Origin of the sequence: Actinoplanes sp. NPDC051494 (genome assembly GCF_044454705.1) — a bacterium.
Classification (GTDB): Bacteria; Actinomycetota; Actinomycetes; order Mycobacteriales; family Micromonosporaceae; genus Actinoplanes.
In genome coordinates this window covers 1,079,235-1,304,807 of record NZ_JBITDZ010000001.1, presented here as the reverse complement: position 1 = coordinate 1,304,807, position 225,573 = coordinate 1,079,235, and the positions used below count along the sequence as shown (strand labels likewise).

Here is a 225,573-nt window from a genome sequence, read left to right as displayed (position 1 = left end):
GCAATGTGAACCCTAGTGTGGGCTGCGCGAGCCGGTAATGGCCAGGACGCGTAAGCCTGTTGTCGAAGTGCGGCGCAGCCAGCGTCGGCGTCGCACGGTGTCCGCTTATCGGGAGGGCGAGCGGGTTGTCGTCCTCATTCCTGATCGGTTCTCGCGTGCTGAGGAGACCGAGTGGGTCGAGCGGATGCTGGCCCGGTTGGCCGCCCGGGAAGAGCGAGTTCAGCACACCGACGAAGAGCTGCTGTCCCGCGCTCGAAGGCTCACGGCTCGATATTTGCCCGACTATGTGCGGCATGTGAGCCCCGCGAGTGTGCGTTGGGTCACCAACCAGAACGGGCGGTGGGGGTCGTGCACGCCGGATGACGGCACGATCCGGATCTCGCATCGTATCCAGGAGATGCCCGACTGGGTGATCGACTATGTGCTGCTGCATGAGCTTTCGCACCTTGTCGTGCCCAGTCATAGTGCCGCGTTCTGGGACCTCGTCAATCGCCATCCGAAAGCGGAGCGGGCCCGAGGTTATCTGGAAGGTATCTCGGCTGCGAGCGGTCTTGTGCTGGCTGACGACTGAGCTTGTCGCGAGTGCGATGCGCCGGGCCGATGCCGGGTGATTGATTGACCATGCAGACTGCATCGCCGATCGTATTGCCGTGACGCGGGTCTGTGCCGTGGGTCTGTGTTGTGGGTCTGTGCCGCAATGCGATCTTGGCGGCGAGCCGGCGTGGTGGGGCGGCATGGGTGATCCGGGGGAAAGCTGCGCTGGGGCTAGCCTTCTGTGGTGACCAGCCGTGTTGTGGTGGTGCTTTTGACGCCGGTGGTGTGGAGTCCCCCCGGCGTGGGGATCGATGCTTGGCGGGCCGCGCTGGCCGAGGACGTTGTCGATCTCTTGGCTCGGCTCGCTCAGGCTGAGCCGGCCATTGCCGCGGTGTCGGCCGATCTTGGGTTGGCGCGGGAGATCGCCTGGCCGGGGATGCCGGTCTGGGAGGTGCCCAGCGCCACCGTGCTTCCGGTGCTCAAGGCCGCTGAGGTGGCCGGGTTCGACCAGGCCGCCGTCCTGGCCGCCGACGCTGCCGATCTGCCCGGGTTGATCCTGGGGAAGCTCTTGCGCCCGCTCGGCAGCAAGCCGGTCGCCGTGGCGCCGGGTGGTGGCGGTGCGGGGCTCCTCGCGCTGGCCTCGACGCTGCCGGTGCCCGGGTGGCTGACCGACCACGATCTCGACACCGCTACGCCGATGAGTGTGCGGCGGGGGGCTCCTCAGCCGAGCCTGGTCGAGTCGACGCCGGAGTGGCGGCGGATCCGGGGGGCCGCTGAGCTGGCGACGCTGGACGTGCGTCTGGAGGGGTGGGAGAACACCCGGGCGATCCTCGGGGGGTGAGCTTTGCCACTCACTCAGAATGAAGGGGCCGGGGGTCCGCTCTGGCGCCGTCAAGGCGCCTGGACCACCGGCCCCGGCCTCGGTGGGAACTGCGGTCTGCACCACCCACCGAGATACGACCTCTCAGTCTTCGGATTTTCCTAGATCGTCGAGTTCTGAAATGTCCCAGTCGAGCTTGCTCTGGGCGAATTTCTGCGGATCGGCGAAATCTTCGTCCGTCGGCAGGAGGTCGGGGTGATCCCACAGCGCGTCGCGGCCCTGCACGCCGCGTGCCTCGGTGACCGCGGTCCAGAGCGCGCCGGCCTCGCGGAGGCGGCGTGGGCGCAGCTCGAGGCCGACCAGGGCGGCGAAGGTCTGCTCAGCGGGGCCGCCGGCCGCGCGCCGGCGGCGGAACGCCTCGCCGAGCTGGACCACCGAGGGAAGACGGTCTCCCGCGGCGCTGTCCACGACGTGGCCGACCCAGCCCTCGACCAGCGCGAGCGCGGTCTCGAGGCGGGCGAGGCTGGCCTTCTGCTGGGGGGTGTCCTCGGGTGTGAAGATGCCCTCGAGCGCCATGGCCTGCATGGATTCCGGGTCGGACGGGTCGACCCGGCTCATCGCCTCCTCGATCGCCTCCCGGTTGACCGTGATGCCATTGGCGTAGGTCTCGACCGCGTTGAGCACGTGCGCTCGCAGCCAGGGGACGTGTTGGAAGAGGCGCTGATGGGCGGCCTCGCGGAGGGCTACATACAGCCTGACCTGGTCCTCGGGGAGTTCCAAGCCGTCGCCGTAGGCCTTGATGTTGGCCGGAACGAGTGCGGCCGTGCCGGCCGGGCCGAGCGGGAGGCCGATGTCGCCGGCGGAGAGGACCTCCGCGGCGAGCTGGCCCAACGCCTGGCCGAGCTGGCCGCCGAAGAGGGCGCCGCCGAGCGTCGCCACCATCGACTGCATCGGGCCGAGCTGGGCGCGGGCCTCCTCGGGGACGAGGTCACCCATCGCGCCCACCATGCGGCCCGCGATGGGGTCGCACAGCTTCTTCCAGACGTCGAGGGTGTTGTAGACCCACTCGTTCCTGTTCCAGGCGGTCGCGTCGCGGATGCCGGAGGGCATCGCGGACACCGGGTCGAGCCACAGGTCGGCGAGGCGCAGGGCCTCGGAGACCGCGTTGTGCTCGTACATGTTCACCGCGGGGTCGCCGGTCGCGCTCAGCTGGCTGGCCGCCACCTGGCGGGCCAGATCCCAGTTGACCGGGCCACTTCCGGGCGCGGCGAACATCTGCTGCAGCTGATTCATGAACTGCTGCATCTGCTGCGGGTCGGAGGGATCGGGCGGCTGCGCGCCCGGCAGGCTGAAGCCGAACGGGATATCAGGCACGCCCCCAACGGTACGCGCGTAATCGGCCCTCGTGCCCAATGGCGGTGTCAGCTCAGAGAGAACTCAGGGTTGGTTGATACGGTCACGCGCATGAGACGTCGCGGTGTCACGGTCATCATGGGCGCCCTGATCACCGCACTGCTGGCAGTCGGAGTGATGGCTTTCCCCCTGCCGTACGTGGTTCTGAAGCCCGGTCCGACCGTCAACACCCTCGGTTCGGACAACGGCAAAGAGGTCATCCAGGTGACGAAGGCGCAGACCACGACCAGTAAGGGTCAGCTGCGGCTGACCACGGTCGGGGTGCAGCCGAGTGTCGAGCTGGTCTGGGCGATCCGGGGCTGGCTCAGCGACGAGCAGGCCGTGGTGCCGCGGGAGCTGATCTATCCGTCGGATCAGAGCGAGCAGCAGGTCGAGCAGCAGAACGCCGAGGAGTTCAAGTCCTCGCAGACCAGCGCCGAGACGGTCGCGCTGCGGGAGCTCGGCTATCCGGTGCAGACTTTCGTCACCGAGGTGACCAAGGGCGGCGCCTCGGCCGGAGTCCTGCAGAAGGACGACATCATCACCGCGGTCGACGGCACCGAGGTCACCAGCCCGGACAAGCTCACGCAACTCGTGCAGGCCGAGCCGGCCGGGACTACGCTGACCGTCTCCTACTCGCGGGCCGGTAGGACGCGGACCGCGCGGATCACGACCAAGGCCGCGGCGGGCAGCGACACCCCGCGCATCGGGGTCTCGATCGACAAGAAGCAGACACATCCGTTCACCGTTTCGATCGACCTGGACGAGATCGGTGGACCGAGCGCCGGGCTGATGTTCACCCTGGGCATCATCGACAAGCTCCGGCCGGAAGACATGACGGGCGGAAAAATCATCGCGGGAACTGGCACGATCGACGACGAGGGAAACGTCGGACCGATCGGCGGCATCCCGCAGAAGCTCGTCGGTGCGAAGAACGCGGGGGCCGAGCTCTTCATGGTCCCGGCGGACAACTGCGCCGAGGCGCTGAAGAACTCGGTGTCCGGGCTGACCATGGCCAGGGTCGCCACGGTCGACGACGCACTCACCGCGCTCCAGACCTTCACCACCGGCGGAACGCCGAAGCCGTGCCCGGCGTCCTGAGTTATCCACAGGCACTCCGGGCGGAACAGCGCAACATCCTAAAGTGAAGAACCGGTCTTGAGACTTTGTGGGGTTCACGTTGGTCATGCGTAACAGTCCTCTACCGAGGATGAGCCGGCGCGGTCGCGTGACCGTCGGCGTCCTCGTGGGGGTCTTCCTCCTATTCACGCTCCTCGGTTGGGGCATCGATGCCTACACCGACTATCTGTGGTTCGACGAGGTCGAGTTCACCAACGTCTTCACGGGTGTGCTGCTGACCCGCCTGGTGCTCTTCCTGGCGATCGGCGCCGCGATGGCGGTGATCATCGCGGGGAACCTCTACCTCGCCTACCGGTTGCGTCCGCTGCTGCGTCCGCACTCGGCCGAGCAGGCCACCCTCGAGCGCTACCGGATGGTGATCCGGCCCCGCCTCGGGACGTGGATCGCCGTCATCGCCGTCATCATCGGGTTCTTCTCCGGCCTCTCCGCGCAGAGCCGGTGGAAGGACTGGATGCTCTTCCAGAACGCACAGCCGTTCGGTGTCGAGGACCCGCAGTTCAAGGTGGACGTCGGCTTCTACGTCTTCGAGTACCCGCTGCTGCGTTACCTGCTCGGGGTCGGCTTCACCGTGGTGGTGCTGTCGGTCATCGGCGCGCTGGCCGTGCACTACGTCTTCGGTGGCGTGCGCCTGCAGGGCGTCGGCGACCGGATGACCACCGCGGCCCGGGCCCACCTGACCACCCTGGTGGCGATCTTCGTGCTGCTCAAGGCGGTCGCCTACATCCTGGACCGGCGGGCGTTGCTGCTCGAGCAGCACGTCTCACCCGATCTGTACGGCGCGGGCTACACCGACGTCAACGCGTTGCTGCCGGCCAAGGAGATCCTGGCGTACATCTCGATCGTCGTGGCGATCGCGATCATCGTGTTCTCCAACGCGATCATGCGCAACCTGGTATGGCCCGGTGTCTCGCTCGCCCTGCTGGCGATCTCGGCCGTCGCGATCGGCGGCATCTACCCGCTCGCCGTGCAGAACTTCCAGGTCCGGCCGAGCCTGGCGGACAAGGAAGCGCCGTACATCAAACGGTCCATCGACGCCACCCGGGACGCGTTCGGCCTGGCTGATACGCAGGTCACCCCATATGCGGCGGAGAGCATCGTGCCGCCGTCGAACCTGGCCGGCAACGCCAGCGCGCAGAACGTCCGGGTGATCGACCCGCAGCTGGTCTCCGAGGCGTTCACCCAGTCCCAGCAGGTCCGTGGCTTCTACGACTTCGGGCCGAAGCTCGACGTGGACCGCTACACGATCGGTGACAAGACGCAGGACTACGTGGTCGGCGTCCGGGAGATCAACGACACCGCGCTGACCACCCAGCAGCAGAACTGGCTCAACCGGCACACCGTCTTCACCCACGGGTACGGACTGGTGGCCGCGCCGGCCAACGAGTCCTGTGGTGGCCTGCCGGTGTTCGTCTCCGGCTCGCTCGGCACCGGTAGCAGTCAGACCGCCAACTGCGCGTCGTCCTCGACCGACCAGATCAAGGTCGACCAGCCGCGGATCTACTACGGCGAGCAGTCGACCGAGTACGCGATCGTCGGGCAGGCCGAGGAGGGCAAGAACACCGAGTTCGACCGCCCGCAGCCGAACGACACCAACGCCGAACAGCGCTACACGTACGAGGGCAAGGGTGGCGTGCCGATCGGTTCGCTGTTCCGCAAGCTGGTCTTCGCGATCAAGAACACCGAGAGCAACTTCGTGCTGTCGGACGCGGTCAACGCCGACTCCAAGCTCATGTACATCCGTGACCCGCGTTCGCGGGTGGAGAAGGTCGCACCGTTCCTGACCATAGACGGAGACCCCTATCCGGCCGTGGTCGACGGGAAGATCCAGTGGATCCTCGACGGCTACACGACGTCGGCGACCTACCCGTACGCGCAGCGGATCAACCTGCAGGAGGAGACGCAGGACGAGCTCACCAACCGGGGCACGTTCGCGCTCGCCCGCGACAACATCAACTACATGCGCAACTCGGTGAAGGCGACCGTCGACGCGTACGACGGCACGGTCACGCTCTACCAGTTCGACGACCAGGACCCGGTGCTCAAGGCCTGGAACCAGGCCTTCGGCGGTGACCTGATCAAGCCGAAGTCCGAGATCCCGGAGTCGTTGCAGAACCACTTCCGCTACCCGGCGGACATGTTCAAGGTGCAGCGCAACCTGCTGACCCGTTTCCACGTGACGCAGCCGAACGACTTCTTCACCGGCAACGACTTCTGGGCGGTGCCGAACACACCGGACGGCTCGGAGCAGAGCAAACAGCCGCCGTTCTATCTGAACGTGCAGCTTCCGGGGCAGGACGAGACGCGATTCCAGATCACCTCGGCGGTCACCCCGAGCAAACGGGAGAACCTGGCGGCGCTGATCTCGGGCTCGTACGTGGAGGGCAAACCGAAGCTGGAGATCCTCGAACTGCCGGACGAGACGGCCATTCCCGGTCCGGCACAGGTCCATCAACGGATGACCAGCAACAGCACGGTCCGGCCCGAGCTGACCCTGTTGCAGACGAACAACCAGGCCACGGTGCTCTACGGCAACCTCATCTCGTTGCCGGTGAGTGGCGGCATGCTCTACGTGGAGCCGGTCTACGTGAAGAGCAGCCAGCAGGCCAACGCGGCACCGCTGCTGCAGAAGGTGCTGATGTCCTACGGCGACGGCGGCAAGTACGTCGTGCTGGCGAACAACCTCGAGGAGGGCCTGACCGCCCTCGTCAACCAGGGGAAGAACCAGCAGCCGACGACAACCCAGCCGGGCAACACGGGTACGACGCCACCGGCCGGCACGGGCCCACCGCAACTCACCGGTCAGCTCGCGGAAGCGGCGACAGCGGTGGACAAGGCCATCGCGGAGGTGAAGGCCGCGCAGCAGTCGGGTGACTTCGTCCGCTACGGCACGGCGCTGCAGGCGCTCGAAACGGCGATGAACACGTTCCAGAACGCGCAACAGGCCGCGGGGGTGCCCACGACCGCACCGTCGGCCGGGGCGTCCGCACCGGCCTCGTCACCACCGTCGACACCGGCGTCAGCACCACCCGCGTCGCCCAGCGGCGGCTGATCCACCGAAACACCTGACAGTCAGCCCGCGGCCCGCCGGATCACCCGGCGGGCCGCGGCGTCCGCGGGGGTGTGGGCTTCGTTACGAGGCACCGTTTTGCATGTCGACGGGGCGACGCGCTAGCGTAGAGAAAGCGACGCGGGGTGGAGCAGCTCGGTAGCTCGCTGGGCTCATAACCCAGAGGTCGCAGGTTCAAATCCTGTCCCCGCTACAAAGGCAAGTGCACGTCGAAACCCCTCACCTGACCGGGTGAGGGGTTTTCTGTATGCCGGCTCAGGCCGCGGTGTAGACGACGACTCGTAGGTCGCCCGGGTTGAGGGTCAGCACGTCCAGGTCCAGGTCGAGATGGCCGTGGACCGGGCTCGGCACGCGGAGCCGGTCCGCGTGACCGCCGTGCAGGGGTGGAGCATCCCAGAGCTGGACGAATTCCGGGCTCCGGCCGTGCAGGTCGGTGATCATCGACGACAGTTCAGCGTCGGCGGGGTAGCGGCGGGCCGTGTCGCGTAGTTCGGCCACGACGGTGGCGCGGAAGCCGGCCATCCGCTCGGGGATCCGGAACACCGAGGGCCCGACCTCCGTGAACGCGCGCCAGACCACATTCCGGTCGCGCCCCGGGGTGTTCGGCACCGTGCACACGTCCGAGTGCCAGAGCTTGTTCGCGGCCAGGACCGTCCAGCTCGCGTCGCAGACGCAGACCGCGACCTCGGTCAGCCGGTCCAGCATCCGGCGGGCCGTTTCGGTGACCTCGCGCGGGACCAGGCCGTCCGGCTCGGGGGACGCGGCGAATCCGGCCAGCGTACGCAGCCGGGTGTGCTCACCCGAGGTGAGCCGCAGCGCCCGGGCCAGCGCGTCGACCACGCTCGGTGACGGCCGGCGGCGGCCCTGTTCCAGTCGTTTGACGTGTTCCTCGGAGACGCCCACGATGCCGGCGAGTTCGTCCCGGCGCAGGCCGGGCACTCGCCGGACGGCGGGCAACGACGCGGAGACCCCGGCCTCGCCCGGGGTGAGCCGTTGTCGCAGGGTCCGCAGCGCGGTCCCGAAGTCGTCGTCCCGCCGCACGATCTCATTGTGTCAGTCGCGGGCCAGCCGCGGTCCGCCCGCCACCGCGGCGTCCGCCGCGTCGGTCGGTTCCATGTAGAACCGCGATCGGCGGATCAGGCCGTCACGTACCGTGATGATGATGACGCCGCGCAGGTCCTGGCCGGCCGCCCTGGTGTAGTGCCACTCGCCCCACACCTCGTCGGCGACCTCGACGGAGTTCGTCATCTCGACGGTGATCTCCGGTGACATCTTGAAGATCATTTCCCAGTTCCGGCGCACCTGCTCCGGTCCCCGGACATCCCGGCCCGGGTGGGCCGGCCACTCACCCGAGAAGTCCGGGCCGAAACAGGAGGAGATCGTGTCGAGGTCGTGGTTGTTCAAAGCACCGATCAGGCGCTCCACCAAAGGGTTGCTCATGTCCGACCACGCTATTCACGTGGTCGCTGTCCTACCTGGTCCAGGATGTACCACGTGTGATGCGGTCAGCGCTGGGTCGGGGGACGGCGCAGGGGGCGGACGTTGGCTTCCAGGGGTTCACCGCCGGTGGTCGCCACTCGCATGCCGTTGAGGTAGCCGTCGGTTTCCCGCTGGTCGGCGTATTCGAGCAGGCGTTCGGTGATGGTCTGCCATTCGCGTTCGCGGTCGGCGGCCAGCTCGGTGCGGACCTCGGCGAGCAGATCGCGGATCTGGGCCCGGTCTGCCGGGGCCGGGGTGTCCTCGCCGAGCTGGTGCAGGATGCGGTCGCGAGCCGAGACGACCAGGACCGCCAGCCAGGCGAGCACCACCAGTCCGGTCAGCAGGACCAGGACCGCCAGGGGGCGCTGGTCCGGTGGCGGGCCCGGCATGACGCCCGGCTGGCCCGGGGGCGGGCCGGGCTTCTGGGGGAAGCCGGCGATCATGGTCACTACCAGGGCACCGGTCGCCGCGATCGCGAGCACGAGGCAGCCGACGAGCAGCTTGCTCATCCGCAGGTGCAGGGTGCGCGCAGTCATAGTGCAAAGATTACGGACATCCGATGCGTGATGGGAACAACAGTCACGCGGATCTTCTCCGCCGGAGCACCTTGCGGTAGGGGTCGATCATGCGATCCAGGACCGTGGCCAGCGCCTGGCGGTCGGCCGCCGGGATGGGGGAGTCGTCGGCGAGCATCAGGGCCAGGTCGTGGACCAGCGGGTGGGCCGGCGGCGGCTGGGGTGCGGGGCCACCGATCCGGTCCGGGTACGCCGCGACGACCAGTTCGTTGATGCTCCGCCCCAGGGCCGGGGCGATCCGTTCGATGGAGCGGATCGTGGGTCGCTGCTCCTCGCTGATCCAGCGCAGCACGACCGAGGGGTCCATGCCGACCGTACGGGCGAAGTGGGTCGGGGTGGGGAACCGGGCGGCGTGGATCGCTTCCTTGAGGTAGCCGCCGAAACCCATCCGAGAAGCATAGGTGGTGTTCCGATCCGCCGGAACGTTGGTTGAGGTGCCATCCTTTGCTAGCGTCATTGGCTAGATAACCAATGGCGCGGGCCGCCACCCGAGGCTGCCATCATGACGCGAAGGGTCGTGGCCGGGTGCTGCTCCTCACAACGCTCACCGTGCTGACCGCGGTGGCACTGCTCGCCCTTCTGGCCCGGCGGTGGCCGGCCCCGGCCCGCCGCCCCGATGACCTGGGCGGACTCGTGCTCGCGGCACCCGCGCCCGGCCCCGACGACCTCGACGGGACCTCCCGTCCGGCGGTCGCTCCTCGTCCACCCCTGCCCGCGGTGGCGGCCGCGGCAGGGGTGGGCACCACCCCGGCCCCCGCCCGGCCCGCGCCGGCCCCGGCCCGGGATCTCGGCGCCCCGCCCGGGTTCACGGCGCCCCCGGCCCCGGATCTCGGCGCCCCGGCTGAGCCCGCGGTGACACGTCCGGCGTCGCCCGATCGGGTGATGAAGCGGCGGGCGACCGCGAACAGTGCCTCGTCGCGCTTCAGCGGCACCGCGGGAGCCCGTCGCGTGGTGGAAGACATCGTTCGCTGAGGTTTCCTCGCTCCGGCCGCGGGCAGCCTGCTGGTGTTCCCTAGGAAAGGACACCGCCATGGGCTTCATGGACAAGGCCAAGAACTTCGCCGACCAGCACGACGAGCAGGTCGACCAGGGGCTCGAGAAGGCCGGCGACCAGATCGACACCCGTACCGGCGGTAAGCACTCGGACCAGATCGACAAGGGTGTCGATCAGGCCCAGGCGCGGACCGGCGAGGGTGACACCCGGGAGTGACCACGGCCGCTCCGTCCGGCCCCGGGGCCGGATGGAGCGGACATCGATCTTCGTGCAGGATGGTCGGATGAGTCCGGTGAGCCGCGGTCGTCGACGTACCAAGAGCAGGGGTTCCGGGCAGCGTGTGCTGCGGGCGGTTCCGGCTGTTCCCGACGTGTGCGAGTGCGCGGAGTGCTCGGGCGAGGGTATCGACCTGGACGAGCTCGTCGGGAGTCTCGTGGCCGGCGGTGCCGAGCTGCTCGAGGTCGGGGATCCGCTCGAGGCCGAGCTGTTCGCCGCGTCGTTGCTGGCCGCCGGCGATCTCGCCGGGGAAGACTTCGTGGACGCGATCTCCGAGGATGTCGTGCCCGCCGTGGCCGCGGTCGGCACCCCGGCGGCGTTGGCAGTGCTGCTCGCGTTCGGTGACCTGCCGACCGCCACCGGTGCCGTCGCTGCCCTCGTGGCCTCCGGCGTGCCGCTGCCGTCCTGGGCCGCTGAGCTCCGCGAGCCGGTGCGGCTCGTTGAGTGCCTCCGGTTCACCGAGGCCGGCGCTACCGCGTCAGCGGTGCTGTGCACCTTCGAGCGGGCCGGGCGCTCGCACGGGTTCGCGGTCTTCATCGACCACACCGACTGCTCCGCCGCGGTCGACATCGGCATGTTCCCCGCCGAGCAGCTGGACGAGGTCGTCGAGTCCCTGCGCGAGGACGGCGTCCGCAACGGGATGACGTTCGAGTCCGCCGCGGTGGAGCCGGCCGACCTGCGCTGGGAGGCGGAGCGCGCGATGAACGCCCGCACCGTGCACGACGAGGAGGACGGGATCGATCCCGCCGGGGAGCACGACGAGGACGCGCCGAGCTACCACCTCATGGCGGCGCTGCTGCGCAAACGTCTGCGCTCGCTGCCGGAGCCCACCCGGGCACCGGCCCCGCACGGCGACTGAGACCCCGGGCGCACCTGGTGAACTAGATCGAGAGCGGTGCCGGAGGCGGGTCGTCGTCGACGGCGAAGAGCATCGGGTGGACGCTGAGCCGGGAGTCGCGGTCGCGGCAGCGGGCCGGGGGCAGCAGCGACGAGCTGTGGCCCGGGTGCTCGGCACAGTGCCGCATGGCCCGGGTGATCGCGTCCGGGTGGTGGCGGCCGCCGCCGTATTCCCCGCAGCCCGCGCAGTCCCAGCGCCAGTAGGCGGGGCCGTCCTCGGATTCGAAGCGGCGGATCGTCAGGGGCGGTTCGACCGACCGCCGCACCGACGGGGAACCAGCCGGCGCGTCCCGCTCGGCCCGGGATGCTTGGCCGATGATTCCGGCGAGTGCGCTCGTTGCCGTACCTGACACCGTCTCTACCCCCCACGTCTGTGCGTCCGGGCCCAGTGTGGACCGACAGGCAACGGCTTGACCGGCGGTTTCACGGATCCGGGGCGACTGTTCACCCGCAGCGGTGCCCGGTGTGCCGTCGGCTTCGCCCGGGTGGCCGGGGCGGTGTTACCGTGGTCGATCGGCGGTCTCGGAGGTGGGTCCAGTGGTGTTCGTCCACTCGGCGTTCCTCTATGCGGACGACGCGGCGTACGCGTCGACGCTTTCCGGGTTTGTCCGTGACGGTCTGGCCGGCGGTGAGGCGGTCGCCGTGGCAGCCCCGGCCGACCGGATCCGGATCCTGCGTGAGGCGCTGGGCGGGGACGCGGCCGAGGTGCGGTTCCTGCCCGCCGACGAGTGGTTCGTCCGTCCGGTGCGGACCATCGCGGCCTGGTCGCACATCCTGCGCGACGCCGTGCGCGGCGGCCGGTTGATCAGCCATCTGCCGGACGCGGGCCGGGCGGTGTCCTGGGTCCGGTTCGAGGCGGCGCTGAACAGGTCGCTGTCCGGGCTGCACGGGCACATGGTCTGCCCGTACGACCAGCGGAGCCTGACCGGTCCGGCCGGGCGCACCCATCCGTGGCTGCACGACGGCGGCTGGGGCGAGAACGCCGGCTACGAGTCTCCCGAGCAGGTGCTGGCCGGGCTGCCGGAGCCGCCCTGGCCGGTCACCGGGGCGCCGGTGCTGGCCGTGCCGGTCGGTGACACGGTCGCCGGCCTGCGCGCCGACATCCGGGCGCGGGCCCTGGCCGAGGGCTGGCTCCCGCCGGCCCGGCTCGACAATCTGCTGCTGGCGCTGAGCGAGCTGGTGACCAACGGCATCCGGCACGGCGGTCCGCACCGGGAGCTGCGGCTCTGGGTGACCGCGGACGCGGTGGTCTGCGAGGTGACCGACGACGGCCCGGTGCCGCCCGCGCCGCTCGCCGGCTACCTGCCGCCGAGCGCGGGACGGCCCGGTGGCATGGGTCTGTGGCTGGTCGAGCACCTCTGCGACGCGATGTCGATCCACCAGGCCGGTGGCATCACCCGCGCCCGGTTCGCGCTCAGACGGGACGTCAGCGGGAGCTGACCAGGCCCAGCGAGGTCGGCGTGACGCCCGGGAAGACGCCGGAGACGTCGGTGACGCCGCACCGGGCCCGGACGATCTCGCTGATCACCGCGCGGTAGTCGGTCGTCACCGCCAGGTCGCCGTCGACCAGGTTGTCCGCGGACAGGCCGGGCCAGCGCCCGTACACCTTGCCGCCTTTGACCCCGCCGCCGAGCACGAGCATCGCGTTGCCGTACCCATGGTCGAGCCCGCCGGACCCGTTCTGCGCGACCCGCCGGCCGAACTCGCTGATCGTGATCAGGGTGACCCGTTTCATCCCGGCCGGGCCGAGGTCGGCGGCGAACGCCGCGAGGGCGGTCGCGAGCGCGTTCAGATGGTCGTACATCTTCTTGCCGGGTGCGGCTGTACCCAGGTTCTCGTGCATGTCCCAGTCGCCGGAGTCCACGCACGCGGACATCAGTCCCACTCCGGACTTGATCAGGCGGGCCACGTCCCGCAGGGCTTTCCCCAGATCGGAATCCGGGTACGAAGCCCCGTTCGCCGGCGTGTACCCGGAAGCTTTCAGCGTCTTCGTGGTGGCAAGCGCGGCCGTGGTCATCGCGGTGGTCCGAGCGAGGGGATCCGGGGCGCCGGCGTAGAGCGCGGCCATCGTCGCGGCCATCGGGCGGGTCGGGTCCTCGCCACCCAGCGCGAAGCTGTCCACCGAGGTCAGGCCGAGGTCCGGGGCGGGGCCGGCGAGCACCCGGGCGGGCATCGCGCTGCCCACCGAGACCGCGTCGAACACCTCGTCCGCGCCGAGTCCGCCGAGCATCCGGTCCAGCCAGCCGGTGCGCAGACTGGTGCCGGGCGCCGCGCGTTCCAGCTCCTCCATCGCGGAGAAGTGCGACCGGTTCGGCACCGGCTGGCCGGCGGCCTGGATCGCGCCGAGCGCACCGGACTTCCAGTACGGCAGCAGCGGCGCCAGCCCCGGGTTCAGCCCGAAGAACGCGTCGCCGCCGATGAGCTGGGATTTCGGGACGGCGATGCCCGGCCGCGCGGTGTAGTAGGCGGGGTCACCGGCCGGCACGACCGCGGACAGCCCGTCGAAGCCCCCTCGCAACGAGAGCAGCACGAACACGTCCCCGGCGTACCTGGGGGAGGAGGCGAACGCGAGCTGGGTGGCGAGCTGGTCGCCGGCGAGCCCGGCGAACGCCCCGGCACCGGCCGCGGCCAGCACCTTGCGCCGGCTCACGGGACAGCCGCAGGCCTCGGTCAGAACGTCGGTCACGGTCACCTCAGCGCGAAGTAGGGAGAGTTGAGCAGGAGCGCGGGCAGGTACACGAACGCCCAGCCGGCCGCCGCGTCGTTCGCCTTGAGCGGGCTGGCCGGGGTCTTGCCGTAAAACGCCGCGAGGGCCGTCGAGTGCTCGGCGGCGAGGGTGCGCCCGACCAGCCGGGTCGCCACCGCGTCGATCAGCGCGCCGTACGTGGGTGGGAGCGTCGTACCCGCGTACGCGGAGATCAGTGACGCCGGCCGTTGCAGCGTGCTGGGCCACCAGCCGGCCGTGATGTTGAGGTGCGCGTTCCAGCGGATGACCTGCCCGGAGGGGGAGGCCCAAGCGGTCGCCACGTCCGGGTAGCCGTTCGGCGGCGCCCAGGCCATCGGCGCCTGACCGGCCTCCTCACTGATCCAGTACAGCGCCTTCAGCGCCTGGGTCCCCGACTTCTCGGGCGCGTAGCCGAGGGTGCGGACGGTGGCGACGACATCTTCGTACGGCGTCCGCGTCTTGGCCCCGGCGGCAGCCGCGAACTCGGCGGAAGCGAACAATGCTCGCAGGACCGGCGCGATGGCGGTCTTGTTGTCGAGGTAGACCTTGGCGAGCCGGGTGACCAGCGCGGCCGGTGGATCGTCGGCGACGAACCGGACGCACAGCTTGGTGGCGATCCGCCGCGCGGTCGACGGGTGTACGGCCAGATAGTCGAGCAGGGCCAGAGCCGCACTCTGCCCGCCCGTCGCGGTGGCGTTGGCGTGCGTGAACCCGAGCACCTTGACCGTGCCGGTGGCGTGCTGGCCGGCGTCGTAGCGGTACTTCCCGGTGGTCCAGTCGACGGTCAGCCCGGTGAGCAGCCGGGCCGCGTACTTCACGTCGGATTCCGCGTAGCCCAGCCCGACCGTGTGCAGTTCGAGCAGCTCACGGCCGTAGTTCTCGTTCGGGGCGGCGCGCGTGGAGAACCGGTTGTCGAGATACGTGAGCATGGCCGCGTGCTGGGCGCTCGCCTTCAGCATGTCCGCGAACCGGCCCAGAGCGAAAGCCCGGATCACCGTACGGTCGTAGTCCGGCCGGCTGTCCCACACGTCGCCCGAGGGACAGGTCACGTTGAGGTGGTTGGACCAGAAGTCGCACATCACCTCGAACAGCTGCCGCTCGCTCCAGATCGCCCGGGCCACCGCGGCGCAGGACGTCTCGAACATCGCGTCCCACGAGTACTGCTTGGTCCGGGCGCGTACCTGATCGATCGTGAGACCGCTCAGCGGCAGCCGGGCGACCAGCGAGGTCGCCGTGGGGTCGGTGATGGAGGTGGGTTTGAGCTGCCGCTCCAGCCAGGCGTTGGCCCCGAGACGGCGGATCTCGGCGATCGAGGCCGGGGTCGGACCGTACGTGGCGCGGCGCAGCAGATGCAGCAACGGATCAGCGGGCAGGAAGTCCGTGGTGGCCGTCACGATCTTGCACAACGGCAGGCGGCAACCGGTCTGTCGGATTCCCCGCGCGCTGCTCCCGAACGGCAACCGACATACTTTTCACCCATGGCACAGCGCAGGCGCGGCGAACGACGGACCGAGGTGGTCGCCTCGGGCGTCGCCGAGCTGGTGCCGGACCCGGACCGGACCGGCGGCTGGACCCTGCTGCTCGACGGGGCACCGCAGTCCCACGTCGATCTGGGCGACCCCACGTACCTCGAGTTCGAGTACGTCCGGCGGATCGGCGCGGCGCTCGACCTCGTCGCGCCCCCGGGAGCGCCGTTGCGCGTGCTGCATCTCGGCGGCGGGGCGCTCACGCTGCCCCGCTATGTGGCGGCCACCCGGCCCGGTTCCCCGCAGCGGGTGGTCGAGATCGACGAGAAACTGGTCGAGCTGGTCCGGTCGGCACTGCCCTGGGACCCCAGGGCCAAACTGAGGGTACGGGTGGGAGATGCGCGCGAGGCGGTGACCGGCATGCGTGACGATGGGTACGACGTCGTGATCGTGGACGTGTTCGCCGGCTCCCGCACCCCGGCGCACCTGGCGTCGGCCGAGTTCGTGCGTGAGGTCGCCCGGGTCCTCGCCCCGGGCGGCTGGATGCTGGCGAACGTCGCCGACGGGCCGCCGCTGAACTACGCGCGTACCCAGGTCGCCACGATCCGGTCCGTCCTGCCCCGGGCGGTCCTGGTCGCCGACACCTCGGTGCTGCGCGGCCGCCGGTTCGGCAACCTCGTGGTGCTCGCCGGTCGCACCGAACCACCGGTCGAGGAGCTGCGCCGGCGCGCGGCGGGAGACTGGTTCCCCGGCCGGGTGGAAACCGATCTCGATCGATTCTCCGGCGGTCGCGCACCCGCAACGGACGTCGATGCGGTGCCCTCACCCACACCGCCTCAGGGCCTGTTCAGCGGCCGGTCATAGGTGCGAATTGCCTCACCAGCGGGTTGTCGCGGGGCCTCGTAACGGATCTAATCGAGGGTATGGCCGCCGACCTGACCCCTCCGGATGTCTTCGGACCCTTGCAGGACGGCGAGCGGTCCCTCTGGCGGGGACGCTGCGCGGTCGCTGAATACGCGTTCGACCAGGCGGCCTCCCTGCCCCGGTGGACGCTCCCGGAGACAACCGAGGTTCTGGTCACGAACCACCGCATAACGTACGCGAACACGGCCGAAAATGCGTCTGGTGAGGTCCACGTGACCTCTGGTGAACTCCGCTGGCTGTATCCCGAGCACATCCGGGTCCAGCCCGGCCAGCTCGCCGACGGCCGCCCGGTCTCCGCGACCCAGCTCCAACTCGTCTGCGCCGGAGCCGACGGTTCCTACCCGGCCCTCGTCTTCGCCGGCGGCGAACTGGCCGAGGTCAGCGACGCCGACAAACTCGCCAACGTCATCCGGCACGCGATCGCCCGCTTCCGGGTCAACAACGCGGCCGACCTCGACCTCGACGTCGACCAGGCCCGCGAACTCGCCAAAATGCTGATCGGCCCGGAATTCAGCAACCACCTCGGTGGCGAGGGCCAGACGGTCTCCCTGATCGGTGGCGTCGGCGTCCCCCGCCAGGCGACCGAGGCCAGCCCGGAGAGCGCGGGCACGTTCGCGCTGCCCGTCGTCCCGCCTTCGTCGCAGCCTTCGTCGCCGTCCTCCTCGTCGCCTTTGTCGCCGCCTTCTTCGCCGCTTGCCGAGTCGCCTTCGTCGCTTTCCGCATCGGTTCCGGAGTCGGTTCCGGAGTCGGTGCCGGAGTCGCTTTCCGGCCCGGAACCGGTTGCGGACCTCGCGGTCGGTCCGGACAGCGCTGAGCCCGAAGGCTGGCAGGCGGAAGCGGAAGAGCTCTCCGACTTCGTATCCGGCCTGACCGACGACGAAGCACGAGCGGTGCAGGCAGCGGCCGCCGACGCCGCCCGTCCCGACCTGGCCACCCGGGCGGCGAACGTGTCAGCCCGCATCGCCGAACTCCTCAACGGCCGCCCCGACCCGGTAGAGATCCCGGTAGCCGAACTCAGCGCCGGCGAAGTCCTCGACGGCACCATCATCTCCCGCACCGACCAGCCCCTCCCCGGCCCGCCCGGCTACGGCGCCGACTACCCGGAACCCACCTACGACCGCCGCTCCGGCCCCGGAGGCTACGGCCGCCGCCGGGCAGGCTCAGGTGGATACGGACGCCCGGACTACGGCCAGCTCGCCTACGGCCAGTCCGAGTACCGCCAGCCCGACCACGGCCAACCGGCCGCCCAGGGCCAGCCTCCGTACGGATCACCCACCTACGCCCAGCCCGGCGGTTACGGCCACTCTGCGCAGGGCGAGCCCGGCAATGGCCAGCTAGGTCAGGGTCAGCCCGGTTTCGGTCAGCCGGGTTATGGCCAGCCGGGGCAGAGTTCGCCCGGATACGGTCAGGCGGGGCAAGGCCAGCAGGGTCACGGCCAGCCGGCCCAAGGCGAGCCCGGTTACGCACAGCAGGGTTATAACCAGCCCGGGCCGGCTCAGCAGGGTTACGGCGAGCCGGGGCAGGGCCAGCGGGGTTACGGCGAGTCCGGGCAGGGCCAGCCCCACTACGGTCAGCCGGGCTCCGGCCAGCCCAGCTCCGGCCAGCAGAGCTATGGGCAGCCGGGGCAGGGTCAGCAGGGTTACGGCGAGCCGGGGCAGGGACAGTCTGGGTATGCGCAGCCGGACCCGGCTCAGAGCGTTTATGGCCAGCCTGGTCCCGGCCCGACGGACTACAACTCGGGTGGTTACGCCCAGCCCGGTTATGGTCAGCCCGGCTATGGTCAGCCCGGTTATGTGCAGCAGGGTTATGAGCAGCCGGGGTCTGGCGAGCCAGGTTCCGGGCTGCCCGGCGCTGGTGCGGTGTGGCCGGTTTCCGGGTCTCCGGTTTCGGGTCCGCCCGGTGCCGAGTGGCCTACGTCCGGGCCTCCCGCCGACTGGCAGGACGGTGACGACGAGGCCGGGAACGATCTGACTCCGCGGGCTGAACGGGTTCGGCGGGCCACCGCCAGGTTCAATGCGAACTCGGCGCGGGGCCGTGCCTCGGTGCAGCGTGCCGACAACGAGCCCGGCCACGGTAACAACCCGCAGGGCGGGAACCGCCCGCACTCGGACCAGCAACCGCCGCACTGACCCGGCGGTCAGTGCCCGCAAGCTACGGTCAGGGGCGGTAGCAGGTTCCGGCTTCGACCCGTTCGTCGTGGACCCGGTGGGCTCGGGTCAGCAGCGCCATCAGTTCGTCCTGTTCGCGGACCCGGGCCTGATACTTGGCGGGGAGCGCTTTGATGTGCTCTTCCTCGACGACGAGTTTGTGGTAGATCTCGTCGCAGTATTGCGGGTCCTTCTCGATCTCGAGGAACTCCGACGCGTGCCGTTTGGCCGCTGACGTGTACGTCACCGCCCTGCCCTTGGGGCTGAGCAGGGACGCGATCACCGTGATGATCAGGACGCCGATGATGAAGCCCAGGGATGCGCCGGTGCTGATCTCGATGACGTCGACGTGGTCGCCGCCGTTGATGAACGGGACGTTGTTCTCATGCAGGGCGTGCAGGATCAGTTTTACCCCGATGAACGCGAGGATCGCGGCCAGCCCGTAGGACAGGAAGATCAAGCGGTCCAGCAGGCCGTCCAGCAGGAAGTAGAGCTGACGCAGGCCGAGCAGCGAGAACGCGGTCGCCGTGAAGACCAGGTAGACGCTCTGGGTGAGGCCGAAGATGGCCGGGATCGAGTCCAGGGCGAACAGGATGTCGGTGCCGCCGATCGCGACCATGACCAGCAGCATCGGGGTCATGACGCGCTTGCCGTCCTGGTGCGTGAAGAGCTTGTCGCCGTCGTACTCGTCGGAGGTGCGCAGGAAGCGCCGGGCGATCCGGATGATGATGTTGTCCGCGGTGCGTTCGTCGTCGTCATCGCTCTTGAGCAGGTTGCCGGCGGTGATCAGCAGGATGAGCCCGAAGAGGTAGAAGACGAACGCGAAGCGGTTGATCAGCGCGGCGCCGAGGAAGATGAAGCCGGTCCGGGCGATCAGGGAGAACACGATGCCGAACAGCAGCACCTTCTGCTGGTCGGAGCGGGGCACCTTGAAGCTTCCGAGCAGCACCAGGAACACGAACAGGTTGTCGACCGACAGCGCCTTCTCGGTCACGTAGCCGGCGAAGTACTCCGCGCCCATGTCCTGGCCGCCGAAGATCAGCACGCCGAGCCCGAACAGAAGCGCGATGCCGACGTAGATCGACGACCAGATCCCGGCTTCCTTCAGCGTGGGGATGTGTGCTCGCCGCACGTGGAAGTAGAAATCGAAGGCGATCAGGCCCAGGATTGCTACGACAGTGAGGATCCAGACGAGGCCGGACACCTGCATGACACGCTCCACGGTCTCGGTCGATCGACGCGCTCAGTGTAGGGGCGCTCCCCGCTCCCCGCCCGGCGTGGTGATCGCTGCTTTCAGCTGCGAGTCGGTGAGGAACAACACACCGGTCAGGTCGGCGCCGCGCAGGTCGGTCCCGCGGAGGTCGGCGCCGGTGAAGTCGGCGAGCCGCAGATCGGCTTCGCGCAGGTCGGCCCCGATCAGCAGTGCCCCGCGGAAGCTTGCCCCGCGCAGGTCGGCGCCACGCATCTTCCACCCGATCAGGTTGGCGCCACGATGATCGGGGCGGCGTCCACCGGCCCCGGCCCGGGCCAGTTCGCTCGCTTTCTGCAATAACGGATTGACCTTCGCCCGGTACGCGTCCACGTCGATGGCGAGCAGCTCCTGCGGCGTACCCCGCGTGAGGGTGAGGGTCTCGTCCAGGGCGACCCGTAGCCGCGCGTGGAGGCGGTTCGCGGCGGGCAGCTCGAGCGCCCTGGTCACGTACCAGAGCAGTTCGTGGAGCTGGCGCATGACCGGAAGGACCGCGAACATCGTCCCGGCGATGCCGGGGGTGCCGCGCCAGTCGCGGCCGCCGAACGTCTCCTGGGTGACCTGCTGGCCGGCGCCGAAGCAATCGAAGACCACGCAGCCGGGGAAGCCCATCCGCGGCAGTTTCTCGTGGATGCCGCAGCGGAAGTCGTCTTCGAGGTTGCGGCAGGGTTTACCGGCCGGTTTGTTGATCGCGAAGTCCGAGGACTTCTCGAACGCGGGAGCGACGCAGCAGAGCCCCGCGCAACGGGTGCAATCAGCGTGTAACTGCAGCTCGGTCACCATCCGTACACCCTAGCCGGTCAGCCGAGTGGTCATTAAGCAGGACCAACCGGACGGGTGACTACGAAGAGTAATTGTTCCTAGGCTGCAGGCTGGTTCATCCGCCACTGCAAGGAGAAGCGCTGATGCGTGTCCGTACGACGGCCCTCGCCGCCACCCTCGGCTGTGCCGCCGCCCTCGGCCTCGCCGTTCCGGCGATTGCGGCCACCACCCCGACGATCTCGGTGCCGGCCGGCCGCCAGGGCTCCGGTCCGATCACCATCACGGGCACGGCGACCCCGGGCGCGACGGTCGAGCTCTTCGAATCGGCGTACACATTCGACGACTACTACGCGTCACCGGACTACACGACCGGTGGTGTGGTCACGGCGAAGGCGAGCAGCTCAGGTTCGTACACGCTGAGTCGTTTTATTGATTCTGGTTTCCGGTTCTATGTCCGGGTCGACGGCGTCGAATCGCGGCGCGTGCCGGTCGCCGTGGGCATCGTGCCGAGTTTGACCATGACCGCGTCGAACGGCACCGTCACCGCCAACGTGTCGGCCGACCCGGCCCAGCCCGGCCTGCGCGTGCACCTCCAGCGCTCCGCGAACGGCACCTGGTCGGATGTGGCCGGTGGCTACACCGCGGGCCAGCTCGCGATCTACTCCACGACGATCGCCGGCCAGGGCACGGGGACGAAGCAGTACCGCGCGGTGATCGACGCCGACCCGGAGAACAACCTGCTCGCGGGCCAGACCGCGACGATCGGCCTCAACGTGGGCAACGGCTCGGGCAGCGGCGGCGGCACCAAGCCGGTCCCTTCTGTCGCGAAGGGCGCGGTGCAGTTCTCCAAGATCCAGTACAACTCGCCGGGCGCGGACACCGGTAGCAACGCCAGCCTGAACACCGAATGGGTCCGCCTGACCAACAAGACCAAGGCGACGATCGACCTCAAGGGCTGGACCGTACGGGACGCGGGTGGGCACACCTACACGTTCGGCACCACCTACCGGCTCGGTGCGGGAAAATACATGTACGTCCACACCGGCAAGGGCACCAACGGCAAGCCGGACGCCAAGCACCGCTACTGGAACCGCACCGCCTACGTCTGGAACAACGGCGGCGACACGGCCACGCTGCGCACCCCCGCCGGCAAGGCGATCGACTCCTGCACGTGGGGCCACGGAAGCGGCGTCACGTACTGCTGACCTGCTCTTCCACCCTCGATTGAGGGTTCGCGCCCACCCCGTGCTAGCGTTATGCCAGAAGCCGACGCGGGGTGGAGCAGCTCGGTAGCTCGCTGGGCTCATAACCCAGAGGTCGCAGGTTCAAATCCTGTCCCCGCTACGTAGGTGAGTAGGCCCTGTTCGCAGCACACTTCGCTGCGAACGGGGCCTACTTCGCATTCTGCTCCGGGGGCCGAGCCCCCGGACGCCCCGCGTTGCGGTGGGCGCGCTTTGGGTGGTGGGCGCGCTTTGGGTGGTGGGCGCGCTTTGGGTGGTGGCGCGGTTGGGATTTGCCGTCGCCGTCGCCGTCGCCGTCGCCGTCGCTTTTGCTTTTGCTTTTGCTTTTGCGGGTTAGTGTTGCTGGGGGGTGGCTGGCTTCAGGGTGCCCTGTGTGACGTTGCGGATGTGGGCGCCGGCCAGCAGGGCGTGGGGGTAACCGAGGCTGATCGTGCTGGCCTCGTCGAGGCGGGCCCGTTGGTCCGGGCTCAGGTCCAGGTCCAGGGCGGCCAGGTTGGATTCCAGCTGCTCGGGTGTGCGGGCGCCGACGACGGGTGCGGTTACGTCCGGATTCTGCAGGACCCAGGCCAGCCCGGCCTGCGCGGGGGCGCGTCCCAGTTCGGCGGCGACCTCCTTCAGCGTGTCCGCGATGCCGAGGTTGCGTTCGGTGACGGTGCCCAGCGCGGCGGCGTTGAAGCCCTTGCGGGTGCCGTCGCCGGCGGTCACCCCGGCGAGGTCGGCGCGGGTGTACCGGCCCGCGAGCACCCCGCCGCCCAGCGGTGAGTACGGGCTGACGCCCAGCCCCAGCTCGCGTGCCATCGGGATCAGGTCGCGCTCGCCCGTACGCTCGATGAGGCTGTATTCGATCTGGATCGCGGTCAGGGGTGTCCAGCCGCGCAGATCGGCGATCGCCTGCATGCGTGAGATCTGCCAGGCCGGGGTGTTGGAGATCCCCACGTGCAGGACCTTGCCCTGCCGGACCAGATCGTCCAGGCCGCGCAGGATCTCCTCGACCGGCGTCGTGAAGTCCCACACGTGCAGGTAGAGCAGGTCGAGGTAGTCGGTGCCGAGCCGCCGCAGACTCGTCTCCACCGACGCGAACAGGTTCTTGCGCGAACTGCCGGTGGAGTTGGGGTCGCCCGGACGGCGCAGCGTCGAGTACTTGGTCGACAGCACCAGGCTCTCGCGCCGGTCGCGGACGAAGTCACCGAGTACTCGTTCGGCACTGCCGTAGCCCACGGCGGTGTCGACGAAGTTGCCGCCGAGCTCGATGTAACGGTCGAAGAGTTTGCGGGCCTCGTCCGGCCCGGTTCCCCAGCCTGTCTCGGTGCCGAAGGTGGCGGTGCCGAGGGCCAACGGCGAGACCCGCAGCCCGGAGCGGCCCAGCTGCCGATAGGTGTCGAGGGTGAGCGACATTCTGTCCTCCTGTGCGTGTGTTGCGCTGACGACAGAAGTCTGCGACCGCCGGGAACCGGGGATAAGGGAGAGAATTGCCTGGGAAGACGAGTCCTACCCGGGCAGTAGCATCGATCCGATGGATGCGACCCGGGAGCTGGCCACTTTTCTTCGGACGAGGCGCCGGCGGCTGGATCCGCGCGACTTCGGGCTGCCGGAGCGCCGCCAGGCTCGGCGGACCCCGGGCTTGCGTCGCGAGGAGGTCGCCGAGCTGGCCGGGATCAGCATCGACTACGTCGTCCGGCTGGAACAGGCCCGAGGGCTGAAGCCCTCCGCGGATGTGGTGGAGGCACTGGCCCGGGCACTGCGTCTGGCCCCGGAGGAACGCGTCTACCTCTTCGACCTCGTTCAGCAGCGGCCCCGGAAGACCTCCGGGGGTGGCACCGGTGCGGAGCCGTCCCTGGCCCGGCTGGTCACCGACCTGTCACCGCTGCCCGCCATGCTGACGAACCATCGCGGTGACATCCTGGCCTGGAACAACGAGATGACCCGCCTGGTCGCGGACTTCGGTGCCCTGCCCGCGGCGCGGCGCAACGCGATGTGGCTGTGCTTGATGCATCCGCCGACCCGCGACTTGTACATCGACCGGAAACGCGTGGTCCGGGAGGGCATGGCCCACCTGCGTGCCGCCTGGGCCACCCACCCGGAGGACGAAACACTGTCCGGGCTCATCACCGAGCTCACCGCCGACGAGGAACTCGCCCGCCGATGGGCGCAGGGCGACGTCAAGGTGAACGGCCGCGGCAGCAAGGCGATGCGGCATCCCACCGCGGGACTGATCGCGGTCGACTTCGACACGCTCACGCCGCTCGAGGACGTGGACCAGCGGATCCTGATCTGCCGCGCCGCGGACGACGAGAGCCGCTCGGCCCTGAAGCGGTTGTTCGCCTAGAACCGGGTGATCTCCTCGCGCAGCTTCTCGTCATCCTCGAGATCGTCCGGGTCGACCGACCGGGCAACGCCTGCGAGGCGCTCACGCTCGGACGGATGGTCCGCCCAGTACTCGGCGGGCAGACGCAACATGACCGACAGCAGGTCACCCGGGTAATAGTCGCCCTCGGCGAGGGGGTCGAGTTCGAGCACCTCCAGCGCGAGGGGCATCAGCACCGCCACGCCCACCCGCTGACCGATGAGCACCCGCAGGTCCTCGACATCCAGCGCGCCGATGGGCTTACGGCGCAGCCGGTGGACGGTCTCCACCACCGTGGATGCGTCCGCCGGCGCTTCACCCCAGGCGCGGTTCTCGATCTGCTCGAGCGACTGCTCCCGCGACATCTCTGCTCCTCGAACTCTCACTGTCTCGGCACGAACTGCTCGGAGTGGTCCAGCAGCCGGCTCGCGTCGCCCAATTCCTCCTGTGCCGCAGCCCGCTCGGCGTCGGTGCTGCGGGTATCCCCCATCAGGCGTTTGAGCTGGGAGATCCGCCTGGTCAGGCCGTTCTGCGCGTCGCGCACCTCGTTCACATGGTCCCACGGTGTGCCGTCTGACTTGCGCGCCACCACCTCGCCGTTGAGTTCGCGCCGAGCGGCGTCGAGGTCCTTCTCGGTCAGATGTTCCTTGATCCGGTCGGTCCTGCGGGGCGCCGAGCGGGCCGGTGTGCTGCCCTGCATAGGGGAGACCGCGTCCTCGTTCACCGCGTGCTGCATCAGCGACGCGCCGGCCACGGTGGTGAGGCCCACCCCGGCGACGACGCCGGCGGTCGAGACCGCGTTGATCGGTACGCCGGCGACCGCACCGACCCCGGTCGCGTCCAGCGCCAGGCCGACGCCCTCGCCACCCGCGCTCACCAGGGTCAGCCCGATGCCAGCAGCCGCGGTGAGGACCTCGCCAGGATGGTTGATCACGGCGTTGCCGACCGAGGCGAGGCTGTTGACCACGTCCGCACCGACGTCCTGGAAGAAGTCGCCGACCCCGTCGTACCAGGCCGATTTCTCCGGCGCGGCGTCCGCCTCCGCGGTCAGGATCCGGGCCGCGGCAGAACCGGTGCTGGTCACTTGGTTGCGGGCCGCGGACAAAGTGTCGCGGGCCAGTTGTCGCCCGGGTTCACCGGCGTCGACGAAGGGCGCCACCGTCTGCTGCGGCGTCGCCTGCGCCACGGCGTCGTCGTACGCCTGCCGGGCCTGCTGGGAGCGGGCTTGCGCGTCGTTCCACAGCCGGATCGCCTCGGTCGCCTGCTCCTGCGCCCACTCCAGCACGTCCGCGTACGTGGACAACGAGGACGCCGCCGCCTCCAGCGAGTTGGATGCCTCGTACCACTTGTTGGGCTCGTAGGAGAACTTGTCGCGGAACCCGTCGCCGGCCTTGCCCTGCCAGGCCCCGGTATCGATGTCGATCAGGCCGTCGCCGGCCGACTCGGCGTTCTTCGATCGAGCCCGCAGCGTCGTGACGTTCGCCCGCACGGTGACCGGCTCACCCGGCACCAGCGCCTTCGGATCCGAGGTCTCGCCGAGCTCAGCCATCGAGGGCCGCCACACCAGGGTCGCCAGTGAGCCGGGTGGCGGCCGCACCGTCCACCGCCCGGTAGGCGCGGGCCGCCTTGCCAAGGATGTCGCTGACCGTCCGCGCGTCCTCGACGAGCAGGTCGAACCCTACGTTCCAGCGGTCGCAGAAGTCTGTCATCGCGGCGTGCACGGTGTCGTCGCCGTACGCGCCGCGCGCCGCGCAGACGTCGGCCAGCTGTGACTTGCTCTGGTCGTCGATGGTGTGCGCGATCCCGTTGCTTGCCTTGTCCAGAGCATCGATATCGACATGAAATCCAGGCCCGTCCATGCTCCGGCCTCCCCGTTCGGCCGGTGACAACGGTACTCCCACCTCGCAAAAGGCGTCAGCGCTGCGTTACGGCGGGCTTACTAGATAGAGATCATCCGATGTACGCTACCCGCGCTGATCGCGAGATCGGCTCCACGGGGGAATGGGTGGTTTCTGCATGTCACGCCGTCGCGCGTCGATGTCCGTATTGTCCACTGTGGCCGTCTTGGTGGCGGCTGCGGCGGTCTTCGTGGCGCCGGGAGCCGCGGCTGCGGCCGTCGTCGATGATCCGGCCGCGTTGGTGAATCCGCTGCTGGGCACCGCGGGCGCGGGCAACACGTTCCCGGGTGCGGATGCGCCGTTCGGCATGGTGCAGTGGAGTCCGGACACCACGTCGAAGCGGTTCGGGGGCGGCTACAAGTATGCCGATTCCGCCATCTCCGGCTTCAGCCTCACGCACGTATCCGGTGTGGGTTGCGACATCATGGGCGACTGGCCGATCCTGCCGACCACCGGCGCGGTCGCGGCCACGGCGAACGTCGGGTTCTCGCACGCCGGCGAGTCCGCGAGCCCGGGCAGCTATGCCGTCACGCTTGCCAACGCGGTGCGCACGGAGCTGACCGCCACCACCCGCTCGGGCATGGGAAGGTTTACGTTCCCGGCCACCACCCAGGCGAACCTGCTGTTCAAGACCACCGGCGGCGCTTCCGTCCAGGGCCCGGCGACGTTCACGGTGGTCGACAGCACCCACATCACCGGGTCGGTGGTGTCGGGCAAGTTCTGCAGCAACGCGGACACCACGTACACCACCTATTTTGACGTGGTCTTCGACCGGCCGTTCACGTCGAGCACGGCATTCACCGGTGGCACGGCGCTGACGTTCGACACTTCGGCCGCTCAGGTCGTACAGGCGAAGGTTGGTCTGTCGTTCATGTCGGTGGCGAACGCGGCGGCGAACCGGACCGCGGAGAACGCGGGCTGGGATTTTTCCGCTACCCGCGACGCGACCCGGGCCGCGTGGAACGAGCTGCTGGGAAAGATCCAGATCGGCGGGGGTACGGGTGCACAGCGCACCACCTTTTACACCGCGCTGTACCACTCGCTGCTGCACCCGAACGTGGTCAGCGACGTCAACGGCCAGTACCGCGGTTTCGACCAGCGCACCCACACGCTCTCCCCGGGACAGTCGGCGCAGTACAGCAACTTCTCCAACTGGGACAGTTACCGCACGCAGTCGCAGCTCATGGCGCTCGTCGCGCCGGCGCAGGCCAGTGACAGCGCCCAGTCGATGGTCAATGCGTATGCCCAGGGCGGCGTACTCCCGAAGTGGGCGCTGAACGACGGCGAGACGTTCGTGATGGTCGGCGACCCGGCCGCACCGGTGCTCGCCGGTTACTACGCGTTCGGTGCCCGGAACTTCGACACCGCGGCGGCGAAAGCGGCGATGGTCAAGCAGGGCACCGACTTCAGCCCCGCCCGGCCGGGCATCGACTACCTGGCGGGGATCGGTTACCTGCCCTCCGACGGGACGTGGACCTGCTGCCGCAACTGGGGCCCGGTCGCCACCCAGCTGGAGTACAACACCGCTGACTTCGCGATCTCCGCGTTCGCCGGCGCGCTCGGCGACACGGTCAACCAGTCGCGGTTCCGCAACCGGGCGGGCGCGTGGCGCAACGTCCTGAATCCCACGAGCGGGCTGATGCAGCCCCGCCTGCTCGACGGCACCTGGAAGGCGGACTTCGACCCGGTTCGCGACGACCACGGGTTCGTCGAGGCCCCGTCGTGGACCTACACCGGGATGGTGCCGTTCGACCTGCGCGGTCTCGCCGACGCCAAGGGTGGCAACGCGGCGATGGCCGCCTACCTCGACCACGTGCTGGCCGGTTTCAAGGGGGCCGGCGACCACGCCGATCTGAGCAACGAGCCGTCGATCAACCTGCCCTGGGAGTACGACTACGTCGGCCAGCCCTGGAAGACCCAGAAAACGGTACGCGACATCCAGAACCAGCTCTGGACCGCCGACCCGGCGGTCTGGGCCACCGGCAACGACGATCTGGGTGCGATGAGTGCCTGGTACGTGTGGTCGGCGCTGGGGATGTACCCGATGACCCCGGGCACCGCGGACCTGGCGTTGGGCAGCCCGCTGTTCACCACCGCGACCGTGGCGCTGGCCGGCGGTGGCGAGATCACGATCAACGCCCCGGCCGCGGCGACCGGCGCTCCGTACGTGCAGGCGCTCTCGCTCGACGGTGCCACCTGGAACAACGCGTATCTGCCGCCGAGCTTCGCGCTGACCGGCGGCACGCTCGACGTCACGCTCGGCACCACGGCGAACACCTCCTGGGCCACCGCGGCCTCGTCGGCGCCACCGTCCTACCCGAGCCCCGGCGGCGAGGGCCCGCTGCTGCCGCAACCCGGCCCGACCGGCCGGATCAGCTCGGCGATCGCCGGCAAGTGCGTCGACGTCGTGCAGTCCGGCACCGCCAACGGCACCGGGATCGACAGTTATGCCTGCAACGGCAGTGCGGCCCAGCAGTGGACCGTGCTCGGCGACGGATCGCTGCGCGCGTTCGGCAAGTGCGTCGACGTCCCCAACGGCGCCGCCACCAACGGCACGCAGGTCCAGCTGTGGAACTGCAACGGCAGCAACCCGCAGCGCTGGCGCCACGACCCGGTCACCGGCGCGCTGCGCAACCCGATCACCGACAAATGCCTCGACATCCCGGACAGCAGCACCGCGAACGGCGCCCTGCTGCGGATCTGGACCTGCAACGCCAGCAACGCGCAGAAGTGGACGATGCCGGCCTCGGCCACCGGCCTGATCGGGGCCGGCGTCGGCGCCAAGTGCCTCGACGTGGCCGGCGGCGCGACCGCCAACGGCACCAAGGTCGACATCTTCACCTGCGCCGCGGCCGGCACGGAGAAGCAGGAGTGGACGATCCTCGGCGACGGCTCGGCCCGCGCCCTGCACAAGTGCCTCGACGTCACCAGCGGCGGCACCGTCAACGGCACCCTGGTCCGGCTCTACACCTGCAACGCCACCGGTTCGCAGCAATGGACCTGGAACTCCGGCACCGGCACGCTGACCAACCCGCAGTCGGGCAAGTGCCTCGACGTGCCGGACAGCAGCACGGCCGACGGCACCCAGGTCCGGCTCTGGACCTGCAACGGCACCAGCGCCCAGCGCTGGACCCTGCCCTGACCCCAGCGCACCACGAAAGGATTGTTCGTCCCATGCGGAAACCCGGAACCATGCTCATCGCCGCGGCGGCCGGTCTCATGACCCTGCTCGGCATCACAGGGGTGCACCTCGCGGTCGACGCGAACCGGACGCCGAAGGCCACCCAGGCCGCGGCCGCGACGGTCTCGCTGAAGGTCGTCACCTGGAACATCTGCGGCGATTTCAGCGGCTGCCCCAAGACCGCCACCGCGGCCGAGACGATCGGCAAGCGCGACGCGATCAAGAAGCTGATCGACGACAAGCAGGCCGGCGCGATCATCCTGAACGAGACCTGCGAGTGGTATGCGAGCACGGTGCTGGAGCAGCTCAACGCGGCCGTCGGCTGGAAGCTCTGGTACATGTCGTTCAGCGGGGCCCGGCAGTACGACGAAGGCTCTTCCACCCGCACCGCGTGGCTCGGCCGGCACACCCGCACCTGCGCCGGCGGCCGGTGGAACAGCATCATCGAGCCGGACGCCACCGGCCAGGCGCTGGGCACCGCGATCCTGACCAAGGGCCCGCACGACCAGGTCGCCGCCTACCAGCTGACGTCCCCGCAGGACGACTACTCGCTGACCGCGCCGCTGCTGTGCGTCCGCAAGATCTACAAGGTCGACGAGCCCGGCGAGACCGTACGCGTGTGCGCCTCCCACTTCACCCCGCCGGGCGGCGACCCGGTCGTCAACGGCGTGGCCCCGCTGCGCACCGCCCAGGGCCGGGAGGTCGCGGACATCCTCGCGTCCTACGGCAACGAGCGCATCGTCTTCGGCGGCGACCTCAACACGTTCGCCCCGGACGTCGCGGCCCAGCCCAACCAGCCGCTCGTGCCGGTCTACAACTTGATGCGCGAGTGCACGATGGACGCCGACAATCTGCGCGACGGCCCGCACACCACGGACTGGACCGGTGGCAGCGGCAAGCTCGACTACCTCTTCGCCCGGTCCAACGGCGGCAACCCGGCCAGCCTGGTGACCAGCTGCGAGACCGGCGCGTACGACAGCACCCAGCCGTGGTCGGACCACGCCTGGATCGTCGGTTCGTTCGTGCTCTGATCCGTCACCGCACCATCGGGCGCGATTCCTCTCCGGAGGGGTCGCGCCCGAGTTCGCGTTCGTAGCAGACGGACAGGTCGGAGCCCACGTAGGGGCCGAACAGCGGGATGGGCCGGTAGCCCTCCCGCTCGTAGAACCGGATCGCATCGGGCTGGGCGGGGCCGGTCTCCAGCCTCAGGGTCGTCCATCCGCGGTCGACCGCCGCCGACTCCAGGGCACGCAGCAGGGCGGTCGCCACGCCGGAGCCACGGGCGCCCGGGGTCACGTACATCCGCTTGACCTCGGCAGCGACCCGGTCGAGTCGCCGCAGTGCGCCGCAACCCATCAGGACGCCCCGGTCGTCGAGCGCCACCAGGAAAAGGTCGATGTCCGCGGCCGAGGGTGCGGTGCCGGGCTCGTGGTCGTCACTGCCGTAACGCTCGTCCAGCTCGGCGCGCTGGGCCAGGCGCAACGCGGACCCTGCCGGATCGTCCCAGGGGCGTTCTTCGATAGTCCAGGTCACGGCGTTACCGTAACATCTGTTACGACTGAAGGAGGGCGACCCATGTCACGTACGGCAGACCGCCCGGCCCAGGAGGAGGCACTGTCCCGCGCCGTGTGGGACGTGCTGGCCGACCAGGGCCTGGAACGCCTCACCGTCCGGGCCGTGGCCGCCGCGGCCGGCTGCACCACCGGCCTGGTCATGCACCGGTTCCCGAACCGGCGAGCCCTGCTGCGGCACGCCCGCGACCTGCTGCACGACACCACCCGTACCCGGATCGAAGCCCTGGAGGCGAACGCGGGCTCACCACGGGCGGCTCTGCGCGCGGTGCTGCGCCAGGGCCTGGCCACCACCCCGGAAACGGCCCGCGAAAGCACCGTCTGGATCGGCTTCCTCGCCGCGGCCGTCACCGACGACGAACTGATCGCCGTCCACCGCCGCAACAACCGATCCTGGCGAGCCCGCGTCGAACGCCTGGTCTCCACCGCCGCCCCGGCCTGGCCCCCACCAAAGGTCGCGACGGTCGCGCTGGCCCTGATCACCATGGCCGAGGGAATGGCGGCTTTCGCGGCAGCCGACCCCGCCGCCTATCCACCCGAGACCCAGGAGCACATGCTGGCCGAGGCCCTCACCGCCTATGACCTGGCATCAGAGCAGGAGTAGCGACAGCAACGGAGCGGGCACCGCCCAGACCCGGTGACTGGTGTCGAGGATCGTCTTGGTGGCGAGGATTCCGGACCCGTACTTGCCGTCGATGGTGCGCGCCTCGCCCCGCCAGCCCTGATCGACCCACTTGCTCTCCAGTGGAACGGTGCTGCTGGCACCTTCTGCCGACGGGATCGACACAGGTGCGAAGTCGATCTCCTTGTCGGAGGTGGTCCGGGTGTACCCGATGGTGTCGCCGCTGACCCAGCGTCCCTCGTCGAGGTCGTCGATCGCGCGGGCCAGACCCACGCCGAGAGTGGTCTCGGTCAGTCGCGTCATGTCCGGCGGCTCCAGGCCCGCGCGCAGGCGAGAAGGTAACCAGGCCAGCACCGGATCGGTCAGGTAAAGCTTGGCCTGGGTGCCGGGTACCAGGCGGTCGCCCTTGCGGCGTGAACAGGTCACGGCCGCCTGGCTGGCGATGAGCCGCCTGATTCTGAGGTCCAGTGCTTCTCGGCTGTGGTAGCCGAGATCACCGGAGGTCGAGCCGATGTTCAGGGGGCTGGACGCACGGTGGGCCAACGCGTCGAGCAACCGCGGCAGCGATTCCGGTGCCGCGTCTGGGTCCACATCGCGGCGTAGCCACGCGGCCAGGTCGCGCATGTAGCCGATCGAGACCTCGCCGGTGCGACTGTGCTCGGCGACCGCCCGGGGGAATCCGCCGCAGGTGAGATATGCCTGCCAGGCCAGGTCGTAGGCGTCGACGTCGAACGCGACCTTGTCGAGTTCCGCCGCCACACCCGGCTCCTGGAGCCGGGACGGGTCGATCGTGCTGAACCGCTGGAGCTCGGGCCGGGTCGCGGCGATGTAGTCGCGGAAGCTCATCGGCAGCAGCAGGCGCCGGCGGCGCCCCGGGCCGGAGCCGGCCCGCCCGGCCATCAGATTGCCTTCGATGTCTTCCTTCCCGGCCCACCTGCTGCCGGTCGCGACCACGGTCTCGTCGCCGACGGCCGTCCCGTCGCGTGCGGCCTTGAGCACCGACGACCAACCGGGGACACCGCTGACCTCGTCCAGCAGCCAGACTCGTGGTCTTGGCCGGTCGCTGTCGACGGAACGTGTCAGTTCGCGGCCCAGGGTCAGGGCCCTGCGCAGGTCACGATCACGCATCCCGTCGCAGGGAAAATGAATGATCTGACGCGGATCGACATCGTCTCTGCCGCACAACGCCGCAGCGGTGTCGATCAGGGTCACGGACTTGCCGATGCGGCGAGGTCCGGTGAGGACGACGAGCTGGTCGGTGACCGGGCCCGTAGCGATGTCGTCGAGAACATGCGGCCGAAAACCGAGGTCATGTGTGGAGCGGTCGCGCAACAACCGGTGGTCCACGGTCCAAACCGTCGGGTCGGTTCCCGCCGCCGCCGCGCGCCACCATGGGTTCGCATCCGTCAGGATCCGGCGGATCTCATCGTCTCGCATGCCCCCACCCTAGCTTCGCAGCAACAGAAGGGGAGGGGTTTTGGTGCTAGTCACGCGACAGAAAGGCGGGGGTATCAGGGCTAGTCAAGCGACAGAATGGTGGGGGTGCGTCGCCTGTGCCGGGAATGCGGGCTGGTGCTGCGGTCCGCGTTCCTGACCGGCGAGCCGCCCGGTTCAGTCCATGATCATGAGGCCGAGCACCACCTCGGCCCGTTCGCCCGGGGTGATCCGCAGGCTCGACACCATGAGCAAGCCGGCGTCGCTCGCCATCTGGGTCATGGTCGCGCCACGCCGCAGGCCACGGTGATGCTGTCGACCAGCGACGCGTTCAGCAGCCGCATGCACAACCGGGCCGCCGCTACCAGCAGGGTGGGCGTCTCGTCGGTGCCGGAGGCGGCGACCAGGAAACGGCGGCGCGTGGTGCGCCTGGAGTTGATGCTCATGGATGAGCGCAGTGGATATCGATCATGTTCGGACGCTGTCCCACGGCTGTCGCGACCTTGTCGGCACCCGGACCGTCCGGCCCTGCTCATGCCGGGGTCCTGCCACTCCCTGGATCGCGAGGGCACTGGTCCGGGCCCCGTCCGTACCGAAGGATCGAACACATGACCCCATCACTCACCCTGGTCACCGGCGCGTCGTCGGGGATCGGCAAAGCTTTCGCCGAGCGGTTGGCCGCTGACGGCCACGACCTGATTCTTGTCGGCCGTCGCCGGGAGCGCCTCGAAGCACTCGCCGCCGCGTTGCCGGACGTCCGCGTACGGGTCGTCGCGGTGGACCTGGCCACCGACGACGGCATCGATACCGTGGCCGAGCTGTGTGCGGAGCTGCCGCTGACGATGCTGGTCAACAATGCCGGCGTCGCGCACTACATGCCGTTGGCGGACCTGCCCGCCGCGAAAGCCCGGGAGCTGCTGACGGTCAAGACCGTCGCCCCGACGATGCTGACCCGGGCGGCACTGCCCGGCATGATCGAGAGGGGTACGGGCATCCTGCTCACCGTCGCGGGAATGATCGCGTTCGCCGGCCCCGCACCCGCCTCCCTGATGCCCCGCCGAGCCGTTTATGCCGGCACGCTCGCCCACGCGGTGGCGATGTCCCAGACGCTGCACGCCGAATTGGACGGGACCGGCGTGACCGCGCACGTCGTCTGTCCGGGCGTGGTGGCCACGGAGTTCCACGAGGTCCAGGGCATGGACCTGTCCGCGGTGCCGCGCATGTCGGCGGCGGATGTCGTGACTGCGGCCCTGACCGGCATCCGGCTCGGCGAGACCGTCAGCGCGCCGGGCGTCGAGGATTACCACCTGCTCGAGGAGGTGTTCCGCGCCGACCTGGCCGCCTTCGGCGGTCAGAGCCCGAAACTCGCCTCCCGCTACCAGAGCGGGTGAGTGGCGGAAAGAACGTTCGTTCTCCGGAGGGGAGGCTGTGCGGGGCGGCACGGCGTGGGGTGGCGCGAGGCAGGGCAGGGCAGGGCAGAGCAGGCGTAGGGCAGGGCAGGCGTAGGGCAGGGCAGGCGTAGGGCAGGGCAGGCGTAGGGCAGGGCAGGCGTAGGGCAGGGCAGGCGTAGGGCAGGGCAGGCGTAGGGCGGCGCGGGTGTAGGGCGGGCCAGACGCAGGGCGGGCCGGGCAGGGCCCGCCGGCGGGTGGCTGGCGGGCCCTGGGTGGCTGGGTCAGCGGTGGGTGGTGTCGCCTTCGCCGGTGCGCTTCTGGGCTTCGTCGACTGCTCGGTCGATGTGGTTGGAGTGCTTGTGGCCGGTGCGCTTGTCGATCTCGTCGCCGACCTTTTCCAGCGCCTGGTCCACCTGCTTGTCGTGCTTGTCGACGAAGTCCTTGGCTTTGTCCAGGAAACTCATCGGGACCCACCCTTTCTCGCGTTGAGCACCTTGGCGACCCGCGCCAGCCGAGGGTCCACCAGTATCTGCTCCAAGTCTTCCTTGAGTGGCATCCGCCAGTTGGGATATTGGTCCGTGGTGCCGGGCAGGTTGGGCTGATCGAGCTCGCCCAGCACGTCGTAGAGCGACGCCGTGACGAGCCGTGACGGCGTGCCGGCCAGGAACGCGTGCATCGCCGTGACGATTTCCTCGGGGGTGCTGGCCGCGGTGATCAGGCCGTCCTCGGTGAGCCGGGCCAAGAGCTGGGCGCGGTCCTTGTCGGCGTACGCCGACTCGGCCTCGACCGGGCCGGCGAGCTGGCCCAGCTCGGCGCGGACCCGGACCTGTTCGCCGACCAGGAAACCGGCGGCGGTCGGCAGGTCGTGGGTGGAGATCGTGGCGAGCGCGTTGCGGGGATAGCGGGACGCCGGCAGGTAGCCCTCGTCGGGGTCGTCCTGGTAGTCGCGGGTGAACCAGAGGACCGCCGAGCCCAGCATGTTCATCCGCTCGAGGGTCTCGGTGACCACCGGCTGGACGGTGCCGAGGTCCTCGCCGATGACCACGGCGCCGGCTCGCTGGGCCTCCAGTGCCAGGATGCCCAGCATCGCCTCCGGGTCGTAGAACACGTAGGTGCCCTCGGCCGCACCCATGCCCGGCGGCACCCACCAGAGCCGCCAGAGCCCGGCGATGTGGTCCACCCGGAGGCCACCGGCGTGCCGGAAGATGCGGCGCAGCATGTCGCGGTAGGCCGCGTAGCCGGTCTCGATGAGCCGGTCGGGGCGCCAGGCGGCGAGCCCCCAGTCCTGGCCGAGCTGGTTGAACGCGTCCGGCGGGGCGCCCACGTGCACCCCGCTGGCGAGGACGTCCTGCAGCAGCCAGCCGTCGGCGCCGCTGGGATCGATCCCGACGGCCAGGTCGTGCACGATGCCGAGCGGCATGCCCTGCGCCAGGGCGGCCTCGTTGGCGGCGTCGAGCTGCTGGTTGAGCAGCCGCTGGAGCCACACGTGGAACGCGACCCGGTCGCCGCCGCGGGCCGCCGCGACCTCGGGGGTGCCGGGGCGGCGGAACTCGGCCGGCCACCGGTGCCAGTCGGCGCCGTGTTTCTCGGCCAGCACGCAGAACGTCGCGAAGTCGGTCAGACCGGGGTCGGCGTCCAGGTCGACCTCGCCGGCGAGCGGCCACAGCAGCTCCAAGGCGGCTCGCTTCGCCTGCCAGACCGCGGTGTAGTCGATCAGACCGTCCGCGGTGGGCTTGGGCTTGAGCGCGTCCACCTGGGCCCGTAGCGGCGGATCGGCCCGGCGGTAGGCGTCGGTGTCGGCGACCCTGAGGTAGAGCGGGTTCGCGAACCGGCGGCTCGACGGGGAATAGGGCGACGAGGGCACCGGCAGCGTGGGCGTGATCGCGTGCAACGGGTTGAGCAGGACCAGCCCGGCCCCGTGCCCGTGCTCGACGAACGTGCGCAGGTCGCCGAGGTCGCCCATGCCCCAGGACGCCGCGGAGTGCAGTGCGTAGAGCTGGAGCATCCAGCCCCAGGTCTCCGGCGGCTCCGGCAGCTCGGTGGGCACCACGACCAGCGTGACGTCCTGCCCGCCGGTGCTCAGCCGGTGCCAGCCCAGCGGCAGGTCGGCCGGGATGCCGGTGACCTCGCGCTCGGTGCCGTCCTCCAGGGTCAGCGTGCCGGGAGCGGCCAGCGCACGGCTCGCACCGGCCCGCACCACCACGGTGCCGGGCAGTCGTTTCTGCTCGCGGGCGGTGCGGATCGTGGCCAGCTCGCCGGCGACCGACCCCGGTGTGCGGGCGTCCACCCCGAGCAGCGACAGCACCCCGATCACCGATTCGGGCGAGACGTCGCGGCGCTCGCGATGCCAGTCCTTATACCAGGTCGCCACCCCGTGCGCGTCGGCCAGCGCCGTCAGCTCAGCGTCCACTCCGGTCCCTTCTCGCGTGGTGCTCTGTGGGTCTTCCCAGGAGTCTGCACCCTGCCCCAGGGGCCGGATCCAGCCATACCCTGCCGGATGCCGGGCGAACCTGGCGCTGCGGGTCTTGCGGGCGGAGAGCAGACTGGGACGCATGTCTGCTGTTGTGAAATTCTGGGGCCGGCTCGCCGCGGCCATGACCGGTGCCGCGTTGACCTTGGTGGTGCCGGTGCACGCGTGGGCCGCGAGCAAGGGTGTCGACGGGGTCGCGATCGAAGCCGTGAAATACCGGCGCCGCCGCAGCGGGTTCGGCTTCTTCCCGATCCTGGGTGGTGTCTGCTGCCTCGTGGTGGTCGGCGGCATCGTCCTGGCGTTCGTGCTGATTTCCCGGAACCGCAAACGTCGCTGATCCCCCGCGCCTACCGTCGTCAGCGTGGGCATGGGGGCGAAGGGGATCGCGCTGGCGGTGGGGATCGCCGCGGTCTGCACGGTGCCGCTGGTCATCACGGTGACCGCGGACGCCGCCCCCGACCTGTTGCTGTCCCGGGGCCGCCCGGTCGTCGCGTCGAGCGTCAGGGACTCCGCGACGGCCGCGGCCATGGCGATCGACGGCAACACCCGTACCGCCTGGACCAGCGGGACCCCGGCCGGCACGCAGTGGCTGCGGGTCGATCTCGGCCGGGTCCAGCACGTCAACCGGGTCCGGCTGAGCTGGGCGGACGGTTATGCGCGGGCCTACCGGATCCAGATCTCCACGGACGGCACGACCTGGCGGGACCTGCACACCACGGGTACGGGCGACGGCGGCACCGACGAACTGAAACGGCTCGACGGGTCGGGGCGCTACCTGCGCCTGCTCGCCACCCAGCGGGCCGTGGCGTCCGGCTATTCACTGGCCGAACTACGCGCGTACGGACCCGGCCCGGTCGCCCCGGCCGTGGCCCCCGTCGTCCTGCCGACCACGGTGCCGGCCTCGGCCGCCGGGCTCAACGACCCGCGTAAGAAGGAACTGGCGTTCCAGCTCGTCTCCAGCGCGGAGAATTCCAGCCTCGACTGGCGCGATCAGTTCGGCTATATCGAGGACATCGGGGACGGGCGCGGATACACCGCCGGGATCGTCGGATTCTGCTCCGGCACCTCGGACATGCTGGCGGTGGTGAGCGAGTACACCCGCCGCAGACCCGGCAACGGACTGGCGAAATTCCTGCCGGCACTCCGTACGGTGGACGGGTCTGATTCTCATGCGGGCCTGGGCAGTTCCTTCGTCGCCGCCTGGAAGGCGGCCGCGACCGACCCGGCTTTCCAGAAGGTGCAGGAGGACGAGCGGGACCGGATGTATTTCGACCCGGCGGTGACGCTGGCGAGCGCCGACGGACTGCGGGCGCTGGGGCAGTTCGCCTATTACGACGCGGCCGTCATGCACGGCATGTCCGGGCTGCGGGGGATCCGGTCGAAGGCGATGCGCACGGCCCGGACCCCGACACAGGGCGGCGACGAGACGGTCTGGCTGAACGCTTTCCTGAATGCGCGGGTGGCGGAGATGCGCACCGAGACCGCGCACAGCGATGTCAGCCGGGTGGAGACCGCTCAGCGAATTTTCCTGAAGGCGACGAATCTCGACCTCAACGGCCCGCTCGCATGGCGCGTGTACGGCGACAAGTTCGCCGCGAAATAGCGGAAGCGGGCCGGATCACCGGCCCGCTTCCCAGGAGAATCAGGCCCGGGTCCATTTCTGGTTGGGCGTGCCGGCGCAGTCCCAGAGCTGGAGCCGCGCGCTGTTGGCGGCGTTGTTGTCGACGATGTCGACGCACTTGTTCGCCGACAGGTTCACCAGGTCACCGGCGCCGGAGAGGGTCCAGCGCTGCACCGGGTTGCCGTTGCAGTTGACGATCTGGAGCGGCGTGCCGTTGGTCAGCGCGCCGCCGGCCGGGTCGAGGCACTTGCCCATGCCGCGCAGCGTGCCGTCGCTCTGGAACGCCCACTTCTGCGGGGTCAGGCCATTGCAGTCCCACATCTGGACGCGTACCCCGTCGGACGCGTTACCGCCGGGGATGTCGAGGCAGCGGCCGTTGAGGTTCGACTTGAGCGCGGTGCCGGTGGTCGCCGGCGGCGGGGTGGTGCTGCCGCCACCGCTGGTGTAGCCCGCGACGCGGACCCAGTCGACGAGCATGGTCTGCGGGAACTGGGTGCTGCCGTCGGGGCTGCCCGGCCAGTTACCGCCGACCGCCACGTTCAGGATCATGAAGAAGTTGTGGTCGAACACCCACTGGTTGCCGTTGATCTTCGACGGGTCGACCCGGAAGTACTCCTGGCCGTCGAGGAACCACTGGATCAGGTTGGGCGACCACTCCACACCGTACGTGTGGAAGGCGTCGCTGAGCGGGGCGCCGATGGTGCGGTTGCCGCCGATGCCACCGGCACCGTTGTAGCCCGGGCCGTGCACGGTGCCGTACACCGTGTTCGGCTCCTTGCCGACGTTCTCCATGATGTCGATCTCGCCGGTGGTGGGCCAGTTGTTACCGCCCAGCATCCAGAACGCGGGCCAGATGCCCTGACCCTTCGGGACCTTGATGCTGGCCTCGAACCGGCCGTACGTCTGGGAGAACTTGTCCGCGGTCAGGATGCGACCCGACGTGTACTGGCAGGTGCCGTAGTGGCACTGGTAGTTGGCCGGGTTCTCCTTGCGCGCGGTGATCGCGAGGTGCCCCTGGCCGTCCTGCTGCACGTTGCTCGTGGAGGTCGTGTAGTACTGCAGCTCGTTGTTGCCGAAACCGGAGCCGCCGGTGTCGAACTTCCACTTGGCGCCGTCGACCGGGGACCCGGCGGCACCGTTGAACTCGTCCTGCCAGGTGATGCCACCGATGGCGGCGTCGGCGGCGTCGTTGCGGGAGGCGGCGAACAGGCCGCCCGAGAGCGTGACCGCGACGACCGCCGCGGCGAGGAACATACGGGATTTACGCATCGGGGATGAAGCCTCCGGGGGAGAGGACGTAAGTTGTTCGCAGTCTTTACAGATTGACCACGCTCAGTCAAGGGAGACGGTCCCCAGACCCCCGGGATAACCCGAATTCTCAGATTTTCTTGAACAACGAGGGCAACGCGGTCGGTTCCCAGCCCGGGAGCGACGTGTGGGCCTCGAGGATCTCGTAGTTCGCGCCCTCGAAGCTGACGACCTGACCAGCGGTGTAATCGACGAACGGCGCCCAGGCGGCGATCGCCGGAGTGGTGGGCGTCGCGCTCGGGGTGACGCTGGCCGAGGCCGATTCAGATGGCGTCGCAGATTCCGAGGGTGCGGCAGATTCCGAGGGCGCCGCAGATCCCGAGGGCGAAGGCGCGGCCGATGCCGATGCCGATGCCGACGGGGATTCAGCCGGCTCGGTGTCGTCGATGGCCGAGACGCGGACGAAGTCGACGGCCATGCTCGCCGGCAGGACCGCGTTCTCCCGGGACCGCAGCACCAGCGCGAGGCTGAACGGCTGGTTCGTGTCGACCGCGGCCGCGGCGAACCGGGTCACGCCGGCGCCGTCGACCGCCAGCGTGATCTCGTCCGGCGTCCAGGTCACCGTGTAGGTGTGGAAGTTGCCCGGGGTCGCGCCGGAGAGCAGGTTGATCGCCTGCAGCCCGCCGTTGCGAGAACGACCGTTCTTTCTGTCCAGCGTGGTAGGTGCGGAGGCGGACGTCGTGTTCGACCGGTTGGTGGCGATCAGGTTCAGCGCCGGGGTGAGCCCCTCGCCCGCCGGGACCTGGACGCGGGCCTCGAGACGCCCGGATTCGCGCTGGAGGATGTTCCTGGTGAACAGCCGGGCCGCGCGGCCCTCGCGGGCCGTGATGAGCAGGTTGCCGTCGCCGTCGAGCAGGGCGTCGTGGTTGTCGGCACCCACCTCGCGGCCGTTCTCGATGCGGGTGGTCACGGTGAACCACTTGTCCGGGTTCGCGGTGGTGCCGGCCTCGCCGTCGAAATCGTCGGCGAAGGAGTCCACCTTCTCGCGGTCCCGCAGGAACCCGGCGGCTCCGGAGCGGTTGCCCTCCGACGCGTCGGCGGTGTCGTTGCGGCCGGGCAGCCACACCGCGGCGGCGAGCCCCACGGCGGCGACGACGATCGTGACGGCGAGCCTCGGCCGGACCAGCGCGGGCATCCCGGTGCTGCCCGGGCGCACGTGCGACCTCAGCCCGGCGGCGCCGTGCCGCACCCGCGAGGAGACCTTGCCGGCATGCCGCGAGACCGGAGCAGAAGAGCCGGCCTCCGGGACGTCCGGGTCGGGAACGCCGTGTCGCGGCCGGTGGGATGGCTGGGGCGCGCTGTGTCGCGGCACGGGAAAACCTCCGGGGGCGGTGAGGCTCGGGTGTCGGCTCTGGAGTCCGTCCGAAGCTGGGGCGGACGCGGATGATTCTTCTGCGTCAGGAGAGACCTAAGAAGATCCGCAGGCAAACGTCAAGTACGGAAGGGCAAACTTAAAAAATGATTCAGGTTTCCCGGGTGACGCCGCTGGAGATCCGGACGGCCGTTCCCTCCGGGCCGGTGGTGATGTCCAGCGTGTCGGTGAGCTCCCGGACGAGGTACAACCCCCACCCGCCGGGCTGGTCCGGCGCCGGCCGGTCCGGGTGGACCCGCCCTCCCGCGCCGTCCCCGTGGTCGCTCACCTCACAGGTCACCGCGTCGTCCGCGCACCACACCACGACCCGCCCGGTGCCCCCACCGTGCCGGACCGCGTTGGTCAGCAGTTCGTTCACCGCGAGCACGAAGTCGTCGAGCCGGTCGCCGGTCAGCCCGGCGTCGGCGGCTCTGGCCGCGACGGCATGACGCAGGGCGGTGATCCGCCCGGCGTCGAACACCTCGGAGAGCAAAAGTTCCGTACCGATCCTCCGACCGTATGCGACGTCTGATCATTCCGCTGCCTGAGTAGGGTCAGCTCATGGCGGAATCGCTGTGGCGAGCCATCGCGGTCTACCGCATCGCCGCTCTCATCTATGTCGCTGTCCTCGTGGTCAACAACGTGAGTGTGTACGCGCGGCCGCTGCTCGCGTGGCCGGTTCTCGCGGCGACCGCCGGCTGGACGGTCTTCACCACCTATGCGTACGCCGTCCCGGCCCGCCGCCGCCCGCCGCTGCTCGTGGCGGACCTGCTGGTGACCATGTCCGTGATGGCGTCCAGCGGCTACATCGTGGGGTCGGAGGCGCTCAGATCCGGCAAACCCACGCTCGCGGTCGCCTGGCACGTGGCACCGGTCATCGCCTGGGCGGTGGCGGGCGGGCGCCGGGGCGGGATCGCCGCGGCCCTCGCGATGGGCGCCACCGACCTGGTGGTGCGCAACCACTACGACCAGGCCGCGTGGACCGGCACGGTGCTGATGCTGCTGGCCGCGCTCGCCGTCGGCTACCTGGTGAACGTGGCCGAGGTGGCCCAGCAGCGGCTCCAGCGGGCGATCGAGCTGGAGGCCGCGACCCGGGAGCGGGAACGGCTGGCCCGCGACATCCACGACTCGGTGCTGCAGGTGCTCGCGCTGGTCAAACGGCGTGGTGCCGGGCTCGACGGGGAGGCCGGGGAGCTGGCCCGGCTGGCCGGTGAGCAGGAGGCGGCGCTGCGGACCCTGGTGACCGGCCGGACGGCGGAGATCGTGGACGAGAGTGTCCAGACGGACCTGATGACGCTGCTGGAGCCGTACGCGTCGGATGCGGTTTCGGTGGCCGCGCCCGCCGATGCCGTGAGGTTGCCGGCCAGAGCGGCCGCGGAGGTCGCGGCGGCGGTCTCCGCCGCGCTGGACAACGTCCACCGGCACTGCGCACCCGGCACCAAGGTCTGGGTCCTGGTGGAGGACGAGCCGGAGGCGGTGACGATCAGTGTGCGCGACGACGGCTGCGGGATCGCCCCGGAACGCCTCGCCGAGGCCGAGACGCAGGGACGGCTGGGCGTGGCCCAGTCGATCCGGGGGCGGATCGAGGACCTCGGCGGCACCGTCCGGATCACCACGGCACCGGATCAGGGCACCGAGGTCGAGATGTCCGTTCCCAAGAAAGAAATAGAGTGAGCGCGTGGCAACGAGGGTGATGGTGGTCGACGACCACCCGATGTGGCGTGAAGGCGTGTCCCGGGACCTGGCGGCGGCCGGCTACGACGTGGTCGCGACCAGCGGTGAGGGCCGTCAGGCGGTGCGGATCGCCGGGGCGGCCCGGCCGGACGTCGTGGTGCTCGACCTGCAGCTGCCGGACATCTCCGGGGTGGAGGTCATCACCGGCCTGCTCGCGGCGGTGCCGGGCGTGCGGGTACTGATGCTGTCGGCCAGCGGGGAGCAGCAGAGCGTGCTCGACGCGGTCAAGGCGGGCGCGTCCGGTTACCTGCTGAAGTCGGCCGGTCAGGCGGAATTCCTCGACGCGGTCGGGCGGACGGCGGCCGGTGACACGGTGTTCACACCCGGGCTCGCGGGTCTGGTGCTGGGGGAGTTCCGGCGGCTCGCGGTGGAACCGGCCGGGGGCGACGACGCCGCGCCGAAGCTGACCGAGCGGGAGACCGAGGTGCTGCGGCTGGTGGCCAAGGGCCTGTCGTACCGCCAGATCGCGGAACGCCTGGTCCTCAGCCACCGCACCGTGCAGAACCACGTGCAGAACACGCTCGGCAAGCTGCAGTTGCACAACCGGGTCGAACTCACCCGTTACGCCATCGAGCAGGGCCTGGACTAGCGGTAACGAGGCGCGTTGGTCTCGTGCATCGCGGCCTCCTCGGCGCTGGCGCCGCCACCGGCCGCACCGGCGTCGTACGCGATGCTGTCGGCCTCCTCGTCGGTGCCGTAGCCCTCGTCGGTCTCCACCAGGCGGCCGACCGGCCGCGGCGAGTCGCTGTCGAGCTGGCCGTCGTCGTACAGCGACACCGCGGAGTTCGGGTCGGAGGTCGGGCTCTCGCCCCACACGTCCGCGTCGAGCTGCCGCTGCTCGGAGTCTCCGACGGTCTCTTCGTAGACGCGCTCGGACTCGGCGCCGAAGTCGGGCTCCTCCTGGCGCAGCCGCTGCTCGAAGCCCTCACCCTGACGAGCTTCCTCGGCGGTGTCGCCGAAGCGGTTGGAGCCGCCCGGGCCGGTGCCGGCCAGCGCGGCCGGGTCGGCGCCGTCGGCCCAGCGGGTGCTCTCGACCTCGTCGTACGCCGAGGAGTCGTCATCGGCGGTGTCGGGCAGGCCGGACGCCTCGGGGTCGGACACCTCGGTGGGGTAGTCGTTGTCTCGCATGGTGTTCTGACTACCCAGGGTTGTGGGGTGCCATGCCTGCGGGTCGCGGAATGTCGGGGACCGGCTCGTCGGCGGCGACGGTGGCCCACATGACCTTGCCGGTGGGCAGGGCCAGGGTGCCCCAGCGGCGTGCCATCGAGTCGATGAGCAGCAGGCCACGGCCGCCGTACGAGGTCACCGGCACCGGGCTCCCGGTGAAGCGCGGGATGTCCGCGGAACGGTCGCGCACGGCCACGCTGATGGTGTCGCCGTGCAGGGCGAGCAGGATCGTCATCTCCGTGCGGGCGTGCGCGACCACGTTGTTGACCATCTCGGTCACCACCAGGCAGGCCGTGCCGCCGAGTTCGGGCACGTCCCAGGTGGTGCACGCCCGGGTGACGATCTCGCGGGCGACGCGGGCGGCACCGACGACCGCGTCGAGCGGGATGCTCAGAAAGCGTTCGGGGCTGGGGTCGCCGAGGGCGGCCTCGGCGGCGGCGGGGGTGGGCCAGATCGGCAGTCCGGCCCGGCGCCAGGCCCCGGTGTCACCGCCGGCACAGACCGCCAGCCGCGCTCCGGGCCATTCGGCGGCGCCGCGGGCCAGCTCACCCAGCACCTCGGCGGCCTCCGGGTGACCGAGGGCGAGGTCGCGGACGTCGATCACGACCGCTTCCGGTTGCCCGGCGAGGACGCCGAGAACAGCGGAGCGTACGAGTGGGGCGGAGCCGGCGTCGAGCACCCCGGCGAGCCGGACGACCGGATAGGTCAGCCCGCCGTCGACCAGGTGTCGGACCTCGCTCGGCATGATCGCTCCATTGTGCATAACGCGGATGCTTCTCGCATTCTCGGGCCTGGCGGGATTATCTCCCGAAATGCACTGTTTATGCCATTGGTGAAACGTGATGATGCCAACGCAATACCCCGTGATCGTTGGCTCATGCACCCACACCTGCGTCAGTGAGCACGCGCCGTGACGAATGGTGGTGCTGCGGCTCCGCATAACGCGTCAGCGCGATCACCGTCGCCAGGGTCACCACGAAGCCGACCGCCGCCAGCCATTCCCGGCCCGGATGGATCCGGTCACCGAGCAGCAGCAACCCGACGATCGCGGCCGGCACGGCACCGGCGGCGTCCATCGCGGCGACCGCGGCGGTCGTCGAGCCCCGCTGCATCGCGAGACCGAGCAGCAACTGCCCGACGATCGAGTGCGCGATCAGCACGTACAGCAGGGGGTCCGAGCACAGCCCGCCGAACGTGTGCTCGTTCGCCAGCGGCCGGGCGGCGATGGCGGCGGCCGAGAACGCGACTCCCGCCAGGGAACCGAGCACCACCGAGCCGGGTGCGCCGTGCAGGCGTACCGAGAAGAAGCCCAGCACCGCGATGACCAGGATCGCGACGGCCAGCCCGGCCACCGCGGACGTCGGCAGCTGGCGCGAGTGCGCCGGCCGCGCCGACAGCACCAGCGCGGTGATCCCGCCCAGCAGCAGGATGAGCAGCGCGATCTCGGCGAGCGGCAAGGTCCACTTCAGGATGAGTACGCCCAGAAGTGCCGTGACACCGAGTCCCGCCGCAACGCTGGCCTGCACCAGGAACAGGGGCAGATCCCGGCGCGCGAGGAACGCGAACACGAAGCCGAGCACCTGGCACCCCAGGCCCAGCAGGTACGCACGGTGCCCGGCCAGGCGTACCAGCAGCTGGGGATCGAACGTGTGATGCACCGTGGTGCGGGCCGCGGCCATGGACTGCAGCAGGTTCGCCACCCCGTAGGCGGCGACCATCGCTGCCAGGAACAACCAGCCCGCGGAGATCACCCGGCGAGAATAGTCTTGCCCCGGGCCAGTCGCGACAGGATCTCCTCGTGCAGGTGACCATTGGTGGCGATCGCGCTGCCGTCACCGGGCGCCCGCTGCCCCGTGAGATCGGTGAACACGCCACCGGCCTCGGTGACGATCGGGATCAGCGCCGCCACGTCCCACAGCGACAGCTCCGGCTCGACCATGACCTCCAGCGCGCCCTCGGCCAGCAACATGTACCCGTAGAAGTCGCCGAACGCCCGGCCCCGCCACGAGTCGCGCATGATGTCCAGCATGGGTGCGAGGTAGCCGGCCTGCTCCCAGCTCGGCAGGCTGGAATAGCAGAAACTCGCATCGCCGAGGTCGCGAACGGCGGACACGGAGAGTCGGGTGGCGGCCCGCTGGTGCTTGCCCGCATACGCTCCGTGGCCGATCGCGCCCCACCACCGGCGGCCCAGCGCGGGCGCCGAGACCAGACCCGCGACCGGGCGCTCACCCTCCATCAGCGCGATGAGCGTGCCCCAGATCGGCACCCCGCGGATGAAATTCTTGGTGCCGTCGATCGGGTCGATCACCCAGTGCCGGTTGCCCTGTCCAGCCGGGGCGGTGGAGCTGCCGAACTCCTCACCGATGACGCCGTCGCGCGGCCGGGCGCGGGCCAGGGTGGCCCGGATCGCCTGCTCGACGGCGGTGTCGGCGTCCGAGACCGGGGTCAGGTCGGGCTTGGACTCGATCGTCAGGTCCAGGCTCCGGAACCGGGCCATGGAGATCGAGTCCGCGGTGTCCGCCAGCAGGTGGGCCAGGGCGAGGTCGTCGGCGTAGGAAGACATGTGTGCCATTACTCCATGTGATCGCGAGGGTCCAGGTCACCGGCGCGGCTGCTGAGGAGCCTCCGGTACGACGCGAGCCGGCGCGCGTCGGCCTTGCCCGACGCGACCCACGCGTCCAGGGCGCAGTCGACGTCGGTCGCCGCGTGTCCGCAGTTGGGCGGGCATTCGACGGTGCCCTCCACCAGATCCGGGAAGCCGTGCAGCAGGCTGTCGGCGCTCACGTGGGCCAGGCCGAAGCTGCGGATGCCGGGGGTGTCGACGATCCAGCCCGGGTCGCCCTTCTTCTTGACCCGGGGCAGGCGCAGCGCGACCGCGCTGGTCGAGGTGTGCCGGCCCTTGCCGATCGCGCTGACCACGCCGGTGGCCCGCAGCGCCTTCGGGACCAGCCGGTTGACCAGCGTGGACTTGCCGACGCCGGAGTGCCCGACCATGACCGAGATGCGGTCGGCGAGATGCTCGCGCAGCTCTTCCAGGTCGCTGTCCGGCTGGACGAGCACATACGGCAGGTCGAGCTCGGCGTAGTAGTCGAGCACCTGCTCGGGCCCGGCGAGGTCGGCCTTGGTGAGACAGAGCAGCGGCTCGATGCCGGCGTCGTACGCCGCGACGAGGCACCGGTCGATGAACCCGGTCCGCGGCTGCGGGTCGGCGAGCGCGCTGACGATCACCAGCTGGCCCGCGTTGGCCACCACGACGCGTTCCAGGCGGCCCTCGGGCGTGGTGTCGTCGTCGTCCGCGGTGCGCCGCAGCACCGAGGTGCGCTCCGCGATGCGCACGATGCGGGCCAGCGCGCCGGGCGCGCCGGTGACGTCGCCGACCAGGGCCACCCGGTCACCGACCACCACCGACTTGCGGCCCAGCTCCCGGGCGCGCATCGCGGTGATGAGCTCGTCCTGGCTGTCCGCGTCCTCGCGGACACAGCCGTAACGGCCCCGGTCGACGGTGATGACCAGGGCCTCGATCGCGTCCTCGTGCTTGGGCCGGGTTCTGGTACGAGGCCGGGACGACTTGCCGGGGCGGACCCGCACGTCGTCCTCGTCGTACTCCCGTTGGCGTGCCGGCAGAATCAGCTCCCTGTCACGAGGCCGGCCCAGAGCTCGGGGAACTCGGGCAGGGTCTTCGAGGTACACGCTACGTCGGTCAGCTCGATGCCCGGCGCGGCGAGCCCGATCACCGCCGCGGCGTGTGCCATCCGGTGGTCGGCATAGGTCTCGAACGTGGCGGAGCGCAGTGGCCCCGGCGTGATGTCCAGCCCGTCCGACCGCTCGGTGACGCCGGCCCCGGCCTTGCTCAGCTCCCGGGCGAGCGCGGCGATGCGGTCGGTCTCGTGGAACCGGATGTGCGCGACCCCGCGCAGCCTCGACGGCGACCCGGCCAGCGCGGCGAGCGCGGCGATCACCGGGGTGAGCTCGCTGACCTCGGACAGGTCGGCGTCGATCCCGTGCAGCTCGCCGGTGCCGCGCACGGTCAGCCCGTCGTCGTCCTGGCTGACGTCGGCGCCCATCCGGGTGAGCAGCTCGACGAGGGTGCCGACCGGCTGCCAACTCTCCCGCGGCCACCCGGCGAGCGTGACGGCCCCGCCGGTGACCATCGCGGCGGCGAAGAACGGCGCGGCGCCGGACAGGTCGGGCTCGATCTCCCAGGTGCGTCCCCGCAGCGGGCCCGGCTCGACCGTCCAGACGTCGGGCACGCTCTCGTCGACGACCGCGCCGGCGGCCCGCAGCATGTGCGTGGTCATCCGCAGGTGCGGCGCGGACGGCACCGGCGGGCCCTCGTGCCGGAGCACCAGCCCCTTGCTGAACCGGGGCGCCGAGAGCAGCAGCCCGGAGACGAACTGGCTGGACCCGGACGCGTCGATGACCACCTCGCCGCCGGCGACCGACCCGGTGCCCCGCACGACCAGCGGCAGCCCGCCGGAGGGCGAGGAGTCGAGATCCACCCCGAGGGCCCGCAGCGCCTCGATGATCGGGCGCAGCGGGCGGGTCCGGGCGTGCGGGTCCCCGTCGAACGTGACGGTGCCGTCGGCGAGCGCGGCCAGCGGCGGCGCGAACCGCATCACGGTGCCGGCCAGCCCGACGTCGATCGCCGCCGGCCCGGTGAGCGGCCCGGGCCCGACCGTCCACACCCCAGCGGCCGCGCCGCCACGCCCGGCGTCACCGCCGCCCGCCGCGGTGTCGGCCGGAGCACCTCCGGCGGCACTGGCCGGAGCGCTTTCGGCGGTGTCGATCGTGGCGCCGAGGGAGCGCAGGGCGGCGGCCATCAGGGTGGTGTCGCGGGCGCGCAGCGGGCGGACGATCCGCGACGGGCCGTCGGCCAGCGCGCTGAGCACGAGTGCCCGCGCGGTCATCGACTTGGAACCGGGCAGGCTGAGGGCCGACACGACGGGTCCGGTCGCGACCGGGGCGATCCAGGGGCGGGCTGCGGCTGCTGTCACGGCCCCCATTCTGCCGGTCGGGTACGACAGGAAAACGCCCGGACGGGTCAGCGCCCCGCAAGCGTGCGGCGTACTGTCAGCCACATGTGCGGGCGATACGCGACAACCAATACGGAAGCCGATCTCGGCGAGCTCTTCGACGCTGTCCCCGTGGCCGAGTCCCTCGCGCCGAGCTGGAACGTCGCACCCACCGATCCGGTGCCGGTGGTCAGGGTCTCCGGCAGCCTCGGCAGCCGGGTGTTGGACACCGCCCGGTGGGGCCTGCTCCCGCCGTGGGCCAAGAACCCCCGCGACGGCGCCCGCATGATCAACGCCCGCGCCGAGACGGTCGCGGAGTCCCCGGCGTTCGCCAGGTCGTTCCAGCAGCGCCGCTGCCTGGTGCCGGCCGACGGCTGGTTCGAGTGGGTCCGCACCGGCAAGCAGCGCCAGGCCTATTACATGACGCCGCTCGATTCCTCGGTGCTCGCCTTCGCCGGCATCTGGACGAAGTGGCGGGGCGAGACCCTGACGTGCAGCGTGCTGACAACGGCCGCGCTCGGCGGGCTCGCGGAGGTGCACGACCGGATGCCGTTGATCCTGCCGCGGGAGCGGTGGGGGGCGTGGCTGGCCGGCGGCGGCGACGACGCGGGGGAGCTGCTGAGCCCGTTGTCGGCCGAGGCATTGGCGGCGATCGAGGTCCGCGCGGTCGGCGCCGGGGTCGGCAACGTCCGGAACAACGGTCCCGATCTTGTCGTCGCTGAGAGTGATGTCAACGTTGTCGCTGACGGTGATGAGACGCTCGGTGAGCGGCTGCCGGAGACGCTTTTCTGAGTTTCCGCCGAACCGCGCGGCCGGGCGGTAAACGGATGATCCCGGGCATGTCCAAATTGCCGGATCGTCAAGGATCACACGGCGTTAAGTGGCGATATGCTGGGGTTTTTAACTGGCAAGTTTGTTAATAGATAGATAAGACCCTTGTTCTGAACTCCTTTCGTGAGGTAAAAACCCAGCGCTGGTTGTGGTGACGGTGCGCATGGTGCGGACCTGTCGCCACTGCTCTACCGGCACCCACGGGGGAGGTGGGCTGATGACACGCGCACGTATGCCGCGTCCACATGAAGTTGCCATTGCACGACGGGATCCGAGGCTTCTGACAGCCATCGAGGAACGCAGCTCCGACGAAGCCTGGCGCACCCGCGGCGCCTGCCGCAGCGTCGACCCGGAGACGTTCTTCCCGGCGCCGAACGAGCCGACCGAGAGCGCGGTGTCGCTCTGCGGCAGCTGTGTCGTCCAGGGGCCGTGCCTGGCCTGGGCGCTCCAGGTCGGCGACACGCACGGGGTCTGGGGCGGGACCACGCCCCGGGAGCGCCGGGCCATGCTCGTCGCCTGGCGGGAACGCGTCGACCTGAACGGCGACCCGGTCGACGACTGCCCGGACGAGGAAGACCGCAAACTGCTCTCGCTGGAACCGGCGACGAACTACTAGCACCCGATCCGGTGGCGGCCTGTCGGGACGAGGGCCGTCACCGCTCCGGGTAGTAATAGCTGTGCCCAGTTTCGAGATCATCACACCACGGGGCCCCGCCGGAGTGCGGGTCACCGATCCCGCCGGGCCGGCCGTCGCACTGCTCGTGCTGGGCCACGGCGCCGGGGGCGACGTCGACGCCCCCGACCTGACCGCGGTGCACGACGCCGTCGTCGCCGCCGGGGTGCGGATCGCCCTGGTCACCCAGCCCTACCGGAGGGCCGGGCGGCGCGCCCCGGCCCCGGCCGGGCACCTCGACGAGGCCTGGACCGCCGTGGTCACCGAGCTCTCCGACCGGAGCCTGCCGCTGATCACCGGCGGACGCTCCAGCGGCGCCCGGGTCGCCTGCCGCACCGCCGCGACCCTCGGGGCCGCCGGTGTGATCGCTCTCGCGTTTCCGTCGCACCCGCCGGGCAAGCCCGAGCGCAGCCGCGACGGCGAACTGCCGCGCACCATCCCCACGCTGGTCGTCAACGGTGACCGGGACCCGTTCGGCGTGCCGGCCGCCGGTGGCCTCGTCGAGGTCGCCGTCCGCCCCGGAGCCGTCCATGATCTGCGCCGCGACCTGCCCGGGACCGCCGCGATCGTGCGGGACTGGCTGATCCGCAACGGCTGGGCCGAAGGTGGAATGCCGGACGCCTGAAGTCCGTTACACCACGCGGAAGGCTGTACGTCGGAAGGGGTCCTTGAGGTGCAAGCCGGAACAAGGTTCGTCGAGCGCGATGGGCTGCAGGCCCGCAGGGTGCAGGAGCTTCTGCACTCTCCGGATTGGCCCGCGGCATCCCCGGCGTCCGTCACGTCATCGGTGAGTGTCAGCACACCGGCGGTTTTCGAACCTGCCGGCGGGGCACTACCCGTATCCTCGGCGGTGCGGTCGAGGGGAGAGGTGCGGGTGACGCCCACAGAGCGGACAAGTAAGACCGAGCGCGGAGCGCGGACCAGAGTCGTGCGGACCGAAGAGGCCCGTGCGCGGTTCGAGCGCGACGCGTTGCCCTTCGTGGACCAGCTGTACGCGGCTGCGCTCCGGATGACGCGGAACCCGGCCGACGCCGAGGACCTGGTGCAGGAGACGTTCCTGAAGGCGTTCTCCGCCTTCCACCAGTTCGAAGAGGGCACCAACCTCAAGGCGTGGCTGTACCGCATCCTGACGAACACCTACATCAACTCCTACCGGAAGAAGCAGCGCCAGCCTGTCCAGGCGCCCACGGAGGAGATCTCGGACTGGCAGCTCGCCTCGAGCGAGTCGCACACGTCCGCCGGCCTGCGCTCGGCCGAGACCGAGGCGCTGGACCGGCTGCCCGACAGCGACATCAAGGAAGCACTGCAGTCGCTGCCCGAGGAGTTCCGGCTGGCCGTCTACCTCGCCGATGTCGAGGGTTTCTCGTACAAGGAGATCGCCGACATCATGGGTACGCCCATCGGCACCGTCATGTCGCGTCTGCACCGTGGCCGTCGCAACCTGCGCGTCCAGCTCGAGCAGTACGCCGCTGACCGGGGCATCAACCGGAACTCCGCCGCGCCCGCCGCACAGGAGGCGTGAGCGACGTGAGCGACGACCAGAAGACGGACTGCAGCGTCGTGATCAGCGAGGTGTATCTGTACCTCGACCTGGAATGCAGCGACGACCGCCGGCAACTGATCCAGGACCACCTGGACGACTGCACCGACTGCCTGCGCGAGTACGGCGTCGAGCACGAGGTGAAGGCGCTCGTCGCCCGCTGCTGCGGCGACGAGCGGGCTCCCCAGGAGCTGCGCGACCGGCTCAAGATCAAGCTCAGCGAGTACGTGGTCGAGGTGGAGACCCGGGAATACCTTCCCTGAGCTCCCCGCAACGTCAGAAGGGCCCGCAGCGTGACGCTGCGGGCCCTTCCTGTTCATCCACGGTCAGCTGTTGGGACGCTTGCCGTGGTTCGCTGCGCTCTTCTTACGAGCCTTCTTCTTACGGGACTTCTTAGCCATAACGGCCTCCCATCGTCTGCACTCCAACCCGCCGATCGTAGTCGGCCCCGCCGGACGGCTCGGCACGCCCCGTGTACCGCCACGCCTTGCGCATGATTGGATACCGTCAGCCGACTGCGCGACGAGGGGACTCACCATGGCCGACGAGATCCGTGCCGAGATGGTTGCCAATGTCTGGAAGATCGTGGCCGCGGCGGGCGCCGACGTCGCCGAGGGCGACACGCTGGTGATCCTCGAATCCATGAAGATGGAGATCCCGGTCGTCGCCGAGTCGGACGGGGTGCTCACCCAGCTGGCCGTCAACGAGGGTGACGTCGTTCAGGAAGGCGACCTGATCGCCGTCATCGGTTAGTGCGTCAGCGGCCGGACAGCCAGCGCCGGAGGCGGGCTGCCCGGGGGGATCGTTGCCGGGGGACGAGGGAGACGGCGAGGTCCTCCTCGGCCCGGGCGATGGCTGTCGCCCGTTCGCGGATCCCGGTGGGCAGGTTCGGGGTGGCCAGCGCCAGGTGGGCGATGGACCAGGCCAGACCGGGCAGGGTGGCCGCGTCGTCCAGGCGGCGGGTCAGCAGGGCCGCCACATCCGTACGCGCCGAGGGGTCCACCCACGCGTAGGTGACCAGGGCGAACAGGGCCGCCTCGGTGATCGTGTCGAGGCCGCCGGTGGCCAGGTCGGTGAGCAGGCGGCGGCGGGTCGACTCCGGCCAGGGCTCGTCGGTGCGGTGGTGCAACAGGCCGAGGCAGGCCCAGACCTGGACGCAGCGGCTCCAGAGGGCGGGGTCGTGCGCGGCCAGGGCCCGGCCGAGCTCGTCGCCGGGGGCCGAGGGCGGCCGGGCGATCAGCGCGAGCAGGTCCTCCGGTTCGACCAGGACCAGGCCGAGGGCGGCGTCGTACGCGGCCGGCGGGTGCGGCCAGAACGGGTGGGCGACCCGGCGCAGCCGTTCGACGGCCTCCGGGGTCGGGGGCCCGGCCACGAACGGTTCGCGGGTGGGGTCGGCCGGCGGGTCGGTGGCGGCCGGGACCCGGCTGAGCCAGGGCTGCTCGGCGCAGCAGTCGGCGAGGTCGGTGTGCTCGTGGCTGTCGTCGGGGTGGTCGCGCTGGAAGTCGGCGAGCCGCACGAGGTGGGCCAGGTCGCCGTCGGCCCGATACCGCAGGCGGTGCCCGGTGTGCACGGCGCAGTCGAAGTCGGGGTCCTGGGACAGGGCGCGGTCGATCCAGGCGAGCGCGTCGTCCATGCGGTCGGCGTCGGCGAGCGTGGCCGCGATGTCCGCGTACAAGGAGAGGTCTTCCGGGTCGTACATGACCGCCCGGCGCAGGGCGGCCAGCGACTCGGGGAGCCGGTCCGCGCTGCGGTACGCGTACCCGAGCCAGATCTCGGCCAGTTTCGAGGGTCGCAGCCGGGCTCCGCGCTGGGCCCAGTCGACGGCCTCGGTGGTCTCGCCGAGCCGGCGGGCGAGCGCCGAGGCGGCGCCGAGCAGCATCGCGTGATCGGCGTGGGCGTCGACGGCGTGCCGGATCAGGATCAGGTAGGGCTGCAGCGCCGCGCGTCCCGCCTCGGGGGCGGGGTCGCCGATCGCCGTGCACAGCTGCATGACGATGCGGGCGAGCAGGCCGGGTTCGATCCGGGCGGCCAGCTCGGGGTCGCGCATCCAGGGCACGTCGGCCCAGTCGGCGCCGGGGGTGTGGCCGCTGGCCGCGACCAGCAGCGGCAGGCCGTCCTCGGGGCGCCCGGCGGCGGCGAGCAGGTGGGCGCGGGCGACCACGGTGCCGACGAACGCGTGCTGCTCGATCGGGAACAGCTCCAGCGCGTCGTCGGTGCGCCCGGCCAGGTGGCGGAGCAGGTCGTGGGTCTCGGCCCGGTTGGGGGCGTGCGAGATCGCGCCGGCGATGTGGTCGGCGGCGCGGTGCAGGTCGCCGCGGTCCAGTGCGTCGCGTGCCTGTTCGAGATCGCGGTCGGCGGAGCGCCGGGCTTCGTCCATCGCCGTGCCTTCCTTGCCGCGCGGAGTCCGTCGCCGCCACGACGTCGGGCTCACCTAGGGGCCGGCCGAGCCCCGCAGGCGAGCCTAGGCGACGGACCTCGATCTGTCAGGCCCCGGTTTGCTGCGCACTAGTGCTCAAAACGTTGCGTTTGAGCACTCAAAAGTGCAAGACTGCGCAGCGCATGAGCATCAGTGCGCACGATCGGGAGGAACAGTGACGCAGCGAGGCCAGGGCATGGCGGCCGACATCGCAGAGCAGCCGGCGGGATACGCACGGTTGCTGGAAGGGGAGGCCGGGGCGGCCATCGCGCACGTCGCGGCCACGATCGCCGAGCAGCCCCCGAAACACGTCGTCTTCGTCGGCCGCGGCACGTCGGACCACGCCGCGCTCTACGGCGCCTACCTCACCGAGATCCGGCTCGGCATCCCGGTCGGGCTCGCCTCACCCAGTGCGATCACGCTGTACGGAGCGCGCCCCGACCTCGCCGGCGCGCTGGTGATCGGCGTCAGCCAGAGCGGAGGCTCACCCGACCTCACCGAGGTGCTCAAGGTCGCCCGTGAGGGCGGTGCCCGCACGCTCGCGGTCACCAACAACCCGGCCTCCACCCTCGCCTCGGCCGCCGAGCTGTCGATCGACGTCGCCGCCGGGCACGAGCGCGCGGTCGCCGCCACCAAGACGTACACCGCGGAGCTGCTCGCGCTGCTGCTGCTGGTCGAGGGCATCCGCAACGGCGACGGCACGCTGCCGGCCGACGAGCGGGCCGCCCTCACGACGCTGCCCGAGCTCGCCGAACGCACGCTCGGCGGACACGGCGCCGACGAGCTGGCCCAGCGCTACCGCTTCGCGTCGCGGCTGGTCACCACCGGACGGGGATACGCCTACCCGACCGCCCGCGAGACCGCGCTCAAGCTGATGGAGACGTCGTACCTGCCGGCGCTCGCCTTCTCCGGCGCCGACCTGCTGCACGGCCCGCTCGCGATGACCGACCCGGACGTCCCCGTGCTCGCGGTCGTGGGCAGCGGACCCGGCGGGCAGTCCATGACCGAGGTCGTCACCCGCCTCGGCGAGCGCCGCGCGGACGTGGTGACCATCGGCGCCCACGACATCGCCGGGGCCTCGGGCCGGCTGCCCGTGCCGGAGGTCGACGAGCGCTACGCGCCGCTGCTCGACATCCTGCCGCTGCAGAAGCTCGCCCTGTCGCTGGCGCTGGCCCGCGGCGAGGACCCCGACGCGCCCCGGGGCTTGAAGAAGGTGACCGCCACCCTCTGACGCGAACCGCGCGGCGTGGACGTGGCAGGCTTGACGCGTGTCCACGCTGCGCGATCTAGCCGAAGAGCACACCGGCCTCGGCCCGCCCGGAATCGATCACCTCACCCGGCTCGCCGGCGACTGGCAACTGCTGTCCGACCTCTCCTTCGCCGACCTGCTGCTCTGGGTGCCCGTGCGGGGTGAGCCGGGGCAACCGCGCTCGTTCCTCTGCGTCGCCCAGGTGCGCCCGACCACCGCGCCGACCGCCTACCAGGACGACCAGGTGGGCAAGATCGTCGGCGGTCCGGAGGTGGCCCACCTCGACATCGCGTACGCCCAGGGCCGGATCTGGCGCGAGGGCGACCCGGTCTGGTACGGCGACACCCCGGCCCGGCACGAGGCGATCCCGGTGCGGCTGCGCGGCGAGGACGACCAGGTCGAGATCATCGGGGTGATCGGCCGCGACACGAACCTCTCCACCGCGCGCACGCCCAGCCAGCTCGAGCTCAACTACCTGACCACCGCCGACGACCTCGCCCAGATGGTCGCGGACGGCACGTTCCCGCCGCCCCCGCAGGCCGGCGAGACCACCTCGGCGCCCCGGGTCGGCGACGGCCTGATCCGGCTCGACGCGGTCGGCAAGGTCACCTACGCGAGCCCGAACGCCCAGTCCGCGTACCGTCGGCTGGGTTTCAACGCCCATCTCGTGGGTGAGGAGCTCTCGGTGCTGTCGGCCCGCCTCGCCACCGATCCGCTCGAGGGCACCGACGCCGCCGAGCGGATCCTCACCTCACTGCGCGGCGAGGCCCCGCCACGCAAGGAACTCGAGGCGCGCGGGGCCACCGTGCTGATGCGGGCCCTGCCGCTGATGCCGGCCGGCGTGCCGATCGGTTCCCTGGTGCTGGTCCGCGACGTGACCGAGGTCCGCAGCCGGGACCGCGCCATCATGACCAAGGACGCGACGATCCGCGAGATCCACCACCGGGTCAAGAACAACCTGCAGACGGTGGCGGCGCTGCTGCGCCTGCAGGCCCGCCGGGTCAACGCCCCCGAGGCCCGCAACGCCCTGCTGGAATCGGTGCGCCGGGTCGGCTCGATCGCCCTTGTCCACGAGACGCTCTCGATGTCGAGCGAGGAGGCGGTGGAGTTCGACGGCATCCTCGACCGGGTGGCGACGGCCGCCTCCGACGTCTCGGCCACCGAGGTCACCGTCAAGATGCGCCGCGAGGGCACGTTCGGGGTGCTGCCCGCCGAGATCGCGACCTCGCTGGTCATGGTCCTCAACGAGCTGCTCATCAACGCCGTCGAGCACGGCTTCCCGGCCCCGCCGGAGGACGCCCCGGAACCCGAGCCGTCGATGGTCCCGCCGGAACCCACCGGCGAGGTGGTGGTCTCGGCCCACCGCTTCCGCAAGCAGCTGCACGTCACGGTCGCCGACAACGGCCAGGGCCTGCCGCCGGACTTCCACGCGGAGGCCAGCGGCCGCCTCGGCCTGCAGATCGTGCGAGCCCTGGCGACCGGTGAGCTGCGCGGCACCATCGAGCTCCGCAACCGCACCGGCGGCGGCACCGAGGCCGTGCTGGTGGTCCCGCTCGGCAAACGCTGACCGGACCCGGGTCAGCCGATCTTGGCGCAGGCGGTGCCCAGGTTCAGGTAACCGTTGTTCGGCCCGGTGCCGGTGAGCCGCCAGAACTTTGCGCAGATCTGGGTGCCCTTGGCGTATTTGCGGTTCACGTACCAGATCCCGGTTTCCTTCACCTCGGCGAACCCGCAGTACCGCCGGTCCCCGCCACCGTTGCTGTCCGCGAAGTGCTTGCCGTTGATCAGGATCTGGCTGTGCCCCGAGAAGCAGTTGTTGCCGAAGATCCCGACCTTGCTCTTGAACCAGTTCACCTGCAGGCCGGTGCCGCTGACGGTGAGACAGCTGGAGTTGGCCACCTCGGCCACGCACTTGGACGCGGAGGCCTGAGCCGGCTGCGGCACGATGACCAGCGCCGTCAGCCCGACCAGTGCCCCCGCGATGATTCCTCTGATCTTCGACATGGGCCGGGACGCTAGATCATCGGGATCATCCGGTGGGGGTCCACAGTCGCCACTGACACGGGGGAACGCCGAAATTGGTGGCCCATGTCACAGTCGTCTCGTGAAGAGGCCGATGGTGAAGCCGTCTACACGGGTCAGCATGGTCTGGTCGAACGCGCCGGTCAGGATGGCCCGCTGCGCGTTGGTCAGCTGGTCGGTGGAGGACGCCCGGGCGCCGTTGGCCACGTTGTCCGGGCTCAGGGTCCAGATCCGGTAGACCGTGCTGAAGCAGGGGGCGGGGTCCGGGCACTCGGTCGGCCACAGGGAGTCGTTCTGTTCCGCGGTCGCGGTGCGCAGGACGTCGTCGGGCCCGTCGTCGCCGAGGTAGTACTCGAAGCCGGTCTCGGTGAACACCCAGCCCTGACGCTGGGCGAAAAGGATGCTGTCACCCGGCAGGGCACCGTCGCGGATCACGGCGGCGGCCGCGCGGTAGTCGTACGGTGAGTGCCGTTTGCGGAATTCCTCTTGTTTGGGCAGCCCGATCAGGCCGAGGACCAGCACCACCGCGAGCGCCGCGGGCAGTCGCAGCGTCGCCAGGGAGCGGGCGGCCAGCACGCACAGCAGCGGGATCACGAAGAGCAGATAGCGGTTCACGAACATCGGTGACAGCAGGTGATCGGCGGCGTACAGGGCCGGGATCGGCGCCGCAGCGGTCAGCAGCAGCAGTGCGCCCTGGCGGTCCCGGGCGGCCAGCGCCGCGAGGACGCAGATCGCGCCGCCGAGGATGCCGGAGTTGAACACGTTGTCGATGATCTTCGAGAGGTCGTCGGGGGTGGCCGGGGCGAGCCAGTCGAGCTGGTGACCGCGCTGACCGAGGCCGCGCAGCGCGAACGGCAGCAGCGCGGCCAGCGCCAGCGCGACGCCGGGCCCCCACCAGGCGAGGAGCCGCCAGTTGCGCACCGCCACGATCGCCAGGTGACCGATCAGGAGCAGCAGCGCGATCTGATGGGACAGACCCAGCAGGGCAATGCTGATCGCGTACGCCGTCCAGAGCCCCCATCGCCCCTTTTCCACCGCCATCAGCAGCAGCAACGTGGCGAGCGTGGCGAAGAAGGCCGCCGGGGCGTACCCGCGGGCCTCCTGCGCGTACCGGGAGATCACCGGCAGGACCGCGAGCAGCAGACCGGCCAGCAACCCCGGCAAGGGTCCCCAGAGCCGGCGGGCGAGCAGCGCCGCGACCGCCGACGTCGCCGTCATGGCGAGCAGGGACGGCAGGCGCAGGGCGAGCAGCGAATCGCCGAACAGCAGCGTCGAGAAGTGCGCCAGCAGGTAATACGGCACGGTCACGCCGTCGATGTGGTGACCCAGCTCGAAGATCTCGGACACCGGCCGCCGGGCCACGCTCCAGGTGGCGAGCTCGTCGCGCCACGGATCGGGTCTCGCCGCCTGGAAGCTGACGACAGATCCGGTCACCGCCGCCGGGACGATCCAACTGAGATGACGGGTGGCCGGTTTCCACATGGGCCCTAGGGTTCCAGGTCAACCTTTGCGACGCTCATACAACCCGACCATGCCGAGCGGAAAGATCCAGATACCCGTCTGTACGTACTGCGCCTTGAGCTTCGCGCGGATGGTGATGCCCTGGTCAGCCAGCGCGTCGCTGTTGCGGCGGGCACCGACGTACCAGATCCGCTGGGTGTCGAAACAGCTGAGCGTGCGGCACTCCACGCCGTCCAGCCCACCGGCCGCCGCGGCGGATTTCCGCAGCAGCACGTCCTTCGGCTTGGGGCCGCCGCGCATCTCGTAGTCGAAGCCCGAGCGCAGCGACCAGGTGCCGATCCGCCCGTACACGATGCCGTCGCCGGGCAGTTGGCGCTGCTCGACGACCGCCGCCGCCAGCCGCAGGTCCATGCCACCGTGCGCGGCCGTGTCCCGGACCTGCTGGTGTGCCTCGAAACCGACCGCGACGACCAGGGCCAGGACCAGGACGGTGCGCACCACCAGGCCACGTAGCGCGACTGCGGCGAGCAGCGCCAGCGGCACGATGACGAACAGGACGTAGCGCGGCACCCACAGCGGCGACGTCACGAACGACACCGCGATCAGCAGGATCGGCGGGACCGCGGCCAGTGCGGCCAGCTCGCCCAGTACCCGGGGGCGCTCCGGCCAGCGCGCCGCGAACGCGAGGCCGACGATCAGCAGGCCGGCCATCGGCGCGCCGAAGATGACACCGGGGGCGATGAGGACCTGGTGCAGGTCCATCGGGCCGATCCATTCGAGCTGGGTGCCGCGCTGGGTCAGGCCCAGCCGGATCAGCGGCGAGACCAGCACCAGCGCCGCGACGACCATGACCGGCCAGCGGACCAGCAGGCGCCGGTCCCGCCCGTCGCGCAGGTACCGGGTGGCGACCGCGACGACGTGACCGCTGAGCACCAGCAGGCCGATCATGTGGCTGTAGCCGACCAGCGTCAGGGCCACCCCGTAGGCCGCCCACCGCCACCAGGTCGGCCGCTGCAACGCCACGTACAGCAGCAGGGTGGCGAGCACGGCGAAGAAGAAGGCGATCCCGTACGCGCGAGCGTCCTGCGCGTACCGCGAGAGCTGCGGGACCGACGTGACGATCAGCCCGCCGACCAGGCCCGCGCCCGGGCTGAACAGCCGCCGGCCGAGCTCGCCGACCAGCCCGGCGCCGAGCACCACCGCGATCAGCGACGGCAGCCGCATCGCCACCAGCGAGTCCCCGAACACGGCCGTCCAGTAGTGCATGAACAGGTAGTACGGCGAGATGACGCCGTCCATGTTCCCGGCGAAGTCGATGAGCTGCCCGGGGGAGCGGCGCGCCGCCGACCAGGTGGCGTGCTCGTCCCAGCCCAGCGCCGGCCGGGTCAGCCCGGTCGTGGCGACGGCCAGCATGACCAGCGCCGGCACCAGCCAGGGATGGATGAGGCTCCCGGCGCGCCGGGCCGTGGGCGGCTTGACGGGGGCTTCCGGTTCGGCCCGGGGCAGTGTCGTTGCGGTCACGGTGTCCGGTTCTATCGGCCGTGGGTGAATCGCGTGCGGTGACGACGCTGCGTGAAGGTGAACGTGCGGGGTGTCGGCGGACACATTCTCGGAATCTGGACCGTGCTGGCCCAGAATGCCTCCGCGTGAGAGGCTTACCGGCATGACCGCTGCAGTTGACCGCCGCTTCGTGGCTCGCCGCCACGTGGATTACGGCCGTGTCCGCAGCGCGATGTGTCCGGGTTCCTGACGCCACCTGACTTCTATGTCCGGGTGCGCGAGACGCCCGGCTTCCTCCTGACACTGTTGTCCTGAGACCGCCGCGAGCGTCAAGCCGCGCCCACGAGTCTCCGGAGGATCGCCGACATGGCGCCCAGCAACGCCCCCGCAACCCCGGCCGCCCGCCCCCGCAAGGCGCGTGGCGAGGGTCAGTGGGCGCTCGGACACCGCGAGCCGCTCAACCCCAACGAGCGGATCAAGAAGGATGACAACCCGCTCAACGTGCGGGCCCGCATCGAGAACATCTACGCCCACACCGGGTTCGCCGGCATCGACCCGCAGGACCTGCGCGGCCGGTTCCGCTGGTGGGGCCTCTACACCCAGCGCAAGGCGGGCATCGACGGCGGCCGCACCGCGGTCCTCGAGCCGCACGAGCTCGAAGACGAGTTCTTCATGCTCCGCGTGCGCATCGACGGCGGCGCGCTCACCGTCGCCCAGCTGCGCACCATCGCCGAGATCTCCACCGAGTTCGGCCGCGACACCGCCGACATCACCGACCGGCAGAACATCCAGCTGCACTGGATCCGGGTCGAGGACATGCCGGAGATCTGGCGCCGGCTCGAAGCGGTCGGCCTGGAGACCACCGAGGCCTGCGGTGACTGCCCCCGCATCGTGCTCGGCAGCCCGGTCGCCGGCGTCTCCACCGAGGAGGTCATCGACCCCACCCCGGCGATCGACACGATCCTCGAGCGCTACATCGGCGACCCGCGCTACTCCAACCTGCCCCGCAAGTTCAAGACGTCGATCTCCTGGCAGGCCGACACGCCGTACCAGGTTCAGGACATCGCGTTCCTCGGCGTCGAGCACCCCGAGTACGGCCCCGGCTTCGACCTCTGGGTCGGCGGCGGACTCTCCACCAACCCGCGCCTGGCCGAACGGCTCGGCGTGTGGGTGCCGCTCAACGAGATCGCGGACGTCTGGGAAGCCGTGGTCGGTGCCTACCGCGACTACGGCTACCGCCGGCTGCGCACCCGGGCCCGGCTCAAGTTCCTCATCGCCGACTGGGGCATCGCCAAGTTCCGCGAGGTGCTCGAGAAGGAATACCTCGGGCGCACCCTGCTCGACGGCCCCTCCGCCGACCTGCCCGAGAAGCCGATCGACCACATCGGGGTGCACAAGCAGCTCGATGGCCGCAACTACATCGGCGCCGCCCCGGTCGTCGGGCGCTCCTCCGGGACACAGCTCGGCAAGGTGGCCGACCTCGCGGCGGCGCACGGCTCGGATCGGGTGCGGCTCACGCCGTACCAGAAGCTCCTGGTCCTGGACATCGCCGACGACCAGGTCGAACCGATCGTCGAAGGCCTGCGCGGCATCGGGCTGGAAGCCCGTCCGTCGGCCTGGCGCCGCGGCACCATGGCCTGCACCGGCATCGAGTACTGCAAGCTCGCGATCGTCGAGACCAAGGCCCGCGGCGAGGAGCTGGTGGCCCGCCTCGAGGAGCGGCTGCGTGACTTCGACACCGACATCTCGATCCACATCAACGGCTGCCCCAACGCCTGCGCCCGCACCCAGGTCGCCGACATCGGTCTCAAGGGCATGCTGGTCATGAACGCCGCCGGCGAACAGGTCGAGGGCTTCCAGGTCCACCTCGGCGGCGGGCTCGGCATGGCCCAGGGTCAGACCGCCGGTTTCGGCCGCAAGCTGCGCGGCCTCAAGGCAACCGCCGAGGAGCTGCCCGCGTACGTGGAGCGGATCGCCCTGCGCTACCTCGACGGCCGTGCCTCCGGCGAGTCGTTCGCCGACTGGGTCGTCCGCGCCGACGAGGAGCTGCTCAAATGAGCGACGCCCGGAGCGCCCCGCTGTACTGCCCCTACTGCGGCGAAGAGGACCTCTACCCCAACGAGGCCTCGCACGGAGCGTGGGAGTGCCATGCGTGCGCCCGCGTGTTCACCGTCAAGTTCAACGGCTTGCTGTCCAAGGGAGTGAACCGATGACTGTGGTGGCTGGATTGAATCTCGGACTGGTGGACCTCACCGCGCCCGTCGCGGAAGGCCGCCGGTCCCGCGCCTCGCTCGAGGCAGCGGCGCTCGAAGGTGCCGAGCTGCTGAAGGACGCGCCGGCCGAGGAGATCGCCCGCTGGGCCGCCGCGACCTTCGGCGACCGGTTCTGCGTGACCAGCTCCATGGCCGACGCCGTCGTCGCCCACCTGTTCTCCCGAGCGGCTCCCGGCGTCGACGTGGTCTTTCTCGACACCGGCCTGCACTTCCCCGAGACGCTCAAGGTGCGCGACATCGTCGCCAAGACCATGGACGTCAACGTCCGCTCGATCCGCCCCCGGATGACGGTCGGCCAGCAGGACGGCGAGTACGGCCCCCGCCTGTTCGCCAACCGCCCCGACGAATGCTGCTTCATCCGCAAGGTCGAACCCCTCGAGCGCGCGCTCGCCGACTACGACTCCTGGGCCACCGGCCTGCGCCGCGACGAGTCCCCTACCAGGGCGAACACCCCGGTTGTGGCGTTCGACCAGAAAAAGGGCAAAGTCAAGGTCAACCCCATCGCGGCCTGGACCCAGAGCGACGTCGACTCCTACATCGCCCGCTGGAACGTCCCGGTCAACGAACTCTTCAAGAAGGGGTACGGTTCGATCGGTTGCTGGCCCTGCACCCGCCGCACCAAGGCCGGCGAGGACCCGCGCGCCGGCCGCTGGGCGATGTTCGAGAAGACCGAATGCGGCCTCCACGTCTAGGCGTCGTCCTCGTCGCGCACGGAAGCCGGGACCCCCGGGCCGCCCAGGCCACGGAGGCCCTGGCCCGTGCGGTCGGGGCGGCCCACCCAGCCTGGGACGTCCGCGCGTCCTACCTTGACCACAGCGTGCCCCGCCCCCGGCAGGTCCTCGCGACCCTGGACACCCAGGGCCACCACCGAGCGATCATGGTCCCGCTCCTGCTGACCGCGGCCTACCACGGCCGGGTCGACGTCCCGGCCGAGATCACCGCGGCGCGCGCGGACGGCGTACACCTCGACGTCACCCTGACCGACGTCCTGGGCCCGGTCGACGGCGTGGTCCCCCCACTGCTGATCGAGGGACTTCTGACCCGCCTCGGCCCCTTCGACGGCGACGCCCTGGTGCTGGCCGCAGCCGGAACACGCGACGCGGGAGCACGGGGGACCGTGGAGCAGACGGCGGCGGCCCTCAGCGCCCGCCTGGGCCTGCCGTGCCGGGTATCGTATGCGTCGGCTGCCCCACCCCTTTCGGGTGACGCTGTGGATGATCTCCGGGCGGCGGGCCACGACCGGGTAGGGCTGCTGTCCTACTTCCTCGCCCCCGGACTCCTGTGGGACGCGACGCTGGCGTCAGCCCGTACAGCCGGCATCCACGCGGCGGGCGAACCACTCACCGACACACCCGAGGTGGTCGCCTTGATCGCGGAACGAGTCCTGACAGCGGCGTCCCGGCGGGTCCCGCTCTACGCGGCCTGATCGGCACCCACCCGGTCGGCTGGGTCCAGCTGTTGATTCGACGTGCTCTCCCGCCCGGTAGGTGCCGTTTTGTGTCGCTGAAAGGCCTGCGGTCATCTGGTCGGCCGGGCTCGGCCGTCGTCTTGACGTGCGCCGCCGCCCTACGGAACGCTCTTTTCGCCGACCGGCTTCAGTTCCATAGCGGCTGATCTGGGATCCGTCAGTCGGTGCTGCGGTGCTGCGGTGCTGCGGTGCTGCGGTGCTGCGGTGCTGCGGTGCTGCGGTGCTGGCGGCCGCCGTCTTGATGCGAGGCTGGTCACCTCCGCCTGACACGTCGAGGCGGCGGTGGTCACCCCACGCCCGTCGCGGGACGATCTGACGGGCACCTGCAACCCGGTCAAGGGACCGGCCACACTCGACCTTGTGAAGGTGGTGCCGGCCGACTCGCTTTCGCGGCGGCAATGGTGGCCACGATCTGTCCTCGTCCCTTGGCGGTGGCCAATGCGACCGGATCAGTGGTCACCCCCGCCCCGAACCCGGCCGGTGAGCCGCCTTGTTCTCCGGCCGGACTTGGATGACTGCACCGCGGAAAGCGATGGGCTTGACCAGACCGTGCTGCCGGGTGGCAGTCGGCTCGACCGCAGCGCTGCCCGGGATAGTGGGTGGCCTGATCTGATCGCGCGGCCCGGTAGCGGTCGGTCTGGCCGGACGCTTACTGGGATGGCTGGGGGCTTGACCTGATCGTGCTGCCGGGTGGCAGTCGGCTCGACCGCAGCGCTGCCCGGGATAGTGGGTGGCCTGATCTGATCGCGTGGCCCGGTAGCGGTCGGTCTGGCCGGAGTGCGCTGCGGGGCGGGGCGTTGCAGGGCTGCGGCCGGTTCATCTGATCGCGCTGCCGGTCGGCGGATGGGCCCTGTCATTCCCCTGTTGGCGAGGGCTGTCTGGCGGCGGCGGGATTTGCTGGCCTGTATTCCGGATGCGGCGTGCGGGCCTGAAGTCTGTTGTGCTGAATCTTGCCAGGGCCCGGAGGTTACGGGTTGGCCACAAGATCTAGTTCAGTGTCCACTGCGGAGAGTGGGGGCCTGAAGACTATTGGTGTCAACGATCGCGATGATTTCGAGATCATTTCGCGAAGCTCGGTGACCTCATTCATGCGCTGCGTGATCATTGCGTGCGGTAATCGGGCGTTAACCGGAGATCGACGCCGGACAGCACGACGCCCCGGCGCCGACTACGGCCCGGGGCGTGAATGCTGGGGAGGGAATCTAATTCAGGCAGTAGGAGCCGTGATCCGGAGACCACCACGACGCTTGACCGCGCGCCGCTCGTCTTCACTCATACCGCCCCACACGCCGGCGTCCTGACCGGACTCGAGTGCCCACTGAAGGCAGGACTCGGTCACTGGGCACCGGCGGCACACGGCCTTGGCCTGCTCGACCTGCAGGAGTGCGGGGCCAGACGTCCCGATCGGGAAGAACAGCTCCGGGTCCTCGTCGCGGCAGATCGCATCGTGGCGCCAGTCCATGGCGGCAACACTCCTTGTTTCGGATGGGGTAAGAAGAATGGTGCTGACTTACTGGTTACTGCTTAACTACTTACTTTTATCTGCATCCGCACTGGTGACCGACGGACAGCATCTGATCACCGGTGCGTGAGCAAGCTTTGTTGTTGGAAGCCGATCAGCGCCTTCTGGATAAGAAACGCAGGCGAGCGGCATCCGGTTACTTCATATCGCTTGTGAATGCTTTCACGAACTCCCGCGATGTCAAGGGTAGCGCTCGGAATTTCTCCCGGCGGGTGAGCTAGCTCACGACCCCTTTGTCCGGTTTCGGGAGGCTTCCCGAGGACCGGCGGATGAACGCTCCCATCAATGTAGTACGGTACCGGCCGCTCTGCCGAGCTTTTGCCCACGATTTTGTAACGGATCGTGAGGTTGCTTCGAACGGCGTACCCCGTCGTCAGCAGATCACACGTAGCGCTTCGGGAACGGACAGAAAGTGCACTTTCTGGCGTTCACCCAGGTAGTCGCCGTCGAGCTGGAAGGACTGGGGCCGGCTGGCGACCACGGTGAACTCCGCCTGGTCGTGCAGGCGGAGCACGTTCTTGCCGTGTGGATCGGCGTTGCGGGAGGTCATCTGAGTTACTGTGCGTGTTGTGGTAGCCACACCCAGGCTCCGGAGCGCCAGGACGTCCAGGCCGCGGTCGAAGGAGGCCTGGGGGTTCGGGTTGATCGCGCGGTCGCCGACATAGGTCCATGGCGCGGTGTTCTGAATGATGACCGTGCCCAAAGCCATCTCGGATTCCTCGCCCGGACGCTCGATCGAGAGCGGTGGAGTTTTGCGATCCTCGCCGGAGAGAACCTGCCCGAGGATCGAGCGCAGATAGAGGCCCGGAGTGGAAGTGCGCCCGCGTAACCGGGCCTGTTCGACCCGACGCGTCACGGCGGCGTCCAGCCCCATCCCGGCGGTGAACGTGAAATAGCGGTCGTCGGCCCGGCCGAGCCCGATGACCCGGTGCCGGCCGGAACGCAGGCCGTCCAGGATCACGCCGGTGCCCTCGGCCCAGTCGCGGGGCAACCCGAGCGCGCGGGCGAAGACATTGGTCGAGCCGCCGGGGACCACGGCGAGCGCCGGCAGCCGGAACGCGGGGGAGACCCCCTGCGCGGACAGGCCGGGCTCGGTGGTCATCAGCCCGTTGACGACCTCGTTGACCGTGCCGTCGCCGCCCAGTGCGACCACGACCTCAACCCCGGCCTCGGCGGCCTCGCGGGCCAGCGACGCGGCGTGGCCGCGCTTGCGGGTGTACTCCACGGTGAGGTCGATCTCGCTGCGCAGCGCCCGGACCAGTACGTCCCGGCTTCGCTCGGTGGTCGTGGTGGCCTTGGGGTTCACCACCAGTAACGCTCGCATGGGCGGCACTGTACCTCGCGGAGCCGTCTCCGGCGGGTAGGTATCGTACAGCGGTGACCCCTGCGGATGTAGCTTCCCCGGCCACTTTGGTGTGGGCCGTACGACTGCTGTTTGCGCAGGCCGCGGCGTTGACCGCGCTGACCGCGTACCTCCTGTTCCTGGATCTGACCGAGGCCGGCGCCCTCGGTGTTGCGATCTCTCTCACCGTGATGGCCGCCATCGGTGCCGGGGTGATCTTCCTGGTCGCCCGCGCCCTGGCGCGGCGATCGGGTCGCGCCCGCGGGCCGGCCGTCTTCATCCAGTTGCTGGTCATCGCGACCGGTGGCTTCCTGCTGAACGTCGGGCCGACCTGGATCGGTGTCCTGTTGATGGCGATCGGTGCGGGTGTGGGCCTCTTGTGCGTGTTGCCGGGCACCAACAAGGCCCTCGGTCTGGGCTGATCAGCACTGCCCCGCGAGACGTCAGGGCCTACCCTGAGGGACGGATCACAAGGGGGTGAGGGCTGTGCCTGGATCGACGGTGCGCCCACCGGCATACCAGCTCTTGGCCGACGAGCTACGCGAGGAGATCACCTCGGGCCGGTTGCAACCCGGTGAACGCCTGCCGCCCGAACCCGAGCTGTGCGTGCGCTCCGGGGTGAGCCGCAGCACCGTACGCGAAGCCCTGCGCCTTCTTGCCAGTCAGCACCTGATCGTCACGACCCGGGGCGTCACCGGAGGCAGTTTCGTCGCGCATCCGGACACGGAGCAGCTCTCCGAGGCGCTCTCCACCGGCCTGACGATGCTGAGCAACGCGGCCGAGGTCGGTTTCGCCGATCTGCTGGAGCTGCGGCGCGCCCTGGAGGTGCCGGCCGCCGGGCTGGCCGCCGAGCGGCGCACCGATGCCCACCTGACCGAGATCCGGGGCGCGCTGTTCGACCCCGACCTCGACGAGCTGACCACGATGATGACCGCGCACGCGGCATTTCACTCGGCGATCGCCTCGGCCACCGGCAACCCGCTGTTCGAGCTGGTCACCCGGCCGCTTTACCACGTCACGTACGGGGAGGAAGTGGTCGGAGCGCTGCCGGAGGGTTACTGGGCGCGGGTCGACGCCGACCACCGTGAGCTGCTGAATTACGTCCTTAACCAGGACCCGGCGGCCGCGATGACAACCAGCCGCCGGCACCTCGAATACATCGCCGCGGCGAACAGCGCCTAGATCTCGGTGCGGCGGGTGAGCAGGCGGATCGTCGCGTGCCGGCCGGTTGCCTCCGCGTCCGCGGACGTGGTCAGCGCGGTCAGCACCTTCCACGCGAACGACGACTCCGAGGGGAGCTTGGCCCCGCGCACGGTCGACACGGTGACCTCGACGGTCAGCGCGTCCTCGGTGACCGCGAAGCGGCACTCCAGCTCGGCGTCGCGGGTCGCGATCGCGAGCAGCATCGCGCACGCCTCGTCGACCGCGATCCGAAGATCCTCGATCTCGTCCAGCGCGAAGTGCAGGCGTGCCGCGAGACCGGCCGTAGCCGTCCGCAGAACCCCGAGATATCCGCCGTCGGCGGGCACCGTGAGCAGCACGACGTCATCGCCGAACGCCGGCTCAGAATGTGTTGTGTCCAGCTGAGTCACGGAACCCCATCCTCCCGATGGACGAGACTCTAGCGCCTGTCGGCCGAGGCCCGCTCGGCGAGTCGGCCGAGTGCGGAACCGGTCAGCCGGTAGGGCCACCAATTCCGGCTGGGGGCGGCGCCGAGTCGCGCGTAGAAATCGGCCGCCGGATTCCAATCGAGCATCATCCAGTCGATGCGGCGATAACCGCGCTCGACGCAGATCCGGGCCAGCTCGGCCACCAGGGCCTCGCCGGCGCCCGAACCCCGGTGCTGCGGACGTACGTAGAGATCTTCGAGGTAGATCCCGTGCACGCCTTCCCAGGTCGAGAAATTCAGGAACCACAACGCCACGCCGTAAGGGGCGTCGTCCTCGCCGACCGCGACGTGCGCGAAGAGCGCGGACTGCGCGCCGAACAGGGCCGTGTCGAGCTGCTCCTCGGTGAGGAGGCAGGACTCGGGCTCCCGCTCGAACGTGGCGAGCTCATGGACCATGGCCACGACGGCCGGCACGTCGTCACGACGTGCCGGCCGGATGGTCAGCGGGCTCACGCCTGCTTGGTCTCCCAGAAGATCTTGGAGATCTCCTCGATCTTGCCGAGCAGCTGGTCGCCCACGGCCGGGTCCAGAGAACCCTTGACGCCCGAGGCGCCGGCCAGCTTGGTGGCCTCGTTGAACAGCTGGTTGAGCTGCGGGTACTTCTCGAAGTGCGGAGCCTTGAAGTAATCCGTCCAGAGCACCCACAGGTGGTGCTTGACCAGCTCGGCGCGCTGCTCCTTGATCAGGATGGCGCGCGTGCGGAACTCGGGGTCGGTGTTCGCCTGGTACTTCTCGGCGATGGCCTTCACCGACTCCGCCTCGATGCGAGCCTGTGCCGGGTCGTAGACCCCACACGGCAGGTCGCAGTGCGCGCTGACAACAGTGCGCGGCGTGAAGAAACGCGAGAGTCGCATCAGGACCCCTCCATGAGTTAGCGATGATCCGACCTTGACACTACCCCTTACATCTGAGCCCACACTCGAGCCGGGATTGATGCCATGAGGTTGCAACTACCACTGTTCGCCGTCCTGGTGCACGGCCCTTCGATGGCGCCCACGCTCCGTACCGGAGATGCCCTGGTCGTCAGGCGGACGCAACGCGTCCGGGAGGGTGACATCGTGGTCGCCCGCTTCCGCTCCCGGCCGGACCTGCTGGTCGTGAAACGCGCGGTCCGGGCCCAGGACAAAGGCTGGTGGGTACGGGGTGACAACGACTTCGTCGAGGACGACTCCCGCAAGTACGGGGTGGCCGATGTCATCGGAGTTGTGGTGTTTCGTTACTGGCCCCGGCCCTTCCGGCTGGGTTAGGGTCCGATGGAACGGGTGACCCCCGCATCGCATGGCCGTCCCGCGCAGACTCGCGTCCCTGGAGCCGGCTGGCAGACCACTTTCCGATGCGCGTGTCTGGAGTCCTCGTGTCCTTCTTCAGCTTTGAGCTCGATCCCGCCCTCGCCGCCGACCCGGTCTTCGAACGCCACCAGCGCGGCAAGATGGCGATCATCCCGACCGTGCCGTTGACCAGCCGCGACGACCTGTCCCTGGCGTACACCCCGGGGGTCGCCCGGGTCTGCACCGCGATCGCCGAACAGGAATCGCTCTACCCCGACTACACCTGGGCCGGGAACACCGTCGCGGTCGTCACCGACGGCACCGCCGTGCTGGGCTTGGGCAACATCGGCCCCAAGGCCGCGATGCCGGTCATGGAGGGCAAGGCGGTGCTGTTCAAGCAGTTCGGCGGCGTCGACGCGGTGCCGATCTGTCTCGGCACCCAGGACATCGAGGCCATCATCGCCACGGTCCGGGCGATCGGCCCGTCCTTCGGCGGGATCAACCTCGAGGACATCAGCGCACCCCGCTGCTTCGAGATCGAGCGCCGCCTCGACGAGGCCCTCGACATCCCGGTCTTCCACGACGACCAGCACGGTACGGCCATCGTGGTGCTCGCCGCGCTGCGTAACGCGGTCGCCCTGCTCGGACGCCGGTTCGCGGACCTGCGGGTGGTCATCAGCGGGGCCGGTGCGGCGGGGGTGGCCATCACCGAGACGCTGATCGCGGCCGGGGTGCACGGCGCCAACACGATCGTCTGCGACTCGCAGGGCATCATCCACGCCGACCGGCCCGGGCTCAGCCCCGTGAAGGTCGCGCTGGCGGCGCAGACGAACTACTCAGCGCGTACCGGAGGGATCCAGGAGGCTCTGATCGGCGCCGATGTCCTCATCGGGGTGTCCGGCGGCACGATCCCGGAGTCCGCGCTGGCCGGCATGGCCCCGGACTCGATCATCTTCGCGCTGGCCAACCCCAACCCGGAGGTCCTGCCGGAGATCGCCCACAAGTACGCGGCGATCGTCGCGACCGGCCGCAGCGACTTCCCCAACCAGATCAACAACGTCCTCGCGTTCCCCGGCATCTTCCGGGGCGCTCTCGACTCCCGGGCGACGACGATCACCGCCCGGATGAAGGTCGCGGCGGCCGAGGCGATCGCCGAGATCGTGTCCGACGAGCTCCGCGCGGACCTGATCGTCCCCTCGGCGCTGGACCCCAGGGTCGCACCGGCGGTGGCTGCGGCGGTGTCCCGGGCCGCCGAACGCGACGGGGTGGCCCGCTTCCTCGCCCCGGTCGCGATTCCCGCGGTGGTCCACAGCGTTTGAGTGCTTGGGTGGCGCGTGCCAGGGGCGATGACTAGCGTCCTTGGCATGCGCGCCGCCTACGCAAGTGCCACGAAGCCGGACGAACCCCTGGCCGCCCTCACCGTCGGCGATCAGCCCGAGCCCGTGCCCGCCGAGGGCTGGGTGACGGTGGACGTACGCGCCAGCTCGCTCAACCACCATGAGCTCTGGTCCCTGCGCGGCGTCGGCCTGCCCGCCGACCGCCTGCCCATGATCCTCGGCTGCGACGCCTCGGGTGTGGACCCCGAGGGCAATGAGGTCGTCATCCACCCGGTGATCGAGGACCCGCAGGATCCCCGGGGCTTCTCCCTGCTGTCCGAGCGCTGGCCCGGCACCCTCGCCGAGCGTGTCGCGGTGCCGGCCGCCAACCTGGTCGCCAAACCCGTGGGCATGTCCTTCCTGGACGCCGCCTGCCTTCCCACCGCCTGGCTCACCGCCTGGCACATGCTCACCGCCCGGGGCCGGGTCGAGGACGCCACCGCGGTCCTGGTCCAGGGTGCCGGCGGCGGCGTGGCCACCGCGGCGGTCGTCCTGGCCGCGGCCCTGGGCAAACGCGTCTACGCCACCAGCCGGGACCCGGCCAAACGCGACCGGATCGCCGCCCTCGGCGCCACCGCTCTCGAACCCGGGGCCCGCCTGCCCGAACGCGTCGGCGTCGTCATCGAGTCGGTCGGTGCCCCCACGTTCGAGCACTCTCTCAAATGCGCGGCCCCGGGCGCCCGCATCGTCGTCTGCGGCGCCACCGGAGGCCCGTTCCCCAAGATCGACCTCCGCCGGGTCTTCATGATGCAGCTCGAGATCCTCGGCAGCACCATGGGCACCGCGGCCGAGCTCACCGCGCTCCTGGACTTCTGCGTCACCCGGAACATCCGGCCGGCGATCGACTCCACGTACGGCTTCAGCGCGGTCGCGGACGCGTTCGCCCGCCTCAACTCCGGCGAGGCGTTCGGCAAAGTCACGATCGACCACCTCCACTGACACGCACCCGGGTGGGTGAACCCGGCTCTCTCAAGGGGAGGACGTGAGCGAAGCCCCTGGTAGGGACGCGCGATGGGTCTGTCGCCCGGGTGCGGGGCTTCGCTATGGTCTTCCGCATGTCTGACAACAGCATCGATCCGAGCGGCAACACCGAGGCTTTCCGCGCCTTCACGCAGAAAGCCCCCGAGGAGCCGGTCGCAGCCCCTTCGAAGACCCCGCTGATCATCGGCGTCGTCGCTGTCGCGGTCGTCCTGATCGCGGTCATCGCCTGGCTCGCCCTCGGCTGACCAGCCCCACCTTCTCTGCCGGCGACCGGCCCCGACCCACTGACGTGTCGAGGCCGGTCGTCTTGCCGTTCCGTGCCGCCAGCGCGGCCGCCTCGCCGCGCGAGCTCACATCCAGCTTCTCCAGGATGTTGCGCACGTGGAACTTCACCGTGTGCTCGCTGAGCTGCAGATCCTCTGCGATCCTCCGGTTCCGCAGCCCCTGCGCGATCCCCGACAACACCTCGACCTCCCGCGGGTTGAGCCGCTCCAGCGGGCGCGCCTCCGCCGGAGCGTCCACCCCGAGAGGCAGCGTCGCGGTCACCGTGGTGCCCCACCCCGCCACGGCGTCGACCTCCCACGAACCGCCGAGCGCCGTGACGCCCGGCGCCGGATCCGGGGCGGACACGTCGGGACAGTCGTCCCGGACCGTGATGTGCACTCGTGGTCCGTCCAGGCGCCAGGACGCGCGGACCCGTGAGGTCGCCGGGCGGTTCACGGCGGTGAGCACGAGCCCGCGGGTCACGGTGCGCGCGGTGTGCGCGATGTCCTGCGGGATCAGCCCGTCGTCCTCGGGGCCGACCAGGGTGATGTCAACCTCGGTGTGGCGTACGAGATGGGCCAGCTGGTCCGCCAGTCGGGCGAACGACGCCCCGGCGGGCTCCGCGGACAGGACCTGGTCGCGGTCGGCGACGGCCCGGAGCCCGATCAGCGCTTCACCGGCCAGATCGATCACCGTACGCCGGGCGACCGCGTCGCTCAGCCGCCCGGACCGCAGCACCGCCAGCATGGACGTCAGCGTCGTCGAGTAGGTCTGCCCCAGGTCAGTGATCGTCCGGGACCGCGCGGCGGCCGCGGCGAGGTTCCCGGCCAGCAACTCCGGCCCCTGATCGACGGCCCGCCTGCCCTGGTCCGCACTGAGGATCCGCCACAACCGGGCGGCCACATCGAGCGCCGCAGCCGACGGCTCGTCCTCCACCGGCACCACCACCAGCAATGACCTGCCGCCGGCCCCTCGTCCCGCCGTGCCTGCGCCCATCGCTGGGCCTGCGTTTTCGGCTGGGCCTGAGGTGAGCAGCACCAGCCGGCGTTCGGTGCCGCCGAGGACGCCGTCGATCAGGCGGGCCGTCCCGGGCCGGCCGAGTTCGGCCAACCGTCGCAGCTCGTTGCTCGTCACCCGCCGCACGATCGCCGGATCACCGTCGGCCGCGAGCGGGCTGCGGGCGCAGTCGCCGGTCTGGATCACCGTGGCGCGGTGCGGGATCAGCTCCGCCAGCTCCGCGGAGAACAGCGGATAAAGCTCCGGCCGGGGCACCGTCAGCAGCCGTTCGATGACGTCCAGAGCATCCATGCCTTCCAGGTTAGGCCTCCTCGGAGCGCCACCGACCTGCTCTTCCGGCTAGCGGACACCACTCGTTCGACCAGTCCGCCGCTGCCCATCGCCGCGTTGACTTGCGAAGCCAGAACGCCGAACCGAGCAAGGAGCGACAAGAGCCATGCAAGCGATCACCTTCACCACGTACGGCGGCCCGGAGGTCCTGAAGTTGTCCGAGGTCGAGATCCCGCAGCCGGGACCGGGCCAGGTCCGGGTGGCGGTCCGTGCCGCCGGGGTCAATCCGATCGACTGGAAGATCCGCACGGGTTCGATTCGGGATGTCTTCCCGGTCACGATGCCGCACACGCCCGGTCTCGAACTGGCCGGTGTCATCGACGCGGCCGGCCCCGGCGCGGAGCTGGCCGTGGGCGACGAGGTTTTCGGCTGGGCGGACACCGGCGCCTACGCCGAGTACGCGCTGGCGACCAACCTTGCGCGCAAGCCCGCCGCGCTGACCTGGGCCGACGCCGCGTCTTTGCCGATCGCCGGTGCCGCGGCCATCCGCGACCTCGAGCTGTTGCGGGTCCGCGCCGGCGAGACGCTGCTGATCCACGGCGCGAGCGGGACCACCGGCCGGTTCGCGGCCCAGGCCGCGGTCGCCAAGGGGGTGACGGTGATCGGTACGGCCGGGGCCCGCCATCACGACGACCTGCGGTCTCTGGGTGTCGTCCCGGTCCTGTACGGCGAGGGCTGGCCGGACCGGGTCCGCGCCGTCGCCCCGGGGGCGGTCGACGCGGTCTACGACACCGCGGGACACGGCATGCTGCCGGCCTCGATCGAGCTCCGGGGCACGACGGACCGGATCATCACCATCGCCGACGTCGCGGCTTTCGAACTGGGGATCCCCTACTCCACCGGGGGCGAGCAGACCGGGGCCGCCCTGGCCGAGGTGGCCCGATGGGTGACCGATCGGGGCGTCCGCATCGCCCACCGCGAGGGTTACCCGCTCGCCGAGGCGGCCGCCGCCCACATCGAGAGCGAGGGCGGCCACCCCGGCGGAAAGTTGACGCTGGTGCTCAGCTGACGCTCGTGGCCAGCTTCTCCTCGACCTGACGGGCGATCTCGGCCTCCTCGTCGGTGGGGACCACGCAGACCGTCACCGGGGCGCCGTCGGGGGAGATGACGCGGTCGCCGTTGGCGTTGCGGACCGGGTCGACCTGGATGCCCAGCGCGGCGAGGCCGTCCAGGGCCGCCGCCCGGACCTTGGGCGCGTTCTCCCCGACGCCCGCGGTGAACGTGATGGCGTCCGCGCCGCCGAGGATGGCCAGGTAACTGCCGACGTATTCCTTGATGCGGCGGCAGTAGACGTCGAAGGCCAGCGTGGCCGCCGGGTCGCCGTCGTCGCGGCGGGCCGTGGTCGTGCGCATGTCGTTGTCGCCGGTCAGGCCCTGCAGCCCGGCGGAGCGGATCAGGGAGCTCTCGATCTCGTCGAGGGGCAGCCCCGCCACCTTGTGCAGATGGAAGATCACCGTGGGGTCGATGTCGCCGCTGCGGGTGCCCATGACCAGGCCCGACTGGGGTGACATGCCCATCGAGGTCGCCACGCTGCGGCCGCCCTGGACGGCGCAGGCGCTGGCGCCGTTGCCGAGGTGCAGGGTGATGACCTTGGTGTCGTCGACCGGGCGGCCGAGCAGGGCCGCGGTCTCACGGGCCACATAGGCGTGCGACGTGCCGTGGAAGCCGTAGCGCCGGATCTGCCACCGGGACGCCAGCTCGGCGTCGATGGCATACGTGACGCCTTCCGGTGGGATCGTCTGGTGGAAGGCGGTGTCGAAGACCGCGACCTGCGGGACGTCGGGCAGCAGCTTGCGGGCGACCGCGATGCCGCTCAGCGCCGCTGGGTTGTGCAGCGGGGCCAGGGGCACGAGGTCGTCGACGGCCCGCACCACGTCATCGTCGACGACCGTGGCGGAGCCGAAGACGCTGCCGCCGTGCACGACGCGGTGGCCCACGGCGCCGAGCCCGTCGAGGTCGACCGTCTCCATCACCCGCTGCAGGGCCTCGGTGTGGTCGGCCGCGTCGCCGCCGCCCTCACCGATGCGTTCGATGAGGCCCTTGGCGACGGTGGTGCCGTCGTCGAAGAGCCGGTATTTGACCGAGGACGAGCCGGAGTTGAGTACCAGGATCTTCATGCGCGTGCCTGTGCCTGGATCGCGGTGATAGCCACTGTGTTGACGATGTCCTTCACTGTCGCGCCGCGGGACAGGTCGTTGACCGGGCGACGCAGACCCTGCATCACCGGTCCGACCGCCACCGCGTTGGCCGAGCGTTGCACTGCCTTGTAGGTGTTGTTGCCGGTGTTCAGGTCCGGGAAGACGAACACGGTCGCCTTGCCCGCGACCGCGCTCTCCGGGAGCTTGGTGGCCGCCACCGCAGGGTCGATGGCCGCGTCGTACTGGATGGGGCCCTCCACCGGCAGGTCGGGGCGGCGCTCGCGGATGAGCGCCGTGGCCGCCGCGACCTTCTCGACGTCGGCACCGCTGCCGGAGCTGCCCGTCGAGTAGGACAGCATGGCGACCCGGGGCTCGATGCCGAACGCCGCCGCCGTCTGTGCGGATGACAGCGCGATGTCCGCGAGCTGGCCGGCGTCGGGGTCGGGGTTGACCGCGCAGTCGCCGTAGACCAGGACCCGGTCGGCCAGGAGCATGAAGAAGACGCTCGACGCGACCGACACCTCGGGGACCGTCTTGATGATCTCGAAAGCGGGGCGGATCGTCGCCGCGGTGGTGTGGGTGGCACCGGAGACCATGCCGTCGGCCCGCCCGGCGGCGACCATCATCGTGCCGAAGTAGTTGACGTCGCGGACCACGTCGTAGGCCAGATCGAGGGTGACGGCCTTGTGCTTGCGAATCTCGGCGTAGCGCTCGGCGAACTCGTCGCGCCACGGGCTGGTGGCGGGGTCGACCAGTTGGGCGCCGCCGATCTCCAGGCCCAGCTCACGGGCGCGCCGGGTGATCTCGGCCGGGTCCCCGAGCAGGGTGAGGTCGGCCACGCCCCGGCGCAGCAGGGTCTCGGTGGCGCGCAGGATGCGCTCCTCGGTGCCCTCGGGCAGCACCAGGTGCCGGCGGTCGGCCCGGGCCCGGTCGATCAGGTTGTTCTCGAACATCAGCGGTGTCACGCGGGAGGACCGGGTGACGTCGAGCAGCCGGGTCAGCTCGGTGAGATCCACATGCTCCTCGAACGCGCCGAGTGCCGCCTCGACTTTGCGGGGTGTCGCCAGGCTGAGCTTGGCCTCGATCCGGCCGGCCCCGTTGATCGTGTCGTAGCTGTCGGTCTTCACCACCAGCATCGCGAGACCGGTGTTGAGCCGCTCAATCACGCGCACGGCCCGGTGGTCGGGGAACTCGCCGATGGTCAGCACCAGCCCGGCGAGGGTGACGTTGCCGGCGGCGTGCGCGGCGCTCGCGGCGACCAGCAGGTCGGCCCGGTCGCCCGGGGTGATCAGCAGGGCCCCGTCGGTCAGGTGATCGAGGAGCGCCGGCACGTGTGCGGCACCCACCACGTAGTCGAGGACATCCCGGTCGAGTGCGGCGTCGTTGCCGGTCACGACGGTGGCGTCGAGCGCTGCGGCCACCTCGGCGACGGTCGGCGCGGAGATCGTGGGGATGTCGGGGATCACCCAGACCGGCACCGGGAGGCCGTCCGGGGCGGCACACCCCGGGTCGACCCGGTTGGCGACGACGGCCAGCACCGTCGCGTCGAGATCGATCAGCGAGTGGTAGGCCGAGCGCACCGCACCGCTGATGTCGCCGCGCCGGCCCTGACCGCTGACGACGGGCAGCACCACGCTGCCGAACTCGTTGGCGAGCCGGGCGTTGAACGCCAGCTCCCGGGGCATCTCGTCACCACCGCTGGCCTGCCCGTCGGCGAAGTCGCTGCCGATCACCACGACCGAGGCGCACTGCCGCTCGACCTCGCGGTATCGCTCGACGATGCGGGAGATCAACTCCTCCCGCTTGCCGTCGGCGACGAGCTCGGCGGCCTCCGCGGTGGTCACGCCGTAGGACGAGTCGTAGCCGGCGATTGTCGGATAGCGCTCGGTCAACAGGGTGAGCAGCGGATCCTTGCCGGCCGCGGGCACCAGGGGACGGAAGACGCCGATCCGGGCGACCTGACGGGAGAGAAGCTCGACCAGCCCGAGAGCGACGGTTCCCTTACCGACGCCGGGGCCCAACCCTGCTACATACACGCTGCTTGCCACGTGCCCAACCTACCGGCCGGGCCATGATCACGCCCGGGCCCTTCGCCCTGCTGTGGATAACTCGGGTGTACCGCTCGCGCTGCCTGTGGATAACTCAGCGGAGCGCACGCAGGTATGCATCAGGATGGTCCAGGAAGCGGCGCCAGTGAGCGACGATCTCCAGCTCGTCCCAGGTGGCGCGGCGGATGCCGTGCGGGCCGAGCTCCAGGATCGTGGCGCCGGGCAGCGCGGTCAGCAGAGGGGAGTGGGTGGCGATGACGACTTGGGCGCCCTTGTCGCGCAGCGCTTCGAGCCGCACGAGCAGGCCGAGGGTGGAGGTGAAGGAGAGTGGGGCTTCGGGCTCGTCCATCAGATAGAAGCCGTATCCGCGGAACTTGCGGTCGAGCAGCTCCAGGAAGCCCTCGCCGTGACTGCGGTCGTGCAGGTCGGTGTCGATCGCCCGGGGCAGGTTCTCGAGGTACGTGTACAGCCCGTGCATGGTCTCGGCCCGCAGGAAGTAGGAGTTGACCTGGCGCCCGGGGGTGCGTACCACCTTGAGCAGGTCGCCGAGCGGTGACTCGGTGACCCGGCTGCTGTGGCGGGCGTCGCGTGACCCACCCTCCGGGTTGAGGCCGTGCGCCGCGGCGAGCGCCTCGACCAGGGTGGACTTGCCCGACCCGTTCTCGCCCACGAGAAAGGTGACGCCGGCGGGCAGGTTGAGGCCGTGCTCCAGGATCGCCGCCATCGCCGGGATCTTCGCCCACCACGCGGCGGGGTCGACCTCGGTGCCGGCCGCCCGCTCCACCCGCCGGATCGGCCGCCCATCGCCGATCACCCGGCCGCTGCCAGGAGAGCGGCCGCCGCAGGGAGAACGGCCGCAGGGAGAACGGCCGCAGGGAGAACGGCCGCCGCGGGGAGGGCGGTCGCTGCGGGGAAGGCGGCCGCTGCGGGGAGGGCGGGCGGGTTACTCGTCATCGTCCTCGTCGGCGCGGGCCAGCCAGGTGGCGAAGCGTTCGATCGGGGTCTCGAACTCGGGGTTGCCGTCGACGAAGGTGCGCAGCTGCTCGGCCACCCACTCGAGCGTGACGGTTTCCTCGCCACGCCTCTGGACGAGCTCTTCGATGCCGCGGTCGGTGAAGTACATGGCCTGATCCTAGAAAAACAGCGCCCCGCCGGTGACGACGGGGCGCTGTGTGGGGCTGGTTCGGGTCAGGGGCTGGTTCTTCGGGTCAGGGGCGGGGGAGGGCCGCCTCGATCAGGGCGGCCTGTTCGGCCTCGTGCATCTTGGCCGAGCCGACCGCCGGGGCCGCCGCCGCGGGGCGGGAGATGCGGCGCAGGCGGACGCCCTCGAGGTGTTCGAGGAGGTTGAGAGCGACGAAGGACCAGGCTCCCTGGTTGGCCGGCTCCTCCTGGACCCAGGCGAAGTCCTCGGCGTTCGGGTACTGGCTGAGGATGGCCTTGAGCTCCTCGACGGGCAGCGGGTAGATCTGCTCCGTGCGGATGATCGCCGTGTCCGTGCTGCCCCGTTCGGCGCGGGCCTGGAACAGGTCGTAGTAGACCTTGCCCGAGCAGAACAGGACCCGCTTGACCGCGGTGGCGTCCAGCGGGGTGCCGTTGATGCCGGCGTCGGCCAGCACCGGCTGGAACGTGCCGGTGGTGAAGTCGGCGACCGGGGACACCGCGAGCTTGTGGCGCAGCAGCGACTTCGGGGAGAAGACCACCAGCGGCTTCTTCTTGCTGGACAGGGCCTGGCGGCGCAGCAGGTGGAAGTAGTTGGCCGGGGTGGTCGGGTTGGCCACTCGCATGTTGTCCTGGGCGCAGAGCTGCAGGAAACGCTCCGGACGGCCGGACGAGTGGTCCGGGCCCTGGCCCTCCATGCCGTGCGGGAGCAGCAGCACCAGCGAGGTGCGCTGGCCCCACTTGGCCTCGCCGGAGGAGAGGAACTCGTCGACGATCGACTGGGCGCCGTTGACGAAGTCGCCGAACTGGGCCTCCCAGAGGACCAGCGCCTCCGGGTTCTCCACCGAGTAGCCGTACTCGAAGCCCATGGCCGCGTACTCGCTGAGCAGCGAGTCGTGGGCGAAGAAGCGGGCGTTGCCGGTGGCCAGCGTGGACACCGGCAGGAAGTCGTCGCCGGTCTTGGCGTCGACGATGGCCGCGTGCCGGGAGACGAACGTGCCGCGCCGGGAGTCCTGACCGGCGAGGCGGACCGTCACGCCCTCGTTGAGCAGCGAGCCGAACGCGACCAGCTCGCCGAAGCCCCAGTCGATGCCGCCCTCGGTGGCCATCTTGGCGCGCTTCTCCAGCAGCTGCTGGACCCGCTTGTGCGGGGTGAAGCCGGCCGGGACGTCGAGGTGGGCCTGCCCGACCGCCTGGACGACGGACGCCTCGATCGCGGTGTCGACCTGCGGCTCCGGCTCCTCGGCCAGCGGGTTGCGCACCCGGGGCGGGGATCCGGCGGCGTCGCGGGTCGCCTTGAACACCTGCTCGAGCTGCGACTGGTAGTCGCGCAGCTGTTCCTGGGCGTCGTCGACGGTGATGTCGCCGCGGCCGATGAGCTCCTCGGTGTAGAGCTTGCGGACCGAGCGCTTGGTGTCGATGATCTCGTACATCCGCGGGTTGGTCATCGACGGGTCGTCGCCCTCGTTGTGACCGCGGCGGCGGTAGCAGACCAGGTCGATGACGACGTCCTTGTTGAACGCCTGGCGGTACTCGAATGCCAGCTTGGCCACCCGGACGACCGCCTCGGGGTCGTCGCCGTTCACGTGGAAGATCGGCGCCTGGATCATGCGGGCCACGTCGGTGGAGTAGAGCGACGAGCGGCTGTACTCCGGGGCGGTGGTGAAGCCGACCTGGTTGTTGACGACGACGTGCACCGTGCCGCCGGTGCGGTAACCGCGCAGCTGCGACAGGTTGAGCGTCTCGGCGACCACGCCCTGCCCGGCGAACGCGGCGTCGCCGTGGATCATCAGCGGCAGCACCGTGTAACCGTGCAGGCCCAGGTCGAGGCGGTCCTGCTTCGCGCGGACGATGCCTTCCAGGACCGGGTCGACGGCCTCGAGGTGCGACGGGTTGGCGACCACGCTGACCGTGGCCGAGTGCTCCCCGTCGGGCGTGGAGTACTTCCCGGTCTGGCCGAGGTGGTACTTCACGTCGCCCGAGCCGTGCGCCGAGCGGGGGTCCATCTGACCCTCGAACTCGTTGAAGATCTTTTCGTACGGCTTGCCGACGATGTTCGCGAGCACGTTGAGCCGGCCGCGGTGGGCCATGCCGATGACCATCTCGTCGAGCCCGGCCTCGGCCGAGGACTCCAGCACCGCGTCGAGCAGCGGGATCAGGGACTCGCCGCCCTCGAGCGAGAAGCGCTTCTGCCCGACGTACTTGGTCTGCAGGAAGGTCTCGAACGCCTCGGCCGCGTTGAGCCGGTTGAGGATGTGCTTCTGCTCCTCGGAACCCGGCTTCTCGTACTTGATCTCGATCCGGTCCTGGATCCAGCGCCGCTCCTCGGGGCCCTGGATGTGCATGTACTCGATGCCGACCCGGCGGCAGTAGGTGTCGCGGAGCACGCCGAGGACGTCGCGCAGCTTCATCTTCTGCTTGCCGCCGAAACCGCCGACCGGGAACGTGCGGTCGAGGTCCCAGAGCGTCAGCCCGTGCTGGAGGACGTCCAGGTCGGGGTGGCGCCGGATCTCGAACTCCAGCGGGTCGGTGTCGGCCATGAGGTGGCCGCGGACCCGGTAGGCGTGGATCAGCTCGACGACCCGGGCGGCCTTGTCGATCTGGCCCTCGGAGGTCCGGGCGACGTCACGGACCCAGCGCACCGGCTCGTACGGGATCCGGAGCGCGGTGAAGATGTCGTCGTAGAACGAGTGCTCGCCGAGCAGGAACTCGTGCATCGCCTTGAGGAACTCGCCGGACTGTGCACCTTGGATGACCCGGTGGTCGTAGGTGCTGGTCAGCGTGGTGACCTTGCTGACGCCGTGGTCGGTGAGCATCTCGTCGGACATGCCGGCGTAGGGCGCGGGGTATTCCATCGCGCCGACGCCGATGATGGCGCTCTGGCCGGTGAGCAGCCGCGGGATGGAGTGCACGGTGCCGATGCCGCCGGGGTTGGTCAGCGAGATCGTGGTGCCGGTGTAGTCCTCCATGGTCAGCTCGTTGCGGCGGGCGCGCCGGACCACGTCCTCGTACGCCTGCCAGAACTGCCGGAAGTCCATCTTTTCGCAGTTCTTGATGGACGGCACGACGAGCGAGCGCGAGCCGTCCTTCTTCTTCATGTCGATCGCGATGCCGAGGTTGATGTGCTCGGGCTGCACCAGGGCGGGCTTGCCGTCGACCTGGGCGAACGAGTTGTTCATCTCGGGGTTGGCGACCACCGACCGGATCAGCGCCCAGCCGATGAGGTGGGTGAAGCTGACCTTGCCACCGCGCCCGCGGGAGAGGTGGTTGTTGATCACGATGCGGTTGTCGACCATCAGCTTCGCCGGGACGGCGCGCACCGAGGTGGCGGTCGGCACGGTCAGCGAGGCGTCCATGTTCTGCACGATGCGGGCGGCGACGCCCCGCAGCGTGGTGACCTTGGCGCCGGCCTCCGGGGTGGCGGGGGCGGGCTTCGCCGGGGTGGGCTTGGGCGCCGCCGCCGCCGCGGCCGGCTTGGGAGCGGCGGGGGCCGGCACCGTCGGCTTCACCGGCGCCACTGTCGTGGCCGCGGGCGCGTCGGTGCCGGCCTTTTCAGCGGTCTTTTTCGCGTTGGCGGCCGTGGCCTCGTCGGGCGTCACGATCGAGCCCTCGGCCATGGCCGGCTTGTAGTCGGCGAAGAAATCGTGCCACGCCGGATCGACACTGTTGGGGTCGGCCAGGTAGCGCTGGTACATCTCGTCGACGATCCACTCGTTCGGACCGAAGTCCGCGAGGGGATTTTCATGCGAAGTCTGCTGGGTCGACACTTCCGTGTTCGCCTCTTTCACCATCTTGTCAGCACGCGACGTTCGTCACACCGGGACGAAGGGATTCGGCGTCAAGGCTACGCCGTGAGTCCGGCGTAGCCATGCCGACGTCCGGTCTGTGCTCAACGGATGAGTCTGAAGCGAGACGTGTGAGGCGTCGGTTACGTCACGCGATGTCGCGTTTCTTCGTGATGAAGGTACCCACCGCGCCCGCTACCACGGCATACGCGATCAGCACCACCGCGCCCACCCAGCGGGGCGGGTTGCCGGGCAGATCGGTGCCGGAGACCATCAGCTGCGACGCCAGTGACGGGATCGCCACCTGGAGCTCCTGGAACCAGTCGCCCCAGCGGTCACCGATCACCGCGAAGATCGTCGTGGCGCCGAGCGAGCCGATCACGTACACGAGGCTCAGCGTGATGGTGGCGCCGAGCTGGCTGCGGATCAGGATGCCGAACCCGACCCCGAGGATCGCCCAGAGCGCGTACGCGAGCCCGTTGAGCCCGATCGCACTCCACACCGCGCCCTCGCCGAGCTGGGAGGCGGTGTCGAGCGAGGTCAGCACGAGCGGCGTCACGATCAGGTTGATCAGCGTGGTGACCACCCAGAACAGCACGCCGAACACGACGCCGGCGCCGAGCTTGGCGAACACCACCGACTCCCGGCGCGGGGTCAGCAGGAACGTGGTGGTGGCCGTCTGGTGGAAGAACTCGCTGGTCGACAGGATCGCGGCGAGCAGCATCACCATCAGCAGGCCGAAGAACTGGCCGTTGGTGTAGAGGTTGGCCGCCACGTTGACGACGTCGGCCGCCGCCCGGATCTGCTCGACGTCGTCGCCGCTCATGTCGGTGGTGTCCATGTCGAGCAGGGTGTACGTGGAGAGCCAGTTGAAGCCCAGCGTCAACGCCCAGAGCACGAGCGAGATGAGCCCGAAGACCCACCACGTGCTGGTGGTACGGATCTTGAGAAGTTCGGCCCGGAGCAGTCTCATCGGATTCCCGCCTTTCCGGCCGTCAGCTGCAGGAAGACCTGTTCCAGGTCGGCCTTCTCGGCGGTGAGCTCGTGCAGCTCCACGCCGGCGGTGAACGCGATGTGCCCGATCCGGGCGGTGTCGAGGCCGCCCACCGACAGCGCGCCGTCGGTCAGGGCCTGCACGGTGGCCTGGGCTTCACCCAGGGCGGCGGTGAGCTCGGCGGGCTGCGGCGTGCGCACCCGGACGAGTCCCGCGCCGCCGGCCATCGAACCCAGCACGTCGCCCACCGGGCCCTGCCGGACCAGCTTGCCGGCCGCGATGATGACCACGTCGTCGGCGAGCTGCTGCATCTCGGCCAGCAGGTGACTCGAGACGAGGACGGTACGACCCTGGGCCGCGAATGCCTTGAGCAGGTCACGCATCCAGCGGATGCCCTCGGGGTCCAGTCCGTTGGCGGGCTCGTCGAGGATCAGCACCTGCGGGTTGCCCAGCAGCGCCGCGGCGATGCCCAGCCGCTGCTTCATGCCGAGCGAGTAGCCCTTGAACTTGCGCTTCGCCGCCGGGGTCAGCCCGACCCGGGCGAGCGCCTCGTCGGCGGCCTCCTTGGGCAGGCCCGCCGCGGTCGCGATGATCCGCAGGTGGTTGCGGCCGGTGCGGCCCTTGTGCGCGCCGGATGCCTCCAGCAGCGCGCCGACATGCCGGATCGGCTCGTCGAGGTCGTTGTAGCGGACGCCGGAGAACGTCGCGCCGCCCGAGCTCGGCTGGACCAGCCCGAGCATCATCCGCAGCGTGGTGGTCTTGCCGGCGCCGTTGGGGCCGAGGAAGCCGGTGACCCGGCCGGGGCGCACGGTGAACGAGAGGTCGTCCACGGCCCTCAGCTGCTTGTACTGCTTGGTGAGATGGGAGACCACGATCTCCCCTGAACTGCCCGTCAAGTTCCCGTTCCTCCCCGTAGCCTGGTGGATCAAACTACCGGGTCGGCGCCAGGTCAGCGGCCCGGTACGCGCGCTCGGCGTTCATTCATCCGTCATCCGGTGCCACCAAGCGCGACACGCCGACGGCAGCCACGGCCGTTACACAGGTCACATGACGGTACTCATGACCGCTGTCGCACCCACCGGGACCAGCGGCTATACCCTCCTGATCGCGGACCGCGCCGATCAGGTCGAGGCGGCGCAGCGGCTGCGCCACGAGGTCTTCGCCGGCGAGCTCGGCGCGAGGCTGCACGGTGCCACCCCGGACGGCCGGGACGTCGACGAGTTCGACGACTTCTGCGACCACCTCATCGTCCGTGACGACACGACCGGCGCGGTCGTGGGCACGTACCGGATGATGACCCCGAAGGGCGCCGAGCGCGCCGGCCGGCGCTACGGCGACGGCGAGTTCAACCTGAGCGGCCTGCGCCCGCTGCGCGACCAGCTGGTCGAGACCGGCCGCTCCTGCGTGCACCCCGATCACCGCTCCGGCGCCGTGGTCAACCTGATGTGGGCCGGCCTGGCCCGGTATCTGCACCTGAACAACCTGCGCTGGCTGGGTGGTTGCGCCTCGGTCCCGCTCGACGACGGTGGGCACACCGCCGCCGCGGTCTGGGAACGGGTCCGGGCGAAGCACCTCTCACCGCCCGCGCTGCGGGTCCAGCCGCGCCGGAACTGGCTCGCCGGGACGTCGCTGACCGGCGACCCGAGGATCCAGCCTCCGCCGCTGCTCAAGGGATACCTGCGGCTGGGCAGCTGGATCTGCGGTGAGCCCGCCTACGACCCGGACTTCAACTGCGCCGACTTCTACGTGCTCTTCTCCATGGACCGGATGGACCCCCGTTACCGCCGCCACTTCCTGGGAGCGACGCGATGATGTGGCGACCTGTTTCCGAATGCGGGGACCAGTGCCGGCCGGGCGGGGACGCCACCGTGCCGCACGTGACGAGGCTGGTGCGTCTGGCGGCCGCTGCGGTCGTACTGATCAGCGGTGTCTTCCTGGTGTTGCCGCTGCGTGGTGCCGCCCTGCGGACCATCGCCCGCGGTCTGCTCGCGGCCATGGGGGTGAAGCTGGTGTGGCGTGGCCCGGCGCCGCGTCCGGGCAGCCTGCTGGTCGCGAACCATGTCTCCTGGCTGGACGTGCTCGCGTTGCTCGCGGTGACGCCGTCCCGGGTGATCGCCAAGAGTGAGGTCGCCACCTGGCCGTTCGTGGGCCTGATCGCGCGCGCCGGCGGGGCGATCTTCCTGGACCGGTCCCGGCCCCGGCAGCTGCCGGCGGCGGTGGCCGAGGTCGCCGCGACGCTGCGGGCCGGTCACTCGGTCGCGGTCTTTCCCGAGGGTACGACGTTCTGCGGCACCGAACGCGGGCGTTTCCGGCCCGCGGTCTTCCAGGCCGCGGCCGACGCGCGGGTGCCGGTCGTGCCGATCTCCATCCGGTACGGGTCGCCGTCCGCAGCGTTCGTCGGTGACGACACGCTATGGTCCTCGGTACGCCGGGTGGTCGCCCTGCGCGGACTCACCGTGACGCTCGTCGGGGCACCCGCGCTGATCCCCGAACCGGGCGCCGACCGCCGGGTGCTGGCCCGGGCCGCCCAGGCCTCCGCCGGGGTGCACGCGGTGCGATTCGGCCTCGCCGCTTAGCGGGCTCACAGAAAACTTTCAGGCACTGTGCAGCAAGAGCGCAGCGACCTGCGTGAAGATGGACCCTATGGCTACACAGACCCAGGCAAAGCAGAGCGAAGCAAAGCTGCTCGTCGTCGAGGACGACGCGAACATCCTCGAGCTGCTCTCCGCCAGCCTGCGTTTCGCCGGGTTCGACGTCAGCACCGCGACCAGCGGCAGCGCCGCGGTCACCGCGGCCAAGAACGCCACCCCCGACCTCGTGGTGCTCGACGTCATGCTGCCCGACCTCGACGGTTTCGAGGTGATCCGGCTGATGCGCGAGGGCGGCGCCCGGACCCCGGTCGTCTTCCTCACCGCCCGCGACAGCACCGACGACAAGATCCGGGGGCTCACCCTCGGCGGCGACGACTACGTCACCAAGCCGTTCAGCCTCGAGGAGCTCACCGCCCGGATCCGGGCGGTGCTGCGGCGCACCTCGGCCGGCGACGAGGAGCCCTCGCGCCTGGTCTTCGCCGACCTCGAGCTCGACGAGGAGACGCACGAGGTCTATCGCGCCGGCCAGCGGGTGCAGCTGTCGCCGACGGAGTTCAAGCTCCTGCGCTACCTCATGCTCAACGCCAACCGGGTGCTCTCCAAGGCCCAGATACTCGACCACGTGTGGAAGTACGACTTCCGGGGCGACGACAACATCGTGGAGTCGTACATCTCCTATCTGCGGCGCAAGGTGGACAACGTGCAACCGCGCCTGATCCACACGCTCCGCGGCGTCGGGTACGTGCTGCGCAAACCCGCGGCCTGAGCCCCGGTGGAACTCTCCGAACGGGTCCGCGGCCACGTCCCCCTGCAGACCGGGCTGCGCCGGGTGTCGCTGCGCACCAAACTCGTGGCGTCCGTGCTGGCCCTCGTCTTCGCCGCGCTCACCCTGATCAGCGCGGCGAGCACGTACGCCCTGCACAACTACATGATCGGCCGGCTCGACGCGCAGCTGGAACAGTTCACCAAGGCGTTGCAGAGCCTCAAGTGGAACCAGCAGGTGATACTGCCGGCCGACTACTACGTCTTCGCGACCTCGGTCGACGGCGTCGGCAGCCCGGACGACCTGTACTACGACGCGAGCCTGGGTGCCGAGCAGCTCCCGCCCCTGGTCAAGGGGCTCGCCGACGTCAACCGGCACCTCAACGCCGCGTACACCGTCGTTTCGCCGGACAACTCCGTGCACTGGCGGATGCTGATCACCTACCAGGACAACGGCACGGTGCTGCACGTCGCGCAGCGGCTCGTCGGCATCGACGACGCGATCACCCGGCTGGTCTGGGTCGACATCCTGGTCGGCGCCGGGGTGCTCTTCGCCCTGGCCGCGGTCGGCGCGGCGATCGTACGGCAGAGCCTGATCCCGCTGGTGCAGATCGAACGCACCGCGGCGTCGATCGCGGCCGGTGACCTCACCCAGCGGGTGCCGGATCCCGAGCCCGACGAGGGCGAGCCGCAGACCGAGCTGGGCCGGCTCTCGCGGGCACTGAACGCGATGCTCGCCCAGATCGAGACCGCGTTCACCGCCCGGGCGCTCTCCGAGACCGCCGCGCGGGCAGCGGAGTCCCAGGCCAGGGACGCCGCCGAGGCGGCACAGGCGTCCGAGGCCCGGGCGGTGCGCTCCGAGGGCAAGATGCGGCAGTTCGTCGCGGACGCTTCCCACGAGTTGCGTACGCCGCTCACGTCCATCCGTGGGTTCGCCGAGCTCTACCGCCAGGGCGCGGTCACGAGTCCCGAGGACACCGCCAAGCTCGTGCGGCGCATCGAGGACGAGGCGTCCCGGATGGGCCTGCTCGTCGAGGACCTGTTGCTGCTCGCCCGGCTCGACCGGGAACGCCCGGTGACGCTGGCCCCGGTGGAGCTTCCTGTGCTCGCGCTGGACGCCGTGCAGGCGGCCCAGGCCGTCGCGCCGGAGCGCAAGATCGAGCTGGAGGTCCGCGATTCGCCGGAGAAACTGGTCGCGTACGGCGACGACGCCCGGCTCCGGCAGGTCATCGGGAACCTCATGACCAACGCCCTGGTGCACACCCCACCGGAGGCGTCGGTGTCCCTGACGCTGTCCACCGCACCGGGCAACCGGGCGGTCGTGGAGATCGCCGACACGGGTCCCGGGTTGAGTGCTGAGCAGCGCGAACACGTCTTCGAGCGGTTCTACCGGGCGGACGAGGCGCGAACCCGCCGCACCGACCGGCAGGCCACCGGTACGGGTCTCGGGCTCGCCATCGTGGCCGCCATCGTCCGGGCCCACCACGGCACCGTCGAGGTCATCAGCGAGCCGGGCAAGGGTGCCGCGTTCCGGGTCACGCTGCCCGCTCTCGTACCGGATGAATCCTGACCTTCCGGGCACTCCGCCATTCACAGAAAACATCCAGGAGTAACACAGGTCAGTCGGAGCGCCCGGGGGCAATGTTGTGGACATGAACGAGTACGAGACCAACCCGCAGCGGCACGAGGACTCCTCGCCCGAGGAGCAGTCGCACCGGCCCGCGGAAGCTTCCCACGAAGGCAGCAGCCCGGCGCGGGGGACGTCCGACGACACGGTGCAGCAGGCGGCATACCAGCCGGCCCCCCAGTCGCCGCCCGCCCAGCCCGCCGTGTCCGCCCAGCCCAGCCCCGAAGAACCGGTGACCGGCCAGCCCCTGTCCGGCCAGCCGGGCCAGCCCTACCCCGGGCAGCCGTACCCGGGCCAGCCGCTCTCCGGTCAGCCCTACCCCGGTCAGCCCGGCCAGCCCTACCCCGGTCAGCCGTCGCACCAGCAGCCCGGCCAGTGGCTCGGGTCGCCGTGGCAGCGCGGCGGGCAGCAGCACCCCTACCCGGGTCAGCCGCAGCCCGGATACGCCGGCTACCAGCCCCAGCCCCAGCCGCAGATCTCCGGTCAGCCCCAGTACCCCGGCTTCGTCCCGCCGGCCGGCGACCAGCAGCAGTGGAACGGCACCCCGCAGGCCGAGACCCCGATCTGGGCCACCTCGGTCGGCACCGTCGAGCAGCGCGACCCGGCCAAGGCCGGCCGGGGTCGCAAGATCTTCGTGGCCGGTGCGATCGCGGTGCTGATCGCGCTCGCCTCCGGCGGTGTCGGCGCGGCCACCGTGCTCGCGTTCGACGACAAGGGCAGCTCCACGTCCGTGCTGACCGGCAACTCCGACGTCACCCGGGTGGTCGACCGCTCCTCGCTCGCGCAGATCGTCTCCGCGGTCAAGGACAGCGTCGTCTCGATCACCACGGAGAGCGGCGAGGGTTCCGGAGTCGTGCTCAACTCCGACGGCTACATCGTCACCAACAACCACGTCGTCGCCACCGCGCAGGGCAAGACCGTCACGGTCATCTTCGCCGACGGCAAGAAGGCCGAGGGAACCATCACCGGCACCGACCCGCGTACGGATCTCGCGGTCGTCAAGGTCAGCGATGTCGCCAACCTCAAGCCCGCCACCCTCGGGTCCAGTGCCGACATGCAGGTGGGTGACACCGTGCTCGCCCTGGGCAGCCCGCTCGGCCTCGAAGGCTCGGTGACCGAGGGCATCATCAGCGCCAAGGACCGCACGATCCAGTCCAGCAGCGAGGAAGAGCAGCAGGAGCAGCAGGCCCCGCAGAACCCGTTCGGGGGACAGCAGCAGCAACAGCAGCAGTCCACGGCCGGCACCACGTCGATGTCCGGCCTGCTGCAGACCGACGCCCCGATCAACCCCGGCAACTCCGGCGGTGCCCTGGTCAACACGAACGGCCAGGTCATCGGCATCAACTCGGCGATCGCCACGTCGGGCTCGAGCTCCGGCAACATCGGCCTCGGTTTCGCGATCCCGAGCGACAAGGTCAAGACCGTGGCCGAGTCCCTGATGAAGGGTGAGAAGGTCAGCCACCCCGCGCTCGGCGTCAGCGTCGCCGAGGCCGAGGGCGGCGGCGCGCAGGTCAGCCAGGTCACCGCGAACAGCGCGGCGGCCAAGGCCGGCCTCGAGCAGGGCGACGTCATCAAGACGGTGAACGGCAAGGTCGTCAACGACTCCGACGACCTGGTCGCCATCGTGCAGGGCGGCAAGGTCGGCGACACGATCTCCATCACGTTCACCCGTAACGGCCAGGAGCAGACGGTCAACGCGACGCTCGCCGAGGCCGCCTGAGCGACGTACCGGCACCGCTCGGGCCATCGAGCGGTGCCACCTCCCCGGATGCGGTGGGAGGGCGGGGCCAAGGGGGTTGGTCCGGCCCACCCACCGCATCCTTATGTCCACTCTGTGCGATATCTCCTGGCGGACGCCAAAATGGGGGCTCGCCTTGAGGCCGGTCGACCGCCTAGTCTCCATTCGCTATAGCGGAGTGGAAGGCCGACCCGAGTGACTTACGTCGATACCCGGACCAGCGTCTGGGAAGCCCTGGCCGGACGCGCGCCAGGCGAACCGCTCGGACCCGCCGACCCCGAACTCTGGGGCGCCGTCGTCGACCGGCTCAACCCGGCACGGGCCCGCCCCGTGCTGCGTCCCGGCATCGAAGCCGTCGGGCTGGACAGCGCGCGGGGAAACACGTACGTGATGCTCCGCTCGCCGGACGACGGCGGCCGCGCCTGCTACCTGCGGCTGACTCCGGACGAGTGGCAACTCGCCCTGATGATGGACGGCTCGCACACGGTCGCCCGGCTGGTCGCCGAGTTCGCCCGCCTCGCCGGCCGGCTCGCCCCGGACCAGGTCCGCCGGGTCGTCGCCGACCTCGCCGCCAACGACATGCTCGACGACCTGCCCCTCGAGGCGTTCCGTCCGGCGCGCAACGACGCCCGGGCGCCGCTGCCCGAACGGGTCGGCCGGGGTGTGCTCGCCGCCGCCCGGGGCCGCCGGGCGCTGGTCGTCGGCGTCGACCCGCTGATGACCCTGCTCTACAGGGCCGGCGGCCGGCTCTTCTTCGGCAGGGTCGCCGCGATCGTGCTGTCCGTGTTCGCGCTGACCGGCCTCGGGATCTTCGCCGTCACCTGGTGGCGCGGCAGCCAGTCGATCTTCCTCAGCGACAGTTCCTACCTGCTCGGCGCGCTCGTCCTGGTCCTGCTCAACGTCGTCGCCGTCGGCTGCCACGAGTTCGGTCACGCCATGGCGGTCAAACGCGCCGGACGCCGGGTGCCCGCCGCCGGGTTGTCCTTCTCGTACGGGATCCCGTCGGTCTTCGTCGACACCACCGACGCCTGGATGGCCGGACGACGGGCCCGGCTGCTCGTCACCGCGTCCGGACCCGCCACGGCACTCGTGCTGGCCGGCTCGCTGCAGCTGATCGCCCTCGTCGTGCCCGCACTGGGCCCGCTGGCGTTCAAGCTCGCGTTCCTCTGGTATCTCAACGTGCTGTTCCACGCCAACCCGTTCCTGCCCCTGGACGGCAGCTACCTGCTGATGGACTGGCTCGAGATCCCCGGGCTGCGCGGGCGGGGGCTCTCCTGGATGTCCGGGCGGCTGCGCGGCCGTACCCCGGGATGGGGTGCGCTCGACCGGGAAGGCAAGATCGTCGCGCTGTACGGGGTGCTGGCGGTGCTCTGGGTCGTCGTCGCGGTGAACGTCGCGTACCGGATCTGGGCCGATCGCATCTCGGGTCTGGGCACCGGGCTCTGGAACGATGGGATCGGCGGGCGTCTCCTGCTCCTCGCGATCCTGGCGGTGCTCTGCGCGCCCCTGATCCGCCTCGGGTTCGCCCGGCTGGCCCGCTGGTGGCGGCGGTTCCGGCTGAAGGCGGCCGAGAAGCGTCGTGAGGACGACCTGCCGCGCCGGCTCGCCGCGCTGCGCAGCTCGGATCTCGGCGGTCTGCCGGAACCCGAACTCGCCGGCCTGGCCGCCCGGGCCCGCTGGCTGCGACCGGCGACCGGCACCCAGATGGTCGTCTCCGGCACCGCCCAGCAGGCCGTCTACGTCGTCGTGGACGGTGCCATGCAGGCCCGTAAGCCCGGCGACCCCGGCGGCACGGTCCGCCACCACGTCGGCGCGGGTGGCATCGTCGGCCTCGCCAACGCGCTCACCGGCCGCTCGACCGCGCTGGACTGGCACACCGCCGGCACCACCCTGCTGTCCGTGCCGACCGCCACCGTCGCGGCCGTCATCGGCCCGCTGCCCGGCCCGCCGCCGGCCGACCGGGCCGAGGCCGAGGCGCTGTTCGCCGACACCCCGGCGCTGTCCGACCTGGCCGGGGACGAGCGGCTCGCGCTCATCGCGTCCGCGCACCCGCTCGACCTCGAACCCGGTGAGCCGGTCATGCTCGACGGCCCCACCCACGCGGTGGTGGTCGACTCCGGCGTGATCGCGATGGCCGACGGCACCGAACTGCGCCGCGGCACGCTCATCGGCCCGGTCGGCGACGGCAACCCGGGAATGGTCGCCCAGACCCGGACCCCGACCCGGCTCTGGGTCATCCCCGACGCCTCCGACCTGCCGCCGCTGGTGGGGGACCCGCATCACGTACCCGGTGGACCCGGTTCCGGAGCCGGGGCCGGCGTGTACCCGCCGCTGGCAGCACCGCCCGGACCGCCCGAGGGCATCGAGAACCCGGACGCCGACCGTGGCTTCGAGCGCCGTATGTGGCTGCTGGTCGTGTTCGTGCTCATCACCGCGCTGGTGCTGACCGGCCTCAACTTCCGGTCCGGTCCGGCGTGGGCGGAGATGGCCGCCGACCGGGCCATGCTCACCGCGGACAAGGGCACGATCACCGCGACCGTGGAAGGCGCCAAGGTGACCGTCGCCGCGGGGGGCCGGCGCTACCTCGAGCAGGGCGCCAGCCTGGAGATCCCGGCCGGTGCCTCGGCCCGCCTCACGTTCCAGGGCGGTTCGGCGGTGCTGATCTGTGCGAGCACCGAGGTCGAGATCGGCGAGCTCGGCACCCGGACCGGCGGTGAGCGGATCCCGCACGCGGCGCTGAGCCTGCGCGGTGGGCGGGTGCTCGCCGACACCGGCAGCACCAGCGGGGCCTACGAGCCGCTCGTGCTGAGCGTCAAGGGCACCGCCGGCGAGGTCACCAACAACGGTGCCGCCTGGTTCGCGGTGGACCCGAGGGCGGTCAGCGTCGCCAGTGGCCGGGTGTACCTCGCGGGCACCCCGGCACCGGTCGACGTGTCGTCGCTGAGCTGCGGCGACGGCGAGAAGGTGGAACCGCCGGCCGGATCGCCCAGCCAGACCCCGAGCGACGAGCCGTCCGAGGACCCGGTCGTGCCGGACCCGGTCGTGCCGGCGCCGTCCGAGTCGGTCCCGGCCTCGGTGGCGCCGTCGATCACGCCGGACGCGACCACGGATCCGGAGGAGACCACGGATCCCGAGGAGCCGGCGGAACCGGACGAGCCGGATGAGCCGGACGCACCCCGGCCGACCACGAACCGCCCGACCACGCGGCCCACGACGGCCCCGGTCACCACCCGGCCCACGACGCCGGCCACCACCGCGCCGACCACGACGCCTCCGGCGCCGCCGCCCGCGACGACACCGCCGACCACCACGCCGCCGCCGGAGTCGACCCAGTCGGCGTCCGGCGAGGCCTCGATCTCGTTCTCGGTCCCCTCCTCGGACGGGACGGATTGATCGGCGCCACGCTATGGACAGAATAAGTTAAGAGTCTTAATAATTGGGCCACTGTCGATATAACGACGTGGAGGCCATCCCCATGCGCCGATCCCCCTTCCCCCGCTCGGTAGCCCTGTCGGCCGTCGCGATCCTCGCGGCGGCCGGCTCCGCTGTGTACGTGGCGTCGTCCGCCAGTGCCGCCGTCGCGTGCGCCACCCCATGGAGCGCGACCGCCGTCTACACGAACGGCAACAGCGCCTCGCAGTCCGGCCACAACTACACCGCCAAGTGGTGGACCCAGAACGAGAGCCCGGCCACGCACAGCGGCCAGTGGGACGTCTGGGCCGACCAGGGCACCTGTGGCGGCGGAACCACGCCACCGCCGACGACGACGCCCCCCACGACGCCGCCGACCACCCCTCCTCCCACGACCCCTCCTCCCACGACCCCTCCTCCTACCACCCCGCCGCCCTCTTCCAACCTTCCGAAGCACGCGTTGATCGGGTATCTGCACTCGAGCTTCGCCAACGGCTCGGGCTACGTGAAGATGGCGGACGTACCGGCCGACTGGGACATCATCAACCTGGCGTTCGGCGAGCCCACGTCGGCGACCTCGGGTGACATCCGCTTCACGCTCTGCCCGGCCGCGGAATGCCCCGGCGTCGAGTCGGAGGCCGCGTTCATCGCCGCGATCCGGGCGAAGCGCACGGCGGGCAAGAAGGTGCTGCTCTCCATCGGCGGCGCCAACGGCCAGGTGCAGCTCACCACCACCCAGGCCCGCGACACGTTCGTCAGCTCGGTCAGCGCGATCATCGACCGGTACGGCCTGGACGGTGTCGACATCGACTTCGAGGGCCACTCGCTGTCGTTGAACACCGGTGACACCGACTTCAGGAACCCCACCACGCCGGTGATCGTGAACCTGATCGCGGCGCTGAAGTCCCTCAAGGCCCGGTACGGCGCCGGCTTCGTGCTCACCATGGCACCGGAGACGTTCTTCGTGCAGCTCGGCTACCAGTACTACGGTTCCGGCCCGTGGGGCGGCCAGGACCCGAGGGCGGGCTCCTACCTGCCGGTCATCCACGCCATGCGCAACGACATCACGGTGCTGCACGTCCAGGACTACAACAGCGGGTCCATCATGGGCCTGGACAACCAGTACCACAGCATGGGCGGCGCCGATTTCCACATCGCGATGACCGACATGCTGCTCGCCGGCTTCCCGGTGGCCGGCAACACCGCCAACGTGTTCCCGGCCCTGCGCGAGGACCAGATCGCTTTCGGCGCACCGTCCTCGGTCAGCGCGGGCAACGGCTACGTCGCCCCCGCAGGCGTCCAGCAGGCGGTGACCTGCCTGGTCAAGGGCACGAACTGTGGCGGGTACACGGTCCGCAGCGGCACGAACCCGAACTTCCGCGGCCTGATGACCTGGTCGATCAACTGGGACAAGTTCTACGGCTACGAGTTCCAGAACTCCCACGAGCCGTACCTCAACGGTCTCGGCTGATCGATGATCTCCTCCGGGGCTACGGCTTCGGAGGAGATCCAGGGCGTGGAACGATGAGGGGTATGCAAAGCCCGGTCGCATTCGTGCTCGGCGGAGGAGGGGTCCTCGGCGCCGTACAAGTCGGTATGCTCCGCGCCCTGTTCCGCGCGGGCTATCGGCCCGATGTCGTCGTCGGCACCTCGATCGGCGCGGTCAACGGCGCGCTCGTGGCCGCCGACCCCACCGAGGCGGTCACCAACCGGCTGGTCCGGCTCTGGTCGTCGCCCGAGGCCGCCGAGGTCTTCGGCGACAGCATCGCGCGCCAGGTCCGGCGGTTCGCGGCGCGGACCCATCTGCACTCGCCCATGCCGCTGCGCCGCCTGCTCATCTCCGAGCTCGGCGAGGACATGGACTTCGCCGGCCTCAAGGTGCCGTTCCGCTGCTGCGCGGCCAGCATCGAACGGGCCGCCGAACACTGGTTCGACAGCGGCCCGCTGGTCGATGCGGTCCTCGCGTCCTCGGCGGTGCCGGGTCTGCTGCCCCCGATGGAGATCGCCGGCGAGCACTTCGTCGACGGCGGCATCGTCAACTCGATCCCGATCAGCGAAGCCGTCCGGATCGGCGCCAAGCAGATCTTCGTGCTGCAGGTCGGCCGGATCGAACGGCCGCTGACCGTGCCCCGCCGCCCGTGGGAGGTGGCCCAGGTCGCGTTCGAGATAGCCCGGCGGCACCGCTTCGCCCGGGAGCTCGCGTCGCTGCCCGACGACGTACGCGTGCACGTGCTGCCCACCGGCGGCGGCGAGAGCCGTGACGACTCGCCCTGGGCCTATCGCGACATGGCGGCCGCCGGCCGGCGGATCAGCCGGGCGTACACCGCTTCCCGGCGCTATCTCGCGGCCAACGCCACCCCCGCGCCGGCCGACGGCGCCTGATGGTCCCGCCCCGCTGGATCCGGCGCCTCGTCATCGCGCCCCTCATGGTGGTCCTCGCCGTCGTCCTGGTCACCACCCTGCCGGTCTGGCTGCTGCTGGCGCTGGCCGCCTCGCCGCTGGTGCCGGGCCACCTGCGGGTCCCGCGCCTGGCGTTCCTCGCCGTCGCCTACCTCGTCTGGGACGCGGCCGCGCTGGTCAGCCTCGCGGTGCTCTGGGTGGCCTCGGGCTTCGGGTGGAAGATCCGCAATCCCACGTTCCAGCGCGCCCACTACGTGCTGACCGGCAAGTTTCTCGGCGCGCTGTTCTGGCTGGCCAAGTGGTCGCTGCACCTGACCGTCGACGTGGTCGGCACCGACCCGGACACCGGCATGCCGGGCCGCCCGGAGATCGTGGTCAGCCGCCATGCCGGACCGGGCGACTCGTTCATCCTCATCCACGGCCTGGTCAACTGGTTCGACCGCGAGCCCCGCATCGTGCTCAAGGCCACCCTGCAGTGGGATCCGGCGGTGGACGTGCTGCTCAACCGCCTGCCCAACCGCTTCATCTCCCCGGGCCGGCCGGGCAACGAGAACCTCGAGAAGACGGTCGGCGCGCTCGCCACCGGCCTCGACGAGAACGACGCCTTCGTGATCTTCCCGGAGGGCGGCAACTTCACCCCGCGACGCCGGGTCCGCGCCATCGCCTGGCTGCGCGACCGGGGCATGGCCGACAAGGCCGCCCGGGCCGAACGGCTCCGTAACCTCCTGCCGCCGAAACCGGGCGGCCTGCTCGCCGCGATCGACGCGGCCCCGGACGCCGGCGTGATCTTCGTGGCCCACACCGGGCTGGACCGCATGGTGACGGTCTCCGACGTCTGGCGTGAGCTGCCCATGGACAAACAACTGGTCATGCGTTTCTGGAGCGTGCCGCCGGAGGAGATCCCGGCCGGCGAGGAGGAACGCGTCACCTGGCTGTACGACTGGTGGGCCCGTATCGACGCCTGGATCGAGGAGAACCGGCCCCGGCCCCGCCCGCTCGGCACCGACTGGACGGCCCGGCGGACCCCCGTCGGGTGATCGCGTCTTTCGCCCTCAGGGGAATCACTGGGCACCGCGCTGGTTATCGGTGAAGGTAGTGAGTGTCTGATACCGGGTCGGTGCTGCCGTTCCCCGGCCGGTGCGAGAGGGTGGGTCCCATGAGTTTTGACGAGCCAATGATGCGGTCGGGTGGCGGATCCTTTGACGACCAGGTCTTCGACCGGCTGCTCCGTGAACGCATCATCTTCCTCGGTAGTGAGGTCAACGACGAGGTGACCAACCGCATCTGTGCGCAGATGCTGCTGCTGGCCTCCGCCGACAGCGAGAAGGACATCGCTCTGTACATCAACTCGCCGGGCGGTTCGATCAGCGCCGGCATGGCGGTGTACGACACGATGCAGTACATCAAGAACGACGTGGCGACGATCGCCATGGGCATGGCGGCCTCGATGGGGCAGTTCCTGCTCTGCGCCGGCACCCCCGGCAAGCGTTTCGCGCTGCCGCACGCCCGGGTGATGATGCACCAGCTCTCCGGCGGCATCGGCGGCACCGCGGCCGACATCGCCATCCAGGCCGAGAGCATGCTGCACATCAAGCAGGTCATGAACGAGCGGATCGCTTTCCACACCGGGCACACCCCGGAGGAGATCGGCCGCGACTCCGACCGCGACCGCTGGTTCACGGCCCAGGAGGCCAAGGACTACGGCATCGTCGACCACGTGATCGCGAAGGCGGCCGACGTGCCGAGCACGTCCGCGCTGGTCTGACACGTTCACCGGCGGGCGCACGGGCAACCGTGCGCCCGTTTGTGTGCTCTCCGCGTCCTTTGGGTATAGCCGTCGTATCCCCGAAGGTTTGAAGGAGGTGCTGACGTGAGGATTCCTACATTCTCCCGGCAGTCCGACACCACCACGGAAACCACGGACCGTGCGCCGGTCGCCGCACGCACCGATACCGCACCAGCCGCTGACGGCCGCACCACGACGGTCATCACGAAGCAGCGCGAGACCAAGCCGCAGGACGACACCACCGCGAGTCTCACCCCGGTGGCGCCCGCTCCGGTCCGCACCTCGCCGCCTCCGGCCCCGCCGGTCCAGACCCGCCCGGCCCAGACCCCTCCGGTCCAGACCCGCCCGGCCCAGACCCCTCCGGTACGGGACGCCGACGTCAAACCCGACACCGTGCCCACCATGCCTCCGGTGGTCGCCGGCCCGAAGCCGAGGGCCAGCCTGCTCGCGATGCTCGGCCTGATCACCGGTGTCGTCGCCGCCCTGCTCGTGCTCTCCGGGCCGCTGCTGGGCTACGGCGTCGGTGTGGCCGGCCTCGCCCTGCTGCTCTCGCTCGGCGGCATTCACGGGACCCGCAAGCGGCACGTCGCCGGCAAGACCGACGCCCTGATCGGCATGGCGCTCGCGCTCGGCGCGATCGTCGTCGGCGTGCTGGCACTGACCGGCTCGCTGTCCTGGCTCGGCACCGACATGCAGCCGGTCACCAGCCTGCGAGAGTGGCTTGACACACAGTTTGTCGATCGCTTCTGACGGGTATGAGACATATACCGGAAGCGATACGCCTCCGGTACACCTCGGAACCGGGCCGGCCAGCAGCCGACCCGCCCCGAGAACCTCCGGCGGTTCGCTGGAAGCGCGGAAACGCACCGAACGGCGATCATCGTCGCCCGGCTCGGGGTAAAAACCGCAACGTTGTGCGGGGGCGGCGGTTCGCCGCCCCCGACGCATATCCGGGCCCGGTCGACCGGCCTCCCGGCGCGAAAACAACAAATCGCCGGTCCACCGGCTCACGACGCAACGAATCGTCGTCGGTGCGCAACGGTGATCTAGGTCCTACGCAGGGGTTTCCCGCATAGCGTTGGCGCCATGACGACCGCTGCCGCCCGCCGCTATCTGATGTGCCGGCCCACCCACTTCGCCGTCACCTACCGGATCAATCCGTGGATGGATCCGACGGCCCCGTACGACACCGCCCTGGCGATCCGTCAGTGGGAGAACCTGCGGCAGACCTTCCTCGGCCTCGGCCACACCGTCGAGCTGATCGACCCGCTGCCCGGCCTGCCCGACATGGTCTTCGCCGCCAACGGCGCCACCGTCGTCGACGGCAAGGTCTTCGCGGTCCAGTTCCGGGACGCCGAACGCGCCGACGAGGGACCGGCCTACAAGGCGTGGTTCGAGAACGCCGGTTTCGACGTCACCGACTCCAAGAACACCAACGAGGGCGAAGGCGACATCCTGCTCGCCGGCGAGGTGCTGCTCGCGGGCACCGGCTTCCGCACCGCCCACGCGGCCCACGCCGAGGCCCAGGAGGTCTTCGGCCGCCCGGTGATCACGCTGCAGCTGGTCGATCCCGCCTACTACCACCTCGACACCGCGCTCTGCGTGCTCGACGAGCGCAACATCGCGTACCTTCCGGCGGCGTTCTCGCCCGGATCCCAGGCCGTGCTGCGCCGGCTCTTCCCCGACGCGGTCATCGCGACACCCGAGGATGCCGAGGTGTTGGGGCTCAACGCGGTCAGCGACGGCCGTACCGTGGTGCTGCCGGTCCAGGCCACCACGCTGACGGCGGCCCTGCAGGCCGCCGGATACCAGACCGTCGGGGTCGATGTGAGTGAGCTTCGCAAGGCCGGCGGCGGACCGAAGTGCTGCACGCTGGAGGTGCGATCGTGACAGACATCGATATGCGTACGCCGGGAGCGCTCGCCGACGCCGAACGCTGGACGGCCCACAACTACCACCCGCTGCCCGTGGTGATCACCGACGCCGAGGGCGCCTGGGTCACCGACGTCGACGGCCACCGCTACCTGGACTTCCTCGCCGGATACTCGGCGCTCAACTTCGGTCACCGGCACCCGTCCCTGATCGCCGCCGCGCACGCCCAGCTCGACCGGCTCACGCTGACCAGCCGGGCGTTCGTGCACGACCAGTTCGCCACGTTCTGCCGCGGCCTGGCCGAGCTCTGCGGCAAGGACCTGGTGCTGCCGATGAACACCGGTGCCGAGGCCGTCGAGACCGGGATCAAGGTCGCCCGCAAGTGGGGATACCAGGTCAAGGGCGTGCCGGACGGGCAGGCGGAGATCGTCGTCGCGGGCGGCAACTTCCACGGCCGGACCACGACGATCATCAGCTTCTCCACCGACGAGGACGCCCGAGCCGATTTCGGCCCGTACACCCCGGGCTTCAAGATCGTGCCGTACGGGGACCTGGCCGCGATCACCGACGCCGTGGGACCGAACACGGTGGCTGTCCTCCTGGAGCCGATTCAGGGCGAGGCCGGCGTGCTGGTGCCCCCGGCGGGCTACTTCGCCGGCGTGCGCGAGTTGTGCACCACCGAGAACGTGCTCCTGATCGCCGACGAGATCCAGTCGGGCCTCGGCCGTACCGGCAAGACGTTCGCCATCGAGCACGAAGGCGTCGTCCCGGACATGTTCCTGCTCGGCAAGGCCCTCGGCGGCGGCATCGTGCCGGTCTCCGCGGTGGCCGCGGACCGCGCGGTGCTCGGCGTCCTCAAGCCGGGCGAGCACGGTTCGACGTTCGGCGGCAACCCGCTGGCCTGCGCGGTCGGCTCGAAGGTGGTCCGGCTGCTGAGCACCGGCGAGTTCCAGCAGCGCTCGGCCCAGCTCGGCACCCGGCTCCACGAGGGCCTGACCGCGTTGATCGGACACGGCGTGGTCGCTGTCCGGGGCCGCGGTCTCTGGGCCGGCGTCGACATCGATCCCGCCCTGATGACCGGCCGCCAGGCCGTCGAGCGGCTCGCGGAGCAGGGCATCCTCGCCAAGGACACCCACGGCTCCACGATCCGCCTCGCCCCGCCGCTGGTGGTCACCGAAGCGGAGGTCGACCAGGCGCTGGCAGGTTTGGCCGCGATTCTCCCCGGGAAATGACTCACCCGTTGAGGGGTGTTACGGCGGTCTCTTGAGGGGTTGAGAGGTTGTCAACGGGCTCCCGAGCTGACGCTCGGGGGCCCGTCGCCGTTCCACGGCCACACGTTTCGTCAGTGGTTGAACTTGCGCATGGCCATCGTCGGGGCCTCGCCCATCACCGAGTGGGGCTGGGTCACGCCGCCGGTGCTCCAGAGTTTGGAGCGGCCGACGTGGACCTGGGCGTAGAGCTCGACCACGTCGTTGGGGGCCAGCGTGCGGGTCTCGTCGCGGTGCAGGGTGACGCGGTCGTCGTCGTTGGGGGACCCGTTGGGGCGGATGCCGGTGCCGTTGGTGCTGACGTCCTGGGCGCTGAGCTCACCGCTGCGCAGGGCCAGGCGGACGTGGCCGCGGCTGATCCATTTGCGGGCGTCGTCGGTCAGCCACTGGCCGAGCATGACGCCACCGCCCTCGGGCGCGCGGCCGACCACGACCGGGTTCTCCGTGGAGACCACGAAGCGTTTGCGGACGATGCCGTCGATGCGCACCGACATGACCTCGACGGCCGGGCGGGGGCCCGCGTCGCGCAGGCGGGCGCCGTGCCGGGGGCAGGTCGGGACGCCGGCCCGCAGGGCGGGCGGCGGCTGGGAGACCGGGCTGGCGGTCTTGCGCATGTCGGCGAACGGGCTGTCCGGGTCGCCGCCGGAGCCGTAGGCGCTGCAGTTGGGGTCGGTGCATCCCCAGACGCGCGAGAGCAGCTTGCGTCCCATCGGGGAGGGCTCGGCCACCGCGGGGATCTCACCGCGGCCGACCCGGGCGACCAGCACCGGGCCGCCGGCACCGGGCACGGCGGCGAGCATCCGGCCGGGCTCCTCGACCCAGGGGCGGCGGTCGCGGAACTGCTCGGACCGGGCCCGGGTGAGCACCGGCAGCCCGAGCAGCTCGGCGACCTCGAGCACCCGGTCGTCGACCTGGGGCACGACCTCGACCACGCCGTCGTCGGCCCAGCGGCGCACCACCATGCGTTCGTTGGAGGTGAGATCGGCGTCGGAGAGCAGGCCACGCGGGACGACCGCGTAGACCGGGACGTTCTCCTCCGAGACGTGCCGGCCGAGCGCGTCGATGACCAGGCCCAGCCGCAGCATGCTGGCCGGGCGACCGCCGTCGAGGTCGGCCCAGCGCACGACCTCGGCCAGGTCGAGCACCGCGCGCGCGAGGGCGGGATCGGTGGTGAGGCGGCCTTCGATAGCGTCGAGGACCTTGCTGACCTCGAATCTCATCGTGGCCTCCCCTTTGGTACGCGTGTGCGGCTGACCGGGCAATCATGCCGTCTGAGGGCGGGTCGTCGCCAACCGGCTGTGGATAACGTGACCTGTAACCACTCAGAGTCACGGCATGTTGCGTCCGGTGATCGCGATGCCCATCGATCGGGCGACGCTGAATGTCGCACCACTTCGCTACGGTGGGCGCCGACATCGAGGACAACGGGGGATCTCCATGAGGGTTCGACGGCCGGCAATCGCGGCTCTGGCTCTGGTCGCTGCTCTGGGACTGGCCGGCTGCGGTCCCGAGGAATCCGCGTCCTCCTCGGGCGCGGGCACGAGCGCCACCGGTGAGAAGGTCGCCGAGCAGGCCTCGGCCGAGACCGAGCTGGCGAGCGCGGTCAAGAAGCTCAACGAGAACACCATGAAGGTCGACATGAGGATGGCCGGCGCCCTGAGCATGAGCGGCGTGGCCGACGGCAGGACGGGCAACTCCGAGATGTCGGTCGACATGGGCTCGGCCGGCTCCGGGTCCACGATGAGCATGCGCAAGATCGACGACGACATCTACCTGAAGATCGGCGGCGACCTCGGCAAGACGCTCGGGGCGAGCTCCGGCGGCAAGGAATGGATGCACCTCGACGCCGCGAAGCTGGGCGCGGGCAGCAGCCTCAACTTCGGCTCGAAGGACGACCCGGCGGGCGCCAAGGTGCTGCTCGACGCGGTCACCGGGGTGGAACGGGTCGGCGACCACGACTTCAAGGGCACTCTCGACCTGACCAAGTCGCCGCGTTACAACCAGGACAAGGAGAGTCTGGCGGCCCTCGGCGACAAGGCCACCAACCTGCCCTTCACCGCCAAGACGGACACCGAGGGCCGGCTCACGGAGCTCGCCATGGACATGAGCGGCCTGGGCGCCGGTGCCGGCGAGATGACGACGAAGTATTCCGACTTCGGCACCGAGGTGTCGGTCGAGGCGCCGCCGTCGTCGCAGGTCCAGGAGATGCCGAGCTCCCTGTCAGGCATCCTCAACGCCTGACTCACGCGGGGGTGCGCACCGGCCTGCGGTCACCGTCCGATGTGGGCTTCGTTTGCGCTCGATGGAGATCGGGCATTCCTGTCCTGAACGGTCGCCACCCCCGGCGGCCGGCCGGCAGGAAGGATCCACATGCGGACGCCACAATCGGCCGGGCCACTGTCGGCCGGGCTTCTCCCGGTCGAGCACCACCGCGCCGAACTCCGCGGGGCCGGATCACCCACGGCCGGATCACCGTTTTCCGGGGCGCCGTTCTCCGGGGCGCGGGTTTTCCGCTCGCGCTGGGCCGGGCTGGGGGTCGCCTCCATGGCGACCGTCGCGCTCGCCGTGGGCGGCTGCTCCGCCCAGGGTGGGGCCACCCCGACGGCCGGTTCGTCGGCGAGCGCCGGCACGTCGGCCGGGGCTGACCCGTCGACCGGGACCGGCGCGTCGACGGGTGCGTCCGCGGCCACCGGTGCCGCCGACCCGGCCGCCGCGTCCGCGCTGGCCGCGGCCGCCGTGAAGCTCGGTACGACCAGTTACAAGGTGAGCCTGACCTCGGGATCCGGGCTCACGATCGCGGGCGCGATGGACGCCCCCAACGGGACGGGCACCGCGACCCTGACCGCGACCGGTCCCAACACCGAGATCCAGGTCAAGACGCTGCTGGTCGACAAGGACCTGTACCTCAAGGTCCCGGGCATCACCAAGGGTGACACCTGGACCCACGTCGACGTGTCCCGGCTGCCCGAGGGTGCCAACGTCGGTCTGCGACCCGGCCAGATCGACCCGGCCAACACGTCGCAGCTGCTGACCGCGACCACGGACGTCCGGTCGGCCGGCTCGCTCACCTACGAGGGCACGCTCGACCTGACCAAGGCCGCGGGCGTCGCCGGCATCGACCAGAAGATGGTGCAGACCTGGGGCAGCCAGGCCGAGAACGTCCCGTTCACGGCCGGCCTCGACGACCAGGGCCGCCTGTCGGCCATGACGATCCAGCTCCCCGCGGTGAACGGCCAGCAGGCCCAGCCGCTCGAGGTGCTGTACACCGATTACGGCACCACGGTCGACGCCAAGCGGCCGGCCGCCGGCGAGACCACCGAGGCGCCGGACAACCTGTACACCAGCCTCGGAGGCTGACTCCGGGACCTGGCACCGAACAGGCCGAGGGGCGGGAATCGCAGCGTCGCGATCCCCGCCCCTCGGCCTGTTTGGGGTGCCGGGCTGCGGGTAGCGTTGCTGGACGTGCCAGAGGGACACACCATTCACCGGCTTGCCGGGATCCATCGGGAGTTGTTCGCCGGGCGGGTCGTCGCCGTCGACAGTCCGCAGGGGCGGTTCGCCGACGGCGCCACGTTGCTGGACGGACGGCGGGTCGCCGACACCGAGGCGTACGGGAAGCATCTGCTGCACCACTTCGACGGCGAGCTCACTCTGCATGTCCATCTTGGGCTGTACGGGAAGTTCGCCGACGGGCCGCGACCCGCTCCCGACCCGGTGGGGCAACTGCGGATGCGGATGATGAGCGACGCCCACTGGCTGGAGCTGCGCGGGCCGACCGCGTGTGAGGTGCTCACGCCTCCGGAGGTGGCCGCGCTCCGGGCCCGGCTGGGTCAGGACCCGCTGCGGGACGACGCTGACCCGCTCCTCGCGTACGGAAAGATCGGCCGCGGTTCGAAGCCCTTGTTCGCCCTGTTGATGGACCAGACCGTGGTTGCCGGGTGTGGGCTGATCTACGCCAACGAGGTGCTGTTCCGGGCCGGGCTCGCCCCGACCACGCCGGGGCGGGCGATCAGCTTCTCGCGGTGGCAGGAGATGTGGGACGACCTGCGGGCGCTGATGAAGGAAGGCGTGGTGCGGGGGCGGATCGACACCGTGCACTCCGACCACACGCCGGAGGCCATGCGCCGGGCGCCGCGAGTGGATCGGCACGGCGGTGAGGTGTACGTCTACCGTCGGCCGGGCCAGCCGTGCCTGGTGTGCGGCACGGCCATCGTGCGTGGATCGATGGCCGGCCGCAATCTCTACTGGTGCCCGGTCTGTCAGCCCTCGACCTGACCGCGCGGGTCAGGACGGCGGTGCGGCCGGCTGCTCGGACGGGGTGACCGTCGGTGCGGCGGAGGCCGGCGCCGACGGGGCCGGTGCCGGGGGGATCTCCGGCAGGCCGAGGGTGTAGCGCTCCTGGAGCCAGGGCACCAGCGTCTCGTAGGCCTTGATGGTGTCGGGCTGACCGAAGTCGTGGGACAGGACGATCGAGCCCGGCTTCGTGTTGTCCTGGACGCTCTTGATGACCCGGTCGACGTGGGTCTTGTCGTCCTCGTCCTTCGGGTGGTCCCAGTCCGCCGGGTCCACCTGCCAGTACAGCGACACCATGTCGTCCTGGTAGGCGGTCTGGACCAGGGCGTCGCTGAAGTTGCCGCCCGGCGCGCGGAAGAACGGGATCTCTGCGTTCGGCACGGCCGCCCGGATGGCCTCGTTGGTGCGGCTCAGGTCCTCGCGCATCTTGCGGGGCTTGAGTTTGCCGATGGTCAGGCTGTGGTTCCAGGTGTGGTTGCAGAGGGTGTGCCCGGCCGCCACGATGTCGCGGACGATCTCGGGGTGCTTGGTGACCTGCTCGCCGACCAGGCAGAAGACCGCTTTGACCTGGTACTGGTCGAGCAGTGCGAGGATCTTCGGCGTCTGGACCGGGTCGGGGCCGTCGTCGAACGTCAGGGACACGGTGTTCGTGCCGGTGACGCGCAGGGACTGGCCGGGGCCGTCACCCGGCGGCACGAGGATCACCGGCGTGGTGGGGGTCGCGGCGGCCGACGCGGGAGGTGCGGCCGGTGCGGTGGTGGCCGCGGCTGCACCGGTCGGTGCCGGCTGGGCGGGGGCCTGGGCTCCCGCGGAGGCGGGCGGCGCGGGCTTGCCGGCGTCGGCCACCGGCTTGGCGGCGGTTTCGGGCTCGGTGGCCTTGTTCTCGTCGTCCTTGGCCTTGGGCTTCGTCGTCGTGATCACGGTGCCGTCGGCGGCGACCGTGGTCACCTCGGTCTGGGTGGCGCGTTGCTGGACCGGGACGCCGATCAGCAGGACGCCGACCGCGACCAGGGCGGCGAGCAGGGCCTGCTGGCGGTGGCGGCCGATGAGCAGCCACGATTCGATCGGCAGGGTGCCGGGGGCGCGGTGCGAGCCGGTGACCGGGGGCTTGCCACTGTCGGCGCGGGCCCAGTCGCGGACCGCGCCGGCCGCGTTGCGGACGCCCGGCAGCGGACGCACCGTGATGGCGAGCTGGTCGCCCTGCTTGGCATGCCGGCTGCGACCCGCCTGCCCACTGCGACCCGCCTGCCCACTGCGAGCCGCCTGGCCACCGCGACCCGCCTGCCAACTGCGAGCCGCCTGCTCACCGCGAGCCGCCTGCTCACCGCGTGAGGAGGCCTGGTCGCGGGGGAGCTGGCCGCCGGTGCGGGAGCGGGGGGAGAGGTCGAGGGAGGTGCGCCGGCCGCCGGCGATGCGGGGCGGGGACGGGCGCAGGGTGGTCGCGTCGGCGAGGGACTCGGGGCGGCGGTGGCGGCCGAGGGAGGTCTCGCCTTCGAGGACCTCGAGATGCGGGAACCCGCCGGTGCCCCCGGTGAGGGCGCCGCTGACGGCGGCCCGGGACGACGGGGCAGCGGGCGAGGGTGCGGAAGGCCGCGCAGAGGATGAGGAGACCCGGCCGCGGGACGCCGAGGCGGCCGAGTGACGGGGGCCGTTTCCGGTCGCCGTACGTTTGGGGGGTTGCGGCGGCATTCGTCATGGATACCGTGCCGCTTGATCAAAGACGATACCGTTATTGTGCTCTATTCATCACTTGAGGTAATTAACCCTGCTCGGAGGCCTGTACCGCGTCCGTCGCTTTCCGTGCCGCAATGAGCACGGGATCCCACACCGGGGAGAACGGTGGCGCGTAACTGAGATCGAGCGCCGTCATCTCCTCGACCGTCATCCTGTTCCAGACCGCGATCGCCAGGCCGTCGATGCGTTTCGCGGCCTCCTCGCGCCCGACGATCTGGGCGCCGAGCAGCACCCCGGTGCGCCGCTCGGCGATCATCTTGACCGTCATCGGGCTGGCTCCGGGGTAATAGCCGGCCCGGCTGGTCGACTCGACCGAGGCGGTCACGAACTCGAAGCCCGCCGCGGCCGCCTCCGCCGAGGACAGTCCGGTGCGGGCGACCTCCAGCTCGCAGACCTTCGTCACCGCCGTACCGATCACGCCGGGGAACGTCGCGTAGCCGCCGGCGAGGTTGATCCCCGCCACCCGGCCCTGCTTGTTGGCGTGGGTGCCGAGCGGCACGTGGGCCGGCTGCCCGCTGATCCGATGCGTCGTCTGCACGCAGTCGCCGGCCGCCCAGACCCCGGCCACGTGACCGTCCGGGCCCACGACGCGCATCCGCAGGTCGGTGCGGATGCCGCCGGTGACCCCCACGGGGATGCCGGCCTCGGTGGCGAGGGTGGTGTTCGGGCGTACGCCAAGACCCAGCACCACGATGTCGGCCGGCAGCGTCCCGTCCGCGGTGACCACCGCGCGGACCCGGCCCAGCAGTGACTCCAGGCCCTGGACCTCGGTGTTCGTGCGCACCTCGATGCCCAGTCCGCGGATCGCACCGGCGACCTTCTCGCCCATGTCCGGGTCGACGGTGGACATCGGATGGGCCGAGCGTTCAAGCAGTGTCACCTCGAGACCGCGCTGGACCATGGCCTCGGCCATCTCCACGCCGACGTATCCGCCACCGATGACCACGGCCCTGCGGGGCTTCGGGTGGCTGCCGAGCCACTCCTGGATGGCCGTGCCGTCGTCGAGCGTCTGTACGCCGAAGACGCCGCCACCGGTGATCTGTGCCCACTTCGGGGTGACCGGGACGGCGCCGGCCGCGTACACGAGTTCGTCGAAACCCTCCCGGCTCTCGCCGCCGCCGTCCAGGTCCCGCGCGATCACCTCGCGCCGGTCCAGGTCGATGCCCACGACCTCGTGCCGCATCCGTACGGAGATGGCGGCCTTCTCGAACTCGGCCGGCGTGCGCGCGATCAGCGCGTCCCGGTCGGCCACCGACCCACCGATCCAGTACGGGATCCCACAGGCCGAGTACGACGTGAAGTTGCCCCGCTCGAACGCGACGATCTCCAACTTGTCCGGGCCCTGGCGTTTGCGGGCCTGGGCGGCGGCGGACATCCCGGCGGCGTCGGCGCCGATGACGACGAGTTTCACGCGGTGGTGGCCTTCCCGGCGGTGGTGCGGGCGAGCCAGTCGACCACGTCGGCGACCGAGCCCTGCTGGGCCAGGATGGCGCGCTGCCGGGCGGCGCCGGTGCCGTGGGCGCGCAGCCGGCCCATGAGCACGGTTGTCATCTCGAGGTCGCCGTGGCGTTCCAGTTCGGGGCGCACGTAGTCGAACAGCTGGCGCATCAGCCGCCAGGCCGGCCGGGGTTCCCGGGTCGCCATGTCGATGTTGAGGCCTTCCAGGCCGTCGTGCGCGGCCCGCCAGTGCGCGGCCATGAGCAGCGGGTGCGGCACGTCGGGGGCCGGCTTTCCCTCGCGTACGTCCGCGAGCAGCGTCGCCACCAGCGCCCGGGCCAGCGCGGCGAGCAGGGTCGCGTCGTCGAGCGTGGGGCAGACGTCACCCATCCGGATCTCGACCGTGGGGTAGGCGGCGGACAGCCGCGCGTACCAGTAAAGCATTCCCTGGTCGAGCATCGCACCGCTCGCCACCATGTCGCTGACCAGCGTCTCGTAGTGTTCGAACGAGTGCAGGTAGGGCGCCGGGCCGACCGAGGGCCAACGCTCCCAGAGCACCGACCGCCAGCTGGAATACCCGGTGTCGTGGCCGCCGAAGATCGGCGAGTTGACCGTCGCCGCCTGGAAGATCGGCAGCCAGGGGCGCAGGTGGTTGAGGATCTGCACGCCGGTCTCCGGGTCGGGCACGCTGACGTGCACGTGCATGCCGCACATCCCGCCGCCGGGGGCGAGGTCGCCGAAGCGTTCGCGCATCCGGTGGTACCGCGGGTTGTCGACGACGCGCACGTTCGGCCCGGTCGCCGGGGCGGCGCCGACCGCGAGCAGCCGGGTACCGGCCTGTTCGGCCGCGGTGGCGATCACGGACCGCAACCGGGTCAGGGAGCGATGCAGCTCGCTCAGCTCCAGCTGGGGCGGGCTCGCGGTCTCGATCTGGCTGCGCATGTACTCGTGCTGCACCGACTCGCGGAACTCCTCGGGAACCCGGTCGAAGACCTCTTCGACGGCTTCGACCGTGCGGGGCTCCACCGCGTCGACGAGCAGGTATTCCTCTTCCACACCGAGGGTCAGCAGGCCCTGCGACTCAGCCTCGTCGTGCATCTCCTCGGAGATCGTGGTGGCCCCTGCCGAACTCTCCGAAGTCGCCATGTGCCGCAACGTACCCCTTGGTGGTCACCAGAAAACGGGACTTGCGCCGATGTCGCTCCAAATGGTCTTGGGGCGTTGATTGACATCAATGTGTAACGAGAATGAAACTTCATGAGAGCGCTCTCTCTTCGATAGGAGCCGTCCTCATGAGACCCGTCCTCGTCATCTCGGCCGTCGCCGCCGTACTCGCCTCGTCAGCCGCCGTCGCCGTCTCCGCTCAAGCCTCGCTGCCGCCCCCGCCCTCGGGCTGGACCCAGGTCTGGGCGGACGACTTCACCGGCTCGGCCAACACGCTGCCCAGCTCGGCCAACTGGATCATCGACACCGGGACGAGCTACCCCGGCGGTCCGGCCCAGTGGGGCACGGGAGAGATCCAGACCTACACGAACAGCACGACGAACATCGCGCAGGACGGTTCGGGCAACCTGCGCATCACGCCGGTGCGCGGCTCCTCCGGCCAGTGGACGTCGGCCCGGATCGAGACCCAGCGCACCGACTTCAAGCCGGCGGCCGGTGGGGTGCTGCGTATCGAGGGCCGGATCCAGATGCCCAACGTGACCGGCGCTGAGGCGGCCGGTTACTGGCCGGCGTTCTGGGCCCTCGGCGCACCGTATCGCGGCAACTACCAGAACTGGCCGGCCATCGGCGAGTTCGACATCATGGAGAACGTCAACGGGATCAACTCCGTCTGGGGCGTGCTGCACTGCGGCGTCAACCCGGGCGGTCCCTGCGGCGAGACCAACGGCCTCGGTGCGAGCCGCGCCTGCCCCGGTTCGACCTGCCAGGCGGCGTTCCACACGTACGCGTTCGAGTGGGACCGCGGCGTCACCCCCAACCAGCTGCGGTGGTACGTCGACGGCCAGCAGTTCCACACCGTCACGCAGAGCCAGGTCGGCGAGCCGTACTGGTCGAACATGACCGGCCACAACGGCTACTTCCTCCTGCTCAACGTGGCGATGGGCGGTGCCTTCCCGAATGGCGTGGCCGGCTCCGCGACGCCGACGGCCGCGACCGTCTCCGGCCGGTCGATGCTCGTCGACTACGTGGCCGTCTACAGCCGCGGCGGCACGACGACGCCCACCACACCGCCGCCCACCACACCTCCGCCCACGGGTGGCACGCGCGACGCCTACAGCACGATCCAGGCGGAGTCCTACAACGCCGCGTCATCGGTCATCACCGAGACCTGTTCGGAGGGTGGCCAGAACGTCGGAGCGCTCAGTAACGGCGACTGGCTGCAATACAACAACGTCGATTTCGGTACGGGCGGCGTGCGCGATTTCGTGGCCCGGGTCGCGTCCGGTGCGGGCAGTGGCGTCAGTGGTCTCGTCGAGGTCCGGATCGACAGCCGTGGCAACGCCCCGATCGGCTCGTTCGCGATCGGTGGCACCGGTGGCTGGCAGTCCTGGCGGTCGACGCCCGGCAACGTGTCCGGAGTATCCGGCTCGCACACCGTTTATCTGACCTTCACCAGTGGTCAGGCGGCCGACTTCGTGAACGTCAACTGGTTCCAGTTCCGGAGGTAGGGACCTTAAAGAAATTTAAGTTAACAGATGTCTTTACAGGGTCTGTTAACACTCCTAATAATTGGGCCACCCCACTCGTCCCCCTGACGTGGAAGGCCCATCCCCATGCGCCGATCCGTAGTCTTGTCGGCCGTCGCGATAGTCGCGGCGGCCGGCTCTGCTGTCTATGTGGCGTCCTCCGCGAGCGCCGCCGTCGCCTGTTCCGCCGCCTGGAGCTCGAGCGCCGTCTACACGAACGGCATGAGCGCCTCGCAGAACAGCCACAACTACACCGCCAAGTGGTGGACCCAGAACGAGAGCCCGGCCACGCACAGCGGCCAATGGGACGTGTGGGCCGACAACGGCGCCTGTGACGGTGGCACCACACCGCCGACAACCAAGCCGCCGACGACGCCTCCCACGACCACCCCGCCCCCGACGACGCCGCCCCCTACGACGCCGCCTCCCACCACTCCGCCGCCCTCGAACGGGACGTTGCCGGCACACGTCGTCACCGGTTACTGGCACAACTTCGACAACCCGGCGAACGAGATCAAGCTCGCCGCGGTGCCGACCACGTACGACCTGGTCGCGGTCTCGTTCGCGGATGCCACGAGTACGCCCGGAGCGGTCACGTTCAGCATCGACCCCGGCCTCGCGGCGAGCGTCGGCGGATACACGAACGACCAGTTCAAGGCCGACGTCGCGACGCTGCACGCCCGGGGCAAGAAGGTGATCATCTCGGTCGGCGGGGAGCGCGGCGCGGTGGCCGTCGGTGACGCCACCGCCGCCACGAACTTCGCGAACTCGGTCTGGTCACTGATGCAGACGTACGGCTTCGACGGCGTCGACATCGACCTCGAGAACGGGCTCAACCCGACGTACATGGCTCAGGCCCTGCGCAGCCTGCGCACCAAGGCGGGTTCCAGCCTGATCATCACGATGGCCCCGCAGACCATCGACATGCAGAACCCGGCCGGTTCGTACTTCAAGCTGGCGCTGGACATCAAGGACATCCTGACGATCGTCCACACCCAGTTCTACAACTCCGGCGCGATGCTCGGCTGCGACCAGAACGCCGCGTACGGGCAGGGCACGGTCAACTTCATCGTCGCGCTGGCCTGCATCCAGCTCGAAGCGGGCCTGCGCCCCGACCAGGTGGCGATCGGCCTGCCGGCGACCCCCAGCGCGGCCGGCGGCGGCTATGTCTCGCCGTCCGTGGTCAACCAGGCGCTCGACTGCCTGGCCCGCGGCACCAACTGCGGCTCGTTCAAGCCGCCGCGCACCTACCCCGGCCTCCGTGGCGCGATGACCTGGTCGATCAACTGGGACGTCACCGCCGGCAACGGATGGGCCAACGCAGTGTCCCCCCACGTGCACGCCCTGCCCTGATCACCTGAGCGGAGAATCCCCATGAAGCTCAAACGGAAACTGTTCATCGGCATCACGGTCGCGACCACGGCCGCCGCCACCGCGATCATCCCGATGACCGCCTCGAACGCGGCCGTCGCCTGTGCCGCCGCGTGGAGCTCGAGCGCCGTCTACACCAACGGCAACAGCGCCTCGCAGTCCGGCCACAACTACACCGCCAAGTGGTGGACCCAGAACGAGAGCCCGGCGACCCACAGCGGTCAGTGGGACGTGTGGGCCGACAACGGCGTCTGTGGTGGCACGACCCCGCCGACCACCCCGCCCACGACGACCCCGCCGACCACCCCGCCGCCGTCGACCGGCACCAAGATGGCGTCGGCGCCGTACATCTATCCGGGCTGGGGCAACCCGCCCGCGCCGTCCACCGTCATGAACGCGACCGGCATCCGCGCCTTCACCATGGCGTTCGTGCTGGCCAACGGCTGCAACCCGGTCTGGGACGGCGAGGGTGGCCTGACCGGCGGTGTGCACGCCAGCACCATCGCCGCGATCAAGGCGGCCGGCGGCAGTGTCGTGCCGTCGATCGGTGGCTGGAGCGGCAACAAGCTCGGGCCGGCCTGTTCGACGCCCGAAGCGCTCGCCGGCGCGTACCAGAAGGTGATCGACGCTTTCGGTCTGCAGGCGATCGACATCGACATCGAGAACTCCGACGAGTTCGAGAACACCGTGGTGCAGGATCGCATCCTCGGCGCGCTGAAGATCATCAAGCAGAACAACCCGGGCGTGAAGACGATCCTGACGTTCGGCACGTCGCCGACCGGCCCGAACTACTACGGCATCCGGCTCATCACGCAGGCCAGGGCGCTGGGTGCGAACATCGACATCTTCACCCAGATGCCGTTCGACTTCGGCGGCGGCAGTGACATGTACGGTGCCACGGTCGGCGCTTCGGAAGGCCTGAAGAACCAGCTCAAGACGACCTTCGGGTACACCGACGCGCAGGCCTACAGCCACATGGGCATCTCCGGCATGAACGGTCTCTCCGACCAGCAGGAGCTCACCAGCGTCGACACATGGACCCGGATCCGCGACTACGCGAAGAACAACAACCTGGCCCGCTTCACATTCTGGGCGGTCAACCGGGACCGTGGCTGCGCCGGTGGCGGCGTGGTCTCCGACTGCTCCGGTATCGCCCAGCCCGACTGGGAGTTCACGCGGATCAGCGCCGGGTTCTAGCGTCAGCTCACGGGGGAGATGCGCGGTCGTGGATCAGTGATCCACGGCCGCGCGCCTGCGTTTGCGGACCTTCTTGGTCACCCAGCTGACGATCGCGACGATGAAGAACGCCCAGATCGCGTAGTCGAACCACTGGCTGTACTTCTCGACGTTCTCCCAGCGGGACCCGAGCGCGTACCCGGCGCCGACGAACAGCGTGTTCCAGATGCCGCTGCCGATCGTCGTGAACAGGGTGAACCGGCCCAGCTTCATCTTGTTGGCACCGGCCGGGATCGACACCAGGCTGCGCACCACCGGCGCCATCCGGCCGAACAGCACGGCCGCGTTCTCGTGCCGCTCGAACCAGCGGTCCGCGGTGTCGAGGTCGTCCGCGTCGACCAGCGGGATCCGGTCGAGCCAGCGCTTGAGCCGCTCCTCGCCGAGCGAGTAGCCCAGCCAGTACAGCGCGAGCGCGCCGATCACCGAACCGGCCGTCGCGGCGACCGTCACGAGGACGAGGTCGACCTTGCCCTCGTGCGCGAGGAAGCCGGCCATCGAGAGCACGATCTCGCTCGGGATGGGCGGGATCAGGTTCTCCAGCATCACGAGCAGGCCGACGCCGGCCGCGCCGAGCGACTCGATCACCGAGGCCACCCAGCCGGTCAGGCCGCCCAGCCCGCTCAGATCGGATTCGGCCGCCAGGGGGTACGGCTCACTCATCGCGCTCCTTCAGGGGTCGTCGAGGGGTCCTGACCTGGTACCCGTCATCCAGAGTACGAACCCTCCCGCCGCGCGCCGGGATGGCAGCGGGTTGCCCGGTCCGGGTAGGGTCCGGGCGCGATGGACATGTTGAGCACGCGGGGGCGCACCGCCCGGGTCGCGGTCACCGCGCTCGGGGCGCTGCTATTGCTCCTCGGGACCTTCTGGGGTCAGGACGACGACTTCCCGTTCGGGCCGTTCCGGATGTATTCCACGGCACCCGACCCGAATGCGGACGCACCGGACACCCGGGTCGAGGGGGAGGACACCACCGGTCGTACGGTCGTGCTCACCGAGGCGAACAGCGGGATCCGCCGGGCCGAGTTCGAGGGGCAGCAACAGCAGTACGTCGACGATCCCGGCCGCCTCCAGCAGGTCGCGGTGGCGTACTCGGAGAAGTCCCCGTCGGCCCCGCCGCTGACCACCGTGCGGATCGTGATCCGCTGGGAGGGCATCGAGCACGCCCGGCCCACCGGGGAGAGCCACGACGAGATCGTCGCCGCCTGGACGGTGACCCGGTGAACCGCGTGACCGCCTGGGTGACCGAGGCCGTGCCGCGCGGCCGGATCGCCGCCTTCCGGACCCTGGTCTATCTGTTCGTCGCCGCCGACCTGGTCGTCTTCACCCCCTGGGTGCGTCACCACGCCAGCACCCCGGGCGATCTCTACCAGCCGCTGCTGGCCGGGCGGCTGCTGCACCTGCCCACCCCGACGCCGCTGATCGTGCACGGGATCTTCTGGGCGCTGCTGGTGCTCGGCCTCGCCGCCGCCACCGGCCGTGCGCCCCGGCTGCTCGGCTGGGCCGTCTTCGCGCTGTACTTCGAGTGGATGATCATCGCGATGAGCTACGGGAAGGTCGACCACGACCGGATCGGGCTGCTGGTCGCGCTCGCCGCGTTGCCGACCGCCGGCCGGGCGCGGCACGGCGATCCCACGCGTACGGAGGCGGGCGGCTGGGCGCTACGGGTGACGCAGATCGCGGTCGTGTGCACGTACTTCCTGGCGGCTTTCGCGAAGGTGCGTTTCGGCGGCCTGGACTGGGTGACCAGTTCGGTGCTGGCCCGCGCGATCATCCGCCGCGGCACCGAGCTGGCCGACCTCATCGCCGGCGTCCCGTACCTGCTGATCCTCGCGCAGTTCGGCATCATGCTCTTCGAGCTCGGCAGCCCGGTGATCTTCTTCGTCAAGCCTCGCTGGCGCAACTGGGTGGTGGCGTTCTTCTACTCGTTCCACGTCGTCACGTTCGCGACCATCACGATCTCGTTCGCGCCGCACCTGGCCGCCCTGGCGAGTTTCCTGTCGCTGGAGAAGATCCGCCCGGTGACATGGGCGAGGGGTTTCCTCGCCCGCCGACGCGGTCATGTAAGGGAGCATGAGCGACCGGTGGTATGAAAAAGCCGTAGTGTATTGCCTCGATATCGACACATACGCGGACTCCGACGGTGACGGCGTCGGTGACATCCGCGGACTGATCGGACGACTGGACTACCTGTCCCGCCTCGGGGTGAACTGCCTGTGGCTCAATCCGATCCACCCGACCCCGAACCGCGACGACGGGTACGACGTAGCCGACTTCTACAACGTCGATCCGCGCCTGGGCAACCTGGGCGACTTCGCCGAGCTGCTGCACCAGGCCGGCAACCGCGGCATCAAGGTCATCATCGACCTGGTCGTCAACCACACGTCGGACCAGCACGAGTGGTTCCAGTCGGCGCGGTCGTCGCCCGACTCGCCGTACCGCGACTGGTATGTCTGGTCCGACAGCGAGCCGTCCGACCGCAAGCAGGGCATGGTCTTCCCCGGCGAGCAGAACGAGACGTGGTCCTACGACCGCACCGCCAAGAAGTGGTTCTACCACCGCTTCTACAAGTTCCAGCCGGATCTGAACATCGAGAACCCGCAGGTCCGCGAGGAGATCAAGAAGATCTGCGCGTTCTGGCTGCAGCTGGGCGTGGCCGGCTTCCGGATGGACGCGGTGCCGTTCATCATCGAGAAGACCGAGCCGGGCAACGCCAACCCGCCCAAGGACATGGAGTTCCTCACCGAGCTGCGCCAGCACGTACAGTGGCGCAAGGCCGACGCGGTCCTGCTGGCCGAGGCCAACGTGGAGCCCGACCAGCTCAAGCACTTCTTCGGTGACGACGGCGGTTCGGCCAACCGGATCCACATGCTGTTCGACTTCATGCTCAACGGCCGGCTGATGCTCGCGCTGGCCCGCAAGCACCCCGAGGTCATCATCGACGCGCTGCAGGACACCCCGAAACTGCCGCCGGGCGCGCAGTGGGCGACGTTCCTGCGCAACCACGACGAGGTCGACCTGTCCCGGCTCACCACCGAGCAGAAGACCGAGGTCTTCGAGCAGTTCGGCCCGGACGAGGACATGCAGCTGTACGGCCGGGGCATCCGGCGCCGGCTAGCGCCCATGCTCGGCGGCGACCGCCGGCGTATCGAGCTCGCCTACGCGCTGCAGTTCAGCCTGCGCGGCACGCCGGTCATCCGTTACGGCGAGGAGATCGGCATGGGTGACGACCTCACCCAGGACGGCCGCAACGCCATCCGTACGCCGATGCAGTGGTCGTCGTTGCCCAACGGTGGCTTCTCGACGGCGGACACCCTCGTGCGCCCGGTCGTGTCCGATGCTGATTACGGCTACGAGAAGATCAACGTCACCCTGCAGCGCCACGACCCGCAGTCGCTGCTGTCCTGGTTCGAACGGATGATCCGTACCCTGCGGGAATGTCCCGAGGTGGGCAGCGGTGACTGCAAGAACGTGGACGTGCCGGTGCCCTCCGGCGTGCTCGTGCACCGGGCCGACGCCGAGACCGGGACCATGGTCTTCGTCCACAACCTGGGCGAGGACGACGGGGTGATCGACCTGAGCTCGCTGGAGCCGGAGGCGGAGTTCCCCAACGACGTGCTGGCCGACCAGGAATACCCCGGGCTGGAGCTCGGCAAGGTCGCGATCGCAGGCTACGGATACCGCTGGATCCGTCTGAAGCGGCGCCCCTGAGGTTATTGCACCGCGAGTGAAATAAATCGCTCGCGGTGCCCTTAACCCGCCGGTAACAACTGGGTTAGAGTCGGCCGACCGATCAATTGATCCGCGGGAGGCCGTCATGAGGGTTGCCATCGTCACCGGAGCCGCACGGGGGATCGGGGAGGCGACCGCGCGCAAGCTCGCCGCCGACGGGCTGGCCGTCGCGGTCGTCGACCTCGACGAGGGTGCCTGCGCCAACACCGTCACGGCGATCCACGACGCCGGCGGCACCGCGCTCGCGGTCGGCGCCGACGTGTCCGATCCGGCCCAGGTCACCGCCGCCGTGCAGAAGGTCGTCGCCGAGCTGGGCGCGCCCACCGTGCTGGTCAACAACGCCGGCGTGCTGCGCGACAACCTGCTGTTCAAGATGAGCGACGACGACTGGGAAACCGTCATGGCGGTCCACCTGCGTGGCGCGTTCCTGTTCAGCCGCGAGGTCCAGAAGCACATGGTCGACGCCGGCTGGGGCCGCATCGTCAGCCTCTCCAGCACGTCCGCGCTCGGCAACCGTGGCCAGGCGAACTACGCCGCGGCCAAGGCCGGCCTGCAGGGTTTCACCAAGACCCTCGCCATCGAGCTCGGTCGGTACGGCGTCACCGCCAACGCCGTCGCGCCCGGCTTCATCGTGACCGACATGACCGCTTCGACCGCCGCCCGGGTGGGTGTCGACTTCGCCGACTTCCAGAAGGCGGCGATCGCTCAGATCCCGGTCGCGCGGGCTGGGCGCCCCGAAGATGTGGCGAACACCGTATCCTTCCTGGTCAGTGAAGGAGCCGGGTTCGTGTCCGGGCAGGTCATCTATGTGGCCGGCGGGCCGCGCGCCTAGCGCCGCGAGTTGATTCGGGTCGCTACACATGAGTGTGGTGACCCGAACGACGAAAGGGCGGAGAAGCCGACTGTGAACCGACGGATGACCTCGCGAAGTGTGTCGTTGACCAGCACGTTCCTGCTGCTCGCGGCCGGTGGCGTCGCGGCCTGCGACAACGGCAACCAATATCAGGACGAGGGCTTCTACTGCGCGGACGAGAACGGCACGATCGTCGACGAGGACTACTGCGACGACAACAACGGTGGCGGCGGAGGGGGCGGCGGCTTCTTCATCTGGCACTCGTCCGGTTACCGCTCCGGTTACCCGGTCGGCTCGAAACTCCCGTCCGGCGGGTCGAAGTTCGCGTACAACGACCGGACCGCCCGCTCGTCGTTCGGCCTGCCGTCCACCGGCAAGATCGGCAACGGCACGGTCAAGACCAGCGTCGTCGGCAAGGGCGGCAGCGGCACCAGTGGCAAGTCAGGTAGCTGAACCGTGAAGCGCATCCCGTACGGTCCGGTCCGCGACGGCTGGAAACTCACCAACTACAGCCTCGGCCTGACCTACAACGACACCGAACTCCCCGACGGCACGATGATGTCGTACTGGCAGGAGGGGCCGTACTACGACTTCAGCCAGGCCGAGATCGAGGAGCTGGAGACCGCCACCACGGTTCTCTACCAGATGTGCCTCGACGCCGGTGACTGGATGGTGCAGCAATGCCCCCGGCACACCCCGCAGGGCCGCCGCGACGGCTTCTTCAGCTCGGTGTGCGGCCCGGAGAGCTGCTTCCTGTCCAAGATCGGCATCCCCGAGTACACCCACGAGCAGATCATCCGCACCTGGTACGACGGTGACGCCGAGACCTGGACCCACCACGACAAGGACCCGGACAACCGCTTCCCGGTGCAGACCCCGGACTTCTCGCCGACCGTCTACGGCCGCTTCGACCTCTGGTACAACGGTGCCGGCACGGTGCCCCGGATGCTGGAGTTCAACGCACAGACCCCCACGTCGCTGGTCGAGGCCGCGGTCGTGCAATGGCACTGGGCCGACCAGACCAACCTCACCCAGCACCCGTGGCGACAGTGGAATTCCCTGCACGACCGCCTCGTCGGCTGGGCGGCCGAGGACGGCGAACCCGCCAACCCGGGCGCCTGGAAACGCAACATCACCAAACTTCGCGAGGCCCGGCCCTGGCTCAAGGAAAAGCCGAAAATCTACTTCGCGTACGAGACGAGTGAACCGACCGGCGAGGACCGGATGAACGTCGCCTACCTGATGGCGACCGCCGAGGAAGCGGGCTTCCCGGTCGAGCTGATCGCCATGAGCCAGATCGGCTGGGACGTGGCCGGCGACCGCGTCCTGTTCGTCCCGGGCCCCGGCCAGGAACACAAATCCGAGCCGATCGACGTCATCTTCATGCTGTACCCGTGGGAATGGTTCTGGAACGAGGAGGGCGGCAAAGCCTTCTTCCGCAACATGGCCGACCCCAGCAAACGCGGCACGGTCTGGATCGAACCCCCGTACAAGGCGGCTCTGCTCGGAAACAAAGCCCTGCTCCCGGTGCTCTGGAAGCTGTTCGGCGACGACCCCGAGCGCGGAAAATACCTGCTGCCCGCCTACTTCGCGGAATCCAAGGCGGGTGCGGCCCTGACCTCGTACGCGAAGAAGCCGGTCTGGGGTCGCGAAGGCGGCTCGGTCACCCTGGTCAAGGACGGCGTCCCGATCAGCGAAAACCCCTCCGAGTACGGCGCGGACGGCCGCTACGTGGTCCAAGAGCTGCTGGAACTCCCGTCCTTCGAGGGCCTCGAGGGCGTGGTCCACCCGGTGATCGGCTCCTGGCTCATCGACGGCGAACCGGCCGGCATGGGCATCCGCGAAGGTCTCGGCACGGACGGCCTGGTCACCAAGGACGCCTGCAACTTCCTCCCCCACATCATCACCTGAGAACCGCGGGCTGAGGAAGCTGAGGAAGCTGAGGAAGCTGAGGAATGGTCATTCTCGGGCTCGACGAGAACGATGACTTCCGGCCGGCTCACGGTTTCGACGCGGGCCGGATACGTGATGCGCTCGCGTCGGCGTGCAGCGATGACCTTCAGCCGCCGGTGCGAGCCGAGATCGACATCGTCCCGTTCGGCGGTGCCTTGGTGGTGGTCGCGGAGGTCGACGAGCTCGATCCCCGTTTCAAGCCCTGCTACGTCGCGGCGCGTGGGGAGTACAACGGTTCTTTCACCCGAGGTGGTGATGGGGACCGCCGGCTCACCGACTTCGAGATCCACCTGCTGCACACCAACCGCGGGCAGCCCGACGACGACCGTCGTCCGGTTGCCGGGGCGACACCGGATGACCTCGAACAGGGTGAGGTCCAGGCATTCGTCGAAAGGGTTCGGCGCAGGCAGCCACGCCCTTTCACCGGACTGTCCACGGAGCAGGTGCTCCGCAGACTGAACGTCCTCGCCGAGGACGAGGATGGGCAGCTCCGGCCGACCCTTGGCGGGCTGCTTGCCCTGGGCACCTATCCACAGCAATTTTTTCCGCAGCTGAACGCGACCTTTGTGGTCTACCCGGGCCTCTCGGAACAGGACATCCCGGCGAACGGGCCACGTTTCCTCGACAACAGATCCTTCGACGGTCCGATCCCGGTGATAGTCGACGAGGCTGTGACCGCGATCCTGCGCAACACATCCGTCCGCTCGTTCATCGAGGGAACAGGCCGAACGGACGTGTACGACTACCCGGCAGAAGCGATCAGGGAGGCCGTGGCGAACGCGCTGCTCCACCGTGACTACTCGCCGTACTCCCGTGGTGCACCGGTGCAGATCACCCTGTATGCGGACCGGTTGACGGTCGCCAACCCTGGTGGACTTTTCGGCGCCGTCACCGAGGATGATCTCGGCGCCGAGGGGGTGAACTCCACCCGTAACTCGGTCCTGGCGAAGCTTCTCCAGGACATCCGCCTGCCGGAGACCGGCCGGATGGTGAGCGAGAACAGGGCAAGCGGCATTCCGACCATGCTTCGGGAACTACGCCGTATCGGTTCGCCACCGCCGGAGTTCCACAGCCGCATCACCCGCTTCAAGGTGATCATGCCCCGGCACGCCCTGCTCGGCGACGAGACGATGACCTGGATCTCAGGCCTGGGCCAGGCCGGACTCACCCCGACCCAGCACCTGGCGCTCGCCGAGATGCGGGCGGGCCGGCCGGTGACCAATGGCACGATGCGCAATCTCGGGCTGGAGGCCCGCCGGGCCACGGTCGAGTTGTCCGACCTTGTCAGTCGCGGCGTAGCGGTACGCGTCGGTGAGCGTCGTCATGCCCGCTACCTCCTTGCGCCGGCGCCGGACCCGGCGTCCAGGAAGAAAGCGGATCCGCCCGCCGGCTCCGTCGAGGAAATCGTCTGGGCTGCCCTGGCTGACGGGTCCGAGTTGAGCCGTCGCGATCTTGAAGAGCGCACCGGGCTCAGTCAGGGTTCCGTGACAAGGGCGTTGAACACTCTGGAGGGCGAGCAGAGAATCACCGCAACCGCGCCCGTGCGTTCGCCGAGGCGACGCTACCGGCGAACCTGATCTCCCGTTGTCGCGGTGATCTCGATGGAGACGCGGCGGCCGGCGGGGAGGCCGACGACGGCGGCGGTTCGGGCCGGGGGGTCGGTGGGGAAGACGTCGGCGAAGACGGTGTTGATGGCCGGGAGGTTCGCCACGTCGGTGTACAGGACCACAGCCCGGACCACGTTCTCCATGGTGGACCCGCAAGCCCCCAGGATGGTCTCCGCGTTCCTGAGGGCCTGGCGGCATTCTGCCTCGAAGCCGCCGTCCGGCACCCGCCCGGTCGCCGGGTCGAGGCCGGTCTGGGCCGCGAGGAAGAGCAGGTCACCTGCCTTGACCGCGGGGGAGTAGTGACCCTGCGGCTGGGGCAGCGACGTCATCGGGCGAGGAGTTCCGCGAGCCGGGCCGCGCCCACGTTGCCGCCGGAGAGGATCACGCCGATGCGGGCCGGCACCGGGGCCAGGCGCCCGGTGAGCAGTGCGGCGAGTCCGCTCGCGCCGCTCGGTTCGAGGACCAGTTTGAGGCGGTCGGCGGCGAAGCGCATGGCGTCGCGCAGTTCGTCGTCGCTGACCAGGACGATCTCGTCGACGAGGCGTTTGGTGATGCTGAACGTCAGCTCGCCGGGGATCGGGGTGGCCTGGCCGTCGGCGATGGTGCGGGGGATGGGGACGGCGATCCGTTCACCGGCGGCGAGGGAGCGCAGGGTGTCGTCGCCGGCTTCCGGTTCGACCCCGATCACCCTGATGGCCGGGTACAGCGTCTTGGCGACGACGGCGCTGCCGGCGGCGAGACCACCACCACCCACGGGTACGACGATCGCGTCGAGTTCGCCGGCGTCCTCGAGGAGTTCCAGCGTTGCGGTGCCCTGGCCGGCGATGACGTGCGGGTGGTCGTACGGTGGGATCAGGGTGAGGCCGCGCTCCTCGGCCAGCCGCCGGCAGATCTTCTCCCGGTCCTCGGTGTAGCGGTTGTAGACCACGATCTCGGCGCCGTAGCCGCGGACCGCGTCGAGTTTCGCGGCGGGGCTGTCCTCCGGCATCACGATCACCGCGGAGCTGCCCAGCTCGCGGGCCGACAGCGCCACCGCCTGGGCGTGGTTGCCGGAGGAGAACGCCACGACACCGCGGGCGAGCTGCTCGGGCGAGAGCCGGGAGAACGCGTTGTACGCGCCCCGGATCTTGAACGCCCCGGCCCGCTGCAGGTTCTCGGCCTTGAGGTGGACGCCGGCTCCGACGATGTCGTCGAGGGTGCGCGACCGGATCACCGGGGTCCGGTGCGCGATGCCGTCGAGTCGTGCTGCCGCGTCCCTGACGTCTTGCAAGATCACCATGTCACGGACCCTAAGCCGCGGCCGCGGGTCCCGGCGACGTCCAGTCGGCGATCGGTGGCTTCCGCGTCAACTGTGACCCAGTTCACTGCAAACTGTGATCCGTGCCCGCGAACGTCAGCGACTATCTGGCCGTGAGTGCAACCGCGCAGGACGAGGAACGGCTGCTACGCCGCGTCGCCAAGGGAGACACCGACGCGTTCGATCAGCTGTACCGGCGCACGTCCCCGTGGCTGGCGATGCGGCTGCGACTGCGGTGTTCCGACGACGGGCTCGTCTCCGAGGTGCTCCAGGACACGTACCTGACGGTCTGGCGGGCGGCCGGGTCGTTCACCGGCCTGTCCCCGCGCGGCGGCAACAACGCCTCGCGCGGCGGTGGCACCGCCCCGGGCGGCGCCGCGACCGGCTGGCTCTGGACCATCGCCTCCCGCCGGCTGGTGGACGCGATGCGCCGCCAGGGCCGGCGGCTCGAGAAACCCGCCGAGGTGCTGCCCACGGTCAGCGCGCCGGCGGCCGAGGACACCGCGCTGGCCGGGACGGTCGGCGACGAGCTCGGCACGGCCCTGGCCCAGCTGGCCCCGGAGCTGCGGGCGGTGCTGCTCGCCATGGTGCTGGACGGGTTCACCGTCCGGGAGACGTCGGTGCTGCTCGGGGTGCCCGAGGGCACGGTGAAGAGCCGGGCGCGCCGCGCCCGCAACGCGATGAGGGAGGCACTGTCGTGACCGCGCACATCTCCGCCGAGGCGCTGGCGGCGTACGCCCGGGGCGAACTCGGCGTCGGTGACCCGATGACCTGGCCGGTGGAGGTGCATCTGGAGGCCTGCGCCGACTGCCGCGAGCAGCTGCTCCCGTACGCCCCGCCGCCGCTGCTGACCATGCTCGAGGACACCGGCACCGCCATCCTGGCGCGGGCCTCGGCCGGTCCGCGCCCGGTCCGGTCCCGGCGGGTACGGCGGTTCGCGCACCGGTGGGCGTCCTGGTCGATGATGCCCTGGGCGCTCATGACGGTCACCGCGATCATCGCGGCGTTCCTGCTGGACGTGGCGTTCCCGCTGCGCCCCTCGGTGGTGCTGCTGCTCGCTCCGGTGGCGCCGCTGGCCGGTCTGACCATCGCCTGGTCACGGCACGCGGACCCGTCCTGGGAGACGATCGCCGGCACCTCACGGGCCGGCGTGGACCTGCTGCTGCGCCGCACCGTCGTGGTCCTCGCGGTGGTGTTCCCGCTGCTGGCCGCAACGGGCTGGCGGCTCGGCACCAACCCGGCGCTGTGGCTGCTGCCCTGCCTGACGTTCACCGCGGCGACGCTGCTGCTCGGCGGCCTCATCGGAGTCAGCCGGGCCGCAATGCTCCTGGGCGGCGCCTGGGTGCTGGCGGTGGCCGCGCCCGCGCTGATCGCCGTGGAGCTGCCGGTCCTGGTGCGGCCGGAGAGCCTGCCCGGCTGGGGCGCCGCCGCGGCGGTGCTCACCGGCCTGGCGCTGCTGCGCGCCGGCGACCACGTCCGCCTCAAGAGCTGGAACTGAAACCCCCCGACACAAGGAGACGATGATGGTACGCACGGTGAGTGCGCACGAGATAGCGCCGGACACCTACGCCTGGGGCATCGAGACGACCGGACTGCGGGTCAAGGCCGGCAAGCGTTTCGCCGTGGACGGGCTCGACCTGAAGCTGGGCCCCGGCGTGCACGGCCTGCTCGGGCCGAACGGCGCCGGCAAGACCACCCTGATGCGGGCGCTGGCGACGGTCATCAAGCCGAAAGAGGGCCGGCTGCGGCTGCTCGGCTCCGACGTCAAGGACCGCCGTTCACTGCGGACCGTACGCCGTCAGCTGGGCTACCTGCCGCAGCACTTCGGTTTCTACCCGGGTTTCACCGTGCGTGAATACGTCGAGTACATGGGCTGGTTGCGCGAGATGCCGTCGAACGCGATCCCCGAGGCCACCCAGCGCGCCATCGACCGGGTGGGGCTGACCGACCGGGCCGGCTCCCGGCTCAAGTCGCTGTCCGGCGGCATGCTGCGCCGGGCCGGCATCGCCCAGGCCATCGTCAACGACCCCGAGGTGCTGCTGCTCGACGAGCCGACCGTGGGCCTCGACCCCGAGCAGCGCGTCGAGTTCCGGGACCTGCTGCGGGTGCTCGGCGCGGACTCCTGCGTGCTCGTCTCCACCCACCTGGTCGAGGACGTGGCCGCGGCCTGCAGCGACGTCCTGCTCGTCGACACCGGCAAGCTGGTCTTCCAAGGGTTCCCCGCCGACCTGGCCCGGTTCGGCGAGAACGACGGTGTCGGCGACAGCCCGGCCGAGCGCGGCTACTCCGTGCTGCTGCGCAACCACCGGAGCGCGGCATGATCCACGTCCTCGGCACCGAGCTGCGCCGTTCGCACGCCCGGATCCTCGCGATCCTGCTGATCCTGGGCAGCCTCGCCACCCTGGCCGTCGACTCGGACGCGGGCCGGCAGTGGTCACGGTTCGTCTACGACATGACCGGCAACGTGTTCATCCAGCTGCCGCTGGCCCTGGCCGGTGGCGCGATGCTCGGCCGGCGCGAGCGGCGCACCGGCGCCGCCGAGCTGCTGGGCAGCACCGGCCGGCCCCGATGGCAGAAGATCACTCCCACGACGGCCGCGCTGGCGCTCACCGTCGTGGTCGTGCAGTTGCTGATCCTCGCGTTCGGCGCGGCCCGCATCGGGGTGGCCGGCGGATTCGTCAGCCTGCACGGCGCGGTGCCGGTGCTGGCCGACCTCACCATCCTGGTCGGGGCGGCCTGGCTCGGTCTCGCCGCCGGACGGGCCTGGGCCTCGCCGGTGCTGCCCCCGGTGCTGGCCGCGCTCGGCCTGGTGGTGCAGCTCGCCGGGGACTTCTCCGAGGACCCGGCGTCCTACAGTCCCAGCCGACTGTCCAGCTGGGATCTGACCGCGCAGCCGCCGGCCTCCTTCTGGGAGATCGCGACGTCCCAGGCCGTCCTGGGCCGGCTCGTGCTGGGTCTCGGGCTCGCGCTCGGTGCCCTGCTCCTGCTCGCCGGCACGAACTGGCTGTCACGCACCCTGGGAATCGCCACGGTGATCGCCGGCCTGGTGCTCACCATGTACGTCACCCCGCTCCCCGGTACGGGCAAGAGCTACCAGGTGGACGCCGCGGCGCAGGAACTGGTCTGCGCGGACGGCACCCCGCAGGTGTGCGTGACGGCGGTGAACGCGTACCAGCTCGACGACGTGACCACCGCGGCGCGCCGGGCCCTCACCCTGCTGGCCAAGCTGCCGGGGGCGCAGGACCGGGCCGTCGAGTGGCGCCCCGGCGCTCAGCTGGACCTCAATCAGGGGAACGCACAGTTCTGGGGAAAGACACCGACGAGCGAACCCGGCACCGTCGTGTTCCCGCTCGGCGGCGAGTACGGCCCCCGGTCGGCCGCCGACGTAACCGCGAACATCCTCAACGGCGCCGGCACGATGATGAACGGCTGTGAGCCGGGCGACGAGACGGCGCTGGGCGCGGCCGGAGCGTGGCTGATGGGTACCGACACGCTGCCGCTGAGCGGTGGCAACCTGTCGTCCCCGGGCGGGGATCCCGGGCAGATCGCGGCGATCGTCACGGACCTGCGAAAGCTGCCCGAGAAGGAGCAGATCCGGCGGGTGACCGCGCTGCGTGACGCGGCCGCCGCCTGTGCGAGCGACCACCTGCTGGAGCTTCTCACCGAGGGGCGGAGCGTGTGATCACCCGCTGGTTGCCGCTGTACCTGCGGTCGCGGCGCGTCACGCTGGCCGTACCGGTCTCGCTCGCCGCGATCGTCGCTGTCATGGCCATCTGGTCGGCCTGGGCCAGGAGCCCGGAGGTCAGCCCGCGCCTGGCGGTGCTCACGCTGCTGTTCGCCCTGGCGCCGTGGATACCGACGCTGGCCGGCCCCGACGACGCGCTGGAGAAGACCGCGGCGCTGCTCTGGTCGCCGCGCCGGGTGCTGCACCTCGTCACGTTCGGCGCGGTCGTCGCGGGCGCCCTGATCGGCGCCCGGCTGGCCGACATCGAATTCGGCGCCGCCGGGCAGCTGGCGCGCAACAGCTTCGGCCTGGCCGGCCTGATCGGGCTCGGTGTCGCGCTGGTCGGCACCAGCCTCGCCCCGATCGTCCCGATCGTCTGGGTCGCGGTGCAGGCGACGCTCGCGGCCACCGGTGGTCCGCTCTGGCGGCAGGCCCTGCTCTGGCTGATGCAGCCGGCGGACAACCGGCCCGCGGCGATCATGGCCGGGGTGCTGCTGCTCGCCGGCGGGATCGCCTACGCGGTCCGGGCCAGCCCGCCGACCCCGCCGAACGAGGCCACCATGGGCCAGTGAGCCGGTCTCAGCCGTCGGTGGAGACCAGGCCGGTGCGGTAGGCCAGCACGACCGCCTGGACCCGGTCGCGGAGGTCGAGCTTGGTGAGGATGCGGGAGACGTACGTCTTGACGGTCTCGGCGCTGATCACCAGCGTCGCGGCGATCTCGGCGTTGGACAGGCCGGCGGCGATCAGCTTGAGGACCTCGACCTCACGGGGCGTCAGGCCGGTCATCGCGGAGCTCTCCTCGCGGCGCAGCCGGGTCGCGAACCGTCCCACCAGCCGGCGGGTGACAGCCGGGTCGAGCAGGGCGTCACCGGCGGCGATGGTGCGGACCGCGCCGATGAGTTCGGGCGGGCGGGTGTCCTTGAGCAGGAAGCCGCTCGCCCCAGCGCGCAACGCCTCGTAGACGTACGAGTCCACGTTGAATGTGGTCACCACCAGCACCTTCATCGGGTGCTCGAGGCCCGGCCCGGCCAGTTTGCGGGTCGCTTCGATGCCGTCCAGGCCGGGCATCTGGATGTCCATCACCACGACGTCCGGTTGCAGGCGCAGTGCGGTGGCGACCGCCGACGGGCCGTCCGAGGCCTCGCCGACGACCTCCATGTCCGGCTGGGCACCCAGGATCGCGACGAAGCCGCTGCGGATGAGCGCCTGGTCGTCGCAGACCACCACTCGGATCATCGGGAGCCCTTCGCCGGGATCTGCGCGTACAACCGGAATCCGCCTCCGGGGCGACCACCCGCGGTGAGCGTGCCGCCGAAGACCGAGACCCGTTCCTTCAGGCCGTCGAGGCCGTGGCCGCCGCTGTGCTCGACCGGCGGCCCGTCGGTGAGGACCTCGATGTCGGTGGCGCGGGGCTGGTATCGGACCACGACCCGGGTGGCCTTGCCCCGGGCATGCTTCATGGCGTTGGTGAGGCCTTCCTGCACCACGCGGTAGGCCGCCAGCTCCGCGCCCGGGGCGAGCAGCGCAGGGGAGCCCTCCTCGGTCAGCTCGACCGGCTGGCCGCCGGCCTTCGCACCGGCGACCAGCTCGGCGATCTTCAGGTCCGGCCCGGCGTGCAGCACGTCGAGCAGGTGCCGCAGCTCCTTGAGGGCCAGCCGCCCGGTGTCACCGATCACCGAGAGGTCCGCGTCCGGGAGGTACTGCGCCGCATCGGCCTGCACGACCATCGCGGTGACATGGTGGGTGACGACGTCGTGCAGTTCACGGGCGATGCGGGCGCGTTCCGCCTCGGCCTCCACCACGCGGCGGCGGCGCATCCAGCCGCCGGCCGCCCAGCAGGCCGCCAGCAGGAGGAAGAACGTCACATAGTCCAGGCCGCTCTGGGTCGACCCGCGAGCACTCAGAGCAAACGCGAAGGGTACGTAGGCCCCGGCCGCCCCGGCCTGCCACCGCCGCCCGAGACCGGTGCCCGCCGTGTAGAGCACGAGCAGCAGTCCCCAGCTCGCGGCCACCGGTGGGTAGCCGATCACGTCGTGCGCCATGAACGCCAGGACGACCACGACCAGGGCGAACCCGGGATACCGGCGCCGCAGCGCGACCGGCAGGCACTGGGCCAGCGCCAGCACCACGGCGAGCGCGTCCATCGGGTGGTCCGCCAGCTCACCGAGGGTCATGCTGATGTCACGCATTCCCGGCACGAACGTGAGCACCAGGAGCAGGAAGGCGACAGCGCCGTCCTGGACGAGCGGGTCTTTCAGCCGCGCGGTCGGTTTCGCCACAGCCACCACAGTCCGATGAAGGGCAGGACGAGCGGGACGTACCCGTAACCGCTGCCGAAGTGCGACCAGACGGTGTCGTCCGGGAACGCGACCGCGTCGGCGACGCTCAGCGTGCCCACGACCAGCACGCCCAGCAGCTCGACGGAGCAGCTGGCCAGCGCGATCAACCGGCCCCGGTTGCCGCCGATCGCCAGGCCCACGGTCGCGGTGATGTAGACCAGCCCGGCGAACGCCGACAGCAGGTACGCCAGCGGGGCCTCGGAGAACTTCGTGGTGATCTGGACCAGGGCGCGGGCGCTGGCCGAGAGCGCGAAGATGCCGTACACCAGCAGCAGGACCCGGCCGAGGCCGGTGCCGATGGCGGCGTCGCGCGGGCGGGACGGCGTGGGGGTCGGCTCAGCCACTGGTGACCTCCGCGATCTGCTGCAGGCGCAGCACGAGAACCGGCAGCGTCAAGGCCGCGACGGCGAGGATGAGCAGGCCCCAGCGGGTCGGCTCCAAGCGGGCAACGTACACCCCGACCGGTGCGAACGCGACGGTGGTGATCAGGTAGCCGACGAACGTGGTCCAGTCGCTGGGCCGGGGCTCGGTGAACAGGCCCACGATCGCGACCACGACCAGCACGACGACGAGCAGCCCGAGTCCCAGCAGGGACCACAGATCGAAGTTGTTCGGTGCCCGGTTGAGCGCGCAGCGGATGAGGTACCAGACACCCAGCACCAGGGCCACGACGATGGTCGCGAGCGAGAGGGGGCCGTTCATCACCGGCACAGCGTACTGATCAGGGTGAGCGTGTTAGTTTTCGGCCGGGTGAGATCCATCAGGGAAGGCGGCACGGCCATGCGGTTCGGACTTTTCGGTACGGGGCCCTGGGCCCACCTCGCGCACGCCCCCGCCCTCGCGGCGCATCAGGACGTCGAGTTCGTCGGCGTGTGGGGCCGTAATCCGGACAAGGCGGCCGAGCTCGCCGGTCAGTACGGCGCCAAGGCGTACTCGGACCAGGCCGCGCTGCTCGACGACGTGGACGCGGTCGCCATCGCCCTGCCGCCGGACGTGCAGGCGGAGGTCGCGCTGAAGGCCGCCGGCCGGGGCAAGCACCTGCTGCTCGACAAGCCGATCGCGTTCGCCGTCGAGGCGACCGACGCGATCGTGGCCGCGGCCCGGGAGAACGACGCCGCGGGTGTGGTGTTCTTCACCCGGCGCTTCATGCCGCAGATCCAGGAGTTCCTCGCCGAGACCGTGGCCATCGGCGGCTGGCTCGAGGGCCGGGTCGACCATCTCGGCTCGATCTACGGCGAGGGCAACCCGTTCGGCGAGTCCGTGTGGCGCAAGGAGAGCGGCGGCCTGTGGGACGTCGGCCCGCACGCGGTCGCGCTGGTGCTGCCGGTGCTCGGCCCGGTCGCCCAGGTGACCGCGCTGGCCGGCGACCGGGACATGACGCACGTGCTGCTGCGCCACGTCGGCGGTGCGATCACCACGCTGACCCTGTCGGTCGACGCCCCGCCGAACCTCGAGCGCGAGGACTCGTCGTTCCACGGCGAGTCCGGCATCCGCGGCGTGCCGCCGGTGCCGTGGGAGCCGGTCGAGGCGTTCGGCCGCGCGGTCGACGACCTGATCGTGGCGGCGAACGGCGGCCCGGCGTCCCCGCTGGACCTGAACTTCGGCGCCGAGGTCGGCCGGGTCCTGGCCGCCGCCGCGGAATCCATCAGCGGCGGCCGGACCATCACTCTCTAGGAACAGCGCCAGACCGCGGCGGTGCCGAGGGTTCCCGCGAGCAGGGAACCGTCGGCGCTGATCGCGGGGACGGTGTTCGCGGTCTCGCTGCCGGCGGTCGGCAGCGTGATCAGCTTGCGGCCGTCATAGAGGAAGACCTTGCCGGTACGGTCGTCCTCGCCGACCACCCAGCCCTGCGCGTTGACGTTCTCGGGCTGCAACAGACCGGTCGGGAACGTGCTCCAGCGCTTGGTGGCCACCTCGTAACGGGCGAACGCGCCGCCGTTGGTGAGGCCGTACAACCAGCCGTCCCCGGCCCGGAGGACCGACATCTTCGCGTGCTTGCCGTCCTGCCCCTCGAGGAACGTGCCGCCCCTGTGGTCCGGGGTCCAGAGGTAGTAGTCGCCCTGGACGATGGACAGGCCCCGGACCAGCTGCTTCTCGGTGCCGACGGTGCCGAGCACGGTGCCGTCGGCGAAGACGCCGATCGCGCTGCTGTGCACGTACCCGTCGGGGATCGGCAGATCGGTGGCGGGGTCCATCACCGATTCCCAGACGACGGCACGCGCACGGAGACCGTCGATCCGGGTGCCGGCCGCGCGGCCCGCCTCGTCGATACCCGACACGGCGACCGGCGCCGAGGCCTTCAACGGGTACACCTTCCCGGCGGCGTACGCCCAGGACTCCTTGTCGACGGAGTCGAGTCCGCCGTAGCCGACCGCGATGCCACTGGAGTTGACCGCCACCGGCCGGGAGTTGAGACCGGGAGCCGGGATCCGGGCCTCGAAGACGCCGTCCTTCCAGATCGCCGGCGTCTCGTCGGCCTTGCCCACCAGGTAGGTGCCGGTCGGATCCATCGCCGCGATGGACGACGACGCGGCGCCGTCGGGCAGCGGCAGGATCTCCGGGGTGCAGCTCGTGACCTGGGCCAGCGGGGCCTTCGCCGGCGCCGGGTTCAGCACCGGGCCGGCCACCTGGGCGGGCCGCTGCTCCGGGAGGGAGATCGACACCCCGGCGGCCACCACCGCCGTGACGGCCAGCACCGCGGCCGCCGCGGCGGCCGCGGCGGCCGTCCGGTTGCGCAGGGTGCGCCGCTTCCCGGTGCGGATCGCCCCCGCCACGTCGAGCCTCGGCTGCCCCTGCGGCTCCCGGGCCAGCCCGCCGAGCAGCTCCACGACCTGCTTGTCCTGCATGATCTCTCCCGGTGTCATCGTGCGTGTCCCAGCAGCAGCGCGCCGTCGTCCTGGCGTGCGAGGACCCGGCGCAGCGCGGTCAGCCCGTGCGCCGTCTGGCTCTTGACCGTGCCCTCGGAGCAGTCGAGCAGCTCCGCGACCTCGGCGACCGGCCGGTCGTCCAGGAAGCGCAGCACCAGCACGGCCTGCTGCCGGGCCGGCACCTGGGCCAGCGCCGCGCGCAGCACGTGGCGGGTCTCGACCTCCGCGCCGGGCGGGGCCTCCCGTTCCGGTGGCGTCCCGAGCAGCACCTTCCACCAGCCCCGCCGGCGGTCGTCGAGGAACGTACGGACGAGCATCGTGTGCACGTACCCGTCGACGTTGTCCGCCTTCCGCACGCGTGACCAGCGCACATATAGTTTCGTGATGGTCTCTTGCACCAGGTCGTCGGCCTGGTGGGTGTCACCGCACAGCAGATAGGCCAGGCGCCGCAGGGCGTGGGCACGCCCGTTCACGTACGCCGTGTATTCCGCTTCTTTTCCGTCCGCCATCAAGCGCTCCCGTCGGCTGGTCCGACCAGTTGACGCGGATCCGTGCGGGGAGGTTGTACACCTGACCCATCCGCGTTGCCGCCGGTCTCGAATCGCCGTTGTACGGCCCGTGGATGAACGAGAGGTGGAACCGATGGCGGACTACGGCACGGCGAGGCGGCCGGAGCACCTGTCGTCGGTCCCGGCGCCCCCCACCGACGTGGGCGACCTGTTACGGGACGTGGCGCGCGGGGACGAGTCCGCGTTCGCCCGGCTCTATGACCTGGTCGCGCCGCGCGTGTACGGGCTGATCCGCCGGGTCCTGCGCGACCCCGCCCAGGCCGAGGAAGTGACCCAGGAGGTGCTGGTCGAGGTGTGGCGCACAGCCGCCCGCTACGACGGTGCCCGGGGGTCGGCGACGGCCTGGATGTTCACCATCGCGCACCGCCGGGCGGTCGACCGGGTGCGCTCCGAGCAGGCGTCCGCCGACCGGACCATGAAGGTCGGGGCGGCGTCGGTCGAGACCCCGTACGACGAGGTGGTCGACGAGGTGTCCGGCCGGCTGGAACGTCAGCAGGTGCGGCGCTGCATGGACGATCTCACCGAGCTGCAGCGGCAGGCTGTGACGCTCGCTTACTACCAGGGTCACTCGTACCGGGAGGTGGCCGAGCTGCTCAGCACGCCGCTGCCCACGGTCAAGACCCGGATGCGCGACGGCCTCATCCGCCTGCGCGACTGCCTGGGCGTGGAGGTGACGGCATGACGTCGACAGATGTTCACTCGCTGGTCGGGGCCTATGTCCTCGACGCGGTCGACGACCTCGAACGGGTCGCCTTCGAGCGGCACGTGGTGGAGTGCGCGTCGTGCCGTACCGAGCTGGAGGAGCTGCGCGAGACCTCCGCGCGGATGGCCGACAGCACCTGGTCGATCCCGCCGCCGCGGTTGCGGACCGACGTCATGGCCGCGATCGGCCGGACCCGGCAGCTGCCCCCGCAGGAGACGGTGACGGCCGCCCGCAAGCCGCGCGGCAACCAGGTGCGGCGCTGGACGCTGGCCGCGGCCGCCGCGCTGGTCCTGGCCGCCGGGACGGGCACGACCGTTTATGCGATCCAGGACCAGCGGGTACGCGACCAGAGCGCCGTGGCCTCGGCCGCCCAGGTGAAAGAGGCGCGGACCCGGTCGATCCTCGGTGCGGCGGACGTGGTCGTGCGGACCTCGCCGATGCGGGGTGGCGGCAAGGTGACCGTGGCCTCGTCGGCGTCGCAGGACGCCGCGGTCGTGCTGCTCGGTGCCGACAAGGCGCCGGCCACGGACAAGGCGTTCCAGCTGTGGGCGATCCACGGCACCACGCCGACCAGTGCCGGTGTGCTGCTGGCGGGGGAGTCGTCGGCGGTGCGGATCGTCGAGGATCTGCCCGGCAGCGACGCTCTCGGCGTGACACTGGAGCCGGCGGGCGGGTCGGCGGTGCCGAGCCAGTTGGTCGCCCAAATTTCTTTGGTATAGGACCCATCCGGTCCCTATTTGGGTTCGAATCAGTAGTGAGAGTAAGAAATGACTACTGAGGGGTACAAAATGCTCAGCACCAAGAAGTTCACCGCCGTCGCCGCGGCCGCCCTGTTCACCGCTTCGATCGCCGCCTGTGGCAGCGACTCGGACAGCACCACGGACTCGGGCGCCGCGGCGCCGATGGCCACCAGCACCTCGGCCGCACCGATGATGTCCTCCTCGTCGGACAGCGCGGACTCCATGGTCAACTTCGGCGCCGGCTGTGCCGCCGTGCCGACCGACGACTCGAACGCGGGCAGCTTCGCCTCCATGGCGAAGGTTCCGGTCGCGACCGCCGCCTCCGGCAACCCGGTGCTGTCCACCCTGGTCACCGCCGTCAAGAAGGCCGACCTGGTGGACACCCTGAACACCGCCCCGGCGCTCACCGTCTTCGCACCCGCGAACTCCGCGTTCGACAAGATCCCGGCGGCCGACCTCAAGAAGGTGCTCGCCGACAAGAAGACGCTGACCAGCATCCTCACGTACCACGTCGTCGAGGGGAAGCTCACCCCCGCCGAGCTGGCCGGCACGCACAAGACCATCGAGGGTGACTCGGTGACGGTCACCGGCAGCGGCACCGACTTCAAGGTCGGCGACGCGTCGGTCGTCTGTGGCAACGTGCAGACCGCCAACGCGACCGTCTACATCATCGACTCCGTCCTGATGCCGAAGAGCTGATCGCATGCTTCAGCGCACCGTAAGGCCCGCGCTGATCGGCGTACTCTCCGCCGCCCTCGGGGTGGCTGCCGCGGAACTCCTCGCGGCGGCCACCCGGCCGCAGGCCGGACCCCTGGTCGCGGTCGGCGGGGCCGTCATCGACGCGGCCCCCACGCCGGTGAAGGAATTCGCGGTACGCACGCTCGGCACGAACGACAAACCCGTCCTGCTCGGCACCATCGCCCTGGTCCTGGTGCTGTTCACCGCGGCGGTCGGGATCATCGGGTTCCGGCGCCGCTGGGTCACGATCGCCGGTGCCGCCGTCTTCGGGCTCGCCGGTGCGGCCGCGGCCCTGGCCCGCCCCGCCTCGATCGGCTGGGACGTGATCCCCTCCCTGATCGGCGCGGCCATCGCCGGCCTGCTGCTCTTCCACCTGGCCCGGCCGTCCCGGGAAGTCACCATCGACCGGCGCAAGTTCCTGCGCGCTGCGGTCGTGCTCGGTGGCGGGGCCCTCATCGCCGGCGCCACCGCCGAGACCGTCAAACGGGTCCGCGGCGGGGCCGTCACGAAATCCCGGGAGGCGATCGCCTTCCCCGCCCCCGCCGACCCGGCGAAACCCCTGCCCAGCGGGATCGCGGACGGCTTCTACTCGGAAAAGCTCTACCGGGTCGACACCGCGCTGACCGTGCCCCGCATCGACGTCTCGACGTGGCGGATGCGGATCCACGGGATGGTCGGCCGAGAGGTCGAACTCTCCTTCGACGACCTGCTCAAGCGGCCCCTGATCGAACGCGACATCACGCTCAACTGCGTCTCCAACGAGGTCGGCGGCCCGTACGTCGGCACCGCCCGGTGGCTGGGTGTCCCGCTCGCGCCGCTGCTCGCCGAGCTCGGCGTGGACCCGGCCGCGGACCAGCTCGTGGCCCGCTCGGTCGAGGGCATGACGATCGGCACCCCGGTCGCCACCATCAACGACGGCCGGGACGCGATGCTCGTGGTCGGCATGAACGGCGAACCCCTGCCGCTCGAGCACGGCTTCCCGGTCCGGATGCTCACCCCCGGCCTGTACGGGTACGCCGGCGCCTGCAAGTGGATCACCGACCTGGAACTGACCACGTTCGCGGACTACGACGCGTACTGGGTGAAGCGTGGCTGGGGAGCTCGCGGCCCGGTGAAGACCGCCTCCCGCATCGACAAACCGCAACCGTTCGCCAAGCTCGACGGCCCCACCGTCACCATCGCCGGGGTGGCCTGGGCGCAGGGACGCGGCATCCGCAACGTCGAGGTCCGGGTCGACGACCGCGCCTGGGCCAAGGCGGATCTGCTGCCGGTGCCCTCCTCGGACACCTGGGTCCAGTGGCGCTACAACTGGGACTCGACGCCCGGCCCGCACACGTTCGCGGTGCGCGCGACCGACGGCACCGGCGCGATCCAGGCCGAGGAACGGGTCACCCCGTTCCCCGACGGCGCGACCGGCTGGCACAGCATCACCGCGACGGTCAACTAAGGCGTGGTGCGCTCGACTGCGGCGGCACCGTCGCGGTCGAGCTCCCGCCGGGCCCGCTCGACGTTCTCCGGGGTCGCGTCACGGCCCTCGGCCAGGGCCAGGTCCTCGGCGTCCCACGGCTGATCGGCGCCCGTACGGATCCCGGGCCGCTCGCCCGGCTCCAGGAACTCCGGGGTGTCCGCGTCGGCACCGCCCCCGGTCACGAACGCGTCCACCGCCACGTCGTCCGCGATGGCGCTCGCCACCTCCGGTGTCTCCTCCAGGGGCTGGATCTGCTCGGTCATGGCTCCTCCAAGATGGATGCCGGGGTACGTTCCCACCGCCATACCCCTCCGCGACGTATCTCACCGCGCGCCGCTCGTCACAGTTGCGTGAGCCGGAATAAATGGGACGATCGAGCACTTCGCTGCTGTCCGAGCGCGATTTGGACAACGATCGCGCGCAGCGGATGGACTCTGCGTAGCGATACGAATACATTTCTGCAGTGTCGCGGGTATGCGTGCGTCCGGCGGGGACCGTGCATATAGGTGGCGAGGGGAACGTGACGAGAAATGAAGAATCGCTGGGAATGGCGGCTCCGCCGGCGCCCGGCCCGGCCGGCCGGGCCGCGATGAGCAGCCTGCCCGACGCCGAGCGGGACGCGAGCGAGGTGGTGCGGCTGCTGACCCGCCTCGCCACGGTGCTGGAGCGGCACGGCCTCGAACCCGGCGACGACACCGAGATCCTGGCCATCCTCACCCGCGACGGCGGTGCCGCCGCGGCCCGGGTCCTGGAATACCTGCACGCCCTGCGCGGCGCCGGCGACGGCGAGGCCGCCACGGTGCCCCCCGCCCTGGGCCCGTGGCGCGACTGGGTCCCGCCCCGCGGCAACCTCTTCGCCCGGCCGTCCGACGGCTCCCGGATGGACGAACTGCCCCACCCCCACCGCCGCCGCGACCCGGGCGAATGAGTCCCTAGCCGTTGCCGCGCAGGGTGTCCGACGGGCAGACCCCGAACCGGGTCCGGTACGCGGAGGCGAACCGGCCCAGGTGCGCGAAGCCCCACCGGTGCGCGATCGACGCCACCGTCATCCGGGCCGGATCCTCGGTACGCAGCGCGTCGTGTGCCCGCCCGAGCCTGACCTGCTGCAGGTACGACATCGGCGCGCTGCCCACGTACCGCCGGAATCCCTCCTGCAGCGACCGGACGCTGACCCCGGCGATCCCGGCCAGATCAGCCACCGTGAACGGCCGTTCGGGTTCGTCCTGGATCGCGTCGATGGCCCGCTGGATGGCCCGGGGCGGCCCGGTCGGCGCGGGTGTCGCCAGCTCCTCCGAATAGCGGTGCGGCAGGCTCAGCAGCAGCCCGCTGACGACGCTGTGGCGCAGCTGGGCGGCGACGATCGGATGCCGGACCATGCTCCCCGGATGGGTGATCTCACCGCGCAGCATCCGGATCAGCCGGTTCCAGCTGCGCATCGGCCCGGACGAGAGGTCGATGACCGGCGGCAGCACCAGCGGCCCGCTGACCCGGCGGCCGAGCAGCGAGGCAAGCTCCCCCTCCAGCGCCGACCGCTCGATCTTGACGTCCATCTCGGTGGAATGCGCGTCATGCAACGTGTAGACCGGATTGCCCGGACCGAACACGACGGCGTGCCCCGGATCGGCCACCACCCGGTGCCCGGCATGGCGGGTATGCACCTTTCCCACCGTCGGGATGGTGAGGTGGTAGGCGTCCAGCTCGACGGCGGTCAGCGTCACAGGCGAACCAAAACCCAGCTGACCGACGGTCAGGGGTCCGAGTTGGATCACATCGGCCCGGAACGCGAAACCGTCCGCCCCCTCCGGTGCTCCCACCGCGAGCGGGTAGAAGAACCGGTTCAACAAGGATCGAGTATCGTCAATGTCGACACTGTTGATACTTGCGGAGGCAGGGATTTCCGCCGGCGATGTGACCGTCCTGAAGTGAACGTCACTCATCTCGTATAGCACTCCTGCGCATACGCTGAGTATTCGGACGGCACGCGACATCGTCAATGTCCGTACGATCCGGTGACCGTTCCAGCACATTCCGGCCATATGAACTACTCTGGCGTTCCGCGCCTACCTGGCGTAACTTGCAGACCAGCGGAATGTTGTTGGGACGCGATATGTCTGCCGGCGCCTTGGTGAGGCGCCGGGCTGGGTCGGCCGGCTGTCAGCCGGCGGCGCAGCAGACTCCGCGGAAGGTTCGGCGTCGCCCGCACGACGCCAGGACAGGAAGAGGGCAGCCGTGTATCTGCCGATCACCACTCGCCAGCTGGCCGACGGCACTGTCGAGATCGCGCCCAGTGGCGAGATCGACCTCGACAATGCCCACGTCATGCGGGACGCCGTCAACGACGTCCTGACTTCCCAAACGCCCGGAAAGATAGACCTCGACCTGCACCGCGTCATGCTGATCGACAGCATCGGCATCGGCATCCTGGTCGCCTGCTTCCACGCGGCGGCCGCCTCCGGTGTCAAACTGGTGGTCAGCCATCCGAGCCCCACGGTCTACCGCCAGCTCTGGATCTCCGGACTGGTCGGCCTGCTGGGCTGCGCCGAGCCACCCTCACCACGCACCTCGGTGGGTCTGCGCCCCAGCTAGACCCGGCACCGGCCCAGCTCCCGGGCGGTCCGCCCCTCCCCGTTGCCGCGGGGGTGGCCGAATCGACCGGACGGCCCGGTCCCCCAAGCCCACACCCGCAGCCGGGGGTCAACAGGCCTGGACCGACCCCGTTGCCGCGGGGCGGTGCAGGTCACGACTCCCGGGCCGCAACCGGGGCCCGAGGGCCGGCCGCGCTGAGCCAGCCACCCGCACAGTCGCCGCCACCGTCGCCGGCTCGTCTGTCAGCTCCGGCTTTGGTCGGCTCCGGCTGTCAGCTCCGGCTGTCAGCTCCGGCTTCAGCCGCCGGTGCTGGTGCACCTCGCCAGGGCTGGCGTACATCGCCAGGGCTGGTGCTGGTAATCGGCATCGGCGTCGTTCGTCAGCACGGGTGCTCGCTGTTCGCGCCGGTGCTCAACATGGTTGCGGCGCTGCCACCATGTCTCCCTTGTAGGCCGGCCACGCGGCCCGGGCCCCTCACCAAGGCCCAGCCCCACGGCTCCGAAAGCGCACCCGAAACGCTGCCCCCCGATCCGCAGGGCGGGCAGCGTTTCGCTGCCCGTAACGTCGGCCCCAACCGCGCCCCTCCAGCGTGACGGCGGTCTCCTAATCCCACCTCGCCCAGGTCAGCTCGCCCAGGTCAGCTCGCCCAGGTCAGCTCGCCCAGGTCAGCTCGCCCAGGTCAGCTCGCCCAGACCTGCCCGCCCAGACCTGCCCGCCCAGACCTGCCCGCCCAGACCTGCCCGCCCAGACCTGCCCGCCCAGACCTGCGTCGCCTAGGCCTGCGTCGCCCGGTCTGTGTCGCCGGGTCTGCGTCGCCCGGCCTGTGTCGCCGGGTCTGCGTCGCCCGGTCTGCGTCGCCCGGGATGGCTTGCCCCGGGGCCTTATCTCGACCGCTATGCCCTGCCCGGCTTCGTTCGAGCCGGCTTCGTGCGGGCTTGCTCTGCTTCAGCCCGCCACACCCTGGCCCGGTATCCAGGCCGGGGTAGGCAGTGACCAAACACCCGGCGGCCTGGCCTGGGTCGCCCGTTCGCTGCCGGCCCGGGGCGGCCCGGTCTGGTCCGCCCTGTCGCGGTCACCCGGAAGCGTGAAACCTGATCGTGGGGATCGGGTGGTTTGATCATCATTTGTATCCTGCACAACACCGGAAATAAGTGTCTTTTCGGAGTCACGCTGCCTGGTGTACTGCCCGCAAGTCGTCGTGATTCACGCTTCGTGCGGAGGCCTTGGTGTTCGGTACCCAGTGCAAGTTGCATAAAGCGCGAAAAAGGGCCCGGTCACCCGAGCCCTTTTCGGAGCAGTGGCGTATCAGTGCAGCGAAATGCCGGATACACCCGATTCTTCCTGGGCCCGGCGCTCGTCGCCGCTCAGGGTCTGCAGCGGCTTCTCCTTGATGAACAGCACCGCGACCACGGCAAGTGCCGCGATCGGGGCTCCGATCAGGAACAGCTCCGAGGTGGCCTGCGCGTAGATGCCGGCCACGATCGCGCGGGCCTGCTCGGGCAGGGTGGTCAGGTCGGGCACCGCCTGGGTGCCGCCGGTGGTCGCCGCCTGGGGGAACTTCTCCGCGAACAGGGACGTGACCTTGCTGGCCAGCACCGCACCCAGCGCACTCACGCCGATGGTGCCGCCCATGCTGCGGAAGAACGTCAGCACCGAAGTGGTGGCGCCGAGGTCGCTGCCGGAGACGTCGTTCTGCGCGGCGAGCACGAGGTTCTGCATGAGCATGCCGACGCCGGCTCCGAGGATCAGCATCCACGCCGACAGGATCACGGTGCTGGTGTTCTCGTCGATGGTGCTGAGCAGCAGCATGCCGACCGTCATGATGGCGGCGCCGGCGACCAGGAACATCTTCCACTTGCCGTACTTGGTGATCAGAGCGCCGGCAACCGTCGACGAGACCAGCAGACCGAGGATCATCGGCAGGCTCATCAGGCCCGCGACGGTCGGCGACTTGCCGAGCGCCACCTGGAAGTACTGCGACAGGAAGACCGTGCCGCCGAACATGGCCACGCCGACGAGCGCGCTCGCCACGACGGTGAGCGACACCGTGCGGTTGCGGAAGATGTGCAGCGGGATGATCGGCTCCGCCGCCTTCGACTCGACCCAGACCGCGAGCGCCAGCAGGACGATCCCCCCGGCCACGAACGCGAACGTCTCCACCGAGGCCCAGTCGAAGTGGTTGCCCGCCAGCGTCGACCAGATCAGCAGGTCGCAGACACCGGCCGTGATGAGGAACGCGCCCAGCCAGTCGATGCGCACCTCACGGCGTACCGAAGGGAGGTGCAGTGTCTTCTGCAGCAACGCGATCGCGATCAGGGAGAACGGCACTCCGATGAGGAAGCACCAGCGCCAGCCCAGCCAGGAGGTGTCCACGAGAAGCCCGCCGATCAGCGGGCCGGCGATCGTGGCGACACCGAAGACCGCGCCGAACATGCCCGAGTAACGCCCCATCTCGCGCGGCGGGATCATGGCCGCCATGACGATCAGGGCGAGGGCCGTCATGCCGCCCGCGCCGATGCCCTGCACGACCCGGCTGACGATGAGCAGCTCGACGTTCGGGGTGAGCCCGGCGATCAGCGAGCCGACGACGAACAGGCCGAGCGACAGCTGGATGAGCAGCTTCTTGCTGTAGAGGTCGGCCATCTTGCCCCACAGCGGGACGGTCGCCGTCATGGCCAGCAGCTCGGTGGTGACGATCCACGTGTAGACGGATTGCGACCCACCGAGGTCGGCGATGATCCGCGGCAGGGCGTTGGCCACGATCGTCGAGGCCAGGATGCTGACGAACATGCCGAGCATCAGGCCGGACAGCGCCTGTACGACCTCGCCGTGCGACATCTTGGCCGCGGGACTCTCGGACGTCAGCCCGACTTCCGTGTCTGAACTCATCGGACTCTCTCGTCGATATCGGGGTGGCTCAGGCCGGCGGCCAGGAAACCGAAAGCCTCGTGCACAAGATCGAAGATGGGGGCGCCGCCGTCGGTCCACCGCATCATGGCGGCCCGCATCGCCCCACCGGTCGCGGCCGCGAACACCGCCGGGAACGGATGGTCAGGGGTGAGCCCGAGCCGTTCGGCGACCGCGTCGATGAGGTCGCGCTCGGCGACGGCGCTGCGCGCCATCAGGCCGGTGATCAGCGACGGGTTGTCGCCCAGCACCCGCATGCGGAGGAACCAGACGAGCCGGTCCTCCTGCATGGCGGCCAGCCCGGGGCGCATCGCGAGCAGGAAGGCGTCGATGACGGGTACGCCGGGGGCGACCGCCAGCAGTCGCTCCCGGGTCCGGTGCGTGTCGACGAACTGGTCGCCGGTGACGGCCTCGTCCTTGCTGGCGAAATAGTTGAAGAACGTCCGCGGCGACACGTCGGCGGCCTCGGAGATCTCTTCCACGGTCACCTGATCGAAGCCACGCTCATCCACCAGCCGCAGGGCAGCCTCGATCAAGGCCTCCCGGGTCTGCTGCTTCTTGCGATCCCGCCGGCCGGGTGGGCGGGCCTCGGGAGCGGCGTCGATGTCGTGCACCTGGATACCGTAGAGCTGAACTTGCAGTGGCTGCAAACTTTTACCGACTGCACGTGAGGTGGGCGACAACGTCGGCCCGACACCCTTGCGCGGGCGCATTGCCCAAAGGACGGGCCCGGGTCGCTTACGGTGGAGAAATCATGCGCCGGCTACTGCTCCCCACAACCCTCATCCTGTACGCGGTGAGCGTCGTCGCCGTCACCCTTTTCCCCCTTCACCCGCACCCGGCGTCATACTGGGCCGGCGAGCCGATGAGCACCATGATCCGCTGGATCCCGGGCGACGTGGACGCGCCGAGCTTCATCCTCAACGTCATCATGTTCATCCCGTTCGGCATCCTGCTGCCTGTTCATGCGGCGAAACAGGACGGCATCCGGCGCATCGCCCTGCTGGCCCTGCTGTCCAGCGCGATCATCGAGCTCACCCAGCTCATCCTGGGCCTGACCGTCGGCAGCCGCCGCATGGTCGACATCAACGACCTGATCGCCAACACCGCGGGAGCCCTGGCCGGCCTGCTCATCCTGCGCCTGGCCATCCCCTCCGCAGCTCACCGAGCAGCGCTGGTCCACGGGCCCGCGCACCCCGATCAGTCCACACAGCCCGACCGGCGCGTGCAGCCCCGGCTGCCCACCCAGCCGCCCCCGCCCCGCCCGTCGTCCCAGCCCACCCCGTCACCATGGGCCACAAACCCGTCACCGCCCAGCCGCCTGTCACCGCCCAGCCGCCCGTCACCGCCCAGCCGCCCGTCACCGGCCGGGCATCCATCACCGGCCGGGCATGGTTCACCCGTCGGGCGCCCGTCCCCGGTCACCCGGTCGCCGTCGGCCGGGCAACCGGCGTCGGCCACGCAGCCGTCCCCGGTCACCCGGTCTACGCCGTTCGGGCATCCATCACCGGCCGGGCAGTCTTCGTCAACCGGGCAGTCTTCGTCGGCCGGGCAGCCGCCGCCGGTCACGCGGCCGTTATCGACCGGACGGCCGTCAGCCACCCGGTCTACGCCGCTCGGGCAGCCGCCGTCGGCTACCCAGTCTTCGCCTACCGTGCAGCCGCCGTCGGTTACGCGGCCGTCACCGACCAGGCGGCCGTCCCCGTTCGCCCGGCCTTCGTCGCTCGGGCAGCCTTCCCCGTTCACCCAGCCTTCGCCGTTCACCCAGCCTTCGCCGGCGGGGCAGCCTTCTCCGGCTGTGCGGCCTTCTCCGGTTGCCGGGTCGGAGACGCCCGGGTGGGTGCCCGCGCCCGGCGTGGCGGACGATCCGGTGCGTTCGGCAGGGTCGTCCGTGCCGGTGGGGCCGCCGGCCGAGCCGCAGCCACCGGTTGATCTTCCGCCGCCGCCGGTCGCGGTCGGTCGGGCGGCTGTCTCGCCGTCGCCGGCCATTCCGAGTCAGCGGATCGAGTCCGAGAGCGTCGGCTGACCTTAGACCAGCAGGTCAGGCTCGACGTGATGGATCTTGATGGGCATGCCGTCCGGGGTCTCGACGTGCAGCCGGGTGCCGAGCTCCATGTCGTGGCTCACATGCACAATCGTCACGTCCCGCTCGCGCAGCATTTTCTCGAGCCGGTCGAGTGGCATGGTCGCGGAGAAGTTCAGCTCCACGGTGCTCTCTCCCCGAGAAGGATCAGGCGGCCGTACGACAAGACCGATCTGCGCGGTCCCCACCTGCATGAGAACCCATTCGCCGCGCCGGTCCCCGTGAACGAGTTCGCCGCCGAAAGCCTCATAGAACGATACGGCGGCCGGCATGTCAGCGACGTGAACCATCGGCCGCAGCTGCAACCCGGGAGCGGGAGCCTGGCCGACCCGTCGCGTGGGCACCTTGGCGACGCCTCGCTGATTCCCGGGCTTCAGCACCCCGGCCCGTTTCGCTGAATTGTCCGGTCCCTTACCGGCCCAGGAACCCGCCGACGCGCTCGTCCCCGGAGCCTGCTCCACCGCGCCGGCCGGTGCGGAAGCGCGCCCCCGAGCAGTCTGAACAGCCTCCACCCGAGCCCGCCATGCCGAGTCCGCGATAGCCGCCGGACTCCCGGTGGCGCCGTCGCTCACCTCAGGCCGGCCGGTGCCGGCATCCGCCGAGCCGGCCACGACCTCAGCCAAGCCCACCCCACCCGGTCCCACCCCACCCGGTCCCACCTCGCCCAGGTCATCCCGACCCAGGTCATCCCGACCCGGGTCAGCCGCGCCCGGGGTGGTCGAGCCTGTCTTGCTCAAATCCGCCTTGGCCGCGCTTGTGTTGCCTGGTTCCGCGCCTTGCCGGTCTTCGGTCTCCGCGGCTGCGAGGTCGGGGCCTGCCCGGCCGATCTCCCTGGCGTTCGGGGAATCGTCCGCGAGGTCGGCGTTCAGGTCCGCGGCTTCCGGAGCCCGGGCACTGTCCACGGACTCGTCGTCCTGGGAGTCGCGGCCGGGAGAGCCGACGAGACGGCTTGTCCCGGCTTTCCCGCCGTCCGGGACCGGGCCGGCGGGAGTGACCGGGCCCGCGGGAGTGGGAGGGCCGGCGGGAGTGAGCGGGCCGGCGGGAGTGAGCGGGCCGGCGGGAGTGAGCGGGCCGGCGGGAGTGAGCGGGCCGGCGGGAGTGAGCGGGTGGTCCTGGTGAACGACCTGGTCAGGCTGGTTGTGCTGGGCCTGGGGGAGAGGGATGGGGCTCGGGTCGGATGCGCTCCCGGTGACGGGGCGGCGCTGGCCCGGGGTGGGCGGCTGGGCGGGCTGCCGGCCCCGGGCGTTGGCCGCCTTGCCTCCGGTGGGCACCGGTCGTTCCTTGGCCATGGCGGACTCCTGTCGAGCGGCGGTCGGCGTCGGCGTCCTTGCCGCCACCGTCTGGCTCAACGATTGTTCTGCCTTGGCGATTCAGCTCCGGGCGTGCCTTTTGGTGGTCCCGCGCTTCCCGAGCGGGTGGGGGGAGAGACCCTAGTCGTTGAGCTGCGCCCGCTCGATCTCGGCGAGGGCGGCGGTCAGCAGTGGCTCGATCGGGTCGGCGCCGGTGAGGTGGGCCAGGAGCAGGGCCGCATGCCGGGCCAGCGCCTCCGGCTTCGGGGGTGGGTCGCCTTCGTCGTCCTGCCAGACGCCGAGGGCGTTGGCCAGCAGGTAGAGGACCACGTGCGGGTCGACGTCGGGGCACCAGGGGGCGGCCGCGCGGACGCTGTCGGCCAGCACCGTGCGGATGTCGTCGGCGTCGAGACCGTCGGGGTGGCGGGCTTCCAGCTGTACGCGTACCGAAGTGCCGAGGATGAGCCCGGTCTGAGCTTGATCCTGGGCGCTGAGCTCGGCCACCGCCTCGGCCAGGGCTTCCCGGTCCTGTTCTTTCGCGGCGGTGACGGCGGCGGTCGTGGCCGCGGCGATGGGCCGGGCCGCCGCCGGAAGGTGCCGCCACTGGGGGATCATGCCGCGCCCGTCGCCATGCCGGCCATCGTAGTATCCGAGCCATGACGTTGCATGAGGTGATGGCCGCTCGCATCGGGCGTGGCGAGTTCCCGGGGATCGTCACGCTCGTCGCCCGTGGTGATGATGTGCGGGTCGACACGATCGGCAGCACCGCGTTCGAGGGTGGCTCTCCGATGCGCCGGGACACCCTGTTCCGGATCGCGTCGATGACGAAGCCGGTGCTCGCCGCGGTGACGATGATGCTGGTCGAGGACGATGTCATCGATCTCGAGGAGCCGGTCCACACGGTGCTGCCGGAGCTGGCCGGGCAGCGGGTGCTGGCCCGCCCGGACGGGCCGTTGGACGAGACGGTGCCGTTGGAGCGGCCGGTCACCGTGGAGGATCTGCTGTCGTTCCGGATGGGTGCCGGGATGCCTTCCTCGCCGTTGCTCGATGCCGCCGGTGACGATCTCGCGCTCGCGCAGCCGATGCCGCCGACGCGGTTGGATCCGGACGAGTGGATCCGGCGGTTCGGTCTGCTGCCGTTGATGCATCAGCCGGGCACGGTCTGGCAGTACAACACCGGGTCGCTGGTCCTCGGTGTGCTGGTCGCGCGGGCGGCGGGCAAGCCGCTCGGCGACGTGTTGCGGGAGCGGTTGTTCGAGCCGCTCGGCATGCGCGATACCGGCTTCTTCAGCGACCGGGAGCTTCCGGCCACCTCTTCGGAGGAACCCGGTGTGGTGGATTGGACGCGGCCGCCGGTGTTCCCGTCCGGGGCGGGTGGACTGCTCTGCACGGCGGACGACTTCCACGCGTTCGCCCGGATGCTGCTGCGTCGCGGGGTGCACGGCGGCACCCGGTTGCTGTCGGAGAAGTCGGTCGAGCTGATGACCACCAACCGGCTGACCCCGGAGCAGATCGCGTCGGGTGGCGAGCTGCTCGACGGTTACGGGTGGGGCCTCGGCATGGCGGTGCGGCTGCCGTCCGGGCAGTACGGCTGGTCCGGTGGCTACGGCACGATGTGGTTCAACGACACCGACGAGGACCTCGTCGCGATCGGGCTCACCCAGGTCAGCGCCGTGCTGTGGAACGGCACGCTGACGGACTTCCAGCGGCTGGCCTACGCATGATCGCGATCACCGGGCTCGATCACGTCGTGCTGACGGTCGCGTCGCTCGAGCGGACGCTGGCTTTCTACCGCGACGTGCTCGGCATGCGCGCCGCCGAGTTCGAGGAAGGCCACTGGGCGCTGCACTTCGGCGACCAGAAGTTCAACCTGCACGAGGCCGGTCACGAGTTCGAGCCCCGGGCGGCCCGCCCGGTTCCCGGCAGCGCCGACCTGTGCCTGGTCACCTCGACGCCGCTGGCCGAGGTGGTGACGGTGCTGACCGGGCACGGCGTGCCGCTGGTCGACGGGCCGGGGCCGCAGGCCGGGGCGCGTGGCGCGATGCACAGCGTCTATGTCCGCGACCCGGACGAAAACCTGATCGAGATCGCGTTCTACGGGCATGGGCGGGTGTGATGACGAGCCTCGACGCTGTCACGGCGTGGGTCGGGAATTACCGGGCCGCGTGGGAGTCCAACGATCCTGAGGTCATCGGCGGGCTGTTCGCCGAGGACGCGGCCTATTTCTCCGCGCCGTACGCCAAACCGTGGCTGGGTCGCGACACCATCGTCGCCAAGTGGATCGAGCGCCGCGACGAGCCGGGATCCACCACGTTCGACTGGCACCCGGTGATCGTCACCGAGGAACTCGCGGTCATCGAGGCCCGGACCGCCTATTCGGCCCCGGAGGTGCGGGCCTTCCGCAACATGTGGGTGCTCCGCCTCGACGGCAGCGGCCAGGCCCGCCAGTTCACCGAGTGGTGGATGCCGGAGCCCGCCTGACCGGCGGCGGGCAGCAGCACGGTGAAGACCGCGCCCGCGCCGGGGCGGCTCTCCGCCGTGATCGCGCCGCCGTGGCTGGTCACCACCTCGCGGAGCAGGGCCAGGCCGAGCCCGAACCGGCGGTCGCCGGTGCCCGGCCCGCGGTGGAACCGGTCGAAGAGCCGTTGCGCGTCGGCCGGGTCGAAGCCGGTGCCGCTGTCCGCCACCACCACCTCGACCCGGCCGGGCCGGGTGGCGGGGCGGACCGACACGGTGATGTGGCCGCCGGGCGGGGTGTGGGTGAGCGCGTTGGCCAGGAGTTCGCTCACCACGCGCCGCAACGCGGAGGGGACCCCGGCCACCGGCTGGGGGGAGGCCGGGGTGTCGAGCCGCACCGAGACCCGGCGTTCGGCGGCCCGGTCGGTCTCGGCCGCGACCGCGTCGGTGGCGATCGGGACCAGGTCGACCGGTTCGACCGGCGGCCGGCCGGTGGGGGCGGCGGCGAGCTGGGCCGACAGCAGGAGTTCGTCGACGATCTCGCCGAGGCGGCGGGTGGTGGTGACCAGGCTGTCCAGGTCGCGGCGGTCGGCTTCGCTGCCGGTGCGGCGGGCGCGGCGGCTGATGAGCTGGGCCCGGGTGTGGACCTGGGCGATCGGGGTCCGCAGCTCGTGGCTGGCGTCGGCGACGAAGCGGCGTTGCCGGCCGAGCGCCTCGGCGAGCGGGGCCACCGCCTGCCGGCCCACCACGATGCCGGTGAGGATCGCGGCGACCAGGCCCACCGCGGCCGCGAGCAGGAACGCCATCAGCAGGTGACGTCGGTCGGAGAGCTGGAACCGGGCGTCGAACACGGCTTGCACCATGCCGTCGCCGCGGGGCTGTGTCCGTACGTAATAGGTGGTGTTGTTGCGGTTGATCTTCGTGGTCGAGACCGTGCCGGCGTCGAGGGCGTCCCGCAGCGGGAACCCCGGCGGGGGCGGGTTCAGCCCGGTCTCGAGCACGCCGTGGGTGGACACGAAGATCCAGCTGCAGGCCGGTGGCCCGGCGGTGGTGCCGTACGTCGTGCCGTACCGCAGCTCGCGGGCGATCTGTTGTTCCTGGCTGTGCACCAGCGCGGCATAGGAGATGGCGCCGCCGAGCGTGAGCAGCGCGGTGATGAGCAGCCCCACGGTCAGGCCGATCCGCAGGCGGGCCCGGCGCACGACGTGACGTTCGGGGGTCACAGCGTGCCGAGCCGGTAGCCGAGGCCGTGCACGGTCTGGATCGCCGATCGGGACAGTTTGCGCCGCAGGTAGTAGACGTAGGTGTCCACGATCGACGCGGCGGCGGCCTCGTCGAACACCCGGCTGCGCAGTTCGGCGCGCGGATGCACGGTGTTGGGCCGGGCCGCGAGCACCCGCAGCAGTTCGAACTCCCGGGCGGACAGCGCCACCCTGGTCCCGTCGGGCAGCACCGCGTCACGCAGGGAGAGGTCGAGCAGGCCGGCGCCCATCCGCAGGGTCTCGGTGGCGTCGGACGTGCGGCGGCAGAGGGCCCGGATCCGGGCGCACAGCTCGTCGAGGTCGAACGGCTTGGTGAGGTAGTCGTCGGCGCCGGCGTCGAGCCCGGCTATCCGGTCGTCGACCGTGCCGAGCGCGGTCAGCAGCAGGGCGCGGGCCACCACCGACCGGGACCGCAGCCGGGTGACCAGGTCGAGGCCGTCCAGGGCGGGCAGCCGCCGGTCGATGACCATGACGTCGTAGGTCCGGGTGAGGCCCAGGTGCAGGCCGCGCTGGCCGTCCGGGGCCTGGTCGACGTGGTAGCCCTCGTCGACCAGGGTCTCGGTCACCATTTCGCGCAGGTCGGTGTCGTCCTCGACGAGGAGCAAGCGGTGCATGCATAGACGATCGCATATGTCTTGGAGATCAGACAGCCTGCACGAGGTCCGGTGTGGACACCGGGGTCCGGGTACGGTCGATCCAGCTCAGCAGCGGCGTCGTCATGATCGTGGTGATCAGGGCGACGAGCACCAGCACGGTGAACAGCGCCGAGTTCACGATGCCCGCCTCGAGGCCCACGTTCAGCGCGATGAGCTGCATCAACCCGCGTGCGTTCATCAGCGCGCCGACCCGCAGCGCGACCGCGTTCGGCTCGCCGCGCAGCCGGGCCGCGGCCCAGCACGCCCCGAACTTGCCGGCGATCGCCACGGCCACGCAGGCGGCCGCGAACAGCAGCACCGCCGGGTTGCCGAGCAGCCCGAACTCGGTCCGCAGCCCGGAATACGTGAAGAACAGCGGCAGGAAGACCGTCGCGGCGATCGGGGTCAGCGTGCCGACCACCTTGTCGGTGCGCTCGGACGCCGGCATGACCACGCCGATCGCGAACGCGCCGAACACCGCGTACAGGCCGATCTCGTCGGTGTACCAGGCGACCAGGAAGAGCAGCACCACCGTGCCCAGCAGGCGGACCCGCTCGTCGGGCAGGTTCATCACGGCGCCGGCGACGCGCTGTCCGCCGAGCCAGAGTGCGAGCCCGAACAGGACGGCCCCGCCGGCGGTGACGAACGCCGGGCCCGCCTCGCCGGACGCGAACGCCAGCACCACGGCGAGCAGGATCCAGGCCACCATGTCGTCGATGGCGCCGCTGGCCAGCGCGAGGGAGCCGTGCCGGGTGCCGGCGTGCCCGCGTTCGGTGATGATCCGGGCGAGCATCGGGAACGCGGTGATCGCCAGCGCCACCCCGACGAACGCCGCGGAGACGCCGATCGGGACCCCCTCGGGGCGGATCGGGACGGCTCCGGAGGTCAGCAGCACCAGCAGCACGCCGAGCACCAGCGGGGCGGCGACCCCGGCCAGCGAGACCGCGCCCGCGGTACCGGCCAGGTTGGTGGTCCGGTGGGCGCGGAACGCGTACCCGGCCTGGAACATGAACAGGACCAGCCCGACCTGGCCGACGACGTACAGGATCGGCAGCAGCGCGGGCGGGAACAGCGCCGCCTGGGCCCCGGGGAAGAACAGGCCGAGCAGCGACGGCCCGAGCAGCACCCCGGCGAGCATCTCGCTCACCACGGCGGGCTGCCCGACCTTGCCCAGCAGCCAGGACACCAGCTTGCAGAAGATCAGGATGACGGCGACCGCGATGAAGAACCGCGGTGCCAGCTCGGTCGGTTTCACGGGCTGACCTCCTCGAAGTAGGTGGCGCAGAGCTTCTGCCGGCGGGCGTCGACAACCATCCAGGTGCCGAGGACGAGTTGCTTGAGCGAGCGGACGACATCGGCGACGCGGTCGGCATAGCGCAGAGCGACCAGTCGCCGCGACGGCGAGACACCGCGATAGAGAAACGCCGGCCCCCGGTTGGGCAGCGACCGGGTGTGCGCCGCCGAAGTGGCGACGCGGTAAGAAGTCAGGACCACGCGCGCGACGGCCCGCATCATCACCGGAGCGGATCCCCGGGCGGGGCAGGCGCGGTTGGCGGTCACGCCGAACGGGATGAAGTGCGCGTCCTTGCGCTTGAGCGTCAGCCACCGCGACGGGTCGAAGTCGTCGTCCGGCGCCGGCCCGGTGCGCTGATAGGCGAGGTAGTTGAACAGCAGCACCGATCCGGCCGGCAGTGTCACCGCGGGGGAGACCGTGATCGGTGCGGAGGTGATCCGGTGCGCGATGCCGAACAGCGGATGCACCCGCAGGGTCTCGTCGATGAGCCGATCAAGACCGGCGTCAGAAATGTCCGTGCAGAAAGGGGCGAGCATCAGCACATGCGCCATCGCCTCCGACATCTGCACGACCGCGGTATTGAAGAAAGCCCCTTGCAGGTACCAGGCCGTTTCCTGCGCGGTGAACGGCGGCGGAAGCACCACCGGGCAGGTCCCGGCGTCGATGCGGTCGAGGAGATAGCGCGTCAGCCGCTCACGCCGGGACATGTGCCGCAGGCTCAGACCCTTCAGCGCGGTCACCACGTCGTCCGCGTTGGCCACGATCAGATCGCGGGCGGAAGGCGGGCAGGGCTCGTCGAAGACCAGCTCGTAATAGACCTCGGCCCAGATCGGCATCATCAGGTCCCGCAGCCGGACAAACTGGACCCGGGAATTCGGAAGAGCACGCTGTGCGGCTGCCGTGGCCAGCGCCTCGGAACGGTCGTGCGGGATCGCGAGCACCTGCCGGGTCGTGCGCGCCACCGTCTTGTACCGCTCCCCGGGCTCGAGATGCTCCTGGTGCATCTGCGGCCCCGGTGCCAGCCAGTACCAGAACAGATCAGACAGCCCGGCCCCGCGACTGCGCCCGTCGGCGGCCGGATCGGCGTACACCCGCTCGAAATCCTCGGCGCCGACCAGCGGCCCCGGCACCGGGATGCCCTCCTCGCCGTTGACCCGCCGGAAGATCCACTCCCGGAGCCGGACCACCGCGTTCACCGCGTCACCACCAGGTCGGGGGTCAGGTCGGCCGGTCGCTTCGCCCCGGCCAGAGCCATCGCGTGGTCCAGCTCGGCGGTCAGCTTGCGCAGCTCATCCCGTACGCCGTGAGCGCCCCGATCCGCCAGAGCCCACACCACGGGGCGTCCCACGAGCACCGCCACGGCCCCGAGCGCGAGCGCGACCAGCACATCGGTTCCACGCCGGATCCCGCCGTCGACCAGCACCGGGATCCGCCCGCCGACCGCGTGCACCACGGCCGGCAGCGCGTCCACGGTGGCCACCGCGCCGTCGAGTTGCCGGCCGCCGTGGTTGGAGACGATCACCCCGTCGGCGCCGTGCTCGACCGCGAGCCGTGCGTCGTCCGGATGCAGGATGCCCTTGACCACGATCGGCAGCCCGGTGACGCCGCGCAGCCACGCCAGCCGGTCCCAGCCGAGTGCCGCGTCCATCGCGACCGGGCGTACCCGGCCGGTGTCGTCGCGCATGTTCTCGCAGGCCAGCCCCGCGGGCAGGTCGAGGAAGCCGTTGCGCAGGTCGCGTTCGCGGCGCCCGAGCACCGGGGAGTCGACGGTGACCACCAGCGCCCGGCAGCCGGCCACCTCGGCCCGCTTGACCACGTGCTCGGTGAACGCCAGGTCGGGTTGCGGGTAGATCTGGAACCACAGCGGACCACCGGCCGCCGCGATCCGCTCGACCGGCTGCGTCGCCGCCATGCTGACCACCATCACGGTGCCGGCCTGAGCGGCACCACGGGCGGTCTCCGCCTCCCCGCCGGGATGGGCGAGCAGGTGGAACGCGGTCGGCGCGACCAGGATCGGCGCCTCGGCCGTGGTGCCGAACAGCGTGGTCCGCAGGTCGCGGTCGCCGGTGGCGCGCAGCACCCGGGGCACGATCCAGTGCCGCTCGAAGGCCGCGGTGTTCGCCCGGACCGTCCGTTCGTCCCCGGCGCCACCCGCGAAGAAGTCCGAGTGAACGGGATCCATCTCAGCCCTCGGCGCCGGACAGGCACCGGGCCAGGAAATCGGCCAGCGGCCGGACGTGCACCAGCGGACGGTCCCACCGGTTCTCCAGGTTCTCGGCGAGGTGGTGGGTGGCGATCACCTGCCCCTCACGGTGGTACCGGACCACCGGGTGCAGGTACGCCGCGTCGTGCGCCTGCCCCACCACGTCCTGCGCGACCCGGGAGACCGTGACGTCGAACGGGTCCACCTGGTCGTGCTCGGGGCCGTACTCCAGGGTCACCACGAACGCGTGCTCGTAGTCGTGGTCGGCGGTGAACAGCCCGGTCCGCTCGAAATACGCGACCGGCACCTCGTCGTGGTACCGCGCGTCCGCCCCGGCGACCGTGACGACGTCGGCGAGGACCCCGAACTGCTGCCAGAGCGCGGACGTACGGTTCACCCGGCCGATGATCGCCTCGGTCATGGACTCCGGTGTGGCGTCGAGCTTGCCGGCCGGCCAGGGCGTCTCCGCGTACCGTCGCTCGAGGATCTTGTGCAGCGCGCGCACGGCGTATCGGAAGCCGTGGATGAAACCGTTCGTGGATTTCTTGAAGTCGCGTTCCTGCGAGAGCGTGCCGGCGAAAGAGAGCCCGGGCACGTTGACCGATTCCCATTCCTCGTTCTGTGCCGGGAACCGACCCTTGACGGCGAGCTCGGGACGGCACGTGTCGTCGAAGATGGACGCGTCGAACCGGAAACCGGTGCAGGCGAGCACCCGGTCGTAGTGCAGTTCCTTGACGACCTCGTCGACCCGGGTGAACCCGAACGTGACCTTGTAGCCGTCGCCGTCGCGTTCGATCCGCTTGACGTTCCCGTCGAGGATCGCGTTCGCCGACTTCAGCTGATAGGTGTCCAGGAAGTTGTTGTTGACCGCCCGCAGATGCCCGACGTAATGGGTCCGCCAGGCCATCCGCACCGAGCTGGGTCCGGCCAGGTGGATCAGCGTGGTGGTCTCCATCAGCGCGTCCGCGGTCTCGAACGCGGAGTTGCCCTTGCCGATGATCAGCACCCGCTGGTCGAGGTAGTCGCGTGGGTCGGTGGAGAACGTGTCGTAGCCCTCGGCCAGCTCGAATCCGGGGATGTCCGGCTCGAACGTCTTCGACACCCCGGTGGCGACGATGACCCGTTTCGCGGTGTAGAGCCGGTCGGCGTGCACCTCGAAAACGCCGTCGACCTTGCTGACCCGGGAGACCCGCGTGTTGTAGCGGACCTTCACCCCGGTCTTGGCGGCGAAATCGGCGAGATACTGCACCATGACGTCGGCGGAGGGGAAATAGCGCTCTGTGTAGGACGTGAACCGCAGCGCCGGATCGTCGCTGAGCAGCGAATTCCAGTCGAGCCGCAGATTGATCTCCGGGTCGTCGGTGCCCGTGTGCGGCTTGTTGATGGAGATCAGTTGCCGATGCCGTGGATAGCGGGCGAAGAACGCACCCGGTGCGTCCGCTGCCTCCAGCACCACATAGTCGCGCTTGCCGTCGGCCTCCAGCAGTGCTGCCAGCTGGAGACCGGCCGGCCCGGCCCCGATGATCAGGTAATCAAGCGTCACGCGGGTCACCGTACGAGTCAGAAATCAGAGAAAAATCAAGCTTCTCGAGGGTCGCGGCGGCGGTGCGCACGTCACCGTCGAGCGGCCGGTCCGGATCGATCGCGGGTACGACGTCGATGAGCACCTCCAGCAGTCGCGCGCAGCCGGGCGCGGAGGGCGTACGGGCACCCACGTGAACGGCCTGGCGCAGGCCCACCGCGAGCGACCCGGTGATCAGGCTGAGCAGTTCCGCCTGGTCCAGTGCGCGCAGGGCGGCCTGGGTGCCGAGCGGGATCACGTCCTGGTTGTGCAGGTTGGTGGGCAGGCTCTGGATGCTCGCCGGCATCGCGTCGCGCCGGATCTCGGCGATCAGCGCGGTCGACGCGAGCTGCACGCCCTGCAGACCGTGCTGCCGTCCGGGCCCGGCGGCCAGCATCGGTGGCAGCCCGCTGTTGCGGACCGGGTCGACGAGCAGGTCGAGCTGACGTTCGGCGAGGTTGCCGACCTGCGCGATCACCATGGTCAGCAGGTCCCCGGCGAACGCGGCCGGCTGACCGAAGAAGTTGCCGCCGTGCACGACCGTGTCGGTGTCCGGGAAGAACAGCGGGTTGTCGCTGACGCTGCCCAGGTCGGCGGCGACCACCCCGTCCACATAGCGCAGCGCGTCCTCGGCCGCGCCGAGCAACTGCGGGGAACACCGGATGCTGTACGGCTCCTGCAGCGCCCGTGCCCCCGACGGCACCGCCCCGGCGAGGATCCCGCGCATCGCCGCCCCGACCTCGATCGCGCCCCGGTGGCGATAGCGGTCCAGCAGGCCGGCGTCCAGGAACTGCGGGTCGCAGCCGAGCAGGTCGGCGAGCAGGCAGGTGAGCGCCTGCACCACCCGGTGCGACGTGCGGACCCGGTCCAGCGCGAGCGCGGTCGCCGCCGTGGTCAGCGACGTGCCGTTGACCAGGGCCAGCGCATCGCGCCCGTCGAGGGGCAGCGGCTCCAGCCCGGCCGCCCGCAACGCGTCGGCGGCGTCCATCCGGATGCCGTCCACATAGGCGTGTCCGCGACCGCGCAGTGCCTGCGCCGCCGCGCCCAGCGGGATCAGGTCCCCGCTCGCACCGACCGAGCCCAGCCGCGGCATCGCCGGGGCGAACGTGGTGCCGAGCATCGCCGCCAGCGCGTCGACGACGTGCGGCGACACCCCGGACGCGCCCTGGGCCAGCGACCGGGCCCGGATCAGCATCGTCGCCCGGGCCACCCCGGGATCGATGTCCCGGCCGTGACCGGCACCGAGGTGGGCCAGCGTGTTGTCGGCCTGGTCGCGCAGGTCGGCCCGGCCCGCGTACCCGACCAGCGCGCCGAAACCGGTGGTGCTGCCGTAGACGGCCCGGTCGTCGCCGAGCACCTTGTCCAGGAAGACCCGCGACGCGGTGACCCGGTCGCGGACCGCCGTTCCGGTCACCACCGTGATCGGCCCCGCGGCGGCGCGCAGGTCGCGGATGCGCAGGGAGGCCGCCAGATCCACCTCAGTCGTCATGCCCGCCGACGGTAGAGACGAGTTCTCAGAGCCCTCTGAAATCGTCTCGTTAGGTTGCCGGACATGACGCACGACTACCTGATCATCGGTGCCGGTCCCGCGGGTCTGCAGCTCGCCGCGCTGCTGGAGCGCGACGGTCATGACTATGTCGTCCTGGAGGCCGGTTCGGCGCCGGGCACGTTCTTCGCCACGTATCCGCGGCACCGGCAGCTGATCTCGATCAACAAGGTGTGGACCGGTTCGGACGATCCCGAGTTCAATCTGCGTTCGGACTGGAACTCGCTGCTCACCGACGACCCGTCGCTGCTGTTCAAGAACTACAGCAAGCGCTATTTCCCGTCCGCCGACGACCTCGTGCGGTACCTCGCCGATTTCGCCCGCGGCCTGCGGATCAGGTACGACAGCCGGGTCTCCACCGTGCGAAAGGACGGCGATCTCTTCGTCGTCTCGGCCGGCTCCTCGACCTGGACCGCGCGCCGGGTCATCGTCGCGACCGGTGTCTCCCAGCTCTACGTGCCGCCGATCGAGGGCGCCGACCTGGCCGAGCGCTACGACACGGTCAGCGTCGAGCCGGACGATTTCATCAATCAGCGGGTGCTGATCGTCGGCAAAGGGAACTCCGCGTTCGAGACCGCGGACGCGCTCGTCGAGACCGCCGCGGTCATCCACGTCGCCGGCCCGCATGCCATCAAACTGGCCTGGCAGTCGCATTACGTCGGGCACCTGCGCGCGGTCAACAACAACTTCCTCGACACCTATCAGCTCAAATCCCAGAACGCCGTCCTCGACGGCACGATCGAGCGGATCACCCGGCGCCCGGACGGTGGCTTCCGGATCCTTTTCCGGTACGCCCGCACGGTCGAGAACCTCCGCGAGATCGATTACGACCGGGTCATCCTCGCCACCGGATTCCGCTTCGACGCGACCCCGTTCGCCGACTCGGCCCGCCCGCGCCTGGTCATCGACGACCGTTTCCCGGCACAGACCCCGGCGTTCGAGTCGGTGAACGTGCCCGGCCTCTATTTCGCCGGCACGCTCACCCAGCAGCGCGACTTCAAGAAATCCACCAGCGGTTTCATCCACGGTTTCCGCTACGGCGTCCGCGCCCTGCACCGCATTCTCCGGACCCGGTACCACGGCGAACCCTGGCCATCGGTACGCGTAGAGGTGACCCCGGAAGCCGTCACCGACGCGATCGTCGCCCGGATCAACGTCACGTCGGCCCTCTGGCAGCAGTTCGCGGTGCTCGCCGACGTGGTCACCATGGACGGCAGGTACTGCGCGGAGGTGCCCGTGGCGTACCTGAAGGAGACCGCCGAGTTCGGCCCGCTGGTGCTGGTCACGACGCTGGAGTACGGCCCGGACCACGATCAGGTGGACCCGTTCGACATCACCGTGCCCCGGATCGCCGAGAACGATCCGGCGGCCGCCCACGACGCCAGCTACCTGCACCCGGTGGTCCGTGCCTACCGCGACGGCCAGGTGGTCGCCGAACACCACATGGCCGAGAACCTCGAGAACCACTGGAACATCCCGGCCGTACACCAGCAGCCGCTCGTGGTCTTCCTCAAAGGGGTCCTCTGACATGTGGCCGCAGCCGGTGCTCGATCTGCTCGCGGTCGGTGGCGACAAGCCGGTCTTCGAGGACGGCGACCGGGTCGTCACCGCGGCGGAGATGAGCGGCCTCATCCGCCGGATCGCGGCCGGGCTGCGGGCGGCGGGCATCGGGCCCGGTGCCGGCGTGGCGCTCCGGCTGAGCGTGACGGCGTCCGCGTTCGCGGCGACGATGGCGGCGTTCGCGGTCGGCGCCCGGGTGTGCGGCGTGGGCCCCGGTCTGACCCCGGCCCAGGTCGGCGACCTGCTGCGGCACGCCGACGCGGAACTGATCGACGATGCCCGGGTCGCCGCGCTCGAACGGTCCGCCGACGACGGGGTGCCACCGGTGGCGGCGGGGAGGCCCGGTGACATCGCCCGGATCATCTACACGAGCGGCAGCACCGGAGACCCCAAGGGCTGCGTGCAGACGTACGCGGCGATGTCCGCGGCCTGGGCACCCTTCCCCGACCGCTGGCCCCCGGCGATCGCGGAGCTGGCCGGAAGGCTCGGGCGCTACCTGGTCTTCGGCTCGCTGAGCAGCCAGGTCATGCTGGAATACGGCGTGCTGGCCCTGGTGGCCGGCGGCACCCTGGTCGTCGCCCGGCCGCCCGGCTTCCCGGCCGCGATCGTCCGGCACCGGGCCACCGCGAGCGTGATCACCGTCGGCAAGCTCTATCAACTCATCCGCGACCAGCGCGCGAACCCGGTGGACCTGAGCAGCCTGGGCGCGCTGATGGTCTCCGGCTCACCGCTCGACCCGGGCCGCCTCCGCGAGGCGCTCGAGGTCCTGGGCCCGGTCCTGTTCCACGGTTACGGCCAGACCGAGACCGGCATGATCGCCATGGTTACCCCGGCGGAGCTGCTCGGCGACCCGGCGACGCTGTCCTCGGTGGGCCGTCCGCCCCCGGTCCACGACCTCGAGATACGCGACGGCGAGCTGTACGTCCGCACCCCGTCGCAGGCAAGCGCGTACTGGAAGGATCCGGCCGCCTCGGCCGAGGTCTTCGTGGACGGCTGGATCCGCACCCGCGACCTGGCCACCCGCACCGCCGACGGCTACCTGCACCTGCACGGCCGGGCCCGCGACGTCATCATCGTGCACGCGGTCCTCGTGCACGCGGGCCCGGTCGAGCGCACCCTCGCCACCGATCCGGCGGTGGCCGAGGCCTATGTGGTGGGCCGTCCCGACGAGGTCACCGGTGAGGCCGTCCACGCGTTCGTGGTCCCCGCGCGGGGGCGTATCCCGGACCCGGATCAGCTGCGTGACCTGGTCGCCGAGCGGCTGGGGGAGGCCGCGGTGCCGCGCACGGTGACGGTGATCGACGCCGTGCCGGTGGCATCCAGTGGAAAACCCGACAAATCCCTGCTCCGGGTGACGGGCCGAACGGGCACCCCCTTGTGACGTTTCGCGCATCGGCTTGATGACCAGGTGGTAGGCAATGTTAGGTAAGCCAAACCTTTGTCAAGCCACGGAGTCTCCGTCATGCGTTTTGCCCCGTCCCGAGGCCGCCGGCTGATCCTCGCCGCCGCTGCCACCGCCCTCGCCCTGAGTGCCTGCTCGACGACCGGTACGGAGGACGACGACGCCGCGGCTCCCGCCTCTTCGGCCGCCGGCGACCAGTTCCCGGTCACCGTCACCACCGCGTTCGGTGACATCACCATCCCGAGCGAGCCGACCCGGGTCGTCACGCTGGGCTGGAGCGACGCCGAGACCGCGCTCGCGCTCGGTGTCCAGCCGGTCGGCGACGCCAACTGGATGGCGTTCGAGGGCGACGGCCAGGGCGTCTGGAACCAGGGCAAGTACACGACCCCGCCGGAGAAGGTCGGGACGCTCGAGCTCGACATGGAGAAGATCGCGGCGCTCAAGCCCGACCTGATCCTCGACACCCGGGCCAGCGGCGACAAGGCGCGCTACGACCAGATCGCCAAGCTCGGCGTGCCGGTCGTCGACATCCCGGTCGGTGGCGAGGCGTACAAGACCACCTGGGAGCAGCAGCTCGACCTGGTCAGCAAGGCGCTCGGCAAGACCGCCGAGGCCGCCAAGCTCAAGGCCGACCTGGACGCGCAGTTCGCCTCCGTCGTCGCGGCGAACCCGTCGTTCAAGGACAAGACCATCAGCGCGGGTGTGAAGACCAGCGAGGGCTGGGGCGCGTACGTCAGCGGTGACGGTCGCGTCGACTTCCTGCAGAAGCTCGGCTTCAAGGACGCCCCCGCGGTCGAGGCGCTCAAGAAGGACAGCTTCTTCATCTCGCTCTCGCAGGAGCAGGTCAACCTGCTCGACGCCGACCTCACCACGGTCTTCATGATCGGTGTGGAGGCCGACGTGGTGAAGAGCGACAAGCTGCTGCAGGCGGTGCCGTCGGTCAAGGCCGGCCACGTCGTCTACCTCGACAACAAGGACATCTCCACCGCGTTCTCCAGCAACTCGATCCTGGGCCTGAAGTACGCCCTGGAGCAGGTCCCGCCGCTGCTCGCCGCCGCGCTGGCCGGCTGACCCACATGCCGGACACCCGTGTCCGCAGGGCCGTCGCGCTCACCACCGGTCTGGTGGTGCTCGCGGCGGCCCTCGCCGGTGCGGCGTTGCTCAGCCTCACCGTCGGCTCGCAGCACGTTCCGCTCGGCGCCGTGCTGGAAGCGCTCGTGCACCCCGACGACTCGGTCCGCGACAGCCTCATCATCACCGAGGTACGCATCCCGCGCACCCTCGTCGGGCTGCTGGCCGGCTTCGCGCTGGGCCTCGCCGGGGCGATCATCCAGGCGGTCACCCGCAACCCGCTGGCCGACCCGGGCATCCTCGGCGTCAACGCCGGCGCCGGCCTGTTCGTCGTCATCGGCATCAGCGTCTTCGGCGTCACCAGCCTCAACGGCTACGTGTGGTTCGGGTTCGCCGGGGCCGCGATGTCGGCGGTGATCGTGTACACCATCGGCTCGCTGGGCCGCGGCGGCGCCACCCCGGTCAAGCTGGCCATCGCCGGCACCGCGCTGACCGCCGCGCTGCTCTCGTTCACCACCGCGGTGCTGGTCACCGACATGCAGACGTACGACCAGTTCCGTTTCTGGCAGGTCGGGTCGCTCGCCGGCCGGGGCATCGACATCGCGAAGCAGGGCGCGCCGTTCCTGATCGCCGGCGTCGTGATCGCGCTCGCCTCGGCCCGTCTGCTGAACGCGCTCGCGCTCGGCGACGACGTGGCCACCTCGCTCGGGCAGAACGTCGCGCTGGCCCGGCTGGTCGCGGCCGCCGCGGTCGTGGTGCTGTGCGGCACGGCCACCGCGATGGCCGGCCCGCTCGTCTTCGTCGGCCTGGTCGTCCCGCACGTGGCCCGGCTCGTCACCGGTCCGGACCACCGCTGGCTGCTGCCCTACGCCATGCTGCTCGCGCCGCTGTTGCTGCTGCTGGCCGACATCCTCGGCCGGGTCATCGCCCGGCCCGGCGAGGTCCAGGTCGGCGTGCTCACCGCGATCATCGGCGCCCCCATCTTCGTGGCGCTGGCCCGCCGGCGCCGGCTGGCGGAGCTGTGAGCATCGTCGCGGCGACCCGCCGCAAGGAATCCACCCGCGCCCGTACGGTCAGCATCGCGCTCGCCGTCACGGTGGTCGCGCTGTTCGCGCTCAGCCTGTCCTACGGCTCGTTCCAGGTGTCGCTGCCGGACATCGTCCGTTCCCTGCTCGGGCAGCCGACCCCGCCGCAGGTCGACTACATCGTGCAGACGCTGCGCCTGCCCCGGGCCCTGGTCGGGCTGCTCGCCGGCATCTCGTTCGGCCTGGCCGGCGCGATCTTCCAGCAGCTGCTGCGCAACCCGCTGGCCAGCCCGGACGTCATCGGCGTGACCTCGGGCGCGACCACGGCCGCCGTCCTCTCCATCGTGGTGCTCTCCACCAGCGGCGCGGTGCTCTCCGTCGTCGCGCTGGCCGGCGCCCTGGTCACCGCTCTGATCATCTATGTGTTCGCCTGGCGCGGCGGCAGCGTCGGCGGCTACCGGTTCGTGCTCGTCGGTATCGGGATCGGCGCCGCCATGGCCGGGTTCACGTCGTTCCTGCTGACCCGCGCCGACGTGCGGGCCGCCCAGGAGGCGCTGATCTGGCTGGCCGGCAGTCTCAACGGCCGGACCTGGGACAACGTCGTCCCGCTGGCGCTGGCGGCGCTGATCCTGGTGCCCGCCGCACTGCTGCTCGGCCGGCCGCTGACCGGGCTGCAACTCGGCGACGACGTGGCCCGCGGCCTCGGCCTGGGTGTCGAACGCAGCCGCCTCGCGCTGCTGCTGGTCGGCGTCGGCCTGGCCGGCACCGCGACCGCCTCGGCCGGCCCGATCGCCTACATCGCGTTCATGTCCGGGCCGATCGCCGCCCGGATGGTCGGTGGCGGCCGCCCGGTGCTGCTCCCGGCCGGTCTGGTCGGCGCCGCGATCGTGCTGGCCGGCGACTTCATCGGCGCGCACCTGCTCGGCCCGACCCAGTTCCCCGTCGGTGTGGTCACCGGCATCATCGGCGCGCCGTACCTGCTCTGGCTGCTCGCCACCAGCAACCGCACCGGACGAGGAGGATGACCGTGCCCGCACCGTCCACCCTGCAGGCCGAGGGTTTGTCCCTCGGCTACGGCGACCGGCAGGTCGTCGACGATCTCACGCTCGAGATCCCCACCGGCAAGGTCACCGTCATCGTCGGCCCGAACGCCTGCGGCAAGTCGACGTTCCTGCGCGGCCTGGCCCGGCTGCTGCCCGCGTCGTCGGGGTCGGTGCTGCTCGACGGCACCTCGATCCACACCACGCCGAGCAAGGAGGTCGCGCTCAAGCTCGGCATCCTGCCGCAGGGCCCGATCGCCCCGGACGGCATCACGGTCACCGACCTGGTGAGCCGGGGCCGGCACCCGCACCAGGGCTACTTCCGCCGCTGGAGCGCCGAGGACGACGTCGCGGTCACCGCCGCGCTGACCGCCACCGGCACCCTGGACCTCGCGTCGCGGTCGGTGGACGAGCTGTCCGGCGGGCAGCGCCAGCGCGTCTGGATCGCCATGGCGCTCGCGCAGCGTACCGGGATCCTGCTGCTGGACGAGCCCACCACCTACCTGGACGTGAGCCATCAGGTGGAGGTCCTCGACCTGCTCACCGACCTCAACGAGGCGGAGGGCGCGACCGTGGTGATGGTGCTGCACGAGCTCAACCTCGCCGCCCGCTACGCCGACCACCTCGTGGTGATGAAGGCCGGCGCGATCGTCGCCGCCGGTGACCCGGGCGAGGTGCTCACCGAGCAGATCGTCGAGAGCGTGTTCGGCATGCGCTGCCGGGTGGTCCCCGACCCGGTCTCGCGTACCCCCATGATCGTCCCCATCGGACGGCATCGCATCGAAGGAGTCAGCTGATGGTGGCCGTGGTCGAGGCGACGGTGGTCGCCGTCGAGAAGCTCAGCCCGTCGTTCGTCCGGATCACGTTCGCCGGGTGCGCGGGCATGCGCAGCGGCGGCTACGACCAGCGGATCAAGATCCTGCTGGCCCGCCCCGGCCAGGACCGGCCGCTGCTGCCCGAGCCCACCGACTGGTACGGATCCTGGTGCGCGATGCCCGACGACACCCGCCCGGTGATGCGCACCTTCACCATCCGCTCCCAGGACGGCGACCGGATCGACATCGAGTTCGCGCTGCACGGCGACGCCGGCCCGGCTTCCGCGTGGGCCCGCGCGGCCCAGCCCGGCAGCGTCCTCGGCATCATCGGGCCCGGCGTGGACGACGAGGTCAAAGCACTCGCGTACGCACCCGGCGAGCCGCCCTGGCACCTGTTCGTGGGCGACGACACGGCGGTCCCGGCGATCGCGTCCATCCTCGAGACGCTGCCCGCCGACGCCTCCGCACACGTGTTCCTGCAGGTCCCGGACGCTGGTGACGTCCGCGAGCTGCCCTGCGCGGGTAAGACCCAGGTCACCTGGCGGATCAAGTCGGGCCTCGCGGAAGCGGTCCGCGCGGCCGAACTGCCGGTGGGGGAGCCCTACGCTTTCGTGGCGGCCGAGAGCGCGCTGGTCCGCGATGTGAAGAAGCACCTGTGCACGGACCGCGGCTGGGACGGCAAAGCGCACTACTTCGGCGGGTACTGGAAGGCAGGACAGACGGAATGACGCGGATCACCACGGAGGACGAGCTGCGCGAGGTCGTCGACCACCCGCATCCCGACCTGCGCGACAAGGCGATCACCACGATCGACGAGGAGAGCGCCCGCTTCCTGCGCGCCACCACGTTCTTCCTGCTCGCCACGACCGGCGCGGACGGCACGGTCGACGTCTCGCCGCGCGGTGAGACCTCCGGCGGCATCACGGTCCTCGACGAGAAGCGTCTCGCGTTCGGCGACCGCCCCGGCAACCGCCGCCTCGACAGCTTCCGCAACATCCTGCAGTGCCCGAACGTCGGCATGCTGTTCGTGGTGCCGGGCCGCGACGAGACGGTCCGCGTCAACGGCCGCGCGTCGCTGCACCGCGCCCCGGACTTCACCGATGCCCCGCTCGGCGTGATCGTCGAGGTCGACGAGCTCTTCCTGCACTGCGGCCAGTCGTTCAAGCGCGGCTCGGTCTGGAACCCGGCCGGCTGGCCCGCCGCCGAGACCGTCCCGTCCTTCGGCGCCCTGATCAAGAGCACCGTCGCCGCCCGAAAGCTCTCAACCGCCGGGGGAGTCCGTCGATAGAGGGGCAATGACCAACAGGCGGCAGTTCCTCACAGCGCTCGGCGGCGGGGTCGCGCTGGCGGCTGGGATCGGTGCGGGCAGGCACCGGGACCTCTCCGGCTGGACGACCGTGGTCGGCGACGGGGTGTTCGCGGCGGCGGGGCAGGACCCGGTCAGCGACGCGGACATCGCGGTCGAGCACCGGGGGACGGCGTCGCTGCTGGCCGCGAACGTGCGCAACCGGGGCGTCATGGCGCACGTGATCTCGTACAAGAGCAAGGCGGGACCGGCGCAGATGCGCAGGACTCAGCGGGCCGGTTTTGCTTTCCGCCTGCCCTATCTGCCGTCGACGGCGGGCGGGCCGCGGAACGCGCAGACCGTCGAGGGCGGGCTGTTCGTCTGGGACGGCGCGATCGACCACGGTACGGCCTTCCAGTGGGTGCTCAACCCCTGGCTGGACACGTTCGGGCACGTCCTGGCGTGGACCGGGGACTCGTGGACGTCCAGCGGCTACCTGGAGCCCGACACGTCCTGGCACCGGGTCGCGTTCGAGGTCGACCCGGTGCGGCACACGGTGCGGCTGGTGCTCGACGGGAAGCGGCTGCCGGCGCCGTACTCGCGTACCCCCAAGGTGGGCTGGGACGCGACGGTGACCGCCCGGCTGCAGGCCGAGGCGATCTCGCTGTGGCCCGGTGAGTCGGCGACCTGGGCGCCGCGGCACGAGGTTCTCGTGAGGGACTGGACATGGTGACGCACACCTGGACCGATCTGGCCTACCAGTGGTTCGGCGACATCAGTTTCCCCTGGTGGGGATGGGTGGCGTGGATCGTGGCGATCTTCGGTGCCATTCTCGGCCCCGGGGTCGCGGCGGCGAACGCCAGGACCGCCGAGGACGAGGAGTGAGGCCGGTCAGACGCCGGCCGTGACCGTGCGCCGGATCCGGGCGGCCGACGTGCCGCGACCGGTGGGGATCTGCGAGAAGCGGTGGAACCGCCGGCGCAGGTCCGCGTCCTTGTACCGGTCGCAGGTGTCGTGCCAGCGCAGGATGCCCGACATCCAGTAGGTCAGCTCCCCGGCATAGCGGGTCAGCTGGCGGCGCACCGGCTCGTCGAGGCCGAGGTGCTCGAACATGGCCGGCATCTCGATCGCGACGATCCGTTCGAACTGCCGCATGCGGCCTTCCATCAGGTCGGCGACGACGGCGCGGGCCGCGTACCGATCGGCATTCAGGAAGCGTTCGACCACGAAGACCATGTTGTGGATCTCGTTCTCGAATTCAATTTCCTTCTGGTACGAGTACAGGTCGTTGATGAAGCACGCGTAGTCCTGGGCGGCGTTGTCGAGCTGGCGCATGACCCGGGTGTCGAAGACGTCGTCCGGCACGAGTTCGCCGTGCGAGAGCCGGGCCAGGCTCATGGTGAGATCCGAGCCGAACGTGCTCCGGCGCATCTCCACGTAGTCGATCGGGTCCGGCACCCGGTTCTGCACCTGGTTGCCCAGCTCCCACAGCCACGACGCGGTCATCGTCTCGACCGCCCGTCGGAACCGGGCCCGGGCTTTCGGGGTCATCGGCCCGGCGGTGCGGCGCCACAGGTCGGCGAGCCCGGCCTCGACCGGGGTCAGCGGTGCCGGCACCGCACCCGCGTCCAGCGGCATGAACGACGACAGCCGCACGTTCTGGAGCTTGGCGCCGGCCAGGTCGCCGGTCCGGCCGTAGCGGACCGGGAAGAGATCATCGCCGTACGTGCCCCAGGCGAGCCAGTCCGACGAGATGTTCAGCTGCGTCGCGGTGGCGTCCGGGTGGATCATCGCGGCGCAGTGCGAGAAGTCGAACCCGTCGAACATGGGCCGGGTCCACAGCTCGCCGTGCGGGGTGCCGGGCACCGGGGCGAACATGCCCATCGACTCCGCCCAGTCGGTGTTGTGCCGCCGGGCCGCGGGCAGGTGCGGGCTGGTCCGCACCGGGAACGGCATGTACAGCTCGGGGATCGGCAGGTGCCCGACGACGCGCCCGACCGGCAGATGGCCGTGCTGCGCGTGCCGCCGGCGCAGCCCGGTGCTGCGGCCCCGGCCCGGCGCGATCTTCGTGTAGCGGCTCGACCGGGCGTGCCACTCGTGCCCGCCGGCCTGCCAGTCCTGCAGCGCCTTGGCGTACTTCGCGACCGCGATCTGGTCGGTGGGCGCGACGGCGTACTCGAGGAACATCGCCGGGATCTCGGTGAGCGCGGTGTGCTCGAACTGCTGCAGCCGGGACGTGAGCAACTCGTTGACCAGGTCCACCGAGCGGGCGGTGGGGATGTCCAGGAAGCGTTCGAGCACCAGCACCGCGTTGGAGTTCTCGCCCTCCTCGGTGACCTCACGTTCGTACGAGAAAAGGTCGTTGCGCAGGTGCACCGCGTCGGAGAACGTGTCCCGCAGGACCTCGAGCGGTCGCAGGGCCGCGAGGTGGTCGGCGAGCTCGGCACCGGCCGCGAACTCCACGAGGTTGGCCGACCACGGGGCGCCGCCGACCCGCCGGCGCATCTCGATGTACTCGATGGGGTTGGCGATCCGGCCCTCGGAGATGTTGCGCAGCTCCCACATGGACTCGACCATCAGGTTGTGGGTGCTGCGCACGAAGCGCTGCCGCCAGCCCTCGGACATCGCCGGGATGGTCCGGGCCCACAGGTCGGCGAGTCCGGCCTCGGCGGGGTTCTCCGGTTCCGGCGCGGTCCGCCCCGGCTCGGTCATAAACTCCTCCAGCCGGTCCAGGTAGGCCTGGGCCCCGACCATGTCCCGGCTGTATTTGAACAGCGCCAGGAAGTGGTCGTCGAAGAAGAACACCCAGACATACCAGTCCGTGATGAGCGCCAGCATGTCCGCGTCGCAGTCCGGATGGATGTATGCACACATCAGCGCATAATCATTTTTCCGCAGCTTCTCGATGTCCCAGACGCCGGCGTCGAGCATGCCCTGTTTGTTGGCCCATTGTTCAGAATGGTCGCGGGCATGCTGCTCATGAGGATTCTTCGTCGCGGGGTGAGGCAGGTAGAAATCGGGTAGCGTGAATGCCGACATAGCCTCCGACCCTAGCTGGGCTGCATGGATCCATGGTGGATTCGCGATGCCGCCGCGTGGTGGTCACCCGTTCGGCAACCACGTGAGCGTGAATGACGTGGCGCGGTGCCATCTGCTGTCGATTCATCGGCATACTGAGCCTGCACGCCATTTCTGGCGCCATTCTTCAGATACGGGAACGGTGGTATTCGGTGACTGCTGTCGATACGAGCAGATCGGGAAGCGACGTCGTTGAGGATCAGCGGCAGAGCCTCAGCACAGCCGCGGCTCGCAATCTCGCGACGACGACCAAGTCGCAGCCGCAGATGCAGAACATCTCCTCGCGGTGGCTGCTGAAGGTGCTGCCGTGGAAGCAGGTCGTCGGTGGGGCCTACCGGGTCAACCAGCGGCGCACCTACAGCATCGGCGACGGCCGCGTGACGTTCACCAACGTCGGCGCGGACGTCCAGGTCATCCCGGCCGAGCTGCGCGAACTGCCGCTGCTGCGCGGGTTCGAGGACATCGCGGTGCTGACCGCGCTGGCGCAGCGCTTCGAACAGCGCGAGTACGCCGCGGGTGACATCATCGTCGAGGCCGGCCAGCCGGTCGACCAGATCATCCTGATCGCCCACGGCCGGGTCAACAAGATCGGCCGCGGCGACTACGGCGACGAAGCGGTGACCGGCGTGCTCGCCGACGGCGAGTATTTCGGCGACCGGGTGCTGACCGGTTCCCTCGAACTGTGGGGCTTCACCGCGAAGGCCGCCACCCAGTGCACCGTGCTGGCCCTGCCGCGGCAGGCGTTCGAGCAGATGAACGGCCGTTCCGACGGGCTGCGCGCGCACGTCCAGCGGGCCCTGGACCGGGCCGACCGCCCGCAGAACAAGCACGGCGAGGCCGCCATCGACCTGGCCTCCGGCCACGAGGGCGAACCCGACCTGCCGGGCACGTTCGTCGACTACGAACTCGCACCCCGCGAGTACGAGCTCAGCGTCGCGCAGACCGTGCTGCGCGTGCACAGCCGGGTCGCCGACCTGTACAACGAGCCGATGGACCAGGTCGAGCAGCAGATCCGGCTGACCTCCGAGGCGCTGCGCGAACGCCAGGAACACGAAATGATCAACAACCGCGCTTTCGGTCTGCTGCACAACGCGGACCTCAAGCAGCGGATCCACACGAGGACCGGCGCGCCCACCCCGGACGACCTCGACGAGCTGCTCAGCCGGCGCCGCAAGACCCAGTTCCTGTTCGCCCACCCGTCGGCGATCGCGGCGTTCGGCCGGGAATGCAACAAGCTCGGGCTGTACCCCGGCGAGATCGACTTCAACGGCCACAAGATCCCCGCCTGGCGTGGCGTGCCGATCCTGCCGTGCAACAAGATCCCGGTCTCCGACACCCGGACCACCTCGATCATCGCGATGCGTACGGGCGAGGACGACCAGGGCGTCATCGGCCTGCACAAGACCGGCCTGCCCGACGAGTACGAACCCGGCCTGTCGGTGCGGTTCATGGGCATCAACGACAAGGCGATCATCTCGTACCTGGTCAGCACCTACTACTCGGTCGCGGTGATGACGCCCGACGCGCTCGGCATCCTCGACGACGTCCAGGTCGGCCTCGGCCGCGACCTCTCCTAGGGGCGAGCATGGTCGCAGTCGCTGTACAGGCCGGCCGGACCGCGCCCGAACTCCTCACCTGGAGCCGGAGTGTGGTCGACCCGCCGATGCGGGCCGCGGTGGCAACCCTGCCGGAATCGACGGGCCGGCTCGTCGAATACCACTTCGGCTGGCGCGACGCGGCGGGCCGCCCGGCGGACGAGTACCCGGGCAAGGCGGTGCGGCCACTGCTGGCCCTGCTGGCGGCCGAGGCGGCGGGCGCCCCCGCGGCGTCCGCCGTCCCCGCCGCGGTCGCCGTCGAACTCGTCCACAACTTCTCCCTCATCCACGACGACATCATGGACGGCGACCACACCCGCCGGCACCGTCCGACGTTGTGGACCGTGCACGGCGTCGGCCCGGCCATCCTCGCCGGTGACGCCATGCTCGCCCTCGCCTACCAGGTCATCGCGCCGGCCGGGCTGCCGCTGCTCAGCTCGACGGTGCAACACCTGCTCGACGGGCAGGTCGCGGACGTCGCGTTCGAACAACGCGCGGACGTGACCGTCGCCGAGTGCACGACGATGGCCGAGGGCAAGACGGGAGCACTGCTCGCCGCGGCGGCATCGCTCGGTGCCCTCGGCGCGCCGGCGCCCACCCGGGACCGGCTCGCCCGGTTCGGCGCCCTGACCGGCCTGGCCTTCCAGTTCGCCGACGACCTGCTCGGCATCTGGGGCGACCCGGACGTCACCGGCAAACCCGTCCGCTCCGACCTGCACCGCGGCAAGAAGTCCCTGCCGGTGGTGGCCGCCCTGACCGGCGGCACCCCGGCCGGGGCGCGGCTGGCCTCGTTCTACGCCACCACTCTGTCCGATCCGGACGCGGTGCTCGCGGCCGAACTCGTGGAAGCCAGCGGGTCGCGCGCCTGGTGCCAGGCGCGCGCCGACGAGCTCTTCGCCGAGGCCGTCCAGGTGCTGACCGAGATCGACATGGCATCGCGTACCCATCAGGAACTGCTCGCTCTGGCCCGGCTGCTGACCAGGCGGGACCGATGACCTCGGTCTTCGTCGCAGAATCGCTGGCCGGCCTGCCGTGCCCGGCGGCGCCGCTGCTCGCCGGGGAACTGGGCCGCCGCGGACGCCCGGTCGAGTACGCGTCCCTGACGCTGGGAACCCCGGTGGTCTCGGGCACCATCGTGCCCGGCGCCGGCGGCCCGGTCGGCCTGGCCATCGCCAGCGCCGACCCGGCCGACCGGCACACCCTCGGCGACTGGCTCGCGGTGACCGGCCCCCGGACGATCCTGCTGGCCGCACCCCGGTCCTTCTGCGCGGGCGTCGAGCGAGCGATCGACACGGTACGCGGAACGCTCGACACCGCGCCCGGTCCCGTCTACGTGCGCCGCCAGATCGTCCACAACCGGCACGTGGTCGCCGCCCTGGAACAGGCCGGGGCAACGTTCGTGGAGGAACTCGACGAGGTCCCGGACCACGCCACGGTCGTCTTCTCGGCCCATGGGGTGGCACCGTCGGTCCGTACGGAAGCATCCCGGCGCGGCCTCCCGGTGGTCGACGCGACCTGCCCGCTGGTGGCCAAGGTGCACGCCGAGGCCCGCCGTTACGCTGAGCGCGGCGACACGGTCGTGCTCATCGGCCACGCGGACCACGAAGAGGTCGAGGGCACGGTCGGCGAGGCCCCGGCCCACATCGTCACGGTGGCGACCCCCGCCGAGGTCGAGACCCTGGTGATCGACGACCCGAGCCGGGTGTCGTACCTGACCCAGACCACACTGGCGATGGACGAGAGCGCGGCCGTGGTGCACGCTCTGCGGAAACGCTTCCCGCTCCTGCGCGGGCCGGCGTCCGCGGACATCTGCTACGCGACCACCAACCGGCAGGAAGCCCTGCAGGCGATCGCCACGGACGCCGACATCGTGCTGGTGGTCGGCTCCACCAACTCCTCGAACTCCCAGCGCCTCGTCGAGCTCGCCACCCGAACCGGAACCCCGGCCCACCTCATCGACGGCCCCACCGACATCCGGCCGGCCTGGCTGGCCACGGCCCGTACGATCGGCCTGACCGCGGGAGCCTCGGCCCCGCCCTCCATGGTGGACGCGGTGGTCTCCGCCCTGGGCGGCCTCGGCCCGACCACCGTCGAGGAACGCGAGACCACCCGCGAAACCATCCGCTTCCGCCCCGCCGGCGCGCCCGCCTGATCACCCATCCGGGGGAGCGGTCACCCGGTGTCCGCAATTCTGCGCATGCTGGGGTCATGACAGCTCCAGACCGTTCAGGCTCCCGGATCGACCACCTCAACATCGCCGTGCCCGACCTGGCCGGGGCGGTGGCGTTCTACGAGCCGGTCCTCGCGAGCATCGGCATCACCAAGATGCTGGAGATCCCGCCGAACGCCACGCCGAACCAGCCGACGGCCATGACCGGCTTCGGGCTGGCCGAGGTCAAACCGTATTTCTGGCTGATCGACGGTGGCACGGTCGGCACCAACATGCACATCGCCTTCACGGTCGACACCCGCGACGACGTGGCGACCTTCTACAAGGCGGCGCTCGCGGCCGGGGCCTCGTCCCTGCTCGAGCCGGCGGTTCACCCCGAATACCACCAGGACTACTACGGTGCCTTCGTCCTCGACCCGCACGGCATCAACCTCGAGGCCGTCTGCCACGTCTGAGCTCAGCGGAGGCGGCTCGCGAGAACGCAGAACTCGTTGCCCTCCGGATCGGCCAGAGTGACCCAGCTGACCTCCCCCTGCCCCACATCGGCATGCCGGGCACCCAGGGCGAGCAGGCGGTGCACCTCGTCGCCTTGGTCCCGGTCGGTGGGGTTGACGTCGATGTGCAGCCTGTTCTTGACGATCTTGCCCTCGGGCACCCGTGCGAACGTCAACCTCGGCGATGACGGTGTGGTCGGGGAGCCGATGGTGACCAGCCCGTCCTCCTCGTCTCGGACCTCGTAGTCGAGGACCGAGCACCAGAACCGCGCCAGGCCGGCCGGATCGGCGCAGTCGATCGCGAGCTCGGTGAATGTACTGGCCATCTCAGAACCTCCTGGTCACTGTCGCACCCTTTTCGGCAGGATCTCGTCGGCTCGGGCTCGGCCGAGGTCGGTTTCGTAGGGATCCGTGGCGGTGACCACGGCGTCCAGCACGCCCAGCGCCCGGGCGACGCCGAGGAATGCCTGGAGGCCGACGCCGGGGTCTCCGGTCTCGACCCGGCGCAGTGTGTTGCGGGAGATGCCGGCCCGTTCGGAGACCTGGAGGGCGGTGAGGCCGTGCAGCTTGCGCCAGGTCACGAACTGCTCGCCGATGCTCCTGGCGGCCGCCTGCACGCGGGTGGAGGGGCGAGGCATGGCGCGCCTTCCGCTAAGGGTCACCTTCTTGCCCACTATAACGCTTAACGCTCAGGATTGTGCGCTTTAGGTGGTCAGCGGTGACCGGGGTCGGCCGGGCTCGTTGAGGGGGCGAAGTTACCTATCAGGGGGATGGCATGACATTGATTCGGTCGAAGCGTCTGGCCAGTGTTCTGCTGGCCGGGGTGGTCCTTCTCGCCGTGGGTGGCACGACCTCGGCGTCGGCGTCCGCCGCGAGCAGTCAGCCGGGGCGGATCGGCCCCAAAGGTCCGGCAGGTCCGGCAGGGCCCAAGGGTCCGGCCGGACCTAAAGGCCCAGCTGGTCCGAAGGGCCCCGCCGGGCCCCGAGGCCTCACCGGTGCCACGGGGCCTGCTGGTCCTGCCGGTCCGGCGGGCCCTGCCGGCGCTTCCGAGGGCTCCAGGAGCGGAACCTGCGTCAAGTACGTTCCGCGCACGGTCAAGGCGGGGGACCGGCTCACCATCGTCTGTCAGAGCAGCTTTCAACTGTCGCCCACCACGGTGACCCTGACGCCGGGCTACTCCGATGGGTCGGCGGAGCCGCTGTACATCCTGGAAATGGGCCTCGACTACACCTACGCGGTCGACTGGGACGACAACGTCTCGAATCAGTTTGTGGTCAAGCTGCACATTCTGCGCGATGTGGTTCCCCCGTTCGCGACACCGTCCGAGAACTACGGCCTGCTCCTCGGCTATCGGGCCGACGCCGTCGTATAAGCGTTTTGGGATGTCCGAACTCTCCCGTGGAGGGTCATCGGTCCGGAACTGAAGTATTCTCACAAACTCCTGATATCGCTATACGTCTATGTGTAGCTACCGCTACGCATCCTGCGGTTTCAGGAGGACCTGTGAAACAAACTCTGTCGGCCGCCAGCGCCGTCCTGCTCCTGGGCGGGCTGCTGGCGGGCGTCGGCCCCGCGGCCACCGCCGCGGCGGCCCCGCCGGTCACGCCGGACCCGGCCAAAGCCCCGCTCGCCGCCGCCTCGCTCGCGCTCACCCAGCACCGGCCCGCGCTCCAGGCCGGCTCATCGGACGCGTTCACCCTGCGCAGCAGCGCCGTCGACGCCAGCGGTGCGGCACACGTGCACTACGACCGTACGTACCAGGGCCTGCGGGTCTATGGCGGCGACACCGTCGTGCACACCGCGCCCGACGGCGGGTTTGCCAAGGCGTCCGTCGGCCTCACCGGACCGCTCACCCTGGGCACCACCGCCAAGGTCTCGCCCGCCGCGGCCGCGGCGGCGGCCAAGAAGGTCTTCAAGGGCACGATCACCGAGGTGGGTACGCCGGAGAAGATCGTCGACGCCACCTCCGGCAGCGGGGTGCTGGCCTACCAGACCGAGGTCAAGGGGTGGGCCCCCGACGGGCAGACCCCGTCGCGTCTGCAGGTCGTCACCGACGCGGGCACCGGCGCGGTGCGCGACTCGTGGGACGAGATCGAGACCGTCGACGGCACCGGGCGGGGCATCTACGTCGGCACCGTCACGCTCAGCACCACCGGCTCGGGCACGAGTTACACGCTGACCGACCCGACGCACGGCAACGGCCGCACCTGCGACATGAACAACACCACCACGACGTGTACGACCATGACCGACACCGACAACGCCTGGGGTACGGGCGCGCAGTCGAGCGATCAGTCGGCGGCCGTGGACGCGCACTACGGTGCGGCGCTGACGTTCGACTACTTCAAGAACAACCACAACCGGAACGGCATCTTCAACACCGGCGCGGGTGTGCCGTCGCGGGTGCACTACGGCAGCAGCTACGTCAACGCGTTCTGGGACGGCGCGCAGATGACATACGGCGACGGCTCGGGCAACTCGAACCCGCTGGTCTCGCTCGACGTGGCCGGCCACGAGATGTCGCACGGCGTCACCGAGAACACCGCGAACCTCAACTACACCGGTGAGTCCGGCGGCCTCAACGAGGCGACCAGCGACATCTTCGGTACGGCCGTCGAGTTCTCCGCGAACAACTCCTCCGACCCGGGCGACTACCAGATCGGCGAGGAGATCAACATCAACGGCAACGGTACGCCGTTGCGCTACATGTACAACCCGACGCTGGACGGCGCCTCCCACGGCTGCTGGTCCTCCTCGACCAACAGCGTCGACGTGCACTACTCGTCCGGCCCCGGCAACCACTTCTTCTTCGACCTGGCCGAGGGCACCGGCGCCACGGCGTACGGCACGTCCCCGGTCTGTGGTTCGGCCCCGGCGGTCACCGGCATCGGCCGGGCCAAGGCGGCGGCGATCTGGTACCGCGCGCTGAGCACGTACTTCACCTCGACCACCCGCTACTACCTGGCCAGCAACCTGGCCAACTCGGCCCGCGCGCACACCCTGTCGGCCGCGACCGACCTGTACGGCAACTGCAGCACCGAGTACAAGGCCGTCCAGGCCGCCTGGACCGCGGTGAACGTGGCCGGCGCCGACACCACCTGCTCCACCAGCGGCAACAGCTTCACCCTGGCCCTGTCGTCGGCCTCGGGCACGGTGGCTCCCGGCGCGTCCGTCCAGTCCACGATCTCCACGGTCAACACCGGCACCGCCCAGACCGTGGCGCTGACCGCGTCCGGCCTGCCCACCGGCGCCACCGCGACCTTCAACCCGGCGTCGATCACCTCGGGCAACTCGTCCACCCTGACGCTGGCAACCTCGGCCTCGACCCCGGCCGGGACCTACTCGATCACCGTGACGGGTACGGGAACCTCGGTCACCCGGACCGCGACGTACACGCTCACGGTGTCGTCCGGGGGCGGCGGCTCCTGCACCGCGACCCAGCTCCTCGCGAACCCGGGCTTCGAATCCGGCGCCACGTCCTGGACCCAGAGCACCACCGGCATCATCGGCGTCCACAGCACCCAGCAGGCCCGCACGGGCACCTACGCGGCCTGGCTGAACGGCAACGGATCGACGTCCACGCAGTCCATCTACCAGCAGGTCACCCTCCCGACCGGCTGCGCGGCCTACGCGCTGTCGTTCTACCTGCACATCGATTCAGCCGAGACCACGACCACGACGCAGTACGACAAACTGCAGGTCCAGGTCCTGAACACCAGCGGTACGGTGCTCGGAACGCTCGGCACGTACTCCAACCTGAACAAGGCCACGGGCTACACGGTCCGCTCGTTCAGCCTCGCGGCGTACGCGGGTCAGACCGTCCGGCTCCGCTTCTACGGCACCGAGGACTCGTCCCTCCAGACGTCCTTCACCATCGACGACACCGCCCTGAACATCTCCTGACGCTTCACCCCTGACATGCCGGGGCGCCCCGATCCAGCGGGCGTCCCGGCCCCGGTTGCCAGAACCGCACGATCGTGCGGTTCTGCCGGATCAAACCTTGGCATTGCGACATTATGCGGGCGAAACCGCACGATCGTGCGGCTCGCGGTGGGGTGCTGGAATGCCTGATTGTCCAGCTGATCAAGATCATCGCCCCGCCCTCGGCGCTGGGTCTGTCTGGCGGCCGCTCAGGGTATGACGTGACCATAGGCGCCCGGGCCGTCCTGGGTTACAGTTGTTTCGGATATCACCGGAGATGGGAGGGCGAGATGGCGCGTTCGAGCGTTTTGGGCGAAGCGACCCGCGTTGAGCCGACCTCCGACGATCGTGATCGCGCGGCTGAGATCAGCCGCGCGGGGACAGGGCTTTCGCAGGCGATCCTCCGGCTGTCCAGCGGGGAGGAGATCGCGCTGTCCCAGTCCTTGGTTGCTGTGTTGGTCGCGTCTGCGGGACCGCTGTCCCAAGGTCATGGCGTCACTGTGCTCGCCACCGAGGTTTGCCTGACTCCGGCCGAGGTGGGCGAGTTGCTGGGATTGTCTCGTCCGTTCGTGGTCAGGCTGCTGGATGCCGGCGAGATCCCGTCGGAGCACCTTCCTGACAGCAAGCACCGGGTGGTGCGCCTGGTGGACGTGTTGGAATTCCAAGCACGCAGGGAACGCCGCCGGGCAGGCCGTCGACTTATTGCCGACGCTGTTCAGGCCGCGGACCTTCCTTACTGAGCGCGGCGGCGACCCTGATGGCCAGAGTCTTCGTCGACACCAACGTGCTGTTCCCGTTCTCGGTCATGGATCTCATGCTGGCCCTGACCGAGGACGGCGTGCACGACGTGATGTGGACCCAGGCGCTGCTCGCCGAATGGGAGCGGGTCATCGTGCGGGCGCAACGCCGGTCGGCCGCCTCGGCCGCAGCGATCACCTCCGCGATCCGCGAGTATTTCGGCGACAGCGAGGTGCCCGAGTCCGCCTACGCCCATCTGATCGAGCAGATGCCGGGCAAGGACCCCGACGATCGGGTACACATGGCGGCTGCTGTTGCCGGTCGGGCCACCGCGATCGTGACCTGGAATCTCGCTGATTTTCCCGCCGAAGTGCTGGCATCTCACGCAGTCCGGGTCTGCACGCCGGACGACTACCTGTGCGGCCTGCTCGACGTATGGCCCGACGAGATACTCGATACCGTTGTCCGGCTGGCTGGCGAGAAGCGTCGCCCGCCGCTGACCCCGGCTGAGCTGGCCGACGTGTTGTCCAAGGCCGGCACACCGGCGTTTGCTCAACGACTGCAGGCGATGCTGGCGGACGGGAAGCGTTGATAGCCGCACGGCACAGTTCGAGTCTTCAGTGACCGAATTAAGCCATCTCATGGTCCACGGCGCCGACCTGAAAGTGATGTAAAGTGCCCCCGGCAGGATTCGAACCTGCGCTTTCGCCTCCGGAGGGCGACGCTCTATCCCCTGAGCTACGGGGGCTCAGCGAGTGAAACTCTAGCAGGCCCGCTCCGAGCCCCGCCAATCGGTTCAGTGGGGGTACTTCCCGAACAGGTCGGACGCGGCTACGTCGGCGGTGCAGGGGAGCTCTCCGGGGGAGAGCTGGGTGTGGGACGGGCGCCAGGTCGAGGTCCGGTCCGGGGTCACCTGGACGAGGACGCAGTCGTACTGGGAGGCGTTCAGGGCGACGCCCAGCAGGCCGGGTGCGGTCGCGTAGGTGATCTGGACGGCCGGGTCCAGGTGGAGGCGGCCGAGGGCGGTGCGGGCCGGCTGTTCGGCGGGCTTGATGCCGGTCAGAGCTGCCTTGATGCGGTCGTCGGCGCCGGTGAGGGACGCGTTCTGCGGTACGGGCAGGGCCGGCGTCCCGGGGCAGGGGATGTCGTCGTCGCGGGTGTCGTCGTCCGGGCCCTGGTTGAGGCGGAAGCAGATGAGTTCGGTGGCCCGCTTGATGGTGACGCCGTCGTAGCCCTCTTCGTGGCCGTTGCCGGGGACCCGGAGGATCAGGGTCACGCCGGTCTGCCAGTGGGTCTCGCCGGTCACCGAGAGAACGTCGACGCCGTCGAAATGGCCCGCGGTGCGCTGGTAGTCGGCCGCTTTGTAGGTGCCGTCGTAGTCGAAGCGGTTCTCGACCTGCTCGATCTTCGCTGCCGCGTCCGCCACGGCGGTGACGTGGACGGGGGACGCGTGCAGGCCGGAGAGGTCGACGTAGCGGTGCACGATGAACGCCCCGGCCGCGGCGAGGACGGCGGCCGCGAGGGCCGAGCTCGTGAGGATGCGTCTGGTCCGGGGATTCACGGCGGCGATTATGCCGGGTTCGTGCCCGGGTGCGCAGTCCCGTTCCTGGCCCGGCGGGCGGTGGGCCAGGAACGGGGAAGGGCTACTTCTGGATGCTCTTGAGCAGGTCGTCGATCAGGTTGAGCTCGCCCTGCTGACCGGAGACCATGGTCTCGGCGATCCAGGTCACGTCGTCGTTGTCCGAGAGGTTCAGGATCTCCTGCGCCATGTGGATGCCGCCGAGGTGGTGCTGGCGCATCAAGGTGAGGAACTGGATGTCCAGGTCCGTACCCGTGGCATTGCGCAGTTTTTCCATCTGTTCGGACGTGGCCATGCCGGGCATGAGGCCGTTCTGGACCGAGCCCTCGGACCCGGGCATCCAGGCCATCGGGTCCTGGGAGCCGGTCGGGCTCAGGTGCCAGTCGCGGAGCCAGGCCTGCATCGTGCCGATCTGGCCGTGCTGGGTGAGCGCGATGTCCGCCGAGAGCGTGACGATGCGGCTGTCGGTGGAGTTCGCGTGGGCGATCATCGACATCTCCACCGCCTGGGCGTGGTGGGTGCTCATGTCGCGCAGGAAGCCCGCTTCGACCGAGTCGTCGCCCGGGGTGCCGTAGAGGCGGGGCACGAGGATGCCGCCGGCCGCACCGACCAGCAGGCCGAAGACCAGGACCGCGGCGAGCCAGGCCGGCCCGAACCGCCAGGAGCGGTCCGGGCCGGTGCCGTCGGCCGGCGCGGCGGCCGGTGCCGCCGCGCCCGCGGTGTCGGTGGACACGGTCATCAGCTGCCGGTGGCGCCGGTGGCCGCCGCGACCGGGCCGGTGGTGGTGTTGCCGCTGGAGCAGGCCGCGTTCGGCTCCATCGTGGCGTTGAGGCGCAGCGCCTTGATGAACTCGTCGATGCGGGCGTCGTCGGCGCTGTCGACCTTGAGCTGGTAGCCCCAGACCTGCAGGGAGATGTTCTTGTCGAGGCCCGCGATCGGGCTCATGAACATGTAGTCCTTGCCCTCGACCTTGGTCTGCAGCTTGGCGACCTGGTCGGCGGCGAGACCCTGCTTGTACGTCACCCAGACCGCACCGTGCTCGAGGCTGTGCACCGCGTGCTCGTTGGCGATCGGCTCGGTGTAGACGTCACCCATGCAGTTCTGCCAGGTGGGGTTGTGGTCGCCACCCACCGGCGGGTTGGTCGTGTAGGTGAGCGTGCCGTCCTTGTGGTTCCGCGCGTCGATGAGCGCGTCCTTCTTGGCGCGGTAGTCGACGATGCCGGAGATGTCGGCGGCGCGGTCCTCCCACGAGGCACTGCCCTTGACCGAGGCGAAGACGCCGTAGCCGATGATGCCGACCGCGATCAGGACGACGACGCCGGCGACCGCGATCGGGCCCCAGTTGCGCCCGCCGCTGACTTTCACCGGGGTGACCTTGCGGCCCTTGCCCTGCGGCTTCTTCCCGCCCGGCCGGGAAGGGGTGGCCTTCTTGACCGGGGGCTTGCCCTGCCCGGACGTCTTGTCGACCTTCACGGTGGACGGGGTCCGTTCGGGCCCCGGGGTGCTCATGCTCATCGTGCCTCGTCACTTCATAGGGGTCACTTCATAGCGAGAAGTCAATGCCTGGGGCTGGCCGGCCCGGGACCACGTGCGGGCCCCTGGTATGCCGCCGGGCGCCAAAGTCTACCCGGATAGCATGGCTCGGTGACTCCCGCTGACCTCGCTGCCACCGTTCTCACAGCTGCGCGTGCTGTTTTCGTCACTCGCGGCCTCGATGTCGCCCTGCTCCCCGAGACGACGACGGTGGAGCGACCCCGTAACCCCGAGCACGGCGACTACGCCTCGACGATGGCCATGCAGCTGGGCAAGAAGGCCGGGGTGGCGCCGCGCGAGCTCGCCACCGCGCTGGCCGACGAGCTGAGCAGCCTGCCCGGGATCAAGTCGGTGGAGATCGCCGGTCCGGGCTTCCTGAACATCCGGCTCGACGCCGCCGCGGCCGGGGTGCTGGCCCGCGAGGTCGTCCTGGCCGGCCAGGAGTACGGCCGCACCGAGCGCCTCGCCGGTCAGCGGATCAACCTGGAGTTCGTCTCCGCCAACCCCACCGGCCCCGTGCACATCGGCGGCGTGCGGTGGGCCGCGGTCGGCGACGCGCTGTCGCGCCTGCTGAGGACGTCCGGTGCCGACGTCGGCACCGAGTACTACTTCAACGACGCCGGCTCCCAGATCGACCGGTTCGCCCGGTCCCTGTACGCGGCGGCCAAGGGTGAGGGTGCCCCCGAGGACGGTTACGGCGGTGCGTACATCGCCGAGATCGCCCAGGCCGTGGTGGCCCAGGCGCCCGACGTGCTGCGGCTGGACGAGGCGGCGGCGCTCGCGACGTTCCACCGGGTCGGCGTCGAGCTGATGTTCGCCGAGATCAAGCAGTCGCTGAACGAGTTCGGCGTGCACTTCGACACGTATTTCAACGAGAAGGACCTGCACGAGCGCGGTGAGCTGCAGGAAGCTCTCGACCGGCTGAACGCGCAGGGGCACATCTACGAGCAGGACGGCGCCACCTGGCTGCGGACCAGCGAGTTCGGTGACGACAAGGACCGGGTGCTGCGCAAGTCCGACGGCGACTGGACGTACTTCGCCGCCGACTGCGCCTACTACCTGGACAAGCGCAAGCGTGGTTTCGACAAGGTCGTGATCATGCTGGGCGCCGACCATCACGGTTACATCGGCCGGATGAAGGCGATGTCCGCGTGCTTCGGTGACGACCCGGCGGCCAACCTGGAGATCCTGATCGGCCAGTTGGTCAACCTGGTCCGTGACGGCGAGCCCGTACGTATGAGCAAGCGGGCCGGCACGGTGATCACGCTGGAGGACTTCGTCGACGCGCTCGGCGTGGACGCCACCCGGTACGCCCTGGCCCGCTACTCGTCCGACTCACAGATCGACATCGACATCGACCTGTGGACCCGGGCGAAAAGCGACAACCCTGTCTATTATGTCCAGTATGTCGCCGCGCGGACCGCGAGTGTCGCCCGTAACGCCGCCGACCTGGGGCTCACCCGGGGTGCCCCGGAGGACTTCCGGCCCGAGCTGCTGGTGCACGAGAAGGAGAACGACCTCCTCAAGGCCATCGGTGAGTACCCGGCGGTCGTCGGCAGTGCCGCGGAGCTGCGCGAGCCCCACCGCGTCGCGCGCTATCTCGAGGACCTCGCCGGGGATTACCACCGCTTCTACGACAAGTGCCGGGTGACGCCGATGGGCGACGAGGAGATCAACGACCTCCACCGGGCACGCCTGTGGCTGAATGACGCCACCCGAACGGTGATCGCGAACGGTTTGGCCCTGCTGGGCGTCTCCGCCCCGGAGAGGATGTAGTCATGCGGGCACACGAGGCCGGGGCGCTGCACGGCGACATCGGCAACCGGGGACCGGCCTGGCTGCGCCCCCCGGCGGACGTCAACGCCCTGGTGCCGCAGCTGTGGCCGCGCACTGTGGGCCGTACCGATGAAGGGGTCCTGGAGGTCGGCGGCCTGGACGTCGCCGCCCTGGCCGAGGAGTACGGCACGCCCGCGTATTTCCTCGACGAGGAGGACCTGCGGGCGCGCTGCCGTGATTTCGCGACCGCCTTCACCGGCGCCGATGTCTACTACGCGGGCAAGTCGTTCCTCTGCAAGGCCGTCGTCAAGGTGGTCGACGAGGAAGGGCTCTTCCTCGACGTGTGCTCCGGCGGTGAGCTGGCCGTCGCGCTGGCCGCGGGCTTCCCGGCCGAGCGGATGGGCTTCCACGGCAACAACAAGTCGGTCAGCGAGCTGCGCCGGGCCCTGGACGCCGGGGTCGGCCGGATCATCCTGGACTCGTTCCACGAGATCGACCGGCTCACCGAACTGGCCCGCGAGGCCGGCAAGCGCCCGGCCGTGCTGATCCGGGTGACGGTCGGTGTCGAGGCGCACACCCACGAGTTCATCGCGACCGCGCACGAGGACCAGAAGTTCGGGTTCTCGCTGGCCGGCGGCGCCGCGTTCGAGGCCGCGGTCCGGGTGCTCGACGACGGCGTGCTCGACCTGCGCGGGCTGCACTCGCACATCGGCTCGCAGATCTTCGACACCTCCGGTTTCGAGGTCGCCGCCCGCCGGGTGCTGGGCCTACAGGCGCAGATCCGCGACGCGCGCGGGGTCGAACTCGCCGAGCTGGACCTCGGCGGCGGCTTCGGCATCGCCTACACCACCCAGGACGACCCCTCGCCCGCGAGCGACCTCGCCAAACGGATCAACAAGATCGTCGAGGGGGAGTGCGACGCGTCGTCGTTGCAAAAACCCAAGCTCTCGATCGAGCCGGGCCGGGCCATCGTGGGACCAGCGGTTTTCACCCTGTATGAGGTCGGCACGGTCAAGGACGTCGACGGCATCCGCACGTACGTGAGTGTCGACGGCGGCATGAGCGACAACATCCGTACCGCGCTCTACGACGCCTCGTATTCGGCGACAGTGGCCAATCGCACGTCCTCCGCAGCCCCTCTTCTCGCCCGCGTGGTGGGAAAGCATTGTGAGTCCGGGGACATCGTCGTGAAGGATGAATTCCTGCCCGCCGACGTGCAGCCCGGAGATCTTGTCGCGGTCCCCGGCACAGGTGCCTATTGCCGGAGTATGGCCAGCAATTACAACCACGTGCCCAGGCCGCCGGTGATCGCCGTGCGCGGCGGCTCCTCCCGGGTCATCGTCCGCCGGGAGACCGAAGAAGACCTGCTCGCATTGGATGTGGGATGAGCTCTGATAAGCCTGCGGTCCGGTTGGCCCTGCTCGGTTGTGGAACGGTCGGCAGTGAGGTCGTCCGCCTGCTGCACGACCAGGCCGACGACCTTACGGCCCGGATCGGCGCGCCGCTGGAGCTCGTCGGCGTCGCCGTACGCCGGATCGGGCGGGAGCGGGGCAAGCTGCCGATCGACCCCGCGCTGTTCACCACCGACGCGCTCGGCCTCGTCAAACGCGACGACGTGGACGTGATCATCGAGGTGGTGGGCGGCATCGAACCGGCCCGCACCTGGCTGACCGAGGCGCTGCGGGCCGGCAAGAGCGTGGTCACCGCCAACAAGGCGCTGCTCGCGGAGGACGGCGCGGCCCTGCACGACGCCGCCGCCGAGGGGGGTGCCGACCTCTACTACGAGGCATCGGTCGCGGGCGCGATCCCGCTGCTGCGCCCGCTGCGCGAGTCGCTGCACGGCGACCGGGTCACCCGGGTCACCGGCATCGTCAACGGCACGACCAACTTCATCCTGTCGTCGATGGACGCTTCCGGCGCCGGTTTCGGCGAGGCCCTGGAAGAAGCCACCGAGCTGGGGTACGCGGAAGCCGACCCGACCGCCGACGTGGAAGGTTTCGACGCCGCGGCGAAGGCGGCCATCCTCGCCTCGCTCGCGTTCCACACCCGGGTGACCGCGGCGGACGTGTTCCGCGAGGGCATGACCGGCGTGACGGCGGCCGACATCGCCAGCGCCAAGGAGATGGGCTGCACGATCAAGCTGCTCTGCATCGCGCAACGCGGCCCGGACTCCACCGGCCAGGAATCGGTCAGCGTCCGGGTGCACCCGGCGATGATCCCGCGCACCCACCCGCTGGCCGGGGTCGGCGACGCGTTCAACGCGGTCTTCGTCGAGGCCGAGGCCGCCGGGCCGCTGATGTTCTACGGCCGCGGGGCCGGGGGCACACCGACCGCCAGCGCCGTGCTCGGCGACATCGTCGCGGCCGCCCGCAACCGGCTGTCGGGCACCCGCGCGCCGAGCGAGAGTTCGTACGCGCACCTGCCGATCCGCCCGATCGGCGAGGCCGTCACCCGCTATCACATCAGTCTCGACGTGGCCGACAAGCAGGGCGTGCTGGCCACCGTCGCCGGCGTCTTCGCCGATCACGAGGTCTCCATCGCCACGGTGCGTCAGTCGGGCCGCGACGAGGACGCGACGCTGGTCATCGTCACGCACGGGGCGCCGGACGCCAACCTGCACGCCACCGTCGAGGACCTGCGGCAGTTGCCGATCGTGCGCTCGATCGCCAGCGTGCTGCGGGTCGAGGGAGGGTCCTGAGCATGCTCGATCACGTCGGATTCCAGTGCGCCGACCTGGCGGCCAGCGCCGCCTTCTACGACGCGGTGCTCGAGCCGATCGGCCTGCGCCGGCTCAAAGATTTCAAGGTCGCCCTGGGGTACGGAGCACTCGAGGCGGATTTCTGGATCAGCGCGCAGGAGTCGGGGGACGGTTTCCGCGAGTCCCACATCGCGTTCAAGGCGCCCAGCCGGGCCGCGGTCGACGCGTTCTTCCAGGCTGCCGTCGCCGCGGGTGCCGAGGTGCTGCACGAGCCGGCGATCCACCCCGAGTACCACCCGGCGTACTACGGGGTGTTCGTCCGTGACCCGGACGGCAACAATGTGGAGGCCGTGTCCCACGGTCCCGAGTAGTGGACACACCGTCTCGCCATTCGGCAAGCTGGTGCATCCTTGAGCGAGTCGTCGAGAGGAAAAGACCATGTGGCGGGGACTTATCGAGGCATACCGTGACCGGCTCCCGGTCTCGGCCACGACCCCGGTGGTCACGCTGCACGAGGGCAACACGCCGCTCGTGCCCGCCCCGGTGCTGTCGCAGCGCACCGGCGCTGAGGTCTACCTGAAGGTCGAGGGCGCCAACCCGACCGGCTCCTTCAAGGACCGCGGCATGACCATGGCCGTGTCCAAGGCGGTCGAGGACGGTTCCAAGGCGATCATCTGCGCCTCCACCGGCAACACCAGCGCCTCGGCCGCGGCGTACGCGGCCCGGGCCGGCATCACCTGCGCGGTGCTCGTGCCCCAGGGCAAGATCGCGATGGGCAAGCTCGCCCAGGCCCTCGTGCACGGGGCCACGCTGCTGCAGGTCGACGGCAACTTCGACGACTGCCTCGCGCTCGCCTCGAAGCTCTCCCAGGACTACCCGGTCTCGCTGGTCAACTCGGTCAACATCTTCCGCCTGCACGGCCAGAAGACGGCCGCGTTCGAGGTGGTCGAGGCGCTCGGTGACGCCCCCGACATCCACTGCCTCCCGGTCGGCAACGCGGGCAACATCTCCGCCTACTGGATGGGTTACCAGGAGGACCACGCGGCGGGCACGATCAAGAAACTGCCGAGGATGTACGGCTTCCAGGCCTCCGGCGCCGCCCCGATCGTGACCGGCCAGGTCGTCCCGGAGCCCTCGACCATCGCCACGGCCATCCGCATCGGCAACCCGGCGAGCTGGACCAAGGCCCTCGACGCCCGCGACGCCTCGGGCGGTCTGATCTCGGCGGTGACCGACCGCGAGATCCTCACCGCGTACCGTCTGCTGGCCCGCGAGGTCGGCGTCTTCGTCGAGCTCGGCAGCGCGGCCAGCGTGGCCGGTCTGCTCCAGCAGGCCGAGGCCGGCGCGGTCCCCGCGGGCTCCACGGTGGTCTGCACGGTGACCGGGCACGGTCTCAAGGACCCGGAGTGGGCCATCTCGACCGCCCCGTCCCCGACCACCATCCGCAACGACGTCCTGGCCGCCGCCCGCGCCCTCGATCTCTAGGGCGCGTCTGACGGCAACCTCAACCTGATGACCTGCTGAACGAAGCCTTCGCGCCGGTCGAGTCCCCCTGACCGGCGAGGCCTGCCGCCTCGCGAGGCCCGCCCTTCGCTTGGCTCGCGTTCTGCTTGGCCCGCCGTCTCGCGGACCTGCTGTCCCGGTTGGCCTGCTGTCCCGGTTGGCCTGCTGTCCCGGTTGGCCTGCTGTCCCGGTTGGCCCGCTGTCCCGGTTGGCCCGCTGTCCCGGTTGGCCCGCTGTCCCGGTTGGCCCGCTGTCTCGGTTGGCCCGCTGTCTCGGTTGGGCCGCTGTCTCGGTTGGGCCGCCATTTCGCTTGGCCGGTCGTCCCCCGAGGTCGGCAGCTGCCACCGGGTGACGTTGGGCCTGAGCGGGTCGGGCCCGGGCGTAGGCCTGGGCCAGGGCGGCGCTGGGTGAGGTCAGGCCGGGATGAGGGCGAGGCGGCCCCGAATGGGGTGGGCCTGGGTGGTGCTGGACCGGGTGCAGGCAGCCTTGGCTGAGGGTGGGGTCAGGCGCGGGCCGGGTCGGGGTGGGGGGTCTCGGCCAGGTCTTCGCCGGCTACGCGGATCATGGCGTGCAGGCCGTTCAGGACCGTTTCGAGTTCGGCGGCGGTGAGGCGGGCCAGGAGGCGGTGCTGCATCTCCATGCCCGCGTTGACGATTTTGTCGATCATCTCGCGGCCGTTGGGGCTGAGGCTGATGCGGCGTACCCGGCGGTCGTGGGGGTCCTCGGTCCTGGTCACCATGTCGTGGGCCACCAGGCGGTCGATCATGCCGCTCATGGTGGCGAGGCTCACGCCCAGTAAGCCTGCCAGCTCGCGGCCCGAGGTGTCGCCGAGGCGGCTGAGCATCATCAGGATCTTGAACTGTTGCATGGTGAGCTGTGACTCGAAGAGCGGATCCGATCGGTCCCGCACGAACAGCTCCTGCAGCCGGTGCTGCGCACCCATAATGTCCGCGATGAGTCGGTTGTTCTCGGCCACCGCACCTCCGTGTTGCGCGCAGATGGCCGTGTTGCGTCCATCTTGTGACCGGACGCTACCAGTGCCCCCGGACGAAAACCATTTGTTCGCGTCGGGCAAACTATATGTCTTGACCGAACTTTTCGGGGGAGCACATGTCATTTCTGACCAGGCTCAGTCTCGCGAACCGTGGGCTCGTCGCCCTCATCGCGGTGGTGATCACCGGTTTCGGCTTTTATACCATTCCGTCCCTGAAGCAACAGTTGCTGCCGTCGCTCGAGTTCCCGGGCGCGTTCATCGGGGCGGTCCTGCCGGGCGCGAGCCCGGAAATCATGGAAGCGCAGGTCACCAAGCCGATCGAGGACGCCGTCAAGGGCGCCGACGGCTTGGATTCCATCACGTCCACCACGGCTGAGGGCTCCGCGACCATCCAGGTCACGTTCGAGTTCGGCACCGACCTGGACAACGCGATCAACCAGTTGACCACCTCGGTCAACCGGATCCAGTCGCAGCTGCCGGACAACGTCGAGCCGACGATCTTCGCCGGTGGCACAGACGACATCCCGGCGATCGTGCTCGCCGCGTCCGGTGGCGACGACCAGAGCGCCCTGGCCCAGAAGCTCGAGCAGTCCGTCGTGCCGGAGCTCAACGCGATCGAGGGCGTCCGGGACGTCTCGGTCACCGGTACCCGTACCCAGCAGGTGGTGATCGCTCCGGACTTCGCGAAGCTGACCGCGGCCGGCGCGAGCCCGCAGGACATCACGACGCTGCTGCAGACCAACGGCATCTCGATCCCGGCCGGTTCGGTGGACGACGGCACCAAGTCGCTCAGTGTGCAGGTCGGTTCGCAGATCAGCACGGTCGAGCAGCTCAAGGGCCTCTATCTGGCCGGCGCCCGGGCTCCGACGACGCTGGGTCAGGTTGCCACGGTGACCAGCAAGCTCGCCACCGCCACCTCCTTCACCCGGACCAACGGCAAGGAGAGCCTGGGCATCGCGGTCACCGCGTCGCCGGACGGCAACCCGGTCCAGATCTCCCACGAGGTGCGCGACAAGCTGGCGGACCTCGAGTCGGCCTCGGGTGCCGACCTCACGGTCATCACCGACCAGGCGCCGTTCGTCGAGCGGTCCATCGAGGGGCTCACCACCGAGGGTCTGCTCGGCCTGGTCATGGCCATCATCGTCATCCTGATCTTCCTGCTGTCGGTGCGGTCCACGCTGGTCACCGCGGTGTCGATCCCGCTGTCCGTGCTGATCGCGCTGATCGCCCTGAAGATCGGTGACCACTCGCTCAACCTGCTGACGCTCGGCGCGCTGACCATCGCCGTCGGCCGGGTGGTGGACGACTCGATCGTCGTCCTGGAGAACATCAAGCGCCACCTCGGGTACGGCGAGGAGAAGGTGCACGCCATCACGGCCGGCGTGAAGGAAGTGGCCGGCGCGGTCACCGCCTCGACGCTGACCACGGTCGCCGTGTTCGCCCCGATCGCCCTGGTGGGCGGGTTCGTCGGGCAGCTGTTCTCGCCGTTCGCGATCACGGTCACGGTGGCGCTGCTCGCGTCGCTGTTCGTGTCGCTGACCGTGGTGCCCGTCCTCGCCTACTGGTTCCTCAGCCCGGCCGAGGGTGGCTCCGAGTCGGAGGCCGTGCGCCAGGCCGCCGAGGAGAAGGAGCTGCGCAGCCCGCTGCAGCGGTCGTACCTGCCGATCATCCGCTGGGTGACCCGCAGCCGCGGCACCCGCTGGAGCACCGTGGCGATCGGCGTCGTGGTGCTGCTCGGGACGCTCGGGCTGGCCACCCGGCTGGAGACCAACTTCATCGACCAGTCCGGCCAGGACACCGTCACGGTCACCCAGGACCTGCCGGTCGGCACCAACCTGGCGACCACCGACGCGGCCGCCAAGAAGGTCGAGGCGGTGCTGGCCGGTCGCGACGACATCGAGACCTACCAGGTCACGGTCGGCAGTGGCGACTTCAACCCGTTCGTCGGGTCCGGTGGCGCGAGCGGGGCCAGCTTCAACATCGCGTTGAAGGAGGATGTCGACTCCGTCAAGGTGTCCGACGAGCTCAAGGCCGCGTTCGACGGCATGTCCGACATCGGTGAGGTGACCGTCGGCGCGGACAGCGGCACCGGTTTCAACGGCAGCCAGCTGTCGGTGATCGTGCAGGCCGGTGACCAGACCACGCTGGCCGCCGCGACCAAGCAGGTCCAGGACGCGATGGCCGGCACCGAGGGCGTCACCGACGTCACCTCGACGCTGGCCGACAGTGTGCCGCGCCTCGACGTCACGGTCGACCGGGCCGCCGCCGCCCGGGCCGGGCTCACCGAGGCCGCCATCGGTCAGGCCGTCGCCGGGGCGTTCCGCTCGGTCCCGGCCGGGCAGATCACTGTGGACGGCGCCACCCAGGACGTCGTGGTGAACCTCGGCGCCCCGCCGGCGGACGCCGCCGCGCTGGGCAAGCTGCCGGTCACGACCCCGCGGGGTCCGGTCACGCTCGACACGATCGCCCAGGTCAAGCAGGTCAACGGCCCGCAAGAGGTCACCCGGATCGACGGCAATCGCAGCATCACGGTCAACGGCACCGCGACCGGTTCGAACGTCGGTGCGGTCACCACCGAGATGACGAAGAAGCTCGATGCGCTGACGCTGCCGGCCGGCGCCACGTACGAGATCGGCGGTGTCAGCCAGGACCAGGCAGACGCGTTCGCGGACCTCGGTCTCGCCGTGCTCGCGGCCATCGCGATCGTCTTCATCATCATGGTGGCGACGTTCCGGAGCCTGATCCAGCCGCTGATCCTGCTGATCTCCATCCCGTTCGCGGCGACCGGCGCGATCGCGTTGCTGCTCATCACGGGTACGCCGCTGGGTGTGCCGGCGTTGATCGGTGTGCTGATGCTGGTCGGCATCGTGGTGACGAACGCCATCGTGCTGCTCGACCTCATCAACCACTATCGAGCGGCGGGACTGGGTGTCCGCGAGGCGGTCGTCGAGGGTGGCCGGCATCGTCTGCGCCCGATCCTGATGACCGCGATCGCGACCATCTTCGCCCTGCTCCCGATGGCGCTCGGACTGACCGGCGAGGGTGGCTTCATCTCCCAGCCGCTGGCCGTGGTCGTGATCGGTGGCCTGGTGAGCTCGACGCTGCTGACCCTGGTGCTGGTGCCGGCCATCTACACGATGGTCGAGAACACCAAGGTCAAGCGCCGGCAACGGCGCGACGAGAAGAAGGCGCTGAAGGCCGAGCCGAAGCACGCCGCCGAGGGCGACGACACCACGGTGCCGGACGACGTGCCGGTGCCGGACTCGAGCGGCGGCGCGCACGAGGCGCCGGTGCACACCGAGGGTGCGCTGCGGGGCTACACGGACCAGTTCGAGGTCCTGAAGATGCCGAAGCGCCAGACGGAGTAAGCCAGACGCGGTAAGAGAGCACCACCACCACTACCGGCCGTCCAGCGCTCCGCTGGGCGGCCGGTACTGTCTGCGTACGTGGCAACTCCGCTTTCGGTCCTTACCAGGAACAAAGACTTCCGCCGGCTCTTCGTCGCCGAGATGGTGGTCTTCGGAGCCGACTGGTTCGTCATGGTCCCGCTGCTCGTGCTGCTGCCCGAGCTCACCGGCAGCGGCGTCTGGGGCGCGCTGGTACTGGCCGCGGACACCGGGATCAACGCGCTGCTGCTGCCGTACACCGGGACCGTCGCCGACCGCGTCGACCGCCGCAAGATCCTCATCGCGGCGAACATGGTCGCGCTGCTCGCGACGCTGCTGCTCTTCCTGGTACGAACGTCCGCCACCGCCTGGATCGCCCTGGTCGCGATCGGGGTGGTCGCCGTGGCGAAGGCGTTCTACTCCCCGGCGGCGTCCGCGGCCCTGCCGAACGTCGTCGACCCGGAGGACCTGGCCGCGGCGAACGCGGTGGCCGGCTCGGCCTGGGGCACGATGACCATCGTCGGGGCCTCGCTCGGCGGCATCGTGAGCAGCGTCGCCGGCCCGTACCTCAGCTTCGCGGTCGCGGCGGCGTTCCTGGCTCTCGCCGCGGTCCTGACCGTCCTCATCCGCCGCCCGCTGCAGGCGCCCCGGGACCCGGACGTGGCCGCGGCCCGGAGCTGGCCCGCCCTGCTGGAGGCGCTGCGCTACATCGGCGCCCGGCCCCGGCTGCGCGCCCTGGTCACGGTCAAGTCCGCGGTCGGCCTCGGCAACGGGGTGCTGACCGTCTTCCCGCTGCTGGCCGGCCTGTACGGGGCCGGCGCGCTCGGCACCGGCCTGCTGTTCGCGCTGCGGGGCGCCGGTGCCCTGATCGGCCCGCTGGTGATGCGCCCGGTGCTGCGTCACCGCAGCTGGCTGCTGCCCGGCCTGGCGCTGTCGATGGGCCTGTACGGCCTCGGCTACCTCGGAGCCGCGTTCGCACCGTGGTTCCCGCTCGTCGGCGCGCTGGTGTTCGTGGCGCACTTCGCCGGCGGCACGAACTGGGTGCTGTCGAACTACGCGTTGCAGGGTGAGGTGCCGGACCGGCTGCGCGGCCGGGTCTTCGCCACCGACCTGATGCTGGCGACCCTGGCGATCTCGGTCAGTCAGCTCGGTGCGGCTCTGGTCGTGGACCACGTCGACGAGCGGGTGGTGCTGGCCGGCTGCGGCCTGATCACCCTGGTCTACGCGATCGGCTGGCGGGTGGCGACCAGGAAACTCAGTCTCGTGGAGAAGGCGCCGGTTTGATCACTGCTGGGGCGCGGGGATGGGACGGACGACGAGAGCCGCGATGATCAGGCCGAGACCGGCGGCGCCGAGGAGAGTGGTGACGGCGGTGAAACCGAAGGAGACCATGCCGTAGCTCGTGACCGACGAGCCCAGCGCCTGATAGAGGCTGGGCAGTGACAGGGTCCAGATCAACCCGATGATCTGGCCCAGCGCCAGCGCGCCCAGACCCAGGTAGGCCATGTTCGCCGACCGCTTGCCGAGCCGTTCCCGGCGCGACGCCAGCAGCACGGCACCACCGATCAGCACCGCCAGCATCGGGACGTGCCCCGCGAACACCGAGATGAAGTAACCAACGCTCATGCCGGTGAAGGTACTAAACGGGCCCTGGACCTAGCATGGCCTGATGGGTTTGACCTTTGTCTCTGAGCAGGTCGCGGTGCGTACCCCGGCGACCAGCGCCAACCTCGGACCGGGCTTCGACTCCCTCGGTCTCGCGCTCACGCTGTACGACGATCTGTCCGCCCGGGTCACCGGTGACCGGTTCACCGTCGCGGTCAGCGGGCAGGGTGCCGGCGAGCTGCCCACCGACGAGACCCACCTGGTCGTGCGTGCGATGCTCGCCACCTTCGACGAGCTGGGTGGGCGTCCGGCCGGGGTCGCCGTGGAGTGCGTCAACCGGATCCCGCAGGCGCGTGGGCTGGGCTCCTCCTCGGCCGCCATCGTGGGTGGGGTGCAGCTGGCCCGGGCGCTGGCCACGACGAAGATCACCGATGCGGACGCGTTGCGGATCGCGGCCCGGCTCGAGGGGCACCCCGACAACGTCGCGCCGTGCCTGCTCGGCGGGTTCACCATCGCCTGGACCGAGGCCTCCGGGGCTCGTGCGGTGCGGCTGGCGACCGCTGAGGGCGTACACCCGACGATTTTTGTCCCTGAGGAACGTGGCCTGACCTCGACGGCGCGGGCGGCGCTGCCGGCCAGCGTGCCGCACGCGGACGCCGCGTTCAACACCGGGCGGGCGGCCCTGCTCGTGCATGCCCTGCAGCACGACCCGGAATTGTTGCTGACCGCCACCGAGGACCGGTTGCACCAGGGCTACCGGGCAGAAGCGATGCCCGGAACGGCCTCCCTCGTCGCGTCCCTGAGGTCCGTCGGGGTGCCCGCGGTGGTCAGTGGCGCAGGTCCGACAGTGCTGGCATTCGGGTCCCCACCTGCGGATTTCCACCCGGGAACAGAATGGCGCGCGGAAAAGTTGGGCGTGGATGTCACCGGAGCCCTTGTCAAAGGGAGTATGGTGGAACACGCCGAGCGGGGCCCTGTTGCCGCAGGTCGTCAGAGTTGACTACGCTCAAGACCTAGCACAGCCGCGAAGCAAGCGATCTCTGCGGTTCGGCGCGCACCCCCGAGACTTTTGCCGATCTGGCTCGTCTCATCTCTTTCAGGCACACGCCGGGCAGCAGGTCTCCAGATCGCTGCACTCGCCGAGACCTATCCGTCAACGCCTGATGGAGCGGGAAACCGTCGAGCTGCCGTGCTGCAAACTCCCGCGCCGCAGGTGCGAAGCGGGCTCCGAGGACACCCGGCCACCAAGCTGCAGACCCGGGTGATCTTGGTTTTTTCGACGGAAGGAATCCATTGAGCGACACCACCGACGTGACGTCGGGTGTTTCTGACGTCGCTGATGACGGCGCCACCACCACGGCTGTCACCAAGCGTCGTCGCGGCGGCACCGGGCTGTCCGCGATGTTGCTGCCCGAGCTGCAGAGTCTTGCCGCGTCCCTCGGCATCTCGGGCACCGCCCGGATGCGCAAGGGCGAGCTGATCACTGCGATCTCGGAGCGTCAGAACGGCGGATCCTCCGCCGCTCCGGCTGCCGCCGAGAGCACCCCGCGGGCGCGCCGGACCAATGGCTCGGCCGCCGCGGTGCAGGAGACGCTGCCCGTCGTCGAGACGGCCGCCCAGCCCCCGGCCGTGGTGAAGGCGACCGCGCCCGTCGTGGCCCCGGTCAGGGCCGAGGCCCCGGTCACCGAGACCCCGGCAGCCGAGGCGACCGAGCCGGAGCAGGGACGGCGCAGCCGCCGGGACCGCCAGGAGCGGCCCGACCGGCAGGAGCGCGCCGACCGTGAGCCGCGCGAGCCCCGTGAGCAGGCACCGGCCGCCGAGACCCGCACCCAGGGCACCGAGCCGGCCCAGCGCCCGGAGCAGGCCCAGCGCCCGGAGCAGGCCCCGCGCACCGAGCAGGCCCCGCGCACCGAGCAGGCCCCGCGCACCGAGCAGGCCCCGCGCACCGAGAACGCCGCGCGCACCGACTCGGCTCAGCCGAACGAGCGCACCGAGCCGATCGAGCGCACCGAGCGGCCGGAGCGGGGCGAGCGCCCGGAACGGGGCGAGCGCAACCGCGACCGGCAGCGCAACCAGCAGCAGCGTACCGAGGGCACCGAGCGCAACGACCGGCCCGATCGCACCGACCGGGGCGACCGTCCCGACCGGAACGACCGGGGCGACCGTCCCGACCGGGGTGACCGGGGAGACCGGGGTCCGCGCAACGACGCCGTGCACGACGATGACGACGCCGACGGCGGCGAGGGTGGCCGGCGCAGCCGGCGCAGCCGCTTCCGGGATCGTCGCCGCGGCCGTGACCGGGACGGCACCGAGGCCGGCGCGCCCACCGGCGGCAGCGGCCGTGACGGGGCCCGCGAGGGTGGCCGGGACGGCGGCCGCGACGGTGGCCGGGAGTCGCACACCAACGAGGACGACGTCCTCGTGCCGGTGGCCGGCATCCTCGACGTCCTTGACAACTACGCGTTCGTGCGGACCACCGGTTACCTGTCCGGCCCGAACGACGTCTACGTGTCGATGTCGCAGGTCAAGAAGCACGGGCTGCGCCGCGGTGACGCGGTCACCGGTGCGGTGCGGTCCGCGCCCCGCGACAGCAACAGCGGTGACCAGCGCCGGGACAAGTACAACCCGCTCGTGCGTCTCGACACGATCAACGGGATGGAGCCCGAGGAAGCCCGCCGGCGTCCCGAGTTCTACAAGCTCACCCCGCTCTACCCGCAGGAGCGCCTGCGGCTGGAGACCGAGCCGCACATCCTGACCACGCGCGTCATCGACCTGGTGATGCCCATCGGCAAGGGCCAGCGGGCCCTGATCGTCTCGCCGCCGAAGGCCGGCAAGACGATGGTGCTGCAGGCGATCGCCAACGCGATCACCCACAACAACCCCGAGTGCCACCTGATGGTCGTGCTGGTCGACGAGCGGCCCGAAGAGGTCACCGACATGCAGCGCTCGGTCAAGGGCGAGGTCATCGCGGCCACGTTCGACCGTCCGCCGCAGGACCACACCACGGTCGCCGAGCTGGCGATCGAGCGGGCCAAGCGCCTCGTCGAGCTGGGACACGACGTCGTCGTGCTGCTCGACTCGGTGACGCGGCTCGGCCGGTCGTACAACCTGGCGGCGCCCGCCTCCGGTCGCATCATGTCCGGTGGTATCGACTCGACGGCGCTGTACCCGCCGAAGCGGTTCCTCGGCGCGGCGCGCAACATCGAGAACGGTGGCTCGCTCACCATTCTCGCCACCGCGCTGGTGGAGACCGGCTCGATGATGGACACGGTCATCTTCGAGGAGTTCAAGGGCACCGGTAACGCGGAGCTGAAGCTGGACCGGAAGATCGCCGACCGGCGTACCTTCCCGGCCATCGACACGCACCCGTCCGGTACGCGTAAGGAAGAGATCCTGCTCGGCAAGGAAGAGCTGGCGATCATCCACAAGCTGCGCAAGGTGCTGAGCTCCCTGGAGTCCGGCGCCGCCCTGGACCTGCTGCTCGACCGTCTCAAGCAGACGCGCACCAACGTCGAGTTCCTGATGCAGATCGCCAAGAGCACCCCCGGCGAGTAAGCACGGCAGAAGCGACACATCAGGGCCGGTCACCGCAAGGTGGCCGGCCCTGAGTCGCACATCGGGTGCGAGTGACCCCGGACAGGGTCGTGCGAACCTCCCAGGCACCATTCGATCTGGGGAGGTCGCGTCGATGATCGTGCCTGGTTACCGGGACCATCCAGCCGAACCGTGGGACCCGATCGCACCCGCCGATCCCGGCGAGGCCGAGGACTTCCTGCGCCGCTGCTACCTGGAGAACCCCCGCCTCGGCCCGGTCGAACCCCGGCTGGCCATCGTGCGCGCCCAGATCGCGGCGACCGGCAGCTACGTGCACACCACCGACGAGCTCACCCACGGCGCCCGGATGGCCTGGCGCAACTCCAGCCGCTGCATCGGCCGGTTGTACTGGCGCAGCCTGCGGGTGTTCGACCGGCGCCGGGCCCGGACCGCGGACGACATCTTCCACCTGGTCGTGCACCACCTGGAGACGACGGCCGCCGGGGGCCGGATCCGCCCGACGATCAGCATCTTCCCGCCGGCCCAGCCGGGCCGGGCCCATGCGCGGGTCTGGAACGAACAGCTGATCCGGTACGCCGGGTACCGCACCGAGGACGGCGGCCATGTCGGCGACCCCGGCCAGATCGCGTTCACCGACCGGATGCGGGGCCTCGGCTGGCAGGGCAAGGGCGAGGCGTTCGACGTGCTCCCGCTCGCCGTGGAGGTCCCCGGTGAGCCCGTACGCCTCTACGAGCTCCCCGAACGCGCGATCCTCGAGGTACCCCTGGCCCACCCCGAGTTCGGCTGGTTCGCCGAGCTGGGGCTGCGCTGGCACGCCGTACCGGCCATCGCCAACCTGCGGCTGAGCATCGGCGGCGTGCAGTACCCGCTCGCGCCGTTCAACGGCTGGTACATGGGCACCGAGATCGCCGCCCGCAACTTCGCCGACACCGACCGGTACGACCTGCTGCCGCTGGTCGCCGCCCGGATGGGACTGGACACCAGCCAGGAGTCGACGCTGTGGCGGGACCGGGCCATGGTCGAGCTGAACCGAGCGGTGCTGTGGTCCTTCGAACGCGACGGGGTGACGATCACCGACCACCACACCGAGTCCCGGCGCTTCATCGCCCACCTGCGCAACGAGGAGAAGGCGGGCCGTCCGGTGCCGGCCGACTGGACCTGGATCGTGCCGCCGCTGTCCGGCAGTGCCACCCCGGTCTTCCACCGCTACTACGAGGAGATGGATTTACGGCCGAACTTCTATCCCGGCGAGGAGGCGCACTGCCCTATGCGAAGCCATTGACCGCGAAATCGTCGCGGTGCCGCCAGGAGGCCTCGGTGCGCACGTGCTCAGGGCGTACCCATTTGAGCAGCTTGAGGGGGAACTCGTCGGCGGTGATCCGCCCGGCGGCCCGGACCACGAAGCCCTCGGAGGTCTCCGGCGAATGCCGGCCGGCCCAGGCCGCACGGGCCTCGCTGAGGCTGCCCCCGCGATAGAGGACGGGCACCACGGGCAGCTCCAGGCGCTGCGCCCAGTCGACCGTGTCGTCCCAGCCGAGCAGTGTGTTCGTCTCGTCCCAGATGCCGAAGACCATGAAGACACCGGGCAGATCCGTGTACGGGATGGAGCGTCGCGCCCACATCGACTCCCCGCACACCCGCCACTCGTCGGGGATCCGGTACGCCGTCATGGCCCACAACGCCTTGGCCGGCACGTCCCAGGGATGGGTGCCCGAGTCGAGGGAACGGGCATACATGTTGTCCCGCGTGAATGTGAGGTTGCCGCCGTCGAGTTTTTCGGTCACGACCAGCTCGCCGTCGAGCCAGGACAGATCACGCTGAACGCGGTCGTCCTTGGTCGCGCCGGGGGAGTCGGGCAGGTGGAAAGTCCGCGGATACTTCCCCGCCTGCCCGCTCACTAAAAGTCTCCCTCAGCCACCTGGAACACGGTCAGCCCCAGCTCACGCCACATCCGGACGACCTGCTGCCGGTCGTCGAACACGCCTGCCACCCGCCAGCGGTCACGGATCTCCTGATCGAAGATCTCCCGCTTCACGATCGCATCCTTGCGACTGTCCCCGGCCGGTCGCATGAATAGTCCTTCGTACGGCACATCCACGTAAAGATCCAGCCAGGCTTGTGTCTCGCCCCGGCAGACCTCGTCGCGCCCGGAACAGAACACGATCGCGTTCCCGGCCGCGTGCATCGCCCGGACCACCGAGATCACCGCCGGGTTCGGGGCGTCCTCGCCGACCCGGGACCAGTCGAACGGACTCCTGTTCCGCATCAGGGCCACCGTGCCGTCGATGTCCACGAGCACCACCGCGGGCAGCTCCGGATCCGGTTCGTAGACGAGCCCGGGGCCGCCCGGTTCCACGTACGGGATGGGCAGTGGCAGGTTTTTGCCCTTGAGATAGCGCTCGTGCATCCGCCGGATCGGCGCCTCGCCGACGTGCTCGTCCCCGGTGCGGCCGGCGTCGCGGCGCAGGCACTCCTCGATCGGCACGTCGGTGAAGTCGTGCACCTCGAACGTCGCGTGGAACCGCGCGGCCAGCTCCGCCCAGTCGCGGACGGTCCTGCCGCGCAGGTTGGTGTCGTCGACGATCACGTCCACCCGGGCCCGCAGCAGCGCCTCGACGGAGGCCCGCTGGGCGTGCGTGACCTGCCCCTCGGCCCACTGGGTGAGCAGCCGCTGCCCGTGCAGCATCCGCCGCAGGTCGTCCCGGTTGACCCGGACGACATTCGGCTGCAGCTTGCGGGCGAACGTGGTCTTGCCCGAGGCGGGCAACCCCCGGGTGATCAAAAGCCTGGTCATGGGGTTGTGCTCATTCCTTCCCCGGCCGGCTTCACGTGCTGCCAGATGCCCGGGCGGTAGTCCTTGTCGTCGAGGCGCAGAAACAGCGCCCAGCGGTTCGTGCGGCGGCCGGCCACCGCCGCGAAATCGCGCCGGGTCCAGCCCTCGGGCAGGCCGGCGACGATCTCCGAATACTCCTTCTCCACGTCCTGCGCCATCCCGTCGACGGCCGCGGTCAGCTCGCTCGCCACCCGGCGGACCCACGCGTGGAACTCGTCGGGCAGGGGTGCCGTCAGCGTGTCCAGGTCACCGCCGGCGACCAGGATCTCCCAGACCGTACGGTCGGTGAGGCCGGTCACCAGCCGATGCAACCGTACGTACTCGGCGTACTTGATCTTCACCCGCTCGTCGGAGCCGGTGAAGTGCACCACCAGCCCCTCCCGCCCGTCCCGCGGCGGAGCGGCGAGCGCGTCGGCCAGCGTCGCATACTCGAACGATTCGACCACCGGCCCCGGCCACCGCGGCACCGCGCCGGGCCCGAACGTCTGACCGCTCGCGATGTCGACGGCGCCGAGCAGCACAAGATCGTCCAGCCCGGCGTAATCGATCACGATCCGGTTCGCCGGGTAGATGATCTCCACGAGCACGGTCAGCCCGGCCGGCGGCGTGAACCCGGAATACCGGGTGCGCAGCAGTTCGGTCGCGTGCAGAGCCTGCTCGGACGCGAACGAGCCCCGCGTCGCCACGGCCCATTCGTCCCCGTCCGGGTAGATGATGCCGAGCGACCCGTCCGCTTTGTCGGTTACCGTCACCTTTGCCGCAGGCTCCAACGCGGGCGCCTGGATCTCGGTGTGGTTGAAGAATTTCGCCAACGGGCGGGCAAGGAGCAGACCGGACGTGGTGTCCACGATCAATCCGCGGCACATCAGTGTCACCGGGGTCCAGGCGCCCGCGTACTGCGCGGCCTCGGTGTAGTTGTAGATCTCGAACGGCCGGGTCGGATGGCGCTGCTTGCGCACGAGCCCGGCCTCGATCGCCGTAGCCAGATCGGCCGGGTCGAGTACGTCCGCGAGCAGCGTCATGACACTTTCCTTTGCTGGGGGGAATGCTCGGAAGGGTGCTCACGTTATCGACCACGGACCACCTGCCGCCTCCTGATTTCCGTGGGGGGTGCCTCACATGGCAGACTGGTACATCGGCCAGTAGAGGTTCCGGTTCACGTCTCGCAATTGCAGGCGACCCGGCGACCCGATCATCGAGAGGGACCGAGAAGACATGAAGAGCGGAATCCACCCGGAGTACACCTCGACCGAGGTCATCTGCTCCTGTGGCAGCACCTTTTCGACCCGCAGCACCGCCAAGGGCGACAGCATCCGCGTCGAGACCTGCAGCGCCTGCCACCCGTTCTACACGGGCAAGCAGCGCGTGCTGGACACCGCGGGCCGGGTCGCCAAGTTCCAGGCGAAGTACGCGAAGGTCACCGCCGCCAAGAAGAAGTAACCAGCCTCCACGGCGCCCGGTTCCGCTCTGCGGGGCCGGGCGCCTTTGGCGTGTAAGCAGGCCCTTGAGGGGGACCCACGTGAGCAACGACCGCCTTTCGACGCTGCTGGACGAGTACACCCAGCTCGAGAAGCAGATGGAAGATCCCTCCATCCACTCCGACCAGGCCCTGGTACGCCGGGTCGGGCGGCGCTTCGCCGAGCTGGCGCCACTGGTCGCCGCCCATAACGACCTCGAGGCGGCCCGCGCCGATCTCGCCGCGGCCAAGGAACTGGCGGCCGAGGATCCCTCGTTCGCCAGCGAGGTCGAGGCGGTCGGTGCCGTGCTGCCCGCGCTCGAGGAGAAGCTCGGCGAGATGCTGATCCCCCGGGACCCGCACGACGCCAAGGACGTGATCCTCGAGATCAAGGCCGGTGAGGGCGGCCAGGAGTCGGCGCTGTTCGCGAGCGATCTGCTGCGGATGTACACCCGCTACGCCGAGCGCCGGGGCTGGGTGGTCGAGGTGATCGACTCCCAGGAGTCCGACCTCGGCGGCGTCAAGGACGTGTCGGTCGCGGTGAAGACCAAGGGCGTGCCCGACGGCGGTCACGGTGTCTGGTCGCGGCTGAAGTGGGAGGGCGGGGTGCACCGCGTGCAGCGGGTACCCGTCACCGAGTCGCAGGGCCGCATCCACACCTCGGCGGCCGGCGTGCTGGTGCTGCCCGAGGCCGAGGACGTCGACGTGCACATCGAGCCGGGTGACCTGCGGATCGACGTGTTCCGCTCGTCGGGGCCGGGCGGCCAGTCGGTCAACACCACCGACTCGGCGGTGCGCATCACCCACCTGCCCACCGGCACGGTGGTGAGCTGCCAGAACGAGAAGAGCCAGCTGCAGAACCGCGAGTCGGCCATGCGGATCCTGCGCTCCCGGCTGCTCGCCATCGCCCAGGAGCAGGCCGACGCGGCCGCCTCCGACGCCCGCAAGCTGCAGATCCGTACGGTCGACCGGTCGGAGCGGATCCGCACCTACAACTTCCCGCAGAACCGGATCAGCGACCACCGGATCGGGTTCACCGCGTACAACCTCGATCTGGTGCTCGGCGGGGAGCTGGACGGCGTCCTCGACGCCCTGGGTGAGGCCGACCGGGCCGCCCGCCTGGCCGGTGGCACCGAGATCAGCCGCCGCCCCTGAGGTCGGTGACGACGAGCCGGGCATCCGCGGTGACGCAGGCCAGCACGTCGAACGCGCTCTCGCAGCTGTAGTCGAGCGGCCGTTCGATGCTGCCGCGCATCAGCACCTCGCCGGTGCGCTCGTTCAGCTCGGCGATCGCGCTGCGGCCGGGCGGCTGCCGGGTCCGCCGTTTGATGAGGTACGCCGGACCGGGCCGGCCGGGTTCCCGGATCAGCTCCAGCGCGTCCAGGTAGCCCAGTTGCCGGCCGGTGCGGCTGTCCACCAGGGCGCTGAGGAGATCGTCGAGGCCGATGCCGCCGGCCGGCCGGTCGACGAGGATCCGGTCGGTGCTCAGCGGCCGGCCGAATCCGTCGCCGGGGCGGAACCAGATCCGGTCGCCGGTGGTGCCGTCGACGCCGGCGAGCCCGAGCTGGTCGACGAGGCACATGACCGGTCCGCAGTCGTAGTACGCGTTGATCACCCGGGTGGTCCGCCACCGTTCGGTCAGCGTCTCGGTGTCGTACACGGTCAGGGTCGTCGCGTTGTAGTCGGTCCGCTGGACGTGCAGCGTGTGGTCGGTGACGGCGACGTCGAACGCGGTGTCCGGGCCACCGGCCGGCCACAGCGCGCCCGCGGTCGCCACCAGCCGGCCGTCGGCGGCGTCCTGGACCGTGACCCGGCCGCCGGCGGTCGCGGTGACCACCCGGTCGGCGGTCCCGGTGCCGGCCGCCACCCGGGTCTGCGCGCCCAGGCCGGTCCGCGACCACAGCGTCGAGCCGTCGCGCAGGTCCACCACCCGCAGCGACCCTGCGGCATCCCGGCCGCCGCCGAGCAGGACCCGGCCGGGGCCGAGGTCGATGATCCCGCCCCGGAGGCGCCACCGCTGCCGCCCGGTGGCCGCGTCGATGGCCACGGTCTCGGCCTCGCCCGATCCACTCCCGCCGAAATCGGAGCTGTCGTCGACGGCGCCGGCCGGCAGCAGGACGGTGTCCGCGACCACCGGGCCGATCCAGGGCACGCCGTCCAGACCGGGGACGGTCCACCGGGTCGCCCCGGTGTGCGGTTCGTAGGCGGTCAGTTCCGCGCCGGAGAGCACGTACACGGCGTCGCCGGTGATGGTGAACGCGTCGGCGTCGCCCTGGAACGGCACGCTCCACAGCTCGGTGAAGGAGTGCGACCGGACCGGTGCCGAACCGGTGACGGTGAGCAGGCAGAGGATCGCGACCGCGGCGGCCAGCAGCCGGGGACGCGGGCGCCAGGGCTGCGCCCGGGGCTCGTCCCCGGTGACGAGCCCCAGCTCGATGACGGCCATCACCGCAGCGTAGGGGCCCTCGCGTCACTCGGGGGCGAGGTCCAGCACCATGAGCCGGCCGGCGGTGGTGGCACAGGCCAGCAGCGTGCCGGCGGCCCGGCAGCCGTATTCGCGCACCGGGTCGACGACCCCCAGCCGGGTCACCGCGCCGGTGCGGCCGTCCAGCCGGCTCACCGCCGTACGCCCGGCCGGCTCCCGGGTCGGGATCAGCGCGTAGGCCACGTCGGCGGGCTCGTCGGACCAGGCCGTCGTGCCGGTGCCGAGATCGGTGAGGACGCGCCCGGACCGGGCGTCGACGATGGTCCGCCGGGTGTCCTCGGTGCCGTCCTCGGTCGCCAGGACACCGGTGGCCAGGGTGTTCGCCCACCCGTTGCCGGCCCGCTGCCACAGCCGTTCGCCGGTGGCCAGGTCGCGGCCCGAGAGCGTCTCCTCGTTGACGCAGACGACCGGCGCGCAGTCGTAGAAGCCGTAGACCTGCGGGCCGTCGACGTGCCACCGCTCGCGCAGCGTCTCCGTGTCCCACGCGGTCAGGGTCGCCCGTTCCCCCACACTGGTACGGGTGAGCAGCGTGCCGCCGATGACGGTGAGGTCCGGCCGGCCGATGTCCGCGCCCATCCGGCGGACCCCCGGCAGGCGGCGGGACGTGATCATCGCGCCGGTGGTGAAGTCGCGGACCTCGACGTTCCCGGCGGTCGTCGCGCTGACCAGCCGCCCGGTGGGCGAACCGTCCGCGTAGTACCAGTCGTGCAGACCGGCGGCCGGGTGGGTCCACGCGGTGGTGCCGTCGCGGAGGTCCATGACGCGTACCGACCGGACGCTCTCGCCCTTGTCGTCCCACACGGCGACCAGCGCCAGCCCGTCGTGGACGAAGGACAGCTCGCCCGGGACCGCCCAGAGCTGCCGTCCGGTGCCGGCGTCGACGCCGACCGTCGAGCGGCTGATCATGCGGGTGGCCACGCTGTGGTCGCTCAGCTCGATCGTCACCGGTTCGTACGTGGCCGGCAGCACGATGACCCCGGACTCGACGGTGCTCAGGTCCACCGGCCGGGTCATCGGGTGGCTCCAGCGCAGGGCACCCGTACGCGCGTCGTAACTGCTGAGCCGGCGCCCCTCGCGAGGGTTGGTGAGGACGTGGACCGCGTCGCGCGAGATGATGAATCCGCTGCCCATGACGTCACCGGGAGCACCGCCCTCGAGGCCGATGCTCCACAACGGCAGGGGCGCGTGCGACCGGACCGGCGCCGAACCGGTGACCGTGAGCGCACAGAGGACCACGACAGTGGCCACCCCCAGCCGCGACAGCCGGGGGCGCCAGGGGCGTACGGGTGGCCCGGGGTCCTCGTCCGTGACGAGCCCGAGCTCGATGACGCTCATGGCGGCAGCCTAGAAGACCCGGCCCACGTCGGTGACCGTGAGCGTCTGCGGGCCGCCACAGGTGAGCACGTCACCGATGCTCTCGCAGGCGTACCCGGGAGCCGTGCCGATGCTGCCGCGGAGCAGGGTCTCACCGGTCCGGTCGTCCAGCTCGGCCACCGAGGTCCGGCCCGGCGGGTCCGCGGTCTCGTTCACCAGGTACCACGGGCCGGGCGTGCCCCGCACGGCGATGAGCCGGCCGGAGCCGATGTCGGCCAGCTGCCGGCCGGTGCGGGTGTCGATCATGATCCGCTCGGCCTCCTCGGTGCCGAGCTCGACGAGCAGCCGGTCGGCGGTGAGCTCCGTGGCGTACCCGTCGCCCCGGAGCCGCCAGAGCGCGGTCCCGGTGTCCCGGTCGTACCCGGTGATCCCGTTGCTCTGATTGCCGCACATGATCGTTCCGCAGCTGTAGAACCCGCCCCCGGTCGACGTCGCGTGCCATTTCTCGCGCAGCGTCTCGGTGTCGTGGACGGACACCCCGGCCAGGTCGCCCTCGGCACTGTGGATGTGGAAGGTGTGGCCGGTGACGGTCAGCACCGTGGAGTAGTCCGTCGCCTCCGGCCAGGGCACCCGGCCGTCGGCGACCAACCGGCCGTCGGCGAGGTCGTGCACCGACACCCGCCCGCCGTCGCGCACGACGACCACCCGGTCGGGGTCCCCGTCGTCGACGGCGACCCAGGTCCGCGGGCCGGGTTCGGACAGCGACCAGACCGTCGTGCCGTCGCGCAGGTCGATCACCCGTGCCGCCCGCACCGCGTCGCCCGGCTCGTTCCAGTCGACCAGTAACGCCCGGCCCTCGCGCGCGGCCAGGAACTCACCGGACCGGCGCCACAACCGGCGCCCGGTCGCCGTGTCGACGGCGACGAGGTCCGGGGCGAACTCCCGGATCCCGGTCTGGCCGTCGCCGAGGTCGTACTCCACTGTCGTGTTCCCGGTCGGCAGCAGCAGCACCCCGCTTGCGGCACGGTTGACCCACAACGCGTCGTCGAGCCCGGCGACGGTCCAGCGGATCGTGCCGGTGCGCTGCTCGTACGCGGTCAACCGGCGCCCACCGTCCGAGGAGAGCACGTAGACGCGGTCACCGAGCATGACGAACGAGTCGGTCTCGGCCCGGAACGCGACACTCCAGAGCTCGGTGAACGGGTGCGGCCGGGGTGGCACCGACCCGGAGATCGTGCACAGGCACACCACCAGGACGGTGGCGATCAGCAGCCGGGGATGCGGTCGCCAGGGCGCCGTGGGCGGCCGGCCGTCGTCGTCCCCGGTGACGAGCCCCAGCTCGATGACGGCCATGACCGCAGCGTAGGGCCGCCGGGCTAGGCGGGGGTCCGGTTGCCCGCGGCGGCGGCCAGGGCGCCGCTGAGGCTGCGCCGGTCCGGCCCGACCTCGGACCAGCCGGCCGCCAGCCCGATCGGGGTGCCGGGCACCAGCACCTGCCAGTTCTCGCCCGCCGCGGCGGCGCTGATCCGGCGGGACACCTCGCCGGCCTGGGTCGGCCCGGCGCCGGGGAGCACCACCACGAACTCGTCACCGGCGAACCGGGCCACGAAGTCACCGCGGCGCATGACCCGGCTCAGCACGCCGGCGATGCGCTGCAGCACCAGGTCGCCGCAGTGCCGGCCGTGCCGGGCGTTGACCTCGGTGAAGCCGATGAGGTCACAGACCCCGATGGCCGCGCGCTCGCCCCGGGCCAGCATCGTCGCCACGTACCGTTCGAGCTGGCGGCGGTTGGGCAGCCCGGTCAGCGGGTCGGTCAGGGTCTCGTCGCCGTAGCGGCCGGCGTCGCGGTGCGTCTCCTGGGCGTCGAGCCGGGCCGCGACCCCGTCCAGGTATCCGTCGCGGAGCCGGTCGATGCGCTGGGCGGCGAGCCGGAACGCATACCGGTCGGCGGTGTGCGCGGCCTCGTGCTCGCCGGCCACGGCATAACAGATGCTGCGTAACCGGGCGGGCTCGGCGGGACCGAGGATCTCGGGGGAGACCGGCACCGCGTCCAGTTTGCGCAGCGCCCGGGTGGGCCGGCCGGCGGCGATGTCCAGGCACACGCCGCCGAGGTGGCGCAGGTCCCGGGAACGCACGCTGTCACCGCCGCTGTTGAGCAGCGCGGCGACGTCGGTCTCGGGGGTCTCACCCAGCGCGGCCCGGCGGGCCAGGGCGTACCCGTAGACCGGGCGGGTGCTGGGCCGCAACCGGACGTCGGCGCCGGTGGCCACATAGCGGGTGAGCTCGGCGTCGATGTCGCGCAGCACCCGCAGGCAGCCGTCGGAGTCGCCCTGATGATCCAGCGAGACGGCGTTGCGCAGCCGGATGCCCGGGGCGGCGAACAGCTCGGGGGTCATCCCGGCCGCGGCGCCGACCTGGCGGGCCTGCTCGATCGCGGTCAGCGCGTGGCCGTGGAAGCCCAGGTAGGAGTAGGCCATCGCGAGGTCGTGCCAGCCCCACGCCGCCTCGGGACCGCCGTCGGGCACCGCGGCCAGCGCCCGGGAGGCCTGCACGAGGTGCGTGACGCCCCGGTCGAGTGCGCTCTGCAGGTGGGCCCCGAGCGCGGCGAACGCGTGCATCTGCCCGCGCAGGTACGGGTCGGAGGTCTCGTTGACGGCGTTGCTGGCCAGCGTCATGGCGGTGGCGAAATCGCCCATCCGGCCCAGGTTGATGAGCGAGCCGAAGCGTTGGACCAGTGCGTACGCCCTGGTCAGGGGGTCGGTGGTGATCTCGAGGACCTTGTCGAGGATCGGTAGCGCCTCGGCCGACCGGCCACCCTGCTGGAGATCGCCGGCGAGGCGCAGATCGTCGACACAGTCCGGTAGCTGGTCCAACCAGGTCATGAGACCGCCACGGCCATTCAGGCCCCTCCTGCCGACGACGCCCACTGAACGACGACGTCCATCGATCGACGACCCGGCCGGCCGCCGCCGCGATACGACGTCCCATGATTATGCCGTGACAGTCGCGCACGAACACCCCTCGGAGGGGACGGACCGGACTCGATTGGTGCCCGCGCTCGCGGCGGCCACCGCGCGGCTCGCCTCGGCGGGTGTCGCATCCCCCCGCGTCGATGCGGAGCTGCTCGTCGCGCACGTGCTCGGGGTCGGCCGGGGGCGGCTGCTCCTCATCGACACGGTCCGCGCCGATGAGCTGCGCCGATTCGAGGACCTGGTCGAGCGGCGGGCGGCCCGGGTGCCGTTGCAGCACCTGCTCGGGACCGCCGCTTTCCGGCATCTCGAGCTCGAGGTGGGAGACGGTGTCTTCGTGCCCCGGCCGGAGACCGAGCTGCTGGCCGGCTGGGGGGTCGAGCACACCGCGCCGGGTGCGACGGTGGTCGACCTGTGCAGCGGGAGCGGCGCGATCGCGCTGTCGGTCGCCCAGGAGGCGCGGCCCGCTCTGGTCGTCGCGGTGGAACGCTCGCCGCGGGCGCTGGCCTTCCTGCGCCGCAACGCGTCCGCCGTCCGCGTCGTCGAGGCGGACGTGACCGACCCGGACATCCTGCCCGACCTGCGCGGACAGGTGGACGTCGTGCTCTGCAACCCGCCGTACGTGCCGGACGGGACCGCGGTGCCGCCCGAGGTCGCCGACCACGACCCGGCCGAGGCGGTGTTCGGCGGCGCGGACGGCCTGGACGTGATCCGGCCGGTGATCCGGCTGGCCGCGGAGCTGCTGCGGGCCGGGGGAGTGGTCGGCATCGAGCACGACGACGTGCACGGCGCGGAGGTGCCCGAATTGCTGCGCGCGGACGGTCGTTTCACCGCGGTAACCGCCCATAACGACCTCACCGGCCGCCCACGATATGCGACGGCCCAACGCGTGTGAGCCGCGTCGCGGCCAGCGTGGCAGACTGCATCCTGTGATGCTCTACGACTGCCGTGCCGTGGCCGAGCGTGATCGCGGTATTGCCGCTGCCGTCGAGGCGGTCAAGAGCGGTGAACTCGTCGTCCTGCCCACCGACACCGTCTACGGCGTGGGTGCGGACGCGTTCACGCCGCATGCCGTCACCGCGCTGCAGACCGCCCGGGGCGTGGACCGCCGGGTCGCTCCGCCGGTGCTCGTCGGCTCCCGGCACACCCTGGACGGCCTGGTCTACTCGCTGCCCAAGGCCGCCCGGGAGCTGGCCGACGCGTTCTGGCCGGGGGCGCTGACGATCATCGTCGAGCACTCGCCCAGCCTGCAGTGGGACCTCGGCGAGACCGGCGGGCGGGTCGCCGTGCGGATGCCGCTGCACCCGGTCGCCCTCGAGGTGCTGCGCGAGGTCGGCCCGATGACAGTCACCACCGCGAACAAGATCGGGCAGGCCGCGCCGGTCACCGCCGAGGAGGCCCGCGACCAGCTGGAGTACGCGGTCCGGATCTATCTCGAGGCGGGGGTCGCGCATGATCCGGCCCCGAGCACGATCGTCGACGTGACCGGTGAGGTGCCCCGGGTGCTGCGCAACGGCGCGGTCCCGTGGGAGAAACTCAAGGACGTCGTCCCCGACATCCAGCCGGCGGTGTCCTGATCATGCCGTTCACCGTGCTGCACGTCTGTATGGGCAACATCTGCCGCTCGCCGATGGCCGAACGCCTGCTGGTCCTCGCCGCCCAGCAGCGACTCGGCAAGATCGACCCCGACACCGGCCTCGACGACGTGCTGATCAGCCGCAGCGCCGGCACCGGTGGCTGGCACGAGGGCGAGGAGATGAACCCGCCCGCGGCCCGGCAGATCCGGCTCCGCGGCGGCTCGGTCGACGGGTTCACCGCCCGCAAGCTGACCGGTGCGCACCTGGCCGAGGCCGATCTGGTGCTCACCGCGACGGCCGACCAGAGCGATTACGTGCACGCGCTGCTGCCCGGCGCCTCCGGGCGCACCTTCGTTCTCGGCCACCTGGCCCGGCTCCTGCGCGACCTGGACACCGCCGCCCTGCCGGCGTCGGCCCCCGGCCCGGAGGCGTTCGCCGCCCGCGCGGCCGCCCTCGTCAGCGCGGCCGACAAGCTGCGCGGCGACACGGAACCCCTGCCCGGCGACGACCTCGACGACCCGTGGGGCCGCGGCGACCAGACATTCCAGCGCATCGCCGACGACATCGAGGAGTCACTGTTCCCGCTGGTGGACACACTCCTGCCGGGAGCACCGAGGTCAGCGTGATCGTCACCCCCGACGCCGACGGCATCCGCCGCGCCGCCGATCTGCTGCGCGCCGGCTCCGTCGTCGCCTTCCCCACCGAGACCGTGTACGGCCTGGGCGCCGACGCCTTCAACGAGCGCGCGGTCGCCGAGATCTACCGGCTCAAGAACCGCCCGTCCTGGAACCCGCTGATCGTGCACGTCGCCGATGTCACCGCGGCCCGCGCGCTGGCCAGGACGTGGCCGGACATCGCCAACGAGCTCGCCGCCCAGTTCTGGCCCGGCCCGCTGACGCTCGTCCTGGAAAGTGCCACCCAGGGCACCATCGCCGTACGGGTGCCGGCCCACGAGGTCGCCCGCAACCTGCTCGACGCGTCCGGCCTGGCCCTGGCCGCGCCGAGCGCCAACCGCTCCGAGGGCATCTCGCCGACCACCGCCCAGCACGTGCTGCGCAGCCTGCCCGACGTGCCGATGGTGCTCGACGGCGGGCCGGCCACCTGGGGCATCGAGTCGACCGTGCTGGACGTGACCGGGGAGACGCCCCGGCTGCTGCGCCCGGGCGCGCTCGCGCTGCGCGACATCCGCGAGGTCACCGGCACGGTGGAGCTCCCGGACGAGGTCGTCGACGGCGCCGAGCGGCCCTCACCGGGCATGAGCAAACGCCACTACGCGCCCCGGGCCCGGCTGATCCTCACCGACGACGTGACGACCGTGCCGGACGCCGAGGAGCCGGTCGGCGTGCTCACCTACGAGACCGCGGACGTCCGCGGGGCCGAGATGCTCAGCGTCGACCCCCGCGAGTACGCCGCCGACCTGTACGCCGCCCTGCACCGCCTCGACGACCGGGGGGTCGCCACGATCATCGTGAAGACCCCGCCGGCGACCGAGGAGTGGATGGCCGTCCGGGACCGCCTGCACCGGGCGGCGGCTGCGTGAGCGCGCCCCGGGCGATGTTGCGGGCCATGCCGCTGAACACGATCCCGTGGAACGGCAGGACACTCGCCCAGTAGGCGTGCCCGGCCAGGCCCCTCGGCACGAACAGCGCCCGCTGGCGATAGACGCTCGTGTTGCCGGGGCCCGGTTCCGCGTACATCTCGAGCCAGGCCCGGCCCGGCACCTTCATCTCGGCGCGCAAGCGCAGCAGCTCCCCGGGTTTGATCTCCTCGACCCGCCAGAAGTCGAGCGCCTCACCGACGTAGAGGTGGTCCCGGTCGCGCCGCCCCCGGCGCAGGCCGACGCCGCCGACCAGCCGGTCCAGCCACCCGCGCACCGCCCAGGCCAGCGGGAACGAATACCAGCCGTTGTCGCCGCCGACCCCCTCGATGACCCGCCACAACGCGTCTACCGGCGCGTCCACCTCGATGCGGCGCTCGTCCTTGTAGATCGTGCCGCCGGTCCAGGACGGATCGGTCGGCATCGGCTCGGCGGCGGCGTCGCGGCCGGACGCGTTCGTCCACCGGGTCTCCACCTCGTCGTCGCGGATCTTGCCCAGCGCCAGCCGGACCGCCTCGTCGAAACCGAGCAGATCACCGTCCGGCACGTACTCCGCGATGTCGTGCTCGTGCGTGATCGCCTCGTGGATCAGGCTGGCGACCAGCGGCCGGGCGATCGAGTTGGGCACCGGGGTGATCGCGCCGACCCAGTGCGCCGACAGCCACGGGCTCAGCGGCCGCAACGGCACGACTACCCGCCGCCGCAGGCTCGCGACCTGCGCATACCGCTGCATCATCGCACCGTACGTGAGCACATCCCGCCCGCCGATGTCGAACCCGCGGTTGAGCTCGGCGGGCAGGTCGGCGGCCGCGATGAGATAGCGCAGCACGTCCCGTACGGCGATCGGCTGGATCCGGTTCTTCACCCACCGCGGCGTCACCATCACCGGCAGCCGCTCGGTCAGATACCGCAGCATCTCGAACGACGCCGACCCGGAACCGATGATCACCGGAGCCCGCAGCACGACGGTCGGGACGCCGCTCTCCAGCAGGATCTTCGCCACCTCGGCGCGCGACCTCAGATGAGCCGACGGCTTCTCCTCCGGCGGCGGCTCCGGACCGCCGAGATAAACAATTCTTTTGACCCCTTTGCCGTACGCGGCCCGGGCGAAATTCGTGGCCGCCTCCCGATCCAGGCGCTCGAAATCGCGCTGTCCGAGCGAATGCACCAGAAAATAGGCGACATCCACCCCGTCCAATGCGGCCTCGAGCGACGCGGGATCGGACAGATCGCCCTCGACGATCTCCGCCTGAGGTGCCCAGGGCACATCCCGCAGCCGGCCGGCGCTGCGGGAAAGAGCGCGCACTTCGTGACCCGCGGCCATCAACCGCGGTGCGAGACGCCCACCGATATAACCGGTGGCGCCGGTGACCAGACAACGCATAGTCCCTGTGTGCCCGCAGGCGAGCCATCTGATGCCGGAGGTAGCGAGAATTTTTCGACCAACCGTGCACGGCTCCAGATCCGGGATCTTGGCCGGGGCCAGCAGCTTCGTTGCGGTGACAGAATATGGTGGCTGCGGGTGAGGGGGTGTGGGTCTGTGGTGCAGCTCATCCAGTCGGCCTGTTTGACTTCGTTCAGGGTGCCGGTTAAATAGTTCTTGGTTCGTCCTATCGGCGTGGTACCTCCGGCGACCCTAGTCAAATTGACCGATCCGTGTTGCAATGGAGTCGTGCGGATGTCACTGCAATCTAAGGGGATTCAGAACGTCACGGACACGTTAAGTCTCTTTCGACGCAAGCAGCCACCGTGATGCCTGCTGCGCATGCGCAGCGTCGGTCCAGCGGTGGCTGCTTGCGATCCTGCGGTCTTGAGCATGTCGTCGTCGCAGATCAGACGTATTTACATGTCGGCCCGCGGCGCCGCTCAAGTCCAACAAGATTTGCTGATGGCTTAGGTCAACAGACCGTCGCGCCGGTCGCATAAGGGCTGAGGGGTGCACCCGTCCTGAATGCCCTCGTTGTGCCGGCGCCGATGTCTGCGCAGGAAGAATCAGGCCAGTTCGGAACTGTGGCCCGGGCGTTAATGGTGGAGCCGCAAACGTTCTTGACATCCGCGTACTTGGTTGTTCCCGACGTGTAAACCCTTACCAGGCTGGCACAACCAGCAGCCTGGGCCGGCGCTGGGCTCGCGGCGACCAGTCCTGTAGCGATGAGAAAACCTGCTCCGGTAGTTGCCAAGATCTTTTTAACGAACACGGATTCTCTTGCCTCATTTCCCGTTAGCGAACTTCCTTTCAACAAGCTGTCACGGGTTCATCTCACATGCAAGTAGGTCAATAGAGTGACTAAAGTCACTGTTGACAGATGCTCAAGGCGAATGGCGTGTTGGGTGGGGTTCCGAATCGTCCATTTGATGTTGACAATGGCGCTTCTTCTTGTTTGACTCAGCTGACCGGAGGTCGGTCTTTGTGTCATGCACGGCTGTTGAACACGTTTTCTATTTAGCTGCCTTGAATCTGGATCCCTGGTCGCGATGCGGTGGTGTGCGACTGGAGCTTCCTGTATTGCTGCGGGTGGGAATCCATACCGGTAGGATGCCTCAGTGTGGAATTGGTTGAATCCGCCCACGGTCGGCGTGGCAGTTCTTCCTTCAGCGCTCCGGCAGCAGGCAGCCGATAGGTTGCCGTTTACGGCCTTGAGTGGAACGCCATGGCTTACCATCCAGGCCTCTTAGGAAACTTGAGCAGGTAACCCGGGCTCCCGGGCTGGGTGCTAGTGCTTGTTGAAGAACCCTCAATGTTGCTGGCCATGCCGTGAGGTGCCGTGCATGCACAACTTCGCAGGGTTAGTAGCGGAATGAGGCGCGGTGTCCTCGATTACCGATTTTTCGTGTAGGTATGGATGCATGCCCGCGCGAGCCTTCGCTGAACCTTGAAAACGCACCGGCAGGAGTGCTAGGCCATATGCTTTGACCTGGCAGCGTCGCCGAGGTGAGGAAGGCGCCATGGACACGTTCTGGGGACCTGACTTCGACGCACTGCGCCGCGAGGATCCCGAGATCGCCGAGGTGGTGCTCAACGAACTCGATCGCCAGCGCGGCGGCCTGCAGTTGATCGCGAGCGAGAATTTCACCTCGCCGGCCGTGCTGGCCGTGCTGGGATCCACGCTCGCCAACAAGTACGCCGAGGGCTACCCGGGTCAGCGCTACTACGGGGGCTGCGCCGAGGTCGACCGGGCCGAGGAACTCGGCATCGCGCGGGCCAAGGACCTGTTCGGCGCCGAACATGTCAACCTGCAACCGCACTCCGGCGCCTCGGCGAACATGGCGGCGTACGCGGCGCTCGTGCAGCCCGGCGACACCGTGCTCGCGATGGACCTGCCGCACGGCGGGCACCTCACCCACGGCAGCAAGGTCAACTTCTCCGGGAAGTGGTTCCACACCGTCGGCTACCGGGTCCGCCAGGACACCGAGCTGATCGACTACGACGAGGTACGCGACCTGGCCCTCGCCCACCGGCCCGCGCTGGTGATCTGCGGGGCGACGTCATACCCCCGGCTCATCGACTTCAAGGCGTTCCGGGACATCGCCGACGAGGTCGGGGCTTACCTGATGGTCGACGCCGCCCATTTCATCGGGCTGGTCGCGGGGCGGGCGGTGCCGTCGCCCGTACCGCATGCGGACGTTGTCTCCTGCACCACGCACAAGGTCCTGCGCGGCCCCCGCGGCGGCATGCTGCTGTGCCGCGAACCGCTCGCCGCGCGCATCGACAAGGCCGTCTTCCCGTTCACCCAGGGTGGGCCGTTGATGCACGCCGTCGCCGCGAAAGCGGTCGCGCTGCGCGAGGCGGCCCTGCCCGAATTCCAGTGGTACGCCCATCAGGTGGTCAAGAACAGTCAGGCGCTCGCCGCCGGGCTGGCCGCCGAGGGCATGCGTCCCGTCACCGGCGGCACCGACACCCACCTGGCCCTGGCCGACCTGACCGACCTCGGCGTGACCGGCCGCGACGCCGAGACCCGCTGCGAACAGGCCGGGATCATGCTGAACAAGAACGCGATCCCGTTCGACCCGGAAAAGGCGTCGGTGGCCTCCGGCATCCGGGTCGGCACCCCCAGCGTCACCACCCAGGGCCTGCGCGAAGGCGAGATGCGCCAGATCGCCGGCCTGATCGCCGCCGCCGTCCGCGCCGGCCCGGCCCAGCTCCGCGAGATCGCCACCGCGGTGTCGGCGCTGGTCTCGGAGTTCCCGGCGTACCCGCTACCGAGCCCCGACCTCGTGGACGTCTGACTTCTCCCGGTCCCGGCGCTCCGCCAGCAGGCTCGTGGTGGTGACGGTCGCGAGCGTGACCACGATGAACAGCAACGACAGCGGCGTCGGCACCTCGGGCAGACCCGGCCACACCGTGTGTGCCCAGTGCAGCACCAGCTTCACCCCGATGAACGCCAGGATGATGCCCAGGCCGTAGTTCAGGTGCCGCAGCTTGCCCAGCACGTTGCGCAGCACAAAATACAAGGCCCGCAACCCGAGCAGGGCGAACATGTTGGTCGCGAACACGATGTACGGGTCGTCGGTCACGCCGTACACCGCCGGCACCGAATCCACCGCGAACACGATGTCGGTCATGAACACCGCGACCACGACCAGCGCCATCGGGGTCAGCACGCGCCGGCCCTTCTCCCGGATGCTCAGGCTGGCACCGTGATACTTCGAGGTGACCGGCATCAACCGGCGCATCAGCCGCACGCTGCGCATCTCGTCGATCGAAACCGACTGCTCCTCGTGACTGCCGGCCTCTCGCAGCACCTTCACCGCGGTCAGCAGCAGAATCCCGCCGAACAACAGGAACGCCCAGCTCCCGGCACTGATCACCGCGGCACCGAGCGCGATGAAAATGCCCCGCAGCACCAGGGCGCCGATGATGCCGTACAGCAGGACCCGCTGGGCGAGCTCTTTCGGCACGGCGAACGCGGCGAGCAGCAACATGAAGACGAAGAGGTTGTCCACCGACAGCGACTTCTCGACGACCCAGCCGGTGAAGAAGTCCACGGCCGGGCCACCGCCGTACAGCGGCCACAGCAGAAGGCCGAAAGCCACCGGCAGGGCAAGGTAGAAGACCGTCCACCCGACGGCTTCCTTCATCGGCACATCATGAGGACGGCGGGTGATGAAGAAATCGAGGGCCAGCAGGCCGATCAGAACGGCGATGGTGATGCCCCACAACAACGGGGACCCGATCGATTCAATCTGGTTCAAAATCGCTCCTCAGACGCACGTCATCGTCTGAGGTCTCCCTCACCTGACGGCTCACACTGTCAGGTGTCGTCCGGGGACCTTATGAAAGGTCCGTACTGACCGGAGCGATCTTGGCGAGGTACTCCCCTCACGGCCAACCTAGGCCGCGACACTGAACACTTCCTGGGAATCCACCACGACGATTGCCTGGGCGTCTCTGCCGGGCCGGCCTATTTGCTCCGGGCGGGAGGCTTTCGTGCTCGCCGCCTCGATCGGCCTGCTGCTCGCCGCTGATCGCGATGCTGATCAGCGGCGCTGCCTTACGGTCCGGCCCGGCTCCGGGCCCTGGCCATTCCATCCCGGCCGGGCTGAACCCGGGGCGTATTCTTCACCCTGCCCGCCGACCCGTTCCGGGCTGTTTTGTGCCGCCCGGCACTGCTTGACGAGGAGCACTGTTGAGTTCCGCCCCCGAGACCCACCCGTTCTCTCCGAGGTCCGCTGCACCGAGTTCGCCCTCACCGAGTTCGCCTTCATCGAGTTCGCCCTCACCGGGCTTGCCCGCAAGCGGGTCGGCCGAGGCCGGCCCGGACCAGGCCGTCCGACCCGCCGCTGAGGCCGCTTCTTCCGTGGCGGCGCCTTCTTCCGGTGCGGCCGGGGAGGTGCCCGGCTCTCCCGACGAACGTCTTGCCGCGGCCCGTGCGGCCAAGGCTCGGCTGACCTCACACCGAGACCAGGAGACTGACGCCCAGCAGTCCGCCGTGCAGGGGGCCGGGGCGCAACTGCCCGACGGTCCGCGGTCTGAGGCCCGGCCGATGGCGAGCCGGCTCAAGCACCTTCCGCTTCCGCTGGCGGTCTCCGGTGGCCTGCTTGTCGTCGCCGCGGTCGCGGGGTGGTTCACCGCTGGTTCCGCGGGGCTGATCGGTGGCGCCGGTGGGGTCGCGGTGGTTGCCGGCGGTTACGCGCTGTCGAGTGTCGCGGTCGCGTGGGCCGACTCCGTGCTGCCGAAAATGGTGATGACGGTCGGGCTCGCGACGTACCTGTTCAAGTTCAGTCTGCTCGGCCTGGTCATTTTCGCCGTGCCGCGGGGCTGGGCAGGCATTCCGGCCATGGCGGTGGCCATGGTGGTGTCGGTGGTCGCGTGGCTGGGTGCCCAGGTCTGGTGGACGGTGCGGGCCGAGGTCCCGCAGGTGACGTACCACTTGGAGCCGGGCTATCGACCCTACGATGATGAACACGAAGAGTAAGCTGTTCATCCCTTCGAGTCCTTTTTTTGACACCCCCGGTTTCAGGTATCCAACGGTGGCCGTGCGGGAGTACCGTTGACCCCGCGCATTCAGTCGCCGTTCACGTGGGACCCGCACAACGTGGTTGTGCTGGGGGGTGAACGCTAGCCATCTGCTGTCGGCTGATATTCTTCGCCGTGCCATGGCCGGTGACCCAAAATCTGAAGATCCCGCTCCGCCCGAAGACGGTGCCGACGCAGGATGGACAGCTGTCGGTTATCTGCTGGGCGGCATGATCGTGTGGGGCGGCGCCGGCTGGTTGGTCGACCGCTGGCTCGATCTCTCATTTCCCGCCGGCCTGCTGGTCGGCCTGATCGGCGGCGGTGCCGCCGGGGTCTATCTGATCGTGAAGAGGCTGGGAGCCTGATTCGGCCCCGACCGACGGAGGATGCGTGTTGACTGAGTCGCCAACGGTGCTTGCTTCGGAGTTCCCTCCGGGAGTTGAGAGCTTTGACTACAAGAGCCTCATTCCCAGCTTTGTAGGGGATTTCTGGGAGCCGGCCTTCACCAAGATCGCGCTGCTCACCTGGCTGACCGTCGCGATCCTCATCATCTTCTTCCTGGTTGCGTACAGGAAGCCCCAGATCGTCCCGACCAAGGGTCAGTGGATGGCGGAGTCCATCTACGGCATGGTGCGTAACAACATCGCCGTGGATGTCATCGGTAAGGAAGGCGTCCGTTTCGCCCCCTACCTCGCCTCGCTGTTCGTGTTCATCCTGATGAACAACCTGTGGGGCATCATCCCGCTCGCGCAGATCTCGCCGGCTTCGCACATCGCCTACCCGATCGCGCTGGCCGCCTTCACCTACGTGGTCTACATCTACGCGGGTGTTCGCAAGCAGGGCCTGGGCAAGTACATCAAGAACAGCATCTGGGTCTCCGGCGCACCGCTCTGGGTGCAGCCGATCCTGGTGCCGATCGAGTTCTTCCAGGTCGCGATCCTGCGTCCCGCGACGCTGGCGATCCGGCTCTTCGCCAACATGTTCGCGGGTCACATGATCCTGCTGGTCTTCACCCTCGGTGGCCTCGCGCTCTTCGAATCCACCACGGTGGCACTCAAGCCGGTCGCGTTCCTCAGCTGGGGTATGGCGATCGTGATGACCCTCTTCGAGTTGTTCATCCTGGCGCTGCAGGCGTACGTCTTCACGCTGCTGACCGCCACGTACCTGCAGAGCTCGGTTTCGGAAGCGCACTGATACAAGCTCCGTAAATCGCTCCACCAGTTTTCACAAGTGAATAAGTCGACTACCTATGACGTGCGCGTGAGTGTCACGCGTTCAACGCAGGAGGAATTCCAATGTCGTACCTGGCCGAAATTTCCGGCAACGTCAGTGTCATCGGCTACGGCATCGCTGCCCTCGGCCCGGGCATCGGCGTGGGTCTCGTCTTCGCCGCCTACATCCAGGCGACTGCCCGTCAGCCGGAGAGCGCCAGCCTGACCCGCGTCTACATGTTCATGGGCTTCGCCGTCATCGAGGCGCTCGCCCTGCTCGGCCTCGTTGTCGCCTTCGCGCTCAACGGCTGATCTTCGTCGTCTGGCTGACCTCGGGTCCGGCCATCAATGGCCGGTCACCGGCGAAGGGGATTGTTTATGTTTGTAGCAGCTGAAGAGGGTGGCGGGGGCGGACAGCTCCTCATCCCGCCGGTAGCTGAAATCATCGTCGGCGTTGTCGCGTTCGGCGTCGTCCTGTTCATCCTCGCCAAGTTCGTCTTCCCGCGGATGGAACTCATGTTCCAGGCCCGCGTCGAGGCGATCGAGGGTGGCATCGCCAAGGCCGAGGCAGCTCAGGCCGAGGCCAACCAGCTCCTCGAGCAGTACAAGGCGCAGCTGGCCGAGGCGCGTACCGAGGCCGCTCGGATCCGTGACGAGGCTCGTGCCGACGCGGAGGGCATCCGTCAGGATGTGCTCGCCAAGGCCCGGGAGGAGTCGGACCGGATCATCGAGGCCGGCAACCAGCAGCTCGCCGCCCAGCGCGAGAGCATCGTTCGGGAACTGCGCTCCGAGGTGGGCACGCTCGCGGTCGACCTGGCCAGCAAGATCGTCGGCGAGTCGCTCGCTGACGAGGCTCGTAGCCGGGGCACCGTGGACCGCTTCATCAACGAGCTCAGCGCCGGCACGGGCGGACGCTGATGGCGGCCGTCAACCGCGAGGCGTACGCCGCGGCCGCGGAGAAGTTGACCGCGGATTCGGCGTCCGTCACCGCCGCTCAGCTGGCCACCATCGCCGATGAGATCCTGGCGGTGGCACGGCTCCTGCGTGGCGAGCCGGGTCTGCGTCGCGCGCTGACCGACCCTTCGCGGTCGGGCGACGAGCGGGCCGCGCTGCTGCGGTCGCTCATCGTGGGCAAGCTGAGCGTCATCACGGTCGACACCCTCGGCGTGCTGGTCTCCGGTCGCTGGTCGCGGCCGTCCGACCTGCTCGACGCGACCGAGCGGCTCGCGGTCGACACCGTGCTCGCCGCGGCGGACCGGGACGGCAAGCTGGCCGAGGTCGAGGACGAGCTGTTCCGTTTCGGGCAGGTCGTCTCGGGCAACGGTGGCCTGTCGGTCACGCTCAGTGACTCGGGTGCTCCGGTCGAGCGCCGGGCTAAGCTGGTGGAGGACCTGCTGAAGGGCAAGTCCGAAACGGCGACGGTCCAGCTGGTCAAGGTCGCCCTCGAGGGCTTCGGTGGCCGCAACTTCGACGCCGCCCTGAGCAAGCTGGTCGAGCTGACCGCCGAGAAGCGGGACCGCGAGGTCGCGTACGTCACTTCCGCCCGGTTGCTCGACGACGCCGAGGAGCAGCGGCTCGCCGCCAAGCTCTCCGGCATCTACGGCCGCCAGGTCTCGCTGAAGGTCGAAGTCAAGCCGAGCGTGCTCGGTGGCCTCAGCGTCCGGGTCGGCTCCGACCTCTATGACGGCACGATCCTGCGGCGTCTGCAACAAGCCCGCCAGGCGATCGCTAATTAGTCCACATCCCCTCGGCGGCGGCGACGCTTCCGAAAGCCCTCGGGCGCGGCGACGCCCCGAGCCGAATAGAGAAGGCAGAGGATGGCCGAGCTGACCATCTCCTCGGACGAGATCCGGGGGGCGCTAGAGCGCTACGTCTCGTCCTACACGCCCGAGGTCTCCCGTGAGGAGGTCGGCATCGTCTCCGATGCGGGCGACGGGATTGCACATGTCGAGGGCCTGCCCTCGACCCAGGCGAACGAACTCCTCGAGTTCGAGGACGGCACCCTCGGTGTCGCCCTGAACCTCGATGTCCGCGAGATCGGTGTCGTCGTCCTGGGCGACTTCGCCAGCATCGAAGAGGGCCAGCAGGTCAAGCGCACCGGCCGCGTCCTCTCCGTGCCGGTCGGTGACGCCTACCTCGGCCGCGTGGTCGACGCTCTGGGCAACCCGATCGACGACCGTGGCGAGATCGCGAGCGAAGGCTTCCGCGAGCTCGAGCTGCAGGCGCCGAACGTCATGGCGCGGCAGCCGGTGAAGCAGCCGCTGCACACCGGCATCAAGGCGATCGACGCCATGACGCCGATCGGCCGCGGCCAGCGCCAGCTGATCATCGGTGACCGCAAGACCGGTAAGACCACGGTCGCGCTCGACACGATCATCAACCAGCGCGCCAACTGGGAGTCCGGTGACCCGGACAAGCAGGTTCGCTGCATCTACGTCGCGATCGGCCAGAAGGCCTCCACCATCGCCAGCATCCGCGGGACGCTGGAGGCGCAGGGTGCCCTGGAGTACACGACCATCGTGGCCTCCCCGGCGTCCGACCCGGCCGGCTTCAAGTACATCGCCCCCTACACCGGTTCGTCCATCGGACAGCACTGGATGTACGCGGGCAAGCACGTCCTGATCGTGTTCGACGACCTGACGAAGCAGGCCGAGGCCTACCGCGCCGTGTCGCTGCTGCTCCGTCGCCCGCCGGGCCGTGAGGCGTACCCGGGTGATGTCTTCTACCTGCACAGCCGCCTGCTGGAGCGTTGCGCCAAGCTCTCCAACGAGCTGGGTGCGGGTTCGATGACGGGTCTGCCCATCATCGAGACGAAGGCCGGCGACATCTCGGCCTACATCCCGACCAACGTCATCTCGATCACCGACGGCCAGATCTTCCTCGAGGGCGACCTGTTCGCCTCCGGTGTGCGTCCGGCCATCAACGTCGGCACCTCGGTGTCGCGGGTCGGTGGCTCCGCGCAGGTCGGCGGTATGCGTCAGGTCTCCGGCCGGCTGCGCCTCGACCTCGCCCAGTTCCGTGAGCTGGAGGCCTTCTCGGCCTTCGCCTCCGACCTGGACCGGGCGTCGCGGGCTCAGCTCGACAAGGGCGTGCGCCTGGTCGAGCTGCTCAAGCAGCCGCAGTACTCCCCGCTGTCCTCGGGCGAGCAGATCATCGTGATCTGGGCCGGCACCACCGGTCAGCTCGACGACGTCGAGGTCGGTGACGTGAAGCGGTTCGAGGGTGAGTTCCTCGACTGGTTCAAGCGCAACCGCAGCGACGCCTTCACGACCATCGCGGCCGGCGGCAAGCTGTCCGACGAGACGGTCGACCTGCTCAAGAAGGCCGTCGTCGAGTTCAAGCAGGGCTTCACGCCCGGCGCGTCCGGCGAGATCAACGAGACCCCGGCGGAGCCGCTCGCCGACGGTGCTCAGGCTCGCGAGACCGTGACCCGCGAGGTTCGTCCCTCGTCGGCCGAGAGCTGATCCATGGCCGGTCAGGTACAGGCCCTCCGGCGGCGGATCAAGACCGTCCGGTCGACCAAGAAGATCGCCAAGGCTCAGGAACTGGTCGCCACCAGCCGCATCGCCAAGGCTCAGGAGCGGGTCAACGCTTCCAGGCCGTACGCGGAAGCGATCACCCAGGTGCTGACGGCCCTCGCGTCCAACGCGTCGGTCGACAACCCGCTGCTGCAGCCGCGTGAGCGGGTGCGGCGGGCGGGTGTCCTGCTGATCACCAGCGACCGCGGCCTGGCCGGCGCCTACAACGCCAACGCGATCCGGACCGCCGAGCAGCTGATGGCACGGCTGCGGGCGGACGGCAAGGACGTTGTGCTGTACGTCGTCGGCCGCAAGGGCGTCGGCTACTACCGGTTCCGCAACCGCCCGATCGAGACCAGCTGGACCGGCTTCTCCGAGCGTCCGACGTTCCAGGACGCCCGGACGATCGGCGAGTCCCTGCTGGACGCGTTCGTCGCGGGTGCGGATGACACCGACACCAGCCACGGTCCGGACGGCATCCAGGGCGTCGACGAGCTGCACATCGTCAGCACCCAGTTCAAGTCGCTCATGACCCAGGCCCCGCAGGCGCGCTTCCTGGCGCCCATGCAGGTCGAGGAGACCGAGCGCGAGCCCGGGCTGCGTCCGGCCTACGAGTTCGAGCCGGAGGCCGAGGAGCTTCTCGAGGCCCTGCTGCCGAAGTACCTGTACACGCGGATCTACGCCGCGTTGCTGGACTCGGCGGCGAGTGAGTCGGCGTCTCGGCGCCGGGCCATGAAGAGCGCCTCGGACAACGCGGACGACCTGCTCAAGCGGTACACGCGCGAGATGAACTCCGCGCGGCAGGCTTCGATCACCCAGGAAATCAGTGAAATCGTCGGCGGCGTCGAGGCGCTGTCCACGTCGGGAAGTGATGTGTGATGACTGCAGTTGCTGAGCCCACCAAGACGGAGACCGGCGTCGGCCGTGTCGTCCGGGTCATCGGCCCGGTCGTCGACGCCGAGTTCCCGCGGGAAGCCATGCCCGCGATCTTCAACGCGCTGCACGTCGACGTGACCCTCTCCGAGGGCACCAAGACGCTGACCCTCGAGGTCGCCCAGCACCTGGGTGACAACGTGATCCGGGCCATCTCGATGCAGCCGACCGACGGCCTCGTCCGGGGTGCCCCGGTCAGCGACACCGGCGCGGCGATCTCGGTGCCCGTCGGTGACGTGACCAAGGGCCACGTCTTCAACGCCCTCGGTGAGGTGCTCAACGTCGACCCGTCGACGCTGAACATCACCGAGCGCTGGCCGATCCACCGCAAGGCCCCGGCCTTCGCGGACCTCGAGCCGAAGACCGAGATGCTGGAGACCGGCATCAAGGTGATCGACCTGCTCGCCCCGTACGTGCGTGGTGGCAAGATCGGTCTGTTCGGCGGCGCGGGCGTGGGCAAGACGGTGCTCATCCAGGAGATGATCATCCGGGTTGCCCGCAACTTCGGTGGTACGTCGGTGTTCGCCGGCGTGGGTGAGCGCACCCGCGAGGGCAACGACCTCATCCTGGAGATGGACGAGGGTGGCGTGCTCGACAAGACCGCGCTGGTCTTCGGCCAGATGGACGAGCCGCCGGGCACCCGCCTGCGGGTCGCCCTGACCGCCCTGACCATGGCGGAGTACTTCCGGGACGTCATGAACCAGGAGGTGCTGCTCTTCATCGACAACATCTTCCGGTTCACGCAGGCCGGTTCCGAGGTCTCCACCCTGCTCGGCCGCATGCCGTCCGCCGTGGGTTACCAGCCCACCCTGGCGGACGAGATGGGTCAGCTCCAGGAGCGGATCACCTCGGTCAAGGGCAAGGCGATCACCTCGCTGCAGGCGATCTACGTGCCCGCCGACGACTACACCGACCCGGCGCCGGCGACCACGTTCGCCCACCTGGACGCGACGACGAACCTCGAGCGGTCGATCTCCGACAAGGGCATCTACCCCGCCGTGGACCCGCTGGCCTCCAGCTCGCGGATCCTGGCGCCCGAGTTCGTCGGTGCCGAGCACTACGCGGTCGCCCGTGAGGTGCAGCGGATCCTGCAGAAGTACAAGGACCTGCAGGACATCATCGCGATCCTCGGTATGGACGAGCTCTCCGAGGAGGACAAGGTCACGGTGCAGCGGGCCCGCCGCATCGAGCGTTTCCTCTCGCAGAACACGTACGCCGCCGAGCAGTTCACCGGTGTCGCCGGCTCGACGGTCCCGCTCAAGGAGACCATCGAGGCGTTCAAGAAGATCGCCGAGGGCGAGTACGACTCGTTCCCGGAGCAGGCCTTCTTCATGTGTGGCGGTCTCGAGGACCTCGAGAAGAACGCGCACGAGCTCATGAAGGGCTGATTGACCCACAGCAATGTGAAGGCCGTGCTGACTCTTTGTCAGCACGGCCTTTCGCTTTGTCACGGCCGTTTCCTGCAGACCGTTATGTCCGTTTGTTTCCGCAGTAACGGTCAACCTGGACGCGAAGAATTCTTCGATAGTTCGGATACTCTTGTCCGTGCTTACGGCCGAGCCCTGCGATCATGGCCCCTTTGGTCGCGGGTGAATCCGATCGACGATGGTTGGGGAGCGAGTGGCAAAGCGCGGCAAAACCAGGCCGAAATGGCGTTCCCCGTTGTGGGCACGCCTCTGCGCCATCGTCGGCTGCGTGCTGATGGTGCTCGGCGGTGGCGCTCTGGTCACGACCCAGGTGCTCGTCGCGCGCTACGCGGGTGCGGTGGAGACCAAGGACCTCTTCGGTGAGGGCGAGAGCGGCTCCAAGGCCGAGGTCAGTGACATCAAGGGCCCGTTGAACATCCTGCTCGTCGGCATCGACCCGCGGGACACGAACACCGCGCCGCTGTCCGACTCGATCATCGTCGTGCACATTCCCAAAGGGCTCGGCCAGGCGCAGATCTTCTCCATCCCCCGCGACCTGCGCGTGGAGATCCCGGCCTTCTCCAAGACCGGATTCCAGGGCGGCACCGCAAAGATCAACGCCGCTATGTCGTACGGGAGCAGCGTCGGCAATGGCAAGCACGATGTGGCCCAGGGTTTCGAACTGCTGGCCAAGACGGTCTCGAAGCTCACCGGCATCAAGGAGTTCGACGCCGGCGCGATCCTGAACTTCAACGGCTTCAAGGACATCGTCGAGGCGATGGACGGCGTGACGATGAAGATCGACCAGGTCGTGAAGTCCGAGCACCTCCAGCCCAACGGCAAGGCCCGCCCGCGCCGCCCCGAGTGCGCCGACAACTCGTGCGAGCACCCGTACATCGGGCCGCAGAAGACGTACAAGAAGGGCACCTACCACCTGGAGGCCTGGGAGGCGCTCGACTACGTGCGGCAGCGCTACGGCCTGCCCCGCAGCGACTACGACCGGCAGCGGCACCAGCAGCAGTTCATCAAGGCCATGGCCGAGCAGGCGCTGAGCAAGAACGTGGTGACCAACCCGATCAAGCTCGACCAGATCCTCCGCGCGGCCGGCGACGCCCTCATCTTCGACGGCAACGGCCACAACATCGTCGACTGGGGTCTCGCCCTGCGCGGTGTCGCGGGCGGCGACATGACCCTGGTGAAGCTCCCCGGCAAGTCCCTGTTCGTCCCCGGCACCAAGCAGTACCTGGGCGAAGGCCTCGAGGATTCGGCCGGCGACTTCTTCGCCTCGGTCAAGGACGACACCATCTCGACCTTCCTTATCGACCACCCGGAGTTCCTCCAGGAGCTCTGACAGCTGCCCGACAGTGGCGGTCACCACCCGGAGCACCGGCGTGTCATCCGGCCGTTTAGACTTCACCCCATCGGACAAGGGCTCTAGCAGGGCTCCTGTCCTACCAGCTTGACAAGGAGAGAGCGTGGCAAACCAGCTGCACGTCCAGGTCGTCGCCGTCGAGGAACGCATCTGGTCCGGCGATGCCGAGATGCTCGTCGCCCGCACCACCGAGGGCGAGATCGGCGTCCTGCCGGGTCACTCCCCGCTCCTGGGCCTGCTCAAGGAGCCCTCCCAGGTGCGCGTGAAACTCCAGGGCGGTGAGCAGCTCACCTACGACGTGACCGGTGGCTTCATCTCCATCGACGCCAACGGCGTCACGGTCCTCGCCGAGAGCGCCACCCCGGCGCAGCCCGCGACCGCCACCGCGCACTGACATAACACGATGCGGATTCTGGAGATCATCGGAATCTGCTTCGGCACGCTGCTCGTCGTCCTCTTCGCGGTGCTGCTCCGGACCCGCCTGCTGATGCTCAGCGGCGGGACCATCCGCCTCCAGGTCAGGGTCACGACCCTGGTCCCCGGTCGCGGCTGGTCCACTGGAATCGGCCGCTTCGCGGGCGACGAGCTGCGTATCTACCGCATGTTCAGCTTCGCCTTCCGCCCCAAGCGCGTGCTCGACCGCCGCCACCTGGGCGTCCAGCAGCGCCGCCTGCCTGAGGGCCCGGAACGCCTCAACATGCCCGGCCACTGGGTCATCCTCCTGTGCCGCCAGCACGGCGAGGACATCGAGATCGCCATGGCCGAGTCGACGGTCACCGGGTTCCTCTCCTGGCTCGAGGCCGGCCCCCCGGGCCAGCCCGGCAGTGTGGCCCCCCGCCCCACCATCGACCCCCGCCCCGCCGAAAACTAACCGCGGCT

The 225,573-nt window shown here is 70.1% G+C and carries 215 protein-coding genes, 3 tRNA genes and 2 pseudogenes; 129 read left to right on the top strand and 91 right to left on the bottom strand.

Translation table 11 applies throughout. The features are described 5' to 3' along the window. Window positions 1-37: 37 nt before the first annotated feature. Together ACIA6A_RS06070 and ACIA6A_RS06065 are read left to right on the top strand one after the other, a co-directional pair. Window positions 38-571: a M48 family metallopeptidase gene (locus ACIA6A_RS06070; RefSeq protein WP_396096260.1), complete on the top strand. Its 534-nt coding sequence runs from the start codon at window positions 38-40 to the stop codon at window positions 569-571. A gap of 207 nt (window positions 572-778) precedes the next feature. Further along, on the top strand, window positions 779-1,375 hold the full coding sequence (locus ACIA6A_RS06065; RefSeq protein ID WP_396096259.1) for a hypothetical protein: 597 nt from the start codon (window positions 779-781) through the stop codon (window positions 1,373-1,375). Window positions 1,376-1,498: 123 nt separating this feature from the next. Here the strand turns inward: ACIA6A_RS06065 and ACIA6A_RS06060 are convergent, their stop codons facing one another. Next, complete coding sequence (locus ACIA6A_RS06060) at window positions 1,499-2,728, bottom strand: zinc-dependent metalloprotease (RefSeq protein ID WP_396096258.1); 1,230 nt, start codon at window positions 2,726-2,728, stop codon at window positions 1,499-1,501. Window positions 2,729-2,818: 90 nt separating this feature from the next. Here ACIA6A_RS06060 and ACIA6A_RS06055 point away from each other — a divergent pair, with 90 nt between their 5' ends. The 3 genes from ACIA6A_RS06055 to ACIA6A_RS06045 all read left to right on the top strand — a co-directional run bounded on the left by ACIA6A_RS06055 (window position 2,819) and on the right by ACIA6A_RS06045 (window position 7,146). Next, complete coding sequence (locus tag ACIA6A_RS06055) at window positions 2,819-3,847, top strand: PDZ domain-containing protein (RefSeq protein ID WP_396096257.1); 1,029 nt, start codon at window positions 2,819-2,821, stop codon at window positions 3,845-3,847. Between the two features lie 109 nt (window positions 3,848-3,956). Continuing rightward, on the top strand, window positions 3,957-6,935 hold the full coding sequence (locus ACIA6A_RS06050) for a UPF0182 family protein (RefSeq protein ID WP_396096256.1): 2,979 nt from the start codon (window positions 3,957-3,959) through the stop codon (window positions 6,933-6,935). Window positions 6,936-7,072: 137 nt separating this feature from the next. Then, window positions 7,073-7,146: transfer RNA gene (locus ACIA6A_RS06045), tRNA-Met, on the top strand. A gap of 62 nt (window positions 7,147-7,208) precedes the next feature. On the opposite strand, the gene ACIA6A_RS06040 is transcribed toward ACIA6A_RS06045, so the two are convergent. The 4 genes from ACIA6A_RS06040 to ACIA6A_RS06025 all read right to left on the bottom strand — a co-directional run bounded on the left by ACIA6A_RS06040 (window position 7,209) and on the right by ACIA6A_RS06025 (window position 9,395). Next, window positions 7,209-7,994, bottom strand: coding sequence for a helix-turn-helix domain-containing protein (locus ACIA6A_RS06040; protein ID WP_396096255.1), 786 nt, complete (start codon window positions 7,992-7,994; stop codon window positions 7,209-7,211). A gap of 12 nt (window positions 7,995-8,006) precedes the next feature. Next, entirely contained in the window at window positions 8,007-8,393 is a 387-nt protein-coding gene (locus ACIA6A_RS06035) for a nuclear transport factor 2 family protein (protein WP_396096254.1), read from the bottom strand. Between the two features lie 65 nt (window positions 8,394-8,458). Further along, a complete protein-coding gene (locus tag ACIA6A_RS06030; protein ID WP_396096253.1) occupies window positions 8,459-8,968 on the bottom strand; it encodes a hypothetical protein in 510 nt (169 codons plus the stop codon). 43 nt (window positions 8,969-9,011) lie between these two features. After that, entirely contained in the window at window positions 9,012-9,395 is a 384-nt protein-coding gene (locus ACIA6A_RS06025; protein WP_396096252.1) for an XRE family transcriptional regulator, read from the bottom strand. 137 nt (window positions 9,396-9,532) lie between these two features. On the opposite strand from ACIA6A_RS06025, the gene ACIA6A_RS06020 reads away from it, so the two are divergent. The 3 genes from ACIA6A_RS06020 (at window position 9,533) to ACIA6A_RS06010 (ending at window position 11,136) form a co-directional block, all read left to right on the top strand. Then, the gene (locus tag ACIA6A_RS06020) at window positions 9,533-9,979 is read left to right on the top strand and encodes a hypothetical protein (RefSeq protein WP_396096251.1); all 447 of its coding nucleotides are present in this window, start codon (window positions 9,533-9,535) and stop codon (window positions 9,977-9,979) included. A gap of 58 nt (window positions 9,980-10,037) precedes the next feature. Next, window positions 10,038-10,217 carry an antitoxin gene (locus tag ACIA6A_RS06015; RefSeq protein ID WP_396096250.1) on the top strand — a complete coding sequence of 60 codons (180 nt, stop codon included), beginning with the start codon at window positions 10,038-10,040 and terminating at the stop codon, window positions 10,215-10,217. 67 nt (window positions 10,218-10,284) lie between these two features. Further along, a complete protein-coding gene (locus tag ACIA6A_RS06010) occupies window positions 10,285-11,136 on the top strand; it encodes a hypothetical protein (protein WP_396096249.1) in 852 nt (283 codons plus the stop codon). A gap of 22 nt (window positions 11,137-11,158) precedes the next feature. On the opposite strand, the gene ACIA6A_RS06005 is transcribed toward ACIA6A_RS06010, so the two are convergent. Further along, the gene (locus ACIA6A_RS06005) at window positions 11,159-11,527 is read right to left on the bottom strand and encodes a hypothetical protein (RefSeq protein WP_396096248.1); all 369 of its coding nucleotides are present in this window, start codon (window positions 11,525-11,527) and stop codon (window positions 11,159-11,161) included. A gap of 184 nt (window positions 11,528-11,711) precedes the next feature. On the opposite strand from ACIA6A_RS06005, the gene ACIA6A_RS06000 reads away from it, so the two are divergent. Then, complete coding sequence (locus ACIA6A_RS06000) at window positions 11,712-12,614, top strand: anti-sigma factor RsbA family regulatory protein (protein ID WP_396096247.1); 903 nt, start codon at window positions 11,712-11,714, stop codon at window positions 12,612-12,614. On the opposite strand, the gene ACIA6A_RS05995 is transcribed toward ACIA6A_RS06000, so the two are convergent. Further along, complete coding sequence (locus tag ACIA6A_RS05995; protein ID WP_396096246.1) at window positions 12,601-13,860, bottom strand: DUF1501 domain-containing protein; 1,260 nt, start codon at window positions 13,858-13,860, stop codon at window positions 12,601-12,603. The two genes, ACIA6A_RS06000 and ACIA6A_RS05995, sit on opposite strands and share 14 nt — an antisense overlap. 2 nt (window positions 13,861-13,862) lie before the next feature. After that, complete coding sequence (locus tag ACIA6A_RS05990; RefSeq protein WP_396096245.1) at window positions 13,863-15,293, bottom strand: DUF1800 domain-containing protein; 1,431 nt, start codon at window positions 15,291-15,293, stop codon at window positions 13,863-13,865. A gap of 84 nt (window positions 15,294-15,377) precedes the next feature. Between ACIA6A_RS05990 and ACIA6A_RS05985 the strand changes: the two genes are divergently transcribed. Both ACIA6A_RS05985 and ACIA6A_RS05980 read left to right on the top strand, forming a co-directional pair. Then, window positions 15,378-16,229, top strand: coding sequence for a spermidine synthase (locus ACIA6A_RS05985; protein ID WP_396096244.1), 852 nt, complete (start codon window positions 15,378-15,380; stop codon window positions 16,227-16,229). A 59-nt stretch (window positions 16,230-16,288) separates the two neighbouring features. Continuing rightward, the gene (locus tag ACIA6A_RS05980) at window positions 16,289-18,418 is read left to right on the top strand and encodes a hypothetical protein (protein WP_396096243.1); all 2,130 of its coding nucleotides are present in this window, start codon (window positions 16,289-16,291) and stop codon (window positions 18,416-18,418) included. A gap of 283 nt (window positions 18,419-18,701) precedes the next feature. On the opposite strand, the pseudogene ACIA6A_RS05975 reads toward ACIA6A_RS05980, so the two are convergent. Both ACIA6A_RS05975 and ACIA6A_RS05970 read right to left on the bottom strand, forming a co-directional pair. Continuing rightward, window positions 18,702-19,646: pseudogene (locus tag ACIA6A_RS05975) on the bottom strand (TerC family protein); the annotation flags it as partial. A gap of 33 nt (window positions 19,647-19,679) precedes the next feature. Beyond that, the gene (locus ACIA6A_RS05970; RefSeq protein WP_396096242.1) at window positions 19,680-20,468 is read right to left on the bottom strand and encodes a pentapeptide repeat-containing protein; all 789 of its coding nucleotides are present in this window, start codon (window positions 20,466-20,468) and stop codon (window positions 19,680-19,682) included. Between the two features lie 122 nt (window positions 20,469-20,590). Here ACIA6A_RS05970 and ACIA6A_RS05965 point away from each other — a divergent pair, with 122 nt between their 5' ends. Both ACIA6A_RS05965 and ACIA6A_RS05960 read left to right on the top strand, forming a co-directional pair. Continuing rightward, window positions 20,591-21,652, top strand: coding sequence for a lamin tail domain-containing protein (locus tag ACIA6A_RS05965; RefSeq protein WP_396096241.1), 1,062 nt, complete (start codon window positions 20,591-20,593; stop codon window positions 21,650-21,652). A gap of 65 nt (window positions 21,653-21,717) precedes the next feature. Beyond that, a tRNA-Met gene (locus ACIA6A_RS05960) sits at window positions 21,718-21,791 on the top strand. A 230-nt stretch (window positions 21,792-22,021) separates the two neighbouring features. On the opposite strand, the gene ACIA6A_RS05955 is transcribed toward ACIA6A_RS05960, so the two are convergent. Further along, a complete protein-coding gene (locus tag ACIA6A_RS05955) occupies window positions 22,022-23,083 on the bottom strand; it encodes an aldo/keto reductase (protein WP_396096240.1) in 1,062 nt (353 codons plus the stop codon). A gap of 118 nt (window positions 23,084-23,201) precedes the next feature. Between ACIA6A_RS05955 and ACIA6A_RS05950 the strand changes: the two genes are divergently transcribed. Then, window positions 23,202-24,014, top strand: a complete 813-nt coding sequence (locus tag ACIA6A_RS05950; protein ID WP_396096239.1) for a helix-turn-helix transcriptional regulator — start codon at window positions 23,202-23,204, stop codon at window positions 24,012-24,014. Here ACIA6A_RS05950 and ACIA6A_RS05945 read toward each other — a convergent pair. The 3 genes from ACIA6A_RS05945 to ACIA6A_RS05935 are packed head-to-tail and all read right to left on the bottom strand — an operon-like array spanning window position 24,011 to window position 25,891. After that, complete coding sequence (locus ACIA6A_RS05945) at window positions 24,011-24,397, bottom strand: contact-dependent growth inhibition system immunity protein (RefSeq protein WP_396096238.1); 387 nt, start codon at window positions 24,395-24,397, stop codon at window positions 24,011-24,013. The genes ACIA6A_RS05950 and ACIA6A_RS05945 overlap by 4 nt on opposite strands. Window positions 24,398-24,414: 17 nt before the next feature. Further along, window positions 24,415-25,581 carry a putative T7SS-secreted protein gene (locus ACIA6A_RS05940; RefSeq protein WP_396096237.1) on the bottom strand — a complete coding sequence of 389 codons (1,167 nt, stop codon included), beginning with the start codon at window positions 25,579-25,581 and terminating at the stop codon, window positions 24,415-24,417. Beyond that, window positions 25,574-25,891: a hypothetical protein gene (locus ACIA6A_RS05935; protein WP_396096236.1), complete on the bottom strand. Its 318-nt coding sequence runs from the start codon at window positions 25,889-25,891 to the stop codon at window positions 25,574-25,576. Before ACIA6A_RS05935 ends, ACIA6A_RS05940 begins: the two co-directional genes overlap by 8 nt. Before the next feature lie 142 nt (window positions 25,892-26,033). Between ACIA6A_RS05935 and ACIA6A_RS05930 the strand changes: the two genes are divergently transcribed. Then, window positions 26,034-29,072 carry a lectin gene (locus ACIA6A_RS05930; protein ID WP_396096235.1) on the top strand — a complete coding sequence of 1,013 codons (3,039 nt, stop codon included), beginning with the start codon at window positions 26,034-26,036 and terminating at the stop codon, window positions 29,070-29,072. Between the two features lie 32 nt (window positions 29,073-29,104). Next, window positions 29,105-30,142, top strand: a complete 1,038-nt coding sequence (locus tag ACIA6A_RS05925; protein ID WP_396096234.1) for an endonuclease/exonuclease/phosphatase family protein — start codon at window positions 29,105-29,107, stop codon at window positions 30,140-30,142. A gap of 4 nt (window positions 30,143-30,146) precedes the next feature. Here ACIA6A_RS05925 and ACIA6A_RS05920 read toward each other — a convergent pair whose 3' ends face one another. After that, window positions 30,147-30,644 carry a GNAT family N-acetyltransferase gene (locus tag ACIA6A_RS05920; RefSeq protein WP_396096233.1) on the bottom strand — a complete coding sequence of 166 codons (498 nt, stop codon included), beginning with the start codon at window positions 30,642-30,644 and terminating at the stop codon, window positions 30,147-30,149. Between the two features lie 42 nt (window positions 30,645-30,686). On the opposite strand from ACIA6A_RS05920, the gene ACIA6A_RS05915 reads away from it, so the two are divergent. Beyond that, entirely contained in the window at window positions 30,687-31,286 is a 600-nt protein-coding gene (locus ACIA6A_RS05915) for a TetR/AcrR family transcriptional regulator (protein ID WP_396096232.1), read from the top strand. Here ACIA6A_RS05915 and ACIA6A_RS05910 read toward each other — a convergent pair. Both ACIA6A_RS05910 and ACIA6A_RS05905 read right to left on the bottom strand, forming a co-directional pair. Beyond that, window positions 31,272-32,741, bottom strand: a complete 1,470-nt coding sequence (locus ACIA6A_RS05910; protein ID WP_396096231.1) for an AAA family ATPase — start codon at window positions 32,739-32,741, stop codon at window positions 31,272-31,274. The genes ACIA6A_RS05915 and ACIA6A_RS05910 overlap by 15 nt on opposite strands. Window positions 32,742-33,016: 275 nt before the next feature. Then, window positions 33,017-33,184, bottom strand: a complete 168-nt coding sequence (locus ACIA6A_RS05905; RefSeq protein ID WP_396096230.1) for a hypothetical protein — start codon at window positions 33,182-33,184, stop codon at window positions 33,017-33,019. A gap of 162 nt (window positions 33,185-33,346) precedes the next feature. On the opposite strand from ACIA6A_RS05905, the gene ACIA6A_RS05900 reads away from it, so the two are divergent. Further along, the gene (locus ACIA6A_RS05900; protein WP_396096229.1) at window positions 33,347-34,129 is read left to right on the top strand and encodes an SDR family NAD(P)-dependent oxidoreductase; all 783 of its coding nucleotides are present in this window, start codon (window positions 33,347-33,349) and stop codon (window positions 34,127-34,129) included. Window positions 34,130-34,410: 281 nt separating this feature from the next. On the opposite strand, the gene ACIA6A_RS05895 is transcribed toward ACIA6A_RS05900, so the two are convergent. Next, window positions 34,411-34,593 carry an antitoxin gene (locus ACIA6A_RS05895; protein WP_396096228.1) on the bottom strand — a complete coding sequence of 61 codons (183 nt, stop codon included), beginning with the start codon at window positions 34,591-34,593 and terminating at the stop codon, window positions 34,411-34,413. Continuing rightward, entirely contained in the window at window positions 34,590-36,539 is a 1,950-nt protein-coding gene (gene malQ, locus ACIA6A_RS05890; protein WP_396096227.1) for a 4-alpha-glucanotransferase, read from the bottom strand. Before malQ ends, ACIA6A_RS05895 begins: the two co-directional genes overlap by 4 nt. A 142-nt stretch (window positions 36,540-36,681) precedes the next feature. On the opposite strand from malQ, the gene ACIA6A_RS05885 reads away from it, so the two are divergent. Together ACIA6A_RS05885 and ACIA6A_RS05880 are read left to right on the top strand one after the other, a co-directional pair. Continuing rightward, entirely contained in the window at window positions 36,682-36,936 is a 255-nt protein-coding gene (locus ACIA6A_RS05885) for a hypothetical protein (RefSeq protein ID WP_396096225.1), read from the top strand. 30 nt (window positions 36,937-36,966) lie between these two features. Beyond that, complete coding sequence (locus ACIA6A_RS05880) at window positions 36,967-38,202, top strand: chitosanase (protein WP_396096473.1); 1,236 nt, start codon at window positions 36,967-36,969, stop codon at window positions 38,200-38,202. A gap of 39 nt (window positions 38,203-38,241) precedes the next feature. On the opposite strand, the gene ACIA6A_RS05875 is transcribed toward ACIA6A_RS05880, so the two are convergent. From ACIA6A_RS05875 to ACIA6A_RS05865, 3 genes are all read right to left on the bottom strand, one after another. After that, window positions 38,242-39,489, bottom strand: coding sequence for a family 16 glycosylhydrolase (locus ACIA6A_RS05875; protein WP_396096224.1), 1,248 nt, complete (start codon window positions 39,487-39,489; stop codon window positions 38,242-38,244). A 109-nt stretch (window positions 39,490-39,598) separates the two neighbouring features. Continuing rightward, window positions 39,599-40,840, bottom strand: coding sequence for a carbohydrate-binding protein (locus ACIA6A_RS05870; protein WP_396096223.1), 1,242 nt, complete (start codon window positions 40,838-40,840; stop codon window positions 39,599-39,601). Window positions 40,841-40,991: 151 nt separating this feature from the next. Further along, complete coding sequence (locus ACIA6A_RS05865) at window positions 40,992-41,372, bottom strand: ATP-binding protein (protein WP_396096222.1); 381 nt, start codon at window positions 41,370-41,372, stop codon at window positions 40,992-40,994. Between the two features lie 68 nt (window positions 41,373-41,440). Here ACIA6A_RS05865 and macS point away from each other — a divergent pair, with 68 nt between their 5' ends. Together macS and ACIA6A_RS05855 are read left to right on the top strand one after the other, a co-directional pair. After that, window positions 41,441-42,553, top strand: coding sequence for a MacS family sensor histidine kinase (macS, locus tag ACIA6A_RS05860; protein ID WP_396096221.1), 1,113 nt, complete (start codon window positions 41,441-41,443; stop codon window positions 42,551-42,553). 19 nt (window positions 42,554-42,572) lie between these two features. Beyond that, window positions 42,573-43,202 (top strand): response regulator, encoded by a 630-nt coding sequence (locus tag ACIA6A_RS05855; protein WP_396096472.1) that lies wholly within the window; start codon window positions 42,573-42,575, stop codon window positions 43,200-43,202. On the opposite strand, the gene ACIA6A_RS05850 is transcribed toward ACIA6A_RS05855, so the two are convergent. The 6 genes from ACIA6A_RS05850 to aroA all read right to left on the bottom strand — a co-directional run bounded on the left by ACIA6A_RS05850 (window position 43,199) and on the right by aroA (window position 48,783). Further along, window positions 43,199-43,741, bottom strand: coding sequence for a DUF5709 domain-containing protein (locus ACIA6A_RS05850; protein ID WP_396096220.1), 543 nt, complete (start codon window positions 43,739-43,741; stop codon window positions 43,199-43,201). The genes ACIA6A_RS05855 and ACIA6A_RS05850 overlap by 4 nt on opposite strands. A gap of 10 nt (window positions 43,742-43,751) precedes the next feature. Next, a complete protein-coding gene (locus ACIA6A_RS05845) occupies window positions 43,752-44,525 on the bottom strand; it encodes an ATP-binding protein (RefSeq protein WP_396096219.1) in 774 nt (257 codons plus the stop codon). 130 nt (window positions 44,526-44,655) lie between these two features. Then, window positions 44,656-45,498 carry a hypothetical protein gene (locus ACIA6A_RS05840; RefSeq protein ID WP_396096470.1) on the bottom strand — a complete coding sequence of 281 codons (843 nt, stop codon included), beginning with the start codon at window positions 45,496-45,498 and terminating at the stop codon, window positions 44,656-44,658. A gap of 29 nt (window positions 45,499-45,527) precedes the next feature. Further along, a complete protein-coding gene (gene hisN / locus ACIA6A_RS05835) occupies window positions 45,528-46,343 on the bottom strand; it encodes a histidinol-phosphatase (RefSeq protein ID WP_396096218.1) in 816 nt (271 codons plus the stop codon). An 8-nt stretch (window positions 46,344-46,351) separates the two neighbouring features. Next, window positions 46,352-47,404, bottom strand: coding sequence for a ribosome small subunit-dependent GTPase A (gene rsgA / locus ACIA6A_RS05830; RefSeq protein WP_396096469.1), 1,053 nt, complete (start codon window positions 47,402-47,404; stop codon window positions 46,352-46,354). A gap of 2 nt (window positions 47,405-47,406) precedes the next feature. Next, complete coding sequence (gene aroA / locus ACIA6A_RS05825) at window positions 47,407-48,783, bottom strand: 3-phosphoshikimate 1-carboxyvinyltransferase (RefSeq protein ID WP_396096468.1); 1,377 nt, start codon at window positions 48,781-48,783, stop codon at window positions 47,407-47,409. A 75-nt stretch (window positions 48,784-48,858) separates the two neighbouring features. On the opposite strand from aroA, the gene ACIA6A_RS05820 reads away from it, so the two are divergent. The 5 genes from ACIA6A_RS05820 (at window position 48,859) to rsrA (ending at window position 52,099) form a co-directional block, all read left to right on the top strand. Beyond that, the gene (locus ACIA6A_RS05820; protein ID WP_396096217.1) at window positions 48,859-49,584 is read left to right on the top strand and encodes an SOS response-associated peptidase; all 726 of its coding nucleotides are present in this window, start codon (window positions 48,859-48,861) and stop codon (window positions 49,582-49,584) included. A gap of 256 nt (window positions 49,585-49,840) precedes the next feature. Continuing rightward, a complete protein-coding gene (locus ACIA6A_RS05815; protein ID WP_396096216.1) occupies window positions 49,841-50,239 on the top strand; it encodes a WhiB family transcriptional regulator in 399 nt (132 codons plus the stop codon). A gap of 61 nt (window positions 50,240-50,300) precedes the next feature. Continuing rightward, window positions 50,301-50,921 (top strand): alpha/beta family hydrolase, encoded by a 621-nt coding sequence (locus tag ACIA6A_RS05810; protein ID WP_396096215.1) that lies wholly within the window; start codon window positions 50,301-50,303, stop codon window positions 50,919-50,921. 48 nt (window positions 50,922-50,969) lie between these two features. After that, window positions 50,970-51,818, top strand: coding sequence for a sigma-70 family RNA polymerase sigma factor (locus tag ACIA6A_RS05805; protein WP_396096214.1), 849 nt, complete (start codon window positions 50,970-50,972; stop codon window positions 51,816-51,818). Further along, window positions 51,815-52,099: a mycothiol system anti-sigma-R factor gene (gene rsrA, locus ACIA6A_RS05800; RefSeq protein WP_396096213.1), complete on the top strand. Its 285-nt coding sequence runs from the start codon at window positions 51,815-51,817 to the stop codon at window positions 52,097-52,099. The genes ACIA6A_RS05805 and rsrA overlap by 4 nt, the downstream gene beginning before the upstream one ends. 63 nt (window positions 52,100-52,162) lie before the next feature. On the opposite strand, the gene ACIA6A_RS05795 is transcribed toward rsrA, so the two are convergent. Continuing rightward, window positions 52,163-52,237, bottom strand: coding sequence for a 50S ribosomal protein bL37 (locus ACIA6A_RS05795; RefSeq protein WP_369814844.1), 75 nt, complete (start codon window positions 52,235-52,237; stop codon window positions 52,163-52,165). 136 nt (window positions 52,238-52,373) lie between these two features. Between ACIA6A_RS05795 and ACIA6A_RS05790 the strand changes: the two genes are divergently transcribed. Then, a complete protein-coding gene (locus ACIA6A_RS05790; protein WP_396096212.1) occupies window positions 52,374-52,589 on the top strand; it encodes a biotin/lipoyl-binding carrier protein in 216 nt (71 codons plus the stop codon). 4 nt (window positions 52,590-52,593) lie between these two features. Here the strand turns inward: ACIA6A_RS05790 and ACIA6A_RS05785 are convergent, their stop codons facing one another. After that, window positions 52,594-54,213, bottom strand: a complete 1,620-nt coding sequence (locus ACIA6A_RS05785; RefSeq protein WP_396096211.1) for a hypothetical protein — start codon at window positions 54,211-54,213, stop codon at window positions 52,594-52,596. 235 nt (window positions 54,214-54,448) lie between these two features. Here ACIA6A_RS05785 and ACIA6A_RS05780 point away from each other — a divergent pair, with 235 nt between their 5' ends. Together ACIA6A_RS05780 and ACIA6A_RS05775 are read left to right on the top strand one after the other, a co-directional pair. Next, on the top strand, window positions 54,449-55,483 hold the full coding sequence (locus ACIA6A_RS05780) for an SIS domain-containing protein (protein WP_396096467.1): 1,035 nt from the start codon (window positions 54,449-54,451) through the stop codon (window positions 55,481-55,483). 37 nt (window positions 55,484-55,520) lie between these two features. Beyond that, window positions 55,521-57,068 (top strand): sensor histidine kinase, encoded by a 1,548-nt coding sequence (locus tag ACIA6A_RS05775; protein ID WP_396096210.1) that lies wholly within the window; start codon window positions 55,521-55,523, stop codon window positions 57,066-57,068. 11 nt (window positions 57,069-57,079) lie between these two features. On the opposite strand, the gene ACIA6A_RS05770 is transcribed toward ACIA6A_RS05775, so the two are convergent. From ACIA6A_RS05770 to ACIA6A_RS05760, 3 genes are all read right to left on the bottom strand, one after another. After that, on the bottom strand, window positions 57,080-57,505 hold the full coding sequence (locus tag ACIA6A_RS05770; RefSeq protein WP_396096209.1) for a hypothetical protein: 426 nt from the start codon (window positions 57,503-57,505) through the stop codon (window positions 57,080-57,082). Between the two features lie 87 nt (window positions 57,506-57,592). Further along, on the bottom strand, window positions 57,593-58,957 hold the full coding sequence (locus ACIA6A_RS05765; RefSeq protein ID WP_396096208.1) for a glycosyltransferase family 39 protein: 1,365 nt from the start codon (window positions 58,955-58,957) through the stop codon (window positions 57,593-57,595). A 66-nt stretch (window positions 58,958-59,023) separates the two neighbouring features. Further along, window positions 59,024-60,505 (bottom strand): glycosyltransferase family 39 protein, encoded by a 1,482-nt coding sequence (locus tag ACIA6A_RS05760; protein ID WP_396096207.1) that lies wholly within the window; start codon window positions 60,503-60,505, stop codon window positions 59,024-59,026. A gap of 345 nt (window positions 60,506-60,850) precedes the next feature. On the opposite strand from ACIA6A_RS05760, the gene ACIA6A_RS05755 reads away from it, so the two are divergent. From ACIA6A_RS05755 to ACIA6A_RS05745, 3 genes are all read left to right on the top strand, one after another. Next, entirely contained in the window at window positions 60,851-62,542 is a 1,692-nt protein-coding gene (locus ACIA6A_RS05755) for a nitrite/sulfite reductase (RefSeq protein WP_396096206.1), read from the top strand. A 151-nt stretch (window positions 62,543-62,693) separates the two neighbouring features. Next, entirely contained in the window at window positions 62,694-63,449 is a 756-nt protein-coding gene (locus tag ACIA6A_RS05750) for a phosphoadenylyl-sulfate reductase (RefSeq protein WP_396096205.1), read from the top strand. Next, window positions 63,431-64,183, top strand: a complete 753-nt coding sequence (locus tag ACIA6A_RS05745) for a sirohydrochlorin chelatase (protein WP_396096204.1) — start codon at window positions 63,431-63,433, stop codon at window positions 64,181-64,183. Before ACIA6A_RS05750 ends, ACIA6A_RS05745 begins: the two co-directional genes overlap by 19 nt. Window positions 64,184-65,432: 1,249 nt before the next feature. Here ACIA6A_RS05745 and ACIA6A_RS05740 read toward each other — a convergent pair. Beyond that, entirely contained in the window at window positions 65,433-65,687 is a 255-nt protein-coding gene (locus ACIA6A_RS05740) for a WhiB family transcriptional regulator (protein ID WP_015625277.1), read from the bottom strand. A 433-nt stretch (window positions 65,688-66,120) separates the two neighbouring features. After that, the gene (locus ACIA6A_RS05735) at window positions 66,121-67,071 is read right to left on the bottom strand and encodes a diacylglycerol/lipid kinase family protein (RefSeq protein WP_396096203.1); all 951 of its coding nucleotides are present in this window, start codon (window positions 67,069-67,071) and stop codon (window positions 66,121-66,123) included. A gap of 53 nt (window positions 67,072-67,124) precedes the next feature. Here ACIA6A_RS05735 and ACIA6A_RS05730 point away from each other — a divergent pair, with 53 nt between their 5' ends. Together ACIA6A_RS05730 and ACIA6A_RS05725 are read left to right on the top strand one after the other, a co-directional pair. After that, window positions 67,125-67,511, top strand: a complete 387-nt coding sequence (locus ACIA6A_RS05730; RefSeq protein WP_396096202.1) for a hypothetical protein — start codon at window positions 67,125-67,127, stop codon at window positions 67,509-67,511. Between the two features lie 64 nt (window positions 67,512-67,575). Continuing rightward, entirely contained in the window at window positions 67,576-68,271 is a 696-nt protein-coding gene (locus ACIA6A_RS05725) for a FadR/GntR family transcriptional regulator (RefSeq protein WP_396096201.1), read from the top strand. Here the strand turns inward: ACIA6A_RS05725 and ACIA6A_RS05720 are convergent. The 3 genes from ACIA6A_RS05720 to sodN are packed head-to-tail and all read right to left on the bottom strand — an operon-like array spanning window position 68,268 to window position 69,612. Next, the gene (locus tag ACIA6A_RS05720) at window positions 68,268-68,681 is read right to left on the bottom strand and encodes an ATP-binding protein (RefSeq protein ID WP_396096200.1); all 414 of its coding nucleotides are present in this window, start codon (window positions 68,679-68,681) and stop codon (window positions 68,268-68,270) included. The two genes, ACIA6A_RS05725 and ACIA6A_RS05720, sit on opposite strands and share 4 nt — an antisense overlap. 29 nt (window positions 68,682-68,710) lie before the next feature. After that, complete coding sequence (locus tag ACIA6A_RS05715) at window positions 68,711-69,211, bottom strand: GNAT family N-acetyltransferase (protein ID WP_396096199.1); 501 nt, start codon at window positions 69,209-69,211, stop codon at window positions 68,711-68,713. Further along, window positions 69,208-69,612, bottom strand: coding sequence for a superoxide dismutase, Ni (sodN, locus tag ACIA6A_RS05710; protein WP_396096198.1), 405 nt, complete (start codon window positions 69,610-69,612; stop codon window positions 69,208-69,210). The genes ACIA6A_RS05715 and sodN overlap by 4 nt, the downstream gene beginning before the upstream one ends. Before the next feature lie 84 nt (window positions 69,613-69,696). Between sodN and ACIA6A_RS05705 the strand changes: the two genes are divergently transcribed. From ACIA6A_RS05705 to ACIA6A_RS05690, 4 genes are all read left to right on the top strand, one after another. After that, window positions 69,697-70,005, top strand: coding sequence for a S26 family signal peptidase (locus ACIA6A_RS05705; RefSeq protein WP_396096197.1), 309 nt, complete (start codon window positions 69,697-69,699; stop codon window positions 70,003-70,005). 86 nt (window positions 70,006-70,091) lie between these two features. Then, window positions 70,092-71,345, top strand: coding sequence for an NADP-dependent malic enzyme (locus ACIA6A_RS05700; RefSeq protein WP_396096196.1), 1,254 nt, complete (start codon window positions 70,092-70,094; stop codon window positions 71,343-71,345). A 45-nt stretch (window positions 71,346-71,390) separates the two neighbouring features. Further along, window positions 71,391-72,341: a zinc-binding dehydrogenase gene (locus ACIA6A_RS05695; RefSeq protein WP_396096195.1), complete on the top strand. Its 951-nt coding sequence runs from the start codon at window positions 71,391-71,393 to the stop codon at window positions 72,339-72,341. Window positions 72,342-72,457: 116 nt separating this feature from the next. Further along, window positions 72,458-72,628: a hypothetical protein gene (locus ACIA6A_RS05690; RefSeq protein WP_396096194.1), complete on the top strand. Its 171-nt coding sequence runs from the start codon at window positions 72,458-72,460 to the stop codon at window positions 72,626-72,628. On the opposite strand, the gene ACIA6A_RS05685 is transcribed toward ACIA6A_RS05690, so the two are convergent. Continuing rightward, the gene (locus ACIA6A_RS05685) at window positions 72,603-73,955 is read right to left on the bottom strand and encodes a LuxR C-terminal-related transcriptional regulator (protein ID WP_396096193.1); all 1,353 of its coding nucleotides are present in this window, start codon (window positions 73,953-73,955) and stop codon (window positions 72,603-72,605) included. The two genes, ACIA6A_RS05690 and ACIA6A_RS05685, sit on opposite strands and share 26 nt — an antisense overlap. Window positions 73,956-74,100: 145 nt before the next feature. Here ACIA6A_RS05685 and ACIA6A_RS05680 point away from each other — a divergent pair, with 145 nt between their 5' ends. Further along, window positions 74,101-75,003 carry an NADP-dependent oxidoreductase gene (locus tag ACIA6A_RS05680; protein WP_396096192.1) on the top strand — a complete coding sequence of 301 codons (903 nt, stop codon included), beginning with the start codon at window positions 74,101-74,103 and terminating at the stop codon, window positions 75,001-75,003. Here the strand turns inward: ACIA6A_RS05680 and ACIA6A_RS05675 are convergent. From ACIA6A_RS05675 to ACIA6A_RS05645, 7 genes are all read right to left on the bottom strand, one after another. Then, the gene (locus ACIA6A_RS05675; protein ID WP_396096191.1) at window positions 74,996-76,111 is read right to left on the bottom strand and encodes an acetate/propionate family kinase; all 1,116 of its coding nucleotides are present in this window, start codon (window positions 76,109-76,111) and stop codon (window positions 74,996-74,998) included. The two genes, ACIA6A_RS05680 and ACIA6A_RS05675, sit on opposite strands and share 8 nt — an antisense overlap. Continuing rightward, window positions 76,108-78,180, bottom strand: a complete 2,073-nt coding sequence (gene pta / locus ACIA6A_RS05670; RefSeq protein WP_396096190.1) for a phosphate acetyltransferase — start codon at window positions 78,178-78,180, stop codon at window positions 76,108-76,110. Before pta ends, ACIA6A_RS05675 begins: the two co-directional genes overlap by 4 nt. Window positions 78,181-78,274: 94 nt before the next feature. After that, a complete protein-coding gene (locus ACIA6A_RS05665; RefSeq protein WP_396096189.1) occupies window positions 78,275-78,994 on the bottom strand; it encodes an AAA family ATPase in 720 nt (239 codons plus the stop codon). Between the two features lie 129 nt (window positions 78,995-79,123). Next, the gene (locus ACIA6A_RS05660) at window positions 79,124-79,303 is read right to left on the bottom strand and encodes a DUF6104 family protein (RefSeq protein ID WP_396096188.1); all 180 of its coding nucleotides are present in this window, start codon (window positions 79,301-79,303) and stop codon (window positions 79,124-79,126) included. An 85-nt stretch (window positions 79,304-79,388) separates the two neighbouring features. Further along, entirely contained in the window at window positions 79,389-83,105 is a 3,717-nt protein-coding gene (locus tag ACIA6A_RS05655; RefSeq protein WP_396096466.1) for a multifunctional oxoglutarate decarboxylase/oxoglutarate dehydrogenase thiamine pyrophosphate-binding subunit/dihydrolipoyllysine-residue succinyltransferase subunit, read from the bottom strand. A 166-nt stretch (window positions 83,106-83,271) separates the two neighbouring features. Further along, window positions 83,272-84,096, bottom strand: a complete 825-nt coding sequence (locus tag ACIA6A_RS05650) for an ABC transporter permease (RefSeq protein WP_396096187.1) — start codon at window positions 84,094-84,096, stop codon at window positions 83,272-83,274. Then, the gene (locus ACIA6A_RS05645; RefSeq protein WP_396096186.1) at window positions 84,093-85,013 is read right to left on the bottom strand and encodes an ABC transporter ATP-binding protein; all 921 of its coding nucleotides are present in this window, start codon (window positions 85,011-85,013) and stop codon (window positions 84,093-84,095) included. The genes ACIA6A_RS05650 and ACIA6A_RS05645 overlap by 4 nt, the downstream gene beginning before the upstream one ends. A gap of 151 nt (window positions 85,014-85,164) precedes the next feature. Here ACIA6A_RS05645 and ACIA6A_RS05640 point away from each other — a divergent pair, with 151 nt between their 5' ends. The 13 genes from ACIA6A_RS05640 to rocD all read left to right on the top strand — a co-directional run bounded on the left by ACIA6A_RS05640 (window position 85,165) and on the right by rocD (window position 101,536). Next, window positions 85,165-85,929: a GNAT family N-acetyltransferase gene (locus ACIA6A_RS05640; protein ID WP_396096185.1), complete on the top strand. Its 765-nt coding sequence runs from the start codon at window positions 85,165-85,167 to the stop codon at window positions 85,927-85,929. Window positions 85,930-85,994: 65 nt separating this feature from the next. After that, window positions 85,995-86,693 carry a lysophospholipid acyltransferase family protein gene (locus ACIA6A_RS05635; RefSeq protein WP_396096184.1) on the top strand — a complete coding sequence of 233 codons (699 nt, stop codon included), beginning with the start codon at window positions 85,995-85,997 and terminating at the stop codon, window positions 86,691-86,693. 67 nt (window positions 86,694-86,760) lie between these two features. Next, entirely contained in the window at window positions 86,761-87,474 is a 714-nt protein-coding gene (locus ACIA6A_RS05630; protein ID WP_396096183.1) for a response regulator transcription factor, read from the top strand. Between the two features lie 6 nt (window positions 87,475-87,480). Then, window positions 87,481-89,040, top strand: a complete 1,560-nt coding sequence (locus ACIA6A_RS05625; protein WP_396096182.1) for a sensor histidine kinase — start codon at window positions 87,481-87,483, stop codon at window positions 89,038-89,040. An 82-nt stretch (window positions 89,041-89,122) separates the two neighbouring features. Further along, window positions 89,123-90,817, top strand: coding sequence for a trypsin-like peptidase domain-containing protein (locus tag ACIA6A_RS05620; RefSeq protein ID WP_396096181.1), 1,695 nt, complete (start codon window positions 89,123-89,125; stop codon window positions 90,815-90,817). Window positions 90,818-91,030: 213 nt separating this feature from the next. Next, window positions 91,031-94,228 (top strand): cyclic nucleotide-binding protein, encoded by a 3,198-nt coding sequence (locus ACIA6A_RS05615; RefSeq protein ID WP_396096180.1) that lies wholly within the window; start codon window positions 91,031-91,033, stop codon window positions 94,226-94,228. A gap of 82 nt (window positions 94,229-94,310) precedes the next feature. After that, window positions 94,311-95,717, top strand: a complete 1,407-nt coding sequence (locus tag ACIA6A_RS05610; protein WP_396096179.1) for a chitinase — start codon at window positions 94,311-94,313, stop codon at window positions 95,715-95,717. 62 nt (window positions 95,718-95,779) lie between these two features. Then, window positions 95,780-96,628: a patatin-like phospholipase family protein gene (locus ACIA6A_RS05605; RefSeq protein ID WP_396096178.1), complete on the top strand. Its 849-nt coding sequence runs from the start codon at window positions 95,780-95,782 to the stop codon at window positions 96,626-96,628. Next, window positions 96,625-97,683, top strand: coding sequence for a 1-acyl-sn-glycerol-3-phosphate acyltransferase (locus ACIA6A_RS05600; RefSeq protein ID WP_396096465.1), 1,059 nt, complete (start codon window positions 96,625-96,627; stop codon window positions 97,681-97,683). The genes ACIA6A_RS05605 and ACIA6A_RS05600 overlap by 4 nt, the downstream gene beginning before the upstream one ends. 119 nt (window positions 97,684-97,802) lie before the next feature. After that, the gene (locus tag ACIA6A_RS05595) at window positions 97,803-98,411 is read left to right on the top strand and encodes an ATP-dependent Clp protease proteolytic subunit (protein ID WP_396096177.1); all 609 of its coding nucleotides are present in this window, start codon (window positions 97,803-97,805) and stop codon (window positions 98,409-98,411) included. Window positions 98,412-98,516: 105 nt separating this feature from the next. Beyond that, on the top strand, window positions 98,517-99,182 hold the full coding sequence (locus ACIA6A_RS05590; RefSeq protein ID WP_396096176.1) for a hypothetical protein: 666 nt from the start codon (window positions 98,517-98,519) through the stop codon (window positions 99,180-99,182). 336 nt (window positions 99,183-99,518) lie between these two features. Then, window positions 99,519-100,322, top strand: coding sequence for a dimethylargininase (ddaH, locus tag ACIA6A_RS05585; protein WP_396096175.1), 804 nt, complete (start codon window positions 99,519-99,521; stop codon window positions 100,320-100,322). A gap of 11 nt (window positions 100,323-100,333) precedes the next feature. Further along, entirely contained in the window at window positions 100,334-101,536 is a 1,203-nt protein-coding gene (rocD, locus tag ACIA6A_RS05580) for an ornithine--oxo-acid transaminase (RefSeq protein ID WP_396096464.1), read from the top strand. Between the two features lie 110 nt (window positions 101,537-101,646). Here rocD and ACIA6A_RS05575 read toward each other — a convergent pair whose 3' ends face one another. Next, a complete protein-coding gene (locus tag ACIA6A_RS05575) occupies window positions 101,647-102,792 on the bottom strand; it encodes an FHA domain-containing protein (RefSeq protein WP_396096174.1) in 1,146 nt (381 codons plus the stop codon). 217 nt (window positions 102,793-103,009) lie between these two features. Here ACIA6A_RS05575 and ACIA6A_RS05570 point away from each other — a divergent pair, with 217 nt between their 5' ends. From ACIA6A_RS05570 to ACIA6A_RS05560, 3 genes are all read left to right on the top strand, one after another. Then, window positions 103,010-103,813 carry a hypothetical protein gene (locus tag ACIA6A_RS05570; RefSeq protein WP_396096173.1) on the top strand — a complete coding sequence of 268 codons (804 nt, stop codon included), beginning with the start codon at window positions 103,010-103,012 and terminating at the stop codon, window positions 103,811-103,813. 129 nt (window positions 103,814-103,942) lie between these two features. Then, window positions 103,943-104,929 carry a hypothetical protein gene (locus tag ACIA6A_RS05565; protein ID WP_396096172.1) on the top strand — a complete coding sequence of 329 codons (987 nt, stop codon included), beginning with the start codon at window positions 103,943-103,945 and terminating at the stop codon, window positions 104,927-104,929. Between the two features lie 105 nt (window positions 104,930-105,034). After that, window positions 105,035-105,847 carry an Fpg/Nei family DNA glycosylase gene (locus tag ACIA6A_RS05560; protein ID WP_396096171.1) on the top strand — a complete coding sequence of 271 codons (813 nt, stop codon included), beginning with the start codon at window positions 105,035-105,037 and terminating at the stop codon, window positions 105,845-105,847. Window positions 105,848-105,856: 9 nt separating this feature from the next. On the opposite strand, the gene ACIA6A_RS05555 is transcribed toward ACIA6A_RS05560, so the two are convergent. The 3 genes from ACIA6A_RS05555 to ACIA6A_RS05545 form a co-directional block, all read right to left on the bottom strand. After that, on the bottom strand, window positions 105,857-107,554 hold the full coding sequence (locus ACIA6A_RS05555; RefSeq protein ID WP_396096170.1) for a polysaccharide deacetylase family protein: 1,698 nt from the start codon (window positions 107,552-107,554) through the stop codon (window positions 105,857-105,859). A 70-nt stretch (window positions 107,555-107,624) separates the two neighbouring features. Beyond that, window positions 107,625-109,010, bottom strand: coding sequence for an FAD-dependent oxidoreductase (locus tag ACIA6A_RS05550; RefSeq protein ID WP_396096169.1), 1,386 nt, complete (start codon window positions 109,008-109,010; stop codon window positions 107,625-107,627). After that, window positions 109,007-110,134 (bottom strand): glutamate--cysteine ligase, encoded by a 1,128-nt coding sequence (locus ACIA6A_RS05545; protein WP_396096463.1) that lies wholly within the window; start codon window positions 110,132-110,134, stop codon window positions 109,007-109,009. Before ACIA6A_RS05545 ends, ACIA6A_RS05550 begins: the two co-directional genes overlap by 4 nt. 194 nt (window positions 110,135-110,328) lie before the next feature. Between ACIA6A_RS05545 and ACIA6A_RS05540 the strand changes: the two genes are divergently transcribed. The 3 genes from ACIA6A_RS05540 to ACIA6A_RS05530 all read left to right on the top strand — a co-directional run bounded on the left by ACIA6A_RS05540 (window position 110,329) and on the right by ACIA6A_RS05530 (window position 114,294). Beyond that, entirely contained in the window at window positions 110,329-111,708 is a 1,380-nt protein-coding gene (locus ACIA6A_RS05540; protein ID WP_396096168.1) for a carbohydrate-binding protein, read from the top strand. Window positions 111,709-111,813: 105 nt separating this feature from the next. After that, complete coding sequence (locus tag ACIA6A_RS05535) at window positions 111,814-113,079, top strand: chitinase (RefSeq protein ID WP_396096167.1); 1,266 nt, start codon at window positions 111,814-111,816, stop codon at window positions 113,077-113,079. Between the two features lie 21 nt (window positions 113,080-113,100). Further along, a complete protein-coding gene (locus ACIA6A_RS05530) occupies window positions 113,101-114,294 on the top strand; it encodes a chitinase (protein WP_396096166.1) in 1,194 nt (397 codons plus the stop codon). Between the two features lie 33 nt (window positions 114,295-114,327). Here ACIA6A_RS05530 and ACIA6A_RS05525 read toward each other — a convergent pair whose 3' ends face one another. Beyond that, on the bottom strand, window positions 114,328-114,993 hold the full coding sequence (locus ACIA6A_RS05525; RefSeq protein ID WP_396096165.1) for a DedA family protein: 666 nt from the start codon (window positions 114,991-114,993) through the stop codon (window positions 114,328-114,330). A gap of 120 nt (window positions 114,994-115,113) precedes the next feature. Between ACIA6A_RS05525 and ACIA6A_RS05520 the strand changes: the two genes are divergently transcribed. The 7 genes from ACIA6A_RS05520 (at window position 115,114) to ACIA6A_RS05490 (ending at window position 122,445) form a co-directional block, all read left to right on the top strand. After that, on the top strand, window positions 115,114-115,554 hold the full coding sequence (locus ACIA6A_RS05520; RefSeq protein WP_396096164.1) for a hypothetical protein: 441 nt from the start codon (window positions 115,114-115,116) through the stop codon (window positions 115,552-115,554). Continuing rightward, window positions 115,551-116,423 carry an MFS transporter permease gene (locus tag ACIA6A_RS05515; RefSeq protein WP_396096163.1) on the top strand — a complete coding sequence of 291 codons (873 nt, stop codon included), beginning with the start codon at window positions 115,551-115,553 and terminating at the stop codon, window positions 116,421-116,423. Before ACIA6A_RS05520 ends, ACIA6A_RS05515 begins: the two co-directional genes overlap by 4 nt. Then, window positions 116,404-118,041, top strand: a complete 1,638-nt coding sequence (locus tag ACIA6A_RS05510) for an alpha-amylase family protein (protein ID WP_396096162.1) — start codon at window positions 116,404-116,406, stop codon at window positions 118,039-118,041. The genes ACIA6A_RS05515 and ACIA6A_RS05510 overlap by 20 nt, the downstream gene beginning before the upstream one ends. Before the next feature lie 106 nt (window positions 118,042-118,147). Continuing rightward, window positions 118,148-118,894: a 3-oxoacyl-ACP reductase FabG gene (fabG, locus tag ACIA6A_RS05505; protein ID WP_396096161.1), complete on the top strand. Its 747-nt coding sequence runs from the start codon at window positions 118,148-118,150 to the stop codon at window positions 118,892-118,894. A gap of 84 nt (window positions 118,895-118,978) precedes the next feature. Further along, window positions 118,979-119,368 (top strand): hypothetical protein, encoded by a 390-nt coding sequence (locus ACIA6A_RS05500; RefSeq protein WP_396096160.1) that lies wholly within the window; start codon window positions 118,979-118,981, stop codon window positions 119,366-119,368. 3 nt (window positions 119,369-119,371) lie between these two features. After that, window positions 119,372-120,826 (top strand): glutathionylspermidine synthase family protein, encoded by a 1,455-nt coding sequence (locus tag ACIA6A_RS05495; protein ID WP_396096159.1) that lies wholly within the window; start codon window positions 119,372-119,374, stop codon window positions 120,824-120,826. A gap of 44 nt (window positions 120,827-120,870) precedes the next feature. Next, on the top strand, window positions 120,871-122,445 hold the full coding sequence (locus tag ACIA6A_RS05490) for an ATP-binding protein (protein ID WP_396096158.1): 1,575 nt from the start codon (window positions 120,871-120,873) through the stop codon (window positions 122,443-122,445). Here ACIA6A_RS05490 and ACIA6A_RS05485 read toward each other — a convergent pair. Together ACIA6A_RS05485 and ACIA6A_RS05480 are read right to left on the bottom strand one after the other, a co-directional pair. Beyond that, on the bottom strand, window positions 122,430-122,804 hold the full coding sequence (locus tag ACIA6A_RS05485) for a RidA family protein (RefSeq protein ID WP_396096157.1): 375 nt from the start codon (window positions 122,802-122,804) through the stop codon (window positions 122,430-122,432). The two genes, ACIA6A_RS05490 and ACIA6A_RS05485, sit on opposite strands and share 16 nt — an antisense overlap. Then, window positions 122,801-123,754 carry a pyridoxal-phosphate dependent enzyme gene (locus tag ACIA6A_RS05480; protein ID WP_396096156.1) on the bottom strand — a complete coding sequence of 318 codons (954 nt, stop codon included), beginning with the start codon at window positions 123,752-123,754 and terminating at the stop codon, window positions 122,801-122,803. The genes ACIA6A_RS05485 and ACIA6A_RS05480 overlap by 4 nt, the downstream gene beginning before the upstream one ends. A 101-nt stretch (window positions 123,755-123,855) precedes the next feature. On the opposite strand from ACIA6A_RS05480, the gene ACIA6A_RS05475 reads away from it, so the two are divergent. Genes ACIA6A_RS05475 through ACIA6A_RS05455 form a run of 5 tightly spaced genes read left to right on the top strand, consistent with a single transcriptional unit; the run spans window position 123,856 to window position 128,068 of the window. Beyond that, window positions 123,856-124,473 carry an RNA polymerase sigma factor gene (locus ACIA6A_RS05475; protein ID WP_396096155.1) on the top strand — a complete coding sequence of 206 codons (618 nt, stop codon included), beginning with the start codon at window positions 123,856-123,858 and terminating at the stop codon, window positions 124,471-124,473. Continuing rightward, a complete protein-coding gene (locus ACIA6A_RS05470) occupies window positions 124,470-125,270 on the top strand; it encodes a zf-HC2 domain-containing protein (protein WP_396096154.1) in 801 nt (266 codons plus the stop codon). The genes ACIA6A_RS05475 and ACIA6A_RS05470 overlap by 4 nt, the downstream gene beginning before the upstream one ends. Window positions 125,271-125,295: 25 nt before the next feature. After that, window positions 125,296-126,093, top strand: coding sequence for an ABC transporter ATP-binding protein (locus ACIA6A_RS05465; RefSeq protein WP_396096462.1), 798 nt, complete (start codon window positions 125,296-125,298; stop codon window positions 126,091-126,093). Beyond that, the gene (locus ACIA6A_RS05460) at window positions 126,090-127,454 is read left to right on the top strand and encodes a hypothetical protein (protein ID WP_396096153.1); all 1,365 of its coding nucleotides are present in this window, start codon (window positions 126,090-126,092) and stop codon (window positions 127,452-127,454) included. The genes ACIA6A_RS05465 and ACIA6A_RS05460 overlap by 4 nt, the downstream gene beginning before the upstream one ends. Then, window positions 127,451-128,068, top strand: a complete 618-nt coding sequence (locus ACIA6A_RS05455) for a hypothetical protein (protein ID WP_396096152.1) — start codon at window positions 127,451-127,453, stop codon at window positions 128,066-128,068. The genes ACIA6A_RS05460 and ACIA6A_RS05455 overlap by 4 nt, the downstream gene beginning before the upstream one ends. A 7-nt stretch (window positions 128,069-128,075) precedes the next feature. On the opposite strand, the gene ACIA6A_RS05450 is transcribed toward ACIA6A_RS05455, so the two are convergent. Genes ACIA6A_RS05450 through ACIA6A_RS05435 form a run of 4 tightly spaced genes read right to left on the bottom strand, consistent with a single transcriptional unit; the run spans window position 128,076 to window position 130,537 of the window. Continuing rightward, entirely contained in the window at window positions 128,076-128,732 is a 657-nt protein-coding gene (locus ACIA6A_RS05450) for a response regulator (RefSeq protein WP_396096151.1), read from the bottom strand. Beyond that, window positions 128,729-129,775 (bottom strand): sensor histidine kinase, encoded by a 1,047-nt coding sequence (locus ACIA6A_RS05445; RefSeq protein ID WP_396096150.1) that lies wholly within the window; start codon window positions 129,773-129,775, stop codon window positions 128,729-128,731. Before ACIA6A_RS05445 ends, ACIA6A_RS05450 begins: the two co-directional genes overlap by 4 nt. Continuing rightward, window positions 129,751-130,179 (bottom strand): hypothetical protein, encoded by a 429-nt coding sequence (locus ACIA6A_RS05440; protein WP_396096149.1) that lies wholly within the window; start codon window positions 130,177-130,179, stop codon window positions 129,751-129,753. Before ACIA6A_RS05440 ends, ACIA6A_RS05445 begins: the two co-directional genes overlap by 25 nt. After that, complete coding sequence (locus ACIA6A_RS05435) at window positions 130,172-130,537, bottom strand: hypothetical protein (protein WP_396096460.1); 366 nt, start codon at window positions 130,535-130,537, stop codon at window positions 130,172-130,174. The genes ACIA6A_RS05440 and ACIA6A_RS05435 overlap by 8 nt, the downstream gene beginning before the upstream one ends. 48 nt (window positions 130,538-130,585) lie before the next feature. On the opposite strand from ACIA6A_RS05435, the gene ACIA6A_RS05430 reads away from it, so the two are divergent. Continuing rightward, complete coding sequence (locus ACIA6A_RS05430; protein ID WP_396096148.1) at window positions 130,586-131,509, top strand: Gfo/Idh/MocA family protein; 924 nt, start codon at window positions 130,586-130,588, stop codon at window positions 131,507-131,509. Here ACIA6A_RS05430 and ACIA6A_RS05425 read toward each other — a convergent pair. Together ACIA6A_RS05425 and ACIA6A_RS05420 are read right to left on the bottom strand one after the other, a co-directional pair. Then, window positions 131,506-132,681 (bottom strand): hypothetical protein, encoded by a 1,176-nt coding sequence (locus ACIA6A_RS05425; RefSeq protein ID WP_396096147.1) that lies wholly within the window; start codon window positions 132,679-132,681, stop codon window positions 131,506-131,508. The genes ACIA6A_RS05430 and ACIA6A_RS05425 overlap by 4 nt on opposite strands. Before the next feature lie 14 nt (window positions 132,682-132,695). Beyond that, on the bottom strand, window positions 132,696-133,211 hold the full coding sequence (locus ACIA6A_RS05420) for a SigE family RNA polymerase sigma factor (RefSeq protein WP_396096146.1): 516 nt from the start codon (window positions 133,209-133,211) through the stop codon (window positions 132,696-132,698). A gap of 133 nt (window positions 133,212-133,344) precedes the next feature. On the opposite strand from ACIA6A_RS05420, the gene ACIA6A_RS05415 reads away from it, so the two are divergent. From ACIA6A_RS05415 to ACIA6A_RS05400, 4 genes are read left to right on the top strand one after another with little or no spacing between them, the layout of a single operon-like run. Then, window positions 133,345-133,953 (top strand): sigma-70 family RNA polymerase sigma factor, encoded by a 609-nt coding sequence (locus tag ACIA6A_RS05415; protein ID WP_396096145.1) that lies wholly within the window; start codon window positions 133,345-133,347, stop codon window positions 133,951-133,953. Then, window positions 133,950-134,693 (top strand): anti-sigma factor domain-containing protein, encoded by a 744-nt coding sequence (locus ACIA6A_RS05410; protein ID WP_396096144.1) that lies wholly within the window; start codon window positions 133,950-133,952, stop codon window positions 134,691-134,693. The genes ACIA6A_RS05415 and ACIA6A_RS05410 overlap by 4 nt, the downstream gene beginning before the upstream one ends. Window positions 134,694-134,741: 48 nt before the next feature. Continuing rightward, window positions 134,742-135,413 (top strand): fasciclin domain-containing protein, encoded by a 672-nt coding sequence (locus tag ACIA6A_RS05405; protein WP_396096143.1) that lies wholly within the window; start codon window positions 134,742-134,744, stop codon window positions 135,411-135,413. A 4-nt stretch (window positions 135,414-135,417) separates the two neighbouring features. Next, a complete protein-coding gene (locus ACIA6A_RS05400) occupies window positions 135,418-136,899 on the top strand; it encodes a molybdopterin-dependent oxidoreductase (protein WP_396096142.1) in 1,482 nt (493 codons plus the stop codon). Here ACIA6A_RS05400 and ACIA6A_RS05395 read toward each other — a convergent pair. After that, complete coding sequence (locus tag ACIA6A_RS05395; RefSeq protein WP_396096141.1) at window positions 136,896-137,183, bottom strand: hypothetical protein; 288 nt, start codon at window positions 137,181-137,183, stop codon at window positions 136,896-136,898. The two genes, ACIA6A_RS05400 and ACIA6A_RS05395, sit on opposite strands and share 4 nt — an antisense overlap. Window positions 137,184-137,467: 284 nt before the next feature. On the opposite strand from ACIA6A_RS05395, the gene ACIA6A_RS05390 reads away from it, so the two are divergent. Then, window positions 137,468-137,848 (top strand): hypothetical protein, encoded by a 381-nt coding sequence (locus ACIA6A_RS05390; protein ID WP_396096140.1) that lies wholly within the window; start codon window positions 137,468-137,470, stop codon window positions 137,846-137,848. A gap of 4 nt (window positions 137,849-137,852) precedes the next feature. On the opposite strand, the gene ACIA6A_RS05385 is transcribed toward ACIA6A_RS05390, so the two are convergent. Beyond that, complete coding sequence (locus ACIA6A_RS05385; RefSeq protein WP_396096139.1) at window positions 137,853-138,764, bottom strand: AraC family transcriptional regulator; 912 nt, start codon at window positions 138,762-138,764, stop codon at window positions 137,853-137,855. 385 nt (window positions 138,765-139,149) lie between these two features. Between ACIA6A_RS05385 and ACIA6A_RS05380 the strand changes: the two genes are divergently transcribed. Continuing rightward, window positions 139,150-139,506 carry an STAS domain-containing protein gene (locus ACIA6A_RS05380; protein ID WP_396096138.1) on the top strand — a complete coding sequence of 119 codons (357 nt, stop codon included), beginning with the start codon at window positions 139,150-139,152 and terminating at the stop codon, window positions 139,504-139,506. A gap of 1,305 nt (window positions 139,507-140,811) precedes the next feature. Here the strand turns inward: ACIA6A_RS05380 and ACIA6A_RS05375 are convergent. After that, the gene (locus ACIA6A_RS05375) at window positions 140,812-142,395 is read right to left on the bottom strand and encodes an MDR family MFS transporter (protein ID WP_396096137.1); all 1,584 of its coding nucleotides are present in this window, start codon (window positions 142,393-142,395) and stop codon (window positions 140,812-140,814) included. Next, window positions 142,392-143,027, bottom strand: coding sequence for a TetR family transcriptional regulator (locus ACIA6A_RS05370; protein WP_396096136.1), 636 nt, complete (start codon window positions 143,025-143,027; stop codon window positions 142,392-142,394). The genes ACIA6A_RS05375 and ACIA6A_RS05370 overlap by 4 nt, the downstream gene beginning before the upstream one ends. Window positions 143,028-143,167: 140 nt before the next feature. On the opposite strand from ACIA6A_RS05370, the pseudogene ACIA6A_RS05365 reads away from it, so the two are divergent. Then, window positions 143,168-143,497: pseudogene (locus ACIA6A_RS05365) on the top strand (VanZ family protein); the annotation flags it as partial. Between the two features lie 116 nt (window positions 143,498-143,613). Here ACIA6A_RS05365 and ACIA6A_RS05360 read toward each other — a convergent pair. The 3 genes from ACIA6A_RS05360 to ACIA6A_RS05350 form a co-directional block, all read right to left on the bottom strand. Continuing rightward, window positions 143,614-144,402 carry a hypothetical protein gene (locus ACIA6A_RS05360; protein WP_396096481.1) on the bottom strand — a complete coding sequence of 263 codons (789 nt, stop codon included), beginning with the start codon at window positions 144,400-144,402 and terminating at the stop codon, window positions 143,614-143,616. A 39-nt stretch (window positions 144,403-144,441) separates the two neighbouring features. Continuing rightward, window positions 144,442-145,398, bottom strand: coding sequence for a VOC family protein (locus tag ACIA6A_RS05355; RefSeq protein ID WP_396096135.1), 957 nt, complete (start codon window positions 145,396-145,398; stop codon window positions 144,442-144,444). 528 nt (window positions 145,399-145,926) lie between these two features. Continuing rightward, a complete protein-coding gene (locus ACIA6A_RS05350; protein ID WP_396096134.1) occupies window positions 145,927-146,400 on the bottom strand; it encodes a hypothetical protein in 474 nt (157 codons plus the stop codon). 41 nt (window positions 146,401-146,441) lie between these two features. Here ACIA6A_RS05350 and ACIA6A_RS05345 point away from each other — a divergent pair, with 41 nt between their 5' ends. Genes ACIA6A_RS05345 through ACIA6A_RS05335 form a run of 3 tightly spaced genes read left to right on the top strand, consistent with a single transcriptional unit; the run spans window position 146,442 to window position 148,266 of the window. Next, window positions 146,442-147,509: a serine hydrolase domain-containing protein gene (locus tag ACIA6A_RS05345; protein ID WP_396096133.1), complete on the top strand. Its 1,068-nt coding sequence runs from the start codon at window positions 146,442-146,444 to the stop codon at window positions 147,507-147,509. Continuing rightward, window positions 147,506-147,901 carry a VOC family protein gene (locus tag ACIA6A_RS05340; protein ID WP_396096132.1) on the top strand — a complete coding sequence of 132 codons (396 nt, stop codon included), beginning with the start codon at window positions 147,506-147,508 and terminating at the stop codon, window positions 147,899-147,901. The genes ACIA6A_RS05345 and ACIA6A_RS05340 overlap by 4 nt, the downstream gene beginning before the upstream one ends. Then, window positions 147,901-148,266, top strand: coding sequence for a nuclear transport factor 2 family protein (locus ACIA6A_RS05335; protein ID WP_396096131.1), 366 nt, complete (start codon window positions 147,901-147,903; stop codon window positions 148,264-148,266). Before ACIA6A_RS05340 ends, ACIA6A_RS05335 begins: the two co-directional genes overlap by 1 nt. Here ACIA6A_RS05335 and ACIA6A_RS05330 read toward each other — a convergent pair. The 7 genes from ACIA6A_RS05330 to ACIA6A_RS05300 are packed head-to-tail and all read right to left on the bottom strand — an operon-like array spanning window position 148,158 to window position 156,686. Next, entirely contained in the window at window positions 148,158-149,465 is a 1,308-nt protein-coding gene (locus tag ACIA6A_RS05330) for a sensor histidine kinase (protein WP_396096130.1), read from the bottom strand. The genes ACIA6A_RS05335 and ACIA6A_RS05330 overlap by 109 nt on opposite strands. Beyond that, complete coding sequence (locus tag ACIA6A_RS05325) at window positions 149,462-150,118, bottom strand: response regulator transcription factor (RefSeq protein WP_396096129.1); 657 nt, start codon at window positions 150,116-150,118, stop codon at window positions 149,462-149,464. The genes ACIA6A_RS05330 and ACIA6A_RS05325 overlap by 4 nt, the downstream gene beginning before the upstream one ends. A 28-nt stretch (window positions 150,119-150,146) precedes the next feature. Continuing rightward, window positions 150,147-151,394, bottom strand: a complete 1,248-nt coding sequence (locus ACIA6A_RS05320) for a cation:proton antiporter (protein ID WP_396096128.1) — start codon at window positions 151,392-151,394, stop codon at window positions 150,147-150,149. Beyond that, on the bottom strand, window positions 151,391-152,629 hold the full coding sequence (locus tag ACIA6A_RS05315; protein WP_396096127.1) for a cytochrome P450: 1,239 nt from the start codon (window positions 152,627-152,629) through the stop codon (window positions 151,391-151,393). Before ACIA6A_RS05315 ends, ACIA6A_RS05320 begins: the two co-directional genes overlap by 4 nt. Next, window positions 152,626-153,615 carry an alpha-hydroxy acid oxidase gene (locus ACIA6A_RS05310; protein ID WP_396096126.1) on the bottom strand — a complete coding sequence of 330 codons (990 nt, stop codon included), beginning with the start codon at window positions 153,613-153,615 and terminating at the stop codon, window positions 152,626-152,628. Before ACIA6A_RS05310 ends, ACIA6A_RS05315 begins: the two co-directional genes overlap by 4 nt. A 1-nt stretch (window position 153,616) precedes the next feature. Beyond that, complete coding sequence (locus ACIA6A_RS05305) at window positions 153,617-155,179, bottom strand: NAD(P)-binding domain-containing protein (RefSeq protein WP_396096125.1); 1,563 nt, start codon at window positions 155,177-155,179, stop codon at window positions 153,617-153,619. Further along, window positions 155,169-156,686, bottom strand: coding sequence for an aromatic amino acid ammonia-lyase (locus tag ACIA6A_RS05300; RefSeq protein WP_396096124.1), 1,518 nt, complete (start codon window positions 156,684-156,686; stop codon window positions 155,169-155,171). Before ACIA6A_RS05300 ends, ACIA6A_RS05305 begins: the two co-directional genes overlap by 11 nt. Before the next feature lie 63 nt (window positions 156,687-156,749). On the opposite strand from ACIA6A_RS05300, the gene ACIA6A_RS05295 reads away from it, so the two are divergent. The 10 genes from ACIA6A_RS05295 (at window position 156,750) to ACIA6A_RS05250 (ending at window position 165,826) form a co-directional block, all read left to right on the top strand. Further along, window positions 156,750-158,270, top strand: a complete 1,521-nt coding sequence (locus ACIA6A_RS05295; RefSeq protein ID WP_396096123.1) for an NAD(P)-binding domain-containing protein — start codon at window positions 156,750-156,752, stop codon at window positions 158,268-158,270. A 1-nt stretch (window position 158,271) separates the two neighbouring features. Then, window positions 158,272-159,684, top strand: coding sequence for a class I adenylate-forming enzyme family protein (locus tag ACIA6A_RS05290; RefSeq protein WP_396096122.1), 1,413 nt, complete (start codon window positions 158,272-158,274; stop codon window positions 159,682-159,684). Window positions 159,685-159,765: 81 nt separating this feature from the next. Next, window positions 159,766-160,776, top strand: a complete 1,011-nt coding sequence (locus ACIA6A_RS05285) for an iron-siderophore ABC transporter substrate-binding protein (protein ID WP_396096121.1) — start codon at window positions 159,766-159,768, stop codon at window positions 160,774-160,776. Window positions 160,777-160,781: 5 nt separating this feature from the next. Beyond that, window positions 160,782-161,801 (top strand): FecCD family ABC transporter permease, encoded by a 1,020-nt coding sequence (locus ACIA6A_RS05280; protein WP_396096120.1) that lies wholly within the window; start codon window positions 160,782-160,784, stop codon window positions 161,799-161,801. Then, complete coding sequence (locus tag ACIA6A_RS05275; RefSeq protein WP_396096119.1) at window positions 161,798-162,826, top strand: FecCD family ABC transporter permease; 1,029 nt, start codon at window positions 161,798-161,800, stop codon at window positions 162,824-162,826. Before ACIA6A_RS05280 ends, ACIA6A_RS05275 begins: the two co-directional genes overlap by 4 nt. Continuing rightward, window positions 162,823-163,638 (top strand): ABC transporter ATP-binding protein, encoded by an 816-nt coding sequence (locus ACIA6A_RS05270; protein WP_396096118.1) that lies wholly within the window; start codon window positions 162,823-162,825, stop codon window positions 163,636-163,638. Before ACIA6A_RS05275 ends, ACIA6A_RS05270 begins: the two co-directional genes overlap by 4 nt. Continuing rightward, window positions 163,638-164,384, top strand: coding sequence for a siderophore-interacting protein (locus ACIA6A_RS05265; RefSeq protein WP_396096117.1), 747 nt, complete (start codon window positions 163,638-163,640; stop codon window positions 164,382-164,384). The genes ACIA6A_RS05270 and ACIA6A_RS05265 overlap by 1 nt, the downstream gene beginning before the upstream one ends. Further along, window positions 164,381-164,944 (top strand): MSMEG_1061 family FMN-dependent PPOX-type flavoprotein, encoded by a 564-nt coding sequence (locus ACIA6A_RS05260; RefSeq protein WP_396096116.1) that lies wholly within the window; start codon window positions 164,381-164,383, stop codon window positions 164,942-164,944. Before ACIA6A_RS05265 ends, ACIA6A_RS05260 begins: the two co-directional genes overlap by 4 nt. 7 nt (window positions 164,945-164,951) lie before the next feature. Continuing rightward, a complete protein-coding gene (locus ACIA6A_RS05255; protein WP_396096115.1) occupies window positions 164,952-165,674 on the top strand; it encodes a hypothetical protein in 723 nt (240 codons plus the stop codon). Beyond that, on the top strand, window positions 165,668-165,826 hold the full coding sequence (locus ACIA6A_RS05250; RefSeq protein WP_396096114.1) for a hypothetical protein: 159 nt from the start codon (window positions 165,668-165,670) through the stop codon (window positions 165,824-165,826). The genes ACIA6A_RS05255 and ACIA6A_RS05250 overlap by 7 nt, the downstream gene beginning before the upstream one ends. Before the next feature lie 6 nt (window positions 165,827-165,832). On the opposite strand, the gene ACIA6A_RS05245 is transcribed toward ACIA6A_RS05250, so the two are convergent. Next, the gene (locus ACIA6A_RS05245; protein ID WP_396096113.1) at window positions 165,833-167,980 is read right to left on the bottom strand and encodes a germacradienol/geosmin synthase; all 2,148 of its coding nucleotides are present in this window, start codon (window positions 167,978-167,980) and stop codon (window positions 165,833-165,835) included. Between the two features lie 191 nt (window positions 167,981-168,171). Between ACIA6A_RS05245 and ACIA6A_RS05240 the strand changes: the two genes are divergently transcribed. The 4 genes from ACIA6A_RS05240 to ACIA6A_RS05225 are packed head-to-tail and all read left to right on the top strand — an operon-like array spanning window position 168,172 to window position 172,239. Continuing rightward, window positions 168,172-169,596: a family 2B encapsulin nanocompartment shell protein gene (locus ACIA6A_RS05240; RefSeq protein WP_396096112.1), complete on the top strand. Its 1,425-nt coding sequence runs from the start codon at window positions 168,172-168,174 to the stop codon at window positions 169,594-169,596. Between the two features lie 8 nt (window positions 169,597-169,604). Then, window positions 169,605-170,609, top strand: coding sequence for a polyprenyl synthetase family protein (locus ACIA6A_RS05235; protein WP_396096111.1), 1,005 nt, complete (start codon window positions 169,605-169,607; stop codon window positions 170,607-170,609). Beyond that, window positions 170,606-171,766 (top strand): 4-hydroxy-3-methylbut-2-enyl diphosphate reductase, encoded by a 1,161-nt coding sequence (gene ispH, locus ACIA6A_RS05230; RefSeq protein ID WP_396096110.1) that lies wholly within the window; start codon window positions 170,606-170,608, stop codon window positions 171,764-171,766. The genes ACIA6A_RS05235 and ispH overlap by 4 nt, the downstream gene beginning before the upstream one ends. A gap of 56 nt (window positions 171,767-171,822) precedes the next feature. Then, window positions 171,823-172,239 carry a VOC family protein gene (locus ACIA6A_RS05225; protein ID WP_396096109.1) on the top strand — a complete coding sequence of 139 codons (417 nt, stop codon included), beginning with the start codon at window positions 171,823-171,825 and terminating at the stop codon, window positions 172,237-172,239. Window positions 172,240-172,241: 2 nt separating this feature from the next. Here ACIA6A_RS05225 and ACIA6A_RS05220 read toward each other — a convergent pair whose 3' ends face one another. Further along, entirely contained in the window at window positions 172,242-172,604 is a 363-nt protein-coding gene (locus ACIA6A_RS05220) for a VOC family protein (protein WP_396096108.1), read from the bottom strand. A 15-nt stretch (window positions 172,605-172,619) separates the two neighbouring features. Next, entirely contained in the window at window positions 172,620-172,916 is a 297-nt protein-coding gene (locus ACIA6A_RS05215; RefSeq protein WP_396096107.1) for a helix-turn-helix domain-containing protein, read from the bottom strand. Between the two features lie 137 nt (window positions 172,917-173,053). On the opposite strand from ACIA6A_RS05215, the gene ACIA6A_RS05210 reads away from it, so the two are divergent. The 4 genes from ACIA6A_RS05210 (at window position 173,054) to ACIA6A_RS05195 (ending at window position 177,529) form a co-directional block, all read left to right on the top strand. Next, window positions 173,054-173,650, top strand: coding sequence for a hypothetical protein (locus tag ACIA6A_RS05210; protein WP_396096106.1), 597 nt, complete (start codon window positions 173,054-173,056; stop codon window positions 173,648-173,650). A 131-nt stretch (window positions 173,651-173,781) separates the two neighbouring features. Next, on the top strand, window positions 173,782-176,181 hold the full coding sequence (locus ACIA6A_RS05205) for a M4 family metallopeptidase (protein WP_396096105.1): 2,400 nt from the start codon (window positions 173,782-173,784) through the stop codon (window positions 176,179-176,181). 113 nt (window positions 176,182-176,294) lie between these two features. Beyond that, entirely contained in the window at window positions 176,295-176,939 is a 645-nt protein-coding gene (locus ACIA6A_RS05200) for a helix-turn-helix domain-containing protein (protein WP_396096104.1), read from the top strand. Window positions 176,940-176,956: 17 nt separating this feature from the next. After that, window positions 176,957-177,529: a PIN domain-containing protein gene (locus ACIA6A_RS05195; RefSeq protein ID WP_396096103.1), complete on the top strand. Its 573-nt coding sequence runs from the start codon at window positions 176,957-176,959 to the stop codon at window positions 177,527-177,529. 84 nt (window positions 177,530-177,613) lie between these two features. Here the strand turns inward: ACIA6A_RS05195 and ACIA6A_RS05190 are convergent. From ACIA6A_RS05190 to ACIA6A_RS05175, 4 genes are all read right to left on the bottom strand, one after another. Next, a tRNA-Arg gene (locus ACIA6A_RS05190) sits at window positions 177,614-177,685 on the bottom strand. A 48-nt stretch (window positions 177,686-177,733) separates the two neighbouring features. Continuing rightward, complete coding sequence (locus ACIA6A_RS05185; RefSeq protein ID WP_396096102.1) at window positions 177,734-178,498, bottom strand: hypothetical protein; 765 nt, start codon at window positions 178,496-178,498, stop codon at window positions 177,734-177,736. 82 nt (window positions 178,499-178,580) lie between these two features. After that, window positions 178,581-179,255, bottom strand: coding sequence for a DUF305 domain-containing protein (locus ACIA6A_RS05180; RefSeq protein WP_396096101.1), 675 nt, complete (start codon window positions 179,253-179,255; stop codon window positions 178,581-178,583). Beyond that, window positions 179,255-180,031 (bottom strand): DUF3105 domain-containing protein, encoded by a 777-nt coding sequence (locus ACIA6A_RS05175; RefSeq protein ID WP_396096100.1) that lies wholly within the window; start codon window positions 180,029-180,031, stop codon window positions 179,255-179,257. The genes ACIA6A_RS05180 and ACIA6A_RS05175 overlap by 1 nt, the downstream gene beginning before the upstream one ends. Before the next feature lie 129 nt (window positions 180,032-180,160). Here ACIA6A_RS05175 and argS point away from each other — a divergent pair, with 129 nt between their 5' ends. The 5 genes from argS (at window position 180,161) to thrC (ending at window position 186,008) form a co-directional block, all read left to right on the top strand. After that, window positions 180,161-181,825 carry an arginine--tRNA ligase gene (gene argS / locus ACIA6A_RS05170; RefSeq protein ID WP_396096099.1) on the top strand — a complete coding sequence of 555 codons (1,665 nt, stop codon included), beginning with the start codon at window positions 180,161-180,163 and terminating at the stop codon, window positions 181,823-181,825. Between the two features lie 2 nt (window positions 181,826-181,827). Then, window positions 181,828-183,213, top strand: coding sequence for a diaminopimelate decarboxylase (gene lysA / locus ACIA6A_RS05165; RefSeq protein WP_396096098.1), 1,386 nt, complete (start codon window positions 181,828-181,830; stop codon window positions 183,211-183,213). Continuing rightward, complete coding sequence (locus tag ACIA6A_RS05160; protein ID WP_396096097.1) at window positions 183,210-184,523, top strand: homoserine dehydrogenase; 1,314 nt, start codon at window positions 183,210-183,212, stop codon at window positions 184,521-184,523. The genes lysA and ACIA6A_RS05160 overlap by 4 nt, the downstream gene beginning before the upstream one ends. Before the next feature lie 2 nt (window positions 184,524-184,525). Next, on the top strand, window positions 184,526-184,894 hold the full coding sequence (locus ACIA6A_RS05155) for a VOC family protein (RefSeq protein ID WP_396096096.1): 369 nt from the start codon (window positions 184,526-184,528) through the stop codon (window positions 184,892-184,894). A 67-nt stretch (window positions 184,895-184,961) separates the two neighbouring features. Continuing rightward, window positions 184,962-186,008 carry a threonine synthase gene (thrC, locus tag ACIA6A_RS05150; RefSeq protein ID WP_396096095.1) on the top strand — a complete coding sequence of 349 codons (1,047 nt, stop codon included), beginning with the start codon at window positions 184,962-184,964 and terminating at the stop codon, window positions 186,006-186,008. Window positions 186,009-186,528: 520 nt separating this feature from the next. Here thrC and ACIA6A_RS05145 read toward each other — a convergent pair. Beyond that, window positions 186,529-187,002, bottom strand: coding sequence for a MarR family winged helix-turn-helix transcriptional regulator (locus tag ACIA6A_RS05145; RefSeq protein WP_396096094.1), 474 nt, complete (start codon window positions 187,000-187,002; stop codon window positions 186,529-186,531). A 134-nt stretch (window positions 187,003-187,136) separates the two neighbouring features. On the opposite strand from ACIA6A_RS05145, the gene ACIA6A_RS05140 reads away from it, so the two are divergent. Continuing rightward, window positions 187,137-190,388 (top strand): efflux RND transporter permease subunit, encoded by a 3,252-nt coding sequence (locus ACIA6A_RS05140; RefSeq protein WP_396096093.1) that lies wholly within the window; start codon window positions 187,137-187,139, stop codon window positions 190,386-190,388. A 78-nt stretch (window positions 190,389-190,466) separates the two neighbouring features. After that, window positions 190,467-191,690 carry an MFS transporter gene (locus ACIA6A_RS05135; RefSeq protein ID WP_396096092.1) on the top strand — a complete coding sequence of 408 codons (1,224 nt, stop codon included), beginning with the start codon at window positions 190,467-190,469 and terminating at the stop codon, window positions 191,688-191,690. Here ACIA6A_RS05135 and ACIA6A_RS05130 read toward each other — a convergent pair whose 3' ends face one another. Further along, window positions 191,691-192,032: a hypothetical protein gene (locus ACIA6A_RS05130; RefSeq protein WP_396096091.1), complete on the bottom strand. Its 342-nt coding sequence runs from the start codon at window positions 192,030-192,032 to the stop codon at window positions 191,691-191,693. 43 nt (window positions 192,033-192,075) lie between these two features. Here ACIA6A_RS05130 and thrB point away from each other — a divergent pair, with 43 nt between their 5' ends. The 3 genes from thrB to ACIA6A_RS05115 all read left to right on the top strand — a co-directional run bounded on the left by thrB (window position 192,076) and on the right by ACIA6A_RS05115 (window position 196,848). Next, the gene (thrB, locus tag ACIA6A_RS05125; protein ID WP_396096090.1) at window positions 192,076-193,011 is read left to right on the top strand and encodes a homoserine kinase; all 936 of its coding nucleotides are present in this window, start codon (window positions 192,076-192,078) and stop codon (window positions 193,009-193,011) included. Between the two features lie 293 nt (window positions 193,012-193,304). Beyond that, window positions 193,305-195,566 (top strand): transcription termination factor Rho, encoded by a 2,262-nt coding sequence (gene rho / locus ACIA6A_RS05120; protein WP_396096089.1) that lies wholly within the window; start codon window positions 193,305-193,307, stop codon window positions 195,564-195,566. A 133-nt stretch (window positions 195,567-195,699) separates the two neighbouring features. Continuing rightward, on the top strand, window positions 195,700-196,848 hold the full coding sequence (locus ACIA6A_RS05115; protein WP_396096088.1) for a nitric oxide synthase oxygenase: 1,149 nt from the start codon (window positions 195,700-195,702) through the stop codon (window positions 196,846-196,848). Here ACIA6A_RS05115 and ACIA6A_RS05110 read toward each other — a convergent pair. The 3 genes from ACIA6A_RS05110 to ACIA6A_RS05100 are packed head-to-tail and all read right to left on the bottom strand — an operon-like array spanning window position 196,832 to window position 199,421. After that, entirely contained in the window at window positions 196,832-197,464 is a 633-nt protein-coding gene (locus ACIA6A_RS05110) for an RNA ligase family protein (protein ID WP_396096087.1), read from the bottom strand. The genes ACIA6A_RS05115 and ACIA6A_RS05110 overlap by 17 nt on opposite strands. Beyond that, window positions 197,464-198,360: an AAA family ATPase gene (locus ACIA6A_RS05105; RefSeq protein WP_396096086.1), complete on the bottom strand. Its 897-nt coding sequence runs from the start codon at window positions 198,358-198,360 to the stop codon at window positions 197,464-197,466. The genes ACIA6A_RS05110 and ACIA6A_RS05105 overlap by 1 nt, the downstream gene beginning before the upstream one ends. Then, a complete protein-coding gene (locus ACIA6A_RS05100) occupies window positions 198,357-199,421 on the bottom strand; it encodes an RNA ligase (RefSeq protein ID WP_396096085.1) in 1,065 nt (354 codons plus the stop codon). Before ACIA6A_RS05100 ends, ACIA6A_RS05105 begins: the two co-directional genes overlap by 4 nt. 193 nt (window positions 199,422-199,614) lie before the next feature. Here ACIA6A_RS05100 and rpmE point away from each other — a divergent pair, with 193 nt between their 5' ends. Together rpmE and prfA are read left to right on the top strand one after the other, a co-directional pair. Beyond that, entirely contained in the window at window positions 199,615-199,839 is a 225-nt protein-coding gene (rpmE, locus tag ACIA6A_RS05095) for a 50S ribosomal protein L31 (RefSeq protein ID WP_396096084.1), read from the top strand. A 79-nt stretch (window positions 199,840-199,918) separates the two neighbouring features. Next, window positions 199,919-201,010, top strand: a complete 1,092-nt coding sequence (prfA, locus tag ACIA6A_RS05090) for a peptide chain release factor 1 (protein WP_396096083.1) — start codon at window positions 199,919-199,921, stop codon at window positions 201,008-201,010. Here prfA and ACIA6A_RS05085 read toward each other — a convergent pair. The 4 genes from ACIA6A_RS05085 to ACIA6A_RS05070 are packed head-to-tail and all read right to left on the bottom strand — an operon-like array spanning window position 200,994 to window position 206,536. Further along, window positions 200,994-202,301 (bottom strand): PQQ-binding-like beta-propeller repeat protein, encoded by a 1,308-nt coding sequence (locus ACIA6A_RS05085; protein ID WP_396096082.1) that lies wholly within the window; start codon window positions 202,299-202,301, stop codon window positions 200,994-200,996. The genes prfA and ACIA6A_RS05085 overlap by 17 nt on opposite strands. Before the next feature lie 24 nt (window positions 202,302-202,325). Next, window positions 202,326-203,675: a hypothetical protein gene (locus ACIA6A_RS05080; RefSeq protein ID WP_396096081.1), complete on the bottom strand. Its 1,350-nt coding sequence runs from the start codon at window positions 203,673-203,675 to the stop codon at window positions 202,326-202,328. A gap of 9 nt (window positions 203,676-203,684) precedes the next feature. After that, window positions 203,685-205,007: a PQQ-binding-like beta-propeller repeat protein gene (locus ACIA6A_RS05075; RefSeq protein ID WP_396096080.1), complete on the bottom strand. Its 1,323-nt coding sequence runs from the start codon at window positions 205,005-205,007 to the stop codon at window positions 203,685-203,687. Window positions 205,008-205,030: 23 nt separating this feature from the next. After that, entirely contained in the window at window positions 205,031-206,536 is a 1,506-nt protein-coding gene (locus ACIA6A_RS05070; RefSeq protein WP_396096079.1) for a diguanylate cyclase domain-containing protein, read from the bottom strand. Window positions 206,537-206,651: 115 nt separating this feature from the next. On the opposite strand from ACIA6A_RS05070, the gene prmC reads away from it, so the two are divergent. Genes prmC through ACIA6A_RS05050 form a run of 4 tightly spaced genes read left to right on the top strand, consistent with a single transcriptional unit; the run spans window position 206,652 to window position 209,740 of the window. Next, window positions 206,652-207,518 (top strand): peptide chain release factor N(5)-glutamine methyltransferase, encoded by an 867-nt coding sequence (gene prmC / locus ACIA6A_RS05065; protein ID WP_396096078.1) that lies wholly within the window; start codon window positions 206,652-206,654, stop codon window positions 207,516-207,518. A 37-nt stretch (window positions 207,519-207,555) separates the two neighbouring features. Beyond that, entirely contained in the window at window positions 207,556-208,200 is a 645-nt protein-coding gene (locus ACIA6A_RS05060) for an L-threonylcarbamoyladenylate synthase (RefSeq protein WP_396096459.1), read from the top strand. Next, window positions 208,200-208,826, top strand: a complete 627-nt coding sequence (locus ACIA6A_RS05055) for a phosphotyrosine protein phosphatase (RefSeq protein WP_396096458.1) — start codon at window positions 208,200-208,202, stop codon at window positions 208,824-208,826. The genes ACIA6A_RS05060 and ACIA6A_RS05055 overlap by 1 nt, the downstream gene beginning before the upstream one ends. Then, on the top strand, window positions 208,823-209,740 hold the full coding sequence (locus ACIA6A_RS05050) for an L-threonylcarbamoyladenylate synthase (protein WP_396096077.1): 918 nt from the start codon (window positions 208,823-208,825) through the stop codon (window positions 209,738-209,740). The genes ACIA6A_RS05055 and ACIA6A_RS05050 overlap by 4 nt, the downstream gene beginning before the upstream one ends. Here ACIA6A_RS05050 and ACIA6A_RS05045 read toward each other — a convergent pair. Further along, window positions 209,664-211,181 (bottom strand): SDR family oxidoreductase, encoded by a 1,518-nt coding sequence (locus ACIA6A_RS05045; RefSeq protein WP_396096076.1) that lies wholly within the window; start codon window positions 211,179-211,181, stop codon window positions 209,664-209,666. The two genes, ACIA6A_RS05050 and ACIA6A_RS05045, sit on opposite strands and share 77 nt — an antisense overlap. A 1,562-nt stretch (window positions 211,182-212,743) precedes the next feature. Between ACIA6A_RS05045 and glyA the strand changes: the two genes are divergently transcribed. Beyond that, the gene (glyA, locus tag ACIA6A_RS05040) at window positions 212,744-214,024 is read left to right on the top strand and encodes a serine hydroxymethyltransferase (protein WP_396096075.1); all 1,281 of its coding nucleotides are present in this window, start codon (window positions 212,744-212,746) and stop codon (window positions 214,022-214,024) included. Here the strand turns inward: glyA and ACIA6A_RS05035 are convergent. Beyond that, window positions 213,995-214,990 carry a TerC/Alx family metal homeostasis membrane protein gene (locus ACIA6A_RS05035; RefSeq protein ID WP_396096074.1) on the bottom strand — a complete coding sequence of 332 codons (996 nt, stop codon included), beginning with the start codon at window positions 214,988-214,990 and terminating at the stop codon, window positions 213,995-213,997. The genes glyA and ACIA6A_RS05035 overlap by 30 nt on opposite strands. Window positions 214,991-215,781: 791 nt before the next feature. Here ACIA6A_RS05035 and ACIA6A_RS05030 point away from each other — a divergent pair. The 12 genes from ACIA6A_RS05030 to ACIA6A_RS04975 all read left to right on the top strand — a co-directional run bounded on the left by ACIA6A_RS05030 (window position 215,782) and on the right by ACIA6A_RS04975 (window position 225,565). Next, window positions 215,782-216,213, top strand: coding sequence for a hypothetical protein (locus tag ACIA6A_RS05030; RefSeq protein ID WP_396096073.1), 432 nt, complete (start codon window positions 215,782-215,784; stop codon window positions 216,211-216,213). Window positions 216,214-216,349: 136 nt separating this feature from the next. Beyond that, window positions 216,350-216,619, top strand: a complete 270-nt coding sequence (locus ACIA6A_RS05025) for a hypothetical protein (protein ID WP_396096072.1) — start codon at window positions 216,350-216,352, stop codon at window positions 216,617-216,619. A gap of 25 nt (window positions 216,620-216,644) precedes the next feature. Further along, window positions 216,645-217,448, top strand: coding sequence for a F0F1 ATP synthase subunit A (gene atpB / locus ACIA6A_RS05020; protein WP_396096071.1), 804 nt, complete (start codon window positions 216,645-216,647; stop codon window positions 217,446-217,448). Window positions 217,449-217,549: 101 nt separating this feature from the next. Continuing rightward, window positions 217,550-217,777, top strand: a complete 228-nt coding sequence (gene atpE, locus ACIA6A_RS05015) for an ATP synthase F0 subunit C (protein WP_396096070.1) — start codon at window positions 217,550-217,552, stop codon at window positions 217,775-217,777. Window positions 217,778-217,843: 66 nt separating this feature from the next. After that, complete coding sequence (locus ACIA6A_RS05010; RefSeq protein ID WP_396096069.1) at window positions 217,844-218,383, top strand: F0F1 ATP synthase subunit B; 540 nt, start codon at window positions 217,844-217,846, stop codon at window positions 218,381-218,383. Further along, window positions 218,380-219,201 carry a F0F1 ATP synthase subunit delta gene (locus ACIA6A_RS05005; protein ID WP_396096456.1) on the top strand — a complete coding sequence of 274 codons (822 nt, stop codon included), beginning with the start codon at window positions 218,380-218,382 and terminating at the stop codon, window positions 219,199-219,201. Before ACIA6A_RS05010 ends, ACIA6A_RS05005 begins: the two co-directional genes overlap by 4 nt. 81 nt (window positions 219,202-219,282) lie before the next feature. Then, window positions 219,283-220,929 carry a F0F1 ATP synthase subunit alpha gene (gene atpA, locus ACIA6A_RS05000; RefSeq protein WP_396096068.1) on the top strand — a complete coding sequence of 549 codons (1,647 nt, stop codon included), beginning with the start codon at window positions 219,283-219,285 and terminating at the stop codon, window positions 220,927-220,929. 3 nt (window positions 220,930-220,932) lie between these two features. Beyond that, window positions 220,933-221,862 (top strand): F0F1 ATP synthase subunit gamma, encoded by a 930-nt coding sequence (locus tag ACIA6A_RS04995; RefSeq protein WP_396096067.1) that lies wholly within the window; start codon window positions 220,933-220,935, stop codon window positions 221,860-221,862. Beyond that, a complete protein-coding gene (gene atpD / locus ACIA6A_RS04990) occupies window positions 221,862-223,304 on the top strand; it encodes a F0F1 ATP synthase subunit beta (protein ID WP_396096066.1) in 1,443 nt (480 codons plus the stop codon). Before ACIA6A_RS04995 ends, atpD begins: the two co-directional genes overlap by 1 nt. Before the next feature lie 217 nt (window positions 223,305-223,521). Next, entirely contained in the window at window positions 223,522-224,673 is a 1,152-nt protein-coding gene (locus ACIA6A_RS04985) for an LCP family protein (RefSeq protein ID WP_396096065.1), read from the top strand. 124 nt (window positions 224,674-224,797) lie between these two features. After that, entirely contained in the window at window positions 224,798-225,088 is a 291-nt protein-coding gene (locus tag ACIA6A_RS04980) for a F0F1 ATP synthase subunit epsilon (RefSeq protein WP_396096064.1), read from the top strand. Window positions 225,089-225,097: 9 nt separating this feature from the next. Further along, window positions 225,098-225,565 (top strand): DUF2550 domain-containing protein, encoded by a 468-nt coding sequence (locus ACIA6A_RS04975; RefSeq protein ID WP_396096063.1) that lies wholly within the window; start codon window positions 225,098-225,100, stop codon window positions 225,563-225,565. The last annotated feature ends 8 nt before the right edge of the window (window positions 225,566-225,573 follow it).

Coding starts and splice junctions, on each gene's coding strand:
- ACIA6A_RS06070 (WP_396096260.1), top strand. CDS start 38: ATGGCCAGGACGCGTAAGCCTGTTGTCGAAGTGCGGCGCAGCCAGCGT.
- ACIA6A_RS06055 (WP_396096257.1), top strand. CDS start 2,819: ATGAGACGTCGCGGTGTCACGGTCATCATGGGCGCCCTGATCACCGCA.
- ACIA6A_RS06050 (WP_396096256.1), top strand. CDS start 3,957: ATGAGCCGGCGCGGTCGCGTGACCGTCGGCGTCCTCGTGGGGGTCTTC.
- ACIA6A_RS06035 (WP_396096254.1), bottom strand. CDS start 8,393: ATGAGCAACCCTTTGGTGGAGCGCCTGATCGGTGCTTTGAACAACCAC.
- ACIA6A_RS06030 (WP_396096253.1), bottom strand. CDS start 8,968: ATGACTGCGCGCACCCTGCACCTGCGGATGAGCAAGCTGCTCGTCGGC.
- ACIA6A_RS06025 (WP_396096252.1), bottom strand. CDS start 9,395: ATGGGTTTCGGCGGCTACCTCAAGGAAGCGATCCACGCCGCCCGGTTC.
- ACIA6A_RS06015 (WP_396096250.1), top strand. CDS start 10,038: ATGGGCTTCATGGACAAGGCCAAGAACTTCGCCGACCAGCACGACGAG.
- ACIA6A_RS06010 (WP_396096249.1), top strand. CDS start 10,285: ATGAGTCCGGTGAGCCGCGGTCGTCGACGTACCAAGAGCAGGGGTTCC.
- ACIA6A_RS05985 (WP_396096244.1), top strand. CDS start 15,378: ATGGCACAGCGCAGGCGCGGCGAACGACGGACCGAGGTGGTCGCCTCG.
- ACIA6A_RS05980 (WP_396096243.1), top strand. CDS start 16,289: ATGGCCGCCGACCTGACCCCTCCGGATGTCTTCGGACCCTTGCAGGAC.
- ACIA6A_RS05970 (WP_396096242.1), bottom strand. CDS start 20,468: ATGGTGACCGAGCTGCAGTTACACGCTGATTGCACCCGTTGCGCGGGG.
- ACIA6A_RS05965 (WP_396096241.1), top strand. CDS start 20,591: ATGCGTGTCCGTACGACGGCCCTCGCCGCCACCCTCGGCTGTGCCGCC.
- ACIA6A_RS05955 (WP_396096240.1), bottom strand. CDS start 23,083: ATGTCGCTCACCCTCGACACCTATCGGCAGCTGGGCCGCTCCGGGCTG.
- ACIA6A_RS05950 (WP_396096239.1), top strand. CDS start 23,202: ATGGATGCGACCCGGGAGCTGGCCACTTTTCTTCGGACGAGGCGCCGG.
- ACIA6A_RS05945 (WP_396096238.1), bottom strand. CDS start 24,397: ATGTCGCGGGAGCAGTCGCTCGAGCAGATCGAGAACCGCGCCTGGGGT.
- ACIA6A_RS05940 (WP_396096237.1), bottom strand. CDS start 25,581: ATGGCTGAGCTCGGCGAGACCTCGGATCCGAAGGCGCTGGTGCCGGGT.
- ACIA6A_RS05935 (WP_396096236.1), bottom strand. CDS start 25,891: ATGGACGGGCCTGGATTTCATGTCGATATCGATGCTCTGGACAAGGCA.
- ACIA6A_RS05930 (WP_396096235.1), top strand. CDS start 26,034: ATGGGTGGTTTCTGCATGTCACGCCGTCGCGCGTCGATGTCCGTATTG.
- ACIA6A_RS05925 (WP_396096234.1), top strand. CDS start 29,105: ATGCGGAAACCCGGAACCATGCTCATCGCCGCGGCGGCCGGTCTCATG.
- ACIA6A_RS05915 (WP_396096232.1), top strand. CDS start 30,687: ATGTCACGTACGGCAGACCGCCCGGCCCAGGAGGAGGCACTGTCCCGC.
- ACIA6A_RS05910 (WP_396096231.1), bottom strand. CDS start 32,741: ATGCGAGACGATGAGATCCGCCGGATCCTGACGGATGCGAACCCATGG.
- ACIA6A_RS05905 (WP_396096230.1), bottom strand. CDS start 33,184: ATGAGCATCAACTCCAGGCGCACCACGCGCCGCCGTTTCCTGGTCGCC.
- ACIA6A_RS05900 (WP_396096229.1), top strand. CDS start 33,347: ATGACCCCATCACTCACCCTGGTCACCGGCGCGTCGTCGGGGATCGGC.
- ACIA6A_RS05895 (WP_396096228.1), bottom strand. CDS start 34,593: ATGAGTTTCCTGGACAAAGCCAAGGACTTCGTCGACAAGCACGACAAG.
- ACIA6A_RS05885 (WP_396096225.1), top strand. CDS start 36,682: ATGTCTGCTGTTGTGAAATTCTGGGGCCGGCTCGCCGCGGCCATGACC.
- ACIA6A_RS05880 (WP_396096473.1), top strand. CDS start 36,967: ATGGGGGCGAAGGGGATCGCGCTGGCGGTGGGGATCGCCGCGGTCTGC.
- ACIA6A_RS05875 (WP_396096224.1), bottom strand. CDS start 39,489: ATGCGTAAATCCCGTATGTTCCTCGCCGCGGCGGTCGTCGCGGTCACG.
- macS (WP_396096221.1), top strand. CDS start 41,441: ATGGCGGAATCGCTGTGGCGAGCCATCGCGGTCTACCGCATCGCCGCT.
- ACIA6A_RS05855 (WP_396096472.1), top strand. CDS start 42,573: ATGGTGGTCGACGACCACCCGATGTGGCGTGAAGGCGTGTCCCGGGAC.
- ACIA6A_RS05850 (WP_396096220.1), bottom strand. CDS start 43,741: ATGCGAGACAACGACTACCCCACCGAGGTGTCCGACCCCGAGGCGTCC.
- ACIA6A_RS05845 (WP_396096219.1), bottom strand. CDS start 44,525: ATGCCGAGCGAGGTCCGACACCTGGTCGACGGCGGGCTGACCTATCCG.
- ACIA6A_RS05840 (WP_396096470.1), bottom strand. CDS start 45,498: ATGGTCGCCGCCTACGGGGTGGCGAACCTGCTGCAGTCCATGGCCGCG.
- hisN (WP_396096218.1), bottom strand. CDS start 46,343: ATGTCTTCCTACGCCGACGACCTCGCCCTGGCCCACCTGCTGGCGGAC.
- aroA (WP_396096468.1), bottom strand. CDS start 48,783: ATGGGGGCCGTGACAGCAGCCGCAGCCCGCCCCTGGATCGCCCCGGTC.
- ACIA6A_RS05820 (WP_396096217.1), top strand. CDS start 48,859: ATGTGCGGGCGATACGCGACAACCAATACGGAAGCCGATCTCGGCGAG.
- ACIA6A_RS05815 (WP_396096216.1), top strand. CDS start 49,841: ATGACACGCGCACGTATGCCGCGTCCACATGAAGTTGCCATTGCACGA.
- ACIA6A_RS05790 (WP_396096212.1), top strand. CDS start 52,374: ATGGCCGACGAGATCCGTGCCGAGATGGTTGCCAATGTCTGGAAGATC.
- ACIA6A_RS05785 (WP_396096211.1), bottom strand. CDS start 54,213: ATGGACGAAGCCCGGCGCTCCGCCGACCGCGATCTCGAACAGGCACGC.
- ACIA6A_RS05780 (WP_396096467.1), top strand. CDS start 54,449: ATGGCGGCCGACATCGCAGAGCAGCCGGCGGGATACGCACGGTTGCTG.
- ACIA6A_RS05770 (WP_396096209.1), bottom strand. CDS start 57,505: ATGTCGAAGATCAGAGGAATCATCGCGGGGGCACTGGTCGGGCTGACG.
- ACIA6A_RS05755 (WP_396096206.1), top strand. CDS start 60,851: ATGGCGCCCAGCAACGCCCCCGCAACCCCGGCCGCCCGCCCCCGCAAG.
- ACIA6A_RS05750 (WP_396096205.1), top strand. CDS start 62,694: ATGACTGTGGTGGCTGGATTGAATCTCGGACTGGTGGACCTCACCGCG.
- ACIA6A_RS05745 (WP_396096204.1), top strand. CDS start 63,431: ATGCGGCCTCCACGTCTAGGCGTCGTCCTCGTCGCGCACGGAAGCCGG.
- ACIA6A_RS05740 (WP_015625277.1), bottom strand. CDS start 65,687: ATGGACTGGCGCCACGATGCGATCTGCCGCGACGAGGACCCGGAGCTG.
- ACIA6A_RS05735 (WP_396096203.1), bottom strand. CDS start 67,071: ATGCGAGCGTTACTGGTGGTGAACCCCAAGGCCACCACGACCACCGAG.
- sodN (WP_396096198.1), bottom strand. CDS start 69,612: ATGCGACTCTCGCGTTTCTTCACGCCGCGCACTGTTGTCAGCGCGCAC.
- ACIA6A_RS05705 (WP_396096197.1), top strand. CDS start 69,697: ATGAGGTTGCAACTACCACTGTTCGCCGTCCTGGTGCACGGCCCTTCG.
- ACIA6A_RS05700 (WP_396096196.1), top strand. CDS start 70,092: ATGCGCGTGTCTGGAGTCCTCGTGTCCTTCTTCAGCTTTGAGCTCGAT.
- ACIA6A_RS05695 (WP_396096195.1), top strand. CDS start 71,391: ATGCGCGCCGCCTACGCAAGTGCCACGAAGCCGGACGAACCCCTGGCC.
- ACIA6A_RS05690 (WP_396096194.1), top strand. CDS start 72,458: ATGTCTGACAACAGCATCGATCCGAGCGGCAACACCGAGGCTTTCCGC.
- ACIA6A_RS05685 (WP_396096193.1), bottom strand. CDS start 73,955: ATGGATGCTCTGGACGTCATCGAACGGCTGCTGACGGTGCCCCGGCCG.
- ACIA6A_RS05680 (WP_396096192.1), top strand. CDS start 74,101: ATGCAAGCGATCACCTTCACCACGTACGGCGGCCCGGAGGTCCTGAAG.
- ACIA6A_RS05675 (WP_396096191.1), bottom strand. CDS start 76,111: ATGAAGATCCTGGTACTCAACTCCGGCTCGTCCTCGGTCAAATACCGG.
- ACIA6A_RS05660 (WP_396096188.1), bottom strand. CDS start 79,303: ATGTACTTCACCGACCGCGGCATCGAAGAGCTCGTCCAGAGGCGTGGC.
- ACIA6A_RS05650 (WP_396096187.1), bottom strand. CDS start 84,096: ATGAGACTGCTCCGGGCCGAACTTCTCAAGATCCGTACCACCAGCACG.
- ACIA6A_RS05640 (WP_396096185.1), top strand. CDS start 85,165: ATGACGGTACTCATGACCGCTGTCGCACCCACCGGGACCAGCGGCTAT.
- ACIA6A_RS05630 (WP_396096183.1), top strand. CDS start 86,761: ATGGCTACACAGACCCAGGCAAAGCAGAGCGAAGCAAAGCTGCTCGTC.
- ACIA6A_RS05620 (WP_396096181.1), top strand. CDS start 89,123: ATGAACGAGTACGAGACCAACCCGCAGCGGCACGAGGACTCCTCGCCC.
- ACIA6A_RS05610 (WP_396096179.1), top strand. CDS start 94,311: ATGCGCCGATCCCCCTTCCCCCGCTCGGTAGCCCTGTCGGCCGTCGCG.
- ACIA6A_RS05605 (WP_396096178.1), top strand. CDS start 95,780: ATGCAAAGCCCGGTCGCATTCGTGCTCGGCGGAGGAGGGGTCCTCGGC.
- ACIA6A_RS05595 (WP_396096177.1), top strand. CDS start 97,803: ATGAGTTTTGACGAGCCAATGATGCGGTCGGGTGGCGGATCCTTTGAC.
- ddaH (WP_396096175.1), top strand. CDS start 99,519: ATGACGACCGCTGCCGCCCGCCGCTATCTGATGTGCCGGCCCACCCAC.
- rocD (WP_396096464.1), top strand. CDS start 100,334: ATGCGTACGCCGGGAGCGCTCGCCGACGCCGAACGCTGGACGGCCCAC.
- ACIA6A_RS05575 (WP_396096174.1), bottom strand. CDS start 102,792: ATGAGATTCGAGGTCAGCAAGGTCCTCGACGCTATCGAAGGCCGCCTC.
- ACIA6A_RS05570 (WP_396096173.1), top strand. CDS start 103,010: ATGAGGGTTCGACGGCCGGCAATCGCGGCTCTGGCTCTGGTCGCTGCT.
- ACIA6A_RS05565 (WP_396096172.1), top strand. CDS start 103,943: ATGCGGACGCCACAATCGGCCGGGCCACTGTCGGCCGGGCTTCTCCCG.
- ACIA6A_RS05555 (WP_396096170.1), bottom strand. CDS start 107,554: ATGCCGCCGCAACCCCCCAAACGTACGGCGACCGGAAACGGCCCCCGT.
- ACIA6A_RS05545 (WP_396096463.1), bottom strand. CDS start 110,134: ATGCACGACGAGGCTGAGTCGCAGGGCCTGCTGACCCTCGGTGTGGAA.
- ACIA6A_RS05540 (WP_396096168.1), top strand. CDS start 110,329: ATGAGACCCGTCCTCGTCATCTCGGCCGTCGCCGCCGTACTCGCCTCG.
- ACIA6A_RS05535 (WP_396096167.1), top strand. CDS start 111,814: ATGCGCCGATCCGTAGTCTTGTCGGCCGTCGCGATAGTCGCGGCGGCC.
- ACIA6A_RS05530 (WP_396096166.1), top strand. CDS start 113,101: ATGAAGCTCAAACGGAAACTGTTCATCGGCATCACGGTCGCGACCACG.
- ACIA6A_RS05525 (WP_396096165.1), bottom strand. CDS start 114,993: ATGAGTGAGCCGTACCCCCTGGCGGCCGAATCCGATCTGAGCGGGCTG.
- ACIA6A_RS05520 (WP_396096164.1), top strand. CDS start 115,114: ATGGACATGTTGAGCACGCGGGGGCGCACCGCCCGGGTCGCGGTCACC.
- ACIA6A_RS05510 (WP_396096162.1), top strand. CDS start 116,404: ATGAGCGACCGGTGGTATGAAAAAGCCGTAGTGTATTGCCTCGATATC.
- fabG (WP_396096161.1), top strand. CDS start 118,148: ATGAGGGTTGCCATCGTCACCGGAGCCGCACGGGGGATCGGGGAGGCG.
- ACIA6A_RS05500 (WP_396096160.1), top strand. CDS start 118,979: ATGACCTCGCGAAGTGTGTCGTTGACCAGCACGTTCCTGCTGCTCGCG.
- ACIA6A_RS05490 (WP_396096158.1), top strand. CDS start 120,871: ATGGTCATTCTCGGGCTCGACGAGAACGATGACTTCCGGCCGGCTCAC.
- ACIA6A_RS05485 (WP_396096157.1), bottom strand. CDS start 122,804: ATGACGTCGCTGCCCCAGCCGCAGGGTCACTACTCCCCCGCGGTCAAG.
- ACIA6A_RS05480 (WP_396096156.1), bottom strand. CDS start 123,754: ATGGTGATCTTGCAAGACGTCAGGGACGCGGCAGCACGACTCGACGGC.
- ACIA6A_RS05465 (WP_396096462.1), top strand. CDS start 125,296: ATGGTACGCACGGTGAGTGCGCACGAGATAGCGCCGGACACCTACGCC.
- ACIA6A_RS05460 (WP_396096153.1), top strand. CDS start 126,090: ATGATCCACGTCCTCGGCACCGAGCTGCGCCGTTCGCACGCCCGGATC.
- ACIA6A_RS05450 (WP_396096151.1), bottom strand. CDS start 128,732: ATGATCCGAGTGGTGGTCTGCGACGACCAGGCGCTCATCCGCAGCGGC.
- ACIA6A_RS05435 (WP_396096460.1), bottom strand. CDS start 130,537: ATGAACGGCCCCCTCTCGCTCGCGACCATCGTCGTGGCCCTGGTGCTG.
- ACIA6A_RS05425 (WP_396096147.1), bottom strand. CDS start 132,681: ATGCAGGACAAGCAGGTCGTGGAGCTGCTCGGCGGGCTGGCCCGGGAG.
- ACIA6A_RS05420 (WP_396096146.1), bottom strand. CDS start 133,211: ATGGCGGACGGAAAAGAAGCGGAATACACGGCGTACGTGAACGGGCGT.
- ACIA6A_RS05415 (WP_396096145.1), top strand. CDS start 133,345: ATGGCGGACTACGGCACGGCGAGGCGGCCGGAGCACCTGTCGTCGGTC.
- ACIA6A_RS05410 (WP_396096144.1), top strand. CDS start 133,950: ATGACGTCGACAGATGTTCACTCGCTGGTCGGGGCCTATGTCCTCGAC.
- ACIA6A_RS05405 (WP_396096143.1), top strand. CDS start 134,742: ATGACTACTGAGGGGTACAAAATGCTCAGCACCAAGAAGTTCACCGCC.
- ACIA6A_RS05400 (WP_396096142.1), top strand. CDS start 135,418: ATGCTTCAGCGCACCGTAAGGCCCGCGCTGATCGGCGTACTCTCCGCC.
- ACIA6A_RS05395 (WP_396096141.1), bottom strand. CDS start 137,183: ATGACCGAGCAGATCCAGCCCCTGGAGGAGACACCGGAGGTGGCGAGC.
- ACIA6A_RS05390 (WP_396096140.1), top strand. CDS start 137,468: ATGGCGGCTCCGCCGGCGCCCGGCCCGGCCGGCCGGGCCGCGATGAGC.
- ACIA6A_RS05375 (WP_396096137.1), bottom strand. CDS start 142,395: ATGAGTTCAGACACGGAAGTCGGGCTGACGTCCGAGAGTCCCGCGGCC.
- ACIA6A_RS05360 (WP_396096481.1), bottom strand. CDS start 144,402: ATGGCCGGCGACGGCGAGACAGCCGCCCGACCGACCGCGACCGGCGGC.
- ACIA6A_RS05350 (WP_396096134.1), bottom strand. CDS start 146,400: ATGATCCCCCAGTGGCGGCACCTTCCGGCGGCGGCCCGGCCCATCGCC.
- ACIA6A_RS05345 (WP_396096133.1), top strand. CDS start 146,442: ATGACGTTGCATGAGGTGATGGCCGCTCGCATCGGGCGTGGCGAGTTC.
- ACIA6A_RS05340 (WP_396096132.1), top strand. CDS start 147,506: ATGATCGCGATCACCGGGCTCGATCACGTCGTGCTGACGGTCGCGTCG.
- ACIA6A_RS05335 (WP_396096131.1), top strand. CDS start 147,901: ATGACGAGCCTCGACGCTGTCACGGCGTGGGTCGGGAATTACCGGGCC.
- ACIA6A_RS05325 (WP_396096129.1), bottom strand. CDS start 150,118: ATGCACCGCTTGCTCCTCGTCGAGGACGACACCGACCTGCGCGAAATG.
- ACIA6A_RS05310 (WP_396096126.1), bottom strand. CDS start 153,615: ATGGATCCCGTTCACTCGGACTTCTTCGCGGGTGGCGCCGGGGACGAA.
- ACIA6A_RS05300 (WP_396096124.1), bottom strand. CDS start 156,686: ATGACGACTGAGGTGGATCTGGCGGCCTCCCTGCGCATCCGCGACCTG.
- ACIA6A_RS05295 (WP_396096123.1), top strand. CDS start 156,750: ATGACGCACGACTACCTGATCATCGGTGCCGGTCCCGCGGGTCTGCAG.
- ACIA6A_RS05290 (WP_396096122.1), top strand. CDS start 158,272: ATGTGGCCGCAGCCGGTGCTCGATCTGCTCGCGGTCGGTGGCGACAAG.
- ACIA6A_RS05285 (WP_396096121.1), top strand. CDS start 159,766: ATGCGTTTTGCCCCGTCCCGAGGCCGCCGGCTGATCCTCGCCGCCGCT.
- ACIA6A_RS05280 (WP_396096120.1), top strand. CDS start 160,782: ATGCCGGACACCCGTGTCCGCAGGGCCGTCGCGCTCACCACCGGTCTG.
- ACIA6A_RS05270 (WP_396096118.1), top strand. CDS start 162,823: ATGACCGTGCCCGCACCGTCCACCCTGCAGGCCGAGGGTTTGTCCCTC.
- ACIA6A_RS05265 (WP_396096117.1), top strand. CDS start 163,638: ATGGTGGCCGTGGTCGAGGCGACGGTGGTCGCCGTCGAGAAGCTCAGC.
- ACIA6A_RS05260 (WP_396096116.1), top strand. CDS start 164,381: ATGACGCGGATCACCACGGAGGACGAGCTGCGCGAGGTCGTCGACCAC.
- ACIA6A_RS05255 (WP_396096115.1), top strand. CDS start 164,952: ATGACCAACAGGCGGCAGTTCCTCACAGCGCTCGGCGGCGGGGTCGCG.
- ACIA6A_RS05250 (WP_396096114.1), top strand. CDS start 165,668: ATGGTGACGCACACCTGGACCGATCTGGCCTACCAGTGGTTCGGCGAC.
- ACIA6A_RS05245 (WP_396096113.1), bottom strand. CDS start 167,980: ATGTCGGCATTCACGCTACCCGATTTCTACCTGCCTCACCCCGCGACG.
- ACIA6A_RS05235 (WP_396096111.1), top strand. CDS start 169,605: ATGGTCGCAGTCGCTGTACAGGCCGGCCGGACCGCGCCCGAACTCCTC.
- ispH (WP_396096110.1), top strand. CDS start 170,606: ATGACCTCGGTCTTCGTCGCAGAATCGCTGGCCGGCCTGCCGTGCCCG.
- ACIA6A_RS05225 (WP_396096109.1), top strand. CDS start 171,823: ATGACAGCTCCAGACCGTTCAGGCTCCCGGATCGACCACCTCAACATC.
- ACIA6A_RS05220 (WP_396096108.1), bottom strand. CDS start 172,604: ATGGCCAGTACATTCACCGAGCTCGCGATCGACTGCGCCGATCCGGCC.
- ACIA6A_RS05215 (WP_396096107.1), bottom strand. CDS start 172,916: ATGCCTCGCCCCTCCACCCGCGTGCAGGCGGCCGCCAGGAGCATCGGC.
- ACIA6A_RS05210 (WP_396096106.1), top strand. CDS start 173,054: ATGACATTGATTCGGTCGAAGCGTCTGGCCAGTGTTCTGCTGGCCGGG.
- ACIA6A_RS05200 (WP_396096104.1), top strand. CDS start 176,295: ATGCGGGCGAAACCGCACGATCGTGCGGCTCGCGGTGGGGTGCTGGAA.
- ACIA6A_RS05195 (WP_396096103.1), top strand. CDS start 176,957: ATGGCCAGAGTCTTCGTCGACACCAACGTGCTGTTCCCGTTCTCGGTC.
- ACIA6A_RS05180 (WP_396096101.1), bottom strand. CDS start 179,255: ATGACCGTGTCCACCGACACCGCGGGCGCGGCGGCACCGGCCGCCGCG.
- ACIA6A_RS05175 (WP_396096100.1), bottom strand. CDS start 180,031: ATGAGCATGAGCACCCCGGGGCCCGAACGGACCCCGTCCACCGTGAAG.
- lysA (WP_396096098.1), top strand. CDS start 181,828: ATGCGGGCACACGAGGCCGGGGCGCTGCACGGCGACATCGGCAACCGG.
- ACIA6A_RS05160 (WP_396096097.1), top strand. CDS start 183,210: ATGAGCTCTGATAAGCCTGCGGTCCGGTTGGCCCTGCTCGGTTGTGGA.
- ACIA6A_RS05155 (WP_396096096.1), top strand. CDS start 184,526: ATGCTCGATCACGTCGGATTCCAGTGCGCCGACCTGGCGGCCAGCGCC.
- thrC (WP_396096095.1), top strand. CDS start 184,962: ATGTGGCGGGGACTTATCGAGGCATACCGTGACCGGCTCCCGGTCTCG.
- ACIA6A_RS05140 (WP_396096093.1), top strand. CDS start 187,137: ATGTCATTTCTGACCAGGCTCAGTCTCGCGAACCGTGGGCTCGTCGCC.
- ACIA6A_RS05130 (WP_396096091.1), bottom strand. CDS start 192,032: ATGAGCGTTGGTTACTTCATCTCGGTGTTCGCGGGGCACGTCCCGATG.
- thrB (WP_396096090.1), top strand. CDS start 192,076: ATGGGTTTGACCTTTGTCTCTGAGCAGGTCGCGGTGCGTACCCCGGCG.
- ACIA6A_RS05115 (WP_396096088.1), top strand. CDS start 195,700: ATGATCGTGCCTGGTTACCGGGACCATCCAGCCGAACCGTGGGACCCG.
- ACIA6A_RS05105 (WP_396096086.1), bottom strand. CDS start 198,360: ATGACCAGGCTTTTGATCACCCGGGGGTTGCCCGCCTCGGGCAAGACC.
- ACIA6A_RS05100 (WP_396096085.1), bottom strand. CDS start 199,421: ATGACGCTGCTCGCGGACGTACTCGACCCGGCCGATCTGGCTACGGCG.
- rpmE (WP_396096084.1), top strand. CDS start 199,615: ATGAAGAGCGGAATCCACCCGGAGTACACCTCGACCGAGGTCATCTGC.
- ACIA6A_RS05085 (WP_396096082.1), bottom strand. CDS start 202,301: ATGGCCGTCATCGAGCTGGGGCTCGTCACCGGGGACGAGCCCCGGGCG.
- ACIA6A_RS05080 (WP_396096081.1), bottom strand. CDS start 203,675: ATGAGCGTCATCGAGCTCGGGCTCGTCACGGACGAGGACCCCGGGCCA.
- ACIA6A_RS05075 (WP_396096080.1), bottom strand. CDS start 205,007: ATGGCCGTCATCGAGCTGGGGCTCGTCACCGGGGACGACGACGGCCGG.
- ACIA6A_RS05070 (WP_396096079.1), bottom strand. CDS start 206,536: ATGACCTGGTTGGACCAGCTACCGGACTGTGTCGACGATCTGCGCCTC.
- ACIA6A_RS05060 (WP_396096459.1), top strand. CDS start 207,556: ATGCTCTACGACTGCCGTGCCGTGGCCGAGCGTGATCGCGGTATTGCC.
- ACIA6A_RS05045 (WP_396096076.1), bottom strand. CDS start 211,181: ATGCGTTGTCTGGTCACCGGCGCCACCGGTTATATCGGTGGGCGTCTC.
- glyA (WP_396096075.1), top strand. CDS start 212,744: ATGGACACGTTCTGGGGACCTGACTTCGACGCACTGCGCCGCGAGGAT.
- ACIA6A_RS05030 (WP_396096073.1), top strand. CDS start 215,782: ATGGCGAGCCGGCTCAAGCACCTTCCGCTTCCGCTGGCGGTCTCCGGT.
- atpE (WP_396096070.1), top strand. CDS start 217,550: ATGTCGTACCTGGCCGAAATTTCCGGCAACGTCAGTGTCATCGGCTAC.
- ACIA6A_RS05010 (WP_396096069.1), top strand. CDS start 217,844: ATGTTTGTAGCAGCTGAAGAGGGTGGCGGGGGCGGACAGCTCCTCATC.
- atpA (WP_396096068.1), top strand. CDS start 219,283: ATGGCCGAGCTGACCATCTCCTCGGACGAGATCCGGGGGGCGCTAGAG.
- ACIA6A_RS04995 (WP_396096067.1), top strand. CDS start 220,933: ATGGCCGGTCAGGTACAGGCCCTCCGGCGGCGGATCAAGACCGTCCGG.
- atpD (WP_396096066.1), top strand. CDS start 221,862: ATGACTGCAGTTGCTGAGCCCACCAAGACGGAGACCGGCGTCGGCCGT.
- ACIA6A_RS04985 (WP_396096065.1), top strand. CDS start 223,522: ATGGTTGGGGAGCGAGTGGCAAAGCGCGGCAAAACCAGGCCGAAATGG.
- ACIA6A_RS04975 (WP_396096063.1), top strand. CDS start 225,098: ATGCGGATTCTGGAGATCATCGGAATCTGCTTCGGCACGCTGCTCGTC.